Genomic DNA, 227345 nt, shown 5'->3' on the forward strand with positions numbered 1-227345 from the left:
GCCAGGCGAGCCGGTCGTTGACGGGAGAGCCCGGATCACGGGCGGTCTGCTCGAACACACGATCGACGTTAGGGCTCGCGGGGAGGGGTCCGACAGGGGTGCCGCCGCTTCCTGTGGACAACCGGGGTGTTGTGGATGGATTGCCGCGGCCAGGCCCGGGACGAGGCGTTTTTGTCGTACCCGGGTGCTAGCGCGGGACCGTCCGCTGGACGACCACGCCCAGTACTCCGGGTCCGGTGTGCGCCCCGATCACCGCGCCCAGCTCGGAGACCACGCAGCCGGCCGACCGCGGCACGGCTTCTTCGAGCCGGTTCGCCAGCTCGACCGCCCGTTCCGGCGACGCGAGGTGGTGGACGGCGAGTTCGACGTCGTGCCCGGCCGCTGCCTGGGCCGCGAGCTCGACCAGCCGCGCGACCGCGCGGTTCATCGTGCGGACCTTCTCCAGCGGCAGGATCCGGCCGTCGGACATGTGCAGCACCGGCTTCACGGCCAGTGCCGTGCCCAGCAGCGCCGCCGCCGGGCCGATCCGGCCGCCGCGGCGCAGGTGGTCCAGGGTTTCCACGACGAACAACGTCGACGAGCAGCCGGCCGCTGTCACCGCGGCGGCCTCGACGTCGGCCGCCGAGGCGCCGTCGGAGGCGGCCGAAGCGGCGTGCAGCGCGGCGAAACCCAGCCCCATCGCGGTGGTCCGCGAGTCGACGACGCGGACCCGGTCCGGCCCCACCTCCTGGGCCGCGAGCACCGCCGCCTCCCAGGTGCCCGACAGCTCGCGCGACAGGTGCACCGACACGATCGCGTCCGCACCATCGGCGAACGCGGCCTGGTACTCCTTCACGAACTCGGTCGGGGTCGGCCGGGAAGTCGTGACGATCTTGCGCGCCTTCATCGCCTCGGCGACCGCCGCCGGCCCGGTCTCGATGCCGTCGAGGGAAACCACGCCGTCGACCAGGACGTGCAGGGGCACCACCCGGACCGCGTGCCGTTCGGCGAAGCCCTCCGGCAGGTGGGCGGTGGAATCCGTGACTACGGCGACCGACACGCCGTCAGCCTACGTGGCCGGGGGCCAGCGCCGGCGCCAGCAACACGGACATCGCCTCGCCCACCGCGGCGTGCCCCGGCCAGCCCCAGTGCATCCCGTCCGGATTGCCCGCGCCGCTGAGCACGTGCTCCCCCACGACGGCTTCGAGGTCCAGCAACGGAACTCCGGCGCGCGCGCTCCAGGCCGCCATCGCCGCCGCCGCGGCCGGGCGCGCGGTGTGCACGCCGCCGTAGGCCGCGGCGCGGTGGACCGACGGCAGCCAGCCGAAGATCGGCAGCTCGGGCCGCAGGACGCGCAGCGCGCCCACCGCCGTGTCGAGGTACTGCACGGTGAGCTTGGCCGGCAGGACCGCGGGCCGCCCGCGCAGCGCCACCGCCAGCCGCGGTTGGGCCGCGAGGTAGGCCTTGCGCACGACGCGCCGCACCGGGTCGGGCCGCAGGTAGCGCAGGCCGGTGCGCAGGTAGGTCGGCAACGGCGACGGCAGCGTGTCCATGCTGCCGATCGCCAGCACGACCGCGTCGACGTGGTGCAGGTCGGCCCAGACGCGCGGGTCGCCGGTCAGCGACCACCAGACGTCCCTGGCGTTCCAGCCGATCCCGGCGACCAGGTCGGCGGTGCCCCCCAACGCCACAGCGGCCACGTTGGGCCACAGCCGCGGCTCGTCGGCGGCGCAGGGTCCTTCGGGACCGTGAAAGCTCAGCGAATCGCCGAACACCAGCAGGCGCGGCCCCATCGGCTAGCCGTGCATCCCCGCATTGTAGGCGTGCAGCCGCCACTTCCCGTCGCGACGGCCCAGTTCGACCCAGTGGCAGTTGGAGATCCCGCCGAGCGACGGCCAGGTCTCGACCGGCAGGTCGAGCAGCCGCGCGGTCAGCGCGATGATCAGCCCGCCGTGCGCGGCGAGCAGCACGGTGTCGCCCACCGCGGAGTTGGCCTGCTGCAGGTCCGTGACGACCTCGACCGCGCGGTCGGCGACGTCGACCCGGCTCTCGCCGCCCGGCGGGGCCCAGGTCGCGTCGGTGCGCCAGCGGTCGCGTTCACCGGGGTAGGCCTGGTCGACCTCCTCGCCGGTGCGCCCCTGCCATTCACCGAGGTGCGTCTCGCGCAGCCGCTTGTCGATCCGCAGCGGGACGCCGATGGCGTCGGTGAGCACGGTGGCGGTGTCGGTGGCCCGGCGCAGGTCGGAGGCGATGACGAGGTCCGGGGAGAAGCGGGCCAGCGCGGGCACCGCGAACCGGGCCTGGTTCCAGCCGCGCGGGGTCAGCGCCGAGTCGAGGTGACCCTGCATCCGCCCGGCGGCGTTGTAGTCCGTCTCGCCGTGTCGCCAGAGCACCAGCCGCCGCGGGCTCACGGGACGTCCGGGTCCTCGTCGGCGGGTGGCTCCTCGAGTCCGGCCACCTCGATGCGCGGGCAGTCCTTCCACAGGCGTTCGAGGCCGTAGAAGCTGCGCTCTTCGACGTGCTGGACGTGCACGACGACGTCGACGTAGTCGAGCAGCACCCAGCGCCCTTCGCGGGCACCTTCGCGGCGGACCGGCTTGTGGCCGCTCTCCCGCAGTTTCTCCTCGACGTTGTCGACGATGGCGCCGACCAGGCGCTCGTTGGACGCGGAGGCGATGACGAAGGCGTCGGTGATGACGAGCTGTTCGGACACGTCCAGCACGACGACGTCGCTGGCCTTCTTGTCCGCCGCCGCGTGGGCGGCCGCTACGGCCAGCTCTCGAGCCTCGGACGTGGCTGCCACGGTGCTCCTTTTCCAGATCGGGTTCGCCCGAGAAGGGTACCCGCAGGCACCGACAGTGGTTCAGTCGCTCTTCCGGTACAGGTCCTTCTTGGCGATGTAGCGGACGACGCCGTCGGGCACGAGGTACCAGACCGGCTCCCCGCGCCGGACGCGATCACGGCAGCCGGTGGACGAAATGGCCATCGCGGTGACCTCGACGAGGCTCACCTTGCCGCTGGGCAGGTGGTGGGAGTTGAGCCGGTAGCCGGGCCGCGTGACGCCGATGAAGTGCGCGAAGTCGAACAGCTCGTCGGCCTTGTGCCAGGTCAGGATCTGTTCGAGCGCGTCGGCGCCGGTGATGAAGAACAGCTCGTCTTCGGGGTACTCGGCGTGCAGGTCGCGCAGGGTGTCGACGGTGTAGGTCGGGCCGCCGCGGTCGATGTCGACGCGGCTGACGGAGAAGACCGGGTTGGACGCGGTCGCGATCACCGTCATCAGGTAGCGGTCCTCGGCCTTGGTCACCTCGCGGCTCGTCTTCTGCCACGGCTGCCCCGTCGGGACGAAGATCACCTCGTCGAGCCCGAACCGGGACTGGACCTCGCTGGCCGCGACGAGGTGGCCGTGGTGCACGGGGTCGAAGGTGCCGCCCATGACCCCGATCCGCCGTGGTGACATGAGCGAAGAGCCTATAAGGCCGGGCGCCGCCGGGCCGGGTGCTCTTCGCCACCCCGCCCGACCGGGTAAAACCTGTGATCTGAGTCACATTACAGTCGGTTTCGGTCGCAAACTCTCCGTTCGCGGCGCCGCCGATTCCCGTTCTGTCGGTGTCATGGGGTAGACGTGGGGACGTGGACACGACCAGCACCACCTCAGCCCTCCGCGACCGCGCCGAGACCCTCCTCCGGGCATTGGCCGGCGACGCGGCGAAGCTGCGCGAAGACCAATGGACGGCCATCGAGGCCTTGGTCGCGCAGCGGCGCCGCGCGCTGGTCGTGCAGCGCACCGGGTGGGGCAAGTCGGCCGTGTACTTCCTGGCCACGGCCTTGCTGCGCGAGCAGGGCAGCGGGCCGACGGTCATCGTCTCGCCACTGCTGGCACTGATGCGCAACCAGATCTCGGCCGCGGCGCGGGCCGGGATCCACGCGGCCACGATGAACTCCGCGAATCCCCAGGAGTGGGACCAGGTCCAGGCGTCGGTCGCGGCCGGCGAGGTGGACGTCCTGCTGGTCAGCCCCGAACGGCTGAACAACCCGGACTTCCGCGACAACGTGCTGCCGAAGCTGACCGCGAGCACCGGGCTGCTGGTGGTCGACGAGGCACACTGCATTTCGGACTGGGGCCACGACTTCCGGCCGGACTACCGGCGGCTGCGCACGCTGCTGGGCGACCTCCCGGAGGGCGTGCCGGTGCTGGCGACCACGGCGACCGCGAACGACCGCGTGGTCACCGACGTCGCCGAGCAGCTGGGCCTCGGCACCGGCGCGGACACGCTGGTGCTGCGCGGCAGCCTCGACCGGGAAAGCCTGCGGCTGTCGGTGTGCCGGCTGCCGACGTCGCAGGCGCGGCTGGCCTGGCTCGCGGAGCACCTGGCCGAACTGCCGGGGTCCGGCATCATCTACGGCCTCACCGTCGCGGCGGCGCATGACGTCGCGTCGCTGCTGAAGGACCGCGGTTACCCGGTGGCGGCCTACACCGGCAAGACCGACCCGGCCGACCGGCAGGCGGCCGAGGACGACCTCCTGGGCAACCGCGTCAAGGCCTTGGTCGCGACGTCCGCGCTGGGCATGGGGTTCGACAAGCCGGACCTCGGGTTCGTCGTGCACCTCGGCGCGCCGTCGTCGCCGATCGCCTACTACCAGCAGGTCGGCCGCGCCGGGCGTGGCGTGGAGCGCGCGGAGGTCGTGCTGCTGCCCGGCGAGGAGGACAAGGCGATCTGGGCGTACTTCGGGTCGCTGGCCTTCCCGGACGAACTGCGGGTGACGCAGGTGCTGAACACCCTCGCGTACGCCGACCGTCCACTGTCGACAGCCGCACTCGAGCCGTCGGTCGAGCTTTCCCGGTCCCGGCTGGAAATGGTGCTCAAGGTGCTGGACGTCGACGGCGCGGTCCGGCGGGTGAAGGGCGGCTGGACGAGCACCGGCGAGGAATGGCAGTACGACCGCGGGCGGTACCGGCGGGTCGCGGAGGCGCGCGACCGCGAGCAGGAGGCGATGCTCGGCTACCTCGCGACCAGTGGCTGCCGGATGGAGTACCTGCGGCGCCAGCTCGACGACCCCGAGGCGACGCCGTGCGGGCGGTGCGACAACTGCACCGGGCAGCACTGGGACACGACGGTGGCCGAAGACGTCGCCGAAGCGACCCGCGAACGCCTGCAGCGGCCCGGTGTCGAGGTCGCGCCGCGGAAGCAGTGGCCGACCGGCATGTCCTCTTTGGACGTCCCGGTGTCCGGGCGGATCTCGGCCGACGACCAGGCCGAGCCGGGCCAGGTGCTCGGGCGGCTCACCGACGTCGGGTGGGGCAACCGGCTGCGGGAGCTCGTGGGACCACAGGCGCAAGACGCCGAAGTGCCGGACTCGGTGTTCAAGGCCTGCGTCCAGGTGCTCGCCGGCTGGCAGTGGGCACAACGGCCGGTGGCGGTCGTCGCGGTGCCGTCGTCGACGCGGCCACAGCTCGTGTACAGCCTCGCCACCCGGCTGGCCGAGATCGGCAGGCTGGACTTCCTGGGCGCGCTCGACGCCGAGGGACCACCACCACGCCAGGCGAACAGCGCCCAACGGCTGGCCGACCTGTGGCGGCGGATGAGCATGCCTGCCGACCTCGCGGAGACACTGCCGTCCGGGCCGGTGCTGCTGGTGGACGACGTCATCGACACCGGCTGGACGATGACGCTGGCCGCGCGACTGCTGCGGCGGGCCGGAGCGCCGGCGGTGCTGCCGTTCGCGCTGGCCAGCACAGCCTGAGGAAGAGGACGACGGGGAGAGGAGACAGTCAGGATCTTTCGCACTGCGAAGGAATGTGGCAAAGTCCCGTTCCACCTTCGGGTGACGGGAGGCCGCCATGACCGAGTCCACCGTGCAGGAGCAGCGCCACCGGCTGCCGGTGCGCAAGCTGTTCGCGGCGAGCGCCGGCAACGCGCTGGAGTGGTTCGACTGGACGATCTACGCGACGTTCAGCATCTACTTCGCCGGTGCGTTCTTCCCCGCCGGGAACGACACCCTCGCGCTGATCAACACCTTCGCCACGTACGCGCTCGCGTTCTTCTTCCGGCCGCTCGGCGGCGTTCTGCTCGGCCGGTTCGCCGACACCCGCGGCCGGAAACCCGCCATGATCCTCACCATCCTGCTCATGGCGGGCGGGTCGGTGGCGATCGGGCTGCTGCCGACGTTCGCGCAGGTCGGCTGGCTGGCGCCGATCCTGCTGCTGCTCGCGCGCGTCGCGCAGGGGCTGTCGCTCGGCGGCGAGGTGTCGAACGCGTCGGCCTACCTGGGCGAGATCGCGCCGCCCGCGCGTCGCGGCCGGTACTCGGCGTTCTTCTACATCTCGACCGGCTCGGCGGTGCTGGTCGCGACCGTGCTCGGCTTCGTCCTGGCCCGCACGCTCGACAAGGCGCAGCTCACGGCGTGGGGCTGGCGGCTGCCGTTCCTGCTGGGCGGCGTCTTCGGCCTGGTTGGGCTGTGGCTGCGCCGCAGCCTCGCCGAAACCGAGCTGTTCGAGCAGACGAAGACCAAGGCGCGGAAGATCGAGCGGCCGCTGCTGACCACGCTGACGCACCACCCGAAGGCCGTCGGCAGGCTCGTCGGCTTCACCATGCTGTCGACGCTTTGCTACTACACGTTCTTCAGCGCGCTCACGTCGTTCGCGGTGAAGAACCGGCACGCCGACGCGGACGCCGTCTTCCTCGCGCTTTCGGTCGGCACGGCGTTGTTCATCGCGCTGCAGTACCCGCTCGGCGCGTTGTCGGACCGGTTCGGCCGGAAGCCGCAGCTGCTCGTGTGGTCCGGGGCGACCGCGGTCGTCGTGGTACCGCTGTCCACTTTGATCGGTCCCGGGATCGGCGGGCTGCTCGTGGTGTTCTGCGTCGGGCTCGGGTTGTACACGGCGATGACGTCGATCGCGCCGGCCATCATGAGCGAGCTGTTCCCGACCGAACTGCGCGGACTCGGCATCGGGGCCTGGTACAACCTGACCGTCGCGATCTTCGGCGGCACCGCTCCCCTGCTCATCACGCTGTTCGGTGCCGTGTCGCAGACGCTCTACTTCTGGTACGTCGCCGTGGGCGCCGCGATCGCGTTCGCCGTCATCCTCACGCTGCCCGAGACCAAGGGCAGCGAGCTGCGGTAAACCCTTCGTCATCGGCCGGTCACGCTCGCTACGCTGCGGGCTTCCGTGACCGAGCCGAAGGAGGGACACCGTGCAGCAGACCGCCGACGTTACCGAGGAGCTGGCGCGCCGCGTGGTGACCGCCGCCGGCCGGGCGCTCGACATCGAACTGACGCCGGAACAGGCGCTGGTCCAGGTGTCGCCGCGCGAAGGCGTCGACTACCAGGCCAACCTCGCGATGCGCCTCGGCAAGCGGCTCGGCCGGCCGCCGCGCGACGTCGCCGAGGCGATCGCCGGGGCACTGGAGCTCGACGGGATCGCCGAGCAGCCGGAAGTCGCCGGGCCGGGCTTCCTCAACTTCGTGCTGCGCACGGGATGGCTCGCGGCGCGCGCCGGCGCGCTGCTCGGCGATCCGCGTCTCGGCGTGCCGGCGACCACCGCGCCCCGGCGGATCGCGCTCGACTACAGCAGTCCCAACGTCGCCAAGGAAATGCACGTCGGGCACCTGCGCTCGTCCGTGATCGGCGACGCGCTTGCCCGCCTGCTGCGGTTCGCCGGCCACGACGTCCTGCCGCACAACCACCTCGGCGACTGGGGCACGCCGTTCGGCATGCTCATCGAACACCTCCTCGACGTCTCCGGCGGGCACCACGCGATCGCCGACCTCGACGCCTTCTACCGCGAAGCACGCCGGAAGTTCGACAGCGACGAAGCGTTCGCGACGCGGGCGCGCACGCGCGTCGTCAAGCTGCAGAGCGGCGACGAAGACACCCTCGCCGTCTGGCAGGAGCTCGTCGACGAGTCGACCCGGCACTTCAACGAGGTCTACGCTCTGCTCGGGATTTCCTTGACGGACAAGGACATCTACGGCGAAAGCTTCTACAATCCGTACCTCGCCGCGGTCGTCGACGACCTCGAGGAAGCCGGCCTGACGGAAGTCAGCGACGGTGCCATCTGCGTGTTCCCCGAAGGCTTCCGCAACCGCGAGGGCGACCGGCTGCCGCTGATCGTCCGCAAGCGCGACGGCGGCTACGGGTACGCCGCCACGGACCTCGCGACCGTCCGGTACTGGACGGCCGAACGCGGCGCGACCGACTTGCTCTACGTCGTCGGCACGCCGCAGGCGCAGCACTTCGCGATGCTGTTCGCCACCTGCCGCGCGGCGGGCTGGCTCACCGGGCACGCCGAGCACGTCGGCTTCGGCACGGTTCTCGGCGCGGACGGCAAGACCATGCGAACCCGGGCCGGCGAGACCGTCAAGCTGGCCGACCTGCTCACCGAAGCCGTGACGCAGGCAGCCGCAGTCGTCGCCGAACGCAGTGAGCTCGACGCGGCGGAACAGGCCGAAGTCGCGCGGGCCGTCGGCATCGGCGCGGTCAAGTACGCGGACCTGTCCGGTGACCGCGAGCGCGACTACGTCTTCGCGTGGGACCGCATGCTGGCCAAGGAGGGCAACACCTCGGTGTACCTGCAGTACGCGCACGCGCGGACGCAGTCGATCCTCCGCAAGGCGGGCGGGCTGCCCGGCGGCACCGACGTACTGCTCGAAGCACCGGCGGAACGGGCGTTGGCGTTGAAGCTGCTCCAGTTCGGCGAAGCACTCACAGCGGCGACGAACGCCTACGCGCCGCACAAGCTCTGTACGTACCTGTACGAGACTGCGGTCGCTTTCTCGCAGTTCTTCGAGAAATGTCCGGTACTGAAGGCGCCTTCGCCGGCGTTGCGTGCGTCGCGGCTGAGGTTGACCGCGCTGACGTCACAGACACTCGTCCTCGGACTCGAACTGCTCGGTATCGAAGCACCCGAACGGCTTTAGGGGGCCAGCAGCGTCACCAGTTCGTCCGCGAGGCCGCGGTCGACCGGTTCGCGCGTCGCGAGGAGCCGGTACCAGAGCGTCCCGAACACGACGTCGATCACCGTGCCGGGCGCCACGCCGGCCGGGAGTTCGCCGCGCTCGCGGGCGCGGTCGACGAGCGTGGCGAGCGCGTCGCGGCGGCGGAACAGGAAGTCTTCGCGGAACCGTTTGCCGAAGTCCGGGTCGATCTGGGCCTGGGCCATCAGCGCCCGGAGCGTGTCCGCGACCGGGGATTTGCCGCCCAGCTCGAACGTGCTCTTGAGGAAGCCCGCCAGGTCGGCGCGGAACGAGCCGGCGTCGGGGACGGGGATCTGCAGGTCGGCCTTGGTCGCGAGCGCGTCGAGCAGAACGTCGGCCTTCGACGGCCACCAGCGGTAGATCGTCTGCTTGCCGACGCCCGAACGCGCGGCGATGCCTTCGATGGTCAGCGCGCCGTAGCCGGCGTCGGCGACCAGTTCGAGCGTCGCGGCGAGGATGGCCTGCCGGCTCTGCTCGCTGCGCTTGCGGCCGGGGCGGGACTGGTCGGTCATGGGATCCGATGGTAGCGTCGATTTCGAAACGAGACGTACCGGTTCGAAATGAGGAACAAGATGAGCATCGCTCTCGTGGCCGGCGGCACTTCGGGCATCGGCCTGGCGACCGCGCGACGGCTGCAGCAGCGGGGATACGACGTCCACGTCACCGGCCGCGGCAAGGAGCGCCTGGACGACATCGCGCTGAGCGACCCGGAGCTGACCGGGCACCAGGCCGACGGCGGCGACGCCACGGCCATGGCCGCGCTGGCGGAGTCGCTCGGGACGGTCGACGTCCTGGTGGTGAGCCTGTCCGGCACCGAAGGAATGGGGCCGATCGAGTCGCTGGACCTCGCGATGCTGCGGCGGGCGTTCGACGCGAAGTTCTGGGCGCACCTGACGACGATCCAGGCGGTGCTGCCGCACCTGGCAGCGGACGGCTCGATCACGCTGCTCAGCGCGATCACGGCCCGCGCGGCCATGGCCGGCACGGCGGGGATCGGCGCACTGAACGCGGCGATCGAGGCGCTGGTCAAGCCGCTGGCGGTCGAGCTGGCGCCGAGGCGGGTCAACGCGGTGTCGCCGGGCGTGGTCGACACGGCGTGGTGGAACGGCTTCCCGGCGGAAATGCGGGAGGGGTTCTTCGCGCAGACGGCGGCTTCGATCCCGGCTCGCCGAGTCGCGACCGCGGACGACGTGGCGGAGGTGGTGACGCTGGCGGCGACGAACCGGAACCTGACCGGCACGGTCTTCGAGGCCGATGGCGGGGCGCGGCTGGTCTCGTTGGGCTGAGCATGGCTGGCGCTCTCTGCCGAGAGCGCCAGCCAACGGCGGTATCACCCGTGATCCGCGGCGATCTCGCGTGGTTGAGGGCGGATCTCGCGTGACTGAAGGCGCGACTCGCGTGATCAGAGGCGGGCCTCGCGTGACTGGAGGCGCAACTCGCGTGATTGCAGGCGGATCTCGCGTGATTGAGGGGGCGACACGTGTGATTGGGGGGTCGACACGGCGACCCGGGGGTCAGGGGCGGAGGGGGACCAGGTCGTCGGCGTGGACTACCTCGCGGCGTTGCTCCTCCGGGAGCTCCGGGGTTGAACGGCCGATCAGCTCCGGGAGTTCCGTTGCGTCGAAGGCGACCACTCCGCGGGCCACCGGGCGGTCCTTCGCGTCGACCAGGTCGACCACGTCGCCCGCCTGGAACTCGCCGTCCACGCCGGTGATTCCCGCCGCCAGGAGGGACCTGCGGCGGCGGACCACCGCTGTCACCGCGCCGTCGTCGAGGCGGAGCTTGCCTGTCGTGTCCGCTGCGTAGCCCAGCCAGAAGCGGCGGGCCGACAGGCGGGTGTCCGCCGGGGCGAACGCCGTGCCCGGGGACGCCGACGTCAATGCCGCCGAGGCTTCCGACGCCGCTGCCAGCAGCACCGGGATGCCCGCGCCCGCCGCCGTGCGGGCGGCCGCGAGCTTCGACACCATGCCGCCCGTTCCCAGGCCGGAGCTGGACATGCCGACCGATATACCATCCACGTCGGACTCGGACAGCACCTCAGTCAGCTTGCGGGTCGCGCCGCCGCGCGGGTCGCCGTCGTACAGGCCGTCCACATCGGACAGCAGGACCAGCGCGTCCGCGCCGATCAGGTGGGCCACCAACGCTGCCAGGCGGTCGTTGTCGCCGAAGCGGATTTCCTCGGTCGCCACCGTGTCGTTCTCGTTGACGACCGGGACCGCACCCAGCGCCAGCAGCCGCGAGAACGTCCGCTGCGCGTTGCGATAGTGCGACCGGCGGACGACGTCGTCCGACGTGAGCAGCACCTGTCCGACCGTCAGCGAGTACCGCCCGAACGACTCGGCGTACGCGTGCGCCAGCGCCAGCTGCCCGACGCTCGCCGCCGCCTGCTGGGTCGCGAGGTCGCGCGGGCGCTTGCCCAGCGAGAGCGGGGCCAGGCCGGCGCCGATCGCGCCCGAGGACACCAGGACGATCTGGGTCTCCCGGGCGACGCGCTCGGCGATCGCGTCGACCAGCGCGTCGAGCCGGGCCACGTCGAGCCCGCTGCCCGCCGTCGTCAGCGCCGACGAGCCGACCTTGACCACCAGCCGCCGCGCGGCAGCGATGGCTTCGCGCGTGCCGCTCACTCCTCGACGTCCAGGTCGTCCTCGAACTCGCCCGTGCCTTCGCGCCGGATCCGGCGGGCTTCCTTGCGCTCGGTGGCGCCGATCCGGTCGGTGCGCTCCAGCCGGACGTCGGTGCCACGCCCGGACAGGTGGACCGCCACCGACGGTGTCGACGGCTCCCACTCGAACTGGACGTCGCCGATCGTGACCGGGCTGCCGGGCTTCGCGCCGAGTTTCGCCAGCTCGTCCTCGACGCCGAGGCGGTTGAGCCGGTCGGCGAGGTAGCCGACGGCCTCGTCGTTGCCGAAGTCGGTCTGGCGGATCCACCGCTCCGGGCGCGCGCCGCGGATGATGAACGCACCCTCTTCCTCCGGGTCGACCTCGACGGTGAAGCCGGAGTCGTCGACGGCGAGCGGCCGCAGGACGATCTTCTCCGGCTCCAGCACCGGCTGCGCCTCGCGGTACTTCTCGACGATCGCGGCCAGCGCGAACGTCAGCTCCCGCAGGCCCTTGCGCGACGCCGTCGAGACCTCGAAGACCTGCAGGCCGCGAGCCTCGAAGTCGGGACGGACGAACTCGGCGAGCTCGGCCGCCTCCGGGACGTCGATCTTGTTGAGGACGACGACGCGCGGCCGTTCTTCGAGCTTCCCGCCGAGGCTCGGCGTGTACTTCGCGAGCTCCTCCTCCAGAGCGTCCACATCGGACACCGGGTCGCGGCCGGGCTCCAGCGTCGCGCAGTCGACGACGTGGACCAGCACCGCGCAGCGCTCGATGTGGCGGAGGAAGTCGAGGCCCAGGCCCTTGCCCTCGGACGCGCCGGGGATGAGGCCGGGCACGTCGGCCATCGTGAACACCGTGTCGCCGCCGGTGATGACGCCGAGGTTCGGCACCAGCGTGGTGAACGGGTAGTCGGCGATCTTCGGCTTGGCCGCGGACAGCACCGAGATCAGCGACGACTTGCCTGCGGACGGGAAGCCCAGCAGGCCGACGTCGGCGACCGAGCGCAGCTCCAGCGTCAGGCTCCGGGCCTCACCCGGCTCGCCCAGCAGCGCGAACCCGGGGGCCTTGCGGGCCTTCGACGCCAGCGCCGCGTTGCCCAGGCCGCCGCGGCCGCCCTGGGCGGCGACGAACGTGGTGCCCGGGCCGATCAGGTCGGCGACCATCTCGCCGTCTTCGGTGAACACGACGGTGCCGGACGGCACCTTCATGACCAGGGTCTCCCCCGCCGCGCCCGCGCGGTTGCTGCCCTGGCCCATCTTGCCGTTGCCGGCCTTGGCGTGCGGGCGGAAGTGGAAGTCGAGCAGGGTGTGGACGTTCGGGTCGACGACCAGCAGGACGTCGCCGCCGTTGCCGCCGTTGCCGCCGTCGGGGCCGCCGAGGGGCTTGAACTTCTCGCGGTGCACCGAGGCACAGCCGTTGCCCCCGTCACCGGCGGTCAGGTGGATGACCGCGCGGTCCACGAACCGGGACGCCATGACTTGCCTCTTTCACTCGCGAGCAGGGGTTACACAAAACAAACGAGGGGTGGCACCGGATATTCCGGCCCCACCCCTCGTCAGAGGTCTAGACAGAAGCCGAAATCAGGCTTCCGACGGCACGATGTTGACCGTCTTGCGGCCACGCTTCTCGCCGAACTGGACCGCGCCGGCGGCCAGGGCGAACAGCGTGTCGTCGCCGCCACGGCCGACGTTCACGCCGGGGTGGAACTTGGTGCCGCGCTGGCGGATCAGGATCTCGCCGGCGTTGACTTCCTGGCCGCCGAAGCGCTTGACGCCGAGGCGCTGCGCGTTCGAGTCACGACCGTTGCGGGAGCTGGACGCACCCTTCTTGTGAGCCATAGCTCAGTCCTCTTTCAGTCTTACGAAGATCCGGAGAAACCCTTACAGGGAGATGGCGGTGACCTCGACGCGGGTCAGCTTCTGCCGGTGACCCTGGCGCTTGTGGTAGCCCGTCTTGTTCTTGAACTTGTGGATCCGGATCTTCGGACCCTTGGTCTGCTCGACGACCTTGCCGGTGACCGAGACCTTCGCCAACGCGTCGGCGTCCGTGGTGACCTCGCCACCGTCGACGTACAGAACGGCGGGGAGGATGTGCTCGGTGCCCGGCTTGCCCTCGAGCTTCTCGACCTCGACCACGTCGCCGACGGCCACCTTGTACTGCTTGCCGCCGGTCTTGACGATCGCGTACGCCGACACGGAAGTCTCCTGCATTACTCGACAATGGGTGGGGGCTCCGCGCGATCGGCCCACCTTGTGGAACGGCGGTCCTGGACTCGCGCAGGCGACCTGCTCTGGTGGCAGGCCGTACTACAGGTTACGTGGGGTGCCCCGGTGCGTTACCACCGGGGTCCCCCTAGTTGTTCACTTGCTCTGGTCGGAGGCGTGCACCGGCGGGCCCGCCGGCCGCGACGCCGCCCGGCGCGGACGGCGCCGGGCGGAGCGCACGGCGGGTTCGGGCACGCTGACCTCGGGCTCGGCGACCGGCTCGGCGGCCTCCGAAGACGCGGCCGCCGGAGACACGGCCTCCGGAGACAAGGCCGCCGTGACCGGCTCCTCCGCCGGTTCCGGGGCTGCGGATCGCTCGACCTCGAGCTCCTCGTCCTGCGGGACCGGCACCTCGTCGGCCTCGGTGGTCACCGGGGCGCCGGCGACCTCCACGGCGGGCTCGGCGGGCGGCTCGGCCGTGACCGGCGTCTCGTCGGCCTCCGTGGTCGCCGGGACGTCCGCGACCTCGCGGGCGGGCCCGTTGCCGTTCAGCGCGCCGTGGTCGTGCTCCTTGGCGGCCTTCGAGGCGTTCGCCATCGCCGCCACGGCGGAGGCGATCGACTCGCGCTTCTCGGGCGGCGGGACCGCGTGGACCTCGCTCTTGGCGGCTTCGGCCTGCTCCTTGGCGGCCTCCTCGCCCTTGCCGCGGCCCCGCGACCGGCGGGAGCTCTTCTCCGCGCCGCCGCTGGTGCCACCGCCGCCGTTGCCACCGCCGTTGCCGCCGTGGTTCTGCCCGGCGCCGCTGGTGCGCTGCGGCTCGGTCGAGACGACGACGCCGCGGCCCTTGCAGTGCTCGCACGGCGTCGAGAACGCCTCCAGCAGGCCGGTGCCGATCTTCTTGCGGGTCATCTGCACGAGGCCGAGCGAGGTGACCTCGGCGACCTGGTGGCGCGTGCGGTCGCGGCCGAGGCACTCGGTGAGGCGGCGCAGCACCAGCTCGCGGTTGGACTCGAGCACCATGTCGATGAAGTCGATGACGATGATGCCGCCGATGTCCCGCAGCCGGAGCTGGCGGACGATCTCCTCCGCCGACTCCAGGTTGTTGCGGGTCACCGTCTCCTCGAGGTTGCCACCCGAACCAGTGAACTTGCCGGTGTTGACGTCGATGACCGTCATCGCCTCGGTGCGGTCGATGACCAGGTAACCGCCGCTGGGCAGCCAGACCTTCCGGTCGAGCGCCTTGGTGATCTGCTCGTCGATCCGGTGGTCGGCGAACGCGCTGCCGGTGCCGGTGTAGCGCTTGAGGCGCTCGGTGAGCTCCGGCGCGACGTGGCTGACGTAGCCGTTGATCGTCTCCCAGGACCGGTTGCCCTGGATCTCCAGCTTGGTGAAGTCCTCGGTGAAGAGGTCACGCACGACCTTGACCAGCAGGTCGGGCTCTTCGTAGAGCATGGTCGGCGCGCCGCCCTTCTTGCCGGAACCGGCGGCGGCCTTCTCCTTGATGACGTCCCACTGCGCCTTCAGGCGGTCGACGTCGCGGCCCAGCTCCTCCTCGCCGATGCCCTCGGAGGCGGTGCGGATGATCACACCCGCGTCCTCGGGGACGATCCGCTTGAGGATGTCCTTGAGCCGGCGGCGCTCGTTTTCCGGCAGCTTGCGGGAGATGCCGGTGGCGCCGCCCGCGGGGACGTACACCAGGAAGCGGCCGGGCAGCGAGATCTGCGTGGTGAGCCGGGCGCCCTTGTGCCCGACCGGGTCCTTGGTGACCTGGACCAGCACGGAGTCGCCGGTGGACAGCGCCTGCTCGATCTTGCGGGCCTTGCCCTCCAGGCCGGCGGCGTCCCAGTCGACCTCGCCGGCGTACAGCACGGCGTTGCGGCCGCGGCCGATGTCGATAAACGCGGCCTCCATGCTCGGCAGCACGTTCTGGACGCGGCCGAGGTAGACGTTGCCGACGATCGAGCCGGAGCCCGACTGCGTGACGAAGTGCTCGACGAGGACGCCGTCCTCGAGCACCGCGATCTGGGTGGAGTCGCCGTGTTCGGCGACGACCATCGTGCGCTCGACCGACTCGCGCCGGGCCAGGAACTCGGCCTCGGACAGGATCGGGGCGCGGCGGCGGCCCGCCTCGCGGCCGTCGCGGCGGCGCTGGCGCTTGGCCTCCAGCCGGGTCGACCCGCGGACGCTGCGCACCTCGTCGCGCGCCGGGCGCTCGGGCTGCTCGGCCTTCGCCTGGCGGACGTGCGTGACGGTGTTGGGCGGGTCGTCGGTGCTCTCGGCCTCGTCGCCGTCCGAGCCCTTGCGGCGACGACGGCGGCGGCGACGACGGCTGCCGCCTTCGCCCTCTTCGGCGTCGGCGTCGCTCTCGGGCTCCGAAGACGACTCAGCCGAGTCGGCGGCGTCCTCGGCCTCTTCGGTGTCCGCTTCGGGCTTTTCGCCGGCCTTGTCGTCACCGTTGCGGCCACGGCGGCGCGGCTGCTGCTCCTCGGCCTGGTCGTCCTCGGTTTCGGCGGTCTCGTCGCCGCCCTCGGCGCCCTTGCCCCGGCCACGGCCGCGACGGCCACGGCGGCGCCGACGGCGGCTGCCACCGTCCTCGCCGTCTTCGTCGGCGCCGGTGTCCGGTGTGGTGTCTTCGGCCTCTTCCTCGGCGACCTCGGGCTCGGGGCGCGACGGCGGCTCCGCGAACGGGTCGGCGGGCTTGCGGACCGGCTTGGCCGCCCGCTCGGCGGGCTCCGGCGGCAGGAAGACCGGCGACGGCGCGGCGAACACCGGCAGGTGCGCGCGGGTCTTCTGGCGCGGCCGCGGCTTCTCGTCCTCGACGACCGGGGCCTCGGCGACCGGGGCCGCGGCGACCGGCACCTCGGGCACCGGCGGCCGGGTCTCCACCGGCGCCTGGGCCGCCGGGGTCTCCGGCTCGGTCGTCGTGTCTTCGGTCTCACCGGGCGCGAAGGCCTCGGCCACCTTCAGCGCCACGTCCCTGGTGACGCTCGACTGCGCGCTGCGCACGCTTTCGCCCAGCTCGGCGAGCTTCGCGAGGACGTCCCGGCTGTGCGACTCGAGCAGCTTGGCCAGCGCGTGCACCCGGATCCGGGCGGGCAGGTCGGCCAGCGGGCCGCTCGTGGGTGTGGCGGGATTCCCGCCGGTGTGCTCGGCGGGTGTTTCCGCGTTCGACATGTGTCTCCTCCGCCCCCGGGCGCGTCTGCCGGTTCGCACCGGCAGGGACGCGGCCGCGCAGGGGCCCCTTTCTGATCGTTGCCGCCGTGGTGGTCACCAGCGGCGGGAATCCTTGCCCGACGACCGGGCGCACCACCGCTGCCGATGGGACGCAACCCGGTCAAAGGTCTGCTCGGCGGCGTGCATAAGGCACTCGCGGCCCCCGGGCCGCCCGCCACGTCGTCCAGCCGCCCGGTTCGCGGGCGGCGACGCGCGTCGCGGGAGTCCACGCACATCACCGGGCCACAACGCCGCAGGCAGCACCTCTCACGTGCGCCCCGCGGCCCAGCGGCCACCCCGAGTATCCCACACCGGGTGACCACTCCGGTGTACTCGGTACCTCCCGCAGGCACCCGGGCGCGCCGTACGGTCCCCATCCACCCCACGGCCGGGGGAACTTCGCCGCAGCGCTTGTCCGCCGGGCACGGGGTGGCTACCGTGCGGCTCGGGGTGACCGGGATCTCGCGGGCCGGCACCCGCGGTCCCTGCATCCGGTGGGAGGTCCGGTGTCCCTGCTGGCGCGGCCGCTGCGGGCGGCCGTGTGCACCGTCCTGGTGCTTTCGGGATGCGTCACCGCCGGTCCGGCGGCGGCCGACACCGCCTGCGCCCACGGCCGGGCCCTCCGCTACGTCGTCACCTTCGACCGCGGCACCCCCGAGGCCGGCGCCCGCTCCGAGATCGCGGACGCCTGCGGCGCCACCACCGTCTACTACCCGCAGATCGCCGTCGCCGTCGCCACCTCCGGCGACCCGGGGTTCGGCGGGCGGATCGGGCTCGACCGGGCGTTCAGCGCGCAGGCCGAGCGGCTGGCCGCGCAGCGCGCCGCCGACGTGAAGCCGCAGCCCGCGCGGCGGACGCTGCCCCCGACCGATCCGGCGGAGGTGCCGCCGGTGGACCTGGGCGGGCAGCAGTGGGACATGCGGATGATCGGCGCCGGCGAAGGCCAGGCCGGGCAACGTGACGTCGTCGTCGGCGTGCTCGACTCCGGGATCGACCCCGACCACCCGGACCTCGCCGACGCGCTGGACCCGGCCGACTCCGCCGGCTGCCTGACCGGCGCTCCCGACCGTTCGCCGTCGGCCTGGGCGCCGACGACGTCGGTGCACGGCACGCACGTGGCGGGCATCATCGCGGCGGCCGACGACGGGCGCGGGGTGACCGGTGTGGCGCCCGGGGTGCGAGTGGCGTCGGTGAAGGTGATCGACGACCGCGGCTACGCCGACCCGGAGGCCGCGGTGTGCGGCCTGATGTGGGCGGCCGCCCGGCACATGCGGCTGACGAACAGCAGCTACTTCGTCAACCCGTGGTCGCTGTCGTGCATCCGCGGCAGCGACCGCGGCGTGGTGCACGAGGTGCTGGCCCGCGCGGTCGAGTACAGCACGTCGGCGGGGACGTTGAACGTGGCGGCGGCGACCAACGAGGCCGTCGACCTGACGCCGTCGGCGCGTTCGGGATCCGGCGGGGCGGGCACCGGCTGCGAGGCCCTGCCGGCCGGGCTGCGGGACGTCGTCGCGGTGTCGGCCGTCGGCGCCGACCGGGTGAAGGCGGGGTACAGCTCGTACGGGCTCGGCGTGATCGACGTCACGGCGCCGGGTGGGGAGACCGGCGAGTGCGTGCTGTCGACGGTGCCGGGCGGCTACGCGCCGCTGTGCGGGACGTCGATGGCGGCACCGCACGTCACCGGGGTGCTGGCGCTGCTGGCGTCCGGCTCGGAGAAGGCCGGCCCGCGCCAGCTGCGGCGGACCCTGGAGGCGCAGGCGACGCCGATGCCGTGCCCGGCCGACTACGACCTGACCGGGGACGGGCTGCAGGACGCGTACTGCGCGGGGTACGAGGGGTACAACGGGTTCTACGGGCACGGGATGGTGCGTGTTCCGGAGCCGGCCGCCGTGCCGGGTGGGCGGCCCGACCAGGCCCGCTGAGCCCTGCCGGCTCGGGCGGCTCGGGCGGCTCGGGCGGGAAGCCGGATCTCGCGTGATTCGGGGCCGATCTCGCGTGATCGGAGCCGGAACTCGCGTGATCGGGGCCGAGACTCGCGTGATTGGGGCCGGGACTCGCGTGATTGAAGGCGGGACTCGCGTGATTGGGTGGGCATCGCGTCAGGTGAGGAGGAGCTTGGCGATGCGGCGGGTCGAGGCCCACAGGCCCACCGCGCCGAGCAGGACCAGGTACGCCAGGTTGATCAGCATGCTGCCGGACAGCAGGCCCGTCGCGAGGCCGCGCATCAGCTCGATCGCGTGGTAGAGCGGAAGGCAGCGGACCACCCACTGCAGCGGCTCCGGGTACACCGACAGCGGGAAGAACGTCGTCGCGAAGAGGAACATCGGGGTCAGGCCCAGCTGGATGTAGTCGAACTGGGCGGTCGACCGCAGGAACGTCACCAGTGCCATGCCGATCGCCGAGAACGCCAGGCCCACCAGCAGCGCCGCCGGGACCATCAGCAGGGCCCACCACGACGCCAGCAGGCCCATCGCCGCCGCGATCGCGAGGAACGCCACCGCGTAGATGCCGCCGCGCGTGATCGCCCAGCCGATCTCGCCCAGTGCGACGTCCAGCGGGCCGATCGGGGTCGCCAGCATCGCGTCGTACAGCTTCGCGTAGCGCAGCTTGAAGAACAGGTTGTACGTCGATTCGAAGACGGCGCCGTTCATCGCCGACGTCGCCAGCAGGGCCGGCGCGACGAACGCGACGTAGCTCATCGGGTGCCCGCCGGGGCCCGTCACCTCGGTGACCAGCTTGCCGAACCCCAGCTGGAACGCCAGCAGGTAGAGGAACGGCTCGACCGCACCGGACAGGAAGATCAGCCAGCTGCCGCGGTACACCATCACCGAGCGCTCGACGAGCGTGCGGGCGCGGCCCGCGTACAGCGCGGGCGGGAGGATGCGCAGGAACAGTCCGGCGCGGGTTTCGACGGTCGTCATTCAGACCACCAGCCTCCGGTAGAAGGCCCGGTGCGCGAGCGCCCACCCGGCCGCGAACAACACCGCCAGCACGGCGAGGTGCCCGAGCATCGCCCCGGCGCCGACGCCGCCGATGCTCACGCCGCGGGCCAGCTGCGTGCCGTGCCACAGCGGGGAAAGCCAGGCCAGCCAGCGGATGGCGCCCGGCAGCTGGGAGATCGGGAAGAACGTGCCGGAGAACAACGTCATCGGGATCAGGACGAACCGGAAGATCAACCCGAAGCGCTGGCCCTCGTCGAAGGTGTGCGCGGCGAGCGCGGTCATCGGCGTGGCGCAGGCGAGCCCGGTGACGGTGCCGGCCAGGATCACCAGCAGCACGCCCGGCCCGGTCCAGGCGCCGAAGAACAGCGCGACGAGCGCGTAGATCGCGCCGGCCAGCGTCAGCCGCAGGGCCGACCAGATCAGGTGGCCGCCGACCACCTGCCCCGGTGACACCGGCGTGGCCGTGACCGCCAGGTACTCCTTCTGCCACTTGAACCCGGAGAGGACGGGGTAGCTCGACTCGCCGACGGCCTGCTGCGCGGCCCCGGCGGCCAGCAGCGCGGGCGCGATGTACTGCAGGTACGACAGGCCGCCGGTGGCCGCGCCGGGCTGCACCTGCGACCCGAAGCCGAGCCCCATCGCGGCGAGGAACAGCACCGGCTGCAGGCCGGTCGAGTACAAAGTGGACACCCAGTGCCTGCGGTACCAGGTCCACCGCCCCTCGACCTGCAGCCAGGCGCCGTGCCACTTGCCGACCACCCGGCCGGTCGAGATCGTCGCCATCAGTCGACCAGCGTCCGGCCCGTGAGCCGGAGGAAGACGTCCTCCAGCGAGCTGCGGCGGACCAGGCTCGACAGCGGCCGCACCCCGCGCAGGTGGGCGCGCTCCAGGGTTTCCTCGCCGTCGTCGCTGTAGAGCAGGACGCGGTCCGGCAGCACCTCGACACGCTCGGCCAGGCCGTCGACCTGCTGGGCCGCCGCGACCTGCTCCCCCGGCGCGAACCGCAGCTCGACGACCTCGCGCGTCGAATACCGCCGGATCAGGTCGGCCGGCGAGCCCTCCGCCGCGATCCGGCCGTGGTCCATGACCACCAGCCTGTCGCACAGCTGCTCGGCCTCGTCCATGTAGTGCGTGGTGACGATCAGCGTCGTGCCCTGGGCCTTGAGCCGGAACAGCCTGTCCCACAGCAGGTGGCGGGCCTGCGGGTCGAGGCCCGTCGTCGGCTCGTCGAGCAGCAGCAGCTCCGGGTCGTTGACCAGCGAGCGGGCGATCGTCAGCCGCCGCTTCATGCCGCCGGACAGCGGGTCGACCTTGTCGCCGGCCCGGTCGGTCAGCTGCGCGAACTCCAGCAGCTCGTCGGCCTTCCGCCGCGCCGCCGCGCGCGACAGGCCGAAGTAGCGGCCGTAGATCAGCAGGTTCTCCCGGACCGTCAGCTCGACGTCCAGGTTGTCCTGCTGCGGCACCACGCCCAGGCGCGCCCGGATCCGCGGCCCGGCCACCTCCGGATCCAGCCCCAGCACGCGCAGGTCGCCGTCGGTGCGGGGCGACACGCACGCGATCATCCGCATGGTCGACGACTTGCCCGCGCCGTTCGGGCCGAGGAAGCCGAACGCCTCCCCGCGCCGCACCTCGACGTCGATCCCGCGCACGGCTTCGAACTCGTCGAAGCGCTTCACCAGTGCCTTGGCCTGCACCAGTGCCGGTTCCCGGTCCTCCGAATCGTCCACGCTTCGCACCATAGGACCCACCACCGACAAAAACCGAACGGATTAGCCGCGGACGGTCACCACCAGCGTCTGCGAGACGCCGTTCACCTGCACGGACAGGCGTGCGACACCCGGCCGCAACGCCGTCAGGACGCCCGAAGCCGGGTCGAACGCGACGACACCCCGGCCGACCGTCCAGTCCGCGCTCACCGGGTAGGACACCGGCACGTCCCGCGAGCCCTGCCGCACCGAAGCCCGGACGACGGCGCGCTCGCCGGGTGCCATCGACGACGGCCCGGTCAGCGACAGCGCGTCGACGTTGGGCCGCGTCTCGAACCGCACCGGCTGCGCACGGTCGGCCGGGTCGATCCGCAGCAGCGTCCAGCCGACGAACCCGCCGTCGCCGGGCGCGGCCGCGGGCGCCTTGCCCGAGTTGCCGTTGACCAGGTACGGCACCCCGTCGACCCGCGACAGCGAGAACACGCCGGCGTGCGACGCCACCGCGGCCGCGGGCTTGCCGGACGCCTGCTCGAACCCGGTCAGCCACCGGGTCAGCAGCGCGGCCTCCTTCCGGTCGCCGAGCTGGGAGTTCCCGGTCGGGCTCGGGTCCCGCACCGGGTGGTGCATGGCGACGACGACCCCGCGGACCGACCGGTCGGCCGCCGCGGAGTCCAGCGCCGTGCGCAGCAGCCTGACCTGGTCGAAGCCGCCGGCCCGCAGCGTGCCGCGAGAGGAGTCGAGCAGCACCAGCCGGATGCCGTGGACGTCGGTGACCCGGTGCGTCGCGCCGAAGGCTGCCTGGAAGTTCGCGAGGCCGTTGCCGCCTTCGGCCTCGTGGTTGCCCGGCACGTAGTACCAGGGCACCTTGCCCTCGAGCTCGTCGGTGATCACCTGCCGGGCCAGCGCGAAGTCGGGCGCGGTGCCGCGGTCGACGAAATCGCCGTTGAGCAGCACCAGATCCGGCTTCGCGGCGACGGCTTCGCGCAGCGCCCGCCGGGCCTGGGCGACCAGCGGCCCCGCCGGGTCGTCCGCGGTGAACTGGGCGTCGCTGACGACCGCGACCCGCAGGCCGCCGGCCAGGACGCCGTCGGTGACCAGCGCCGGGTCGCGCGGGGCGGGGTCGGCGGGCACGGCCGTCGTCGGCGCCACCTCGAAGGTGAGGTCGTCGAACCCCAGCCGGCCTTCGTACTGCTGGTCCGGGACGTTCTCCACGGCGTAGAAGCGCGCCAGGCGCTGTCCCGAAGGCAGGCCGGCCGGGATCGCGGCCGTGACGTACCGCCAGCCCGTCCAGTCGACGCTCAGCGAAAGGTCCACAATGGACGCCACGTTCGCGGCGTCCCGCAGCTCCGCCCGCAGCCACGCGCCCTTGCCGTCGCCGTCGACCCACAACCCGATCTTCTGCGTACCCGGCGGCACCGGAAGCGGCGAAGACGGCGTCACGTAGGCCGCGCGCGTCGCGGTGGTGCCGGTCAGCCGGTAGTCCAGCGCGAGCCCGGCGCCGCCGTCGCGGCCGGGTGCCGCCGACAGCGCCGCACCGACGACCGCCGGGAACACCGTGGCCGACCAGCCCGCCGGACCGTCCAGCGGGGCCGCGACCTGCGCGACCGTGCCGACCGACGCGGCCAGGTGCGTGGTCAGGCCGGCGGCCGACGCGGTGATCGCCGACGCGCCGGAGGACGTCAGCGCGGTGACCGCGTAGCCGTCACCGGAGGGCTTGACCCGCACGACGGAGTGGTCGTAGTCGAGCTTGACGTCGTCAGGCTCCAGCCAGGTGCCGTAGCCGTCGGCGTCATAGCCGTAGACCTTGAAGGTGCTTCGCGCGCCCGCGCCCGACAACGCGACCTGCTCGGTGCTGGTGCCGAGCCGGACGGGCTTGCCCAGCACCGCAAGCGCCGTCTTCCCGGACGCCCGGCCGGACCGCGCGACGACGTCGACGGCACCCGCGCCATGGCCGGTGACCACGCCGCGCGTCACGGTCGCCCGCCGCGGGTCCGACGTGGTCCAGCGCGGGTCGGCGGCCACCGCGGCGCCGGTTTCGTCGTGGCCGTGGGCGACCAGGCGCCGGGTCAGGCCGGCCAGCACGCGGTCGGCGCCGTCCGCCGTCACCGCCGGGGCCGGCGCGAACCCGGTGAGCCGGCCGCTGCCCGGCACGGTCGTGAAGCCGATGCCGTTGGGCACCAGGCGTTCCCCGCCGTCGGACGGCGCGTTCCGGACGCTCGGCGCCGCTTCGCCCTCGGTGCGCGCCAGGAGCGTCGACGAACCGCCGCCGTCGAGGTTGAGGGCGTCGTCGGCGCCGAGGCTCTTCAGGTGGCGCGCGAGTTCCAGCTCGGTCATCCCGCGGCTGTCGGCCTGCCGCCCGTCCACGGTGGCCAGCCACAGTTTCCGGCCGTCGGCGGAGAAGCCGACCGCGGTCCGCGGGTGCAGGGCGACGTCGTCGACCGGTTGCACGACGCCGTCGCGGAGGAGGACCTTGTTGCCGCCCACGGCGACCGCGATCTTCCCGGCGTCCGAGCGCGGCGCATAGGTGACGCCGACCGCGTCACCCGGCTGCAGTGCCGCGAGTGCGTCCGCCCCGGCTTCGCGGGCCAGCAGCAGTGTGGTGCCCGCCGCGATCGGGCCGTCCGCCGCCTGCTCGCGCACGGCGGTGACGACGCCGTCGCGCAGCTCGACCTCGCGCACTCGTGAGGCGCCCGCGACCGACGTCCGGCGGCTCGAAGCGCCCCACAACGGCGTGTAGACGCCGATCGCGTCCGTGCCCAGGACCGGGCTGTTGAAGTTGGTCGCTTTCACAACCCCACTGGGCAGCGTCACGGTGGCTTCGAGGAAGACCGAGGCCAAAGCCGCCTTGCCCGCGTCGGTGACCGACGCGGTGAGGTTGTGCCCGGCGGCAGGTGCCGTCTGCAGCTGCCCGCGGTCGATGCCGACGCCGATCGGCGCGCCGGTGGCGTTGATGTCGAAGAAGTCGCCGTTGACGCCGGCCACCGCACCCGCCCGCGCCACCTGCTGCGACAGCGGCGTGCGCGCGGAAACCGTGCCGGGGCTCAGGTACGTGGGCCGCAGGACCTTGCTGCCGAGGTCGACGGCGAGGGTGTCGCCGCGGATCCAGCCCGCCGGGTCGAACCGGTCGAACTGGGTGAGGTTCAGCCCGGGCGCGACCTCGGTGGTCGCACTGCCGGTGACCAGGCCGTCGTCGACGTCCGCGGCGGCGAAGACGCCCGGCCCTTCGTGGGCCGACGATCCGGCGGGCGCGGCCTCGATCGGCGGGGTGCCGAGCGGGGCGTCGAGGCGATCGCCGGGGACGACGAAGGCCGTCGCGAACAGGGCGACGAACGGCAGCGCGATGCGTGACTTCTTCACCGGGTACCCCAGTATCGAGTGAGGAGCGAGCCGAATCAGCACAGCGCAGTGGCACGGCCGGGGGAAGGCTTCCCGGTGAACGCCGCCTGAATGGTCTAGAACACCATCACGGGGTCAGCGGTGCGGCGAGGAGCGCCTTCGCGGCGTCGCCGGTCGCGCGCGGGTCCGGCCCGGTGCGCTTCCACAGGCGCAGCAGCAGATCGCGTGCGGGCGCTTCGACGGTCGCGCCGCCGGAAACGGCCGGCCCGAGCGCGGGCGGCTCGCCGGGGTGCACGGTCCAGACGTCGCCGGTGTCGGTGGCGCGCAGGGTGACGGGCCCGGGCAGCTGCGGTACGGCGTGCCAGCGCGTCACCCGCGGCAGCATCGCCGTGAAGACCTCGTCGACGCCGTCCGCGGCCACGGCCGGGTCGAGCACGTGGCCGCTGCCGAGGTCGGCGAGGTGGACGGCGGTTTCGTGGACCTGACGGCGGAACCAGAACGCCTTGGTCTTCCCGGTGCCGGCGAAGTGCCAGCACGGGTCCCCGGGGTCGGCGGTCTCCAGCTCGGCGAGCAGGAGGCGCGCGCTTTCGGCGTACCACGACACGAGGTCGCCGCCCGCGCCGACGGCGGAGTCCTGCGGGTGCACCTCGCCGGTGCGGACGATCGTCGCGGCCCAGCGGTGCACGTTGCCCAGGTGCGTCGCGAGATCGGTGACGGTCCAGCCGTCGCAGTCGGGCACCGCCGCGGCCGGGTCGGCCGTGCGCAGCGCCGCGGCGAACGCGCCGGTCAGCTCCGCCAGCACCGGCAGGTACGCGCGGGCGTCGAACGGCATCTTCGTCATGGGAGTCTCCCGGGCTGCCGGGACCACGCGCGGGCGTGGCCCCGGCAGGGCGTCACAGGTCGGGGAACCAGAGCTTCAGCTCACGCTCGGCCGACTCCGGCGAGTCCGAGCCGTGGACCAGGTTGTACTGGGTCTCCAGCGCGAAGTCGCCGCGGATGGTGCCCGGGGTGGCCTTCTCGACCGGGTCGGTGCCGCCGGCGAGCTGGCGGAACGCGGCGATGGCGCGCGGGCCCTCGACGGCGAGCGCGACCAGCGGGCCCGAGGTGATGAACTCCAGCAGGTCGCCGAAGAACGGCCGCTCCTTGTGCTCGGCGTAGTGCTCCTCGGCCAGCGCCTGCGGCACGGTCCGCAGCTCGAGCGCGGCGAGCTGGAGGCCCTTGCGCTCGATCCGCGAGATGACTTCGCCGACGAGGCCGCGCGCGACGCCATCGGGCTTGACCAGGACCAGCGTGCGTTCAGTCACGACGGTTTTGCTCCTTGGTGCGGTGGGTTTCGGTGCGCGTGAGCGTAGCCGACCTCGGTCAGCGGCCCTGCGGGTGCAGTGTCTTCGACCACAGCGACGCCCCGGTGGCGTCGCGCAGGTCCACCGTGAGGTCGCCGCTCGCGCCGTCGACGTTCAGCTCGCCGAAGTGCTGGAAGCCGTCGATCGGGGCCGTGTTCGCCGACGGCGGGGCGTGCACGAAGACCGCCTCCGGGCCGAACGTCGGGTCGAGGGTGTTCGGCCCGAACGCGCCGGCGTTCAGCGGGCCCGACACGAACTCCCAGAACGGGTCGAAGTCCTGGAAGGCCGCCCGGTCGGGTGAATAGTGGTGCGCGGCGGTGTAGTGGACGTCGGCGGTCAGCCAGACGACGTTGCGGACGCGGCGGCGCTGGATTTCCCGCAGCACCCACGCCAGTTCCGTTTCGCGGCCGCCGGGCGCGCCGGGCAGGTTGTTCGCCACGGCTTCGATGTTCGCGCCGTCCGGGACGACCAGGCCCAGCGGCATGTCGGCCTGGACGATCTTCCAGGTCGCCGTGCTGCGGCCGAGCGCGTCGGCCAGCCAGCGGGCCTGCGCGTCGCCGAGGATGTACCCCGGCTTGGTCCGGTCGGCCGTGTTGGCGTTGCGGTAGGTCCGCATGTCCAGGACGAAGATCTCGACGCGGGAGCCGTAGCGGAAGCTGCGGTAGACACGGCCGTCGACGGCCCGGCGCGAGTCGATCGGGTGCCACTCGTGGAACGCCTGGTACGCCCGCGGCGCGAGGACGTCGACGCGCTTCTCGGTGTAGGCCGGGTTGTCGAGGATCTTGCCCGGGTACCAGTTGTTGAGGACTTCGTGGTCGTCCCACTGGACGTAGGACGGCACCTGCGCGGCGAAGCGCTTGAAGTGGTCGTCGAGGCGGTTATAGGCGTGCTGGCCGCGGAACTCGTCGAGCGTCTCGGCGACCTTCGCCTTCTCCGGCGTGACGACGTTGCGCCACGTCCGGCCGCCCGGGAGGGTGACGGTCTCGGTCAGCGGGCCGTCGGAGTACACCGTGTCGCCGCTGTGCAGGAACAGGTCCGGGCAGCGGGCGGCCATCGCGGAGAAGATCGTCATCCCGCCCAGGTCCGGGTTGATGCCCCAGTTCTGGCCGACGACGTCGCCCGACCACACGATCCGCGCGTCGCGGCGGCCCACCGGCGCGGTGGCGAACCGGCCGGTCAGCGGCTCGCTCGTGGCGCGGCCGTCGAGGGCTTCCGCGGTGACGCGGTAGTGGTACTCGGTGCCGGGTGCCAGCGCGGGGACGCGCACGCGGCCGGTGCCGCCGCTGTCCGGGCCTGCCAGCGGGCCCGCGACCCGGCGCGCGTGCCGGAACGACGGGTCCCGCGCGATCTCGACGACCAGGCGCGACGGCCGGTCCACGCGCGACCAGACGATCGCCGAACCCGGGGTGACGTCGCCGGACTGGACGCCGTGGGTGAGCACCGGCCGGTCCCCGCGCACGAGCGGGACGGCGGCGAAGGCGGCGGACGGCAGCGCGAGGCCGGCGGCGACCGCGGAGGCGCCGGTGAGGCCGGCCTTGAGGAGCGTGCGGCGGGAGTGTTCGGTCATGCGCGGTTTCTATCCCGCCGCGGCCAACGGCGGCTTGCGCGCGGGTGAACGAACATTGGGGTTTTCCCCCATACCCGGACGTGATCGCCGTCGGTAGCGTGGTGATCACGACAAGGGGGTACGAATGACGCACATCCGAAAGGTGTTGGCCGCTCTCGCGGCCGCGCTCTCGGTCACCACTCTCTGCACCGGCGTCGCGGCGGCCGGGGAAAGCAGCGCGAAAGCCGTGCTGCGCTACACCGAACACGGCATCCCGCACATCGTCGCCCAGGACTACGCGGGCCTCGGCTACGGATACGGCTACGCATCGGCGACCGACAACGTCTGCGAGCTCGCGAAGATCTACGTCACGGTGAGCGCCCAGCGGTCGCGGTACTTCGGGCCGGACGGCGAGGGCTACCCGTCGTTGTCCGAGGCGAAGAACAACCTGCACAGCGACCTGTTCTTCCAGCAGCTCAACGACTCCGGCGTGGTCGACAGGCTGGTCGCGCAGCCCGCGCCGCAGGGGCCGCGGCCGGAGGTCCGGCAGGTCGTTTCGGGCTACGTCAAGGGGTTCAACGCGTTCCTCGCCCGCACCGGCCGGTCCGGGATCACCGATCCGGCCTGCCGCGGCGCCGAGTGGGTCCGGCCGATCACCGAGCAGGACTTCTACCGGCACTTCTACTCCATCGCCGTCACCGGCGGCCTCGGCTTCGTCACCGAAGGGCTGTTCGCGGCGCCGCCGTCCGGTGCGTCGACACCCGCCCCGGGCACGCCCGCGCAGCTGTCCGCGAGCCTGCGCGACGGGCTGGGCAAGGGCGGGCTCGGCAGCAACGGCATCGCCGTCGGCGCGGACGGAACCGCGGCGGGCAAAGGCAGTGTGCTGCTCGGCAACCCGCACTACCCGTGGCACGACGGACGGCGGTTCTGGCAGAGCCAGCTGACCATTCCCGGCCGGGTCGACGTCGCCGGGGCGAGCCTGCTCGGCATGCCGTTCGTGATGATCGGGCACACCGCGGACGCGGCCTGGACGCACACGGTGTCCACTCCGGTCACGTTCGGCCTGTTCGAGGTGCCGCTGGCCGCCGGTGACCCGACGACGTACGTGGTCGACGGCAAGCCCGAGAAGATGACGTCCCGCGAGGTCACGGTCCAGGTGCGCCAGGCCGACGGTTCGCTGAAGCCGGCGCGGCAGACGTTCTGGTCGACGCGGTACGGCCCGGTGCTGAACGACGTCGGCGGGATCCCGATGCCGTGGACGGCGAAGTCGGCGTACGCGCTGCGCGACGCCAACGCGACGAACATGCGCGGGCTGAACACGTGGTTCGAGCTCGACCAGGCCCGCAGCACCGCCGACGTCGTGCGCGCGCTCAGCCGCACCCAGGGTGTGCCGTGGGTGAACACGATCGCCACCGACCGCGCGGGCAACGCGCTGTACGCCGACATCCAGGTCGTCCCGCACGTCACCGACGAGCTGGCCCGCACCTGCAGCACGCCGGTGGGGCAGCAGACACTCGCCACCGATGGACTGGCCATTTTGGACGGTTCACGGTCGTCGTGCCGGTGGGGTTCGGACCCGGACGCGCTGGAGCCGGGGATCTTCGCACCGTCCCGGCTGCCGCAGCAACAGCGCCGGGACTACGAGCTGAACGCGAACGACAGCGCCTGGCTCTCGAACGCCCGGGCCCCGCTCACCGGCTTCCCGCGGATCGTCAGCGACCAGGACACCGAGCGTTCCCCGCGCACGCGGGAAGCGCTGCGCACGGCCGAGGCGAGCAAGTTCACGGCGGACTCGATGAAGAAGATGCTCTTCGCCGACCACAGCCTGTTCGCCGACCTCGCGGCGGCGGACCTCGCCAAGCTGTGCGCGTCGTTCCCGGGCGGGCTGGCACCGTCGTCGACCGGCCCGGTCCCGGTCGGCGCGGCGTGTGACGCCCTCGCGAGCTGGGACCACCGGTACACGCTCGACAGCCGTGGTTCCCTGTTGTTCCAACGGTTCGGTGTGCGGCTCGGCAACGTCGACCGGTTCACGGTGCCGTTCGACCCGAAGGCGCCGCTGACCACACCGAACACGCTCAACATCGGCGACGCGGGTGTGCAGAAGGCCTTCGGGGACGCGCTCGTGGAACTGCGCGCGGCGGGCCTCGCCCCGGACGCGCGGCTGCGCGACGGCCAAGCGGTGACCCGCAACGGCGAGCGCATCCCGATCCACGGCGCCCAGGGTTTCCTCGGGGTGCTGAACGTGATGACACCGGTGTGGGACCCGGCCCGCGGCAACGCCGAGGTGGCGCACGGGTCGAGTTTCGTCCAGGTGGTGGGGTTCAGCGGTCGCGGGTGCCCGGATTCGTCGACGTTGCTGACGTATTCGCAGTCGGCCAACCCGAAGTCGCCGTACTTCAGTGATCAGACGAAGCTGTACAGCCGTGGTGAGTGGGTGGAGGGCCGGTTCTGCGAGGCCGACATCCTGCGGTCGCCCGCGCTGCGAGTCGTCGTGCTGCGGTGACTTTCCTCGGCGAAGGCGGGCGCTCGGCGTCCGCCTTCGCCGACGGGTCAGGGCTGGGGTTGCTGGCTCGCCAGCGTCCCCGCGGCCATCCGCCGCGCGACGTCGCGGCGCAGCCACAGCAGCCACAGCCACACCGCCAGGAAGATCACGCCCAGCACCGCGATCGCCGGCAGCCAGAACACCAGGGCGATGAGCACCACCTGCAACACCAGGATCAGCGGCACCGCCCACGTGCGCTTGACGAACCCGCACGTCACGATCAGCAGCACCGCCACCGCGATGACCGTCCAGCCGGTACCGGTCGAGATGCCGCCGCCGAGCTTGTTGACCACCGGGAGGGCCAGGGCGACCGTGATCGCCTCCATGATCAGCGTGCCGGACATCACGCCGCGGAAGCCCTTCATCGGGTCCTTGGGCTTCTGCTGCGACGGCGAGGTCATGCCGGCTCCTTCCCGAACAGCGTGCGCGCCTCGCCCGCCGTCACCACGGAGCCGGTGACCAGCACGCCGCCGCCCGCCAGGGGTTCCTCCGGGTCTTCGTTGGTCTCCACCAGCGCGATCGCCGTCTCGATCGCCGTCTCCAGGTCCGTCTCCGCCACGACGCGGTCTTCGCCGAACACCGAGATCGCCAGCTCGTTCAGCTCGCCCAGCGGCATCGACCGGGGCGAGGAATTGCGCGTCACGACGATGTCCGACACCACCGGCTCCAGCGCGTCGAGGATGCCGTGGGCGTCCTTCTCGGCCATCACGCCGACCACCGCGACCAGGCGGCGGAAGGCGAACTCCTCGGACACCGTCGTCGCGAGGGCGCGGGCGCCGTGCGGGTTGTGCGCCGCGTCGAGCAGGACAGTCGGGGCCGAACGGACCCGCTCGAGCCTGCCCGGGGTCTCGACCTCGGCGAACGCCTCGCGCACCGCCTCGACGACCAGCTGCTTGTCCTTGCCCGCGCCGAAGAACGCCTCGACCGCGGCCAGCGCCAGCGCGGCGTTCGCGGCCTGGTGGGCGCCGTGGAGCGGGAGGAAGATCTCGTCGTACACCCCGCCGAGGCCCTGCAGCTTCAGCAGCTGCCCGCCGACGGCGGTCTCCTTCTCCAGCACGCCGAACTCGCTGCCCGCGCGGGCCACCGCGGCGTCGACCTCGACCGCGCGCTCCAGCAGCACCTTGAGCACCTCGGGGTCCTGCTCGGCGATGACCGCGACCGAACCCGGCTTGATGATGCCCGCCTTCTCGCGCGCCGCGCTCACCGCGTCGGGCCCCAGGTACTCGACGTGGTCGAGGCCGATCGGCGTGATGACGGCGACGTCGGCGTCCGCGACGTTCGTGGCGTCCCAGGCCCCGCCCAGGCCCGCCTCCAGCACCGCGGCCTCCACCGGCGCGTCGGCGAACGCGGCGAACGCCATCCCGGTGAGGATCTCGAACTTGCTCATCGCCACGCCGTCCGCCGAAGCACCGTCCACCATGGACACGTACGGCGCGATGTCGTGCCACAGCTCGGCGTAGCGCGCGGCGGAGATCGGCCGGCCGTCGAGCGCGATCCGCTCGGTGACCAGCTGCAGGTGCGGGCTCGTGTAGCGGCCGACGCGCAAGCCCATCCGGGTCAGCAGCGCGTCGATCATCCGGGCCGTGGAGCCCTTGCCGTTCGTGCCGGCCACGTGCAGCACCGGGTAGCCGCGGTTCGGCTCGCCCAGCAGCTGCGTGAGCGCCGAAATGCGGGTGAGCGACGGCTCGATCTTCGTCTCCGGCCAGCGCTGGTTCAGCTCGGCCTCGACGGCCATCAGCTCGCGCCGCGCCTCGGGGCCGTTCGGGTCGCCGTACTCGACCGGCTCGCCCTGGTCGTCGAGCTCGTGCAGCTCGGTGTCCTCGGGCACGCTCAGGTCGGGCACCGGGCCGGTGGCGAGGTTGTCGCCCAGCTGGCCGACGCCGCCGATCCCGCCGCGCGAGCCGCCGCCCGCCTCGAACGCGGTGTCGCGGACGTCCAGTTCGGGGTCGTGGTCGTCGGACTCCTCGTACCCCGACGTCCCCAGCTCGTCGACGCCCGCGAAGCTGTCCAGATCCGACAGGTCCGGCTTGCGACCTGTCTCATCCTGCGGCACTGAATCTCCTCCGGCCTGGGGTTTCGCACTTGCCTTCCGAGTCTACGTGCGTGCTTGGTGGCACTCTCGACGCATGCCGTTCAACCACAACGACCACTACCACCCGCTGCTGCTGGACCTGCTGCCGCCGGGGCCGGGGATCGCGCTGGACGTCGGCTGCGGCACCGGCCGGTTCGCCCGGCGGCTGGCCGCGACCGGCATGGCGGTGGAGGCGGTCGACGTCTCGGCGGCGATGGTCGAGGCCGCGGCCGGGCTGGGGTCGCCCGGGCCCGGCGAGATCGTCTACCGGCAGGCCGACGTCACCACCGACGCCTTGCCCGAGGCGCACTACGACTACATCTCGTGCCTGGCGTCGCTGCACCACATGCCGTTCGAGACGGTCGCCAAGCTGCGTCGCGCGCTGGTGCCGGGCGGGGTGCTCGTGGTGCTGACGCCGGCCCGGCCGAGCAGTCCGGCGGACTGGGCGCGCGAGGTGGCCGCCGTGCCGCTGAACGCGCTCGCGCGGCTCGTCGTGTACGCCGGCGAGCGGCTCAACGGCGGGGGTGACGACGGCCCGCTCGCCCCCACGCTGTTCCGGTTCCCGACGATCGCCGAGCTGCGCCGCGAGTCGGCCCGGCTGCTGCCCGGGAGCACGGTCCGGCCGCTGCTCTTCTGGCGCACCTTGATCACTTACCGTGAACACGGCGACGGTGACCCGACTGGCGGGTGAAGTCCGCCCCCTCGACGCCCGGGGCTCGCTAGATGTGGGGGCAGCAGTTCCACCAGCGAGAACGGGGTCTTCATGCGCATCACCCGGCTGCTCACCGCCGTCGTCTCGGCAGCCGTCCTGCTGCCGGCGTCGGCCACCGCGGCGTCCGCGGCGGCCATCGGCGGCTACGTCGCCCTCGGCGACTCCTACACCTCCGGGCCGTACATCCCGGTCCAGCGGCTCGACCCGCTCGGCTGCGGGCGGTCGACGGCGAACTACCCGTCGGTGGTGGCCGCGGCCCTGCACCCCGGCCGGTTCACGGACGTCAGCTGCGCCGGCGCGAACACCACGAACCTGACCCGGCCGCAGAACGTGCCCGCCGGCGGCACCAACGGCCCGCAGCTGGACGCCCTGCGCTTCGACACCGACCTCGTCACGCTCGGGATGGGCGGCAACGACTACGGCGTGTTCGGCACCCTGACCTCGGCGTGCCCCGGCCTGCGGGCGAGCGACCCGACGGGCAACCCGTGCGAAGACCGCTTCACCGGCTCGATCTCCGCGGCGATCGACAACATCGGGCCGCGGGTCGAGGCGGCGCTCGCGGCGATCCACGAGCGCTCGCCCCGCGCGCGGGTGCTGGTGATCGGCTACCCGCGGATCGTGCCCGAACAGGGCTACTGCCCGGATGTGCTGCCCTTCGCCGACGGTGACTACGCGTGGCTGAACAGCATCGAGGAGAAGCTGAACCTGACGTTGTCCGACGCCGCGGACGCGGACGGCAAGGCGGAGTTCGTCGACACCTTCGGACCGTCACGCGGCCACGACGCCTGCGCCCGCGGCGGTTCGGCGTGGATCAACGGCCAGCACGAGAACGTCCTCGAGGCGGCCGCCTACCACCCGCTGAAGGCGGGGATGGCCGGCGTGGCGGCGGTGGTGCTCAAGGCGCTGCGCTGACGAAGTCCAGCACGAGCCGGGCGAACTCGTCCGGCAGCTCGGCGGGGGCGCCGTGCCCCGCGTCGATCTCGGCGGCGCGCGCGTCCGGGATCGCGGCGACCAGCGCACGCTGCTGGTCCGCCGTGACGATCCGGTCGTGCGCGCTGCCGAGCACGAGCACCGGCGCGGTGATGCCGGGCAGGACCGGCCGCAGGTCGACGGCGCGGTCGGTCGCGATCTGCCGGTCCGCGCCGGGCTGGATCACCGTTTCGAGGGTCTTGACGAGCTGTTCGTTGCTCTCCGCGGTCGCCTGCTCCCAGTAGCGCGGGCCGAAGGCCATCAGCGGGAGCATCCGGGCGAAGGTCCCGGTTTCGAGCAGGTCGAGCCAGTAGCGGAACTCGGCGTCCTGCCGCGTGTCGGTGACGGGCCAGGCGGCGTGCAGGACCGCGGACCGGACGCGGTCCGGGCGCGTGCCGGCGAGGTGGGCCGCCACCACCCCGCCGAGCGAGTGCCCGACGACGTGGGCGGTGGCGAACCCGGCGTGGTCCAGGACGGCTTCGGCCTGGGCAGCGAGGGCTTCGACGGTTATCGGGCCGCCGCCGTCGGTGGTCAGGCCGGAGCCGGGGAAGTCGGGCGCGAGGACGGTGAAGCCGTCCGCCTGCGCGGTCAGCGGTCCCCACTGTTCGCGGGACGCGGCGGTGCCGTGCAGCAGGAGCAGGGCGGGGCCGTCGCCGGTCCGGTCGTAGTGGACGACGGCGTCGCGGAGAGTCACTTTCGGCATGGCTCAGGCGACTTCCCGGAGGGCGGCGGTGAACGCGCGCGGGTCTTCCTGGTGCGGCACGTGCCCGCACCCGGCGAGCACGTGCACGCGGGCGCCGGGCGTCTCCGCGGCGCAGGCGCGTGGCACTTCGAGCGGGATCTGGGCGTCGAGCTCGCCGTGCAGGTAGGTGATCGGGGTCTTCAGGTCCTTCAGCCGCGGCCGCGGGTCGTAGCCGGCGCACTCGGTGAACAGCTCGTCGATGTAGGGGCCGGAGTCGAGCAGCTGGCGGACGGTCCAGTCGACGAGCTCGCGGGAGGCGCCGGGACCGAACCAGCCCGGCACCCAGCCGGCGACCGTGCCCGGCCGGTCGTCGACGAGCTGCTTCCGCAGTTCGTGGACCCGATCGCGCATGCCGGTGCTCGGCCAGTACCCGGGACCGTCGACGGTGACGACCCGCTCGACCAGGTCGGGCCGCGCGAGGGCGAGTTCGGTGGCGAAGAGGCCGCCGATGCTCGACCCGACGACGGTGGGCTTGATGGTCAGGGTCTCGATGACGGTCACCAGGTCGGCGGTGACCTGGGCGATGGTGTTGCCGTCGGCGGGGTGGTCCGAGCGGCCGCACCCGCGCCAGTCGAGCGTGACGACGCGGTGGTCGCGCACGAGGCCGGGCAGGCACGACGCCCAGACGCGGCCGCTGGTCCCCCAGCCGTGCAGGAACAGCAGGGCCGGGCCGGCGCCGGCGTCTTCGTAGTGGAGGCGGATTCCGTTGACTTCCATTTCGGGCATGTCCCGAGCCTGGCCCGCGGGCGCGGGCTTTTCGATGGCCGAGTCGCTCGTACACTGATCACGAACGCTGATGAATGGGGTCTGCCGGTGGAGCTGCGTCAGCTGAGGTACTTCGTGACGGTGGCGGAGGAGCTGCACTTCGGCCGCGCGGCGGAGCGCCTGCACATCGTCCAGCCGGCGGTGAGCCAGCAGATCCGGCGGCTGGAGCGCGCCCTGGGCGTGTCGTTGTTCTCGCGCACGACTCGAACCGTGTCCTTGACGGAGGCCGGACAGCGGTTCCTGCCGCACGCACGGGCGGTGCTGGCGGCGGCCGACCGGGCGGCGGACTCGGTGGCGGACTTCCGGCAGGCTGGGGCATCGGTCCGGCTGGGGACGAGCGAGGGCCTGGGCGACCGGCTGGACGCCTTGCTTCGCGCGTTCGCCGGACTCGCTCCTTCGGCGTCGTTGGAGCTGCTCCACGCGCCTACGCTGCAACGGCTGCAGCGGGTCCGCGACGGTTCCTTGGACGCGACGATCGTGCGGGGTTCCTGGCCCGCCTCGGGACTCGACTTCACTCCATTGTGGATGGACGAGGTCCTGGTGGCGCTGCCTTCGTCGCACCCGCTGGCGGCCTTGTCCGCGGTCCCCTTTGCTTCGCTGGCTTCCCTTCCGGCGCGGCTGAGCCCGCCTTCGCGGAATCAGCCGTTGTACGACCTGGTCGTTTCGTGCTGCCGGGAGGCGGGCTTCGAGCCGGTGCTCGGAACGGAGTTCACGACGGCGCAGGACACGCTGGGCACGCTGGGCTTCGGCCGTCCACACTGGACGGTGTTCTACCGGGCGCACGCGAACCTGCTACCGGTGCCGGGCGTGGTGTTCCGGCCGTTGACGGACCCGGCACCGCGGATGCAGACGTACCTGGCCACGCCTTCCGACCGGCGGGTGACGCCCGAGGTGGTGGCGTTGATCGAAGCGGCGCAAGCAACTGAAACCGGTTGAGCAGAGCCGTTCATGATGAGCTTCGATCAACAGTCGGGTACCGCCGGGTCGAAATCGGTGGGGCCCTGTGGGTCCCCCGGGGTATCGCCGTTGGTGAATGTGTTGGCCACTGCGTAATAGCCGTTGTTCCAGGGATATCCGGCAAGCCGGTACCAGTATCCGCCGGGCGAAGCAGACTCGATGGTCGTGTCGTAGACCTTGCAGGACACCTCGACGGCTTCGAGGTAGCCGACCGGCCGTGGCCCCGGCCGCAGGGCCTTGGTATCGGTGAAGGTGGGTGAGCCGTTCTTGTTGCCGCCGACCTCGACCTGTCGGGCGGCCGGGCTGACGGACGTTTTCGGCGGTGTCGTAGCCGATACGCCCGTTCGGGTCGACGACCCCGGTGTCCCAGGACCTTTGGTTCGGTCAGTGGCAGGGCCACCCGGCGCGGGGACCGTGGTCACGGCTTTCGGCGGGCCGGAGGGCGTCTGCTCCGCTGACGTGACCGCCTGTTGTACCGGCGGCCCGGCGGGTGTGCTCTCAGTTGCGGTGTGCGGAGACGACGAAGGCGTCGACATGCCCAGGGTTTGCGTCGGTCGCACCAGCGTCGGCGTGCCGGAGCCGGTGAACAGGAAGCTCGCGCCGACGACGACACCCATGACCGCCAGACCTGCCAGTACCGGCACGGTCCGGCGTCGTCTGGCCCTCCCGTCGCCCATGGCAGCTCACCCTTTACTTCGGTACGTTCAACATTTCGGTACGGCGGGATCGATGTCGTGCGTTCCGGACGAGCCCAAGGGATCGCCGTTCGCGAAGGTGTTCGCCGGCGCGTACAGGCCCTGCCAAGGCGCAGTTTCGATCCGGTAGAAGGCGTTGACACTGGACATTCCCGAGATGTTCGGCGCGACGCACGAAACTTCCACCGCCGTGCCGTACGGGATCGAACCGGCCGAGGCCGCAGCTCCGGACGTGTCGGCGAAGGTGGGTACACCTCGGCGGTTGGCGGCGACCTCTGTCCAGCGGCCGGCCGGAGAGGTGCTGGGCGGCCGGGTCGGTGTACTGCTCGAGGACGCCGCCTGGGCCGACGAACTGGCGGCGGGTGTACCGGTCGACTGCTGGGTGCGCCCCAGGTTCCCACTGCTCATGATCACGGCGGCGACGACGGTCGCGCCGCCGGTGATGATCGCGGCGGAAATGGTGACGCTGATTCGCCACCAACGACGGCCCGGCTTCCCCGGCCGATGATCGGCGTCGGGGGGCTCCGAGCCGTTCCCCGGCGGCAGTTGCCGTCCCGGCACGGTGATCCAGGCACGCTGGGCGAACTCCTTGTTCCGCACCTCCACCAGCCGGTACTCGGCGGGGTCGAGGTATCCCATCCCCTTGGCCACGACATCCCGGTAGACGGCATCTTCGACGATCACCAGCAGCGGCGCGTCGCCCGCCCCGAGCAGGGCGTCCTTCGCCTCGCGCGAATCGACGAGCCGGCTGACCGTCTCGACCGCGGTCCCGACCAGACCACCGGAGCTCGTCCGGCGCGATGTCCCCATGGCCACGGCCAGGCGCATCTTGATCGCGCATTCCGGCGCACGGTGCCGATTGGCCCGCTTGAGCTCGCTGTGCAGGGCCGGGACGTACCGTGCGAGCACGTCGACGGGTGTCGTTCCGGCCGGCCAGCGGGTCAGATCCCCGTCGCCGGCGTGCTGGATGAAGTCACCACGACGCGGAACACGAGCGTGTTCAGCAGCGCTGTCCTGGAATTCGACGATCCTTTCCTGGACATCGAACTGCTCGGCGAAGGACCGGCCCGCATAGTGCTGGACGTCGCACGACGTGAGCACTCGCGACACCTCGCCGTATTCGGGCGTGTCAGGCACCAAGGTCTCCTCGGAGATCGTAAAGGATGGGAAAGCTTGGCCGACGGTGTCAGGGCGCGCCGCGCAAACCGCCAAACGGCGGCCTAGGCCGATCCCGACCGGCGGCTGATCGCCCGCAACGCCGCCAGGTCCCGGACGACGATGCGCCGGCCCTCCGGCTCCACCAGGCCGCTGTTGCGCAGCTTCCGCAGGGCACGTTGCGCAGTTCTCTTGCTCGCGCCGACCAAGGTGCCGAGCTCCAACTGCGTCAGGTCGACCTTGATCACGTAACCGTGCTCGGACAACCGGTGCCCGTGGTCTTCCACCAGCTCCACCAGGACATTCGCCAGCCGGACATCGACGGCTTCGGGAAGGTCGACCCGACGACGGGTCGAGGCCCGCAGCTTCGCTGTTATAGATCTGGTCACGGTGCGCCCCGCGGCATGGTCCTGGGAAAGGACGTCGAGGAATTCCCTCGCCGCGATCCGGCAGGTGACAACAGAGTCGTTCCCGCAGGCAACGACGGTGGCAGAGCGCCTCTCGCCGTCGAAGGCCGCGAGCTCACCCACCAGGTCACCGCCGACGCGGACAGCCAGGAGCGCCTCGCCCCCGTTCCCCAACCGTGCCACGACCTTGACGCACCCCGCCAGCAACAAGAAGACGTCCGACTCGTCCGCCCCCTCTTCGATGAGCCTCTCACCACTACCGAAGATCTTCACCTCGCCGGCCCGCAACCAACCATCCAGCACGCTTTCACCGACACGAGCCAAAACCCCGTGTTCCGGCCACTCCGCTCGGAATTCCGCCGGATCCCGGGCACCTCCACCATTCGCCATCGCGACCCTCCCGCACGCTTTGTCGCGGACTCAGTCGTTCGGCATGCCCGCGGATGTCACCAATCGCACCGGACTTCACCTGATCGGACCGCCAAATGGCGGTTTGCCCCGTGCATCCCAGCCGATCAGTGAACACTTCCCAGCCACGAAGATCACCGGAAGGAGTTCGATGCTGCTGCGAAACAAGATCACTGCGGGCATGCTCGCGGCCGGAGCGGCTGCGGTAGTTGTCGCGTGGGGCTTGGCCTCGACGCCGACCGTCGACGTCCGGCCGCTCGCCGGCGCAGCCGCCCGGAGCTACGTCCAGCGTGACACCTCGTCCGTGCCCGTGCGCCTGAGGTCGTGCGACCACTCCACACCTGACAACCAGAACGTCGGCGGATGCGGCACGATCGATGACCTCTACGACGGTGGTTCGGTGGTCATGCGGTGCTGGCGTGACACTTCTCCGCCGGGGAACGAGTACCGCTCTCCCCGGTGGTTCTACGTCACCCAAGGCGACCGCAATCCGCATCCCGGGTGGTCCGGGTGGGTTTACGCGGACCTGGTCAAAGATCAGGCATCGGTACCGCCCTGCTCCGCGGAAATCCTGAAGGACTACCCACTGCCTCCGGTTCAGCCACTGACGTTCCACGTGACCGGCTCGTGCACCACGGCCGAAGGCCGGCTGACCGCCACGTCGTCGGGCTTCACCCCGGGTGGCCGGTTCACGTCGAACACCGGGTTTCAGCCGAGTGGCTGGATGTACGACGAACACGACGGTGTCGTCGCGGCCGACGGCTCGATCCCTTGGATCCTCGACTGCCACGGTGATCAGGACGTCGACATCGCGCTCAGCACCTCGATCGTGGACGAAGCGACCCAGCGAGTGATCGGCGACGACTTCGTCGTCCCCCCGCCGAAGCCGACCGCCCCGCCTGCGCCGCCCGTCCCGTCTACCGGCCCTCCGATCGACAGGCCGGAACCGACGACGAGCGCGCCGGCGCCGACGGTGAAGGCGGCGCCGACAACCCGCACGATCACGGTGTTCGACAAGGTCTTGGACGGACCGGCACGGGTCAGGGAGGATGTGCCGGCTTACCTCTCGACCGTCACGAAGAACTTCTGCCGCAGCGCCGGCTGCATGCTACCGGGCACCGAGGTCAGCTCCGGAGCGCAGGTCGTGGCCTTCTGCCAGGCTCGCGGAGCCCGGACCACGAACGGGAACGACCACGACCCGGCGGACGACAGCAACCCGCAGCTCGCGGTGTCCGATCTCTGGTACGGGATCCGCTGGCCCGACGGGAGGTCGGGCTACCTTTCCGAGGTGTGGATCTCCTCAAACCATCGGGGCGGACTCGGCCTCCCCGGGTGCTGAGCATCCCCCGTTTTCCACGCTACCCGAGGGGTACGACAAAGCCCGGCACTTCGCGAACGAGTGCCGGGCTTTGATCCACAACCTCAGGAAGCCTGCAGCGCCGCCAGGCGGGCTGTGATGCGGTCGATGTCCGCCACCGCTGTCTCGCGGCGGGTCTTGATCTTGGCCACCACCTGCTCCGGGGCCTTGGCGATGAATGCCTCGTTGCCCAGCTTCGCGTCCGTCTGGGACAGCTCCTTCTCCGCCGCCGCCAGGTCCTTCTGGAGGCGCTTGCGCTCCGCCGCGACGTCTACCGTGCCCGACAGGTCCAGCTCCACCGTCACCACGCCGTCCGCCAAGGCCACCTCGAGCGAGGCGCTCGCCGCGAAGTCTTCGGCTGCCGAGGTCAACCGGACCAGGGAACGGATCGCCGATTCGTGCCCTCCCGTGTAGCCCGCCAAGCGGGCCGCCACCTTCTGGCCCGGCTTCAGGCCCTGGTCCGCGCGGAACCTGCGGATCTCCGTCACCAGCTTCTGGACGTCCGCGATCCGGGCGTCCGCCGCGGAATCCGCGTACCCCTCGAACGGCGTCGGCCAGGCGGCGATCACCAGCGACTCGCCGCCCGTCAGCGCCGTCCAGAGCTTCTCCGTGATGAACGGGATGAACGGGTGCAGCAACCTGAGCACCGTGTCCAACACGTGGCCCAGGACAGCGCGGGTGGCGGCGACACGAGAGTCGTCCCCTTGGTACAGCTGGACCTTCGCCAGCTCCAGGTACCAGTCGCACAGCTCGTTCCACGTGAACTGGTAGAGCGCGCCCGCCACCTTCGCGAACTGGAAGTCCTCGAACAGGCCATCCACTTCGGACACCAGCGCAGCGAGCCTGCCCAGGATCCAGCGGTCCGCCTCCGTCAACGCAGAGGCAGCAGGCAAGGGAGAATCGACCGAAGCGCCGTTCATCATCGCGAACTTCGTCGCGTTCCACAGCTTCGTGCAGAAGTTGCGGGACCCCGCCGCCCACTCGTCGGCCAGTGCCATGTCCGCGCCCGGGTTCGCGCCGCGGGCCAGGGTGAACCTGGTCGCGTCCGCGCCGTACGCGTCCATCCACTCCAGGGGGTCGATCACGTTGCCGCGCGACTTCGACATCTTCTTGCCCTGGGCGTCGCGGATCAGGCCGTGCAGGTAGACGTGGTCGAACGGCTGGGCACCCTGCATCTGGTGGACGCCGAACATCATCATCCGGACCACCCAGAAGAACAGGATGTCGTAGCCGGTCGACAACACACTGGTCGGGTAGAACTTGGCCAGATCTTCCGAAGACGACGGCCAGCCCAGCGTCGACATCGGCCACAGGCCGGAGCTGAACCACGTGTCCAGCACGTCCGGGTCCTGCGTCCAGCCCTCGCCGGTCGGCGGCTGCTCGTCCGGGCCGACGCACACCACTTCGCCGTCCGGGCCGTAGTACACCGGGATGCGGTGGCCCCACCACAGCTGGCGCGAGATCGTCCAGTCGTGCATGTTGTCGACCCAGTCGAAGTAGCGCTTGCCCAGCTCCGGCGGGTGGATCTTGGTGCGGCCGTCGCGGACCGCGTCGCCGGCCAGCTTGGCCAGCTCCTCGACCTTGACCCACCACTGCAGCGACAGCCGCGGCTCGACCACCGTGTCACACCGGGAGCAGTGCCCGACCGCGTGCACGTACGGCCGCTTCTCCGCGACGATCCGGCCCATTTCCCGCAGCGCCGCGACCACGGCCGGCCGCGCCTCGAAGCGGTCGAGGCCCTGGAACGGGCCGGCCGCGGTGATCTCCGCGCGCTCGTTCATGATCGTCAGCATCGGCAGGTCGTGGCGGCGGCCGATCTCGAAGTCGTTCGGGTCGTGCGCCGGGGTGACCTTCACCGCACCCGTGCCGAACTCCGGGTCGACGTGCTTGTCGGCGACGATCGGGATGCGGCGGCCGGTCAGCGGCAGCTCGACCTCGGTGCCGACCAGGTGCGCGTACCGCTCGTCGTCCGGGTGGACGGCGACCGCGGTGTCGCCCAGCATCGTCTCCGCGCGGGTCGTCGCGACCACGATCGCGTTGTCGCCGTCGCCGTAGCGGATCGACACGAGCTCGCCGTCGTCGTCGTTGTGGTCGACCTCGATGTCCGACAGCGCCGTCTGGCAGCGCGGGCACCAGTTGATGATCCGCTCGGCGCGGTAGATCAGGCCCTCGTCGAAGAAGTTCTTGAACACCGTCTGGACGGCCTTCGACAGGTTCTCGTCCATGGTGAACCGCTCGCGCGACCAGTCGACGCCGTCGCCGAGGCGCTTCATCTGGCCGAGGATCTTGCCGCCGTACTCGGCCTTCCACTCCCAGACGCGCTCGACGAACTTCTCGCGGCCCAGGTCGTGGCGCGACAGCCCCTCGCCTGCCAGCTGGCGCTCGACGACGTTCTGCGTCGCGATGCCCGCGTGGTCCATGCCCGGCAGCCACAGCACCTCGTAGCCCTGCATGCGACGGCGGCGGCTCATCGCGTCCATCAGGGTGTGGTTGAGCGCGTGGCCCATGTGCAGCGAACCGGTTACGTTCGGGGGCGGCAGTACGATCGAGAACGGCGGCTTCCCCGACGAGGCGTCGGCCGTGAAGTACCCGGCCGCTACCCAGCGGTCGTACATCGGTGCTTCCTCGGCGGCCGGGTCCCAGGCACCCGGAAGGTCGGTGGTCTGCTGCGGAGCGTTCTCGGTCACAATGGACAAGTCTACGAACCCGTCACGGCGGGTCACCCAGGGGGAAGGCACTCGGGATGACACAGCCTCAGCAGCCGCAGGATCCGGACGACCGGCGCCTCGAGACGCACCCGGACCTGATGAACCCGGACTGGCAGAAGTACGCCGAACGGGACGCCTGGCTGGGCGCGAAGAAGGACCTCCAGAAGCGCCGCAAGCGCGAGCGCCGCGCCGGCGGCTACCGGCAGCCGGGGCAGAGCCGCTGGCCGGGCGTGCTGGCCCTGCTCGTCGTGGTCGGCCTGGTCGCCGCGGCGATCATCGTGCACCAGCTCCAGGGCGCCGGCGTCAACGAATTCGCGTACTTCGGGTAACGCCCGTCCCCCGGCGCCGATGATCAGGCGTCGACCTTGGGGGGACGCACGTGGACGAGGACAACCTGCTCGATTCGCACCCGGACCTGATGGACCCGGACTGGCGCAGGCACGCGCAGACCGACGCCTGGCTGGGTGCGAAGAAGGACCGCAAGCAGTTCCGCAAGCAGCAGAAACGGGCCGCGCGCGGCCCGCGCCGCCGCTGGTGGATCTTCGCGGTGTTCGTGCTGATCCTGGCCGTGACCACGACGGCGATCGTGCTGCTCGGCCGCCGGCCGGCCCAGGACGCCGCGCCGCCGGACCCGACGTCGGTGCCGGACGTCGCCCCCGTCGACCTGGCCCGGCCGTTCGCGCACACCCCCGCCGACGTCTGGCCGAAGGGCATCGACGGCGTCACCGCGCCCGCCCCGGCCGCCGTCGGTGCCTTCAAGGCCGACGCGGTCGCCGCCGCGTACACGACGGTCAAGCAGGTCATCACCGCCGCGCACCTCGACCCGGCCGTCCTGACCGGGCACGACGGGAAGGCGTACGCGGCCCTGTTCGCCCCCGACGACCGCGACCAGATCGTCCCCGAGCTGGCCAAGAAGCCGACCAAGGACAGCGGCGGCTTCGCCGCGTACGTCACCGAGATCGCCGACGGCTACCACCTGCTCGACGCCGGCCCGCGCACCTTCGGCACGCTCACCCCGCGCGCCGGCGCCAAGCCCGGTGAGCTGGTCGTCGAGGCGAAGTACGCGGTCGCCTACGCCTTCGACCACGCCCACCCCCGGGAGCTCATGAGCCCCGCGGAGATCGTCACCTTCGAGCGCCGCGACGAGCGGTACGTCCTCCGGAGCGGCTCGTCGTTCGCGAAGAGCAGCCAGGGCCTGTGGCTCGACGACGCCACCTCCGCGTTCTCGTCGGTGGGCTGCGCCGCCGCCAAGGAGGGCTACCTGGCCCCGGGCTACGCGAACCCGCGGTCGCTCACCCCGCCGCCGACCGGAGAGCGCGACGCGCCGGGCTACTACGACCCGAAGTACCCGGTGCCGCACCTCGACGGCTGCGGCGGCTGACCACCGAGATGCACAGCCCAGACTGCACAGTTAAACTGTGTACATGGGCGAAGTACCTGCGCACGTCGCCGAGAGCGCCGGCTGGATCCGCGGGGTCGTCGGGCAGCTGCACCGGCGGCTGCGCCACGTCGACAACGCCGGGATCCTGACGCTGTCGCAGTCGGCCGTGCTCCACCGGCTCCACCGCGAAGGCCCGGCCACGCAGGGCGAGCTCGCCGCCGCCGAGCACGTGCGGCAGCAGTCGATGGCCGCCACCCTCGGCGTCCTCGACGAGCTCGGCTACCTCGCCCGCACCCCCGACCCGGCCGACCGGCGCCGCGTGGTGATCAGCCTGTCCGAGGCCGGCCGCGACACCGTGCGCGGCATCCAGCAGCACCGCGACGAGTGGCTGGCCCAGGCCCTGCTGGACGAGCTGTCCCCCGCCGAGCTGGACGCCGTCACGCGCGCGCTGCCGCTGCTGCAGCGCGTCGCCGAACACTGAAGGAGTTCCTCACGACCACCGTCACCGCACCCGCCGAGTTCGGCGCCCGCCTGGTCACCCCGCTGGTGGCCGGCGCGGTGCTCAACCCGATCAACTCCACGCTCATCGCCGTCGCGCTCGTGCCGATCGGGCAGAGCTTCGGCGCCGGTCCCGGGCAGACCGCCTGGCTGATCTCGGCGCTCTACCTGGCCACCGCGGTCGGGCAGCCGGTGGTCGGCCTCCTGGTCGACCGGCACGGCGCCCGCCGCGTCCTCCTCGGCGGCGCGAGCCTGGTGATCGTCGCCGGCATCGCGGGCATGATCCCGGTCTCCGTCGGCTGGCTGACCGGCGTGCGGGTGGTGCTCGGCCTGGGCACGTGCGCCGGGTTCCCGGCCGCGATGGCCGTGCTGCGCCACCACGCCGAAGCGAGCGGCCAGGGCGTGCCCGCGCGGGTGCTGTCGCTGCTGTCGATGTCCGCGCAGACGGTGATGGTGATCGGCCCGACGCTGGGCGGGGTGCTGATCGGGCTGTTCGGCTGGCCGGCGATCTTCGCCGTCAACATCCCGCTCGCCGGGTTGTCGCTGGTCCTGGCGTGGGCGTGGGTGCCGAAGGACGACCGCGGCGCGCGCACCGCCACCCGGATCGACGTGCTCGGCATCGCGCTGTTCTCCGCGACGCTGCTCGCGCTCCTGTTCTTCCTGATGGACCCCGGCGCCGAGGTCTGGCTGCTCGCCGTCGTCGCGGCGTTCGGGACGGCCTTCACGCTGGTCGAGCTCCGGCGGGACGCGCCCTTCCTCGACCTGCGGATGCTCGCGGCCAACGGCGCGATCCTGCGGACGTACCTGCGGCAGGCGCTGAGCTTCATGGCCATCTACGCGATCATGTTCGGGTACGTCCAGTGGCTGGAGACCGCGCGGCAGCTCTCGGAGGAGGCGGCCGGGCTGATGCTGCTGCCGATGTCGGGCACGGCGGTCTGCGCGGCGGCGTTCTCCGGGCGCGCGTCCGGCATCAAGGCGCGGCTGGTCACCGTGGCGGTGGCCCTGGCCGGCGGCTCGGCGCTGCTGCTGCTCGTCCACGACGGCACCTGGGTCGGCGCGCTGCTCGCCCTGGCCGCGTTGTTCGGCCTCGCCCAGGGCCTGACCAGCGTCGCGAACCAGACGACGCTGTACCGCGAGGCCCCGGCCGAGCAGATGGGCACGGCGAGCGGGCTGTTCCGGACCGCGCAGTACCTCGGCGCGATCGTGGCTTCGACGCTCATCGCGCTCTGCTACGGCCCGCACGCGGACTCCGCGGGCCTGCACCGGCTGGCCGTCGCGCTGGTCGTCATCAGCGGGCTGCTGCTCGTGGTGACCCTCGCCGACCGTGGGTTGCGGACCCCTGTTAGCGCGTCCGGTCATCGAGGCGCACGATGAACACATGACCCGTGAAGCGCCGGCGCAGGACGTGGACGAAACCCGCCTCGAGGTGGGCAAGCCGAAGGGCTGGGCGGCCGGGATACCCGGTGTCGCCGTGTCGCTCGCGCGCAGCGTCGAACAGATGGGCACCGGCCGGACCGTCAAGGCCCTGCGGCTGCTGAACCAGCGCGAAGGCTTCGACTGCCCGGGCTGTGCGTGGCCGGAACCCCGCGAGGTCGACGGCGAAAAGCGCAAGCTCGCCGAGTTCTGCGAAAACGGCGCCAAGGCCGTCGCCGAGGAAGCCACGAAACGGCGGGTGGACCGCGCGTTCTTCGCGCAGCACCCGATCGCGGACCTCGAAACCAAGACCGACTACTGGCTGGGCCAGCAGGGCCGGATCACCGAGCCGTTCGTGCTGCGCGAAGGCGCGACGCACTACGAGCCCATCTCGTGGGACGCCGCGTTCGAGCTGGTCGCGGGCGAGCTCAAGGCGCTGACCGACCCGAACGAGGCGATCTTCTACACCTCCGGCCGCACCAGCAACGAAGCCGCGTTCCTCTACCAGCTGCTGGTGCGCTCCTTCGGCACCAACAACCTGCCCGACTGCTCCAACATGTGCCACGAGTCCTCGGGCGCGGCGCTGGCGGCCACCACCGGCATCGGCAAGGGCTCGGTCAGCCTGGCCGACATCCACAAGGCCGACCTCATCGTCGTCGTCGGGCAGAACCCGGGCACCAACCACCCGCGGATGCTCTCGGCGCTCGAAGAGGCCAAGGGCAACGGCGCGCAGATCATCGCCGTCAACCCGCTGCCCGAGGCCGGGCTGATGCGGTTCAAGAACCCGCAGAACGTCCGTGGCGTCGTCGGCAAGGGCACCCCGCTGGCCGACGAGTTCGCCCAGGTCCGTCTCGGCGGCGACCTCGCGCTGTTCCAGGCCGTCGGGCACCTGCTGCTCGCCTGGGACGCCGAGGCACCCGGCGCGATCGTCGACCGCGACTTCGTCGAGCGGGTCACCGAGGGGTTCGACGACTACGCCAAGCACCTCCAGGAGATCGACTGGCCGGAGGTCGAGCGCGCGACCGGCCTCCCGCGGGCGCAGATCGAACGCGTCGCGCGGATGATCGCCTCCTCCGAGCGCACCATCTACTGCTGGGCGATGGGACTCACCCAGCACAAGCACGCCGTGCCGACGATCTGCGAGATCGCGAACCTCGCCCTGATGCGCGGGATGATCGGCAAGCCGGGTGCGGGCCTGTGCCCGGTCCGCGGGCACTCGAACGTCCAGGGCGACCGGACCATGGGCATCTGGGAAAAGATGCCGCAGTCGTTCATGGACGCCCTGGCGGGCGAGTTCGGCATCGAGGTCCCGCGCGAGCACGGCTTCGACACCGTCGCCGCGATCCGGGCGATGCGCGACGGCCACGGCAAGGTGTTCTTCGCCGTCGGCGGCAACTTCGCCTCCGCGACGCCGGACTCGGAGCTGACCGAGAAGGCGCTGCGCTCGTGCTCGCTGACCGTGCACGTGTCCACCAAGCTGAACCGGTCGCACGTCGTCCACGGCCGCACCGCGCTGGTCCTGCCGACGCTCGGCCGCACCGAACGCGACGTCCAGGCGAGCGGCGAGCAGTTCGTCACGGTCGAGGACTCGATGTCCCAGGTGCACGCCTCCCGCGGACGCCTGACGCCGGCGAGCGAGCACCTGCTGTCCGAGGTCGCTATCGTCTGCCGGCTGGCGGAGAAGCTGTTCGGCGCGGGCCACGCCGTGCCGTGGCGGACGTTCGAGGCCGACTACGACCTGATCCGCGACCGGATCGCGCGGGTCGTGCCGGGCTGCCAGGACTACAACCGCCGCGTCCGCGAGCCGGACGGCTTCGTGCTGCCGCACGCCCCGCGCGACTCCCGCGAGTTCACCGGCACCGCGAACGGCAAGGGCAACTTCACGGTGTCGGAGCTGGAGTACCCGCACGTCCCGGAGGGTCGGCTGCTGCTGCAGACCATGCGCAGCCACGACCAGTACAACACCACGATCTACGGGCTTTCGGACCGCTACCGCGGGATCGAGAACGCCCGCCGCGTGGTGCTGGTGCACCCGGACGACATCGCGGCGCTCGGCCTCGCCGACGGGGCCATGGTCGACCTGGTCTCGGAGTGGCGTGACGGTGACCGCCGGGCACCGGCGTTCCGGGTCGTCGCGTACCCGACCGCGCGCGGGTGCGCGGCGGCGTACTTCCCGGAGGCGAACGCGCTGGTGCCGCTGGACTCGGTGGCGGACAAGTCGAACACGCCGGTCTCGAAGGCGATCGTGGTACGGCTCGAAGCTCGGCCCTGATCAGCCCTGGAAGTCCTTCTGCAGGGTGCCGGTCATGTCCGTGACCGCGGCCTGCACGCTGTCCAGCGTCGCGGGCGGGATCAGCGCGGCCTCGGTCCCGCCGTCGGCGATGGCCACGCCCAGCACGACGTTGCCGGTCCGGACCGCGGCCCACTGTTCGGAGAACCCGGCCTCGTCGCCGACCCCGGTGACGAGCCGGACCCCGGAGTGGTCGCCGAGCGCGTCGGTCATCAGCTGGCTGGCCTTGGCGGCGGCCTCGTCCGCATCGGACTGCGTGAACCGCACGACGGCGATCGTGAGGAGCCGGTAGTCCTGCAGGTTGGGCTTGCCGCCGCCGAGGTCGCGGGCGTACAGGCGGCGGCAGGTGGTGACCTCGTTGCCCTCGGTGGCGCGGTCGTCGGGGACGACCTTGACCTCGGCGGCCTTCACCGAGTCGGCCGGGATGTCGACGGTCCCGGGCGCGAGCTGCGCCTGGGTGTTCGCGCCGACCAGCCGGCAGGGGTCTATCGCACCCGGGTAGTGCACCGACGCGGACGCCGACTGGCATCCCGCGGAAAGAACGGCTGAAGCGAGGACGGGCAAGATCCACCCACCCCGGGCGACGCTGCTGCGCATAAATTTCCGGACTTTCCGTATTCCCTGAAATCGATTTTCCAAGATCGTCCACCGATCGGGTGAACTTCCCGGCCGCCACGTGGTCCTGCACCGCGAACGGTCCCCGCACCCTGCCTCACCAGGGCGGCAGCGTCAAGACCAGTCGCCAGGGTGGTCCACCGCGGTACGGCGGTCCCGGGCTCGCGGGAAATTCCCGCGCATTTCAGGGATTCGACGGAAAATCCGGAACTTCGCCGTCGATCAATTCACCGGGAAGTCAATCCACGCAGACGACGCCGTTGGAGGTGATCGGCTCGTCCGAAGCACCCCCGGGCGCGCCGCCGCCCGCCGCCGCGCCGGGGCCGGCGTAGACCGTCCCGAGCACCACCTCGATGTGCCCGGCCGGCACCGACGCGGACTGCTGCGTCGTCAGCCCGCCCAGTGCCTTCGCCACCTCGGCGCCGCGCCCGGCCAGGTCGGGACCGAAGCGGACCAGCGACGTCCGCCGGGCGGCGGTGTTGCCCGCCGAGGTCGCCGTGAACCCCTTCTCGCGCAGGACACCCGCCACCCGGGCCGCGAGGCCTTCCTTCGAGCTCGCGTTCGAGACGTCGACGGTGACCGCCGCGGCCGGCGCGGTCGTCCCGCTCGGCGCGGCCGGGGCCGCGGGGCCGATCAGGCTCGCCGCGAAGGCCTTCACCGCGGCCGGGTCGACCTGCACCGCCGTCGCCCGGGGGTTCGACTTGTCGTACCGGTAGTCGACGTTGACGACCGGGATCGTCGCGAACTGGATCCCGCCGCCGCTGACCCCGCGCATCTGCCCGACGAAGTCGAGCAGGTTCCACGAGTCGTCCAGCACGACCGAGCGCTTCACGGCGTCGATCAGGTCGGACAGCTTGCCCGGATCGGCCAGCGTCCCCGCCGAGAGCACCTGCCGCGCCAGGCCGGCGAGGAACACCTGCTGGCGCCGGACGCGGGCGAGGTCGGTGCCCGGGAGGCCGTCACGCTGCCGGACGAAGGCGAGCGCGTCCGCCCCCGCGACGCGCTGCGGACCGGCCTGGAAGTCCGCGCCCGAGTTCTTGTCCTTGGTGGCCTTCTTCAGGCAGACGTCGACGCCGCCGACGGCCTTGCTGATCTCGTAGAAGCTGAGCAGGTTGACCTCGGCGAAGTGGTCGATCTTCACCCCGGTGAGGTCCTCGACCGCCTGGCGGGCGGCCCGGCGCGCCGCGGTGAGCGCGCTCTGGTTGATCTTCGCTTTGTCGGTCTCGCCGGCGGTGCGCAGCCGGGCCGCTTCGGCCGCCTTGGCCCGCCCGAACGCGCCGTTGATCTTGCCTTTCCCGCCCGGCATCGAGACGTAGCTGTCCCGGGGGACGGAGAACGCTTTCACCTCTTTGGTGCCGTTCGGGATCCGCAGCACGATCAGGGTGTCGGTGAGGTCGTCGCCGTTGGCGCCGGCCCGCAGTTCGCGCAGCACTTCCGGCGGCAGCGGGTTCCCCTGGTTGTCGCTCCGGGAGTCCCGGCCGACCAGCAGGATGTCGAGGGAGCCGTCGGCGGGCTGCTCGCCCGGCTTCGTCTCACCCTCCGGGTCGATGACGCTGTCCCGCGACACCTCGTTGAGGGAGCTCAGGTTCACGTAGCCGTACGCCGTGCCGCCGAACACCACGAGGGCCAGCCCCGCGACGGCGATCTTCCCCAGTACATGCACGCCTCCCAGGACGCCCGGGCGCCGGGAACCGCTGCACGAGTGAGAGCTGTGTCACATTCGCAGGTGCGAGGCCCCGTTGAGGTCGAGCACCGCCCCGGACGCCCAGGTCGCCTCGGCGGAGGCGAGGTAGACGACCGCGGCGGCGACCTCCTCCGGCGTGCCGACCCGGCCGAAGGGGCTCTGCGCGCGCAGGGCGTCGTCGATCCGGTCGGCCACGCGCTCGGTGGCGGTGAAGCCGGGCGCCACCGACGTCACGGCGATCCCGTGGGGCGCGAGCGAGACGGCCAGCGACTGGCCGAGCGCGTGCAGCGCGGCCTTGCTCGCCCCGTACGCCGGGTGGTCCGGCTCGCCCTTGAACGCCCCGCGCGAGCCGATGTTGACGATCCGGCCGGGCGCGCCCCGGTCGACGAGGTGCCGGGCGACGCAGTAGCTGAGGTTCGCCGCGCCGACGAGGTTGACGTCGAGGGTACGCCGCCAGATCCGTTGCCAGTCCGCATAGGACACCGAGGCGACCGGGTGCGCGGTCTCGGCCGACGTCGCGACGGCGGCGTTGTTGACCAGCACGTCGACGCCGCCCAGCCCGGCTTCGGCGGCGTCGGCGATCTCGCGGGCCGCCTCGGGGTCGGCCAGGTCGCCGCCGACCAGCACGTGCCCTTCGCCGGGGAGCGCTTGCAGTGTCTCCCCGGCGTCCGCGACTCGGTGTCCATAGTGGACAGCGATCCGATCGCCGCGGGCCGCGAACGCCGTGGCCACCGCGCGCCCGATGCCGCGGGACGCGCCGGTGACGAGAACTCCCCTGCTCATCCGAACAGCTGGACCAGCTTCAGGAACAGCTGGTACACCCCGTACCCGAACGGGAGCACCACCCACGCCCAGGCCAGCACGATCAGCGGCAGCCGGCCGGGCTTCACCGTCGGTTCGGTCATCACGCCTCACTCCTCACGGCCTCGGGGACCGGCTCGTGGAACTTCTCCTTGACCGGGCGCACCAGTTCGTTGGCCACGAAGCCGACCACGAGCAGGCCGATCATGATGTAGAACGACATCGTGTAGAGGTCGGGGCCGGACTTGCCCGCCGCCTTCTCGCCGTCGGCGATGCGGTTGACGATCAGCGGGCCGAGCACGCCCGCCACCGACCACGCCGTCAGCAGCCTGCCGTGGATCGCGCCCACCTGGAAGGTGCCGAAGAGGTCCTTGAGGTACGCCGGGACCGTCGCGAACCCGCCGCCGTAGAACGACAGGATCACCATCGCGCACAGGATGAACACGAGTTTCGACGAGTTCTGCGTCAGCGCGATCACCAGGTACAGCAGGGCGCCGACGCCGAGGTAGGTGCGGTAGATGTTCTTGCGGCCGACCAGGTCCGAAGTGGACGACCAGACGAACCGGCCGAGCATGTTGCACAGCGACAGCAGCGCGACGAAGCCCGCCGCCGCGGCCACGCCCACCGGTGTCGACGTGCCCTTGAAGAAGTCCTGGATCATCGGCGAGGCCTTCTCCAGGATGCCGATGCCCGCCGTGACGTTGAAGCACAGCACGACCCACAGGCACCAGAACTGCGGCGTCTTGATCGCGTTGGCGGCCGAGACGTTCGCCGTCGTGATCATGGCGGCGCCGTGGTCGGTCTTCGGCTCCCAGCCGTCGGGCTTCCAGCCGTCGGCCGGCACGCGCACGAGCAGCCAGCCCATCGACATGAACACCGCGTAGACGACGCCGTGGACCAGGAACGCGGTCGCGATGGTGCTCGTCGTCGGCGCGGTGCCCAGCATCGAGGACGACCACGGCGAGGCGATCAGGGCACCGCCGCCGAAGCCCATGATCGCGATCCCGGTGGCCATGCCCGGCCGGTCCGGGAACCACTTGATCAGCGTCGACACCGGCGAGATGTAGCCGATGCCCAGCCCGACGCCGCCGATGCCGCCGTAGCCGACGACGACCAGCCAGAACTGCCCGGTGGCGACGCCGAGCGCGGAGACGAGGAAGCCGCTGGCGAAGCAGCACATCGACACGAACATCGCCCAGCGCGGGCCGTTCTTCTCGACGAGCGTGCCGCCGAACGCGGCGGACAGCCCCAGCATGACGATGCCGAGCTGGAACGGCAGCGAGCTCTGCGTGCCGTTGAGGTGCAGGGTCTTCTCGAGCGGGGTCTTGAAGACGCTCCACGCGTAGGCCTGCCCGATCGACAGGTGTACCGAGAGGGCCGCCGGCGGCACCAGCCAGCGCGTCCAGCTCGGCGGGGCCACGATCCGGGATCGGTCCAGGAAGCCGAGAGCCATCGGTTCCCTCCGTATTCTGGGGATGATGGAGGGAATGTATTACTAAATCACCGGTGTTGCACCATACGAGTGTCGAACTTTCGGGCAGCGAAGGATGTGCTGATGGGCAGGGTGACCGTGCGCAGGCCGGTGCGGCGGATCTCCGCGACCGGGGACCGGCGCCGCCCGGACGCGCTGGCGGCCGAAGAGCCCCTGGAGCTGCGGGTCGGCGGCCGCGCGCTGGCGGTCACCATGCGCACACCGGGCCACGACGTCGAGCTGGCCCACGGCTTCCTGCTGTCCGAAGGCGTGATCGGCGGCCGAAACGACGTGGCGGTCGCCCGCTACTGCGACGGCGTCGACGACCAGGGCCGCAACACCTACAACGTGCTGGACATCGCGCTGGCCGACGGCGTGCCCCCGCCGGACACCGGCGTCGAGCGCAACTTCTACACGACGTCGTCGTGCGGCGTCTGCGGCAAGGCGGCGCTGGACGCGGTCAAGCTGCGCACCCGCTTCTCCCCCGCGTCGGCGGAGTTCGCGGTGAAGAGCTCGGTGCTCGCCGGCCTGCCGGACTCGCTGCGCGCCCGCCAGAAGGTGTTCGCCAGCACCGGCGGCCTGCACGCGGCGGGGCTGTTCGCCCCGGACGGGTCGCTCGAGGTGGTCCGCGAGGACGTCGGACGGCACAACGCGGTGGACAAGGTGCTGGGCTGGGCGGTCCTCGACGGCCGCATCCCGGCGCCGGGGTACGGTCTCCTGGTGTCCGGACGCGCGTCGTTCGAGCTGGTCCAGAAGGCCGCGATGGCGGGCATCGGCCTGCTGGCCGCGGTGTCGGCGCCGTCATCGCTGGCGGTGGAGCTGGCCGAGGAGAACGGCATGACCCTGGTCGGCTTCCTGCGCGGCGACTCGATGAACCTCTACACCGGAGACCACCGCATCCTGACCTAGCAGCCCGCCCCAAGCGCCCCAATGTGGCGTTCGGTGCGTCCAACGCACCCAATGTGGCGTTCGGTGCGTTGGACGCAACCAACGCCACATTGGGGCGTCAGGCCGAGGGCACCCAGTTGCCGTGGAAGCCGTGGGGCACGCGGTCCGGCAGGTGGATCGCCGCCACCGTGTCGAGGGTTTCCGCGTCCAGGATCGTCAGGTCGCTGCGCTGCGTCGCCGGGTCGAACACGAAGCCCAGCAGGACGCCGTCGTCCTCGGCCGCGTCTTCGCGGCGGGGGACGAACACGAACTCGCCCGGCTGGCGGCCCGCGCCGAACGCCCGCTCGTGCCGCGCTCCCGTGTGGAAGTCGTGCTTGAACAGCGAACCGGCCGGGTCGGCGCCGCCGTCGGCCGACATCGCGTAGCCGTAGCGGTGGCGGCGGCCGACCCGGCGCTCGTCCACGCGCGGGAACTCCTGGCCGCGGTCGTCGAGGCGTTCCTCGATCACCTTGCCCGCCGCCAGGTCGACCGTCCAGCGGTCCAGGGTCGGGCCGCCCTCGCCCGGGCCGTGCAGCTCGCGGTCGAACATCCGCGGGTGGCGGACGACGTCCAGCACGACGCTGTCGCCGTCGTCGTAGGCGTTGAGCGGGTGGAAGACGTAGCACGGCTCGACGTCGAACCACCGGACGTCCGCGTTGCCGCCCTCGCGCGGCATGACGCCGATCCGCGCCGGGTACTTCGGGTTCCAGCGGTACGGGAGGCCGCCGTTCGCGCCGAGCTTGCCCGCCATCATCGCGGTCACCGGGTCCGGCACCCGGACCTTGCCGACCATCGCCGAGACCACCAGCTTCGCCGGCGTCCGCAGGGCGGCCGGCACGCTGGCCGCGACCGCCATCTCGGCGTTGAACGTCACCGGCAGGTCGTAGAAGACGACGTGGTTCTCGGTCAGCGAGAAGTCGTGCATCATCGGCGACCCGGTGACCTCGACGTCGACCGTGCGGCGGGCGCGGCCGGCCGCGTCGATCACCGAGTACTGGACCTTGTTGCCCATGCCGAAGAAGTACGAGACGGCGTGCAGCTCGCCGGTGCGCGGATCGCGCTTGGGGTGGGCGGTGTAGCCGCCGGGCAGCGTGCCGTCGAAGTCGCAGCGGCCGACGGTGTCGAGCTCGTCGGTCAGCTCGTAGACCGGCGCGCCCGCCTCGACCAGGGCGAGGGTCCGGCCCGCGTGGCCGATGACGTTGGTGTTGGCGCCGAGCGCGTCCAGCCCGCAGAACCGGCTCGCGTCCTCGCCGTTCAGCGCCGCGGCCACAGCGGGGTTGCGGACCCACCGGTTGCGGTACCACTCGGCCTTCCCGTCGCGCAGGCGCACGCCGTGGACCATGCCGTCGCCCATGAACCAGTGGTAGGCCGCCGGGTCCACTTCGGACAGCGGATTCGGGCCGTTGCGCAGGTAGCGGCCGTCGAGGAACTCCGGGATCCGGCCGGTGACGGCGAGGTCGGTGATCGTGTGCTCCCGGCTGACCGGAGCGAAGTTTCCTTCGAGGAACTTGTTGCCCATGTGACCCCTCCACGGCTTCCATAACTCGGTTATGAAAACAGGTATAACAGGGTTATGGGATACTGGCAAGCATGAGCCCCAGACCGCGCGCGACCGACGTCAAGGCCCGGCTCGTCGAGGCCGCCATCCGGCTGTTCGACGAAAGCGGTCCCGAAGCCCTGCAGGCCCGCAAGCTGGCGGCGGAGGTCGGCGTCTCGACGATGGCGGTCTACACGCACTTCGGTGGTATGGCCGCGCTGGTCGACGAGGTCGCGCGGGCCGGCTACCTCCGGCTGTCGGAGTGGCTGGCCCAGGTCGGCGAGACCGACGACCCGGTGGCGGACATCTTCAGCCTGGCCCGCACCTACCGGCAGGCGGTCGCCGAGCAGCCGCAGCTGTTCGCGGTGACGTTCGGCCAGTCCGCGCCCGGCGGCAAGCGGGCGACGCTCTCCGACCTCACCACCGCCGAAGGCCGCGAAGCCGCCCAGGAGGGGCTGGAGGCGTTCACCCACATCGTCCGGGCGACCGCGCGGGCCATCGCCGCCGGCCGCTTCCGGCCCGCGGACGAGTACCAGGCCGCCGCCCAGCTCTGGAGTGCGCTGCACGGATTCGTCACACTGGAGGCGTCCGGCCACTTCGGCCCCCGTGAACAGGGCATAGACCACATTTTGGTCCCCCTCGGGATCACGATGGCCGTGGGTCTCGGGGACACTGTGGACGAAGCCGGACAATCGGCCGAGGCCGCGAAAGCGGCTTGGCGGGCGAGGACCGGAAACACCGGGCAGGGTGATAACGAATAAGCCGGTGAACAGGGCGCGAGGGAACGCGGAGCAGGTGCGCGGCGTCCTTATGAGGGGCAGGGGGATGGAGACAGGGTGAACGAGGAACACGGGGACGCGGAACCGGCCGGGGCGGTCGCCGAGGCGGTCCAGGGCGCCCGGCGGTGGCTCAGCCGCCGGTCGGTGCTGATCGCGGGGGCGTCCGGGCTGGCCGTGACCGGACTGGCCGTCGGCACCGCCACCGGCAAGCTGCCGTTCAGCCAGGCCCTGCAGCGGACGCTCGGCGTGACGTCGTCGAACCCGACGACCCAGCTGGGCAGCACGCGCGTCGAGCGCGTCTACTCGGCCGCGCGCGGCCGGATGGTCGACCTGGTGTTCATCCTGCCGTCGAAGACCCCGCCGAAGGGGCTGCCGATGTCGCTCATGCTGCACGGCCTGCACGGCAACGCCCGCAGCGCGGCGCCCACCGGCACGCTCAAGCAGCTCGCCAGCGACGTCGCCCGCAAGGCGGTCCCGGCGTACGGCTTCGTGGCCGTCGACGGCGGCGACAACTACTGGCACGAGGTCCACCCGGGCGACGACCCGATGGCGATGCTGCTGGAGGAGGTCCCGCAGTGGCTGCGGGCCCGCGGCTTCGCCGGCCCCACCGGGCAGCCGTTCGCCTGCACGGGCGTGTCGATGGGCGGGTTCGGCGCCCTGGTGTACACGCGCCGCCGCGTCGAGCGGCGCCAGCCGCCCGCCGCCGTCGCCACGCTGGCCCCGGCGCTGATCACGTCGTGGCCGGAGATGGCCAAGCGCCACATCTTCACCGGGATCCAGGACTGGACGTCCCTCGACCCGCTGCGCCACATCGACGAGACCAAGGGCGTCGCCAACGGCATCTGGTGCGGCACGGAGGACTCGTTCATCACCGGCGTCCGCCGCTACATCGAGGCGGCCCACCCGGCGGTGGCGCACACCGCCCACGGCAAGCACGGCGACCCGTTCAACCGCACGGTGGTGCCGAGCCTGATCAGCTTCCTCGGCAAGCACGTCCCCCGGGCCGACTGACTGCTCGCCCCACGTCATGAAAGGGTCGTTCATGACGTCAGATGTCATGAACGACCCTTTCATGACGTCGGGACGCGGGGTCAGCGGGCGAAGTGGATGCGGGTGATCGTGCGGCCCGGGACCCAGTAGGTGCGGACCAGGTCGGCCAGGCGGTTGACCAGCAGCAGGCCGCGCCCGCCCAGCGTCGTCGCCGACGGCGGGATGCGGCCGGCCAGCGGGTCGGCGATCGTGCCCGTGTCGCTCACCTCGCCGACCACCTGGGTCGGCTCCGCCCACAGCCGCAGGACGCCCGTGCCGCCGCCGTAGAGCACGCTGTTCGTCGTCAGCTCCGCGATCGCCAGCGCGAACTCGTCACGGCGGGGGCGGCGCAGGCCGTGGCGGGCGGCCCAGATCTCCGCGAAGCCGCGCAGGGACGCCAGCTGCCCGAGGTCGAACCCGCGCTCGACCGCGCCCGGCGGCGGGGCGAGCGGGCGCGTGAAGTCCGCGCGGACGCCGTCGGGGTCGAAGCGCGGGCTGACGAACGGCCCGGCCAGGCCCCACAGCTCGGGGTGGGTCCGCTCGGCGTCGGCCAGGACCGGCGGCGGCAGCGCCCCGACGTCGTACGGGCAGAGCACCGCCAGGTCACGCCCGGCGAAGGCGTCGTTGATGAGGGCTTCGTGCACCACGCACGCCGGGTACTCCGCGTCCGTGCGGCCGGCCCAGATCGGCTCGCCCACGAGCCGCACCGGACCGGCGTGCTCGGCGGCGAAGGCGTGCAGCACCGACGGCAGGATGGCGCCCGGATTGCGGCCCGCCCGCTGCATGTCGATGAGCCGGACTTCGGTCGCCCGGTCTTCCAATGCCTTCTCGATCAGCAGCAGGTTGCGGCCGGGCACGGCGACGGCCGCGGGTTCGCCCCGGTCGAGTCCTTCGAGCAGGAACGGAATGACACCGTCCAGGTACTCGGTGTCGCCGCGATAGAAAATTGCCGGATGCCGGAACGGTCTGAGGGCATCTACCACGGGATGGTCTTACCCAGCCGCGCACGCCCGCAAACGCTCCGGACGTCGGAACCTCACTCCACCCAGCGGCCGACGACCGCGATCAGCCAGAAGCCGACCATGGTCGTGAGGGCGAACAGCAGCACCCAGTTGAACAGCCGGCGCCGATCATCGGTGACGCCGTGCGCCTGGCGCAGCGCGTAGGCCGCGACGACGAACAACGGCACGGGGATCAGCGGCAACGGCGACAGCCGGGACACGACGGCGACGACGCAGGTGCCGGTGAACACGGCCAGCATGCCCATCAGCACCCGGTGCAGCCACGGGTACCGGTCGGCGACAGACGCGATGACGCGCTCGCTCAGCTCGCGGAACCCCAGGGCCGGCGCGGCCGGGGCGGTCCCGCCGGGTTCCGGGGCCGGCGGCGCCGGCGCTTGCACGCCGCCGCCCGCAGGGGCCCCGGAACCCGGGAAAGAATCAGCAGTCATTCAGCTTTCCTGTCGGGTCTCCGGGCCGGGCGGCCCGGAGACGCCCGGCCTCAGGCCGACTTCTCGCCGCGCTCGCTGCGCGCGCGCCGCGTCGGCTGCCGGGCGACGATCGTCGGGTTCACGTTCTCCCGGACGGTCTGCTCGGTGATGACGACCTTCGCCACGTCGTCGCGGCTCGGGATGTCGTACATGACCGGCTGCAGCACCTCTTCCATGATGGCGCGCAGCCCGCGGGCACCCGTGCCCCGCAGGACCGCCTGGTCGGCGATGGCCTCGAGCGCGGTCTTGGTGAACTCGAGCTCGACGTTGTCCATCTCGAAGAGCTTCTTGTACTGCTTCACCAGGGCGTTGCGCGGCTGGGTGAGGATGTTGACCAGGGAGTCCTTGTCCAGGTGGTTCACCGTCGCCACGACCGGGAGCCGGCCGATGAACTCCGGGATCAGCCCGAACTTGATCAGGTCCTCCGGCATGGTGTCGGAGAAGACGTCGCTCTCCTCGATCTCGGACTTGGTGCGGATCTCCGCGCCGAAGCCGAGGCCGCGCTTGCCGACCCGCTCGTTGATGATCTTCTCCAGCCCGGCGAACGCGCCGGCCACGATGAACAGCACGTTCGTCGTGTCGATCTGGATGAACTCCTGGTGCGGGTGCTTGCGGCCGCCCTGCGGCGGGACGGAGGCGGTGGTGCCCTCGAGGATCTTCAGCAGCGCCTGCTGGACACCCTCGCCGGAGACGTCGCGGGTGATCGACGGGTTCTCGCTCTTGCGGGCGATCTTGTCGACCTCGTCGATGTAGATGATCCCGGTCTCGGCCCGCTTGACGTCGTAGTCCGCCGCCTGGATGAGCTTGAGCAGGATGTTCTCGACGTCCTCGCCGACGTAACCCGCTTCGGTCAGCGCCGTGGCGTCCGCGATGGCGAACGGCACGTTCAGCAGCTTCGCGAGCGTCTGCGCCAGGTAGGTCTTGCCGCACCCGGTGGGGCCGAGCATCAGGATGTTGGACTTGGCGAGCTCGACCGACTCCTCCTTGGAGTCCTTCGGCCCGGCCTTGTCGTCCGCCTGGATGCGCTTGTAGTGGTTGTAGACCGCCACCGCCAGCGTCCGCTTGGCGTCTTCCTGCCCGATGATGTACTGCTCGAGGAACTCGTGGATGTCGGCGGGCTTGGGCAGCTCGTCGAGCTTGACGTCGCCGGCCTCGGCCAGCTCCTCCTCGATGATCTCATTGCAGAGGTCGATGCACTCATCGCAGATGTAGACCCCGGGGCCGGCAATGAGCTTCTTCACCTGCTTCTGGCTCTTCCCGCAGAAAGAACACTTCAGCAGGTCTCCGCCGTCACCGATCCGTGCCATGGCCGTTGACCTCGTCCCCTCCGGCGCGAGTTTTCGCGCCTGACGTGTGTTGCGACGGTGCGACCCCCCGGGTGTGGTGACCGGGTGGAGCCTCACGCATTGCCACTGACGGTACCCGTCCGATGCCGTGAGCGGGAACACCCACGAACTCCGGGAGCACGTCAGAGGACGACCCTAAACCAGGATGCCGGTGTGTGTCGTCTTCTCGACACACACCGGCCTGGCGGATCTACAGAGCCGACGCCTTACGGTACGGCAGAACCTCGTCGATGATGCCGTACGCCTTGGCCTCTTCGGCCGTGAGGATCTTGTCGCGCTCGATGTCGGTCCGGATCTGGTCCGGGTCCTTGTTCGTGTGCTTGGCCAGGATGACCTCCATCTGGCGCCGCACCCGCTGGATCTCGTTGGCCTGGATCTCCAGGTCGGAGACCTGGCCGTAGGTGCCCTCGGTGGCCGGCTGGTGGATCAGCACGCGCGAGTTCGGCAGCGCGTAGCGCTTGCCCGGCGTGCCGGCCGACAGCAGCACCGCGGCGGCCGAGGCGGCCTGGCCGAGGCAGTACGTCTGGATGTCCGGGCGGACGAACTGCATGGTGTCGTAGATCGCCATCAGCGAGGTGAACGAGCCACCCGGCGAGTTGATGTAGACCAGGATGTCGCGGTCCGGGTCCTCGTGCTCGAGGTGCAGCAGCTGGGCCATCACGTCGTTGGCCGACGCGTCGTCCACCTGCACGCCGAGGAAGATGACCCGCTCTTCGTAGAGCTTGTTGTACGGGTTCGACTCCTTGACGCCGTAGCTGGTCCGCTCCACGTACGACGGCAGGATGTACCGCGACTGGGGGATGCTCGGGCCCTGGAAGTCACCCGGGAGCCTGAAGTTGCTCATCGAAAGTCTCCTTGGTGCTTCGGGCTCAGCGGGAGCCCGGACGGGCGATGTCGGCGGTGAGGACGTGGTCGACGAACCCGTAGTCCTTCGCCTCCTGCGCGGTGAACCAGCGGTCGCGGTCGCCGTCCTTGATGATCTGCTCGACCGTCTGCCCGGTCTGGTCCGCGGTGATCCGGGCCAGCTCCTGCTTCCACTTGTTGAACAGGTCGGCCTGGATCGCGATGTCCGACGCCGTGCCGCCGACACCGGCCGAGGGCTGGTGCATCAGGATGCGGGCGTGCGGGAGCGCGTAGCGCTTGCCCGGCGTGCCCGAGGAGAGCAGGAACTGCCCCATCGAGGCCGCCATGCCCATCGCGTAGGTCGCGACGTCCGGGCGGATCAGCTGCATGGTGTCGTAGATGGCGAACCCGGCGGTGACCGAGCCACCCGGCGAGTTGATGTAGAAGCGGATGTCGGACTCGGCGTCGTCCGCGTCGAGCAGCAACAGCTGCGCGGTGATCCGGTTGGCGACCTCGTCGTTGACCTCGGAACCGAGGACGACGATGCGCTCCTGGAGCAACCGCTCGAACACCGAGTCGGTGAGGTTGAGCCCTGCGGTGCCGGTCCGCGCCTCGGGCGTGTGCTGCGTCACGTCTGCCTGCCTTTTCGCCGGCGGCGGCCCGGTGCTGACGGCCACCGCTGTCGTTTCAGATGCTTGAGATCTTGTATCCGACCCTAACGAACTTGGGCGGTGCAGAATGCCTGACACCGCCCAAGTTCGCTCACAGCTTCACTCCGCCGGAGTCTTCGCCGTTTCGTCGGTGACCTGCGTCTCCTCGGTTGCCGGCTCGTCGGTGCCGAAGAGCTCCGAGAGGTCGACCTCGGCGCCGGAGCCGTCGGTCACGGTCGCCTTGCGGACGACCGAGGCGAGGGCCTTGCCGCGGCGCACGTCGGCGTAGATCGCGGTCAGCTGGCCGGACTGCTGGGCGCGCTGGACGTACTCGTCCGGGCTGATCCCGAAGCGCTGGGCCTGGTAGATGATCCGCTCGGTGAGCTCGCCGTCGTTGACGGAGACCTCTTCCTTGTCGGCGATGGTGTCCAGCAGCAGCTGCGTGCGGACGGCCTTCTCCGACTCGGTGCGGGTCTCGGCGTCGAACTCTTCGAGCGTGCGGCCTTCGGCCTCGAGGGCCTGCGCGAACTGGGCCTCGTCGTGGTCGAACGGGTGGATCGCGTCGTGCTTGCGGTTCTCGATCTCGGCGTCGAGGACCTTCTCCGGGATCGGCACCTCGGTGCGCTCGAGGAGCTCGTCGAGCACCTTGTCGCGCGCCTGGACGCCCTGCTGCATCTTCTTGACGCGGCCGAGCCGCTCGCGCAGGTCGTTCTTGAGCTCGTCGATCGTGTCGAACTCGCTGGCCATCTGGGCGAACTCGTCGTCGGCCTCGGGCAGCTCGCGGGTCTTGACCGACTGGACGGTCACGGTCACCTCGGCGTCCTTGCCGGCGTGCTCCCCGGCGACGAGCTGGGTGGTGAACGTCTTGGTCTCGCCTGCGGTCGCGCCGACGATGGCCTCGTCGATGCCGTCGACGAGCTGGCCGGAGCCGATCTCGTAGGACAGCCCGCTGGTGCTCGCCTCCTCGACGGCCTGGCCGTCGACGGTGGCGGACAGGTCGATCGAGACGAAGTCGCCGTTCTCGGCCGGGCGCTCGACGCCGGTCAGCGTGCCGAAGCGGGCGCGCAGCTCGTCGAGCTGCTCGTCGACCTCGGCGTCGGTCAGCTCGACGTCGTCGACGGTGATCGCGAAGCCGTCGAGGTCGGGCAGCTCGATCTCCGGGCGCACGTCGACCTCGGCGGTGAACTCGAGCACGTCGCGGTCCTCGAGCTTGGTCACGTCGAACTCGGGGTTGCCGAGCGTGCGGACCTCGTTGGCGCGGACGGCCTCGATGTACTTGGCCGGGATGGCCTCGTTGACGACCTCGTCGAGCACCGGGCCGCGCCCGATCCGGCTTTCCAGGACGCGAGCGGGCGCCTTGCCGGGCCGGAAGCCCGGGATGCGCACCTGCTGGGCGATCTTGCGGTAGGCGCGGTCGAAGTTCGGCTTGAGCTCGTCGAACGGCACCTCGACATTGATCTTGACTCGCGTCGGGCTGAGCTGCTCGACGGTGCTCTTCAAGGTCTTCTCCTCGAGCGGTAACGATTGTGGTGGACAATCCTGCGGAAATGTCCCCGGTCGCCTGCAGACCGGGACGTCCGAGTCTAGGCCAGTGGCCTGCGCCACCGGGCCGGGGGCCACCTGCGAGGTCAGGCGCCCGGCCTCCGGCCGATCACCCGGCGCGTCCGGGCGCGAACTCACACTCCGAGCATCCGGCCGATCACCCAGCGCATCTGGCCGCTGGCGTGCGCCACCGAGCCGCTCGGCTGCACGAGGTGGGAGAGCAGCAGCCGGACGAACGCCTCGACCGCGACCGTCCACTCCGAGCGGGTCAGCCCGACCTCCGGGTAGCACCGCGCGAACAGCGCCGCCACGGTGTCGACCGAGCGCTCGAGCACGCCCTCGGGCCGGGTGGTCAGCAGCGGGAGGAAGTCTTCGCTGCCGCCCTTCGGGCAGCCGAGCGCGATGAGGATCAGCGGGTTGGCCCTGGCGGCTTCGAGTGTCTGCCGGAACGCGGCGGTGACGCCGTCGACCGGGCGGCCGGGGTGGGCGGCGACGACCTCGGTCACGCGCTCGGCGAAGCGCTCGGTTTCGCGCAGCACCAACGCCTCGGCCAGCTCGGCCTTGGAGCCGAGTTCGTTGTAGACGGTCTGCCTGCTGACGCCGACGCGTGCGGCCAGCTTGCCCATCGTCACCGCGGTCCAGCCGTCGCCGGCGATGAGGCCGGCGGCCGCGTCCAGCAGCCGTTCCCGGGTGCTCGCCGGGGCGGGATGGGTGACAGCCTTCACAAGGGCAGCTTACCCACCGCTTGCGTTCGGCTGGCCCAGACCTTTTTTCGAAGCGTGGTGCGACGTTTACAAACGCGGGTGGGTTGTCTACGGTGACTCCCGCCTCGCCAGGAGCTTCTCGACCGAGGAGACCGCTCGATGCCCGTCGTCGATACCCCGCCGCGCGGCTCCCGTACGTCCGAAATCCCGTCGTCCTCGACGACGGCGGCGGCGGGCGCGCCGGTCCCGCGCGCGGTGCCCTCGCCGCGCATCCCGCTGCCCCGGATTTCCGTGCCGACACTGCTGTTGTTCGCCGGCGGCGCGGCGCTGTGGGGCGCGGCGACCTGGCTGCTGCTGACCGGGATCGCGCCGCCGGTGTACACCGTGCCGCTGCACGCGATCGTCACCTTCACCATGTTCACCGTGGCGCACGAATCGGCCCACCACGCCGCAGGAAAGCTGACATGGGTCAACGAAGTGCTCGGCAGGCTGGCGATGCCGTTCGTCGCGGTGTACGCGGCGTTCCCGCTGCTCCGGTTCGTCCACAGTGAACACCACCGCAACACGAACGCGGACTCGCACACCGATCCGGACGCCTGGACGTCGCAGGGAGCCTGGTGGTCGCTGCCGTTCCGCTGGCTCACCATCGACTTCTGGTACGCGCGCTTCTACACGGTCCGCGCGCGGCACCGCCCGGCGGCGGAGCGGGCGGAGTCGGTCGTGCTGCTGTCGCTGGCGTTCGCCGCGGCCGCCACGCTGGTCGCCTGCGGCCACGGCCGGGAACTGCTGCTCGGGTACGTGCTGCCGCAGCGGATCGGGCTGGCCGTGCTGGCGTGGTGGTTCGACTGGCTGCCGCACCACGGGCTGCCCGCCGCGAAGCCGCGCGACAAGTTCGGCACCACGCGGGTGCGGGTGGGGCTGGAGTGGCTGATGACGCCGATGATGCTGTTCCAGAACTACCACCTGGTGCACCACCTCCACCCGGCCGTGCCGTTCTACCGCTACCTGCGGGCGTGGAAGGACAACCGGGACGCGTACCTGGCCCGCGACGTCCCGATCATCACGGCGTGGGGCCGCGAGCTGACGCCGGCGGAGTACCGCGCGTGGCGGCGGCTGGCCGGCGACCTCGGCGAAGCCGAGCCGTGCCCCGGACTGCCGTGTCCCGAACCGCCGGGACCCCGGCCGCCGAGCCGGTTCCACCGGCTGCGGGTGCGGGAGGTCCGGCCGCTGACCGCGGACGCCGTCGCGATCACCCTCACCGTCCCGCCGCAGCTGGCGGCGGAGTTCCGGTTCACGCCCGGCCAGCACGTGGCGGTCCGGGCCGTGGTCGAGGGCCGTCCCGTCCGCCGGACGTACTCGATCTGCGCCCCGGCCGGCGCCGGGGAGCTGCGGATCGCGGTGAAGCGGCGGCCGGGCGGGGCGTTCTCCGGCTTCGCGACCACGGCGCTGGCCGCGGGCGACTTCCTCGACGTCCTGCCGCCCTCCGGCGCGTTCACGCTCACCCCCGACCCCGCGCGGACCGCGCACTACGTGGCGCTGGCCGCCGGCAGCGGCATCACGCCCGTGCTGTCGATCCTGGTCAGCGCGCTGGACGCGGAGCCGCACAGCCGCGCAACGCTGCTGTACGTCAACACCTCGGGCGCGACGACGTTGTTCGCGGCGGAGCTGAGCGCGCTCGCCCAGCGGTTCGGCGGGCGGCTGCACGTGGTCCACTACCGCACCGACGAGCGCGACCCGGACCTCCACGCGCACCGGCCCCGGCACTTCGACGCGGTCGGCGAGGCCCTCGCCATCTCCCACGAGCGCTACCAGCGCGGCCGCCTCGACGGGACGCGGCTGCGTGCGCTGCTGCAGAACCGGCTGCACCCGGCGAAGGTCGACGAGTGGTTCCTGTGCGGGCCGCGCGGCCTGCTGGAGCTGGCCCGCCGCACCCTCGCCGACGCGGACGTCCCGGAGGAGAACGTCCACTTCGAACTGTTCCGCGGCGCGGCACCGCCGCCCGGCCCGGCGGGCACGCCGTCGCGGGTGGCGGTGACGCTGGGCGGCACGACGACGTGCGTCACCGCCGAAGCCGGCGAGACGGTGCTGGACGCGGCGCTGCGGGCGGGGTACCAGGTGCCGTACTCGTGCACGGGCGGCGCGTGCGGCACGTGCCGGGCGACGCTGCTGTCCGGCCAGGTCGACATGGACGTCCGGTACGCGCTGACCGAGGACGACGTGGCGGCGAGCCGGATCCTGACGTGCCGCAGCCGCGCGACGACGCCGGAGGTCGCGGTCGACTACGACCGCCGCTGACCTCCGGGACCCGGGCTCCGAACGTCATGAACGACTCTTTCATGACATCTGATGTCCTGAAAGAGTCGTTCATGACGTTGGGGCGACGGTCAGCCGGTCCGGGTCGGGGCGCCCGAGGGCGGCGTCCCCTGGCCAAAGCCACCCGACTCGCCGTCCGTCACCGAGGTCGCCGTCGCCGTGCTGCCGGACTCCGTGGCCACCACCGTGACCGTGTCGCCCGTCGCCAGGCCCGTCGCCTGCGCCGAGGTGATCGTGTACGTCTTCGAGAAGCCGTCGTCGCTCTTCGCGGTCAGGGACGTCGCGCTCAGCTCCGTCACCTCGCCGGTCTGCATGATCTTCGTGACGTAGCCGCCGTTGCCGTCGGACGCCACGTACTCGCCGTGCAGCGCCCCGCCCAGGCCGCCACCCGGCAGGCCGCCCGGGCCGCCCGTCATGCCGCCGGGGCCGGCCTGCGTTTCGGTCGCCGCCGACGACGAAGCGGCCCAGACCGCCGCTCCCCCGCCGGCCACGATCACCGCCGCGACGGCGCCCGCCGCGATCTTCCTGCCCGGCGACCAGGCCGGCTTCGGGGCCGGCGCGGGCGTCGCGCCCCACGTCTGGTCCGGAGTGGACGGTTCCTGCGGTGTGGTCATGTGTTGCTCCTCAACGTGGTCCTTCGGTGCGGTCCACGGTGGAGCGGCTCGCTGTGCACCGACTGTGCCTGCCGTCAGCCGTTCCTGTGACCGGCAAACCGGACATCCGGCAACGGGCCGGTCACCGCACAGCCGCTTCACAGGCAGCGCACAACCCGCACACACGGCGTCGACGGACGCTGGTTCCATGGCCGCGCGAACCGACTCGCCACGTCCCCGCCGGGGGCGGCTCTCGCTGCGCGCGAAACTGACCGGCTCGATGGTCGTGCTGCTCACCGTGGTGTGCCTGATCGTCGGCGTGGTCAGCGAGTTCGCGCTCGACCTCTTCCTCACCCGCCAGATCGACCAGCAGCTCTCGGCCGCGGCGAACCGCTCACTGGTCTTCGCGAGCAACGCGCAGTTCTCCGGTCCGCCGCCGCGGGACCAGGGCCAGCACCCGCTCGGGCAGAACGTCGGCACGGTGAGCGGCACCTTCTCCGGCCGGCAGCTCGTCCACGACGACAGCATCTCCGAGCACGGCGGCCGGCTGCACCTGACCGCCGGCCAGCAGGCCGTGATGCTCTCGGTGCCTGCCGACGGCAAGCCGCACACGCTGTCCTTCGACGACCTCGGCGAGTACCGGCTGATGGCACTGCCGGTCGCCGGCACGGCCGACGTCGTGGTCACCGGCCTGCCGATGAAGCCGGTCGACGACACGCTGCTCACCGTCGGGCTGATCCTGTTCGGCGTGGCCGCCGCGGGCGTGCTCGGCGCGGCCTTCCTCGGCGCGTTCGCGGTCCGCCGCACCCTGCGTCCCCTCGACCGCGTCGCGGCCACGGCCGGGCGCGTCACCGAGCTGCCGCTCGACCGCGGCCAGGTGGCGCTGTCCATCCGGGTCCCGGAGGGCGACACCGACCCGCGCACCGAGGTCGGCCAGGTCGGCTCGGCGCTGAACCTGATGCTCGGCCACGTCGCCCAGGCCCTCGAAGCACGGCACGACAGCGAAATCCGGGTCCGCCAGTTCGTCGCGGACGCCAGCCACGAGCTGCGCACGCCGCTGGCCGCGATCCGCGGGTACGCCGAGCTGGCCGCCCGCGGCAGCGCGCTGGTGCCGCCGGACGTCGCGCACTCGATGGGCCGGATCCAGTCCGAGGCCGTCCGGATGACGACGCTGGTCGAAGACCTGCTGCTGCTCGCCCGGCTCGACGCGGGCCGCCCGCTGGACGAGCGCGAGGTCGACCTCACCCGGCTGGTGGCCGACGCCGTCGGCGACGCCCGGGTCGCCGGCCGCGAGCACCGCTGGCTGCTGGAGCTGCCACCGGACCCGGTGCTCGTGCACGGCGACGTCCAGCGCCTGCACCAGGTGCTGGCGAACCTGCTGGCCAACGCCCGCACGCACACGCCGCCGGGCACCACGGTGGTGACGGCGCTGGCCCGCTCGGCGGACGGCAGCGCGGTGCTCACGGTGACCGACGACGGCCCGGGCATCGCCCCGGACCTGCTGCCGGACGTCTTCGAGCGCTTCGCCCGCGGCGATTCGTCGCGCTCCCGCCAGGCCGGCAGCACCGGGCTGGGGATGGCGATCGCGTCCGCCGTCGTCGTCGCCCACCACGGCACGATCGAGGTGCACAGCAGGCCCGGACGGACGGAGTTCGCGGTGCGGCTCCCCGTGGCCGTGCCCGCACAGCGCGTGCACAGCATCGGCACAACCCGGCCCCAGCTGGAGACCGGAAGCTGACCCCATGACCGCTGTGACATCCGGGGCTTCGCCCCGCGCCGGGGGCTTCGCCACCCGGAGCCCCCGAAAGGCCGCTGTGGCCACGCGCGAAACCGCCGTGCCCCCTTCGGTTCCTGCCCGCCCTTCGTGGCACCGGCCGGCGTTGGCCGCCCTCCTGCTCGGCACCGCCGTGCTCTACCTGTGGGGCCTCGGCGCCTCGGGCTGGGCCAACGCGTTCTACTCGGCGGCCGCGCAGGCGGGTTCGCAGAGCTGGAAGGCGCTGTTCTTCGGCTCCAGCGACGCGGCCAACGCGATCACCGTGGACAAGACACCGGCCGCCCTGTGGGTGATGGGGCTGTCGGCGCGGCTGTTCGGCGTCAACGCGTGGAGCATCCTGGTGCCGCAGGCGCTGATGGGCGTGGGCTCGGTGTGGTTGCTGTCCACGACGGTCCGCCGCACGTCCGGCCCGGCGGCCGGGCTCGTCGCCGGCCTGGTGCTGGCACTGACGCCCGCCGCGGCGCTGATGTTCCGGTTCAACAACCCGGACGCGCTGCTGGTGCTGCTGCTGGTGGCGGCCGCGTACTGCGTGGTGCGCGCGGGCGAGAAGGCGAGCCCGCGCTGGCTCGCGCTGGCCGGCGTCGCGGTCGGTTTCGGGTTCCTGGCGAAGATGCTGCAGGCGTTCCTGGTGCTGCCGGCGTTCGCCGTCGCGTACCTCGTCGCCGCGCCGGTGCCGCTCCGCGGGCGGCTGCTGCACCTGCTCGGCGCCCTGGTTTCGGTGCTGGTGTCGGCGGGGTGGTACCTGGCGGTGGTGGCCCTCTGGCCGGCGGCGTCCCGCCCCTACATCGGCGGCTCCCAGACGAACTCCCTGTGGGAGCTGGTGTTCGGCTACAACGGCTTCGGCCGCATCACGGGCGACGAGGTGGGCAGCGTCGGCGGCGGCGCGGGCCGCGGCTGGGGCACGACGGGCCTGACGAGGCTGTTCGGCAGCGAGATGGCGGGCGGCATCGCCTGGCTGCTGCCGGCGGCCCTGCTGGCGTTGGGCGCCGGACTCTGGTTCACCCGCAGGGCACCCCGCACGGACGCATCCCGCGCGGCCCTCCTGGTGTGGGGCGGCTGGCTCCTGGTGACGGCGGCGGTGTTCAGCTACATGAGCGGAATCATCCACCCGTACTACACGGTGGCACTGGCCCCGCCGGTCGCGGCCCTGGTCGGCACGGCGGCGGTCCAGCTGTGGCGCCTGCGCGCGAACCCGGTGGCATCCGGCCTGCTCAGCGGCGGCGTGGCGGTGACGGCACTGACGGCGTACCTGTTGCTGTCGGGTTCGTCGTGGCAGCCGTGGCTGGCCCCGACGGTCCTGGTGGGCGGCCTCCTGGCGGCGGTGGCCCTGTTTTTCGCCACCCACCTGACCCGCGGGGCGGCCTCGTCCGTGGCCGTGTTTTCGCTGGTGGTAGCGCTGACGGGAACGGGCGCGTACACACTGGCCACAGCGGCGACAACGCACAGCGGAGCAATCCCGTCGGCAGGCCCTTCGTCGGGCTTCGGCGACGGCCGCGGCTTCGGCGGCCGCGGCGGCGGCCCGGGTTCCCTGTTGTCGACAACCATGCCGGGCGCATCACTGACGGCGTTGCTACAGCAGGACGCATCCAAGTACAGGTGGACGGCAGCCACGGTGTTGTCGAACGCGGCGGCGGGCTACCAGCTGGCTTCGGGCGCGCCGGTGATGGCGGTGGGCGGCTTCAACGGGACGGACCCGTACCCGACGCTGACGCAGTTCCAGGAGTACGTGGCGAGCGGGCAGATCCACTACTTCCTGGGCGAGGGCATGACGATGCAGGGCAACAGCGGCTCGGACGCGGCCCAGGAGATCGCGGAGTGGGTCGCTTCGCACTATCAGAGTTCCACTGTGGACGGCGTAACGGTGTTCGACCTCACCGCGAACGCCTGAAGCGCGCCAGTCAATCGAAGAACGATCGGCGGCCGGCGCCCAGCCTCAGCCGGCCGTCCGATCCCGGTTGCGCCGAGTATGCGATGTCCAAGGTGCCGAGCGCGCCTTCGATCCCGCAGACCGCCGGGTGTTCGCGCCGCAGCTCGCGCAGATGGCTGCGCCAGCGCAGGCAGTCGTTCTGCCAATGGCGGAGGTACCGCACACAGAGCTCCGGCGTGATGAGCAGGCTGCGGCCGATCGCCGCCTTGAGCGCGGCGATCATCCGCGCCTTCTGCGCCGACGCGATGGGAGACGCCTGCACCTTGCCGATCGTGTCGTGGATGATGTGCCGGCGACCCGGCAGGAAGACCCGCCAGTAGTCGTGGTCCGCGTTCGCCAGCTTCAGACCGTTGTCCAGGAGGGCGAACACGCCTTCCGCCAGGGTGTCGCCGAGCTCCTCGCTGCGAGCTCGCCGGGCGTCGCGGTACGGGTCGTAGGGATCCTGGATCGCCGTTCCCGTCACCGCCGAGGGCCGGAGGCTCGCGCCGTCCAGGAGGAAGAACCAGTCCTCGTTGTAGATGTTCGGGAAGAACGAGCCGAAGGCGGTCCCACCCACCGCGAGGGCGCCCCCGCCGATGAACGTGTCCTGTTTCAGGCCCGCGTCGCGCAACGCGTGGCACACGACCGAGTTGTCCGGCATGCCGGCGTTGGCCAAGCCGACGACCGGGTAGTCGTCCAGCAGTCCCGCTGCCGCGACGAGGTCTTCGGGCCGGGGCAGCAGGATGTCGTCGTCGAGGAAGACGATCCGTTCCCAGCCCGCCAGCGTTGCCAGCAACAGGCCCAGGTTCCGCTTGAAGCTGGTGTCGTTGCGCCGGCTGAACCGGTCGGCGCGCAGCAGCCGATCGGTCTCGAACGAGGGCACGAGTTTGGCCGGCAACATGTCCGTGTCCAGGGCCAGCGCCCGCACCCCGGCCCGCTTCGCCGCGAGTGCCGCTGTCGAAGCGTCGGCGCGCCTGCTGCACAACAAGAGCAGCGGGACGTCACACTCCCGCGCGGCGCCGATCGCGTGCTTCAGGTAAGGCGTCGGGCGGCCGTTCGGCACGATGATCGCGTCGAGAGCGCCCTGCACGACACGGCGGGCATCGAAGTGGGTCAGCAGGTTCTCGTGCGACTGGTGCTGGCGCACTGATCCCGTCATGAGCGGCCCACTGTGGCTTTTTCGGGCCATTCGTGCAGCCGGTTCCCCGGCAGGGTCCAGTCGGGGGTCAGGCTGCGGCCGCTCACCACCGGCACGCGGCTGATGATGCTGAAGGACTCCTCGCCGCCGAAACGTTCCTGGAGGTACGCCTGGTTGCGGTCACGGAACCGGACGTCGGTCAGGGCGCGAACCGCGCCGAGCGTGCCGCGGCCGTACATCCCGTTGCACACCGTGACCGTGCGCAGCCGGTTGAACGGGCTCAACCTCCGGCAGAAGTGCGCGACGTCTTCGAGCAACCGGCCCTGTGCGTCCAGCTGGGGCCCGAACAACCTGACCTCTCCGTCCTGCTCCACCCGGAACCCGCCGTGCTCGGCGTCGTCGTTGCGGCCGACCTGCTGCACGGGGAAGTCGACCCGGCCGAACAGATCACGGGTGACGGTGTTCCAGTCGACCCCGCCGAGCAGGACGAGGTGCGTCGTGTAGTCGTCGGCGGTCAGCTCTTCCGTGGTGAGGAACCGGACCTGGTTCTGCGGATTGACCGATCGGATGTGGCCGTACAGCTCGATCAACGCGTCCGGGTCGGCGTAGGTGTACAACGACACGTAGTCGGCGCTCTCGGGATCGGCGTAGGTCAGGTTCTTCCGGAGCTGCTCCGGAAGCCGGGCGCAGACGATGGTGACGTGCTCGTCGTCGGGGAACCGCCAGGTGTCGACGGTGCCCCGCTGCGAGCCTCCCGCGTGGTCCTCCCGGAGCAGCAGCAGCTCCTCGAGCAGTTCCTTGCGGCGGAGCTGCTCGTCGTCCATCAGCTCTTCCTGGGGGAGGATCCGGACGACTCCGCCGGCGACGGATCGACGTGTCGCGAACAGGGTGGCGTACGCGTTGAGCCGCTTGACCGGCGGGATGACCGGCTTCTCCGTGTTTTCCCACGCGGAAATCAGCGAAATGCTCAGCGGTTTGGCTCCACCCAGTGCGTGGGCGAGCTGCGCCTGGGTGATGCCCACATCGGGCCACTGCTCTTCCCGGAGCTTCCTCAGGCGACGCGCGAGCGCCGGCCGTACCTCGAACGGGGCCACGGTTCCGCCGCCTTTCAGGAAATTTCAACGTCCCTCGGAGACATGATCATTTCCGCGATCCGTCACCACTTGCCGACCTCTGCAAGCAAAGTCGGCCGCGCAGACGTCCATGACGGCACCGTTCGTGGAGTTTACACCCGCGCCGACAATGAACTCCACAGAAATTCAGTTGTAGTTCAATTCGGAATCAGCCCCGGTGGCGCGGCGTGATCCGCCATCCGGCGGAACTTCGCGCCCGGGGCGCGAAGTTCCGCCTTCTGCGTCAGCTGACGCAGAAGGTCGAGCTGCCCGGGAGTGTCCTGTTTTCACCGGAGGAGGTGCCATGGACAGCCGCAGACCGGACCCGCGACGCGATGGCGGGACGAGCACCCGAGCAATCCCACCCCGGCCGCACCACCGTCGACGCGCGCGCTTGGCGGTCACCGTGGTTCCCTGCGGCCTTGCCGGTTTCGCCGGCCGGCCCCGGCCGAGCTTGTCCGCGACCACCATCGGCGCCGTGGTGGGCACAGGTCTGCTCCGCCGCCGTCGGCGCCAGGCGGTCGTTCTCCGGCGCCGGCTACGGGCCGCGCTCCCGGTCCTGCGCTTCGGCGGCCGCCGCCCGACGGTCCTGTGGTGCCGCGCCCGCGGCACGGACGTGGTCATCACCCTTTACTGCCCGGAGAGTGCGGGGTTCGAGGAGCTCCATCGCCGTCGCGCGGTCCTGTCCGCCGTCGCCTCCGTACCCGAGGTGCACGTCGACCGCCACCCCCGGGCGGCCAGGATCGTGACACTCACGCTGAACACCCGCCCGTGGGAGTACGCGCCCGGCCGGAGAGACCTCCCGCCGGGCAATGTCATCCCGCTGCCAGTGCACCGCCGTCGGTCATCCTCGCCCTGACGGCCGCGGCTCGTCCGCCGCCCGGGTTCAGCGAGCGAGCCGGCGCAGTTCGGTGATCCGGTGAATCGTCAGCTTCCGCCGGCCGGTGCTGATCACGCCGCGCGCCCGCAGCTCGCGGGTCGCCCGCACCCACGACTCGCGCGAGATCGCCGCTGTCATCGCCAGTTCCGCCTGGGTTCCCGGGATGACGACCTCGACGTCCACCCCGTGCCGCACCCCGTGCTGCACCGCCAGCTGCATGAGCTGGGCGGCGACCCGGCGGGGAATCGTGCCCCCGCCGATGTCGAGCCACTGCTTCCCGAGCGCCCGCATCCGCTCCGCGAGCACCAGTGCCAGACACCAGGCAATCCCCGGTTCCTTGCGGGAAAGCGCGGTGAACCGAGCGGCCGGCACAGTGAGGGCTTCGACCTCTTCCAAAGCCGTGACGGTCGCCGACCGCAGTCCACGATCGATCACGGCCAGCTCACCGATCACGTCGCCGGCGCCGCGAACGCCGATCAGCACTTCACGTCCATCCGGAGTGACACTGGTGATCCGGGCGAATCCGGTGCGCAGGAACAGCACCGAATCCGCGCGATCACCTTCGCGGCACAGCACATCACCGCGGCCGTACGACCGCACGGCCGCCACCTCCGTGAGCTTCGCACGCTCGGCAGGCCCCAGCGCCGACCAGAATCCGGTCGATTCCATCCCGCCTCCCTCCCGGTGTGCCGTCAGCTGGCGATTCCGGCGCCCGAAGCCCCGATCCAGCCCCGCATCTTCTGTTCTCCCAGGCGCACGTTGACAACGGGGGCGAAAGCGCTCCGGTCGATGCCCGCGTAGCCGTGCCGGATCACCGCGCGGTGGAATTCGCCGGACACGACCAGAACGAGCGGTTCCGGCGAATTCCGCAGCTGCCGCTTGGTTTCCGCGGCGTCGACCAGGCGGCAGGCGATGTCGATGTCCTCGCCGTAGACACCCCGGGCGTCGTAGTGCACCTCCCCGGCGTGGACGGCGACGCGCAGCCGGAAGGCCAGATCGGGCCGGTCACCCGCGTGTCTCGTGAGCAGCTGCGCGAGGGCGGGGACGACGTGCACGAGCAGTGCCGTCTTGGGAGCTTCGTCCGCCGGCCGGACGAGGCAGATCGCGCCGTCCCCGCGGTCGATGAAGGCGTCACGGAGGTCAGCCGTGATCCCGCCGGCACGAAAGGCTTCGTCGAGCAGGTCGAACAGGACCGCACGGAGCCGGGCACGCGCCGGGTTCGTTCTGGCCGTCGAGCCTTCGACGTCTACGACCACAATGCTCCGGTGCCGCGGCGGGTCCGCTGCTGAAGTGTCCATGTCGGGCCTCTGTTCAGAGATTCAGTGAAGTCTACTAGACTTCATGACCTCACTATAGGCGCCTGGCTGAGGCCGGACAATGCCGCCAGACGGGCGAGCCTGTGCGCCTTCAACCTCTCGAACACGCCATCGTCTTGGCCAGGTCTTGTCCACAGCAAGACGCCTTCGCCGGGTGTATACTCGCCAACCCATCACCACTGAACTTCAGTGAAGGACTTGAGCCGTGTCCCAGCCTCGCCCTGCACTGGCCAGCCGCCTCCGGGAGCTGCGCAAGGAGCACTGGCCAGACGTCGAGATCACGCAGAAGCAACTGGCCACGGCCTTCGAGCTGAGCACCGGTCTCCTCTCGTCATGGGAGAACACCGGACGGCCGGTGACGCCGCCGCCGGCTCGCCTCGACACCTACGCCACTTTCTTCGCGACGCACCGATCGGTCGAAGGCCAGGAGTTCCAGGTGCTCTCCGTGGACGAGCTGGACGACGAGGAGCGGGCTCGTCGCGAAGAGCTACTCAGGGAACTGAACGAGCTTCGCGACAAGACCGACGAAGGCGCAGCACAGCCCGAGTTCGTGGGCGACAACCTGTGGCGGTTCCCCGAAAACCAGGACATCGTCATCGTCTGCGCGAGGCTGCCCCAGGACCTGGCGCACCAGAAGTACTCCAACCCCCTGAACCCCGACTACGTCCAGATGTACACCTACGCCGACCCGGACGCCCTGCTCGAGCTGTACGGGCACGTTCGTGCCTGCAACCCGGCCAGCCGGGTGACCTACCGGACCACCGACCAGCAAACGCCGCTCACCGCGGACGAGTACACGGAACACCTCGTCCTCCTCGGTGGCGTGGACTGGAACCCCCTGACCAAGGAGCTGTTCGACTTGGTCAACCTGCCCGTGAAGCAGGTCGAACGCGACGACGACGCCGGCCAGCACGGGGGGTTCGAAGTCCAGACGGGAGACCGGACCGAGCTGTTCAGGGCGGAGCTCGGTCCGGACGACCGCCTGTTGTCCGACGTCGCCCACTTTTACCACGGCATCAGCCCGTTCAACCGGCTGCGCACGGTCACGGTGTGCAACGGGATGTACGGCCGCGGCACGCTCGGCGCGGTCCGCGCCCTGACCGACGTCCGGTTCCGCGACCGCAACCAGGCCTATTTGAACCGCCGGTTCGGGGACGAAGAATCCTTCAGCATCATCACCCGCGTGCGCGTCTTCAACAACCAGGGACTCACGCCGGACTGGAGCCTCGCCGAGAACCGTCTCCACGAATGGCCTGAGAAGAGCACGACCTGACCGCCGTCACCCGAGGTTCTTCACCAGCACGTTGCACGTTTCCGGTTCCAGCACGATCCGCCCCGAGGCAAGGGTTCTCTCCGCGTGGCAGACGACCGGGCCCCATTCCCAATCCCGGTAACCGAGGCGGTCGTAGAGCCGAGCCGCTTCGCTGTTGTCCGTGCGCACGGCAAGGGCCAACCGAGAATGCTCGAGCGCGACGACGTGGTTCTCGACCGCCGCGATCAGCGCACTGCCGATTCCCCGGTTGCGCGCCTCCTCGCGGACGATCAAGTGGGTCAGCAACGGAACCCCGGACAGCCGGCGATTGATCGGTTGCTCTTCCGCTTCTTCCAGCCACAGGTAGACATCACCGACCGGCCGATCGGAATGCCATGCTGTCAGCAGGACACCGAGGCTTGCCGCCTGCCGGGCGAGCCGATCCGCGTAATAGCGACGGTCCCCCACCGAGGACAGAGCAACCAGGTCGAGCTGATGGGCGGGCCGGATGACGAACTGGTCGTCATGGGCCAGGGATCCGCGGCTTCGGCGCGGATCGCTCAGCGGCGGCAGATCGGCCTCGCCGAGCCGGACGAGTTGAGTCCCGGTCACGGTCACGAACCGTACACGGCATTGCCGGTGCCGTGTACCCGGGGATTGCGGCCGTCGCCGAGCACCTCGGTGATCAATGTGGACAGTTCACCGCCGTGCCACGAGGTGGCCGAAAACCTCTCCTGGGCGATCCCCTGCCAAGGCTCGTTCTCCGGTCCCGACGTGAGCTGCCCGTCCGTGGTGAGCTCTCCGATCTCCTGTGCCGCAATGCCTTCTTCCCGCAGTGTCTTCTTCACCTGGTCGACGTCGCCGGGTCGGATCACGACGACCAGGCCCCAGTCGCCCCAGGTCTGGGCCAGTGCGAACGGTGTCAGCCCGGACTGCTCGGCCACCGAAGCCACCGGGGCGTCCAGCTCGAAGTCCTCCGTGATCGCCGCGCCGAGGCCGTTCGCTTCGCACAGTGTGCGGACCGTGGCGAACAATCCGTCGGAGACGTCCATCGCCGCGTGGGCGAGGCCGGTCGTCGCCAGTCGGCGGCCCGCCTTCAGCTGGGCCGTCGGGCGGCAGGCTCGGTGCCACACCTCGTCCCGGTCCCGTTCCGGGAGCGTGGCCTGGCCGGTGGCCAGCAGGGCCGCCGCCCACAGGTAGCCGGGTGAGCCGACCAGCAGCAGACGGTCGCCCGCGAGCGCACCGGACCGGCCGAGCCTGCTGCCCGGCGCGCATCGGCCGATCGCCGTGGCCGTCAGCTGCATCGCCGCACCGTCGCGGATGTCGCCGCCGGCGACCTTGGTTCCGTGCGCGCGGCAGCACGCGTCCACGCCCTCGAGGAGGCGCTCGAACTCCCGGACCGTCGTCGCCTTCGGCAGGGTGTAGTTGACGACCAGGCCCAGCGGCTCGGCTCCGGCCGCGGCCAGGTCGGACAGGTTGATCGTCGCCAGCAGCCAGCCCGCGTGGTAGAGATCCGGCTCGCCGAGGAGGTTGACCAGGGGTGTCGGGCAGCTGTCGGTCGTCGCGACCAGCTCGGCCGGGCTCTTCACCTCGGCCAGGAACGCGCTGTCGTCGCCGAAGCCCTCCGTCAAGCCGTACCGCGGCTGGAAGACCTTCTCCTGGATACCCCGCTCGCCCAGGTCACCGAGGGTGAGCTCAGTTGTGCCGGACATGATCCGCCAATCGGGACGCGACGACCGCGTGGTCGTTCGAGTAGTTGTGCGGCATCTCGCCGTAGGGCAGCTCGCTGCCGCTCGAAGCGAACAGCATCAAGTTGCAGATCCGGGCCCCGGGATACAACAGCACCGGCTGCCGTAGGTGGTTGACGATTTCCAGGGTCAGCACGGCTCCGGTGTCGCGCCCGAAACCGGGGCTGACCTGGCCGCACAGCACCACGCTGATGCCGAGCCTCGCGTAGTCGCTCGTTCCGTCGACCAAGCCCACCAGGTTCTCGGAGAGGCCGATCTTCTCCAGGGTCGGCGCGAGCACGACCTCGCCGGGCTCGATGGCCAGGCGTCCGTGGGCGTCCAGCTCCTTCGGCACCAGTTCGGGGTGGGTCGACCGGTCCGCGACGTCGACCGGCCCGGTCGCCGCCAGGGTGAACGCCTCGTGCCCGAGGCGAAGGCTGAGCGCGGCCGGGCGCACGAGCGCGTCGTCGAACGGCTCCACCCGCAGCTCCCCGGTCCCGCGAGCCCGCCGGATGGCCCGGTCGGTCAGCACGCCGCGCTCCATGGCCTCTTCGAGCTGGACTTTCAGCTCCACGGACGTCATCGTGCGGCCCCGCTATCGAGAGTCGGCAGTAACTCGCTCACGAGTTCCACGAATTCGGCGCCGGTAAGCTCGCCGTTGGGCTGGTCGTCGCTTTCCCCCGGTTCGCAGTAGACGACCGTTGTGGGTGTACGCCGTGGTCCCTGGACGACGACCGTCGCCGTCAGTCCGGCATCGATCGGGCGAACCGTGTGCACGATCGAGGTATCGCAGGTGTACACATCGCCGCCTTGGACGTGGGGGACCCCTCGGCGTTTCAGCCGCACCTCGCCGTCGGTGACGAGAGCCGCCGGGTCCGCCGGATCCATGCCGTAGCGGTACCGCCGGTACGGTTTACCGCCCTCGGCGGTCTCCATGAATTCGACCATGTGCATGCCGGTACCGGTGAGCACGTAGGAAGCGAACTCCCAGCGATGGCTGTGCGGGTTGGATTCGCCGTGCGAAGGCGTTTCACCGCGGGGCCACACGTGGAGCCGGATCCGGAACTCCGGCTCGACACTCGTGTGGAGGACGATCTTCGCGAAGCCGTTCGGGTGCCAGTACGAGCGTTTCGCGATCTCGGCGACCGCCGCCTGGTCGGCGATCAGGTCCCGCAGCCAGGCGGCGAGTTCACGCCGGCCGGTGCGGATGCGGCGGGCCGCCGCTTCGAGCCGGCCCAAGCCGGGCCGGGAGCCGTCGCCACGCAGGGTTTCCGCAACGTCATGCGGGAACGCCTGGCCGGCGGCGACGAACGAGGATGTCGTGCTCATCGTGCGGGGATGTCTCTATTCTGCGACTGTCGGTGGGAGGAACGGCGGTGCCGCGAACGCCAGCGCAGCTGCGCGCAGGGCGGTGACGGCGTCGAGAGTCATCCAGATGGGGAGGTCGCCACTGCCCCAGGCCCACAGGCCGAGACCGGCTTCGTAGCGTTCCCACAGAGAGCCGAGCGCGCGGTTCAGCCGGACGGTCGGCACCTTCGGTGCCTCGGCCAGGGCCTGGACGACCCATGCGGAAGTGAAATGCTTGATGTTCACCGGTACGGCTCGCTGCCCCGGTTGCGGGAGAGCGAGGTCTTCCATCATGCCGTCGTCCGGGTGGGTGCGGTCGACGAGCCACTGCGTGCCCACCTCGACGGCCTCCCGGACGTCGGCGCGATCCTCGCCGGCGCGCAGGAGTTCCCGCAGTGCCACCACGGCCCGCGCGGTGTGCGCCGTGGTCGGTTCGGGTGCCACCAGCCTCGGTTCTTTCTTTTCGCCCCACAGCCGGACGCCGTCGTGGTCGAGCCGGACCGCCAGGAGGTCATCCGTGAGCCGGCGGGTCAGCCGAGCGTCCGGCCCGATCCGGGCCGCGGTGCGCAGGACCGTGGCGAGCAGGAAGGGCCGGGTCCGGCTGTAGTCGTTGTCGAGGGAATGCTCGAGGTGTGTCAGGGCTTCTTCGGCCGAGAGAACGGTGCTGACCTGGAACAGCGCGTCGACGACCGCCGCGGTGACCTCCGGACGGCGTCCCGCGGACCGGCCCTGCCAGCCGAACTCGGACCGCCTCGCGTAGAGGCCCTCGACAACCGTATGTAGGTCGATGTAGGGCTCACCCAACACGGCCATGGCGCTGACCCCGTAGGCCGTGGCCAGCGTCGTGTGCTCGCCCCGCTTCTGGAGGTTGTGGCGCCAGCCGACCGCACGACCGTTCTCGTCGCGGATCAGCTCCCCGGCGAGAGTAGCGCCTGCCCGCCGGAAGACTTCGAGCAGGGAGCCACCCGTGGTCAGCACCCCGGCGGGCGCCGAGGTCGTCGACCGGGCGGATTCGACCAGCTCCACCAGGGAATTCGTCGGCCTGAAGTGATTGTCCAGCAGCCGGGCGTTCTCCACCGACGGCAGATAACGCCCGGTCTCCCACTGCGTCAGGTTGGCCCGGCTCACGCCGACGATCCGGGCCACGTCCGCCTGGGTCTGCCCGGCGGCCTCGCGCAGCCGCCGCAACTCGGCACCCACCTGCTTGACAGTCACCGTTATCACTTCAGTCCTACCGGCCACGCCGCGGCCGACATAAGATGTAGGCAGACATCGACACCACTCTTACCTACCTTGGTAGGCAGATGTAGGGAGGTGACAATATGTGGACACAGAGCGCACCTTATCTCATGCGCCCGCGTTTGAGACGCGGACTCGCCCGAATGGGTTGTCTGCCCAGCTCACGTGCCACCTCTTTGCCGTATCGGGCCGCGACCGCTCGCGGCTGGGACTTCACGGAGAGTGTCCGGCGGACTCCCTGAGCCGCGGTAGGCGGCCCATCGGGTGGCTCGTCAGAGTCCGATTTCTATACCCGCTGGGGCAGCGATGCAAGACCTACCCCTACCTACCACGTATCACCGCCACCACCGGTTCGCTCCGGGTTGCGAGGGTGAGCGGCGACGATCCACCGCCTTGCCGAATTTCGACGATCGCGAACCGAATTCCGCGTTCTGTGTCAGCTGACACAGAGGATTCGGCGCACCGGAGGTTTCCTGGATCCACGGGCAGAGGAGGAGGGCTTTTCATGGACCCCTACACCACCCCACCGCGCCGCAGCCGCTGGCGCCGGGGCGTCTACGCGGCCGGTCTCGTCATCCCCTTCACCGCGTCCCAGGTGTGGGCGCTGCTGGTGCTCCTGCGGCTCGCCCCGCTCGACGGGCTGGTGGGTCAGGCCTTCGTCCTCGTCCTGCTCGGCTCGGCCGTCGCGATCTGGGCCGGGTGGCGCTGGACCTGGCAGCTCGGTCGCGACCGCGACGTCAAGCCCGAACCCGCCCCGAAGACCCGGATCCCGTCATGACGTCCGGGCCGGTCATCGTCGCCGTCCTCGTGGTGGCCGCCGGTGCCGGACGCCTGCTCGGCGGCCTCCTTCGCCGCCGTCCCACCGAAAGGAGCACCGAAATGACCACCACGCCACCGACCTTCCCGCTGCGGGTCTACCACTGGCGGTGGGAGATCCTGGCCGTGACGCTGCTCCCCTACGGGGTGGTGACGTTCGCGCTGTGGGCCGGTCCTCTGTGGACAGCAGCGGTCTTCGCCGGCGCGGCGGGCGTGGCGGTTCTGCGCCGCCGCCAGCTGCGCGCCCGCATCCACGCGATCCGGGTGCAGCACCGCCTGCGTGCGGCGTTCCCCCACCTGCGCCTGCCCGGCGGCCGCCTCCCGGCGATCCTGTGGAGCCGTCCCCGCGGCGGCGACATCGTGGTGTCGCTGTTCGGCCGCGAGGCGTTCGAGCACCTGCACCGCCACCGCACGGTGCTGGCGGCCGCCTGCGCGGTCCCGGAGGTGTACGTCGACCGGCACCCGACCTATGCGAGCCTGGTGACGCTGACGATCAGCCCGACAGCGCCGAAGCGCGAACCGGGCCGCGCCTCCCTGCCGAGCAACGTGGTGCCGTTGCGGGCGCACAGCTGAGCGGCGCCGCACAGGAACCGCACAGAGAGAACACACGATCACCAAAGGGGCAGCCGCGACCGTGGGGGCATGACAGCCACCGCCCCCGCATCGCGGCCCGGGACCGTGCCGGTCGATCTGGCCGGTCCGCAGCCCGTTCTCGACGTCGTCATCCCGGTCTACAACGAAGAGACCGACCTCGAACCGTGCCTCCGCCGGCTGCACGCGCACCTGGCCGAACACGTCTCCTACCCGTACCGGATCACCGTCGCCGACAACGCGAGCACCGACGCGACGCTGCAGGTGGCCGAACGGCTCGCCCGGGAGTTCCCCGAGGTCGTCGTCCACCACCTCGACGAGAAGGGCCGCGGCCGCGCGCTCAACACCGTCTGGCAGGCCTCCGACGCCGCCGTGCTCGCCTACATGGACGTCGATCTCTCCACCGACCTCGCCGCGCTCGGGCCGCTCGTCGCGCCGCTGCTGTCCGGGCACTCCGACCTCGCCATCGGCAGCAGGCTCGCCCGGGGGGCGCGAGTGGTGCGGGGCCCGAAACGCGAGTTCATCTCCCGCTGCTACAACCTGATCCTCCGCTCGACGCTCGCCGCCAGGTTCAGTGACGCGCAGTGCGGCTTCAAGGCCATCCGCGCCGACGTCGCCCGCGAACTGCTGCCGCACGTCGAAGACACCGGCTGGTTCTTCGACACCGAGCTGCTCGTGCTGGCGCAGCGGGCCGGGCTGCGGATCCACGAGGTGCCCGTCGACTGGGTCGACGACCCGGATTCGTCGGTCAACATCCTGCGCACCGCCACCGCGGACCTCAAGGGCATCGCCCGCGTCACCAAGGCCACCTTCACCGGGGAGATCCCGATCAGCAGGCTGCGCGAGCAGCTCGGCAGGCAGCCGATCGGCGTCGACGCGCCGGGCGTGCCGCCGCGGCTGGTGACGCAGCTGGTGCGGTTCGCCGCCATCGGCGTCAGCAGCACGCTCGCCTACCTCGTGCTGTTCCTGCTGCTGCGGACGGTCGTCGGCGCGCAGCCGGCGAACTTCGCCGCGCTGCTGGTGACCGCGATCGGGAACACCGCGCTGAACCGGCGGCTCACCTTCGGCATCCGCGGCCGCGCCGGCGCCGGGCGGCACCAGTTCGAAGGGCTGATCGTGTTCGGCCTCGGGCTCGCGCTCACCAGCGGCGCGCTGGCCCTGCTGCACGGGTCCACCACCGCCGGCCTCGTCCTGGAGCTCACCGTGCTGGTGCTGGCGAACCTCGCCGCCACGGTGCTCCGGTTCCTGCTCCTGCGCGGCTGGGTGTTCAACCCGCGCCGCCAGACCACCTCCCCGAAGGAGTACTGATGACCGCCGTCCTGCCCGCCCCGGTCTCCGAACCCCGGCACCGCAGGGTGTCCGCCGCGCACGCCCCACCGCGCTGGGTCCGCCCGGCGGTGTTCGGGCTGCTGGCCGCGACCGCGGTGCTGTACTTCTGGAACCTCACCGCGTCCGGCTACGGCAACTCGTTCTACGCCGCCGCCGTCCAGTCCGGGACGCAGAGCTGGAAGGCCTGGCTGTTCGGGTCGCTGGACTCGGGCAACGTGCTGACCGTCGACAAGCCGCCCGCGGCGCTGTGGGCCGGCACGGCGTTCGCCCGGGTCTTCGGGTTCTCGAGCTTCACCGTGCTGGCCCCGCAGGCGCTGATGGGCGTCGCGTCCGTCGGGATCCTGTACCTGACGGTGAAGCGGGGTTCGGGTCCGGTCGCCGGGCTGCTGGCGGGGGCGATGCTGGCGGTGACGCCGGTGGCCGCGCTGATGTTCCGCTTCAACAACCCCGACGCGCTGCTCGTGCTGCTGATGGTCGCGGCCGCCTACTTCGTCGTGCGCGCCACGGAAAAGGCGAGCCCGCGGTGGCTCGCGCTGGCCGGCGTGGCGATCGGCTTCGGGTTCCTGACGAAGATGATGCAGGCGTTCCTGGTGCTGCCGGCGTTCGGGCTGGCGTACCTGCTCGCGGCGCCGACGTCACTGACCAGGCGCCTGCTGCACCTCGGCGGCGCGGTCGTGGCGCTGGTCGTCTCGGCGGGCTGGTACATCGCGCTGGTGGACCTGTGGCCGACGGCGTCGCGGCCCTACATCGGCGGGTCCGAAGGGGACAGTCTGCTCGAACTCGCGTTGGGCTACAACGGGTTGGGCCGCATCTTCGGCGGCGAGGGCAACGGCGGCATGGGCGGCGGCGGCATGGGCGGCAACACCGGCTTCGGCGGTTCCACGGGGCTGTTCCGGATGTTCGGCGCCAGTTTCGGCACGGAGATCTCGTGGCTGCTGCCCGCCGCGCTGATCGGGCTGGTCGCCGGGCTGTGGTTCACGCGCCGCGCGCCGCGCACGGACGCGACCCGGGCGGCGCTGCTGCTCTGGGGTGGCTGGCTGGTCGTGACGGCGCTGGTCTTCAGCTTCATGAGCGGCACCGTGCACCCGTACTACTCGGTGGCGCTGGCACCGGCGATCGCCGCGCTGGTCGCGATCTCGGGTCGCGCGCTGTGGCAGGGCCGGGCGCACCTGGCGCCGCGGGCGGTGCTGGCGGGCATGGTGGTGGCGACGGCGGTGTGGTCGTTCATCCTGCTGGACCGGACGCCGGACTGGTTCCCGGCGCTGCGGTGGATCGTCGCGGTGCTCGGTGTGCTGGTCGGCACGGTGCTGGCGATGGGCGTGCCCGCTTCTCGCCGCTTGGTCGCGGTCGTGGCGGCGTCGGTGGTCCTGACGATCGGCGTGTCGTCGGCGGCGTACGGCGTCGAGACGGCGTCGGTGGCGCACAGCGGTTCGATCCCGACGTCGGGCCCGACGTCGGGTGCGATGGGCGGCGGTTTCGGTGGCGGCTTCGACGAATCGTCGAGCGAGATCGGGACCTTGCTGGCCCGGACGACGACGAAGTGGGCGGCGGCGACCACGGGCTCGCAGAGCGCGGCGTCGCTGGAGCTGGCCGGCGGCAAGGCGGTGATCGGCATCGGCGGCTGGAGCGGCTCGGACCCGGCGCCGACGCTGGCGGAGTTCAAGGCGTACGTGGCTGCGGGTGAGGTCAAGTACTACATCGAGGGCGGCCGCGGCGGCGGGCCCGGTGGTGGCTCGTCGGAGATCACGGAATGGGTGACGGCGAACTTCACCGCCACCACGGTCGACGGCCAGACCGTGTACGACCTGCAGAGCTGACGGCTGTGCCCGGGCTTCACGCCGAAGCCCGGGCATCACTCTGCCGAAGCCGGCTTCAACTCGCGAAGCGTGCGAACCCGCGTATTGTGACTTCGGCGGTATCCGGAGCCGTGTTCCCGTCGGGCCCGCCGATCAGAATGAGATCGGAGCGAAGTTTTTCCCAGCTGCTCCCAATCCGGGCCTCCCCTCACGATGAACGGCTCCCGGCCGCTCACCACCTCCGAAAAGCGCCGACGACCGAGCCGTCAAACCCTCCGCCAGCCAAAGTCATGCGCGGCCGCCTCCCCTCTGCTCGGTCGACACGGTGAGCAACAACCCTACTCGCCGACGGCATGATTCTCGCGCAGGAGACGAACGGCAGAACTGCGAAGATTGCCGTCTGAATGGCGGATTGACGGATACCGAGCGCTGATATTCATGATCGCAGGTGACGGCTGACGTCGCCGACGAGGTCGACGGTGACTCGGCGTTCGCTGAAGCGCCAGCCGCTCTCCCCTCGCGTGAAGCTGTCCGCATAGCGCCCCGCCGCGATCGTCTGCAGGGGCAGGCCGGGAACCGCCTGCAGGACCGTGAAGTACGCACGGCCCGACGCCGTCGCACCGGACACCTCGAGTGCCACGTTCGTCGTCACGTGCTTGGTCCGCGGCGTGCCGTCCTCGTACACGATCACCGACTCGCGCAGCATCCGCTCGACCTCCGCCGCGCCCCGCACCACGCCGCCGCTGCCTGCGAACGCTCCCTCCGCGAACAGCTCGCCGACCCCGGCGAAGTCACCCGCGTCCACCAGCGCCGCGTACGAAAAGATCAGGTTCTCCAGCGCCCGGTGGTCGTCCACCGGACCGATGTTACAGAGAAAGTATAGAAATCTTCCGTACCTTGGCGGCCGGACGGCGACAGGGGGTCGCCGAGGCAGGGGGTACATCGTGGATCGCCGTAGCCTGCTCAAAATCGGGGCTGCCACCGTCGCCGGGGTTGCGCTGACCGGCACCGGGACCGCGCTGGCCGACACCGGGCTGCCGCCCGTGGCCGGGATGCTCGGTGACCGGCGGGCCAACGAACTCTGGTACCAGCTCGACGAAATCTCGCTGTACCACCCGTCCCAGGAAGTGCAGGACGCCTACGCCGTGCTCTTCCCCTTCATCCAGCAGAACGCTCCCGAAGGCCTGTACGAAAAGTGGCGGGAGCTCAGCCGGGAACCGGGTTACCCGCGGAACTACGCCGAGTTCGCCCAGCCGGTCGAAGGACCGCTGAAGACCCTCTCGAAACTGCAGCTCGACAACTTCGACCGCTTCTACCGCGGTGACGACGTCGGTCTGGCCACCGCCTTCGCCGCCTTCGGGCAGGGTGTGCTCTTCGACCCGCGGCGGGCGGCGCAGGAGTCGGAGGTGCACACCATGAACGGGAACCCGCCGAACGGCTACCACTTCTGGCACTCCATCGTGCGCGCGCAGATGTTCCTCGGCATCGACCGGCACCGGTGGGCGCGGATCGACGCGATGATCGGCTTCGCCTGGGCGCTGCAGTCACTCGCGAAACCCGACCACCGGCACGTCAACCCCGGCCTGCCGCGTGACCAGGTCCGCGCGCTGGCCCGGTACTGGCTGCCGCGCTCCCCCGCCCAGCTCGACCGGGACTTCCAGGCGGCGCCCTACCCCGCCTGAGCGTCCAGCACCCGCTGGTACGCCGCCCGCAGCGCGGGGCCCGGCGCGATCCCGAGCCGCTCGTCGAGGAGGTGGCGGCCCCGGTGGTACACCGCGATCGCGTCCGCCGGGCGGCCGCTCGCGCACAGCGCGGACATGAGCAGGGCCCGCGCGCGTTCCCGCATCGGGTGCTCGTGGACGAACGCGGTCGCGTCGGGCACCGCGCGCAGGTGGTCGCCCGCCGCGATCTCGGCTTCGAGCCGGCCCTCCAGCGCCGCCAGCCGCAGCTCGTCGAACCGCGCCGCCTCGCCCGCGCGGAGCGGTTCGGCGATGCCGGCGAGGACCGGGCCGCGCCACAGGTCCAGCGCGGCGCGGAACAGCCCCGCCGCGCGGGCCGGCCGCTCCGCGCGCAGCTCGTCGTGCCCTTCGGCGGCCAGCCGCTCGAACTCCTCGGCGTCGACGGTGCCGCCCGGCGTCAGCAGGTACCCGCCGCCGTGCCGGACGAGCCGCGCCGGCCGCCCGAGCGCCTTGCGCAGCCGGGACGCGTACGTGCAGACCTGCGCGTCGACCGTCGACGGGCGTTCGCCTTCCCACAGCAGCGAAATCAGCCGTTCGTCGGGCACCACCCGCCCGCGGGCCAGCAGCAACGCGGCCAGCAGCGTCCGCGGCTTGCGCCCGCCGAGCGCGGCCGGCCGCCCGTCGGCGCGCGACACCGTCAGCGGCCCGAGAATCCGGAACTCCATCCCCACCCCCTTCCCACGGTACCCGGAAAAGTCTCAGCCGCCCCTTAGGTTCGGCGCGGATCATGGAGGTCAGAGGGGACGAGGAGGCCGCGATGATCACCACACGTCCGGAGTACCCGCGCTGGCACACCGCGAGTGCGCAGGGCCCGCGCTCACTCAACGCCGACGCCGTCGGGGCGTACGCCGCGGCCGGCGGACCAGGCATCGCGTTCGCTCTCGCCGACGGCGTCGGTGACGACCCGGCCGCCGCGCGCGCCGCCCGCACGGCCGCCGCGGCCGCCGCGCGCACGCCTGTCCACAAAGGACCTGTGGAGGCGGTGCTGGCCGCCCAGCGCGCGGTGCGCGAGCAGACGCTCGGGGACGCGGTGCTCGTCGTCGCGATGCCGGCCGAGCACGGCGGCTACCGCATCGCCTGGGTCGGCGACGCCCGCGCGTACGCCTGGAACGGCACGGCGTTGAGCCGCCTGACGACGGACCACACGCTGGCCGAGTTCTTCCGCGCCCGCCACCAGCCGGTGACGCCCCGGATGGAGCACGTGGTGACGACCAGCGTCCGCACCGCGGAGCCGCACGAGATCGGCACGGCGGAGACGACGAGCGCGGGCCTGCTCTTGACCAGCGACGGCGTCCACAAGCCGCTCACCGGAAGCGGCATCCGAGCGGTGCTGGCCCAGCCGGGCACGGGCGCGGCGGATCTGGTCGAGGCGGCGCTGGCCCGCGGCGGGACGGACAACGCGACGGCGCTCTACGTCGAGCCTTTGGAGGTCGTCGACAGCACGACGGTGCGATTTCCCGTCGCCGCGTAAGCCCGGCGGGCACTCGGGGGTGGGGTGACGGCCTCGAGGAAGCGCTTTCGCGGGTAGGCGTCAACACACCGGGACGGTTTCAATCGACCCCATGTTGAGGCGGAGGGAAGCGCCACGCACCCAACGGGCCATTCCCCCCGCCCGCCGCGTAAGCCCGACGGACACCCGGAAGCGCGGTCGCGGCCTCAACGAAACGGCCTTCGCGGGTAGGCGTCAACACACCAGGACGGCTTCAATCGACCTCATGTTGAGGTGAAGGGAAGCGCCACGCGCTCAACGGGCCATTCCCCCCGCTCACCCGCGTAATCCCAGCGGACACCCGAAAGTGCGGTGACGGCCTCGACGAAGCCCCCTTTCGCGGGTAGGCGTCAACACACCGAGACAGCTTCAATCGACCCCATGTCGAGGTGGCAGCAAGCGGGCGGGAAGCGCCACGCGCCCAACGGGCCACTCCCCCGCTCATCGCGCAAGCCCGGCGCACACACGGAAGCGCGGTCACGGCCTCAACGAAGCCGCCTTCGCGGGTAGGTGTCAACGCACCGGGACGGTTTCAATCGACCCCATGTTGAGGTGGCAGCAAGCGGAGGGAAAGCGCCACGCGCTCAACGGGCCGTTCCCTCCGCGTCCCGAAGAACAGTTCGTCGCCCTGTGCGGGGAAGAAGTGACCGTTGCCGTGCGGGATGTTCCGCAGCTTGGTGGGCATTGGTTCGATCCGACCTGCACCGCGTGCGAGTCGGCGTGGCTGGCGCGGTGCTGACCGGTGACGATCGAGACCATCGGCTGCTGGAACGCATCCGCGACCTGCATGCCTCGCTCGCCCCCGATCTGGCGTGGCTGGCCAGGACCGTCGGCGAGGAGGCGCCGCGGCCCGACATCCTCCGTGACCTGGGGGAACGGCTCGCCGACCTCGGTGTGGACCTGATCAGCCGGGCCGACGAGCTCGACGCCCAGGTCCGGGCCGGCCTGCCGGACCACGGCTGGCTCCCCGAAGCGGGCGCACGGCGGCGCGCGCTGGCCGTCGCCCACCAGGTCGGCCCGCACCCCCTCCGGTGCGGGCCGATCTTCCTCGCCGTCTGCGGTGCGGCGTGCTTCCCCTTCTACGGGACGGACCCGACCGGTCGGACAGCCCGGCACGAACGGTGCGAAAAGTGCCTCCACGTGCACTGATCCGCCGTTTCTGCTGAGCTGGAGGCATGCAGAACACGACGGCGACCGAGCGGTTCTTCCGGATCGCGATCGCGATCAAGGGCCTCGACGGCGCACTCCAGGTCGTCGGGGCCCTGATCCTCGCGTTCATCCCGGCCTCGACGGTCAGCGGGTTCACCCACGCGGTGATCACCCGCGACCTCCTCGGCGACCCGTCGGGCACCCTGGCACGCCACCTCGAGTCGGCGACGGAGAACTTCCTCCACGGCGACACCAAGACGTTCGCGGTGGCGTACCTGCTCGCGCACGGGCTGATCAAGCTCGGCTTGGTGTGGGCGCTGGCGCGGAAGATCGTCCGCGCCTATCCGGTGGCCGCCGTCGTTCTCGCCGCGTTCGTGGTCTACGAGGTTTTCCGGGCCGTGCACACTCACTCGATCGCGTTGCCGTTCTTCGCCGCGCTCGACGTCGTGATCATCGTGCTGGTACTGCGGGAGTACCGGCAGCTGAAGCGCGGACAGAGCTCGTGACGGCCTCCCCGGTGCCGGGGAGGCCGTCACGAATCACATGGCGGGCGGCGCCACCTGCGTCCCCCACGCCGTGGGCGTGTCGCTCAGGCGGAACTCGATCTTGCCCGCCCGCAGCAGGTCCGCGTGTGAGATCCAGCTGCGGTCGTAACTCCGGTGTCCGATCCGGACGTCCTTTGTGTACTGCAACTTCGCCGCCGCGGCGCCCGGTGCCGAAATCTCGATCTTGCGGCCGCCGGCCGGGTGGATCTCCACCTTCTCGAACATCGGGGTGCTGAGCAGGTACGTTCCGGTGCCCGGCTGGGCTTCGAAGATGCCGGCCATGCCGAACACCAGCCACGACGAGATCGTGCCCAGGTCGTCGTTGCCAGGCATGCCGTACGGCGTGTCCGTGAACAGCGTGCGCGCCGCGCGCAACACCGCCGACGTCTTCCACGGTGCGCCCGTCCAGCTGTACATCCAGGGCGCGTGCAGGTCGGGCTCGTTGTTCGGGTTGAACGCGAAGTTGTTGTGGTAGTCGTACGCGCCGTGGACCCAGGAGTCCTTCGCCGCCTTCGCCGGGTCCGTGAGCAGGAGCGGCATGTCGAAGAACGTGTCGAGCCGCTTCTCCGCCTGTGCCGGGCCGCCCATCAGGCCGAACAGCTTCGCGGTGTCCTGCTGGGCGAGCCACTGGTACTGCCACGGCGTGCCCTCGTGGAAGCCGGTGGACTTCGCCGGGTCGGGGTCGCCGACGCCGGTGCCGTCCGCCGCGCGGGTGCGCGGGAAGCCCGTGAACCCGTGGGATTCGACGCTGGTGTCCCACAAGTGGGCGAAGTTGCCGCAGCGGGCGCGCAGCGTCGCCGCCTTGTCGTGGTAGCCCAAACCGGACGCCATCGTGGACAGGGCACAGTCGGCGAGGGCGTACTCGAGGGTCGCCGAACCGGCCTGGCGCGTGTCGCCGTAGGTGTAGCCCGGCAGGTCCTGGTAGCCGATCCAGCCGTTCTGCACGTACGTCGGGTTGCCGTCGCGGCCGCGGAAGATCGACTGGTCCGCGGGCACTTCGTTGGCGTTGCGCCACAGCGCGTCGAACAGGTCGCGCGCGGTCCGGTCGTCGAGGAGGCCGCGGCGGTAGTTGTCGACCACCCACGGCGTGACGGGGTCGCCGCTCATCACGTTCGTCTCGCCGCCGGCCAGCGCCCAGCGCGGGACCCAGCCGCCGTCCTGGGCGATCTTGAGGACGGACCTGGTCATGTCCGCCGCCTTGTCCGGGTGCAGCAGCGCGACCAGCTGGTTCTGCGAACGGTACGTGTCCCACAGCGAGAACATCTGGTAGTAGGTGTCGCGGCTGCGGTGGACCCGGTCGTCGAAGCCGCGGTAGGAACCGTCGACGTCCGATCCGACGGACGGGTGCAGGAGCGACCGGTACAGCGCGCTGTAGTAGGTCCGCTGGTCGGCGGTGGTGCCGCCGGCGACGCGCAGCCGGTTCAGCTCGTCCTCCCACGTGTCGTGGGCGGCTTTGCGCGCCTTGTCGAACGACCTGGGCTGCTCGGCGCCGCGGTTGAGGCGGGCGCCGTCGATCGAGGTGTAGGAAAGCCCGACGGACGCGCCGACCTGGCTCTTGTCGCTGCCGAAGGTGAGCCAGGCGCCGGTGCGCTGGGTGCCGAGCGCGGCGTCACGCCGGTTCGGCGTCAGCGTGCCGTCGGTCCAGGTGCCGAAGCTGGTGAACTTGCGGTCGAACTTGGCGCTGAAGAAGACCTTGTACCGCTCCTTCTGCGTCTCCCAGCAGAAGTTGCCGCCCTGCAGCCAGCCCTCGACGGTGTCGTCGCCGACGACGTGGACCTCGCCGGCGTAGGTGTAGCCGTTGCTCTCGCCGACCTCGACGAGGACGTTCTCGCTGGTCCCGGCGGGGAAGGTGTACCGGTGCTGGCCGGTGCGCTGGGTGGCGGTGAGCTCGGCGCCGATGCCGTTGGCGAGCTTGACGCCGTAGTAGCCGGGCTGCCGGGTCTCGTCGGCGTGGCTGAACTTCGCGCCGTACTTCGCGGGGTCGCTGCTGGTGACGGCGCCGGTGGTGGGCATGAACCGGAAGTTGCCCATCGTCTGGCAGCCGACGCCGGAGAGGTGGGTGTGGCTGAAGCCGAGGGTGGTGTCCTGCGCGTAGTCGTAGGAGGCGTACTTCTTGAGTTGGGTGTCCGGGCTGAGCTGGACCATCCCGAAGGGCGTGGTGGCACCGGGGAAGGTGGTGCCGTCGCCGTTGTTGCCGATCGAGGTGTCGACGAGGGTGGTGGGGTCGTCGGCGAACCTCGGTCCGGCCGCTTCGGCGGGGGTCGCGAGGGCGACCGTGGTGGCCCCGGCGAGCAGGGTGGCCAGGACGCGCGAGCGGGTCTTTGGGATGCACCGTCTCATCCGTGTCCTCCTGACAACGTTGTCACATGCACGGTGGGATCTTTTCCGTTGTCCGGTGGACAAATCAAGCCCAGGCTCAGACCTGGTGTGTGACGTGCCCGTCGACGATGGTCGCCGTCACCGGGAGGTTGCGCAGGTCGGCCGGGGACAGCGCCGCCGGGTCCGTTGCCGTCACCATCAGGTCCGCGACGTCCCCCACCGCCACGCGGCGGCGGCCCCCCGACGACGCCGCCAGTGCGTCCGCGAACGAGATCGCCTGCTCCGGGTGCCACGGCGGGCGGTCGTCGTCCGTGCGGGAGATCGCCGACGCGATTCCGTCCCACGGGTCCAGGGGCGCCACCGGGGCGTCCGAACCGAATTCCAGGCGGGCTCCCGACTCCAGCAGCGACCGGTAGGGGAACGCCCGCGAAGTCCGGCCGTGCCAGTGGCGGTCCGCGACGTCGCGGTCGTCCGGCTGGTGCGCCGGCTGGACCGCCGCGATCACGCCCAGCGCCGCGAACCTCGGGACGTCCTCGGCCGACAGCAGCTGCGCGTGTTCGATGCGCCCGGGGCAGCCGACCTCCTCGAACGCGTCCAGGGCGATCGTGTTCGCGCGGTCGCCGATCGCGTGGACCGCCGGGATCAGCCCGTGGTCGAAAGCCCGGCGCATCAGGGGAATCAGCTCGGAAGGCGGCAGTTCCAGCAGGCCGGGCGAATCCACGCCGGGGTACGGGTCGTGGCAGTAGGCCGTGCGGGTGTTGAGGGAGCCGTCCACGAAGAGCTTGAACGGCCCCACCGTCAGCAGCCCGCCGGAGTCCGGCAGGACGTCGCCCGTGCGGTGGCCGCGCTCGATGGTCTGGTCCAGGAGGTGCTTGGCGACGACGCACGAGATCCGGGTCGCCGGCGCGCCCCGGCGGGTCCAGTCCGCCACCGTGTCCGCGTACTCGTAGTCGACGATCTGGGTGACACCCCGCGCGGCCGCCGCGGAAACCGCTTCCGCCACCCACCGGTCCTGGACGTCGATCGCCGCCGTCGGGAGCTGGGCCGTCGCGCTCATGCAGTCGCCCTCCAGCAGGACGCCGGTCGGGTGGTCGCGGCCGATCAGCTTCAGCGCCGCCGGGCTGAGCCACAGCGTGTGCAGGTCCGCGCTGAACAACGCGACCGCGCGGCCGGGCAGCGCCCGCTGCAGCAGGTCCTTGTGCGGCTTGTCCGGCCACAGCCCGTCGCGGAACCCGGCGCCCACGACGAGTTCCGTCTGCGGTGCCGGGGTCGCCAGCAGGTGGGCGAGCAGCAGTTCGATCGCCTCGCCGGCCGAGCGGGCCGCGTCCAGCGGGATGCGCCGCCGGAACGTGGCCCACTGCACCACGTGGACGTGCGCGTCGGCCAGGCCGGGCAGCAGTGTCCCGCCGTGCCCGTCGACCACGCGCGCCGCGAACCCCGCGGAGCCCGGTTCGGTGATCGACGTGACCCGGCCGTCGTTCACCCGGACGTCGGCGAGCTCGCCGCCGAGACCCGGCCGGACGCGGCGCAGCAGGAGATCATCCATGCGGACCACCTTGCCAGCCCGGCCCGTCCGGGTGAAGCACGGCTTGAGATGAGGAATACGGGGGTATTCCCCTACCGTTGGAACAGATGGCAGCCGTCGCCCGCCGAAGGGTCAGGGCCGGTTCAGGAGCGCCGCCTTCACAAGCCGCGCAGGGTTCGACTCCCTCGGTTGCCGCTCGGTCTTCACCCCGCCGGCATGTCCCGCCGCCGCAACGCGAACAACCCCGCCGCGCCCGCCACCAGCGCGATCGCCGCCAGCCAGAGCGCCGGTCCCGCCGAGAACGTCCCGCCCGGCAGGCGCGGCAGGTGCTGGAACGGCGAGATCCCCAGCACCACCGAACTCCACCGCAACGCCGTGCCCACCAGTGACAGCAACAGGAACGCCGCCAGCAGCCCCCAGGCCACCGCCGAATACCGCGGGACGAAGCCGATCAGCAGCGCTGCCAGGCCCGTCAGCACCCAGACCGCCGGCAGCTGGGCCAGCGCCGCCGGGACCAGCCCGAAGCCGCTCCCGTACGCCAGGCCCGTCGCCCAGCCCGTCACCGCCAGCACGACCGCCGGCCCGAGGAACGCGAACGCCAGGTGGCCCAGTGCCCAGCCGACCCGGCCGACCGCGGTGGCCAGGACCGGTTCCGCGCGGCCCGCCGCCTCTTCCGCACGCAGCTTCAGCGTCGCCTGCACCGCGTAGCCCGATGCCGCCAGGCCGAACAACGTCATCGTGCCCGCCAGGTACGCGTCCAGCACCGCGCCGCCGCCCATCCGGGAGAACAGGTCTCCGACCGCCTCGTTGTCCCGCATCATGTCCGCGACGTTCTGCGCGACCCCGCCCATCAGCAGCCCGACCAGCCCCAGGCAGACGGTCCAGACCAGCAGCGTGCCCCGCTGCAGCCGCCACGCCAGCGCCAGCGGCGAGCGCAGGGACGCCTGCGCGCCGGACCGCCCGAGCCGGGCCGGCAGCAGGGCCGCGCCGAGGTCCCGGCGTGCCGCCAGGGCGACGGCCACGGCCACCGCAAAGCCGGTCGCGACGACGCCCAGCGCGAGGACCCACCACTGCTCGCCCGCGAACGGCCGCAGCCGGTGCGCCCAGCCGATCGGCGACAGCCACGCCGGCCAGCCCGCCGACGCGCTGCTGTCCCCGGCCGCGCGCAGCAGGAACGCCGGCACCAGCACCCCGATGCCGAGGCCCCGCGCGCCGCTCGCGCCCCACGTCAGCTGCGCGGCGACCGCGCCGACCCCGGCGAACACCCAGCCCGCCAGGGAGAACCCGAGACCGAGCGCGAGGGCACCGGCGAACGGAACGCCCTGTGCGGCAACGCCGAACGCCGCCAGCAGCCCGAACACCAGACACGCGCCGCAGGTGGCGAGCACCGCCGCGGCCAGCCCCGCGTGCCGGCCGACGACGGTGGCGCCGGTGAGCTCACGACGTCCCGCCTCCTCCTCGGTCCGGGTGTGCCGGACCACGGTGAGCAGCGCGATCAGGCCCACGACCACCGGGACGAACCCGCACTGCCAGGCCAGGAGGTTCCCCAGCGAAGAGCCGTAGAGCGGCCCGTTGCGCACGACGAAGGTCGCGCTCGACGCGTTGAGGTCGTAGAAATGCTGCCGTGCCAAGGCATCCGGGTACGCCGCCTTGATCGACGAGAGGTAGCCCACCGGTGCGAGCGCGAGGCCGACGATCCACAGTGGCATGAGCAGGCGGTCGCGGCGCAGCACCAGCCGAAGCAGCGCCCCGGTGCCGGTCATCGGGCCGCTCCGACCGGCTCGTCGTGGCGGTAGTGGCGCAGGAACAGCTCTTCCAGGGTCGGCGGGCGGCTGACCAGGCTCCGCAGCCCGGCCTCGGCGAGGTGCCGCATGACGTCGTCCAGCGACGGCTGGTCGACGGACAGGTGGACGTGCGAGCCGTACGTGCTCAGGTCGTGCACGCCGGGCAGCGCCGCCAGGTCCGCCGGCACGCGCGCGAGCGAGGCGTCGATCGTGATCCGGCCCAGGTGCCGCAGCTCGTCCAGGGTGCCCGACTCCACCGTGCGGCCGGCGCGGATGATCGTGACGCGGTCGCACAGCGCCTCGACCTCGGAAAGGATGTGCGAGGACAGCAGCACCGTCCGGTCGCCGCGTTCGCGCTCTTCGGCGACGACCTCCCGGAACACCTCTTCCATCAGCGGGTCGAGCCCGGACGTCGGTTCGTCGAGCACCAGCAGGTCCACATCGGACGCCAGCGCCGCGACGAGCGCGACCTTCTGCCGGTTGCCCTTCGAATACGTCCGGCCCTTCTTGCGCGGATCGAGGTCGAAGCGCTCGACCAGCTCGGCGCGGCGGGCGGTGTCGAGGCCGCCGCGCAGCCGGCCGAGCAGGTCGATGACCTCGCCGCCGGTGAGGTTCGGCCAGAGCGTGACGTCGCCCGGGACGTAGGCGAGCCGCCGGTGCAGCTCGGTCGCGTCGGTCCACGGGTTGCCGCCGAGCAGGGTGGCGCGGCCGCCGTCGGCGCGCATCAGCCCCAGCAGGATGCGGATCGTGGTGGTCTTGCCGGCGCCGTTGGGCCCGAGGAAGCCGTGCACCTCGCCGGTGTGGACGGTCAGGTCGAGCCCGTCGAGGGCCCGTGTCCGGCCGAACGCCTTGGTGAGGCCGTCGGCGGTGATCGCGTCGGCCATCGTCATTCCTTCCGTTGGTACGCGGCCAGCGATTCACTGGCCTTCTTCAGGGTTTCCGGCGTGGCGAGCGGATGCGTGAACAGGAAGCCGGCGGCGAGCGACATGCGCAGCATCGCCTCGTGGGTGCCGGGTTCCTCGCCGAGGGCGCGGGCGACGTGGTCCTGCAGGATCATCATCCCGCCGGTCATCGCGGCGAGCGCGGCCGCACAGGCGCGCGGATCCGGCATGTCCAGGTCCTGCTCGCGGAACCAGCGCTCGGTGCCGTCGACGATCTCGGTGAACTGCGCGGCCGCGGCCGCCGAGCCGTCGATCATCGCGCGGCCCATGTAGCGGCGGAACAGCAACTGGCGGGTGTCGAACGTCGGCACGAACCCCGGGTCCGCCTCGCCCTTGGCGAGCGCTTCCTCCTTGAACTTCATCAGCTCGTCGAAGACGTGGGTGTCGCAGGCCTCGCGCAGGCCGTCCTTGGAGCCGAAGTGGTGCCGGATCAAGCCACCGGAGACGCCGGCTTCCTCGGCGATGTCGAGGATCGACGTCTTCTCCATGCCACGCTCGGTGAACAGGCGGATGGCGGCGTCGCGGATCCGGGCGCGGGCGGTGAGGTCTTCGGCGGTCATCAGCGGTCCTTGATCCGTGCGTGTAGTCGACTACACGAGAATATAGCCCGCTATACGCGCGTGTAGCAAGGCGGCACTTTCACGTGAAAGTGCCCCTTCCCGTCATGGACCAACCGATTAGGCCATTCGGCTCGCAACCAATTGCGGTCTATGGGCTAACTGTCTGATTGCTGACGAAGATCCCACCCTGTGTACTGCTCGGTACGCATTTCTTCACGAAGGGTCGTTTCAGTGGAACAGCACAGATCGCGCTGGAGACGGCGGGCCGGGATCACCATCCTCGCCACCGCGCTCGGCGCCTCCGTCCTCGGCGTGGCCGTCCCCGTGGCTTCCGCCCAGCAGGCCCCGCCGACCAGCGGCGCGGCCGACGGCAAGACCCTCGACGAGCACGACCGCGCGCTCGTCGCCGAAGCCGAGAAGGCCGGCAAGTCCGACGTCACGCTCCTGATCGCCGCGGAAAAGGGCCAGACCGGCACCGCCGTGAACGAGCTGAAGGCCCTCGGCGGCGTGGTCCAGTCCACGGACACCAAGCTCGACTACGTCAAGGTCAGCATCCCGCCCGCCAAGGCGGAGAAGGCCGCGAAGCTCAAGTCGGTCAACGCCGTCGACGTCGACGGCCTCATCATGCGCGACGACCCGAAGCCCGACGGCGCGATGACCCCGCTGCCGCAGCCGGCCCCGGGCAAGAACACCCCGCGCGTCAACCCGTACCTGCCAACCGGCGACACCTACGCGGCGCAGTTCGGCCAGGTCCTGCCCAACTGGGACGGCAAGGACACCACGGTCGCGGTGCTCGACTCCGGCGTCGACCTCGACTCCCCCGCGCTGGCCACCACCAGCCACGGCGAACGCAAGATCGTCGACTGGTACAACGCCAACGCCACCAACTCCGGCGACGGCACCTGGGTCAAGCAGTCGACCCAGACCTACACCGGCACCTTCACCGCCAGCGGCAAGTCCTGGACGGCCCCGGCGACCGGTGGCCCGTACACGTTCGGTCTGTTCGGCGAGACCGCGGGCGACCTGGGTGCCGCGGACAGCGAGACCGGCGGTGACATCAACCGCGACGGCGACCGCACCGACTCCTTCGGTGTGCTGCTCGACCCCGCGACCAAGGAGGTCCGGGTCGACCTCAACGGCAACGGCGACTTCACCGACGAGAAGCCGATGACCGACTACAACAAGAAGTTCGACGTCGGCTTCTTCGGCACCGACAACCCGGCGACCGACATCGCCGAGCGGATGGCCTTCGTGGTCCAGACCGACAAGCCGGGCTTCGTCGGCATCGGCATCGCCGGTGCGGAGCACGGTTCGCACGTCGCCGGCATCGCCGCCGGCAACGACCTGTTCGGCGGCAAGATGGACGGCGCGGCCCCGGGCGCGAAGGTCCTGGCCGTCAAGGTCTGCCTCACGAGCGCGGGCTGCACCTCCTCCGGCCTGATCGACGGTGTCGTCTACGCGGCCAGCCACGGCGCCGACGTCATCAACATCTCGATCGGCGGCCTGCCGGCCCTCAACGACGGCAACAACGCCCGTGCGGAGCTCTACAACCGCACGATCGCCGAGTACAACGTCCAGATCTTCATCTCGGCGGGCAACAGCGGCGCCGGGGCGAACACGGTCGGCGACCCGTCGGTGGCCACGGACGCGCTCTCGGTCGGCTCGTACATCACCAAGGAGACCTGGCTGTCGAACTACGGTTCGGTCACCAAGAACCCCGAGTCGATGCACCCGTTCTCCTCGCGCGGCCCGCGTGAGGACGGTGGTTTCAAGCCGGACATCATCGCGCCCGGCGCGGCCATCGCCACCGTCCCGCGGTGGGAGCAGCCGAGCCCGGTGGCCGGCACGTACACCCTGCCCGCCGGGTACGCGATGCTGCAGGGCACGTCGATGGCGGCGCCGCAGGCGACCGGCGCGGCAGCCCTGCTGGTGAGCGCCTACAAGGCGACGCACAACGGCCAGCGGCCGCCGGTGGCGCAGCTGCGGGCGGCGATCAAGTCGACCGCGCGGTTCGTGCCGGGCATCGGCGCGTACGCCCAGGGCGCGGGCCTGTTCAACGTCCCGGCCGCGTTCGTCGCGCTGTCGCTCAACCCGAAGCCGGACGCCGTTTCGACGTCGGTCGAGGTGCACACCGCGCTGTCGGGCCTGCTGGCCAAGCCGAACACGGGCGTGGGCATCCACGACCGCGAGGGCGTGACCGTCGGCAAGGCGTACACCCGGACGTACACGATCACCCGCACCACGGGCGCGGCGCACCCGGTGCCGTACTTCGTGCGGTGGGTCGGCAACGACGGCACGTACTCGTCGGCTTCGACGGTGGCCCTGCCGCTGAACACGCCGGTTTCGTTCAAGGTTAACGTGAACCCGAAGTCGGCCGGCGTGCACTCGGCGCTGCTCTACCTGGACAACCCGCTGACCATCGGCATCGACGTGCAGACCCTGAACACGGTCTTCGCGCCGCAGGAGTTCGTCGCCGGCAAGGGGTTCCGGGTCGACGTCGCGGGCAAGGCCGCGCGCAACCAGGCGACCAGCTACTTCGTGCGGGTGCCGCAGGGCGCCAGCGCGCTGAAGGTGGACCTGGACGCGGGCGCCGGCGCCCCGGGCAAGGGCCAGGTGCGGTTCCTGCGGTACGACCCGACCGGTGTCCCGGCCGAGGCCAGCACCGCGACGACCGCGTGCTACCTGCCCGACGCGGGTGCGGGCTGTGCCGGCGGCACGCCGACCAGCCGGACCTTCGCCAACCCGCTGCCGGGCGTGTGGGAGATCGTCGTCGAGGCGCGGCGGACGTCCGATGTGGACGAAGCACCGTACAAGCTGTCGGCCGCGGTGCTGGGCACGGCGATCTCGCCGAACCCGGACGTCATCGCCTCGGCCACGCTGAACACGCCGATCTCGCGGTCCTACACCGTGCAGAACACGCTCGGCGCGTTCACCGGCAAGCTCACCGGGGCCACCCTGGGCAGCGCGAAGACGCAGCGGCCGTCCATCGCCGAGGGTGCGCAGCAGCAGTACCAGATCCCGGTGACGGCGGGCTCGAAGTCGCTGACCGTCACGATCGGCAAGACGTCCGACGTCGGCGCCGACCTGGACCTGGTGCTCTACAACTGCACCACCGGCTCCTGCGTGCAGGCGGCGGTGAGCGCGGACGGTGACTCCGAGGAGTCGGTGACGGTCGCCAACCCGGCGGCGGGCACCTGGGTCGCGCTGGTCGACGGCTACGCGGTGCCGGCCGGCACCACGGAGTACGACTACCTCGACGTGTTCGTCAACCCGGCGTTCGGTTCGGTCGCGGTGACCGACGCCGACGCCGCGCGCGCGTCGGGCAGCTCGTGGACCGTGCCGGCGACGGTGACGGCCACCGCCGCCCCGGCCGCGGGCCGGACCCTGCGCGGTCAGCTGACCGTGCAGACCGACACCGGTGTCACGGTCGGCTCCTCGCTGGTGCAGATCACCGCGGTGAGCTAGCCCCACCCAAGCCCCAATGTGGCGTTCGGTGCGTCCAACGCAACGAACGCCACATTGGGGCGCTTCTAGGCTTCTTGCGCCCGGGTGACGAACGGCGCCGGATCGGCCAGGACGCGGTGGATGACCCGGCCGGCCGCGCCGAGGGTCGCCGCGTCGCCGCCCAGGCGGGACGCCGTCAGCACCGGTGGCGTGCCGCGCAGGCCGCCGAGGCGCCGGGCCAGTACCGCCGACACCGGCTCGGACAGCCACGGGTACAGCTGCGTGAACACCCCGCCCAGCACGATGCGGTCGAGGTCCAGCAGGTTCACCGCCGAGGTCAGGGCGACGCCGAGGGCGCGCCCGGCCGCCGCGCACGCCGCCAGCGCCGGCTCGTCGCCGCGCTCGAGGGCGGCCAGCAGGGCCGGCAGCGAAGCCGCGTTTCCCGCCGCCAGCAACGCTTCCTGCCCCGCGTAGGTCTCCAGGCAGCCGCTGCCGCCGCACCGACAGGGCATTCCCTCCGGGGCCACCACCACGTGCCCCAGCTCGCCGGCCAGGCCGGTCGCGCCGGAGTACAGCACGCCGTTCACGACCAGGCCGGCGCCGATGCCGATTTCGCCGGAGACGTAGAGGAAGTCGCGTTCGCCGTCGCCGTACCAGAGCTCGCCGAGGGCGGCGAGGTTCGCCTCGTTGTCCAGCTCGACCGGGACCGGCAGCCGCAGCAGGTCGGCCGGGCGGACGTCCTGCCAGCCGAGGTTGGGGGCGCTGAACAGCACGCCGTCGCCGACCGGGCCGGACACCGCCAGCACCGCGCCCGCCGCCTCCAGCCCCAGCCGGTGGGTCTCGGCCAGCGCCTCCGACGCCAGCTCCTGCAGCTCGCCCAGCACCTTCTTCGGCCGCGAGCCGCGGTTGTCGCGTTCGCGGCGGGCGGCGACGCGGACCTCGCCGGTGAGGTCGAGCACGCGCACCGCGAGGTAGTCGACGTTGATCTCCAGCCCCAGCGACGCCACCCGCGCCCCGCTCAGCACCACGTCCACCCCGGGACGGCCGCGTTCGCCGACCCGCGCCGGACCGGTCTCGGCGAGCAGGCCCGCGTCCACCAGGTCGCCGACGAGCTTGCTCACGGTCGACTTGGTCAGCCCGGTGAGCTCGGCCAGCGCGGCCCGGGTGAGCGGGCCGCCGCGGCTGACCGCGCCCAGCACGACCCCGAGGTTGCGGGCGCGCATCTCCTCGTGCCGCACGGCCTGCGTCATCGTGTCCTCCCGCGAAGCACTGTAACCCGGCCCCTTGACGCCGGGGACCCCCGCGGCGCATATTTAGTCTACAACGTGAACTAAATGAAGGGACAGTCATGAGCGACTACGCTCCCCAGCCGGCCGACAAGTTCACCTTCGGCCTCTGGACCGTGGGCTGGCCGGCGAACGACCCGTTCGGGGTGGCGACGCGGGCGGCGCTGGACCCGGTCGAGAGCGTGCACCGGCTCGCGGAGCTGGGCGCCTACGGCGTGACCTTCCACGACGACGACCTGCTGGCCACCGAGCCGGACCGCGACAAGGCGATCGAGCGCTTCAAGAAGGCCCTCGCCGAAACCGGCCTGCGCGTCCCCATGGCGACGACGAACCTGTTCACCCACCCGGTGTTCAAGGACGGCGGCCTGACCAGCAACGACCGTGACGTCCGGCGCTACGCGCTGCGCAAGGTGCGCCGCAACCTCGACCTGGCGGCCGAGCTGGGCGCCGAGACCTACGTCGTCTGGGGCGGCCGCGAAGGCGCCGAGTCCGACGCGGCGAAGGACGTCCGCGCGGCCCTGGCCCGCTACAAGGAGGGCCTGGACCTGCTCGCCGACTACGTCGTCGAGAAGGGCTACAACCTGCGGTTCGCGCTGGAGCCCAAGCCCAACGAGCCGCGCGGCGACATCCTGCTGCCGACGATCGGGCACGCGCTCGGCTTCATCTCCCAGCTCGCGCGGCCGGAGCTGTTCGGCCTCAACCCCGAGGTCGGGCACGAGCAGATGGCCGGGCTGAACTTCGTGCACGGCATCTCCCAGGCGCTGTGGCAGGGCAAGCTGTTCCACATCGACCTCAACGGCCAGCACGGCCCGAAGTACGACCAGGACCTGATCTTCGGCCACGGCGACCTGAAGAGCGCGTTCTTCCTGGTCGACCTGCTGGAGAACGGCGGCTACGAGGGGCCGCGGCACTTCGACTACAAGCCGATGCGCACCGAGGACGCCGCGGACGTCTGGGTCTCGGCGGCGGCGAACATGCGGACGTACCTGATCCTCAAGGAGAAGTCGGCGGCGTTCCGGGCCGACCCGGAGGTCGTGGAGGCGCTGGCGGCGTCGCGGGTCCCGGACCTGGCCACGCCGACGCTGGCCCCCGGCGAGACCTTCGACGACGTCCTGAACGACGAGTTCGACCTCGACGCGACGGCCGCGCGCGGCTACCACTTCACCCGGCTCAACCAGCTCGCCCTCGAGCACCTGCTCGGCGTGCGCTGAGCCCCGGCCACTACGCCGCGGGAAGCACTCCCGCGGCGTAGCGGATCCCGCCGAGGAGCAGCGCGCGGAACGCCGGGTCGTCGTACGACTCGCTCGTGTGGCCGAGTCCGGTGTAGAACGCCCGGCCGCGGCCCTGCGGGTGGCACCACGTGATGGGGTGGTCCGCGCCCATCACCCCACCGGTGTAGCTCGACTCGTCCAGCGTCTGCAACACCCGCACGCGGCCACGCGGGTTGTCGCGGAAGTCGTACAGCTCGTCGGTCCGGGTCCACACCGGTGGCAGGTGGGCCGTGGCGGGGTGCGTGCCGTCCTCGGTCACGAACCGCGCCTCCTGGATCTCCGGGTGGCTCTTGAACCGGGCCCCCACCAGCTCGCCGTACCACGGCCAGTCGTACCCCGTGTCGGCCGCCGCGTGGACGCCGACCCAGCCGCCACCTCCCTCCACATAGGACTCGAACGCCGCCTGCCCGGCCGCGTCCATGACCTCGCCGCTGGTCGACAGGAACACCACCGCGTCGTGGGCGGGCGTGAACGCGTCCTCGGTCGCCGTGACGTCGAACCTGTGTTCCGCACCCAGTTCGCGGATCGCCCGGATCCCGGCCGGGATCGAGTCGTGGCGGTACCCGGCCGTCTTGGAGAACAGCAGCACCCGCACGGGAGCTCCCTTCACTCGGTGGCCGCCAGCAGGAAGTCCTTGACCTCGGTGGCGTGGATCTTCTCCCGGGCCAGCGCCGGGTCCGAGCACAGCAGCACCGGCCCGTCCTCCGGGGAGTCCGGCAGCCGGCCGTGGCTGCCGCGGACCGGGGCCGGGTTCAGGGGGACCACCTGCATCGAGTACCGCAGGCCGAGCTTCTTGCGGGCCAGCGCGGCCGCCGCCTTCAGCTTCACCCTCGGGTCGGCCGGGTCGAAGAACAGCTCGGCCGGGTCGTAGCCGGGCTTGCGGTGGATCTCGACCGTCTTCGCGAAGTCCGGCGCGCGGTCGTCGCTGAGCCAGTAGTAATACGTGAACCACGCGTCCGGCTCGGCGATCGCGACCAGCTCGCCGGCCCGTTCGTGGTCGACGCCGATCTGGGCCTGGCCCGCCCGGTCGAGCACGACGTCCACGCCGGGCAGTCCGGCGACGATGTCCCGCACCCGCGGGATGTCCGCCGGGTCGGCGACGTACACGTGCGCGGCCTGGTGGTCGGCCACCGCGAACGCCCGGGACGTCCACGGGTCCAGGTACTCCATGCCCGCCTGGACGTACACGTTCAGCAGGCCTTCGCGGCGCAACGCCCGGTTGACGTCGACCGGCCGGCTCGCGTTCGTGATGCCGTACTCCGACAGCGCGACCACGGTGTGCCCGCCCGCCGCGGCGAAGTCCAGCAGCGGTTTCAGCGCCGCGTCGATCTCCCGGGCGGCCGCCGCGGCCTGGGGCGCGTCCGGGCCGAAGCGCTGCAGGTCGTAGTCGAGGTGCGGGACGTAGACCAGCGTCGTGTCCGGCCTGTCCTCGGCCATGATCTTCTGCGCGGCGGCGATGATCCACCGCGACGACGTGATCGCCGCCGTCGGGCCCCAGTACGTGAACAGCGGGAACTCGCCGAGAGCGCCGACCAGGCGGTCGTGCAGCTGGGGCGGGTGGGTGTAGCAGTCCGGGGACTTCTTGCCGTCGGCGTGGTAGATGGGCCGCGGGGTCACCGTGAGGTCGGTGGCCGCGCCCATCGCGTACCACCAGCAGACGTTCGCGACCCGGTGGCCGTCCTGGGCGCGGCGGGCCGCGTCCCAGAACTTGTCGCCCTGCACCAGCCGGTTGTGCTGGCGCCAGAGGAACACCTCGCCGAGCTCGCGGAAGTACCAGCCGTTGCCGACGATGCCGTGCCGCGCCGGGGTGAGCCCGGTGAGGAACGTCGACTGCACCGAGCAGGTGACGGCCGGGAACACGGTGTCCAGCTGCGCGGTGAAGCCGGGTTCGGCCATCCCGCGCAGGTTCGGCATGTGCGGGAGCAGCCGCGGGGTCAGCCCGACGACGTCCAGGACCAGCAGACTCATGCGGTCACCTCTTCCAAGCCCAGTGCGGTCAGTTCGCGCCGGGTCCAGTCCAGCTCGGCCGCGATGCCCGCGACCAGCCCGGCGTCGTCGGCGGGTGCGTCCGGGAGCACCTGCCAGGTGTAGGTCTCGACTTCGACGTGGTCGGTGCGCGCGGTGCCGCCGCCGAACAGCTCGGCCAGGGTGGCCGCCAGCACCGGCCGGGTCGACGTCAGCGGCGGCGCCGGGTCGGCGTGCAGCGGGACGTGGAAGTGCACGCGCCACGGCGCCCGCCCGGGGAGGCCGCCGGCCAGCGCGAGGTCGAGGTCGTCGGCGCCGGGTGGCGCTCCTTCGTTGCTCTGGTGGAGGAACCGGGGCTCCACAAAGGACTCCAGCGCCGCCCGCGTCGAAGGATCCGCCGGATCCGGGGCTTCCAGGGCGGCCGACGCCTGGAGCTTGACGACGGCCAGCCCGGCGGCTTCGAGCCGGCCCAGCGCGGCGGCCGGGTCCTCGAAGCCCACCGCGAGGTGGCAGGCGTCCAGGCAGACGCCCAGCCACTCTTTGTCCACTTCGGACAGCAGCGCCGCCGCCTGCGCCGTCGTCTCGATGACGCAGCCCGGCTCCGGTTCGAACGCCACCCGCACCGGCCGGTCCTGCCCGGCCAGGCCCTTGGCGAGCACCTCGAGCTGCCCGTCGTCGCCCCGCCACTCCGTGCGCCAGCCGAGCGGGAGCGTCGACACGCTGCCGCGCACGGCGTCGTCCGGCATCAGCTCGGCCAGCAGCCGCGCGAGGTCCAGGGTGTAGCGCGTCCGCTCGGGGGCCGCCCAGTCCGGCCGGTACACCTTGTGCTTGACGACCGGGTCGTGGAAGCCCTGGTACGGGAACCCGTTGAGGGTGACGACCTCCAGGCCGCGCACGGCCAGTTCGCGCTTGAGGCGATCCACCGCGGCCGGGTCATGAGCCAGCGCGGCCGCCACCGGCCGGGCCAGCCACAGGCCGAGCCCGAGCCGGGGGACGCCGAGGCGCTCGCGCACCGGCTCGCCGAACCGGCCCAGCTGGGCGAGCACGCCGTCGAGGTCTTCGGCCTGGTGGACGTTCGTGCAGTAGGCGAGGTGGACCAGCGTGCCGTCGCGGTGCCGGAACCTCACTTGCGGGCCCCCCGCAGGATCGAGTTGCCCGCGAACTCGGCGTCCGGGGACTCGCTGTCCAGCGCGAGCCGCCCGCTCTGGCCGTAGAACTCGACGGGGTTGCGCCACAGCACCCGGTCGACGTCGTCTTCGGTGAAGCCCGCGGCCAGCATGGCGTCGCCGGTGCGCCGGGTCTTGAGCGGGTCGCTCTTGCCCCAGTCGGCGGCGGAGTTCACCAGCACGCGCTCGGTGCCGTACTCCCGCAGGATCGCGACCATCCGGTCCTCGTCCATCTTCGTGTCCGGGTAGATCGAGAAGCCCAGCCAGCAGCCGGACTCCTTGGCCGTCCGCACGGTGACCTCGTTGAGGTGGTCGAGCACCACGCGCCCGGGCGCGATCCCCGACTCGCGGACGACGGCGATGCTCCGCTCGGTCCCGGCCGCCTTGTCCCGGTGCGGGGTGTGGACCAGCGCGGGCAGGTCGTGGGCGATCGCCAGCGCGAGCTGCGCGGCGAACGCCTTGTCCTCCGCTTCGGTCATCGAGTCGTAGCCGATCTCGCCGACCGCGACCACGCCGTCCTTCTCCAGGTACCGCGGCAGCAGGTCGAGCACCGGGACGCACCGCGGGTCGTTGGCCTCCTTGGGGTTGAGCGCGATCGTGCAGTGGTGGGCGATGCCGAACTGGCTCGCGCGGAAGGGCTCCCAGCCGACGAGGGCGTCGAAGTAGTCGGTGAAGCTGCCGACGTTGGTGCGCGGCTGGCCCAGCCAGAACGCCGGCTCGACGAGCGCGCGGACCCCGGCGGCGTGCATGGCGGCGTAGTCGTCGGTGGTGCGGGAGCTCATGTGGATGTGGGGATCGAAGATGCGCATCAGCCGTCCTGTTCGTTCAGCAGGGTGCGGAGATCGGCGGGGACCTCGCGGCCCGCCGCGGTGCGTTCGGCGGCGAAGTCCCGCAGCATGCGGACCAGCTCTGCGTCGGTCCGGCGGTCCAGGCCGGCCACGGTTTCCAGGGGGATGCCCATGAAGACGCACTTGAGGACGCCGTGGCGGTAGGCGGGCCCGTCGAGGTGCGCGGCGGCGTATTCGCCCATCGCGGCGGCGACGAGCCGGGTGTCGTTGGTGCGCAGGGCGTCCGCGACCAGCTCGACCCCGGCGTCTCCGATGTCCACAACGGACAGTCCAAGCAGGACGGCCCGTTTCTCGGCCGCGTCGCCGTAGCGGTAGAGCCCGGGCAGTTCCGCGGCGGCGCCGGGTGCCGCCTTGAGCAGTTCCACCCGGGCCGCGTCCGCCGCCGTCCGGCCGACCCGGCGGCCGGCCGCGGGGAACACCGTGCGCAGCACCGTCGCGTCGGCGGCCACGTCGGACAGGGCCTTGTCCAGCCACGCGTTCACGCCGGCGCCGCCTTCCGCAGGAACTCCAGCGACTCGCGGGCGATCCGCGGGGCCGCGTGGCTGTCGCGCGGCAGCTCCACGGCCACGAGCCCGCGGTACGGCGCCAGCGCGGCCAGCACCGGCGGGAAGTCGATCTCGCCGCGGCCGAACTCCAGGTGCTCGTGCGTGCCGCGGCGCATGTCGTCGATCTGGACGTTCACCAGCCGCGGCAGGGCCCGGCGGACGCAGTCGGGCACGGACGCGGATTCGTTGCACCGGCAGTGCCCGATGTCCAGCGTCAGCCCGAAGCGCTCCGGGTCGCCGAGCCTTCGCGCCAGGGCGAAGTACCCGTCGAGGTCCTCGACCAGCATCCCGGGCTCCGGTTCGAAGCCGAGCACGACGTCGTGCTCGTCCGCCGCCTTCAGCACCTCGGCGCAGCCGTCGGCCAGCCGCGTCCAGGCCTTCTCGGGTTCGAGGTCTGCGGGTTTGTTGCCGCTCCAGAAGGACACCGCTTCGGCGTTGAGGTCCGCGGCGATCTCGACGGCTCGGGTCAGGAACTCGACGCGGCGCGCGCGGTCGGGGTCGAGGAACGTCGGCGCGTGCTTGCGCCAGGGGTCCAGCAGGAACCGCGCGCCGGTCTCGATCACCACGGCGAGGCCGAGGGCGTCCAGGTCGGCGGCGACGTCGGCGACGCGGCGGGCGAGGTCCGGCCCGAACGGGTCGAGGTGCTGGTGGTCGAGGGTGAGCGCGACGCCGTCGTAGCCGAGTTCGGCCAGGACGCGCAGGGCGTCGCCGAGGCGGTGGTTGGCGAAGCCGTTGGTGCCGTACCCGAACCTCATGTCGGCGACACCTTCCGGCCCAGCGCCCGCGCGAGCGGGAACGCGGCGGCCACCGCCAGCGCCGGGCGCCACGCGCCGGTCCGCGCGATCAACCCGGCCTGCAGCGGGATCATGCCGTGGATCCCGGCGCCCACCGCCCGCCGGATCTTCGGCGCGACCGGGTCGCGGACGGCGTCGTACTGCGCCCCGCCGGTGGTCACCGCGTACGTCCCCAGCAGCGCCGGAGCCAGCTTGCCGCCACGACCGGCCGCGACCCCGACGCCGGCCGTCGCGACCAGGGTGGCCGCCGGCAGCGCCGGGCTCGCGCCGGTCACTTCGGACCGGGAAAGCGCTGTCACGGCGTAGGTGTGCGCCCCGACCGTGAGGGCCGCGGGCAGGGCGGCCCGGGCTCCGCCCGCCCCGAGCAGGACGTCGAGGGTCCGGGCCGCGGCCATCGCGGCCGGGCCGAGCACGGTGTTCTTGAGCGCGAAGTCGTACGCCCACACGGTCGCGGCCAGCGGCACGGCGACCCGCAGGGCCCGCCGTCCCCCGGCGGCCGCGGCGATGCCCAGCCCGCCCGCGGTCAGCCCGGCCGCGACGCCGAACGCCGCCGGCGGCGTGACCCGGCCCGACGGGATCGGCCGCTCCGGCCGCTCGACGGCGTCGAGGGCGCGGTCGGCGTAGTCGTTGAGGGCCATGCCCGCCCAGTAGAGGCAGACCGAAGCGCCGGTCAGGGCGAGGGTGCGGCGGCCGAACGGCCAGCCCGAGGCGGCGGCCCCGGCGACGGCGTCGCCGGGCACGGTCAGCGCGGCGGGCGCGCGGACGAGCTCGGCCAGCGCCTTCACCGGTGCGCCCACGCGCGCAGCGCCGCGTACTGCGAGGCCAGGTCGTGGGGCCCGGCGCCGACGGGGTCCTTGAAGAAGAAGCCGAAGTCGGCGACCGGGCCGGCCACGCCGTCGCGGCACGCCTTGCCGGTGAGCCGGGCGAGGTCGAGCACCAGCGGCGCGGCCAGCGCGGAGTCGCAGCCCTGCCAGGTGAGCTGCAGCGTCATGCGCGTGCCGAGGAAGCCCGCGAACAGCACGTGGTCCCAGGCCGTCTTCCAGTCGCCGAGCGCCGGGACGTGGTCGATGTGCACCTCGCCGTCGACCGGGTGGCCCAGGTTCTGCTGCAGCACCTGCTGTTTGGACGCGTTCTTGCTGGCCGCGGGCCCGGGGTCGGCCAGCGTGGCGCCGTCGCCGCCGCCGAGCAGGTTGGTGCCCGACCAGGCCAGGACGTCCAGCCCGCGCTGGGCGAACATCGGCGCAAGCACCGACCGCAGCAGCGTTTCGCCGGTCTTGCCGTCGCGCCCGGCGTACGGCACCCCGGCGGTGCGGGCGAGTTCGTCGAGCGCGGGCAGGCGCGCCCCGGTGGACGGCGTGAAGTCGACAAAGCCACAACCCGCACGGAAGGCGGCGTAGGCGTACAGCGAGCTGGCGGGCAGGACGTCTTCATGACCTTCGAGGGCAGCCAGGGACGCGTGCGCGGTGTGCGGTGGACACGGCGGTTCGGTGGAGGCGACGTTGAGGACGACGACGTGGTCCAGTCCCTTGCCGAATTCGGCCAGGTCGGCGATCACCTGGTCGATCGCCGCGCGGCCTCCGTCGGACGGCGCCGGCCGCAGCCGCGCCTCGGCCGCGTCCAGTTCGGCCGCGACCGCACCGGACAGCGCCGGCGGCAGCACCCCGGCCGCCACGAGCCGTTCGGCCCGCTTGACCAGCGGCGTGTCGACGACGTCGTGGCCGCCGAACACGAGCTCCCCCAGACCGGGCAGGTCAGCCCCGGCGAAGTCCGGCAGTTCGGTCACGCAGCCGGTGGTTTCCGCCAGCCCGGCCCGCAGGGCGGCGGCCCCGGCGATGGCGGTGGTGGCCACCGAGCCGCGCGCCCCGACCAGCCAGACACCGATCTTCCCCATCATTCCTCCAGTTCGCAGGTCAGCCCGCGCCGCCGCCCCCGGCGTCACGCAAGTCCGGACTCCGCTCGCCCGTGTGAGTCCCGAGCGCGCAGATGCCCACCCGATCTACATCGCCTTAACCGATCGGGTGTTTCTCTTCGCCCTTAAGGGCCATCATGCGCCACTCTGCGGCGGAACTGTGCTGTGCCGAAACTTTCACCGGTCCGGCATGCGCCGAGGTCAAGCTCCCGGAAAACTCAGCGCCCCCAGCGCTCCCACCAGCGGCGCCAGTTCCGGCAGCGACTCGGCCTCCGCGAGCGCCTCCGCCAGGGCCGCGTCGTGGGTCGGGCGCGCCGCCGTCAGCAGCGCCTGGCCCGCCGGCGTCACCTCCGTGTAGATGCCCCGGCGGTCGTCCGCGCAGAGGTAGCGGGCCAGCAACCCGCGGCCCTCCAGGCGGGTGACCAGGCGCGTCGTCGCGGACTGGCTCAGTACCACCGCGTTCGCCAGCTGGTTCATCCGGAGGTGGAAGCCGTCCTGGCGGGCCAGGACGTCGAGGACCGTGTACTCGCTCACCGACAGCTCGTGGTCGCGCTCGAGCGCTCGCTGCAGCCTGTCCTCGATGCGCGCGTGGAGCGCGGCCAGCGTGCGCCAGCCCTGCGCACGGGCTTCGACGGCGTCGTCGTCCAGTGACACGGTTCACTCTCCCCGGGTTGCGCACCCGGCCCGGAAAGTCGCAAGCTTGTGCAATAACCGGCGTGTGCAACTATCTCGGACGCTTGTAGTTGCGAACGCCCTCAGTCTACTCCCGGAAGAAGGAAACTCCATGCCCGCCGCTCTGCTCGCGCTCGCGATCAGCGCTTTCGGGATCGGCACCACCGAGTTCGTGATCATGGGCCTGCTGCCCGAGGTCGCGGCCGGCTTCGGCGTCTCGATCCCGGCCGCAGGCCTGCTCATCTCCGGCTACGCGCTCGGCGTCGTCGTCGGCGCACCCCTGCTCACCGCGCTGGCCTCGCGGGTGCCGCGCAAGACCGTGCTGGTCGCCCTGATGGGCCTGTTCATCGCCGGCAACGTCCTCTCGGCGCTCGCCCCGAGCTACGGCCTGCTGATGACCGGCCGGATCGTCGCCGCGCTCAGCCACGGCGCGTTCTTCGGCGTCGGCTCGGTCGTCGCCGCGTCGCTGGTCGCCCCGGCCAAGCAGGCCGGTGCCATCGCGCTGATGTTCACCGGGCTGACCGTCGCGAACGTGCTCGGCGTGCCCGCCGGCACCGCGCTCGGCCAGGCCTTCGGCTGGCGCTCGACGTTCTGGGTGGTCAGCGCGCTCGGCGTGCTCGGTGCCATCGGCATCCTCGTGCTGGTGCCGCGCCAGGAAACGTCGCCCGGCGCGGGCCTGCGCCGGGAGCTCGCCGTGTTCCGCCGCCCGCAGGTGTGGCTCGCGCTGGTGATGACCGCGCTCGGCTTCGCCGGGGTGTTCGCGTCCTTCACCTACATCGCCCCGATGATGACCGAGGTCGCCGGCTTCTCGAGCGGCGCCGTCACCTGGCTGCTCGTGCTCTTCGGCGCCGGCCTGTTCGCCGGCAACCTGCTCGGCGGCCGGGCCGCGGACCGCAAGCTCATGCCCAGCCTCTACGTCATCCTCGCGGCACTGGCGCTCGTGCTGGTGGCGTTCGTCTTCACCGCGCACGCCAAGGTGCCCGCGGCGATCACCATCGCGCTGTTCGGCGCGGCGGGTTTCGCCACCGTGCCGCCGCTGCAGGCCCGGGTGCTGGCCAAGGCCGAAGGCGCCCCGGCGCTCGCGTCGGCGGCGAACATCGCCGCGTTCAACCTCGGCAACGCCGGTGGCGCGTGGCTCGGCGGCCAGGCCATCGACGCCGGCCTCGGCTACACCGCCCCCAACTGGATCGGCGCCGCGCTCGCCGCGGCCGGGCTCGCCGTCGCCCTCGGCTCCGGCCTGCTCGACCGCCGGCGCCCGGCTAGTTTCGAAGCCGGGGAACGGGTACTCGCCCGATGAACCACCCACCGAAAGGACCCCTCGTGACCAGCGTGCCCGACATCGAACTCAACAACGGCGTCCGGATGCCGCAGCTCGGCTACGGCGTGTTCCAGGTCCCGGACGACGAGACCGCCACCGCCGTCAAGGCCGCCCTCGACGCGGGCTACCGCAGCATCGACACCGCCGCCGTCTACGGCAACGAGAAGGGTGTCGGCCAGGCGATCGCCGAGTCCGGCATCGCCCGCGACGAGCTGTTCGTGACCACCAAGCTGTGGAACTCCGCCCAGGGCTACGACTCGACGCTCGAGGCGTTCGACGAGAGCATGGCCAAGCTCGGCCTGGAGCAGCTCGACCTGTACCTCATCCACTGGCCCACCCCCGCGCGCGACAAGTTCCTCGACACCTGGAAGGCGTTCGAGAAGCTCTACACCGACGGCCGCGTCCGCGCGATCGGCGTCTCCAACTTCCAGCCCGCGCACCTCGAGCGCCTGCTCGACAACGCCGAGATCGCCCCGGCGGTCAACCAGGTCGAGCTGCACCCGTACCTGCAGCAGCGCGAGCTGCGCGAGTTCGACGCCAAGAACGGCATCGCCACCGAGGCGTGGAGCCCGCTCGCCAAGGGCGGCAGCCTGCTCGGCGACCCGGTGATCGCGGAGCTGGCGGTGAAGCACAGCCGCACGCCGGCGCAGATCGTGCTGCGCTGGCACCTGCAGCTGGACAACGTGGTGATCCCGAAGTCGGTCACGCCGTCCCGGATCGAGGAGAACTTCGACCTGTTCGGGTTCACCCTCACGGAGGAGGAGATGGAGTCGCTGACCCCGCTCGACCGCGGCGAGCGCACCGGTCCGGACCCCGACCGCTTCAACGCCATTTGACCCCGGACACCCGCTCCTGAGCGCCCCAATGTGGCGTTGGTTGCGCTCAACGCACCGAACGCCACATTGGGTGCGTTGAATCAGCACTGCGGCGCGAAGCGCCTCCGTTGAGGGCGGTGGCGGGGGCATGGATGGAGCACCGAACGCCACATTGGGTGCATCCAACGCACCGAACGCCACATTGGGGCGCTTGGGGCCGGCCGTCACTGCTTGCGGGCGACTCCGCCCAGCGTGAGGAAGTTCAGTTCGCCCAGCGGGTGCAGCCGCGGGCCGTCCGGCCACCATTCGTGCAGGTAGACCAGCCCGGGCCGGAGCAGCTCGGTGCCTTCGAAGAACCCCGCGATCTGCTCGCGCGTGCGGTGGACGCTGCCCAGCCCGGTGCCCTGGAAGCTGGTCTCCAGCAGCCGGGCCAGTTCCTGGCGCGGGGAGTCCTCCTCCGGGTCGAAGTTGTGCGTGAGCAGCAGGAACGACCCGGGCGCGAGCGCGTCGACGTACTCCGCGACGATCGACTTCGCGCGGTCGTAGTCGTCGATGTGGTGGATGATCGACGTGAGGATCAGCGCCACCGGCCGGGAAAAGTCGAGGTACTCCTTGACGACCTCGTCGGCGAGGGTTTCCGCCGGCCGCGTCAGGTCGGCGCCGGTGACGTGGGTCAGGTAGTTCTCTTCGAGCAGCGCCCGGCCGTGCACCTGCACCACCGGGTCGTTGTCGACGTACACGACCTGCGCGTCCGGGTTGTACCGCTGCGCCACCTCGTGGGTGTTTTCCGCGGTCGGCATGCCGGAACCGAGGTCGAGGAACTGGTCGACCCCGCGTTTGCCGGCGAGGAACCGCACCGCGCGCACCAGCCAGTCGCGGTGCTCCTTCGCCATCGCCCGGGCGCCGGGCGCGATGGCCAGCAGCCGCCGCATCGCTTCCCGGTCGACCTCGTAGTGGTCGTGCCCGCCGAGGAGTGCGTCGGACAGCCGCGCCAGGCTCGCCTTGCTGAAATCGAGCGCGGCCGCACCGCCCTCGGTTCCGGACCGCAGGTCGCCAGGCGTCATCGGCTGTTCTCCCACTCTGCGCGTGGCGACGACGCCCCTGCCCGGGCTCGTTCACCGTGTCCGGCGACGGACAGTGCTCAGATTACGACATGGAGTTCACCAAGTGAACCAGGCACAAGGGCCCTGCCTGCCAGGGAGAACTACCCGAAACGCAGTTCGCGCCAGGTGTGTCCCCCGTCCGTGGTCCGGTAGACGGCGGAGCCGCCGTCGGCGTCCGGCTGGCCGTCGACGACCACGCCGGTGCCGCGGCCGGGGAAGTCCAGATCGGTCAGCGCGAAGCCGCGATCGGGCAGTTCGAGCGTCTCCCAGGTGCGGCCGCCGTCGGCCGTGCTGTGCAGGAAGCCGACACCACCGCCCACGGCGGCGACCGTCGCGACGGCCGGCGAGGCCGCGGCGAAGCCCTGGTTGATGCCGGCGAACGGCGCGACGCCGTCGTCGCCGAACTTCGCCCCGAGCCGCGGCGCGTGCCGCAGCTGCCGCTCGGTCGAGCCCGGCTGCGGCGAGCCGGGGCTGCCGCTGCACAGGGCCACGACCTGCTGCTCGCGGACGCCGGCGAGCGAGGCGACCGTCCCGTCCGGGCACGGCGGCTCGGCCGGGGCGAACCGGGTGCCGTCGCGGGAGGTCCAGTACCGCTCGGTGCCGTAGTCCGCGCCGAGCGCGACCTGCAGGCCGCCGCCGACGGCCAGGTCGCCGTAGGTGAGACCGCCGCTGACGGCGAACCCGGGCACCGGGGCCAGCACCGGCGAGCCGGCGGTCGCCGAGTAGAGGAGGGTCGAGCCGCGCCCCTCGCCGTAGGTGGTCAGGATGGCGAAGACGCGGCCGCCGGTTTCGGCGATCTTCGAGAGGTAGTACGGCTCCCGCGCGCCGGCCAGGGTGACCGCCTGCCAGGTGGCGCCGCCGTCGCGGGTGGTGCGCACGTGGACGCCGTCGCTGACGTAGGCGACGCGGTCACCGAAGGCCCGCAGCGCGACGTGGTTGTGGTTGTCCGGCAGCGACATCGGCGGCGCACCCAGCCGCCGCCAGTGCCGCCCGGCGTCGGTGGTGCCCAGCAGCACCGGACACCACGTGCCGGCGCACGGCGCGTAGCCCAGGACGTAGCCGGTGCCGGGGCCGGTCCAGCTGGTCGACGCGGGCTGGAATCCTGGCGGGATCACGGGTTCCGCCGCCGCGGGCGAGGCGAACGCGGCCAGGAGGGCGAGGACGGACACCAGCAGCGCACAGCGCCGGGGAGTTCTCATGATCACCTGACGCCCCGCGCGGGACGTGGGTTGCCCACCGGCGTGGAGTTGCGCCGCGCGGCTCAGCGCCGTGCGGCCGCCCGGCGCCGGACCCGGCCGCCGGACGCCGTCGCCGGGCTAAGCCGGGACGTGGCAGCGGGTTCGCACGTCATGAAAGAGTCGTTCATGACGTCTGACGTCATGAACGACTCTTTCATGACGTCGGCGACAGCTGCACCGGCCCTCGCCCCGGCCACCGGGACGCCGTTGCCGGGGGTTCAGGCCAGGAACTTCACCACCGACTCCGCCCAGCCCGGCAGGAAGTGCCCGGCGTCCTCGGCCAGCCGGACATCGGCGTCCGGCAGGGCCTCCCGCAGCTTCGCCGCCGCGGCCCGTTGGTCGAGGAGGACGTCGCGGGCGCCGAACTGGGCCTGGACCGGCATCACCAGCTCGTGCAGGCGCTCGACCCCGAACTCCGGGATTGCCTCCAGGCGCGGCTTGAAGTGCTCGAACGTCGCCAGCGTGAACTCGCCGACCGCATGCCGGGCCGGGTCGGTGGGGCTGCCCTTGGCGACCATCGCCAGTGACCGGCGGCGGCCCCAGGCACCGAGGAAGCTGTAGGCCGCGAACTTGAGCAGCGGCGCGGTCCGGCGCCGGCCGATTCCCGACGGGTTGACCAGTGCCAGCGCGCCGACGCGCTCGGGACGGCGCAGCGCGTGGTCCAGCGCCCACCAGCCACCCAAAGAGGTGCCGAGAAAGGCCGCGCGTGGCAGTTCGAGCTCGTCGAGGACGTCGTCGAGCCACTCGGCGTAGGCCGGTGACGCGAGCGGGGGCCGCGCCTCGACGGTGCGGCCCGGTTCGCCCGGTGCGTCGACCGCGTACACCCGCAGCCGCCCCGCGAGCGTCGCGATGTCCGGCAGCCAGTGCGCCGCCGTCCCGCCCGATCCCTGCAGCGCGACGACCGGTGGCGCCGTCTCCGGGCCGGACACCACGGCGAAGGTCTCGCCGAGCCGGGTGCCCAGCGTGCGCCGCTCGGACGGCACCGGCCAGCGCGCCAGGAGCGCGTCGTAGCGGTCGCGGACCGCGGCCGCCCCGGCCGCCGACCGGTAGATCGCCGTCATGTCAGGTTCTCCGCCATCGACGCCACCCAGCGCAGCAGGTCGGCGCCCGCGGCCAGGTCGCCGAGCACGATGATCTTCATGGTGGAGCGCTCCCCGTCGTGGATGGTCTCGACGCGCAGGGGCCGCTCGCCGGCGTCCCGCGGCCCGTTCACCGAGGCCAGGACCATGGTCGAGATCCGGTCGGCCGCCGCCCGGTCGACGCCGGCGAGCTCGACGACCGCCGAGAGCTCCGCGGTGGGAGCCGCCGCGCGCTCGGCGACCGGCAGCCCGGTGAAGGCCGCCAGGTCGCCGGCCGTGATCCGGTACTGCTTGCCGATCCGGACCGCCTTCAGCCGCCCGTCCCGCACGTAGTTCCGGACCGTCCGGACGTGCAGGCCGAGCTGCGCGGCGACCTGCTCGACGGAGTAGACGTCCTGCGCCATGACCCTCCTCGGTTTCCGCAAACTACCCTATCATGCACAAAATAGGGAAGTTTGAGGAGTCAACGGTTCGCTCGCCGGGATGCCGGGTATTTCCCAGTGTTGTTCCCGCTCGCCAGATACGTCCACATCGGACAGTCGAAAGGACGGCGCCGACGATGCCGTATCCCCCTCCCCCGGAGCCGTACGGAACGCCGTACGAGCCCGCACCCACCGAAGAGATCGTGGAGCGCACCCACCCGCGCATCCGGGCCGTGCGCACGGTCAACGCCCTCATCCACCTCGTCTGCGCGGTGTTCGCGCTGGTACTGGCCGTGCACATCGTGCTGGTGCTGGGCGGGGCGAACTCGGCGAACGGCTTCGCGCACCTGATTTCGGAATGGTCGGCGGGCGTGTCGCTGGGCCTGCGGAACCTCTTCACGCCGGACTCGGAAGGCCTGCGGACGTTCCTCAACGACGGCCTCGCCGCCGTGCTCTGGCTGATCATCGGCGCGATCCTGACCGACGTCATCACGCGGATCGGCATCCCGGGCCCGCGGCGCGTCTGGTACCGGCGCAGCTACCGCTGATCCCGGCCACGAAGAAGGCCTCCCCGACGCGGTCACTGCGTCGGGGAGGCCTTCTTCGTGGTCTGTCAGCGCCGGGGCTGCTCGGCCGCCGGTTGCACGGGCTCCGGCTCGGGCTGCGGCAGGGCCTGCTCGACGGGCTCGCCGCCACGCGGCGCGGGAACGCCCTCGGCGGCGATCGCGTCGAAGTGTTCACGGCACCAGCGGCCGTAGCGCCTTGCGTGCACAGTCATCGCGTCCACCTCCTCTCACGGGCGATCCTCGGAACACCTTCAGCGTCCTCCGCCGCGGCGCCGAAAGCCAACAGATTTAAGCGGGACTTAACAGACACGAATGGGTGAAGTCCCCTGTGGGACAACGGGTTAGGCCGCGAACTCCCGCACCACCGTCCGGCAGAAGGCCGGCAGGTCGTCCGGGTTGCGGCTGGAGACCAGTCCGTTGTCCACTACGACTTCTTCGTCGACCACGGTGGCGCCGGCGTTACGCAGATCCGTCCGGATGCTGGGGTAGGACGTCAGCGTGCGGCCACGGACGACATCCGCTTCGACGAGCGTCCACGGACCGTGGCAGATCACCCCGACCGGCTTGCCCGCCCGCACGAAGTCGCCGACGAACTTGACCGCGGCGGGGTCCGTGCGGAGGTTGTCGGGGTTCATCGTGCCGCCGGGCAGCAGCAGCGCGTCGAAGTCGCCGACTTCGACGTCGGCGACCTTGCGGTCCACCGGGAACTTCTCGCCCTTGTCGATGTCGCCGTTCATCGCCTGGATTTCGCCGGTGTCCAGCGACACCAGCTCCACCGTCGCGCCTTCGTCGAGGACGGCCTGGCGCGGCTTCTCCAGCTCGACCTGTTCGACGCCGTCCGCGGCCAGGATCGCGACCCGGCGTCCTTGCAGTGCGTTCGCCATGGGGCTCCTCCGTCGGAAAACCGGTTGCACGGGGGTAATTACCCGCTCTTCGAGCGGCCAAACCCAGTCCACAGAGGACAGTGCAATCAGTCCGCACATTCGATGGCGAGCACGGCGATGTCGTCGTGCGCGGAGCTGCCCAGCCAGTCACGGACGGCCTGCCGCAGCTGCCGCACGACCTCGCGGGCCGGCTCGCCCGCCGCCGCGGCGAGCACCGCGCGCAACCGGTCGTCTCCGAAGAGTTCCGTCGGCTCGTGGCGGTTGCGGGCCTCGGTGATGCCGTCGGTGTACAGCAGGCAGACGTCCCCGCGTTCCAGCCGCACCTCGGCCTCGGCAAACCGGGCCTGCGGCGAGATGCCGACCAGCGTGCCCGGCACGGTGACCTCTTCGACCACACCGGACCGGCGGACGATCAGCGGCGCCGGGTGGCCGCCCGAGGCCAGCGTCAGGCCGACCCCGCCGTCCGACGGCCGGGCCGTGCCGAGCACGAGGGTGGCGAAGCGGCTGCTGCCGCCGGCGATGAGCAGCTCGTTGAGCAGCCGCAGCAGCGTGCGGCCGTCGCGTTCGACCATGGCGAGCGCGGTCAGGGCGTGCCGGACCCGGCCGGTCAGGGCCGCCGCCTCGGGGCCCTTGCCGCAGACGTCGCCGAGCACCAGGAACGCGCTGCCGTCGTCGTGCGCCTGGACGTCGAAGAAGTCCCCGCCGACCGTGAGGACGCCGGCCGCCGGCTCGTACCAGGTCTCGAACCGGGCGCCGTCGAGCTCCGGCGGGTCGATCGGACGCAGCGTCGTCTCCAGGCCGCGGGTCGCCTCTTCCTGGCGGGCGTAGCGCTGGGCGTTGGCCAGCGCCGTCCCGGCCGCCACGGCGAACTCGACCACCGCGCGGGCCTGCTCGGCGCCGAACTCGGCGTCGCCGCGGCGGCCCAGCAGCAGCGCGCCGGTGACCCCGGCGCTCGCGCTCGGGCCGAGCGAGACGACCGAGACGTCCGCGTGCCCGGCGAACCGGTCGGCGACGACCGACGGCAGCGTGGCGACCTCGGGCCCGGGCACCGGCGCGGGCTGGGGGCGGCCGGTGGCGGCGAAGGTCGCCGCCAGCACCGGCGCGACCTGGGCGGGCACCCGCCGGATCCGGCCGTGCCCCTGCGCGGCCGGGCGCTCGCAGCTCCACCACTCCCACCGGCCGCGGGTGGTCGGCAGCAGCACGAAGACGGTTTCGGCCAGCGCGGACGCGGCCAGCTCGGCGATCGCCCGTGCGGTGCCGTGCCGTCCGCGCGCGGCGGCCAGCCGGGGCCCGGCCTCGGCCAGGAAGTCGCCCACGTGCCGCCGGGCGACGTCGTCCGCGAGGACGGTCCAGGCGTGCCAGCCCCCGGGCAGCGCCCGGATCCGGGCCGGCCGCCGGTGACCGGCCGCCTCGACGTGCCCGGAGGTATCGGAGACGGAGTTCAGGTGCGGCTCGGCGTCGCCCGCCAGGGCCCGCCCCGCCGGGTTCGCCCAACGCACCGCACCCGCGCTGTCCTGCAGGAACACCGCGTCGCGGACGTCTTCGAGGGCCGCGCGCGTGAAGGCGTCGATGCCCGGCGGCCCGCCGTCACCGGTCATCGGCGGCGGGGCCGCCGAAGCCGGGGCCGGACGTGACACCATGCACGGACCTCCTGCCTCCGGACTGCTGTCGCACGGCTACCGCGTGAGCGGGCGGGCTGGCTCGAAGTGTAGGGCGAAGCATGGCACGCTGGGTCGACGACCATGGCTGGCGCATGCGTGGTGGAGAGGGTCGGCACACATGACAACGGAATCCCAGAGCGAAGCGGCCGCGCTGGAGCGGGTGCTCGCGGCGGTGCGGGATCTCGGGGACGGCAACTTCCGCCGGCGGCTCGTCCCGCACGGCGACGGCATCTCGGCGCAGCTCGCCGTCGCCTTCAACGACATCGCCGAGCGCAACCAGCGGCTGGTCAGCGAGCTGCTGCGGGTCCGCTCGGCCGTCGGGCAGGAAGGCAGGCTCAGCGAGCGGCTCGAGGGCCAGGTCGGCCCCGGCGGCTGGACCACGGCCGTCGACGCGGTGAACGGCCTGGTCGAGGACCTCACCCGGCCGGCGATCGAGCTGGAGCGCGTGCTCGGCGGGGTGGCCGACGGCGACCTGTCCCAGCCCATGACGCTGACCCTGGACGGCCGCCCGCTGCAGGGCGCGTACGCCACGCTGGCGAAGACGGTCAACGGCCTCATCGCGCAGCTGTCGCGCTTCGCCGCCGAAGTGACGAGGCTCTCCCGGGAAATCGCGGGTGAGGGACGTCTCGGCGGCCAGGCCGTCGTCCCGGGCGTGTCGGGCACCTGGCGCGACCTGACCGACTCGGTCAACTTCATGGCCGACAACCTCACCGAGCAGGTCCGCAACATCGCCCAGGTCACCACCGCGGTGGCCCGCGGCGACCTTACCCAGAAGATCAACGTCGACGCCCGCGGCGAGATCCTCGAGCTGAAGAACACCATCAACACGATGGTCGACCAGCTCTCGGCGTTCGCCGACGAGGTCACCCGCGTCTCCCGCGAGGTCGGCTCGGACGGCAAGCTCGGCGGCCAGGCCCAGGTGCCGGGCGTCGCCGGGACGTGGCGCGACCTCACCGACTCGGTCAACCTGATGGCCGACAACCTGACCGACCAGGTCCGCGGGATCTCGCAGGTGGCGACCGCGGTGGCCAGCGGCGACCTGACGAAGAAGATCGACGTCGACGCCCGCGGCGAAATCCTGCAGCTGAAGAACACGCTGAACACGATGGTCGACCAGCTTTCGGCGTTCGCCGGGGAAGTCACCCGGGTGGCGCGCGAGGTCGGCAGCGAGGGCAAGCTGGGCGGGCAGGCGGAGGTGCCCGGCGCGGCCGGGACGTGGCGCAGCCTCACCGACTCGGTCAACCAGATGGCAGACAACCTCACCGACCAGGTCCGCAACATCTCGCACGTGACCACGGCGGTGGCGAAGGGCGACCTGACGCAGAAGATCACCGTCGACGCCCGCGGCGAGTTCTTCGAGCTCAAGACGACCATGAACACCATGGTGGACCAGCTGTCCGCGTTCGCCGACGAAGTCACCCGAGTGGCGCGCGAGGTCGGCACCGAGGGTCAGCTGGGCGGGCAGGCGCAGGTCCCCGGCGTCGCCGGCACCTGGCGCGACCTCACCGGCTCGGTGAACTTCATGGCGAACAACCTGACCACCCAGGTCCGCAACATCGCCCAGGTCGCGACGGCCGTTGCGCGCGGCGACCTGACGCAGAAGATCGCGGTGGACGCCCGCGGCGAGATCCTGGAACTCAAGACGACGCTGAACACGATGGTGGACCAGCTGTCCGCCTTCGCGGACGAAGTCACCCGAGTGGCGCGCGAGGTCGGCACCGAAGGCAAGCTCGGCGGCCAGGCCACCGTGCCCGGCGTCGCCGGGACCTGGAAGGACCTGACCGACAACGTCAACTCGATGGCGAACAACCTGACCGACCAGGTCCGGAACATCGCCACGGTGACGGCGGCGGTCGCGAAGGGCGACCTCACCCAGAAGATCACCGTCGACGCCCGCGGCGAGATCCTCGAGCTCAAGACCACGCTGAACACGATGGTGGACCAGCTGTCCGCCTTCGCCGACGAAGTCACCCGAGTGGCGCGCGAGGTCGGTACCGAAGGCATCCTCGGTGGTCAGGCGCGCGTCCGCGGCGTCGCGGGCACGTGGAAGGACCTCACCGACAACGTCAACGTCATGGCCGACAACCTGACCGACCAGGTCCGCAACATCGCCACGGTGGCGAGCGCGGTGGCCAACGGCGACCTGTCGAAGAAGATCCGGATCGAGGCCCAGGGCGAGGTCGCGGCGCTGGCCGAGACGCTGAACGGGATGGTCGAGACGCTGCGCGCGTTCGCCGACGAGGTCACCCGCGTCGCCCGCGAGGTCGGCACCGAAGGCATCCTCGGCGGCCAGGCCCGCGTCCCCGGCGTCGCCGGGACCTGGAAGGACCTGACCGAGAACGTCAACTTCATGGCGCACAACCTGACCAGCCAGGTGCGCAACATCTCCCAGGTGACCACCGCGGTCGCGAAGGGCGATCTGACCAAGAAGATCGACGTCGACGCCCGCGGCGAGATCCTCGAGCTCAAGACCACGATGAACACGATGGTCGACCAGCTCTCGGCGTTCGCGTCCGAGGTCACGCGCGTGGCGCGCGAGGTCGGCACCGAGGGCAAGCTGGGCGGCCAGGCCGAGGTCGACGGCGTGTCCGGCACCTGGCAGCGGCTCACCGAGAGCGTCAACCAGCTGGCCGGGAACCTGACCACCCAGGTCCGCGCGATCGCCCAGGTCGCGACGGCGGTGACGGCGGGCGACCTGACCCGGCACATCACGGTCGACGCGTCCGGGGAGGTCGCGGACCTCAAGGACAACATCAACCAGATGATCGCGAACCTCAAGGAGACGACGAGGACCAACCGCGAGCAGGACTGGCTGAAGACGAACCTCGCGCAGCTGTCGGGCCGGATGCAGGGCCACCGCGACCTGGTGTCGGTGGCGGCGCTGATCCTGTCGGAGCTGGCCCCGCTGGTGCGGGCCCAGCAGGGCGCGTTCTTCCTGGCCCGCGACGACGACCGCGACGGCACGGTGCTCGAGTGCATCGCCGCGTACGGGCTGGCGCAGTCCCGCGCCGGGCTGCGGTTCGCGATGGGCGAGTCGCTGATCGGCCAGGCCGCCGTCGACCAGCGCACGGTCCTGGTCAGCAACGCACCGCCGGAGTACGCGCTGATCTCGTCCGGGCTCGGCTCGGCCGCGCCGGTGAACCTGATCGTGCTGCCGGTGCTGTTCCAGGGCGAGGTGCTCGGGGTGCTGGAGCTGGCCTCGGTGAACGAGTTCAGCACGGTCCACCAGGACCTGCTGGAGCAACTGCGGCACACCATCGGCGTCAACGTGAACACGATCTTGTCGAACTCGCGGACCGAGGCGCTGCTGACGGAGTCGCAGCGGCTGGCCCAGGAGCTGCGGGCGCGGTCGGAGCAGCTGCAGGCCCAGCAGGGCGAGCTGCGGCGGTCCAACACCGAGCTGGCCGAGAAGGCCGCGCTGCTGGCCCAGCAGAACCGCGACATCGAGGTCAAGAACAGCGAGATCGAGCAGGCGCGGCAGGAGCTGGAGGAACGCGCCGGGCAGCTGACGGTGGCGTCGCAGTACAAGACCGAGTTCATGGCGAACATGTCGCATGAGCTGCGGACGCCGCTGAACAGCGCGTTGATCCTGGCGAAGCTGCTGTCGGAGAACCCGGAAGGGAACCTGACGGAGAAGCAGATCCAGTTCGCGAAGACGATCTACGCGGCCGGCTCGGACCTGCAGCAGCTGATCAACGACATCCTCGACCTGGCGAAGGTCGAGGCGGGCCGGCTGGACATGCAGATGTCCGACATCACGCTGCCGGAGCTGGTGGACTACGTCGAGTCGTTGTGCCGGCCGCTGACGGCGGACAAGGGCCTCGAGTTCGCCGTCCACATCGACCCGCCGGTGCCGGGCAGCGTCCACACCGACGAGCACCGGCTCCAGCAGATCCTCCGCAACCTGCTGTCGAACGCGGCGAAGTTCACCGACGAGGGCAGCGTCCGCCTCCACATCCGCGCGGCGGACCCGGCCGAGGTGGAGCAGGAGGCGCTTCGCAACGCTCCGGGCATCATCGCCTTCGCGGTGGAGGACACCGGGATAGGGATCCCGGAGGAGAAGCTGGCGGTCATCTTCGAGGCGTTCCGCCAGGCGGACGGCACGACGAGCCGCAAGTACGGCGGCACGGGCCTCGGCCTCAACATCAGCCAGCAGCTGACAGAGCTCCTGGGCGGCGAGCTGCGCGTGGTGAGCGAACCGGGCGTGGGCTCGACGTTCACCCTGTACCTCCCGGTCGCGGCGGCCAACCTGGTGGACCCCGCCCTGACGGCGTTGTCGTCACCCAGGCTTCCCCCGGTCCCCAGCACGGTCCTGGTGGCAGCACCCGACGTCACCCCGAAGCGCTTCCACGGCGAGAAGGTCCTGATCGTCGACGACGACCTTCGCAACGTGTTCGCCCTGGCAGCGGTCCTGGAACAGGCGGGCCTGGAGGTGATCTACGCCGAGACGGGCGTCGCGGGCATCCGGGCGTTGGAGCGCAACGAGGACACGGCCCTGGTCCTGATGGACGTGATGATGCCCGAACTCGACGGAAACGCGACGATCGCGGCGATCCGGGCAGAGGCGGCCAACGCGGACCTGCCGGTGATCGCGGTCACCGCCAAGGCCACGGCCGAGGACCGCGCCCGCACCCTGGCGAGCGGCGCGGACGACTACATCACCAAACCGGTGGACACGGACAAGTTGCTGGACGTGATAGCGGCGTCCCTCGAGGCGGACGCCGCATCCACACGTGACGCTGCTGGAGCGGGTGACGGGAATCGAACCCGCGTAGCTAGTTTGGAAGACTAGGGCTCTACCATTGAGCTACACCCGCGTGCCCCCGGAGGTACCCGGGTGCGAGGCCAGCTTAGCGTGACCCGCTAGGCTGATCGCACACCCCCCTGGGGGTGGACCCGGGATGTGGCGCAGCTTGGTAGCGCATCCGCTTTGGGAGCGGAGGGTCGCAGGTTCAAATCCTGTCATCCCGACCCGATTCGGGGGTGGGCTCGCGCTTGCGCGCTCGCCCCTCCCCCTTCATCTCCTTCCCGTTGCCCGGGGGGCCGGGCCCCCGGACCCCCCACGGTGCCTCCGGCGCCTGTTGAGAGGTCTGCCGCCGCCGAGCGCTGCCGCGGTCGGGAGCTTTGCCGCCCCGTTGGAGTCTGGCCGCCGAGCGCTGCCGCGGGTTGCAAGCTTTGCCGGTGGTGGGAGCCCCGCCGGCCCAGGCTGCCTACCAGGTGATCGGTAGCTCGTGCAGGCCGTAGACGAACATCTCGTGGCGGAACGGCAAGTCCTGCAGCGGCTTTGCCGGCGCCAGGGTTGGTATGCGCTGCACTACCGTGCGGATCGCCACCTGGATCTCCACCCTGGCCAGGGACATCCCCAGGCACTGGTGCGACCCGAAACCGAACCCCAGGTGCTTGGGACCCTCGCGGTGAATGTCGAACGCCGCCGCGTTCGGGTAGACCTTCTCGTCGCGGTTGGCCGCCGGTAGGTAGAGGATCACGTTGTCCCCTTCCTTCAGCCTTCGGCCGCAGATTTCCACCTCCTCGGTGACGATCCGGGACAATCCGCTCTGGACCACCGAGGCGTAGCGGAGCACCTCCTCGACCGCGCCCGGGACCAGGCTCGGGTCGGCGCGCAGCGCGGCCAGCTGGCCGGGGTGCCGGGTCAGCGCGGCGATGCCCAGCGCGATCGTGCCCGCCGTCGTCTCGTGGCCCGCGATCAGCAGGAGCACCGCCATCAGCACCAGCTGCTGGCGGGTCAGCTCGCCGGTGCTTTCGTATTCGGTGACCAGCGCGCTGATGACGTCGTCGCCGGGGTCGGCCGCCTTGCGGTCCGCCAGCCCGCTGAGGTACGTGCCCAGTTCCACCAGAGCACCCATCGCCTCCTCGCCGCTGGATGCCCAGCTCATGATCTTGCGCGTGCTCGCCTGGAAGAACTCCGCCTCGTCGAACGGCACGCCCAGCAAGCGGCTGATCACCAGGGACGGCACGGGCAGCGCGAGCCCGGTCACCAGGTCGGCGGGTGGCCCCGTCTCCAGGAGCCGGTCGACGTGCTCGTCGGTGATGCGCTGGATCTCCGGCCGCATCGACTCCGCGCTCCGGACGGTGAACTTGCGGGCCAGCATCCGGCGCAGCCGGGCGTGCTCGGGATCGTCCATGCGGATGAACGTCGACACCTGCGGATTGACGCCGGGCGCGAACTGCAGGAACCCCGGCCGGGTCCCGTCGGCGCTGAACCGGCGGTCGGCGAGGATCGCGCGGACGTCGTCGTAGCGGGTGACCACCCAGGCGGTCGTGCCGTTCCACATCCCGGCCTCGACGATTCCCGGCCCTTCACGGACTTCGGTGTAGGCCGGCGCGGGATCGAACGGGCAGCCGGTGCGCGGCGCGGGGAAGGCAGGCAGGGACATCGGGTCTCCTCGGGACGAGCAGTCCGGCCCAGCGTGCCCGCGGCCAGGCGGCGTGACCATCCGCCAAGCGCGCACCGGCTTTCGCGGAAGTGCGGATGGCTGTGGCACTCTCCCGAACGGAAGCTTTGCCGATGGACACAGAACGGCTGCGAGCCGCGCTGGGTGGCCCGGCCGACGGGTTCGTCCGGCTGTCGATGAACGAAAACCGGCGCGAACCGTTGCCAGGCGTGGAAAGCGCGGTCGTGGAAGCCACCCGCGATCCGGGCCGCGGCCCGGATCCGTGGTGTTCGGCGCTTTCCGCGGCCCTCGCGCGACGGCTTTCCGTCGACGTGGAGAACGTCCTCGTCGGCGCCGGTTCGTCGGCGTTGCTGCACGCGCTGTGCCAGACCAGTCCCGGCGACGTCGTCCACCCGTGGCCGTCGTTCGAGATGTACCCGCTCATGGCGGGGGCGAAGGCGGTCGCGGCGCCACCCGACCTCGATGCCCTCGGCGCCGCGGTGACCAGCCGGACCGCACTCGTCATCCTCTGCAACCCCAACAACCCCACCGGCGACCGGTGGCGCGCCGGGGAGGTCGAACAGTTCCTGGCCGGCCTGCCCGCCCACGTCACCGTCGTGCTGGACGAGGCCTACCGGGAGTTCGCCGAGGACTGCGCCGACGGCGTCGAGCTGTTCCGCCGGGATCCCCGCGTATGTGTGGTCCGGACCTTCTCGAAAGCCTACGGGCTCTTCGGGCTCCGCGTCGGCTATGCGGTCGCCGAGCCGGAACTGGCCGGACGGCTCCGGATGGCGCTGCTGCCGTTCCTGGTCCCGGCCACCGGACAGGCCGCCGCCCTCGCCGCGCTGCAGGCCGAGGACGCGATGCGGCAGTCGGTCGCGCGGATCCGCGAGGACCGGGACGCCCTGCGGGCGGCGTTGCTCGACCTCGGCTGGTCCGTCCCGCGCAGCCACGCAAGCTTCCTCTGGGTGCCCGGGGCGGGCGAGCGCCTGGCCGGCTTCCTCGCCGAACGGGGCATCCTCGTCCGCGACGTGGCGGGCCTGGGTGTGCGGATCAGCGTCGGCACTCCGGAGGAGAACCGGAAGCTCGTCGAAGCCGCCGCGGAGTTCCCCGCATGAGCATCGCCCTGGAACCGGTCCAGGCGTCGCTGGGCCTGGTGCGCGAGGAACTCGATCGGCGCTGGCCGGACGGCCGCGACCGGCTGGACGCGATGTGCCGGCACGCGCTGCTGCCGAGCGGCAAGCTCCTGCGCCCGCTGTTGCTGCTGGAATCCGCGGCCGCCGTCGGCGGCGATCGCGCGCGGGTGGTCCCGGCGGCGCTCGCCGTGGAATACCTGCACGGCGCTTCGCTGGTCCATGACGACGTGATCGACGGCGACCGACTCCGGCGCGGCCGCGACTCGGTGATGGCCCGCTTCGGCGTCGACGACGCGATCGTGGCCGGGGACGCGCTGTTCATGGCTTCGGTGACAGCACTGGCCGAGTGCGGCCGCCGGGGCGTGCCCGCGACCGCGGTGGTCACCGCGCTGCGCCTGTTCGGCGAGGCCGGCATCCGGCTGTGCCGCGGCCAGGTCGAGGAAAGCGCGCAGCAGGGCGCGCTCGAGGGCGGGCTGCCCGCCTACCTCGCCATGGCCGACGGCAAGACCGGCGCGCTGTTCCGGGCGGCCTGCGTCGCCGGTGTCGTCCTCGGCGGCGGCAGCCCGGCCGACCAGGCCGCGGCCGATTCCTACGCGCGGCACCTCGGGATCGCGTTCCAGATGTACGACGACCTCCTGCCGTACCTGCGCGAGAGCGCCACGACGGGCAAGGCGGCCGGCAGCGACCTCGCCAACCGGCGGCCCACGTTCCCGGTCCTGGTCGCCTCCGAACTGGCGCCGGGCCGCCGCGGCGAGATCGCCGCGATCCTCCACAGTGGATCGGCCGGCGCGCTGGCCAGGATGAGCGAGCTGCTGCACGACATCGGCGCGATCGAGCACGCCCGGCGCCGCGCCGAAGCCGAAGCCGATCGGGCGGCCGGCGCCCTGGCCGGGTTCCCGGCCTCGGAGAGCACGGCGTTCCTCGGGTCCGTCGCCGAGCTGGTCGTCGATCGGGAGCGGTGATGCTGTCGGCACACGTGCAGACCTGGCGGCCGTATACGCTGGCCTACCCGGGGCTGGTCGGGATGGCCGGCGCGGCGCTCCCGCCCGGACCGCCGGCGTGGTGGCAGCCGGCGCTCGCCTGGGCCGCCGCGACCCTCGGCTGGGTCGCCGGGCACTACCTCGGCGACTACTTCGACCGCGACCTCGACGCGATCAGCAAGCCACAACGCCCGATCCCGTCCGGCAGGCTGTCCGCGCGCACGGCGTGGTGGACCGGGTCCGCGGTTGCCGCCGCCGTCCTGGTGACGCTGGTGGCCGTGAACTGGCGGGTCAGTGTCCTGGCCTTGGTCACGGTCGCCGTGATGGTGGCCTACAGCGCGGTCCTGAAGAGCCGTGGCCTGTCCGGCAACCTGGCGCGCGGGACCGCGACGGCGCTGGCCCTGGTCTGCGGCGCCCTGCTGGCCCACCCCGTGCCGCCGCCGGCGACCGCGGTCGTCGCGGTGGCGTTCCTGTGCCACGACACGGCGTCGAACCTCGTGGGCACCCTGCGCGACATCGACGGCGACGAGCGCGGCGGCTACCGGACCTTCCCGGTCCGGCACGGGGCGCGCGCCACCGTCCGCCTCGTCGCGGTGCTGTACGCGGTGGCGGTCGGTGCCCTGTTCGCCGCGGCACCGTTCACCGTTCTGCTGCCGGCCGCGGCGGCCCTCGGCATCGCGGCACTGTGGGTGTTGCGGACCGTGACGCCGGGCCGGGCGTTGCGTGCGCACGAAGTGCTGGTCGTCGAGCGGCTCGTGCTGGCCGCCGCGTTGCTGCCGCCGGCCCTGGGCGTTCCCGTCCTGATCGTCGTCCTGGTGCCGACGCTGGTGACGCAACGCCGGATGCGGGCCCGGTACGAATTCCCGGAGGGACGCCATGCCTGAGACGGATCTGCTCGACGACGGCATCGAGCGTGGCGCCGCCGCGTTGTTCGCCGCCGTGCGGCCGGACGGCGTGATCCGCACCGATGCCGACTGGTCCTCCACGGTGTCGACCGCCGCGGCGGTGCTCACGCTGTCGCTTGTGGACGATGACGCCGAAGACCTCGTTTCGGCCGGGACGAGCTGGCTGCGCAAGGCACAGCGTCCCGACGGCGGCTGGGGCACCGTGTCCGGTGTGGACAGTGAGGTGCTGCCGACGGTGATGAGCGCCGTCGCGCTGGACGTGGCCGGCCGCCGGGACGCCGATCCCGCCGTGCGAGCCGGGCGGGCGTGGCTGGACCGCTACGGCGGGCTCGACGCCGTGCCGAGCCGCGCGATCCGGACGCTCGGCACGTTCTTCTGCTCGCTGGCCGGCTGGGTCGAACCACGGGCCGTGCCGCGCATCCCCTCGGTGGTGTTCCTCTTCCCGGCGCGGGCCCGCCGGATGTTCGCCGTGATGCTCCCGGTGGCGGCCGCGCTCAGCCTCAAGCCCGGCGCGCACGGCCCGGCGGCCCGGCGCGCGGTTTCGGTGATCCGGCAGATGCACGACCACGAAGGCGGTACCGGCGAGCTGGGCGGCGACCCGTGGCCCGCGTCGATGATCTGCCTCGGGCTGCACCGGGCCGGGCAGGCGCCGGAAGTGACCGGCGCGATCCGGCAGCGGCTGCGCGCGACGGTCAACCCGGACGGCTCGTGGGACATGATGCCGCTGGACATCACGTGGTCGGTGTTCGCCGCGGCCGGGCTGGCGGAGGCCGGCTTCGGTACCGATCCCCGGCTGGCACCGACGCTGGCGATGTTGCGAGCGCGCCAGGGGAACCGGCCGTTCACGGCGTTCGGCAGCCCGCCGGGGTACTGGAGCTACGGCACGGGCCACGGCTGGCCCATGGCACTGGAGACGGCGGAGGTGACGGCGTTGCTGGCCCGCGTCACCCCGGGGGACGCACCGGCCGCGCGCGGCGTGGAGTGGCTCAGCCGGCAGCAGGACCGGCGTGGCTCGTGGAGCCTGTGCGTACCCGAGACGATCGCGCCCAACATCGGGGCCGATCCGTTCATGACCGCGCAGGCGGTCTGCGCGCTGCTGGATTCCGGAGTGGCCGGTGCGGACCGGCGCGTCCGGCGCGCGGCCGGCTGGCTGCGTCGTCAGCAGGACGACGAGGGCCGGTTCGAAGCGATGTGGTACCGCAACCACACGTCGGGCACCGCGGTCGTGCTGGAGGCGCTGGCCCGCGCGGGCGACGGCGCGGAGCGGGCGAAGCAGTGGCTGCTCGGCACGCAGCACCCCGACGGGTCGTGGTCGGACGGCAGAGCGGGAACGCCGGGGACGGTCGAGGAGACGGCCTGGGCAGTGCGCGCGCTCCTGCACGCGGGTCTGCGGCCCGGCGATCCGGCCGCGCGCCGCGCGGTGCGCTGGCTGCTCGACGTCCAGCACCGGGACGGCACCTGGCCCGCGGCGCCGGTCAGCGAATGGATCCGCAACTGCTACCGGTACTTCAACACGGCGATCACCAACGGCCTGGCCCTGCGGGCGCTCGGTTGCTACCGGGAGGCGGCGCGATGACCGACGTACTCGTGTGCGGGGCCGGCGTCGCCGGGTTGTCGGCCGCCTGCGCCCTCGGGTCACTCGGCCTCCGGGTCCTCGTGGTCGACAAGGCGCCCGGCATCCGCCCGGTGGCCAAGGGCGAGGTCTTCCAGCCCTCCGCGCTCCCGGCGCTGCAGGAGTGGGGCGTCCTGTCCCGGCTCGACGACCACGGCGCCCTGCGGCTGTCCCGGCTCGTCACCCGGGACGAACTCGGCGGTCCGCTGCTCGCCATCGACTACCGCGACCTGCCCGAGGGCAGCCGTCACCTGCTGGCCCAAGACTACCCGGGCATCCTGCGCGCGCTCACCGCCGGCCTGCCCGCCACGGTGGAGCTGCGGCGCGCCACCGTGGTCACCGAGCTGACCGGCAACGGCGGCCGGATCGACGGTGCGTGGCTGAAGGAAGACGGCCGTCCCTACCGGGTGCGGGCCGGGCTGGTCGTCGCCGCCGACGGCGTTTCCTCCGCGCTGCGCAAGCAGGTCCGGATCGCCGGGTACCGCCGTGCCTATCCCCACCGCCTGGCGACGTTCGAGGTCGCCGGGACGGCCGCCGACGCGTTCACCGCCTACCGGAGCCCGCGCGGCCTGCGGCTCGTCTACCCGCTGCCCGGCCACCGGGTACGCGTGTACGCCCAGGTCGAGCCGGACGAACTCCGCGGTGACGCGCGGCGCTGGTATCGCGGGCTGGCGGCCGACGTCCCGGCTCTGGACTGGCTGGCCGACGCGGTACCCGCCCGGCCGCGCCGGCCGCAGTCGCTGCCGGTGTCCCGCTTCCTCGCCGACCGGCTGATCGCGCCGGGGCTGGCGCTGGCCGGGGACGCCGCCCACGTCGTGCACCCGATGGCGGCCCAGGGACTCGGCTGCGCGGTCGCCGACGCCCAGGTGCTCGCCGCGCTGATCGCCGAGCAGTGGGACGGGGCCGGGGACTTCGCCGCCGCCGTCGACCGGGCGCTGCCCGCCTACCAGGCCGACCGGATGCCCGCGCTCGTCCACAACCAGCGGATGAGCCACCGCGCCGCCCGGCTCATCACGAACACCTCGCCGATCGTCGCGCGGATCAGCGGCCGGGCCCTGCGCCGCACCGCCGCCGACCCGCGGCTGGTGCACCTCATGGCCTACAACCTGGCCGGGCTCGGCATCCGGCCGTTCTCCGCGGCGGACCGGCTGCGCCAGTTCGGCCTGCTGCCGCGCGAGCGGCAGCGGCCGGATCACCGTGCCGGCAGCCAGGCCGTCAGTGACTCCGCGAGCAGCTCCGGCTGGTCCTCCGGCGTGTGATGCCCCGCCACCACCGGGTGGTGCACCACCTTCAGCGACGCGAACGCCGCCGCCAGCCACGCCACCATCGGTGGCGTCAGCATCGTGTCCGGGCCCGGCTCGAAGGTGACCAGCAGCTTCGGGATCTCCGGGGTCGCGCCGAGCCACTCGCCGAACGCCTCGATCCGGGCCACCACCGGCGCCGGCTCGCCGCCCAAGGGCAGTGATCGCGCGAACTGCAGCAACGGGCGGCGAGACTCCGGGGTCGGATACATCCGCGCGTACTCCGGGGGCAGCCCGGACAGGAAGTCCCCGATGAGCGGCTCACCGGAGGTCTTGATCGCGCGGAACACCGCCGCGCCCGCCGGCGGGAACTCCTCCCACGTCATCGGCTTCAAGACCGCTTCGGTGAACGCCAGCCCCCGGACCCGGGACGGGTGCCGGGACGCCCAGTCCGCCGCCAGGGCGCCGCCCCAGTCGTGGCCGACCAGGACGACGTCCTCCAGTGACAGCTCGTCGAACCACTCGTCCAGGTAGCGCGCGTGGTCTTCGAACGTGTACTCGATGCCGGGCCTGGGCGAGTCGCCCATGCCGATCAGGTCCGGTGCCAGCCGCCGTCCCGGCAGGGACGGCAGCACGTTGCGCCACAGGTACGACGACGTCGGGTTGCCGTGCAGGAACACCACCGGGGCGCCCGAACCCTGCTCGCGGTGGGCCAGGACCGTCACTTGAACGCCCCCGCGAGCAGCGCCGCCCACTCCGCGAACGGCTTCGGCGGCCGGCCCAGGACCCGCGCGACGTCCGGGCTCACTTGCTGCTCCGCCGGCGTCGGTGCGCCGAGGATGTCCAGCGTCACGTCCGCCACCTCGGCGGGCATGAAGCCCAGCAGCATCGCGCGGGCCTCTTCGCGTGTCTGCGAAGTGAACCGCACCGGCTCGCCCACGGCGGCGCCGATCGCCGCCGCCTGCTCGCGCGGGGTGATCGGGGCCGGGCCCGTCAGGGTGTACGCCTGGCCCGCGTGGCCGTCTTCGCGCAACGCCGCCGCCGCGACCGCCGCGATGTCCTCCGGGTCCACCACCGGCAGCGCCACGTCGGCGAACGGGGCCACCACCTCGCGGGCCGAGCGCACGCTTTCCGCCCACTGCAGCGTGTTCGACGCGAACGCGCCCGGCCGCAGCAGTGTCCACTCCAGACCCGAGCGGCGCACCGAGTCCTCCAGGACCGCCGGGTGCCGTCCGGTCGCCACGCCCTGGGACGACAGCGCCACCACCTTGCGGACGCCCGCCGCTGCCGCACGGGCCAGGACGTCGTCCAAAGGCACGAAAGCGCCCGACACCATCAAGAAGACCGCCGACACGCCTTCGAAGTCCAGTGTCGCCAGGTCTCCTTGCCGCACAACGACTCCGGGCGGCGCCGCCGTGATCCGGCGGGACACCGCCGTCACCTCTTCGCCCGCCTCGGCGAGCATGCGCACCAGCGGCGCTCCGACATTTCCCGTCGCTCCCACAACCATGATCATGGGCACGACGCTACATTCCGGTTTATAGTAGGTACCTAGAGGAAAGTATTGGCTGGAGGCGCCAAAGTGACCGAGACCACACCCGAGCTGGCCTGCCCGATCGCCCCGGTGGTCGACATCGTCTTCAGCCGGTGGACCACGCCGATCCTGTGGGCGCTCAACGAGTTCGGGCGCCAGCGGTTCGTCGAGCTCGAGCGCCGGATCGCCACGATCACGCCGAAGGTGCTCACCCAGCGGCTGCGGCAGCTGGAGCGCGACGGCCTGGTCGTGCGCACCTACCACGCCGAGGTGCCACCACGCGTCGAGTACGAGATCAGCGAGCTCGGCCGCAGCCTCGGCCCGCTGTTCGCGTCGCTCTCCGAGTGGTCCGGCAACCTCGGCAAGGTCGAAGCGGCCCGGCGGAGCTACGACGAACGCAGCTCCGCCAGGTAGGTCTACGGCGAGACGTCCAGGTAGTCGAGGTTCGCCGGGCCGGCGTCCGTCGTCGCGGTCAGGCGGACGGTGTGTGACCCCGCCGCCAGGGTGATCGGGCGGGCGAGGGTGCTCCACGTCGTCCAGGCGCCGGTCGACGGGAACGGCACCGCCGCGGCGACCACCGCGCCGTCGACCGAGATGTCCACCGGACGCGCCGCCGTCGTGCCGTTCGCGAAGCCGAACGTCAGCGTCGACGCCGGGCCGGTCACCTGCCATTCGACGTAGCTGCCGACGGCGTTGGCGCCGTTCGCGAAGCCGGTCCCGGAGTAGCCCGCGTGGTTCGCGTCGATCGTGCCGCCCGCCGAGAGGGACGCGGACTCCGCTTCGAAGCGGGCCGCGCCGCCGGCCCGGGACACGCGGTACAGCACCGTCGCGTGCGAAGGCACCGAGGCGCTGATCGTGCCGGTGGTGGTGCGGACAGCCTTGCTCCACAGGTCTTTCAGCGTGTACGAGGCCGCGCCGCCGATCCCGGTGGCCGACGCCGTCGTGCTGATCGTCGCCGTCGCGGCCGTCTCGTTGGACAGGGCCACCGCGCGGTCGCCGTTGGCGAGGACCTTGCTGTAGACGACCAGGCCCGCGTTCGCGCTGAGCACCGTCGCCTGCCTGCCCAGCGGGTCCTGGTCGAGCGCGATGACGTCGGTGTTCTTCAGGGTCGCGAAGTCGTCGGCCGACACCTTGCGCAGGTCGCTGCCGATCAGCAGCGGCGCCGCCATCATCGCCCACAGGCTGAAGTGCGTGCGGTACTCCGTGGTGGTCATCCCGCCGTTGCCGACCTCCAGCATGTCGGGGTCGTTCCAGTGCCCGGGGCCGGCGTACTGCGCGAGACCGCGGTTGGCCTGCGCCTTGCCGATCATGCTCGACCACCTGTCGGAGATGTCACCGGTGGTGCGCCACAGGTTCCCGACCGGCTCGGCCCAGGTCCACGGTCTGGTCTGCCCCCATTCGCAGATCGAGTACGCGATGGCGCGGCCGGACTTCGCCAGGGCGTCCCGCATCGCCTTGTAGCGCTGCTGCGCGTCGACACCCTGGTTGTTGCAGTTGTCGTACTTCAGGTAGTCGACGCCCCAGGAGGCGAACAGGTTCGCGTCCTGCTGCTCGTGGCCCAGTGCGCCCGGGAAGCCCGCGGTGTTGCAGGTCTTCGTGCCGGCGCTGGTGTAGATGCCGAACTTGAGGCCCTTGGCGTGCACGTAGTCGGCGAGTGCCTTGATGCCGTTGGGAAAGCGCGCCGGGTCTGGCACCAGGTTCCCCGCCGAGTTGCGCGACGGCAGCGCCCAGCAGTCGTCGATGTTGACGTAGGTGTAGCCGGCGTCCTTCAGGCCCTTGCTGACGAAGATGTCGGCGATGCCCTTGATCATCGTTTCGTTGAACTCGGCCCGGCACTGCGTCGAGTTCCAGTTGTTGAAGCCCATCGGCGGCGTGCGCAGGAGGCCGTTTTCGAGGGCGGGCGCGGGGGTGGAGCCCAGGACGAGACCGCTGGCCGCGATCACGAGGACCGCGGCCGCGCTCGCCGTGCGACGCAAGAAGGACATGGCGTACTCCCGGTGGAAACGTCGGAGGTCTTCTCCGACCCAGTAGAGAGTCCCGCCAGTCCCGGCGTCAAGAGATCATGTATCAGATATGAAACTGGGTTTCCGCTGGCCGGGACGCTATTCCGCCACCTGCCGCGCGGTCGCCATCGCGCGCTCGGTTTCCCAGAACGCCCGCACCGACCGGATCAGCCCGTCGTCGCCGACGCGGTAGACGAACACCCCGTCGGTGTCGACGCGGTAGCCGCCCGGCAGGAACGTCGTGATCGTCCCGACGTTGGCCACCTCGTCGCCGCCCGCGTGGGAGTCGCGGATGGTGAACTCGAAGCGCTCGACGTTGGCGATCGTCATGTCCCAGAACGCACTGATGCCGTCGCGGCCGTGATGGCCCTTGCCCTCGGCGTCGAACATCGACGGGCCCACCGGGTCCTCGACGACGGCGTCCGCCGCGAACAGCGCCAGCCAGGCCTCCTTGTCCCCCGCCGTCACCGCGGTCATCGACGCGAACGCCGCGCGCCGCGCGGGCGGCTGCTCCGCCGCCGTGTCCCAGCTGACCTGCACGCCCATGGAAGTCACTCCTCGAACTTCGCGATGATCTCGGCCCCGAACCTGCGGATCGCCTCGAGCTTCGGCTCGACCGGCGCGTCGAAGCCGACGCCGTCGAACACCCACGGCATGGTGATGACGTCGGTGACGCCCGCTTCGGCCTGCGCGCGGTAGCCGTCCAGGCCGAAGGCGTCGATGCAGACCGCCTGGTACTCGAACGGATCACCGGCGCGGCCGCACTCGGCCAGCAGCTCCTTGAGCCGGGCGATGGTGGAGCGCAGGTCGTCGAGCTTCATCATCGCCGACGACCACCCGTCGGCGACCCGCGCGGCGCGCTTCAGCGCGACCTCGGTGTGGCCCCCGATGTAGAACGGCACCCGCCCCGGCGGGGTGGGGCTCATCTGGATCTTGTCGAAGTCGTAGAACTCGCCGTGGTACTCGACCATGCCGCCGCCGAGGATCAGCCGCAGCACGTCGATGGCCTCGTCGACGCGCTTGCCACGCCGCTCGAAGGGCACCCCGCAGTACTCGAACTCCTGCGGCAGCCAGCCGACGCCGAGCCCGAGCCCGAACCGGCCGCCGGTGAGCGCCGCCACCGAGCCGACCTGGCGGGCGAGCAGCACCGGGTTGCGGGAGCCGAGCTTGAGCACCGACGTGTAGAAGTGGATCCGGCTGGTCACCGCCCCCATCGACGCGGCCGCGACGAGCGGGTCGACCCAGGGCGTATCCGCGGTCCAGAACCGGCTGCCGTCGGGGGTGTACGGGTAGTCGGTGTCGACGGTCTCGGCGTAGAAGAGCGAGTCGGGCAGGGCAATGGAGGCGAAGCCGGCCTCTTCGGCGGCCCGGGCGAGCTCGCCCAGCTGATCGAGGGGGTTCATCGCGATCGACAGGGTGAACTTCATGGCCGAACTATAACGTGTTCTAGTTTTTTCGGCCAGGGCGCGCGGTGGGCCGCATCACCCACCGGGAACCCACCGCGTAGCGTCCGCGTTGTCCGAATCAAAGGTGACGTCCAATCACCGAGCCCCGAACTTCTGGGAGTGGTCCATGGGCACCGCGATCTTCCTGATCGTGCTCGTCGTCGTGATCGTCGGCGGCGGCCTGTATTTCTCGCGGCAGCGCGCCGCGGCCCGGCAGCGGGAGCTGGACGACGCCAAGGCCGATGCCCGGCGCCTGGTCGAGCGGCTCGGCGGCCAGGTCCTGAACCTCAACGGCAACGACACCGCGTCGATGCAGGCGATGGCCGACGCGAGCGAGCGCTACAACGCCGCCGGCTCGCAGCTGGAGCAGGCGCGCACCATCGAGCAGGCCCGGCTGGTGAAGGACACCGCCGTCGAGGGCCTCTACTACGTCCGCGCCGCGCGCGTCGCGATGGGCATGGACCCCGGCCCGCAGCTGCCGGAGGAGGCCGAGCGCGAGCGCGCCGGCAAGGTCACCGAGCGCCGCGAGGTCGACGTCGAGGGCCAGCACTACGCCGCCTCCCCCGAGGCCGGCCAGGACACGCCGTACTACTACCCCGGCGGCCGCGTCGCGGGCCGTCCGGTGCCGCAGGGCTGGTACAGCGAGCCGTGGTGGAAGCCCGCGCTCGTCGCCGGCGCCTGGGGCCTCGGCTCGATGTTCCTGTTCAGCGCGATGTTCTCCGGCATGAGCGGCATCGCGAGCGCCTCGGCCTGGGAATCCGGCTACGACGCGGGCCAGCAGGACGCGCTCGAGTCCGGCGACATGGGCGGCGACGCCGGCGGTGACGCCGGGGGCGACTTCGGCGGAGACGGCGGCGGCGACTGGGGCGGCGGTTTCGACGGTGGCGGTTTCGACGGCGGAGGCTTCGACGGGGGCGGCTTCGACTTCTGACGCCCCGGCCCGCATGACATGAACGACCCTTTCATGACGTCTGACGTCATGAAAGGGTCGTTCATGTCAGTTCTGGCAGGTGGGGCACCAGTAGAGGTTGCGCCCGACCAGCTCTGAGTTCGCCACCGGCGTTCCGCACACCAGGCACGGCTCGCCGGCCCGGCGGTAGACGTAGACCTCGCCGCCGTGGCGGTCGACGCGGGCCGCCCGGCCCATCGCCTCCGGCAGGTGCTCCGGGCGCACCGTGTCGATCCGGCCGACGCGGACGCCGGCGCGCATCAGCGTCACCAGGTCGGCCCACATGTCGTCCCACACCGCGCGGTCCAGCGCCCGTCCCGGCGTCAGCGGCGCGACGCCGTGGCGGAACAGCACCTCGGCGCGGTAGACGTTGCCGACGCCCGCGAGCACCGCCTGGTCCATCAGCAGCGCCGCGATCGACGTCCGGGACCGCGAGATGCGCGCCCAGGCCAGCTCCGGTTTCGCGTCCCGGCGCAGCGGGTCCGGGCCGAGCCGGGCCTTGATCGCGTCGGCCTGCTCGGGGGCGAGCAGTTCACAGCGAGCCGGCCCGCGCAGGTCCGTCCAATGTGTCCGGCCGGCCAGCCGCAGCCGGACCTGGCCGACCGGCTCGGGCGCCGGCAGCGGCGCTTCGCCGAAGGTGCCGTACAGCCCCAGGTGGATGTGCACCACGCCGTGCGGGCCGTAGTCGTGGAAGAGGTGCTTGCCGTACGCCTCGACGCCGGCGAGCACCTGACCGTCCAAACGGGACGCTTCGGCGGCGAACCGGCCCTGCGGGCTGCTCACCGCGAGCGGGGCGCCGGCGTACCGGCGCTTGTGCAGCCGCGCGAGCCGGTGGAGCGTGTGCCCTTCGGGCATCAGGCCTCCGGCAACGCCGGCGGGGTCCCGGTGCGCTCGTAGTCGAGCAGCTGCTGGACGCGGCGGGCGTGCCGCTCCTCCGGCGAGACCTCGGTCGCCAGGAACGCCTCGACGATCTCGGTGGCGTCTTCGGCGGTGTGCATCCGGGCGCCGACGCCGATCAGCTGGGCGTGGTTGTGCTCCCGGCACAGCTTCGCCGTCTCGACGCTCCAGGCCAGGCCGCACCGCGCGCCGGGCACCTTGTTGGCCGCGATCTGCTCCCCGTTGCCGGAGCCGCCGACGACGATGCCGCGGCTGCCCTCGTCGGCCACCACGCGCAGCGCCGCCTCGACGCAGAACGCCGGGTAGTCGTCGGCCGCGTCGTAGACGTGCGGACCGACGTCGGTGACCTCGTGGCCCTGCTTCTCCAGGTGAGCCACCAGGTGGTTCTTCAGCTCGAAACCGGCATGGTCGGATCCCAAGTAGACACGCACGGCTGGAGTCTGCCATCCGGTCCGGTTTCGGGCATGCTCCGGGGGTGGGGATCTGGGAGCAGACCGGCTACGACGTCCGGCTCGACTGGGGTGCCGTGCTGGTGATCGTCGACGTGCTTTCGTTCAGCGCCACCACGGATCTCGTGGCCAACCGCGCGCTGCCCGTTCGCCGGCGCGGGGTGGCTCGGGCGGCCGGGGCGGTCATCGTGGGCGAGGGCGAACTCACCCGGCGGCCCTCTTCTGTGACGGAAATCCCGCCGGGCGCTCTGCCGGTGTCCCCTCGGCCAACGGCGCAACGCTGGGTAAGGCCGTCGCGGAGACCGGCGCGCACCTGCTCGCGGGCTGCCTCCGCAACGCCGATCGCGGCCGGGGAACGCTGGGGGGTGAACATTTTCGGTGACGGCGAAACGTCCGGGCCGCTGCGGCCGTGCGTCGAGGACCAGATGGGCGCCGGGGCGATCGCCGCCGCGCTGGCCGGCCTCGGGCTCGCGCTGTCCGCCGAGGCCGCGCTCGCCGCGCGATCCGTCGACGTCACGGCCCTGGCGACCTGCGTGTCGAGCCGCGAACTGACCGAAGCCGGCCACGGCGGCGACGTCGTCCTGGCCGCTCGAACCGACGTGAGCGATGCCGCTCCCGTCCTGATCGAAGGAGTGCTGACATGACCGGCCGCTGGATCGAGGTCGCCGAGGGCGTGCACGCCCGCCGCTACGAGGAGCTGGACCTGACCGTCGGGCTGGTCGTGGGCACCGAACGCTGCCTGGTCGTCGACACGCGCGGCGACCTCGAGCAGGGCGCCGAGCTCGCGGCCGCCATCCGTGAGATCACGCCGCTGCCGTGGGTCGTCGTCTACACGCACGCGCACTTCGACCACGCCTGGGGCACCGAGGCGTTCCTGCCGTGCGAGGTCTGGGCGCACCAGGGCTGCGCGGCCGAACTGGGGACGGACATCGACGCCGTCCGCGCGAAGTGGATCGCCCACTACCGCAAGGAGGGCAAACCGGACATCGCCGACGCGATCGCCCGCACGACCATCACCGGCCCGGACCACACGTTCACCGACCACGTCGAACTCGACCTCGGCGGCCGCACGGCTGTCCTGCTGCACCCCGGCCCCGCGCACACCGGCCACGACGTCGTGGTGCACGTGCCGGACGCGGCTGTGGTCTTCGGCGGCGACGTCGTCGAGCACGCCGAAGCCGGGTTCAGCGAGTTTTCGTTCAGCGACGAGAGCGACCTGACCGCCTGGCCGGCCGCGTTCGACGCGATCCTGGCGCTGGAACCCCGCGTCGTCGTGCCCGGCCACGGCGAGCCGGTCGACGCGGAGTTCGTCCGCTACCACCGCGACGGCCTGCACGAGCTGATCACGCTCAAGGCCGGCGTGGGCCGCGGCGAGACGACCGAAGTGGCCGCCGTCGCCGCGTCCCGCTACCCCAGCGACGTCACCCTGGCCGCGCTGGCGACGCCTTAGTCGAAGTTGAGCTCGCCGGTCCGGGTGCGCTTGAGCTCGAAGAAGTCCGGGTAGCTCGCCAGCGCCACCGCGCCGTCGAACACCTTCAGCGCGGCTTCGCCACGCGGGATGGAGCTGAGGACCGGGCCGAAGAACGCCACGCCGTCGATGTGGATCGTCGGGGTGCCGACGTCCTGGCCGACCGGGTCCATGCCCTCGTGGTGGCTCTTCTTCAGTGCCTCGTCGTACTCGGTCGAGTGCGCGGCCTCGGCCAGCTCGGCGGGCGCGCCGATCGCTTCCAGGGCCTCCTTGATGACCGTGTCGTAGTCCTTGACGCCCTGGTTGTGGTAGCGGGTGCCGAACTCGGTGTAGTACTGGCGGAGCACTTCTTCGCCCTTGAGCTGCGACAGCGCCACGGCCACGCGCACCGGGCCCCAGCCCTTCGCCAGCAGTTCCTTGTACTGCTCGGGCAGCTCGTCCCGGCCCTCGTTGAGCACCGACAGGCTCATGATCCGGAAGTTCAGGTCCAGGTTGCGGTGCTTCTCCACCTCCAGGATCCAGCGGGAGGTGATCCACGCGAACGGGCAGATCGGGTCGAAGTAGAAATCGACCTTCGTGGGCTGCTCGGCAGCGGTCATCGGGGCACTCCTCCAGGCACGTTTCGATGTGGGCGGACCCCACACGAGGAGGCCAACACCGGGAAACGCGGGGTTGTTCCCTTATCGCCCGCCACCCCGTCCCCATGATTGGATGCGGGGAGTTGAAAACCGATACCAACGACCAGAGGTGCCTGTGCCCGCCCCCAACCTGACCCGCGACCAAGCCAAGCTGCGCGCGGATCTGCTCGACGTCACCGGTTACGACATCGAGCTCGATCTGACGAACGGCCACGGCGGTCCCGGGGAGAAGACCTTCGCGTCGACGACGACCGTCCGGTTCTCCAGCGCCCGGGCCGGTGAATCGACCTGGGTCGACATCGTCGCCGACCGCGTGCACTCGGCCACCCTGAACGGCGCGGACGTCGACGTCAGCGCGTATGTCGAGGACAAGGGCATCGCGCTGGCCGGGCTGGCCGAGGCCAACGAGCTCACGGTGACCGCCGACTGCCGGTACATGAACACCGGCGAGGGCCTGCACCGGTTCGTCGACCCGGTCGACGACGGCGTCTACCTGTACACGCAGTTCGAGACGGCGGACGCCAAGCGCATGTTCGCCTGCTTCGACCAGCCGGACCTGAAGTCGGTCTACCGGCTCACGGTGGTCGCGCCGAAGGACTGGAAGGTCATCTCCAACGCCGTCGTGGAGTCCACGGAGGAGACGCCGGAAGGCGCGGTCCGCACGGTGTTCAAGGAGTCCGAGCGGATCTCGACCTACCTGGTGGCGCTGATCGCCGGCCCGTACGCCGAGTGGCGTGACGAGTACACCGACGCCCACAAGACCATCCCGCTCGGCATCTACTGCCGCGCGTCGCTGGCCGAGCACATGGACGCCGATCGGCTGTTCACCGAAACCAAGCAGGGCTTCGGCTTCTACCACGAGAAGTTCGGCACGCCCTACCCGTTCTCCAAGTACGACCAGCTGTTCGTGCCGGAGTTCAACGCGGGCGCGATGGAGAACGCCGGCGCGGTGACGTTCCTGGAGGACTACGTCTTCCGCAGCCGCGTCACCCGCTACGCCTACGAGCGGCGCGCCGAGACGCTGCTGCACGAGATGGCGCACATGTGGTTCGGCGACCTGGTCACCATGCGCTGGTGGGACGACCTGTGGCTGAACGAGTCGTTCGCGACCTTCGCGAGCGTGCTGGCCCAGGCCGAGGCGACCGAGTACAAGAACGCGTGGACCAGCTTCGCGAACATCGAGAAGTCGTGGGCCTACCGGCAGGACCAGCTGCCCTCGACGCACCCGATCGCGGCCGACATCGTCGACCTGCACGCGGTCGAGGTCAACTTCGACGGCATCACCTACGCCAAGGGCGCCAGCGTGCTCAAGCAGCTCGTCGCCTACGTCGGGCTCGAGCACTTCCTCGACGGCCTGAAGGTGTACTTCGGCAAGCACGCGTGGGGCAACGCGACGCTGGCCGACCTGCTGGGCGCGCTGGAAGAGGCGTCCGGCCGCGACCTGTCGTGGTGGAGCGCGCAGTGGCTGGAGACCACCGGGCTGAACTCCCTGAGCCCGCGCTACGAGGTCGGCGCGGACGGGTCGTTCACGTCGTTCGCGGTGGTGCAGTCGGGGGCGAAGCCGGGCGCGGGTGAGCTGCGCACGCACCGCGTCGCGGTGGGCGTGTACGACGAGGACGGCGCCGGCAAGATCGTCCGCAAGCACCGCGTCGAGCTCGACGTCGACGGCGAGCGCACCGAGGTCCCGGACCTGGTCGGCCTGCCCGCGGGCAAGCTGGTCCTGGTCAACGACGACGACCTGACGTACTGCACGATGCGCCTCGACCCGGCGTCGCTGACGACGTTGATCGACCGCATCGCGGACATCACCGAGCCGCTGCCCCGCACGCTCTGCTGGTCGGCGGCGTGGGAGATGACCCGCGAGGCCGAGCTGAAGGCCCGCGACTTCGTCACGCTGGTGCAGCGCGGCATCCACACGGAGTCCGAGGTCGGCGTGGTCCAGCGCCTGCTGCTGCAGGCCCAGACGGCACTGAACTCGTACGCGGAGCAGGAGTGGGCGGCGGCGACGGGCTGGCCGGCGTTCACCGCCCGGCTGCTGGAGCTGGTCCGCGGCGCCGAGCCGGGTTCGGACCACCAGCTGGCGTTCGTGAACTCCCTGGCCGGCTCGGTGCTGGACGCGTCGACCCTGTCGGTGTTGTCCGGCTGGCTGGACGGCTCCGCGCCGTTGGAGGGGTTGACGGTCGACACGGACCTGCGCTGGCGCCTCCTGCACGCACTGGTGGCCCACGGCAAGGCGGACACGGCGGAGATCGACGCCGAGCTGGCCCGCGACAACACGGCAACGGGCCGCCGCCAGGCGGAGCGCGCCCGGGCGTTGCGCCCCACGGACGAGGCCAAGGCCGACGCGTGGCAGCGCGCGGTGTACGACGACGAGCTGCCCAACGCGGTCAGCGACTCGCTCATCTCGGGCTTCTCGCACCCGGGCCAGAAGGCACTGCTGGGCTCGTACGTGGCTCGCTACTTCGAGGTGATCGACGAGGTGTGGCAGCGCCGCTCCAGCGAGCGAGCCCAGCCGATCGCGATCGGCCTGTACCCGTCGTGGGCGGTGGCCCCGGAGACGGTGACGGCCTCGGACGAGTGGCTGGCGGGCGAGCACCCGCAGGCCCTGCGCAGGCTGGTATCGGAGGGCAGGGCGGGCATCGTCCGGGCACTGGCGGCGCGGGACTTCGACGCGCAGGCCTGACCCGGTCGTGAGTGGTGAGGCGGGTTAGAACCCGCCTCACCACTCACGACGGCCGGGGACGCACGAAAAGAGCCCCGCACCTCGAACAGGTGCGGGGCTCCTTCGTCAGCTAAGTCAGCGGGGCGCGGGGCCCGCCTGGTCGGAAAGCATCCGCAGCGCGTTCACCAGGCCGTTGACCAGTCCACGGACCAGGTCACCCTCCTTGAACGACGCCACCATGCTCGCCACCGCCAGCTTGGCGCCGCGGTCCGGCAGCCGCAGGTGCGCCACCTTGCCCGTGACGATCTCGATCAGCCGCTCGCCCGGCGACACCGCGATCAGCACCGAGTTCGCCGGGTCCGCCGTCGTCGCGTGCAGCTTCTCCGCCGTTGCCCGGCTCTCCGGCCCCAGCTCGCCGAGGTACAGGCTGAAGTCCAGCCCGGTCTCCCGCGAGGCGAACGTCAGCGCCTCGTCGAGGCGGGCCAGTTGCCGGGTGTTGAACGGCCCGGCCGGCGCCGCCGGCTCGTACATCTTGGCCGCGGACACCCGTCCGGTCGCCATCAGTGCCTCGCCGTAGCCCAGCTCGGACTCGTCGACGCGCTTCGTCAGCTCACCAGTTGCCACGAGCGCCTCCCGCCGCGGTCGGGGCGCCCTCGGGCGCAACATTCTCAGTGCCGGCGTGCCGGTGTCCCGCACCCTCGGGGTTGGCGCTCCACCACATGGCCGGGTAGTCCCAGGCCTGGCCGGACCGGTGCCGCGGGGCAGCGCCGGACCTGCGCCGGAGCGTCAGCAGCCCGGCGAGACCGTAGATGGCCAGCGGGATCACGGCGAAGACCACGATCGTCTCGACAACGTTCACGCCGGTGAGCGTATCGGATGACCTCGAAGACACCTCAGCCACCGCGCGCGGCGCACTCGACCGTTCGTCGTAAGCCGAGTGCCGTCCGCCGCTTGGCTCGCGGCCACTGGAACGTTGGGGCGAAGACCGTCGGGCCGAAAGGTTGCAACTCAACGTACAGGCGGCCGCACCCGCCGCTGTCGTCTTGTCGGCGCCTTGAAATCCTCGTAGCTTTTTCACCTGTACGGGCCTTGCGCCCCGCTCCCCAGCCCCAGCAGGTAACGCACCGGTCCCAGGAGGCCTTGCCATGAACAGCGTCCAGACGCCCGCACAGGCGATCACCGAGACCACCTCGTCACTGAGCGACATCGAATTCGTGCCCGGAACGCGTGTGACGGCGGGCACAAGGGTTACCCGGGGTACACGCGTCACTCGCGGTACACGGGTGACGGCGGGAACCCGCGTCACCATGGGCACCCGGGTGACGGCCGGCACGCGAGTCACCCGCGGGACCCGGGTCACGCGTGGCACTCGCGTCACGATGGGCACGCGTGTGACGGCCGGCACGCGAGTCACCTGCGGCACCCGCGTCACGCGAGGCACCCGTGTCACTCGCGGCACGCGCGTCACCATGGGCACCCGCGTCACCTGCCAGAGCGACTACGCGCTCGCTGCCTGACCCCGTACTCCAGGGCCGCACGCACTACCTGAACACCGCGCGCAAGCACCCGGCTCGCCCCGGCCGCCGCACAGGCAGCCGGGGCGCCGGCTTGTCCAGGGGGCTCCACCCCCGAAGAACTAGGCGGCGGAGCCCAGATACGGCCGCCAGAGCGGATCGGCCTCCTTGGAGTGCGCGAGCAGCCGCCAGTGCGGGCCGTGGGGCGCCCGCGGGACGACCCGCAGCCGCCAGCCGATCTCCGAGAGCAGCCGGTCCGCCTTGCGGTGGTTGCACTTGGCGCAGCAGGCGACGCAGTTGGTCCAGCTGTGGGGGCCACCCCGGCTGCGCGGGACGACGTGGTCGATCGTCTCGGCCCGCCCGCCGCAGTAGGCGCAGCGGTACCGGTCGCGGTGCATGAGCCCCGCGCGGGTCAGCGGCACCTGGGCCCGATACGGTACGCGGACGTACGTGCTGAGGCGGATCACCGAAGGCACCGGCAGCGAGACCTTCGCCGAGTGCAGCTCGATCCCCCCGGGGTCACCGTGCACCACTTCGGCCTTGCCGCACATCACGAGCACGACGGCGCGCCGCAGCGGCAGCGCCGTCAGCGGCTCGAAAGTGGCGTTGAGCAGGAGCACCCGGCGCCGCCCCCAGGCCGGGGCGGCCGGATCCCGGCCTCTACGCTGTCCGGGCGGGCGGGTCACTCCCCCTGGGCGGGTCCCCGGCCCGGCCGGGACTGCTCCGCCGGATGCGGAACCCCCCGGGTAGGCACGCAGGACCACCTCTGGCGCCTCGTCGGCCGTGGCTCGGCCGGAGGCGCCGCGGGGGCTGGGTTGTCGGTCTGGCACTCGACCACCTCCAGGGGCGTAGGCATAGTCGACCACAGAACAGGCCCCCAGCGCACGTGTGTTACAAGACGTGTCACATCCGCGCGACCCAACATCCACTCGACGTTGGGCTACCCGACCCGATCGGAAGGATGAACGAACCCCCGTGCTCTCCCTGCTCCCCTCCGCCGACCCGCCGTGCATCCAGGACCCCAGCACGTTCTGTTACCAGGTCTTCGATGTCACGAACAACAAGTGGCTGGCGGGTTCGGCGAATTGGCTGATCACCAAGCCGATCAAGATCCTCATGATCATCGTGATCGCGTTCTTGGTCCGGCTGCTGGTCAGACGGCTGATCAACCGCGTCACGACACTGCCGAAGACCGGCGGCAAGCTCCCGTCGATGCTGCGTCCCCTGCGCGAGCGCGCGCCGGAGGTGCTCGGCTCCGCCATCATCGAACGGCGCCGCCAGCGCGCGAAGACCATCGGCTCGGTGCTGAAGTCGATGGCGACGTTCCTGATCTACGGCCTGGCGTTCATCCTCGTGCTGGGCGAACTGGGCATCAACCTCGGCCCGATCATCGCGTCGGCGGGCATCATCGGCGTCGCGATCGGGTTCGGCGCGCAGAACCTGGTCAAGGACTTCCTGTCCGGGATCTTCATGATGGTCGAGGACCAGTACGGCGTCGGCGACGTCGTCGACGTCGGCGAGGCGTCCGGCACGGTCGAGTCGGTCGGCCTCCGGATCACGACGCTGCGTGACGTCAAGGGCACGGTCTGGTACGTCCGCAACGGCGAGGTCCTGCGCGTCGGCAACTCGAGCCAGGGCTTCGCGGTGGCGGTCGTGGACGTGCCGCTCGGCTACACGGCCGACGTCGAGCGCGCGACGACGGTCCTCGGCGAGGCGGCTTCGGCGGCCACCGAGAGCGAAGCGCTGAAGGACAACGTCCTCGAGCCGCCGGAGATGCTGGGTGTGGAAAGCGTCACACCGGAGGGTCTCTCCCTGCGCCTGACGGTGAAGGTGCGGCCGGGCAAGCAGTGGGCGGTGCAGCGGGCGCTGCGGGCCCAGCTGCTGGCGGCCCTGGAGGAGGCCGGTTTCGACCCGCCGCTCGGCCGGCTGTTCCCGCCCGCGGCCCCGGCTCCCGGGAAGTAGGCGCCACTACGCTGGGGAGCGGGTTCGCGACGGACCGGGACCGAACGGACCGGGCGTCGGGAACCCGCACCCCAGGGGCAAAATGGAAGGCGTGTCTGCAGTGAGCGAACCGGCGAACCTGTACGAAGCGGTGGGCGGCGAACCGACGTTCCGCCGGATCGTCGGGCGGTTCTACGAAGAGGTCGCGCGCGACGAGATCCTCCGCCCGCTCTACCCCGAAGAAGACCTCGGGCCAGCCGAAGAGCGCTTCCGGCTGTTCCTCATCCAGTACTGGGGCGGCCCGCACACCTACTCCGACCAGCGCGGGCACCCGCGGCTGCGGATGCGGCACGCGCCGTTCAAGATCGGGCCGCTCGAGCGGGATGCCTGGCTTCGCTGCATCCGGATCGCCGTCGACGAAGAGAACCTGGAAGAGCCGTACCGCGGGCAGCTCTGGGCGTATCTGGAGATGGCCGCGCACAGCATGATGAACAGCTTCGTATGAGCCGGGGAGCCTGGTGGCAGGACGCCGTCTTCTACCAGGTCTACGTACGCTCGTTCGCCGACTCGGACGGTGACGGCGTCGGGGACCTGGAAGGCATCCACTCCCGGCTCGGTTACCTGGAGCTGCTGGGCGTCGACGCGCTGTGGCTGACGCCCTTCTACCGCTCCCCCATGGCCGACCACGGCTACGACATCGCCGACCCGCGGGACGTCGACCCCGTGTTCGGCACCCTCGGCGACTTCGACGTGCTGCTCACCGAGGCGCACAAGCGCGGCATCAAGGTGACCGTGGACGTGGTCCCCAACCACACCAGCAACCAGCACGCCTGGTTCAAGTCCGCGATGGCGGCGAAGCCGGGCAGCCCGGAGCGCGACCGCTACATCTTCCGCGACGGCGTCGGCCCGAAGGGCGAAGACCCGCCCAACAACTGGGTCAGCACGTTCGGCGGCCCGGCCTGGACGCGCGTGCCGGACGGGCAGTGGTACCTGCACCTGTTCGCGCCGCAGCAGCCGGACCTGAACTGGGCCAACCCGGAGGTCGCCGCCGACCTGGAACGCACCCTGCGGTTCTGGCTCGAACGCGGCGTCGACGGCTTCCGCATCGACGTCGCGCACGGCATGGCCAAACCGCCCGGCCTGCCGGACATGGACCCGCGCGCGAACCCGCTGGGGCCGAGCCACTACTACGACCCGCGGTGGGACCACGACGGCGTCCACGAGATCCACCAGATGATCCGCAAGGTCCTCGACGAGTTCCCGGACGCGATGGCGGTCGGCGAGATCTGGGTGACCGACGAGGAGCGGCTGGCGCGCTACCTGCGGCCCGACGAGCTGCACCTGGCGTTCAACTTCCGGCTCGTGCTCACGCACTTCGACGCCGACGCCATGCGCACGGCCATCGAGCGGTCCCTGGCGGTCCCGGCCCGCACGGGCGCCCCGGCAACGTGGACGCTGGGCAACCACGACGTCTGGCGCCAGGTGAGCCGCTACGGCGGCGGTTCCCTCGGCGTGCGCCGCGCGCGGGCGATGGCGTTGGTGGAGCTGGCCTTGCCGGGCGCGGTGTACCTGTACAACGGCGAAGAGCTGGGGCTGGCGAACGTTCCGCTGTCACCGTCGGACATGGCCGACCCGCGGGCCAAGACCAGCGGCGCGAAGTTCGGGCGAGACGTTTCCCGGGTACCGCTGCCGTGGGAGGGCGATCTGCCACCGTTCGGGTTCTCGCGCAACCCGCGCACGTGGCTGCCGATGCCGGCTTCGTGGGCAGGATTGACGGTGGAGAAGCAGATCGAGGACGCGGACTCGACGCTGTCGCTGTACCGCGCGGCGATCGAGCTGCGGAAGACGCACCCGGCGTTCAGCGGGGACGAGCTGGAGTGGTACGGCGCACCGGCCGGGTGTTTCGCGTTCCGGCGGCGTGGGGGTGGGCTGGTTTGTGCTTTGAACACGTCGGCTTCGCCGATTGCGTTGCCGCCGGGTGACGTTTTGTTGGCGAGCAGTCCGCTGGTGGAGGGCAGGTTGCCTGCGGACTCGGCCGCCTGGCTGGTCTGAGGCTTTCCACAATCCGCGGTGGGTGTGGACAACTCGGGCCGGTGGCTGGTTCTTTCGGTTTTTCGTCGGTCGCTGCCGATACGCTGGAAGCGGGGGCAGCCCCCAGGGAGGGCGGGCCGCGCGCTTTTCCGGCCGGGCGCTTTTCCGGCCGGGCGCTTTTCCGGCCGGGCGCTTTTCCGGCCGGCCGGTGGGAGCTGCGTTGTCGTGAACGGGTCGTTCATGACGTTCTTGGTCGAGTTGGTGCCGGTCGTGGGTGGCTTGCGGTCGCGGTGGGGTGAGTGGTGTCGTTGCCGGGGCTATGGGGACGGTTGTTGCGGGCTGTGATGCAGCGAAGGCGGCGTTGGGTGCGTTGAACGCACCGAAGGCCGCCTTGGGGCATCAGCTGCTGCCGCCGGCAGGATCGGGGTGCGCGGAGTTGCCGGTCGGGAGCCACACGCCGGATCAAGATCATTACGGGCGAGCCGCTCGCGGCGTGACTTTGCCGGAACCCGCCCAGGGAGGGCGGGCCCTGCGCGGCGCGGGCTTCAGCCGGTCTGGTTGCCCGGCCCGTCGTCGAAGGCACCGCTCGCCAGCCAGGCCACCAACGCCGCGGCCTGGAGGTAGGGCGCCGCCTGGGCGGCCGCCCGGCCCGCCGCGCGCGTGCGGCCCCACCTCTCAGGTCGTTCCGCGGGCGATGGTGCCCGCTCACCCGCCGGACGGTCCGTCCGCCACGGAGCTTCTTCGGCACGCACCGAATCCAGGAACTCCGCGGTCGGGTCTTCGTCCGGGGCCATGCGACCAGCGTGCCACCGCTCGGCCGGGAGCGGTGGCCGCCGTAAGGACTTCGTCAGAACAGCAGCGGCAACAGCGCGTGCCGGCGCCGCACGATCGCCCCGTACCGGGCGTCCAGGCGCAGCCACGAATCCGTCGCCGTCACGCGGACCACGTCACCCTCCACGTCCGAATCCACGAAACCCATTCCGGACATCGCGAACAGGCAGCGCATCTGGACCTTGACCTCGACCGACTCGCCCGTCACCGTCAGCACCGCCTGGTCCATCAGGGACGCCGGGGGCGTGCCGTGCGGGCCCGCGTTGTCCCTGGCCAGCGTCACTCCGCGGTCCGCCAGCTCCGAGACCACCCGCGCGGGCAGCTCGTCGACCAGCGGCCAGCGGCCCGACGGTGGCAGCTCGCCGTGCCAGAGCAGGTCGCGGGCCGGGCCCGGGTCCATGCGGGGGCCGCCCGCCACCGTCAAGGCCGCCAGCAGCTCGTTGCCGGACACCGTGACGTCGCCGGGTGTCACGTCGCCGGCCACCGCTCGGGTGGCCAGGCACTCGAACGGCGTGGCCGTCCAGGCCTCGACCACGCCGTCGCCGCGCTGTCGCAGGCGGACGGCCGTCTGGCCGTCCAGCCGGACCGCGCGGGCGACGAACGCGCCGAGGGTCTCCCGGTCGGCCGCGTCCGGCACGAACAACTCAGGCATCCGCGAACCCCTGCTTCAGAAACTCCGACTCGGCCGGGGTGAGCCTACGCGGCCGCAGCGCGACCGTGTCGTACGGCGCCAGCACCGTCTCCGCCGTGACCGCCACCGGGTCGTCCGCCGACGGCCCGCCGCGGACGCGGTAGGCCAGCGTGAAGCTCGCCGCGCGCAGCTCGGTCAGGTCAATGTCGACGCGCAGCTGCTGGCCGGACACCACGATCGGCGCCTTGTACGCCACCTCCAGCCGGACCACGACGATACCCTTCGGCAGCTGGTCCAGCCCCGCCTTCGTCGCCCCCTCGAACAGCAGCGGGATACGTGCCTCTTCGAGCAGCGTCACCATCTTCGCGTGGTTGATGTGGCCGTAGACGTCCATGTCCGTCCAGCGCGGACGGATCAGCGATACGTAGGTCACCGCACCGTGCTCCGGATCTGGCGCGCCGCCACCGACAGCGTCGCCAGGTCGAGCCGGCCCGACTTGGTGATCTCGTCGAGCGCGACGCGCGCCCGCTGCAGCCTCGAGGCGTTCGTCTTCTCCCACTGGGCGATCTTGGCGTCGCCGGACGAACCGGGATCGCTGTGCCGCAACGCGTCCAGCGTGATCGCCCGCAGCGAACCGTAGACGTCGTCGCGCAGCGAAAGCCGGGCGAGCGCGTGCCAGCGGTTGCCGCGTTCGAGCTTGCTGATCTCGGTGAGCATCGAGTCGATGTCCAGGTGCGCCGAGAGCGCGTAGTACAGCTCCGCCGTCTCGGCCGGGCTGTGCACGGCGTCCACGCCGATCTGCTGCTCGGCGAGCTCGGCCACCTCGGTGACGTCGAGCAGGCCGTAGGTGTGCAGCAGCAGCGACACCCGGCGGGCCAGGCTCGCCGGCACCCCGGCTTCGATCAGCTCGTCCGCGTGCGCCTGCACCGACTCGGCCTCGCGGCCGCGCAGCAGGTCGCCGATCTTCGGCACGAGCTTGTCGAGCACCCGGCCGAAGCGCTTGATCTCCGACAGCGGGGCCAGCGGCTGCGGCCGGTTGGTGAGGAACCAGCGCGCGGCCCGGTCGAGCAGCCGCCGCGTCTCCAGCACCATGTTGTTGGCGACGTCGGTGGACACGACGTTGTCGAGCGCGTCGATCTCCTGCCAGAGCGAGGGCAGGTCGAACACCCGCGTGACGACCGCGTACGCGCGCACCGCGTCCGTCGCCGTCGCGTTCATCTCCTCCATGAGCCGGTAGACGAACGAGATGCCACCGCCGTCGACCACCTCGTTGGCGATCAGCGTGGTGATGATCTGCCGGCGCAGCGGGTGTTCGCCGATCGCGGAGCCGAACCGCTCGCGCAGCGGCGTCGGGAAGTACTCGGGCAGCCGGGCCGCGAACACCTTCGAGTCGGGCAGGTCGCTGGCCAGCAGCTCGTCCTTCAGCTCCAGCTTGACGTGCGCGAGCAGCGTCGCCAGCTCCGGCGAGGTGAGGCCCTTGCCCGCCTTCTCCAGCTCCCGGAACTCCGAGTTGGTGGGCAGCGCTTCGAGCTTGCGGTCGAAGGCCCCCGCGGACACCAGCGCCTGCACCTGGCGCGCGTGCACCGACAGCATCGGCGCGGCGTGCGCCCGGCTGACGCCGAGGACGGCGTTCTGCCGGTAGTTGTCCTTGAGGACCAGCGCGCCGACCTCGTCGGTCATCTCCTCCAGCAGCTCGTTGCGCTGCTCGCGCTCCAGCTTGCCGGTCTGCACGAGGTGGTCGAGCAGGATCTTGATGTTGACCTCGTGGTCGGAGCAGTCGACGCCGGCCGAGTTGTCGAGCGCGTCGGTGTTGATCTTGCCGCCGCTGCGGGCGAACTCGATCCGGCCCAGCTGGGTCAGGCCGAGGTTGCCGCCCTCGCCGAAGACCTTGACGCGCAGCTGCTTGCCGTCGACGCGGATGGCGTCGTTGGCCTTGTCCCCGGCAGCCTGGTGGGACTCGCTCTCCGCCTTGACGTAGGTGCCGATGCCGCCGTTCCACAGCAGCTCGACCGGCGCCAGCAGGATCGCCTGGATCAGGTCCATCGGCGCCAGCGCGGTGACGCCCTCCTCGAGGCCGAGCGCCGCGTGGACCTGCGGGCTGATCGGGATCGACTTCGCCGTGCGCGGGTAGATGCCGCCGCCCTCGCTGATCAGCGAACGGTCGTAGTCGTCCCACGAGCTGCGCGGCAGGTCGAACAGCCGGCGCCGCTCCGCGAACGACGTGGCCGCGTCCGGGTTCGGGTCCAGGAAGACGTGCATGTGGTTGAACGCCGCGACCAGCCGGATGTGCTCGGACAGCAGCATGCCGTTGCCGAAGACGTCGCCCATCATGTCGCCGATGCCGACGACGGTGAAGTCCTCGGTCTGGGTGTCCTTGCCCAGCTCGCGGAAGTGCCGCTTGACGCTCTCCCAGGCGCCCTTCGCGGTGATGCCCATGGCCTTGTGGTCGTAGCCGACCGAACCGCCGGACGCGAAGGCGTCGCCGAGCCAGAAGCCGTACTTCGCCGACATCTCGTTGGCGATGTCGGAGAACTTCGCGGTGCCCTTGTCGGCCGCGACGACCAGGTAGGAGTCGTCGGCGTCGTGCCGGACCACGCCCGGCGCGGGCACTGTCTTGCCCTCGATCCGGTTGTCGGTCAGGTCGAGCAGGCCGGAGATGAACATGCGGTAGCAGGCGATGCCCTCGTTGAGCTGGGCGTCGCGGTCGATGCTGGCGTCGCCGCTCGGGGCCGGCGGGCGCTTCACGACGAAGCCGCCCTTCGCGCCGACCGGCACGATCACCGCGTTCTTCACCGCCTGCGCCTTGACCAGGCCGAGGATCTCGGTGCGGAAGTCCTCGCGGCGGTCCGACCAGCGCAGGCCACCGCGCGCGACCTCGCCGAAGCGCAGGTGCACGCCCTCGACGCGCGGCGAGTAGACGAAGATCTCGAACTTCGGCCGCGGCTCGGGCAGGTCGGGCACGCCGGCCGGGTCGAGCTTGATCGACAGGTACTCGCGGGGAGTCCCGTCGGCCGCGCTGACGTGGTAGTTCGTGCGCAGCGTGGCGCGGATGACAGCCATCAGGCGCCGCAGGATCCGGTCTTCGTCGAGGCTGGTGACCTCGTCGATCATCGCGTTCAGCTCGCTCGCCAGCGCGTCGGTCGCGGACTCGCGGTCGGCGTCGGACAGCTGCGGGTCGAACCTCGCCTCGAACAGCCGCAGGAGCTTGGTGGCGACCTGCGTGTGGTTCAGCAGCGTGTTCTGGATGTAGTCCTGGGAGAACGCGCTGCCGGCCTGGCGCAGGTAGCGCGAGTAGGCGCGCAGCACGGCGGCCTGGCGCCAGGTGAGGCCGGCCCGCAGCACGAGGCCGTTGAGGCCGTCGACCTCGGCGTCGCCGCGCCAGGCGGCCTCGAAGGCGTCCTGGAACCGGCCGCGCAGTTCTTCGACGGCGTGCTCGTCGGACTCGTCGAGCATCTTCTGGTCGACGCGCAGGCCGAAGTCGTAGATCCAGCACGCGCCACCGTCTTCGCGGTGCAGCTCGTACGGCCGCTCGTCGACCACCTCGACGCCCATGGCCTGCAGCACCGGGAGCACCTTCGAGAGCGTGACGCCCTCGCCGCGCAGGTAGAGCTTGAAGCGCCGCTCCCCCGGCGCGGCGTCGGCGGGCTGGTAGAACGACAGCGCGAGGTCGCCTTCGTCGGTGAGCGAGTCGAGCGAGCGGAGGTCGGCCAGCGCCTCTTCGGCGGTGAAGTCCTCCTTGTAGCCCTCGGGGAAGACCATCGCGAAGCGCTGGCCCTGCTCGGTGGCCGACTCCTCGCCGACGATCCCGACCGCGACCCCGCCGTCGGCGCGCTCCCGGCGTTCGTCGAGGACGGCCTCGACCATCCGGTCGTCCCAGGTGCGGACGGCGTCGTTCAGCCGGTCCTGGATCTTGAGCGTGTCCGGTTCCAGGCGGCGCGCCGGGTCGGTGTGGACGACGAAGTGCACCTGCGCCAGGACCGTCTCACCGATCCGCGCGCTGTACTCGAGCTGGGTGCCTTCGAGCTCTTCGAGCAGGACTTCCTGCATCGCGAGCCGCGAGCGCGTGGTGTAGCGGTCGCGCGGGAGGTAGACGAGGCAGGAGTAGAAGCGGCCGTACGGGTCGCGGCGCAGGAACAGGCGCAGCCGGCGGCGGTCCGAGAGCGTGATCGCGCCGGTCGTCGTCGAGTACAGCGAGTCGGTGTCGGCGGAGAACAGGTCGGCGCGCGGCCAGTTCTGCAGGATCTCCAGCATCCGCTGGCCGGAGAACGACTCGATCGGGAAGCCGGCGCGGTGGATGACCTCGCGGACCCGCTTGCAGACGACGGGGATGTCGAGGACGTTCTCGTGCAGCGCGGTGGTGGTGAACATGCCGAGGAAGCGGTGCTCGCCGGTGACCTTGCCCGCGGCGTCGAAGGTCTTCACGCCGACGTAGTACGGGTAGACCGGGCGGTGCACGGTCGAGGGCGCGCTGGCCTGCGTCAGCACCAGGAGGGTGGGCGCGAGGGCGCTGGCGGCGGTGTCCGGGCCGGCGGTCAGGCCGCGGGCGGCGAGGCTGTCCTGGCGCAGCACGCCGAGGCCGGAGGCCAGGACCGCGCGCAGGGCGGGCTCGTCGGTGTCCGGGTGGGGGTTGTCGACCAGCTCGTAGCGACGGTAGCCGAGGAACGTGAAGTGGCCGTCGGCCAGCCAGCGCAGCAGCCGCGCGCCTTCGGCGACCTCGTCCTTCGCCAGCTTCGGGGGGTCGTTCTCGAGTTCGCTCGCCAGCTGGCAGGCCGTCTGGGCCATCTTTTCGGCGTCCTCGACGACCTCGCGGACGTCGCCGAGCACGCTGGAGAGCCGGTTGTCGAGTTCGCGGGCGCGGTTGCGGTCGGTGACGAAGTCGATCTCGATGTACATCCACGACTCGGCGGCCGCGTTCGCGGGCGGCTCGGCCGGGTCCGCGTCGGGGTGGACCTCGAGGAGCTCGCCGGTGAGGTCGCGGCTGACCACCACGATCGGGTGAACTATGCGCTGCACCTGCACGCCGTCGCGGGCGAATTCCGCGGCGATCGAGTCGACGAGGTACGGCATGTCGTCGGTGACGACCTGCACGACGGTGGCCTCGCGGGCCCACCCGTCTTCGGCGACGGTCGGGTTCAGCAGCCGCACGGCCGGGCGGCCGGGCATCCGGTGCTTGGCCAGCTGCAGGTGCGAGCGGACGGCGCCGACCAGGTTGACGGCCTCGTCGCCGACGATCTCCTCCGGCGGGATGTGCCGGTAGTAGAGGCGGATGAGCTCACCGATCTCCGGCGCCAGCCCGGCGGCGGAGTCGATCAGGTCGTCCCTGATCTGCTCCGGGCTGGCCGAGGAGCGCGGGCTGCCGAATTCGGGTTCGGCGTCCGCTCCGGTTCCGGGTAGGGACGAGACTCCGGTCGAGCTCATTTGAGACAACACTCCAGTTTGCGTGAGGTGGCACCGCGCCGGTTCCGCGTTGAGCCGGCCACCCCACACTAATGCGCCGGGGTCGGGGAACACATGAAGACCCGGAGGTTCCCCGGCGCGCGGAAACCCTTCCGGGGCATGGGATTCGCGTGATCGGTCAAGCTACTGACGGGTTGCGTTCCAAGCCTCCGCGCGGCTGTGACCAGCCGTGGCCGCCGGGTTCGGTTCGTCGTGGGCTCGACGTGATCGGTTCAGCTAGCCGGGTGTGACACCGCTCGGCGAACGGTGTCGGCCAGTCGGCGACGCCGGGGTGCGACGGATCCCACTGTGTTCGAGCCGCAGCAGGTCGGCGCTCCAGCGGGGCGTCTCACCGACCGGGACGCGGCCGGGGTGAACTCCCCGGTGGGGCCCTTTGAGGCCAAGGCCGTGGGCGACCTTCCACGCCGAAACTGTCGGTGGTCTCCGGTAGCGTGGAAAACGGGGGGCGCCCCCGCGGGGCAGGGTTCCGGCAAAGTCGATCGCTGAGTGACCCTTCACCGGGTGGCCGAAGGCCGGTGGAGCTGTCGCCGATGCAGTGAACGACTCGTTCACTGCGCCAGACGTCATGAAAGACACTTTCATGACGTTCGAACCCGCTGCCACGCCCGGCTGAGCCCAGCAGCGCGGCTGCTCGGACAACTTTGCCGGAACCCTGCCCGCGCGGGGGTCGGTTTGCTGCCGGTCCGCGGTCAGTCGCGCGACCGGTGGCCGCGGGAATCGGACACCTCGGCGCCGTGGCCGTTGCGGCCGTGGCCGTTGCGGCGGGTCGTGTCCTGGGAGCCGAGTTGCTTCACCAGTGCCGCCGCGCTTGCCGTGCCTGCCTGGTGCTCGGCCAGTGCTCGGGCGAGCAGGTCGGCGAGGCCGGCGTCCGGTGGGGGCTCGTCCTCGGAGATCGCGCGGGCGTAGCTCTCCGGGAACGGGGCCGTCGCCGGTGTCCAGTGGCCGAAGTCCTCCATCGGCTCCAGCGACGGCGGCATCCGCAGCCGCGGCAGCCAGGGCTCGGCTTCGTCGCGGTAGTCCGGCACCGAGGGCGGCTCGTCCTCCGGCCGCGGCGGTGGGGCGAGCTCGGGTTCGGGCCGGGCCGGCTCCTCCGCGCGCGGGCTTTCGGCGTCTTCGGCCCGGCGGCGGCCCCCGGCGCCCCCGGCCGCCGAGATGCCCAGGCGGTCCAGCACCGACCGCGCGGCCACCGAACCGTGCTCGGCGTCGTGGCGCGTCGACGGCTGCGGCTCCGAACGGCGCGCCTCCGACGCCCACGGTTCCCGCTCGGCGGCGGGCTCGGGTGCGAGCGGCAACGCCGGCGTGATGCGGGTGGGCGCCGACTCGCGCTCGGCGGCCGTCTCGCGCAGCCGGGCTTCGGCGAGCGCGGCCCAGGAGAACTTGGTCTTGCCGGTTTCGGCGGCCGGCGGCTCGACGGGCTCCGGCGCGGGGCGGTTTCCGGCCTCTTGACGCGGCCGCGGCTCGGCAGGCTCCGGCGCCCGTCGCACCTCGGCCGGCTGCGGACGAGACTCCGGCTCGGCAGGCACGGGCCGGGGCTCCGGCTCCCGCACCGGCCGCACCTCAGCGGGCTCCGGACGAAACTCCGCACGCCGCTCGGCAGGCGATGAACGAAACTCCGACCGCCCCTCGACGGGCTCCGATCGAAATTCCGGCCGCCGCTCGGCAGGCTCCGAATGCCGCTCAGCAGACGACGAACGAAACTCCGGCTCTCGCCGCGCCACCTCGACCGGCTCCGGGCGAACCTCCGGCGCCCGCTCGCCAGACTCCGGCCGCCGCTCCACGACAGCCCGCTCCACGACGGCCCGCTCCACGACAGCCCGCTCCACGGCAACCGGCTCGACGACCGGCTCCGGCCGCACCAGAGGCTCCGGACGCACCCGAGGCTCCGCCCGCTCGACAGACCGGCGCCCCGGCGGCGCGGGTTCGTCCCGCACGGCCGGCATCAGCGTCGTCTCGGCCGCGTCCGCCGTCACCCGCGGCCGCTCGAACGACCACGCTGGCGCCGCCGGCTGCCGGGGCTCGGGCCGCGACGGTGCCTCCTCGCGCCCGAACGACCACGCCGGCGTCCGCGGCTCAGGCGGCTCCGGCGCGGGCTGCGCCACCGGCGCAGGCTCGGCCGCGACGACCGGGATCGGCCGCGACGGCACCGCCTTCAGCACTTCGTCCAGGTCGATCGACGCCGGCTCCCCGGTGCCGAACTCGCCGGCCAGCACGCTGCACGCCTGCCGCCGGGCCCGGGCGTGCAGCTGCTCGGCCGCCCGCGAGCGGTACAGGCACGCGATGGCCTCCTCCGCCTGCCCGAACCGCTCCTGCAGCTGCGCCAGCTCCAGCCACAACCGCGCGGTGACCGCCGACAGCCCGTGCCGGTCGGTGCTCGCCACGGCTTCGCGGACCAGCTCGATCGCCGCCTCGCCCGCGCCCGCGGGCAGGTGGATCCGGGTCGCCACGGCCAGCCGCAGCCAGCCCATCGGGGCGACGCCTGCCGCCCGGACCGGCTCGGCCAGCACCGGCTCCGCGATCTCGTACGCCATTTCGGTGTCGCCGCGGTCGAGCAGCGTGCTGACCAGCAGCAGCACCAGCCGGATGCGGACGAGGCCGCCGTCGTCGGCCGGGTTGTCGAGCCGCTCCAGGAAGCCCAGGCCGGTCCGGGCCGCGTCGGCCGCCGCCGTCAGGTCTCCGTGGCGCCGCCGGTGCGCGGCCGTGCCGACGCGCAGCAGCGCCCGCACGAGCAGCTGCGTGTCGGCGCCCAGCGAGTCGTCGCCGACGACGAGCTTGTCCGCCTCGACGAGCACGCGGTCCAGCTCCGACTTGCGGCCGAGCTGGCCGAGGCAGCCCACCAGGTGGCACAGCGCCGCGGCGCGGTGCACCGGCGAGACGACCGGGTCGGTGAGCACCGGCCGCAGCGCGGCGAGCCCGGTCAGCGGCACGCCCAGGCTGCGCGCGCACACGGCGAGGTCGATGCGCAGCCGGGCGGCGATGTCGCCGTAGCCGGCGTGCTCGGCCGCGCTCAGGGCCGCGACCGCGCGGCCGACGGTGCCCGGCCGCTCGCCGAGCCGGACGCGCGCGGACACGACCAGGCTCTCGGCCCGGATCCACTGTTCGTCGGCGCCGGCGGCTTCGGACAACGCCGCCGCGCGCTCGCCGAGCACGAGCGCGAGCTCGGGCGCGCGCAGGTGCAGCGCGTCCGCGCGTTCGATCAGCCTGCCGACTGCGGAGAGGGTTCCCCCGGCATGCGCGGAGCGCCCGCTCTCCGCCGACGTACGCCCTCCCGCGGAGGCGGCGTTCGACGGAGCGGAGAGCGGGCCCGTCCGGTGCTGTTTGCTGGCTTCCACGGGGAAACCCGCCCCCTCAGTCGCGGGTCAGCTTGCGGTGGGTGACACGGTGCGGGCGGGCAGCCTCGGCGCCCATCCGCTCCACCTTGTTCTTCTCGTACCCTTCGAAGTTGCCTTCGAACCAGAACCACTTGGCCGGGTCTTCGTCGGTGCCTTCCCAGGCCAGGATGTGCGTCGCGACCCGGTCGAGGAACCACCGGTCGTGGGAGATCACGACGGCGCAGCCGGGGAACTGCTCCAGCGCGTTCTCCAGCGAGCCCAGCGTCTCGACGTCCAGGTCGTTCGTCGGCTCGTCGAGCAGGATCAGGTTCCCGCCCTGCTTGAGCGTCAGCGCCAGGTTGAGCCGGTTGCGCTCACCACCGGAGAGCACGCCCGCCGGCTTCTGCTGGTCCGGGCCCTTGAAGCCGAACGCGCTGACGTACGCCCGCGACGGCATTTCGGTCTGCCCGACGTGGATGTAGTCCAGCTCGTCGGAAACGACCTGCCACACGGTCTTCTTCGGGTCGATCCCGCCGCGGTTCTGGTCCACATAGGACAGTTTGACCGTCTCGCCGATCTTGACCTCGCCGCCGTCCGGCTCCTCGAGCCCGACGATGGTCTTGAACAGCGTGGTCTTGCCGACGCCGTTCGGGCCGATGACGCCGACGATGCCGTTGCGCGGCAGGTTGAACGACAGGCCGTCGATGAGGACGCGGCCGTCGAAGCCCTTCTGCAGCTTCTCGACCTCGACCACGACGTTGCCCAGCCGCGGGCCCGGGGGGATCTGGATCTCTTCGAAGTCGAGCTTGCGGTGCTTGTCGGCCTCCGCCGCCATCTCCTCGTAGCGGTCGAGGCGCGAGCGCGACTTGGTCTGGCGCGCCTTGGCGTTGGACCGGACCCACTCGAGCTCGGTCTTCAGGCGCTTCGCGAGCTTCGCGTCCTTCTTGCCCTGGACCTCGAGGCGCTCGCGCTTCTTCTCCAGGTACGTCGAGTAGTTGCCCTCGTAGCCGACGACGCGGCCGCGGTCGAGCTCCATGATCCACTGGGCCACGTTGTCGAGGAAGTACCGGTCGTGGGTGACGGCCAGCACGGCACCGGCGTAGCGGGCCAGGAACTGCTCCAGCCACAGGACACTCTCGGCGTCCAGGTGGTTGGTGGGCTCGTCGAGCAGCAGCAGGTCGGGCGCCGACAGCAGCAGCTTGCACAGCGCGACCCGGCGGCGCTCACCACCGGAGAGGTGGGAGACGCCTTCGTCCGGCGGCGGGCAGCGCAGCGCGTCCATGGCCTGCTCGACGGTCGAGTCGAGCTCCCAGGCGTCGGCGTGGTCGAGCTCCTCCTGGAGCTTGCCCATCTCCTCGAGCAGCTCTTCGCTGTAGTCGGTCTCCATCAGCCGGAGGACCTCGTTGTAGCGGTCGAGCTTGACCTTGACCTCGCCCAGGCCCTCTTCGACGTTCTCGCGGACCGTCTTCTCCTCGTTGAGCTCCGGCTCCTGCATGAGGATGCCGACGGAGGCGCCGGGCTGGAGGAAGGCTTCGCCGTTGCTGGCCTGCTCGATCCCCGCCATGATCTTGAGAACGGTGGACTTACCGGCACCGTTCGGCCCGACCACGCCGATCTTGGCGCCGGGGTAGAACGCGGTGCTGACGTCGTCGAGGATGACCTTGTCCCCGACGGTCTTGCGCACCTTCTTCATGGTGTAGATGAACTCGGCCATACCCACGATCGTAGAGCGCGCTTGATCGCGCCTCGACGGCGGTCACCGTCGGACTACCGAAAGTCAGCCCGAGATCACGGCGAGAGTAGCAAAACGGCCGTTTTCCCGGCAGCCGGACGGCGGCTCAACCTCAACTGGAACCCGAGGGTCGCTTGCCGTCGGCGAGGTTCTTGAGCATCGCGTTGTAGGCGTTCAGCTCCTCGTCGCCGGTCGCCGCTTCACGCCTGTCACGCCGTTTCGCCTCGCGCTCGTCCTGCCGCGACCACTGCACCAGCAGCGCGATCAGCACCAGCAGCACCGGGACCTCGCCGGCGGCCCAGGCGATGCCGCCGCCGAGCCGCTGGTCGGCGAGCAGGTCGGTGACCCACGGCAGGTGCAGCTGGCTGTAGAAGGCCTGGCCGATGACCGTCTGCTTGCTCATCAGGATCACGCCGAAGAACGCGTGGAACGGCATCGCGGCGAACATCATGCCGAGCCGGCCGAGGTACGGGATCCGCCGCGGCGACGGGTCGACGCCGATCACGGGCCAGTAGAAGACGTACCCGGCGAGCAGGAAGTGCGCGTTCATCGCCAGGTGCGCCCAGTGGTACTGCAGCGCGTTGTCGAACAGGCCGGAGAAGTACAGCGCGTAGAACGAGCCGACGAACAGCAGCAGCGCGACCACCGGGTGGGTGAGGAACCGCGACACCGGGGAGTGCACGAAGGCGACGAGCCACTCGCGCGGCCCGGGCGGGGCGTCCTTGCCCGCGGCCGGCAGGGCCCGCAGCGCGAGCGTCACCGGGCCGCCGAGCACGAACAGCACCGGCGCGACCATCGACAGCAGCATGTGGTTGCCCATGTGGACGCTGAACATCGCGGGCGCGTACCGGCCGATGCCCGACGACGTCGCCATCAGCAGCACCACGCAGCCGGCGATCCAGGCGATCGTGCGGCCGACCGGCCAGGTGTCGCCGCGGCGCAGCAGCCGCCGGACGCCGGCCAGGTACAGGCCGCCCAATACCAGTGCGAGCGTTCCGTACACCAGGTCGAAGCGGGTGTCGAAGAGCAGGCGCCACACCGTCGGCGCGCCGTCGAGGTCGTAGCCGATCAGCAGCTCGGTGGTGGACGGCTGGGTGACCGCGTCGGCCGGCGGTGGCGTCCTGGCCAGCCCGGACGCGATGCCGATGGTCACGAACATGATCAGGATCTCGACCGAGGCCAGGCGCAGCAGCTGGGCACCGCCCCGGCCGTCTGTGCCGTCCTTGAGGTTCGCGACGCCCTTTTCGCGCTGCTGGTGGCCGAACACCCCGAGCAGCAGCAGCGCGACCGTCTTGGCCACGACCAGCAGGCCGTAGTCGGTGGTGAACAGGTCGTTGAGGCCGATCCGGACCAGCGCGTTGACCGCGCCGGAGAGCGCCATCACGATCCAGCAGACCAGCGCCAGCTTGGAGAACCGCTGCGCGGCCAGGCTCAGGTGGCCCCCGCGCCGGTACCCCAGGGCCAGCAGCGCGACCAGGCCGCCGACCCACAGCGCGGCGGCGACCAGGTGGAACAGCAGGCTGTTGGTGGCGACGTCGTGCGAGCCGCCGCTGGCGGAGTGCCCGGTGACGGCGACCGGGACCATGCCGCCGACGGCCGCGAAGAACAGCACCGCCGTCCAGCCCCAGGACAGCGCGAGCCGGCAGCCGAGCGCGACGAGGACCGCGATCAGCGCCGTCCACAGCCACGCCTTGGGCTGTTCGATGGCGCCGACGAGGTCGAGCAGGGTCTGCGGGTCCAAGACCTCGCCGAACGGCTTCCCCGCGGTGTCGGCGGCGGTGAAGGCGACCGACAGCAGGGCCGCGGCGAACCACACCCAGGCGGCGATCCCCGCCGCGCGCAGGGCGCCGTAGCCCTCGGGCCCGAGCGTCCCCGACTTCTGTGGCGGCACCAGGAAGGCGGCCAGCAGCAGCGCCCCGACGCAGATCACCGACGCGCTTTCGGCCAGCACGCGCATGACGGTGATGCCGTACTTGGTGACCAGCCCAGGGTCGGGCAGGCCGGCGATGGCGTAGCCGGCGCCGCCGGTCAGCGCGATCAGGCCGATCGCGACCACGGCGGCCAGCAGGACGCCGACGACGAGCAGGGGCAGCACACTGGCCCGGCGCTGGGTGGGGACGTCGGATTTCGTGGCGGACACGCCCCTGAGGGTATGCCCCGCCCCGGTCAGGCCCGTGTGACGGGCAGGATGGGCGCCGTGAAGATGATCCTGCTGCGGCACGCCGAGTCGCTCGGCAACGTCGACGAGCTAGCCTACACGCGGATCCCCGACCACGCGCTGCCGCTGACGGAGAAGGGCGAGCGGGAGGCCCGCGCGGTGGCGCCGGAGATCGTGCGGCTGCTCGACGGCGCCCGGCCCGCGGTGTACGTCAGCCCGTACCTGCGCACCCGGGAGACGTTGCGGCTGCTGGACATCCGGGCATCGTGCGAACGGGTGGTGCCGGAACCGCGGCTGCGCGAGCAGGACTGGGGCAACCTGCAGGACCCGGCCGACCAGGAGGTCCAGAAGGCGCGGCGGCACGAGTTCGGGCACTTCTTCTACCGGCTGCCGTTCGGCGAATCGGGCGCCGATGTCGACGACCGCGTCGCGGCGTTCCTCTCGGACCTGCGGATGCGCGACGAAAGTCACCCGGAGACGGTGCTGATCGTCTCCCACGGGCTCACGCTGCGGCTGCTGTGCCGTCGTCTCTTCGGCTGGAGCATCGAGCTGTTCGAGTCCCTGTCCAACCCGGCGACCTGCGAATACCGCGTGCTGTCCGAGTCCGACGGGAAGTGGACGCTGGACCGTCCGTTCGCCCAGTGGCGGGACTCACCCGACGGGGAAACCCAGCTTTAGCGGCGCGGTCAGCACGACGCGGGTGCCGTGGCCGGGCGCCGAGTCGATGCGGGCGTCGCCGTCGATTTCGGCCATCCGCGCGTGGATCGAGTTCTCGATGCCGAAGCCGGCGCGGCGCGCGCCGAGGTCGAAGCCGGTGCCGTGGTCGCGGACGGACACCGTCAGGACGTCTTCGCGCTCTTCGAGGCACACCACGGCCTTCGCCGTCCTCGCGTGTTTCAAGGTGTTTCGCAGTGCTTCGCGGGTTGCGTCGTGAAGAGCGTTGACGACGGCTTCGGGGACGTCGGCCGGCTTCGCGAGCACGACGAGATCGACGCGGAGGCCGTCCGCCGTCATCTCGACCGCCAGCGCGCCGAGGCGGTGTTCGAGCCCGCCCGGCTCGGCGGGCGCGTCGCCGTCGAGGCTCAGCCGCAGGCGCAGGGCGTGCGCGCGGGCGGTGCGGCGGACCTGGTCGAGGCTGCCGCGCGGGTCGAGCGCGTCGCCGGGTGCGGGCAACGCGAGGGACTCCATCACCTGCAGGACGGTGTCGTGGACGTCGCGGCGGTGCCGTTCCCGCTCGGCGGCCCGGCCGCGCTGCTCGCCGAGGCCGAGCGCGAACCGCACGGAGCCGGCGACGAGCAGCACGATCGCCAGCGCCGTCACCGCGGCCGCGACCAGGGCGAGCAGGATCCACGTGGCGGGCGCCGACGTGCCCGAGACGGCGGCCATGCCGTACCGCAGGAGCAGCGCGCCGGCGATCGCGACGGCCCCCGCGGGCGCGCCGCGCAGCAGGGTCCAGACCATGACCGTGCCCATGATGTTCGGCCAGGCCAGCGTGAGCAGCTCGGGTGACTGCGCCGCGAACACGGCCGCGGCGAGACTCGTCACGAGCGTGTACGCGGTATCGGCGGCCAGCACCGGCCGGATCCCGGTGGCCCGGCGGAAGACCCAGGCCACTTCGAGCAGGTTGGGCACCAGGTAGAGGGCGATCGCGCCCCAGAGCACCGGCGCGCTCAGCGGACCGCCGGACCAGACGGCCTGCAGGAACAGCGCCAGCCGGAAGGCGACGGGCACCAGCACGAGCCGCGGGACGGCGTCCCGCACGAGCGTCAGCCCCGTCCCGCCGAACCGCCCGCTCCGGCCGGCGAGCGCCCCCGCGCCGCCGAGCAGCACAACTCTCACGACGTCCTCCCCGGATCAAGGCGCCCCCGCCTTGATCAGCCGACCTGAAATTGAAACGTCGCCGTATTCATTTCAGTTTACCGACGGGGTTCAGCTTGCCTGGCGCACCACGAGGCTGTCAACGCCCCGGGCGTGGCGGAAACGCCGGTTGCGGCACGGATTTCGTGTCCGGAACGGCTACCGGCCGACCATCGCGTCCGCTTCCTCCCGCCGTCGCGACCGCCGGGCGGCGACCGCGGCCGGGAGGATCAGCGCGGCGACGACCGCGACGAACACGAACGCCACGCTGTAGTCGGTCACCTGCGCGATGCCGCCGATGATCGGCGGGCCGGCGAGGAAGCCGGTGTAGGCGATGGCCGTGACGAAGCCGAGCTCGCGCTCGCCGCCGGAGCCGTCACCGCGCTTCCCCGCGTCACCGGCGAGGCCGAGTGCCATCGGGAAGGACGCGGCGAGACCCGCGCCGGCCAGCGCGAACCCGGCGAACCCGACGGCGGCGACCGGGATCGCGGCCGCGGCGACCAGCCCGGCGGCGGCGAGCGTGGCACCCGCGGCGAGGCAGCGGGTCGGGCCGAACCGGCGTTGCGCCCACGGGGCCGCCAGCCGGGTCAGCGCCATGACCAGCTGAAACCCGGCGAAGGCGAGTGCCGCGGCCCCTTGCCCGACCCCGCGTTCGGCCGTCATGAGCAGGGCCGACCAGTCCGACGACGCGCCTTCCGCGATGGCCGAGCACAGCGCGACGGCGGCGAGCAGCCACAGGACGGGACGGCGGATCGGCGCGCGGCCGGGCGGCACGGCGGGCGTTTCGGCGTGCTCGGGGCGGCTGCCGGGGACGGCGCGGACCACGACCAGCAGCACGGCGACGGCGACGACCGCGGCCACGCCGAGGTGCCGGGCGGGCGACCACCCGTGCCCGGCGGCCAGGCCCGCGGCCAGCGAACCGGCGAGCGCCCCGAAGCTGAAGCCCGCGTGGAAGACGGCCATGACCGGCTTGCGCAGCCGCCGTTCGACGGCGACCGCGGCGACGTTCATGGCGACGTCGAGCATCCCCACGCTCACGCCGATGACCAGCAGCGCCCCGGCGAGCAGGGGCACGTTCGGCGCGAGCCCGACGAGGACGAGCGAGACGGCGGCCAGCGCGGTGCTCCCGGCGACGACGGCGCGGGCACCGGCCCGTTCGATGAGCCGCCCCGAAACCGAGGCGGCCGCGAGCATCCCGACGCTGGCGCCGAGCAGGGCGAGGCCGAAAACCCCGGGTGAGGCGTGCACCTGGGCGGCCAGCGCGGGCGTGCGCGACGCCCACGAGCCGAGCGCGAGCCCGTTGAGGGCGAACACGGTGAACACCGCGATCCGGTCCCGCATGGGTCCCCCTTTCGTGTCTTCCAGCGTGACTTAAGCGCTTCAGAAAGTCCACCGGGTTGCGGCTAGACTGCGCGGATGACCCGGCGCCGCCGTCCCACGCTCGACGACGTCGCCGGCGCCGTGGGCGTCTCGCGCGCCACGGTTTCGAACGCCTACAACCGCCCCGACCAGCTGTCCGCCCGGCTGCGTGACCAGGTCCTGCGGGTGGCGGCCGAGCTGGGCTACCCCGGTCCGGACCCGACGGCCCGTAGCCTGGCGACCAGCCGCACGGGCGCGATCGCCGTCCTGCTGGACACGTCGCTGTCGATGGCGTTTTCCGACCCGGCCCTGTACCTGACCCTGGACGCGCTGGCGCGGGTGATCGACCCGCGCGGGCACGCGTTGCTGCTCCTGCCCGGCGGCGTTTTCGGCGGTCCCGCGCCCGACCGGGTGCGCACGGCGCAGGCCGACCTCGCGATCGTGTACTCGCTGCCCGACGGCGCTCCGTCGCTGGACGCGGTGCGCACGCGCGGGTTGCCGCTCGTGGTGATCGACCAGCCGCTGCTGCCCGGGACGGCGCGAGTCGGCTGCGCGGACCGGCTCGGGGCGGCGCTGGCCGCGCGGCACCTGCTGGACCTGGGGCATCGGCGGTTCGGGATCTTCGCCGCGTGCAGCCACCTCACGCCCGGCGGCGGCCGGCTGAGCGTGGCGGAGGCGTTGCAGGCGCCCTTCCACGACGTCCGCGAGCGGCTGGGCGGCTACCTGGACGAGCTGGGGTCGTGCCCGGTCGTCGTCGAGGAGGCGGCGGGGTTGAGCGCGGAGAGCGCGATGGCGGGGGCGTTCGCGCTGCTGGCGGCGTCACCGCGGCCGACGGCGGTGCTGTGCATGTCCGACCAGCTGGCGCTGGCGGTGCTCGCCGCGGCCCGTGAGCTGGGGATCAGCGTGCCGGGCGAGCTGTCGGTGGCCGGCTTCGACGACAGCCCGCCGGCGTCGTGGTCGTCGCCGCCGCTGACGACGGTGCGGCAGGACCTCGCGGCCAAGGGCCGGATCGCCGGGGAACTGGCGCTGGACCTGCTGGACCTGCTGGACGACGGCTCGGCGCCGGCGCCGGTCGAGGTGCCGGTTTCGCTGGTGGTGCGGGGCAGCACGGGGCCCGCCTAGCACCGCCTCCGGCATTCCGCAAGGCCTTCCTCGGCGGCTGTGGACAACCTTTCCGCCGCCGGGCAGTTGTCCACAGAATCGAAATTGCGGGCTGACAAACCCGCACCCCAGGGTCAATCTGGAATCACACGTTCACCGCGGCCCGCACGGGCCGCGATTCCGGAGGGGAAATCCACCATGTCTTCACGTCGTCTTCGTTCGCGCCTGCCGCACTTGCTGGTCCTGGCCGTGGTCGGGCTGCTGACCAGCGCCGGAGCCGCCCAGGCGGCCCCGAACCAGGCCGACCCGGGGTGCCGGAAGGGCGAATTCTGCGTGTGGTCGGCGGACCAGTACGGCGGCGAGCCGGAAAGGTTCGACCTGCGCACGGTGAATCCAGGGGAATGCATTCCCCTGCCCGAGGGATTCGACGGCTCCTCGTTCGTGAACCGCATGACACGCGACGTCACGGTGTACCAGGACGACGAATGCTCGACCGAGGGAGATTTCGTCACCTACCCCGGCGGCGGCACGTACGTCCCGGACGCCCCGTTCCTGGTCCGGGGCATCCAGATCTGGGAGTGAGGACCACGAGCTGGGTCCGAGCCCGCCGCCAGCTCCAGGAAAGAGCCGGCTCGCGGCGGCGGCCGGGCCCGTACGGGGCCGCTGCCCCCGACAGCGGCCCCACCCCGTGGGCGCGCCTCAGCGGCGGGGCGCGCCCACGGGCCCCAGGGGTCTCGTTTCGAGGCTGTGGGCGCCTGACCCTTTCGCCGGCCCGCGCTCCGGCCCGTTCGGTGCTCACGAGGGCGAGCAGGCCACTGCACCTCGATCTCGCGGCGCGGGGGATGCCACTCCGGCTGGCTGCCGGCCGGTCCGGCCGGGGCTCTCGAGGGGCGAGTCCCGGCCGGGTACCGCGGGGGCGAGCCAGAGCCTTCCAATCTCTGGGTCGCAGGTTCGAGCTCCGAGCGCCGCAGGCACACTCCGGGTCACGAGGCAGGTCCGATCCCTGCCGAGGCGTCGCGGAGCCCGTACCGGGCGATGCCGGTCGCAGCCGGGGAGGCGTCCGCGGCGGCGAACCGTCGAATTACGTCTAACGAGACCTGAAACGATTCGCCGGTGTCGAACGATCGAGAGGTTGGCGACGACTAAGCTGCCCGTGCCGGGCGACCGGCACGATCGGCAGCAGGCCGTCGGCGCGGGCCCTCGTAGCTCAGCTGGATAGAGCAAGAGCCTTCTAATCTCTAGGTCGCAGGTTCGAGTCCTGCCGGGGGCGCCACCAGGGAAGACGCCGTGCGCGAGCTGCGCACGGCTTCCCCTGGCCACGTGACCGGCCCCACATCCGAAGGCCTCCCGGTGCTCCCACTGTGGACGGTGGCCTGTCCGCGCCGGAGTCCGGAAGTCGCACCGTGCGAGCGTCCGAGTGGCGCAACCGCCCTTCGCCTCAGCCTTGTCGCAACAATCTTGTTATCCGGGCGGCAAACTGCAATCGAGCCGTCACACCGAGCAATGTTCCCGTCAACCTGACACGCCGACTCGTCCGGCGTACCCGCGGAGGCCCACCATGCCCGAACCCGAACCCCGACACCGCCGACGGCGCACCAACCAAGCGGCCCGCAACGTCTTCGCCGAAGCCCGGCGCGCCGGCCTCGTCCAGCGCCACCTCAGGAAGCTCCACTACCTGCGCCTCCACTCCCACACCGGACCACTCCCCGACCCCGGTCCACCCCCGCCCGTCGCAGGCGCCCCACCGTCCACTTCGGAGACGCCCACCCCACGACCGTCCACACCGGAGGCAGCCTGATCCCGACACTCCACTTTGGACACAAAGCCCATGCGACGACGAAGGGAGGCCGTATACCTCACGAGGCGACCCACGCGCATCTTCCATCTTGCTGTCCTCGGTCACGGGCACCCGAACCCCACCCCGAGGTGGTATTCCCCGCCGAGAAACAGCATCATGGAAGAACGCGGCCCGCCCGGGCCGGACGAAGGCGGAGGACTTCCGGTGTCAGATTCGATGGGGAGAAAGCTGCTGAACGCCGTCGAGCGGTCGGCGGGCTACAGCCACTCCGGCTACCTGCTGAACGGGCTCACCGGACCGGGACCGTTCGCCGCGCCGGAGTACCTCGCGCCCGTCTGGCACCCCGACCTGCGCCTGTCTCCGCAGCTCAGCCGCCAGGAACGCGAGGCCTTCGAGGGCATCATCGCCTGGCTCCGCTGACGCTCCAGCCCCTCGGCGCCCGGGCTCCCGCACCTCAGCCGAGGTCTCCCGGGGCGGCGGGCGGCCGGGTCGCCGGCACTCCCGCGGCTGGAGCAGGCCCTCCCCCTGCGTGCAGGACACGCAGCCGCGGGTCGGCTCGAGCGTGACCAAGCATCACCCGGCCCGGCCGGCCGAGGTCACCAACGCGAACCGGCACTCCAGGGGCACTCAGGCGCCCAACGGCTGGCCCGCGCACCAACGCGAACCGGCACTCCAGGGCACTCAGGCGCCCAACGGCTGGCCCGCGCACCAACGCGAACCGGCACTCCAGGGCGCTCAGGCGCCCTCGGCTGGCCCGCTCGACGGCGGCCGCAAGGCTGGCCCGGCCGACACCGGCGGGAAGGCTGGGCCGCGCCAGCGGCCGCAGCGGTGGGCCGCGCGACGGCGGCCCACCGCTCAAGCGCCTGGGCTGTGCCCTCCGCCGCCAACGCGGCCCCTCAAGCGGCCTGGGCTGTGCCCTCCTCCGCCAGCTCCACCAGGCTCTCCGCCACCTCGGCCGGCGTCGGCTGGGCCGCCGACTCCGCCGCCAGCATCTCCGCTGCCCGGCGGTAGCCCGGCCTCTCCAAAATCGCGGCGCACTCGCGCGCGATGGCCTCCGGGGCGATCTCGTCCGGCAGCAACCGCACCCCCGCACCCGCGCGGGCGACCGACTCGCCGTTGTCGAACTGGTCGTCGAACACCGGCAGTACCAGCTGGGGCAAGGCCGCCTCGATCGCCGTCAGTGCCGTGCCCTGGCCGCCGTGGTGGATCACTGCGTCGCAGGTTGCGAATACCGGGGACAACGGCATCCGGCCCACGTGGCGGACCGATTCCGGCAACGGGGGCCAGCCTGCCGCGATGCGGTCGTCCACCGCCACCACCAGCTCCACGTCCAGATCCGCCAGCGCGGCCACGATGTCCGCCACGCTCTCCGCCACCTGGCTGCGCCCCGTGCGGGGCACGACCGTGCCCAGCGTCAAGCACACCCGGGGCCGGCGACGGCGGCGCAGGACCCAGTCCGGCACCCGGGCCTCGCCGTTGTACGCCAGGGGGCGGATGCCCGTGTGGGCCGCCGCGTGGGGGAGGCGCAACGACGGTGGCCACGGGTTCAGGACCGCCGCCGGCCGGGGAAGGAGGTCCAGGCCCCTGGCCGCCAGCTGGACCGACAGCTCCGTTGCCGCTCCCCAGCGGTACTCCGGGAGGGCCGCCACCCCCCAGTGCAGCTCCACCTGGGGGATTCCGAGGCTCCACGCCGCGATCGGGCCCGCGAACTCGGCCCGCTCGCTGACCACCACGTCCGGCCGCCACGCGCGCATCGCCACCGAGGTGCCCGGCAGGGCCCGCGCCGCCATGCGGCCGAACACCCGGCCGTGGGCCGTTCGCTGCTCGGCCAGGCCCTCGCTCGGGCGGTCGTCCGCCACCAGGTCGGCGAACCGCTCCGCCGGACCCGATGACGTGCCCGGCAGGCCCGATCCGAGCACCGTCGGGACGAAGTGCTCCGCGCTCAGCACCAGCACCTCGTGCCCCGCCGCGCGGCAGGCCCACGCCAACGGGACCAACGGGAAGAAGTGACCCGGCAGGGCCACGGTCGTGAACAGGATCCGCACAACAGCCCCCGGCCGCGGTCTCAGTACGTGACGACGGCGCGGAACCGCACCTCGCCCTTGCCGACCTTGCGGACGGCTTCGGCGACGTCTTCGGCCGCGAACGTCTCCACCAGCGGCTTGACCTTGCCCGCCGCCACCAGGTCGAGTGCCTCGCGCAGGTACTCCGTGCCGTTGTGGGTCGCGCCGATGATCCGCTGGCCCAGCCCGAAGAACGGCAGCATCGGCGGCAGCGTGAACGGCTCCGTCACGTCGATGCCCGCCAGGACCAAGCGGCCGTTGACGTTCAGGCCCGTCATCGCGTCCGCGGCCGCGCGGTAGGACGTGCCCGTCACGAGCACCACGTCGGCGCCGCCCGCCGCGCGCAGTTCCTCGCCGTTCGACACCACCGTGCTCGCGCCCAGCTCGCGGGCCAGGTCGTGCTTCTCCGGCGAGCTCGTCACCGCGATCGTGTCGAAGCCGCACGCGCGGGCGTACTGCACCGCGAGGTGGCCCAGGCCGCCGATGCCGACCACCGCGACGCGCTCGCCCGGCTTCGGGTCCGCCGACCGCAGGGCGCTCCAGCTCGTGTACCCCGCGCACAGCACCGGGACCGCGAGCTCCGGGGACAGGTGGTCGGGGATCAGCACCGTCTGGTCGGCCGCGACCACGATGTACTCGGCCTGTCCACCTTGGACGGTGAACCCGGTGGACACCGGGGCCGCGCAGGCGAACGCCGCACGGGCCGACAGCGGAAGACCGAGCCGGCAGTAGTCACAGCTGCCGCAGGTGCCGCGGATCCACGTGGTGCCGACGACGTCGCCGACCTGCCGGCTGGTGACCGCGTCGCCGACCGCCACCACCTCGCCAACCGGCTCGTGCCCGGGGATCGCCGGGTCGAACGCCGGGAACGGCAACATGCCCTTGGTGACCAGGACGTCGTTGGAGCAGATGCCGGAGGCGCGCACCCGGATGAGCACGTCGGCCGGGCCGGGCTCGGGGGTCGGTACCTCCCGCAGCTCCCACTCCTCGTTGACCCCGGGAATCACCGCAGCCTTCATGACCATCATCCTCACTCCGACGCCGGGACGCTTACCGACAACCGTGCCAGAGCGGCGGCGCCAAGCCGTCTTCCCGGCTGCGGGGTTTCAGGCCGCGCGGGCGACGCCGATGCGGCGGCCGGTGCACTCGCGCACGGCGGAGATCACGCGGTCGACGTCCGCGTCCGACAGCGACTGGTGCATCGGCAGCAGCAACGTCTTCGCCGCGGCCGCTTCGGCGCCGGGGAGGACCGCCGACGAGCCGTACGCCGGGACCTGGTGCAGCAGCGGGTAGCGGAAAGTCGTGTAGACGCCCAGTTCGTACAGGTCGCGCGCGACCTGGTCGCGGATGCCGCCGTCGAACTGGAGCCAGTACATGTAGTACGACGACGTGTGGCCCGCCGGGAGGGGCGGGGGGACGCGCAACCCGGCGACGTCCGCGAGGCCCGCGTCGTAGGCCTCCGCGACTTCGCGGCGGCGGGCGATGAAGCCGTCGAGCCGGCTCAGCTGGACGTTGCCGATCGCGGCGAGCACGTCGTTCGTCGTGGAGCGGCGGGAAAACGACGTCACGTCGAAGTCCCACCAGCGGGTCTGGGCGCGCATCGCCTGGTCGTACCCGCTGCGCTGCTCCATCCCGAGGTAGGCGATCTTGGGCGCGCGGGCGGCCAGCTCCGGGTCGCGCACGCACAGCATCCCGCCGTCCACGGTGACCACGATCTTGCCGTGGTCGAAGCTCCACACGCCCATGTCGCCGAAGGTGCCGCAGCTCTGACCGTCCACAGTGGAGGCGATGGCGACGGCGGCGTCCTCGATCAGGTGGATGCCGCGGTCGCGGCACAGCTGGGCGATCTGCTTCACCTCGCCGGGATACCCGCCGTAGTGCAGGATCAGCACGGCCTTCGTGCGCTCGGTGAGCACCGCCTCGATGTCCGACACGCGCGGGTTCAGGGTCGCCTCGTCGACGTCGCAGAACACCGGCACGGCGCCGCGGGACGCGATCGCGTTGCCCGCGCCGACGAAACTCGGCGTCGGCAGCACGACTTCGTCGCCCGGGCCGATCTCGAGGAGCTCCATCGCGATGAACGTCGCCTCGGTGCACGAGTTCGTCGACGTCACGTGATCGGCGTCGACGCCGATGTGCCGTGCGAAAGCCGACTCGAACTGCTGCGTGCGGGCGCCGCGGCCGATCCAGTTGCTCTCGAACACCTCCCGGACCGCCGCGAGCTCCTGCTCGCCCAGCGCCGGCTGCATGACGTTGATCATGGGCTCCATCGGGGACTCCTCCGCATGGCTCGTTCACGGGACGGTCCGGCCGGACCGCTCGCGCGATCCGGCCGGACCAAGGGTTTTCCAGACCGTCAGGCCTGGGCCGCCTCCGCGGAGGTCTCCCCTTCCGGGGCACCTTCCGGCGCGGCCTCCGGCGGCGGGCCCGTGGGCGGCGCCGGCGGGACCGGGATGTGCCGGAGGGTGGCGAAGGCCAGCGCGGCCAGGGCCACGAACACGACCGCGCAGATGCCCGCGGTGGTGTTCAGGGCGCTGGTGAACGCGCTGCCGGCCGCGTTCAGCAGGTCCTGCGCGACGTTCGGCGGCTGGGAACCCGCCGCCTGGACCGCGCTGGTGATGCTCTCGCGGGTGGCGTCCGCGGCCGGGCCGGTGACGCTGGCGGGCACGGTCAGGTGGCTGTGGTAAGCCGCCGTCGCGATGCTGCCCAGCGCGGCGATGCCGAGCGCGACGCCCAGCTCACCACCGGTCGACTGCAGCGAAGCCGCCGACCCCATCTTCTCCGGCGGGGCCGAGCCCATGACGACCTTGTTGACCAGGACGCCGATCGGGCTGCCGCCGAGGAAGATGATGCTCGAGCCGACGATCAGCACGGCCACGCCCGAAGTCGTGTCGTACAGGCTCAGCACCACCATGCCGACCGCGGCGACGAGCATGCCGACGATCAGGATGACGCCGGGCTTGACCTTCAGCGAAAGCGGGTTGGTGGCCTGGATGCCGACCACCATGATCACGGCCGGGATCAGCAGCAGGAGCGCGGACTTCAGGGCCGAGAAGCCCTCCACCTCCTGCAGGTGCTGGGTCACCAGCAGGCCCGTGCCGCCCTGGATCGCGGCGAACAGCAGGCCGAGGATCAGACCGCCGGAGACGGCCTTGATCGCGAACAGGCGAACGTCGAGCAGCGGGTTCGCCAGCTTGCGCTGCCGGACCACGAACGCCACGCCGAAGATGATGCCCGCCACGGCCACCAGGACCGGCGCGACCGCCCAGCCGGAGCGGACGACCTCCTTGAGGCCCCAGATGAACGGCAGGATCGCCAGCAGCGACAGCGCGACGCTGACCAGGTCGAGCTTGCCCGCCTGGGGGTTCTTGAACTCGGGCAGCAGGATCGGCCCGAACACCAGCACGAGCACCATGATCGGCACCGCGAGCAGGAAGACCGAACCCCACCAGAACGAGGCCAGCAGCAGACCGCCGACCACCGGGCCGAGGGCGATACCGGCCATCATCGAGGTGGCCCAGACACCGATCGCGGCACCCATCTGCTTCGGGTGCTGGAACATGCCCATGATCAACGCGAGCGTCGACGGCATGATCGTCGCACCCGCGATACCGAGCAGGGCGCGGATCACGATCAGCATCTCGGGGTTGGTCGAGAAGGCCGCGACCGCGGAAAGGATGCCGAAGGCCGTGGCGCCGGTCACCAGGACCTTCCGCCTGCCGATCCGGTCACCGAGCGTACCCATGGTCACCAGGAACCCGGCGATCAGGAAGCCGTAGATGTCGGTGATCCACAGCTGCTCGGTGCTGCTCGCGCCCAGGTCAGCGCTCAGGTGCGGGAGCGCGAGGAACAGGACGTTGATGTCCATCATCGTCAACATCGTGGGGAGGGCGAGCACCGCCAGCCCCCACCACTCCCGCCGCCCGGCCAAGGGCGGCGCGCCGTTACCGGTCACTTTTCATCATCCTCTCTCCATCAAAGCCGCCGGCCAACCGAGGGATCACAAAGGCCAGACGCACAAGGCGTTGTGACTTCGAGGTCGGTTCGTACGGTGAGTAACTGTCCCAGAGTCCGCTTGTCACGGGCATCTTCCGAAATGCGGTGCGACCCCCGCCGGGAACCGGTGGCCGGGACTGTGCGTTCTCACTGTTTTCACCGGGCGTTCCACGCCCTGACCTGCGACAGCGAATTCCTGCGGCGGGCCGGGGCGGGACAGCGAAATCGTCGGCTCAGATGTAGGCGGTGTCCGGTTCCAAACCGCACAGAATACGACCATACAATTCCGCGGCCGTAGTGGGGTTGATCAACGCGTGCAGGCTCGCGGCCTGCAGGTCGTGCAGGATGCCCTGGATCGGCACGTGCTGGTAGATCGACGCGCCGCCGGCGCCGGCGGCGAGGATGTCGACGGCCTCCTTGGCCAGCTTGCAGACCTCGCCGACGTCGGCGCGGTTGCGGGCGCGCTCCTCGAGCGTCCACGGCACGCCCTCGATCGCCTTGGTGTCCACAGTGGACGTGATGCGGCGGGCGTGGAACTCGGCCTGGTCGATCTTCTGCGCCGCCTCCGCGACCTGCAGGTGCGTGACCGCCGCGTCCGACTGCTTCGTGTACGCGGTGTAAGCGATCCGGCGGCCCGGCAGCCACTCCAGGAAGTTCTCCATGGCCGCGCGCGCCAGGCCGAGGAGGGTGCCGACGCTGCTCGCGCCCGCCACCGGGACCAGCGGCGCGCGGTAGATCGGGATCCGCGCGTTGCGCTCGGAGACGGTGTTGCCCTGCACGACCGTCGGCATCGGCAGCGCCCGCTCGGCCGGGACGAACACGTCCTGCGCGATGGTCGTGACGCTGCCGGAGCCCTTGAGGCCGACGGCGTACCAGTCGTCGACGACCTGCAGGTCCGCCATCGGGACCAGGGCCATCAGCGGGTACGGCTCGCTGCCGTCGCCCGGGTCGAGGATGGCGATGATCTCCTGCCACTGCGCGTGCGGCGCGCCGCTGATGAAGCTCCACTTGCCGTTGACGATGAAGCCACCGGCGACGGTCTTGGCGAAGGCCGTGGGGCTGAGCGTCCCGCACACCCGGACGTCCGGGGTGGAGAACACCTCCTCCTGCACCTCCTCGGGGAACATGCAGACCATCCAGCCCGGGATGGAGTAGACCGAAGCGACCCACGACGCGGAGCCGTCGCCGCGGCCGAGCTGGGTCGCGACCTCCATCAGCGTGGTCGTGTCCGCCTCGTAGCCGCCGAAGCGGGCGGGGACGCGGAGCTTGAACACGCCGGCGTCGGCGAGCGCGTCGATCGTCTCCTCGGTGAGCCGGCGGTCCTGCGCGGCCTTGCCCGCGTTCGCGCGCAGCAGCGGGACCAGCCCGGCGGCGCGTTCGACGAGCTGGGCCCGGGTCGGAAGTGGGGTGCTCGGCACCTGGACCTCCACGGTGTGACGGACTACGGAGGCCCGGCCGGGCGGCTCCGGGCGCAACAGGACGCCGCGCGCGCTCCCGACGGTGGCACCCGGCCGGGAACGCGCGCACCTCGCGGAATGCGGCCGGACGCGGCCGCGCAATCCGGAAGAGCCACCGGAAGGCCAAGCGGAAAGACGCGCGGGCCGCGGCGCCCGGCCCAGACTGGCGCCAAACCGTCCGTGACCGGAGGATGCGCATGCGAGTCACCATCGACCGGCTGGCCGTGCCCGGCGCGAGCCTCTACTACGAGGTCCGCGGCGCCGGCCCGGCGCTGCTGATCATCCCCAGCGGCAACGGCGACGCCGCGCCGTTCGTACCGCTGGCCGAGACGCTCGCCGACGAGTACACGGTGATCACCTACGACCGGCGCGGGTTCTCCCGCAGCCCGCTCGACGGCCCGGTCGGCGACGACCGGCTCACCGACGACGCCCACGACATCGGCGCCCTGCTGCGCCACCTCGCCCCCGGCCCGGCCGCGGTGTTCGGGTCGAGCTCCGGCGCGATCGTCGCGCTCGCCACGCTCGAGCGGCACCCCGACCTGGTGCACACCGTCGTCGCGCACGAGCCGCCGCTGGCGTCGGTGCTGCCGGACGCCGAACACTGGCTCGGGTTCTACTCCGAGCTGTACGAGGTCTACCGGCGCGAGGGCGTCGACGCCGCGCGCAAGGCGTTCCGGGCCGGGATGGGCATGGACACCACGACGAAGCCGCCGCGGCGCACCGAGCTGCCGCCGGACGAGCTGGCCGAGATGCTCGGGCGGATCCGGCGCAACCACGTGTTCTGGTTCGAGCACGAGCTGAAGCCGTACCCGGCCTACCGCCCGAACCTGCGGCTGCTGAAGTCCTTTTCGGACAAGCTGGTGCTGGCCGGCGGCGACGCGCGCGACACCTTCCCGTACCGGCCCAACACGGTCTTGGCCGAGCACACCGGGAACACGATCGTGCACCTGCCGGGCGGGCACGTCGGGTACGTCACCCACCCCGACGAGTTCGCCGCGGCCCTGCGCGAGGTCGTCCGCCCCTGACCCGCCCCGCCCCCCGCGCCCGGACATGCCGCGGAGGGAGGGGGCACTTTTACGTGAAAGTGCCCCCTTCTTCCTCGTGGAGGCGCAGGAGCGTGTACGCCGAGACCGTGGTGTTGTCGCGGATGCCGCCCGAGCGGATCAGGGACTCGAACTCCGCCCGCGCGCACCAGCGGTGGCGCATGTCCTGTTCCTCGTGCTCGCGCTCCGGCACGCCCTGCACCAGGTCCGTCGCCAGGAACACCGTGCACATCTGGCCGCTGGCGCCGTGCCACGCCGCCAGCCTGCCGATCGGGACCATCGACGCCGCCCGCAGGCCGGTCTCCTCCGCCAGTTCGCGGTGGGCCAGCTCGAGCTGGTCGCCCCCGCGGCGGCCGGGGAAGCACCCCTGCGGGAACTCCCAGTACCGCGCCTCGAGCGGGTACCGGTACTGGTCGACGAGGTGGAAGCCGCCGCGCTCGGCCGCGATCACCACGGCGAAGTCGGGGCGGTCGATCACCGAATAGATGCCGCGGGAGCCGTCGGGGCGCTCGATGCCGTCTTCGCGCACGCTCAGCCACGCGTTCTCGTACACCAGCCGGGAGGAGATCTGCCGGATCATCGGGAGATCGGCGGCTTCAGCCATGCCCACCACGATAAGCGGGCCGGGCCGCCGGAGCTTCTCTGGCGGTGCGGCGCAAGCAACAGAGGAGACGCGACCGGCGCCGCGGCGCGCGGACCATGGTCGGCGGGGAGATCCGCCGTCGGCGCGCGTTCGCCCCCCGACGAGTTCGAGCAGGACCCGGCCCGCGTGCCGGTCCCGGAGGCAGTATCACCCGATTGGAGACGCGGATGCGTTTTCTGCCCGATCAAGACCGGTTCCGAGTGGCGGTGATCGGTTTCGGCTACGTCGGCTCGTGCATCGCCGCGACGCTGGCCGACCGCGGGTTCGACGTCGTCGGCGTCGACACCGACCCACGCCTGGTCGACGAGCTGGCGCGCGGCCACTGCCGGTTCGCCGAAGAGGGGCTCGCCGAGCTGATCTTCCGCGGCCTCGCCGACGGGAACCTGCGTGTCACCACGGACATCGCCGAAGCGGGCGAGGCCGACGTCATCCTGATCGCGGTCGGCACCCCGGTGCGCGAAGACGGTTCCCTCGCCGAAGAGCAGCTGCGCGGCGCCTGCCGGGCGCTCGGCGAGCACCTGCGGCCGGGCCAGCTGGTCGTGCTCAAGAGCACCGTGCCGCCGGGCACCACGCGCGGCATCGTGCTGTCGCTGCTCGAGGAGGAGAGCGGCCTGCTCGGCGGGGTCGACTTCGGCCTGGCGTTCACCCCGGAACGGCTCGCCGAGGGCACGGCCCTGCGCGAGCTGCGGACGTTCCCGATCGTGGCCGGCGGCCTCGGCGCGGAGAGCGAGGCCGCGGCGGAGGAGTTCTGGCGGCGCGCGCTCGGGGTCGAGGTGATCCCGCGCGACTCCCTGGAGGCGGCCGAGATCGTCAAGCTGGCCAGCAACTGGTGGATCGACCTGAACATCGCGCTGGCCAACGAGCTCGCGATGTTCTGCGCGCTCTACGGTGTCGACGTGCTCGACGTGATCACCGCGGCGAACACCATCCCCAAGGGCGCGGGCAACGTGAACATCCTGCTGCCCAGCGTCGGCGTCGGCGGTTCCTGCCTGACCAAGGACCCGTGGATGGTGTGGCGCTCGGCCGAGCGGCACGGCCTGCCGATCCGGACCGCGCCGGCCGGGCGCGAGGTCAACGCCGGGATGCCGGAGTACACCGCGCAACTGGCCATCGACGAGCTGGTGCGCCAGGGCAAGAACCCCACCCGCAGCAAGGTGGCGGTGCTCGGCCTGGCCTTCAAGAACGACACCGGCGACCTGCGGGCCACCCCGACCGTCGGCGCGGTGAAGACGCTCGCCAAGGCCGGCCTCACGGTGTCCGTCCACGACCCGCTGGTCGACCCGGACGCGGCCGAGGAGCTGTTCGGGATCCGGCCCACCGCGAGCCTCGAAGAGGCCGTGCGCGACGCGGACTGCCTCGCGATCCTGGCGCTGCACCGCGACTTCCACGACATCGACTTCGCCGCGTTGCCCGTCGCCGCGCACTGCCTGGTCCTCGACGGCCGCGCGTACTACCCGAAGGAAAAGATCGACGAGCTGCGTGCCGCGGGTTACGTCTACCGCGGCATCGGCCGCGGTGACGCCATCCCCGGCACGCCGACCGAGACGGAGACCGGCCGATGAACAGCCCTAAGCACGCCGTCGTCACCGGTGGGTCCGGTTTCGTCGGGTCGCACCTGGTCGAGCGCCTGGTCGACCGCGGTGACCGGGTGACCGTCCTGGACGTCGCGCCGCCGCGCGTCCCGGTCGAGGGCGTCCGGTACATCAGCGGCGACCTGCGCGACACCACCAAGCTGGCGGAGGCGATCCGGCCCGGGGTCGACGTCGTCTACCACCTGGCCGCGGTCGTCGGCGTCGACCAGTACCTGGCGCGCCCGCTCGACGTCATCGACATCAACTACGCGGCCACGCGGTCCGTGCTCGACCTCGCGCTCGAAGCGGGCGCGAAGGTCGTGCTGGCCAGCACCAGCGAGGTCTTCGGCAAGAACCCGGCGGTGCCGTGGCACGAGGACGGCGACCGCGTGCTCGGCGGCACGTCGCACGACCGGTGGTCCTACTCCTCGAGCAAGGCGCTGGCCGAGCACCTGACGTTCGCGTTCGTCCGCCAGCGCGGGCTCGACGCGACGATCGTGCGCTACTTCAACGTCTACGGCCCGCGGCAGCGGCCCGCCTACATCGTGAGCCGGTCGATCCACCGGGCGCTCAACCGGCGTTCGCTGGTCGTCTACGACAAGGGCGTGATGACGCGCTGCTTCACCTACGTCGACGACGCGATCGAGGGCACGCTGCGCGCCGCCGACCACCCGGACTCGTCCGGGCAGGCGTTCAACATCGGCAGCATGGTCGAGACCACCGTGGGCGAGGTCGTCCGGCTGGTCGGCGAGCTGACCGGCGCGACCGACGTCGTCGACGTCGACACCGGCGTCAAGCTCGGCGCGTCCTACGAGGACCTGGCGCGGCGCGTGCCGAACAACGCCAAGGCGGCCGCGATCCTCGGCTGGCGCCCGGAAACGGCGTTGCGCGACGGGCTGACCAAGACCGTCGAGTGGGCGCGCGGCGCGGACTGGTGGCTGGCGCAGGACGACAAGGGCGCGGAGTGAGGATTCGATGACCACCAACAGTGAGGGCCAGTCCATGGGTACGAAGTGTCGGGTGTGCGACGGCCGCGTGGTCGAGTTCGTCGACCTCGGTGACCAGCCGACAGCGAACGGCTTCCTGCTCCCCCACGAGGTCGAGGGCGAGTTCCGCTTCCGGCTCGCGGTCGGGGCGTGCGAGGACTGCACGATGGTGCAGCTGATGGAGGAGGTGCCGCAGGAGCTGCGCTACCACGCCGGCTACCGGTACCAGGCCTCCGGCTCGGCGGGGCACCGCAAGCACTTCCGGACCGACGCGGAGTGGTTCCTGGCCAACGAGCTGACCGGGCCGGACCCGTTCATCGTCGAGATCGGCTGCAACGACGGCGTCATGCTGTCGACGATCGCCGAAGCGGGCATCCGCCACCTCGGGGTGGAGCCGTCCGGGAACGTCGCGGACCTGGCGCGCGCCAAGGGCGTCCAGGTGCTGTCGGCGTTCTTCGACGCGGACACCGCGGCCGCCGTCCGCGGCGCCCACGGCGCGGCCGACGTCATCTTCGGCGCCAACACGATCTGCCACATCGCGCACGTCGAGTCGCTGTTCCGCGGCATCGACGCGCTGCTGTCGGACAACGGCATCTTCGTGTTCGAGGAGCCGTACCTCGCGACGATCATCGAGGGCATGGCGTTCGACCAGATCTACGACGAGCACGTGTTCTACTTCAGCGCCGGCTCGGTGCGCGCGATGGCGGAGCGGTTCGGCTTCGAGCTGGTCCACGCCGAGCACATCGACATGCACGGCGGCGAGGTCCGGTACACGATCGCCCGCCCGGGCGCGCGCACGCCGTCGGCCTCGCTCGACGCCCTGCTGGCCGAGGAGGAGGCGGGCAAGCTCTCGGAGCCGCTGACGTTCGCGCGGTTCGGCCGCAACGTCGAGCGCATCCGCGACGACCTCGTCGGGCTCCTGACGCACCTGCGCGACCAGGGCAAGACGGTGGTCGGCTACGGCGCACCCGGCAAGAGCTCGACGGTGACGACGTACTGCGGCATCACGACGGACCTGATCCCGTTCGTCGTCGACTCGACGCCGGGCAAGCAGGGGCACCTGCTGCCGGGGTCGCACCTGCCGGTGCGGCCGCCGTCCGCGTTCTCCGACGCCTACCCGGACTACGCCGTGCTGTTCGCGTGGAACCACGCCGAGGAGATCATGGCGAAGGAGGAGAAGTTCCGGGCCGCGGGCGGGAAGTGGATCCGGTTCGTCCCAGAGGTCGAGGTGCTCTGACCCGGTTCGACCAGGCCCCGCCGAGTTCGCTCGGCGGGGCCTTTCGCGTGCGGCGCAACGACCCGTACAACGAAAACCGCCGCCCCGCGGGGTGCGGGGCGGCGGCTTCGGGGGAGGCTCAGCGACGGCGGTGCTGGACCACGAGCTTCTCGAGGTCCGGGATGATGTCGCTCGGGCTGGGCATCGCCAGCCAGTCGTCGTGCAGGGCGTGGGCCGCGTGCTGGTAGCGCTGGTCCGTGGCCACCGCCCAGACCAGGTCGCGGATCTCCTCCACCGTCTTGGCGCGGTGGTCGAGGCGGACGCCGGCGCCCGTCGAGATCACGAAGTCCGAGACCACCGTGGACTCGACCTTCTTCGCCGGCAGCTCCCAGTGCGCGGTCGCCTCGTCGGGCGCGCCCTCTTCGCGCTCGTCGAACTCCCAGCCGAGGCGGTAGGTGCCCGTCTTGTTGATGTCGCCGCCGTCCTCGACCAGGCGCATCAGCAGGGAGATGCCCTCGACGTCGCACACCAGCTGCGGGACCTTGTTGGCCACCGCCGAGGAGTACGTGCCGATGCCGCCGTGGTGGATCAGGGCCGAGCACGTCGGGAGCAGGTGCGCCAGGTTGACCCAGTCGATCACCTTGACGTTCGGCGGGATCTCCTCGACGTCGGCCAGCTGCGCCTTGTCCAGCGTCGCCACGATCTCGAGGTCGTCCAGCTCGCCGAGGGCCTTGATGATCTTCGGCGCGCGGTCCCAGTCACCCTTGATGAAGCGGCGCGTCGACTCGCCGAGCGACAGCGCGACGCGGCGGCGGTTCTTGCGGCCGCAGCACTCGCAGCGGGTCAGCTCGGGCCGCTGGTACAGCCACTTCGGCAGCACCTCGGGGTCGATGTAGGGCACGTGCCGCATCGGCAGCTTCTTCGTGCTCGTCGGCAGGCGCAGGCCCTCCAGCATCGTCTCGATGCTGAAGTTGCCGACCAGCAGCTCGTCGTCGACCTCGAAGCCGTACTTCTGGGCCAGCGGGCGGATCAGCGTGGCGAGCGGGTTCGGGTCGAGGCCGGCGGCCACGAGCGCGTCCTTGTTCTCGGCCAGCCGGTCGAGCGACCAGCCGAACATGTCGTGCCCGATCAGCAGCCGCGTGTGCGCCGCGCCGCAGACCTTCGCCGCGACGGCGCCGGCCGGGATCGTGGCGTCCCACGAGATCAGGTCGGGCTGCCAGACCTTGGCGAAGTCGATCAGGTCCTCGGCCTCGCGGCGGTCGAGCCGCACGTAGTCCGACGTCGGCTGCATCAGCCACTGGTAGAACACGATCCAGTGCTCGCGGCCCTCCGGCGACAGGCCCATCACGTCGGAGTAGCGGTTGACGATGTCCTGGTGGTGCGGCGGGGCGCAGTCGTCGGTGAGGCGCACCGGCGGCTGGTCGGGGTCACCGAGCTGGACCGGCGTGAGGCCCGTCTTGATGATCATCTCCGCCGCGCTGTGGTGCGCGGCCACGCGGACTTCGTGACCCGCGCTCTGCAGCGCCCACGCCAGCGGTACCACCGGGTAGAGGTGCGCCAGTGAGTTCGGGTAGACGGTGAACAGGACTCGCATCGAATCTCCTCGACTCCGGAGGTGGTGTCGTCGTCGGCAAAGGTCAGGATCGTCGGCTCGGCCGAACCGGCGCATCTCCCCCAGTGCTGAGGGCCGCCTGTGCAGTGCAAACGAGGAGACGCAACGGCTTTCGCGCCGGGCCGATACTGGCCTTTGCCCACCGGAACCCGGCCGGATCGCGCGCCGTCGTGGAGGACGCATGAGTACGTTCAGTTTCCTGGACGAGAAGACGATCGCCTACGTGGTCAGTTCGTGCACGCAACCGGACGCGGTGGTGAGCAGCCTGATCGAGGACACCGCCAAGGTCGGTGAACTCTCGGAGATGCTGACGCCGATCGAGCAGGCCGGTTTCCTGCACCTGATCGCGAAGCTGGTCGCCCCGAAGACGGTCATCGACGTCGGGACGTTCACCGGACTGTCCTCTTTGGCCTTCGCGCGCGGTCTCGCGCCCGGCGGCCGGGTGATCACCTGTGACGTCACCGAGGACTGGGTCGGCATCGCCCGCAAGCACTGGGAGCTGGCCGGCGTCGCCGACAAGATCGAGTTCAAGCTCGGTCCCGGCCGCAAGACCCTGCCCGGCCTGGTCGGCGAGGGCGAGGCGGACCTGGTGTTCATCGACGCGGACAAGACGTCGTACCCGTACTACGTGGACGCCGTCACGCCGATGCTGCGTTCGGGCGGCCTGCTGATCCTCGACAACGTGCTGCTGCACGGGACCGTCGCGGCACCGGAAGACGTCGAAGAGGACCTTCCCCGCTACGCCGCCGAAGTCGTCGCCGGCGTCAACGCCAAGCTCGCCGTCGACGAGCGGTTCGACACCGTGATGCTGCCGGTCGCCGACGGCGTCACGCTCGCCCGCAAGAAGTGAACGGACAGGGGGAAGTGGCCATGAACGAGAGCCGTCCGGCCCGGCCGCTGACCGGTGCCGAGTACATCGAGAGCCTGCGCGACGACCGCGAGGTCTACATCAACGGCGAGCGCGTCAAGGACGTCACCGAGCACTCGGCGTTCCGCAACCCGATCCGGATGACCGCACGGCTGTACGACGCCCTGCACGACCCGAAGTACAAGGACGTGCTCACGGCGCCGACCGACACCGGCAGCGGCGGCTACACCCACCGGTTCTTCCGCACGCCGCACAGCGTCGAGGACATGGTGGCCGACCAGCAGGCGATCGCCACGTGGGCGCGGATGAGCTACGGCTGGATGGGCCGCAGCCCCGACTACAAGGCGTCGTTCCTCGGCACGCTCGGCGCGAACTCCGAGTTCTACGCGCCGTTCGAGGAGAACGCCAAGCGCTGGTACCGGGAATCGCAGGAGAAGGTGCTCTACTGGAACCACGCGCTGGTCCACCCGCCGGTCGACCGCAAGCGGCCGCCGGACGAAGTCCGCGACGTGTTCGTCCACGTGGAGAAGGAAACCGACGCCGGGCTGGTGGTCAGCGGCGCGAAGGTCGTCGCGACCGGGTCCGCGCTGACGCACTACAACTTCATCGCGCACTACGGGCTGCCGATCAAGAAGCGCGAGTTCGCGCTCGTGGCGACGATCCCCATGGACGCCAAGGGGATGAAGCTGATCTGCCGTCCGTCGTACACGTCGATGGCCAACGCGGTCGGGTCGCCGTTCGACTACCCGCTCTCGTCGCGGCTGGACGAGAACGACACGATCCTGGTGCTGGACAAGGTCCTGATCCCGTGGGAGAACGTCTTCATCTACGGCGACCTCGGCAAGGTCCAGACCTTCACCGGGCAGTCGGGGTTCATCGAGCGATCGACGTTCCAGGGCTGCACCCGGCTGGCGGTGAAGCTGGAGTTCATCGCCGGCCTGATCGCCAAGGCGCTGGAGATCACCGGCACCGAGGACTTCCGCGGCGTCCAGACCCGTCTCGGCGAGGTCCTGGCGTGGCGCAACCTGTTCTGGGGCCTCTCGGACGCCGCGGCGCGCAACCCGGTGCCGTGGCGCGACGGCGCGCTGCTGCCGAACCCGGCCTACGGCCAGGCCTACCGCTGGTTCACGCAGGTCGGCTACGCCCGCATCCGCGAGATCGTGCTGCAGGACGTCGCGAGCGCGTTGATCTACATCAACTCCAGCGCCGAGGATTTCAAGAACCCGGAGATCCGCGGCTACCTGGACACCTACGTCCGCGGCTCGAACGGCATCGACGCCGAGACGCGCGTCAAGGTGATGAAGCTGCTGTGGGACGCCGTCGGCACCGAGTTCGGCGGGCGGCACGAGCTCTACGAGCGCAACTACGCCGGCAGCCACGAGAACACCCGCATCGAGCTGCTCTTCGGGCAGGTCGCTTCGGGTGACGTCGACGACTACAAGCGGTTCGTCGACACGTGCCTCAACGAGTACGACATCGACGGCTGGACCGTTCCCGACATGACCCGGTGAAGGATTTTCGCCGCGGCACTGGGCAAGACGCGAGGTGTTCGCGGGCGGGGCCGCGGCGAAGATGAACCCGGGGAACGAGCAACGGCGACCGCGGCCGACCTGGGGTGGGCGCGGGGTTCGGCCGAAGACCTTTGAGGAGTGACAGATGTCCGCAGAAGACGCCCCGCGCGTGCCGCTCGAGGCCACGGAGCTGACCAACCCGCCGCAGCTGCTGGCCAAGCTCGGCACCGACAGCCCGATCCACAAGGTCTCGATGCCCGACGGCATGCCGGCCTGGCTGGTCACGGGCTACCGCGAGGCGCGGCGCGCGCTCTCGGACCCGCGCCTGGCCCGCAGCGACAAGGTCGCCGACCCGACGCTGAAGCCGTACCTGGCGCTGTACAACGACGACTTCTTCCGCCACTCCATGGTGTTCAACGACCGGCCGGACCACACCCGGATGAAGAAGCTCGTCTCGCAGGCGTTCACCCCGCGGTACATGGAGAACCTGCGCCCGCGGGTGCAGGAGATCACCGACCGGCTGCTCGCGGCGGTGGCCGCCACCGGCAGCGCGGAGGTCGTCGAGGACCTGGCGATCCCGCTGCCCAACGAGGTCATCTGCGAGTGGTTCGGCGTCCCGATGTCCGACCGCGCGGAGTTCCGCGAGTACTGCGGGATCGTCACCGGCCTGGGCGAGGTGACCGACCAGAACGACATCTTCCAGGCCGGCCGCTGGTTCGACGACTACCTGACGAAGCTGATCGCGCAGCGCAAGGAGACCTCGGGCGAGGACATGATCTCGGCGATCCTGTCCGGCCAGGAGGGCAACTCGACGCTGTCGGACATCGAGCTGCGGTCCAACATCTTCCTGATGCTGATCGGCTCGGTCGAGACGGCGGTCAACATGATCGCCAACGGCATCCTCGCCCTGCTGCGCAACCCGGAGCAGCTCGCCAAGCTGCGCGCGAACCCGGACCTGGTGCCCAAGGCGATCGAGGAGATCCTGCGCGTCGACCCGCCGGTGGTCACGGTGACCTACCACTTCGCCAAGGCGGAGGTCACGATCGGCGACGTCACGGTCCAGCCGGGCGAGCACGTGGCGATCTCCCTGACCGCGACGAACTACGACGCGCGCGACTTCCCGGAGCCGGGCAAGTTCGACCTCGAGCGCCAGACGCCGCACCTGGCCTTCAGCCACGGCATCCACTTCTGCCTGGGCGCCCCGCTGGCCCGGCTGGAGGGCGAGATCTTCTTCAAGAGCCTGCTGGCCAAGTTCTCGGACATCCAGCTGGCGATCCCGGAGGCGGACCTGGGCTGGAAGCCGAGCTACTTCGTGCACCGGCTCAACGAGCTGCCCATCCGCTTGACCGAGTCCTCGGCGGCCGCGGCCGCGTAGGTTTCTCCCGTCTCGAGCCCCGGGACCGGTTCGCCGGCCCGGGGCTCTTTCGCGCGCCGGCCCAGATCTCGCGTGACCCGAGGCGGGACCCGCGTGATCGAGGACGGGACCCGCGTGATCAGAGACGTAACTCGCGTGATCGAGGACGGGACTCGCGTGATTCGGGGCGTGACCGGCGTGGCCGGCTGCCCCCACCCGGCCGCCGCCGGAACGGGAAAGCCGCGGCCGCGTAGGTTTCTCCGTCTCGAGCCCCGGGACGGTTCGCCGGCCCGGGGCTCTTTCGCGCGCCGGCCCGGATTCGCAGCGCGCGCCCCAATGTGGCGTTGGTTGCGTCCAACGCACCGAACGCCACATTGGGTGCGTCCAACGCACCCAACGCCACATTGGGGCGCTTGGGGCCGGGGCCGGGGCACGGGAACGGGAAAAGCCGCCTCGCACCCGTCGGTGCGAGGCGGCTCGGGAGGCCCCCAGGTCAGGCTGCCGCGCGGCGCTCGCGCTCGGTGACCGCCTCGTAGTAGCGGGCGATCGCCTTGTACGACTCCTTCGGCTCGATCCGGTAGGTCGAGAAGTGGTCGAAGTAGTCGTCTCGGATGGTCTTCGTGATCGTCATGCTCGCCGTGTCGAGGTCCCACTGGGGGTCCTCGGAGTGCGGGTGCGTCGGGTGGACGAACTCCGTCACCGCGACGCTGTGGATCCCGAACTCGTCGTACAGGCGCAGCCGGTCGAGGTGGAAGTCGGCCTGGGCCTGCTCGTCGCGGACGAAGCCGTCGAACACGCGCGGGGGCTCGACCGTGCGGTCCACGATGTCGAAGCCCAGCAGGCCCTTCTCGGACGCGCCCGCGTAGGTGAACGTGCCGTACTCGGCGATCATGATCGGCTTGCCCCACTTGCGGTACGAGTCCAGCTCGGCGATGTAGGCCTCGCGGCTCGGCTTCGCGTGGAAGTAGTCCGTGATGCCGATGTAGTCGAACGGCGTCCAGTCGACCCGCTCGAACGAACCCGCCGAGTACGTGATGCCGCCGCTGAAGTTCGCCCGTGCGACCTTCACCGCCTGGCCCAGGAACGCGTTGAGCTTCAGCTCGACGTCGTCGTGGTCGATCGGGCCGACCGGGCGCAGGAAGTGGTGGTCGGAGTCGGGGAAGGCGTTGCCCATCCGGTTGTGGTAGAACTCGCCCGGCATGATCCCCATGGTCTGGATCGCGTGCGTGCAGCCGACGCTGACGTGGATGTCCGCGCCCTGCTTGCGGAACTTCTCGCCCAGGCGCGCGGTCTCGGCGATGTGCTCCAGCACGTCCGGCTGCTCGCCGTCCATCAGGCGCGGCTGCAGCCACACGTGCAGGCCGCGCTCGACGGCGTGGGCCGTGGTGGCCTCGAGGCGGTCGAACAGGGTGCCGTAGATCGTCACCGAGTTGGCCTTGAGGCCGTCGGCGATCGAGTCGATCTCGGTGCGCATGATGTCGTCGTTCCACACCATGCGCGAGTTGTGGCCCTGGCCGGTCTCGTGGTTGGACCCGCAGTCGTAGGCGACCCCGCGGTAGGTGAGACCTCTCCCCTGCGGCGCGAGGATCTCGTGTTCGCTCATTTCGTGCTCTCCTAAAGGACGCTCAAGCCGCGCGCCGGCGCTGCTGGAAGATGTCGTTGATCCCGGTCAGGCCCGAGAGCATGGTCGCGAAGTCCGTCTCGCGCGGCCGCAGCTTCTGCGGGTCGATCTGCTCCTGGGCCTTGTCCCAGTAGTCCTCCTTGTTCTTCGTGCGGTCGTAGAAGAACCGCACGAAGTCCAGCACGGAGTCGAGGAAGGTGCGGTAGCTCTCCTCGTACAGGCCGAGCAGCTCGTCCTCCACCGACGGGTCGTGCAGGGCTCCGTCGATCGCGTCGGCCAGGGCCCGCGCGCCGCGCAGCGCCAGCGTGACGCCGGTGGACAGCAGCGGGTCGACGAACGCGGCCGCGTCGCCGACGAGCGCCCAGCCCGGGCCGTGGAAGCGCTCGGCGGTGTAGGACCAGTCCTTGATGTTGCGGAACCCGCTCGCCCGGGTCGCGCCCTTGACCAGGGTGCTGACCTCTTCGGTCTTGCCGAGCTCCTCGAAGTACAGCTCCTCCAGCGACTTGCCGGACTTCTGGTACTCCTCCAGCGGCGTCACGTAGCCGACGCTGACCGTGCCGTCGTGCAGCGGGATGAACCAGAACCAGCCGGTGGGGCGGTTCTCCGAGATGATGTCGCCGGCCTTGGTGCCGCTGTAGAGGTTGCAGCCCTGCCAGTACGTCCAGGTGGCGATGTTGCGCAGGTCGTCGTGCCAGACGACGGAGTCGAAGTGCTTGGCCAGGATGTGGTTCTGGCCGGTGGCGTCGATGACGAACTTGGCGTGCGCCTCCTTCGTCTCCTTGCTGCCCTTCTCCGCGTAGGTGACGCCGACCATGCGCTCGCCGTCGAAGATCGGCTCGCGGACGGTGACCTCTTCGAGCACCTTCGCGCCCAGCTCGCGGGCGCGGCCCAGGACCAGCGCGTCGAAGTCGGCGCGGCGCACCTGGTAGGCGTAGTCGTAGAGGGCCGACTCGGTGAACCGGAAGCCCCAGGTGCCCTGGTTCTTGCCCCACAGCAGCGTGCCGCCGTACTTCTTCGTGAAGCCCATGGCGTCCAGCCGCTTGATCAGGCCGAGGTCGTCCAAGGTGGGCAGCGCGCCGGTGATCAGGGACTCGCCGATGTGGTAGCGCGGGAACTTCTCGCGCTCCAGGACCAGGACCTTGTGCCCCATGCCGGCCAGCAGCCCGGCCGTCGCCGCGCCACCGGGTCCCCCGCCGACGACCACGACGTCGTAGTTCTCATCGCTTGCGCTCATGTGCGCATTCCTCCTAGAAATCGCCGCTGCTGCTGGATCGTCAGAGTGCCCACAGTGGACGGTTGGGGTCGGCCAGGCCGGAGGCGAGGATCCCGCGGTAGTCCTCGATCATCCGGACCATCGTCTCCCGGTCGAACTGCTCGGTGTTGTAGCGCGCGGTGCCGGCGATCTCGCCGTCCCCGAGGATGTCGAGGGCCCACAGCACGCCGTTGGGGATGTCCGAGGTGTCCTGGCAGGACTTGGTGCGCTTGCGGACCTCGGCGTACTCGACGTCGCCGACGGTCTCGGCTTCGGTCATGCCGGGGAACTGCAGCACCTGGATGGCGCAGACGGCGTTGTCGTCCCGCTCGTAGGTCTTGTTGATCTCCGGCGCCTGCGCGACGACCTCGCTGAAGGGCAGCTCGTGCGCGTAGGCCTCCAGGCAGGTGGCCCGGATCCGCAGCACCAGCTCGGAGAAGGTGCGGCAGCCGTCGATGTCGGTCCGCAGCGGGACCAGGTTGAAGAACGGGCCGATCGTCTCGTAGTGCGACTGGTCGGCGCGGCCGGAGGTGATGATCGGGACCACCAGGTCGGTGGCACCCGACATCCGCGCCAGCAGCGCGTTGAACGCGGCCAGCAGCACCATGAACGGCGAGCAGTGCATCACCCGCGCCAGCTCCGTCGTGCTCCGGGTGAGCTCGGCGTCGAGCAGGAACCGCTCCACCGCGTAGACGGCCGCGGTCTCCGGGGCGAGCGTGCGGTCGGCCTTGATGTCGAGCATCCGGCCGCCGCGCAGCTTGCCGCCCCAGTACCCGCGCGACGCCTCCGCCTGCTCACTGGCCAGGTCGTCGATCTGCCAGACGGAGAACTCCCCGTACTGGCGCGGCTCCGGCAGCGCGGGGACGTCGAGGCCGCGGCGCCGCGCGTAGCTGACGGCCAGCTCGTGGATCAGCACGTGCAGCGACCAGCCGTCGCCGGCGGTGTGGTGCACGATGAGCACCAGCACGCCGTCCCGGTCGTCGAAGCGGCCCAGCTCGGCCCGCAGGTGCGGCAGCTGGTCGGCGCCGAGCCGGCCCGCCTCGATCGTGTTGACGAACTCGTCGACCTGCTCGTCGCGCGGGCGGCCGTCGTCGGTCAGGTCGTGCAGGACGAGCTCCGGCGAGCACGGCGGGTGCACGAGCTGGTACTGCTCGCCGCCTTCGCGGACGATCTCCGTGCGGAGGATCTCGTGCCGTTCGACGATGTCGTCCAGCGCGCCGCGCAGCGCGTCGAGGTCCAGCTCGCCGCGCACCCGCCAGCCGTGGATCACCAGGTGCCGGGGCCCGAACGCGCCGTCCGTCTCCCCCTTGTCGAAGATGCACAGCAGACCGAGGTTGGCCGACAGCGGGTAGCGGCTCATCGGAAGGTTCCCTTTCCCTGCAGGGCTTTCAGTGGTGGTCGCGCTGGCGCTCGGCGGCCTGGTACAGCGCGGTGATGTTGCCGCTGCCGAAGCCCCGCGCCCCGAGCCGTTCGATGAGCTCCAGGAAGATCGTGTTCCGCGGGTGCACCGAGCGGGCGAAGATCTGGTACAGCTGGCCGTCGTGGTCCTCGTCGACCAGCACCTGCTGCTCGCGCAGGTTCGCCACCGAGTACTGCTCCGGCACCACGCGCTGCAGCAGGTCCGCGTAGTAGGAGGCGGGGGTGCCCATGAACTCGACGCCCCGGTCGCGCAGCACGTCGACCGCCTCGATGATCCCGTTGGTGGTGAAGGCGATGTGCTGCACGCCCGCGCCGCCGTGGTCCTTGAGGAAGTCGTCGATGTGGCCCGGCTCCTTCGAGGTGTCCGGCTCGATCAGCGTGAAGGTGACGCTGCCGGACTTGCTCTGCACGACCTTCGTGGTCATCGCCTGGGCGCCGACCGCGATCGTCTCGGCGAAGATCAGCTCGAAGCCCAGCACGTCCCGGTAGAAGTCGACCGTGGCGTCGAGGTGCCCGTGCTCCACGCACACCGCGAAGTGGTCGATCTCCAGCAGCGCGCCGGGTTCCTCGGCGTTCGACGCGATCGGCGCGGGGACGCCGTCCGGGTACTCGACGAAGGTGTGCAGCGTGTCGCCGAAGCCCATGATGCTGGCCGTGACGACGTTCCCGGCGCGGGACGGCCCGGCGACCGGGCGGGCCCCGCGGGCGACGGCCGCCTCGAACGCCGCCTTCGCGTCGCTGACGCGCAGGGCGATGTCCGAGACGCCGTCGCCGTGGTGGTCGACGTAGGCGGTGCCGGGGTGGTCCTCGACGAGCGGCTCGCTGAAGACGAACCGGACGTCGTTGGCCCCGATCTCGATCGAGCGCACGGTGGCCCAGTCCGGGCCGGAGTCGCCCAGCGGCCGTTCGCCGAGGCCGTACCCGCGCACCAGCCAGTCCCGTGCCGTGTCGAGGCTGCCGACGTAGAAACGGACGTAGTCCAGCTCGAGACCGTCGAGGGCCGACGGGTTCGGGGTGGCCATGGGAAACCTTCTTTCCTGGGGTGTGCGCGGTGGGCGGCGTCCGGGAGTCAGGCGGCGCGGCGGGCGGCCGCGTTGGGCCGCAGGTCGCGCCAGTTCTCGGCGATGTGGTCCAGGCAGGCCTGGCGCCCGCGCGGGCCGTACGTGACCTCCCAGCCGGCGGGCACCGGAATGCCGGACACCCACAGGGAGTGCTCGCCCGCGGCGTTCACCAGGACGGTGTAGTTCTTGTCCGGGTCGTCGAAGGGGTTCGTCATCTCGGTCTCCCTCAGAGCACCTGGGCCAGGCCGGCCACGGTCGGAGTGTCGAAGAGCGTGTTGATCTTCAGTTCCACGCCCAGCTCGGCGCGGATCCGGTTGAGCAGGCGCATCGCCAGCAGCGAGTGACCGCCCAGGTCGAAGAAGCTGTCGTCGACGCCGACCTCTTCGATGCCGAGCACCTCGGAGAACGCGCGGCAGAGCGCCTCCTCCTTCGGGCCGCTCGGCGCGCGGGAGGCACCCGCGGTCTCGAACTCCGGCTGCGGCAGCGCGGCCCGGTCGAGCTTGCCGTTGGCGGTCAGCGGCAACCGGTCCACCACGACGAACGCGGCGGGCAGCATGTACTCCGGCAGGCGGGAGCGGACGCGCTCGCGGATGGCGCCGGTGTCCGGCTCGCCGGACTCGGCGACCAGGTAGGCGACCAGGCGGACGTCCCCGGCCTTGACCTCGCGGGCGATGACGGCGACGTCGGCGAGACCCGGGTGCCCGGCGATGGCGGCCTCGATCTCGGCGAGCTCGACCCGGAAGCCGAGGATCTTGACCTGGTCGGTGGCGCGGCCGACGAACTCGATCTCCCCGGCCGGGGTGCGGCGCACGAGGTCGCCGGTGCGGTACATCCGGGAACCGGGCGCGCCGAACGGGTCGGCGACGAACCGCTCGCCGGTCAGGTCCGGGCGGCCCGCGTAGCCGAGGGCGACGCCGACGCCGCCGAAGTACAGCTCGCCGACGGTGCCGTCGGGCACCGGGTCGAGGCGCTCGTCCAGCACGTGCAGCTCGACGCCGTCCATCGCGCGCCCGACCGGGACCACCGGGCCCGGGGTGTAGGGCGCGCGGATCGCGGCGTTGGTGCTGAACACCGTGCCCTCGGTCGCGCCGTACATCGCGCGGACGGTCAGGTCCGGGTTGACCTCGAGCACGCGGGCGACCGCGGTCGGCGCGATGACGTCGCCGCCGGTGAGGACCTCGCGGACGCCGGCCAGGCTCTCCGGCGCCTCCTCGGCCACGACGCGGAAGAGGCCCGCGGTCAGGTGCACGCCGGTGATCGCGTGCTCGGCCAGCAGGGCACCGAGCGTCGGGATGTCGAGCTTGCCCTCGGGCGCGACGAACACGGTGCCGCCGTGCAGCAGCGGGACCCAGATCTCGTACGTGGAGACGTTGAACGCGTGCGGCGCGATGAGCAGGACCCGCTCGTGGTTGCCGGTGTCCCAGGTGGAGTCCAGCGCCAGCGCGAGCGCGTCGGTGTGGCGCACGGCCACGCCCTTCGGCTCGCCCGTGGAACCCGAGGTGTACATGACGTACGCCGGGGCGTTCTCGTCGAGCGTGACCGCGGGGGCCGTCGCCGGCTGGTCGGAGAGGTCCTCCGACGCCAGCACGACGTCGGCGACCGACGGGATGCCCAGGCCCTTCGAGGCCTCGTCGGTGACCAGGATGGTCGCCTTCGAGTGGTCGACGATCCACTGGCGCCGGTCGGCCGGGTAGGCCGAGTGGATCGGCTGGTAGAACGAGCCGGCCTTGAGCGCGGCCAGGAACGTGACGACGACGTCGGTGCTGCGCTGGAGCAGCACCGCGACCGGGACGTCGGGGCCGGCGCCCAGCCCCGCGAGCCGGTGGGCGAGCCGGTTGGCGCGCTCGTCGAGCTCCCGGTACGTCAGCGTCCGGTCCGAGCCGGAGACCGCCACCACGTCGGGGGTTCGGGCGGCCTGCGCGGAGAACGCCTCATGAACGGACCGGGACATGATCACACTCCAATTCCTCGAATCCTGCAGCGCCGGTTCCGACGCTAGCCACGGGCGCGGGTGACCCACGTCTCCGCGTTTGCGGGGTTTTCTGCTTGCCGGGCAAGGAGAGTCAGGCGGCCTGGCCTTCGGCGGGCTGGTGCGAGAGGACGCGCTGGACCAGTGCCTCGTCCATCAGCGCGGTCGGCGGGTCGATCAGACCTGCCACGCGCATGAACGCCTTGACGATCTCCTGGTCCTTCGACGCGGCGTACTGCAGCATGCCCATGAAGGCGTTGCCCTGTTCGATCTCCGGAGTGCGCTCGCCTTCGACACCGGGGAAGGCCAGGTCGCCGCTGGCGGAAACCGCCCAGGGCGCGTCGACGACCTGGCCGATGTCGCGGAAGTAGGCGTACTGGTCGACTTCGCCGCCCCGCAGGTGCTCGCGGAGGGTGAAGGCCTCCCAGGCAGCGACGCTCATGCCCTGGCCGTAGACCGGGTTGAAGCTGCAGATCGCGTCCCCGAGCACGAGCAGGCCGGCCGGGAACTTCTCGAGGTGCTCGTAGCGGCGGCGCACGCTGGCGGGGAAGCCGAAGGAGGTCGCGTCGTCGAGCGGCTCGGCGTCCTTGATGCCGTCGTAGACGTCCGGCACCGGCAGGGACTTCGCGAACTCGACGAAGCCGTCGTGGTCGGTCGGCGGGTGGTCGCCGAGGATGCCGGTGAGCGACACGATGCAGGTGTCCTCATCGGACAGTCCGAAGAAGGCGCCGCGGGGGTGCGCGGGCGAGGCGACCGGGTTGATCGACCAGGTGTCGGTGAACGAGCCGGGCGGGCGGCGGTAGAACCGGGTGGTGTAGGCCAGCCCGATCTTGACGCGGTCCTCGGTGGGCCGCGCGTAGCCGAGCTGCTCCAGCCAGGCGGGCGTCCGCGAGCCGCGGCCGGTGGCGTCGAGCACGAGGTCGGCGCGGAGGACCTTCTCGACGCCGTCGGCGTCGCGCACCCGCACGCCGATCACCCGCTCGTTGTCCGAAGTGGACACGAGGCCGAGGATGTCGTGCTGCTCCAGGTAAGTGACGTTCGGCAGCGCGTTGACGCGCGTGCGGACGTGGTTCTCCAGCACCGGGCGCGTCGGCGTCACGGAGACGAGGCCGGTGTGGGTGTAGGGCAGGCGGAGGCCGTTGAAGTACCAGCGCATCTCGCCGAGGTCGCCGACCGGCGCGCCGGACGCGCGCAGCTCGTCGGTGAACCCGGGGAAGAAGTCTTCGAGGATCCGCTGGCCCCGAGCGTGCAGCCCGTGCGCGTGCCGGGTGTGCGGCGTGCCCCGGCGCGGCTTCGTCACCCCGAGGACGGTGTCGCGGTCGAGGACCAGGACGTTCTCGTAGGACTCGGACAGCACCCGGGCCGCCAGGCTACCGGCCATGCTGCCACCGAGGACGACGGCGACGCTTCCGACCTGTCCGGCCATGTGCCGGCCTCCTTGGCGTGAGAGGTACGTGGAGGGCCGTCACTTGCTGCGGTGCGGCCTGCTGCCAGCCTCACACCCGGGTCGGGCGGTGGACGTCTCATGGTTTGCCCCGCGGGCGAGCGGGGGAACGTTCGAAGAAATCTTCCGTGTCACCGAACGCCGAAGGGGATCCCCGCCGTGGCGAGGATCCCCTTCCGTCCGTGGCCGGTGGTCAGCTCGGGAACGTGCCGCTCGTGACGTTGACGAACGTGCCCGTGATCGCGCCCGCCCGGTCGGAGGCGAGGAACGTCGCCGTCGCCGCCACTTCCGCCAGGGTCGGGGACTTCTTCGTCATGCGCATCCCGTCCAGGTGCTGCAGCAGCCCGGCGAACGCCTCGTCGTCCATCTTCGGGGCGCCGCTGAACGCCGCCAGCTTCTCCGGGGACAGCGTCTCCGGCAGGCCCGCCGTCCAGATGCCGAGGACGCGCACGCCCGCGGGGCCGATCTCGTTCGCCAGGTTGCGGAACAGCGTGTCCAGCGCCGCGTCGGCCGGGCCGGTGCCGCCCATCATCGGGCTGCCGTTGGCCGAGCCGCTGTTCAGGCCGAGGATCACGCCCGAGCCCTGCTCCACCATGTGCCGGGCGGCGGCCCGCGCCGTCAGGAAGTTCGTCGTCAGCCCGGTGAGCACCGGCCCGGTCACGTCGTCGGCGATCATGTCGACCAGTGGCGTGCCCTGCACGTCGCCGCGGGTGATCAGGTTGATCGAGATGTCCAGGCTGCCGCTCTCGGCGACCACCGCCTTGGCGTGGCGCTCCACCGCGGCCTCGTTGAGGGCGTTGACCACGTTGGCCTTCGCCCAGCCGCCGGCGTTCGTGATCTCCTTGACCACCGGCGTGAGGTTCTTGCGGGTCCGTCCCGCGCAGTAGACACGGGCCCCGGCCGCGGCGAACGCCTTGGCCACTTCGCGGCCGATGGAACCACCGGCCCCGTAGACGATGGCGTTCTTGTTCTCCAGGGACATCAGCTTTCCTTTCCTCTTCGACGTGTGCCCGGTGCACACATGTGGCCTGGCCCCCCAGCCATCGCCTCGACCCCGCTCCGCCGAACGGCGGAACAAGGGGCGAGGAATCCGAGCACATCGTTGTGCTTGCGCGAGGCGGGCCGCATCTTCCGGATTGCGCTCACTGACTGCGTTCGGCCGTACTGGGATTCGCCTGAAGAGACGAATCCACTAGGCCGGAAAGGTCGATCAGCTGGGGAAAATGCCGCTCGTGACGTTGACGAACGTGCCCGTGATGGCACCGGCCTCGGGGGAGGCGAGGAACGCCGCGGTCTGGGCCACTTGGGCCAACGTCGGCGACTTCTTCGTCATGCGCATCCCGTCCAGGTGCTGGAGCAGACCCTGGAACGCGGCGTCGTCCATCTTCGGGGCGCCGCTGAACGCCGCCAGCTTCTCCGGCGACAGCGTTTCCGGCAGGCCCGCGGTCCAGATCCCGGCGACGCGCACGCCCGCGGGGCCGATCTCGGCGGCCAGGTTCCGGACGAGGGTGTCGATCGCGCCGTCGGCGGACCCGGTCCCGCCCATCATCGGGCTGCCGTGCGCGGAGCCGCTGTCCAGGGCGAGGATCACGCCGGAACCCTGCTCCACCATGTGCCGCGCGGCGGCGCGCATGGTGATGAAGTTCGTCGTGACGCCGGTGATGATCGGGCTGGTGAAGTCCGCGACCTTCATGTCGACCAGCGGGATGCCCTGCACGTCACCGCGGGTGATGAGGTTGATCGAGACGTCCAGGCTGCCGCCCTCGACGACCACGGTCTTGGCGTGCTCCTCGACGGCGGACTCGTCGAGCGCGTCGAGGACGTCCACCGACGCCGACCCGCCCGCGGCCTCGATCTCGTCGGCCACGGCCTGCAGCGGTTCGAGGGTGCGGCCCACGAGGAACACGTGCGCGCCGTCGGCGGCGAACGCCTTGGCCACCGCCGCGCCGATCGAGCCGCCGGCGCCGTAGACGATCGCGTTCTTCTTCTCGAGCGACATCGCTCTCTCCTTCGCGTCTCTTCGCGTGCTGTGTTGCCCGCGTTGTCGGACATTGAGACGCACGCCCGCCGGAGAACTCATCGCCCGGATCGGGCTAAAGCGTGAGCGGCAGGCCGAAGGCCGGGAAGAGGTGGGGTTCGAAGGAGGTGATCTCGACGATCCGGCCGCCCTCGATGCGCAGGACGTCGAGCACCTGCGCCCGGTAGACGGTGGTGCCGGGCCGCCGCAGGTAGCCCGCGGCCGCGGGCAGCCGGTTCGCGAAGGTCGGCAGGTGCTTCCAGGTGCCCTGGAAGTGCGGCGACGCCGGGTCGATCGAGGGCTTGATGAACGCCATCATCGCGTCGCGGCCGACGAACCAGAACGGGTTCGGCGGCATGGTCAGGACGACGTCCTCGCTGAGCAGCTCGGCCACGACGGCGGCGTCGGCCTGGTCGGCCGCGTCCATGTAGCGCTGCAGGATTTCGCGCTCTTCGCTGGTCGGCCGGCTCGGCATGGTCCAGTCGCTGCGCCGTTCGGGCAGGTGGCGGCGCAGGGCGGGCCGCGCCCGCTGCAGCGCGCTGTTGACCGAGGCGACGCTCATGTCCAGCTGTTCGGCGGTGTCGGCGGCGGGCCAGCCGAGCACGTCACGCAGGATGAGCACGGCCCGCTGCCGCGGCGGCAGGTGCTGGATCGCGGCGAGGAAGACCAGCTCCATGGTCTCGCGCGAGACCGCGGCCCGCTCCGGCTCGACATCGGTGGCGGCGACGTCCTCGAGCATCGCGTCCGGGTAGGGCTGCAGCCACGTCACCCTGGCGGGTGGTTCGGCGGCGCCGTTGTCCATCCCCGGCACGGGCTCGTACCGCTGCGGACGGCGCTGGTTGCGGCGCAGGAAGTCGAGGCAGACGTTGGTCGCGATCCGGTAGAGCCAGGCACGGAACGTCGAGCGGCCCTCGAAGGCGTCCCGGCGGTTCCAGGCGCGGAGGAAGGTCTCCTGGACCATGTCCTCGGCGTCGTCGTAGGAGCCGACCATGCGGTAGCAGTGCACCTGCAGCTCGTGCCGGTACGGCTCGACGAGCCCGGCGAAGTCCCATTCGTCCCCGGCCCGCACGGCGGCGGTGACCTCGTCGTCTTCACCGGATTCCGTCACGGCGCCGTCCGTGACGGAATCTTCCGTTTCTTCCGTCACGGCGTCGGCCGTGACGTTTTCCGGCGGCTTCTCCGTCACGCGCGCCCGCGTGACGTTTTCCGTGACGTTCTCCGTGACGTTTTCCGTGACGGCGGCGTCGCGGGCGAGCTGGGCGATGCGGCGGAGCCGGCCGACGGTCGAGGCCAGATCGGTGACATCGGTGTAGAAGGCCTCGGGCAGCTGCGGCGCCAGCCGCCGGACACGCTGCTCGATATCGGCGATGAGATCGGGAACGGCGGCCCCGGCGGCGGGCTGCTGCCGTTCGCGGTAGGCCTTCTGCCGGCAGGCGGGCGAGCAGTACTTGGACACGCGCCCGCGGCCGCCACCCGCCCGCACGGGGAGGGGCTTGCCGCAGCTGGGACACCGGCCGTCCGTCACGCCCCGAATCTACGCAGAGTGAGCCCCGCCCGCCACGGCACCCCGGCGCGGTCTCCCGCACCCGGAACCACCCGGTGCCCGAAGCCCGGCCCGGCTGCGGTCGCGCCGGCGCCCGCCCGGCCCGCGGTCGCCCGGCGCCCAGCCCGCCGGCAGTCGCCCAGCGCCGCAGCAACACACTCGCCGCCGCAGCCGCCCGGCAACCCGGCACAGGTCCCGCCCCGGCCCCGCCCCCAGCGCCCCAATGTGGCGTTGGTTGCGTCCAACGCACCCAATGTGGCGTTCGGTGCGTTGAGCGCACCCAATGTGGCCTTCGGTGCGTTGAGCGCAACCAAGGTCACCTTGGGCCGCTCCGACCCCACCCGCGTCTCCCGTCGTGCGCTTCGAGCGGCTGTCCGCAGGCGAGCGAGCCCGCACCGCAGAAATGGAGGCGCCGCCGGGTTTTCGGCCCGATCATCCTCGTATGCGGGCGAGCCGGGCGGCCGACCCATCCCTTGCGAAGGAGCACAAGCCATGGCGACGAGCGTCCCGATCTCGGATGCGGACTACCTCCGGATCCTCATCCACGGCCACACCGCGTTCGAACTGCTGCGCACGGGTCTCGAGTTCGACCTGTTCCAGAAGCTCGAGGACAGCGGCGGCCTGGACGTCACCGAGACGGCTGAGGCGCTCGGCGTCGAGGAGTACCCGGCGCGTGTCCTGCTGCTCGGCCTGGCGTCCCTGCTGCTGATCGAAAAGAAGGACGGGAAGTTCGTCAACGCCCCGATCGTGCGCCGCAAGCTGCTGAAGGACGGGGAACGGTTCCTCGGGCCGCTCATCGACATCCAGGACAAGATCATCAACAAGACCCTGGTGGACTTCGCCGAGTCGATGCGGCAGAGCACCAACGTCGGCCTGCGGCACCTCGAGGGCCCCGGCGACACGCTCTACTCGAAGCTCACCGCCACCCCGGACCTGCAGAAGGTCTTCTACGACAACATGGGTGACGCCTCGAACCGCGCGTTCGAGCAGTTCCTGGAGTACTACGACTTCAGCGGGATCAAGCACGCCATCGACATCGGCGGCGGCGACGGCACCAACTCGGTCAAGCTGGCCGAGCGCTACCCCGAGCTCGAGATGACCGTCTTCGACCAGGAGAGCGTCACCCGGCTCGCCGCGGACAAGATCGAGGACCCGTCGGTCCGCAAGCGCGTCCACTTCCACCCGGGCGACATGCTGAAGGACCGGCTGCCCGAGGGCGCCGACGCGATCCTGTACTTCCACATCTACGAAATCTGGTCGCTGGAGCGGAACACCGAGATGCTCCGCAAGTGCTACGACGCGCTCCCCGAGGGCGGCACGGTGCTCGTCTACAACTTCGTCTCCAACGACGAGGGCACCGGCTCGCTGTCCGGCGGGCTCGTCTCGCCCTACTTCCTGGCGCTGGCCTCCGGCGAGGGCATGACCTGGTCGGCCGCGGACATGGAGAAGTCCGTGCGCGACGCCGGTTTCTCGCGGGTCGAGCGGTTCGCCGACCTCGGCTTCAGCCACGCCCTGGTGGTGGGCCACAAGTAGCCCGGTCCCCCCGATCCGGGCGGGCCGGAACCGGCTCGCCCGGATCTTCGGTGTCCTTGCCCGGCGCCCGCCGTCCGCGGGACGAACGAAAGAAGGCCGATGAACTTCCCCGAACCCGTCGCCATCATCGGGATGGCTTGCCGTTTCGCCGCGGGAATCGAGTCACCAGAGGCGTTCTGGGCCCTCCTGCGCGACGGTGGCGACAACGTCGGCGACCTGCCCGCGGACCGCTGGGAGTGGCACGCCGGCCAGAGCCGCGAGCACGCCGCGGTCGTGCGGGACGTGACCAAGCGCGGCGCGTTCCTCGACAACGTCAAGGAGTTCGACGCCGACTTCTTCGACGTCACCCCGCGCGAGGCCGCCCTGATGGATCCGCAGCAGCGGATCACCCTGGAGCTGGCGTGGGAGGCGCTGGAGCACGCCGGGATCCCGCCGCGCTCGCTCGGCGGCACCGACGCCGGGGTGTTCATGGGTGTCGGCGCCGACGACTACGGGCGGCGGCTGCTGGAGGACCTGCCCCGGATCGAGGCGTGGACCGGGATCGGCAGCTCGTTCTGCGCGGTCGCGAACCGGGTGTCCTACGCGCTCGACCTGCGCGGGCCGAGCATGGTGGTGGACACCGCGTGCTCGTCGTCGCTGGTCTCGATCCACCTGGCCGCCCAGGCGCTGCGCTCCGGCGAGTGCCCGGTCGCCCTCGCCGGCGGCATCCTGGTGATGGCAGGCCCCGGCCTCTCGGTCGTGCTCGACGCCGCCGGCGCGACCTCCCGCGACGGCCGCAGCAAGTCCTTCGACGCCTCGGCCGACGGCTACGGCCGCGGTGAGGGCGGCGGCATCGTCGTGCTCAAGCTGCTCAAGGACGCCCGCCGCGACGGCGACCGCGTGCTCGCGGTCATCCGCGGCAGCGCCGTGCAGCAGGACGGCAAGACCAACGGCATCATGGCGCCCAACGGCGAGGCGCAGGCCCACCTGATGCGCCGCGCCTACGAGGCGTCCGGCATCGACCCGGCGACCGTCGGCTACGTCGAGGCGCACGGCACCGGTACCAGCGTCGGCGACCCGCTCGAAGCGGGCGCGATGACGGCGGTGTTCGGCGCCGGGCGCCCGGCCGACGCGCCGTGCCTGATCGGCTCGGTGAAGCCGAACGTCGGGCACCTCGAAGCCGGCGCGGGCGTCGCCGGGGTGATCAAGACCGTGCTGGCCCTGCAGCACGCCGAGATCCCGCCCAGCCTCAACTTCACCACGCCGAACCCCAAGATCCCCTGGGCCACTTCGGGTTTGCGCGTGGTCACCGAGAACACGCCGTGGCCGCAGAGCAGCGCGCCGCGCCGCGCCGGGGTTTCCGGGTACGGCTACGGCGGCACCATCGCGCACGTCATCCTCGAAGCCGCGCCCGAAGCCGAACCGGCGGCGGAGAAGCCGAAGTCCACGAGCGGGAAGCCGAACGTCCTGCCGCTGTCCGGGGCGACCGAGGCGGCCGTCTCGAAGTACGCCGGGCGGCTGGCGAACTGGCTGTCCCGCCACCCCGACACCGAGCTCGCCGACATCGGGCACACGCTCGCCCGGCGCCGCCAGCACCTGCCGTTCCGGGCCGCGGTGACCGCCGACAGCTCCGCGGCGCTGCGCACCCGGCTCGCCGAGTTCGCGGCCTCGGGCACCGGCGGGGTCGCCGGGCGCGCGCTGCCGGAGACCTCGCGCCAGGACCTCGTCTGGGTCTTCTCCGGGCACGGTTCGCAGTGGACCGGGATGGCCCGCGAGCTGCTGGCCACCGAGCCCGCGTTCGCGGCCGTGATCGACGAGATCGAGCCCGTTTTCCAGGCGGAGATGGGAGTTTCGCCGCGCGCGACCATCGGGTCGGACGAGGCGCAGCCGGTCGACGTCATCCAGCCGATGATCTTCGCCGTCCAGGTCGCGCTGGCCGCGCTGTGGCGCGACCGCGGGGTCCACCCCGACGCCGTCATCGGGCACTCGGTCGGCGAGATCGCCGCGGCCGTCACGTCCGGCATGCTCACCCTCGAGCAGGGCGCCCGGCTGGTCTGCCGCCGGTCCGTGCTGCTGCGGCAGGTGGCGGGCCAGGGCGCGATGGCGATGGTGAACCTGCCGCCGGAGGAGGCGCGGCGCCGGCTCGCGGGCCGCACCGACATCGCCGTCGCGGTCGCCGCGGCCACCGGCTCGACCGTGTTCTCCGGGGACATCGAGGCCGTGCAGGAGACGAGCGAGCGGTTCGCCGCCGAGGGCCTCGCCGTGCGCCGGGTCGACTCCGACGTCGCCTTCCACAGCCCGCACATGGACCCGCTGCTGGAGTCGCTGGCCGCGGCCGCCGCGGACCTGCCGCCCGCCCCGGCCGACGTCCCGGTGTACAGCACCGCGCTGGCCGACCCGCGGTCGGACGCCCCGCGCGACGGCGCCTACTGGGCCACGAACCTGCGCGGCACCGTGCGGTTCGCCGAGGCCGTCGCGGCCGCGGCGGCGGACGGCTACCGGCTGTTCGTCGAGGTCTCCCCGCACCCGGTGGTCGAGCACTCGATCAACGAGACCCTCGACGAGCTGGGCATCACCGACGCCGTCGTCACGCACTCGCTGCGGCGCAACCGGCCCGAGCGCGAAACCCTGCTGGCGAACCTCGGCGTGCTGTACTGCGGCGGCGCCGACGTCGACTGGGCGGCGCACTGGCCGGAGGGGACGCTCGCGGACCTGCCGACCACGGCGTGGCAGCGCAAGGAGCACTGGGTCGACGACTCGGTCGGCCGCTCGTTCCTCACCGAGCAGCACGACCTCGACAGCCACACGCTGCTCGGCGGCCGGATCAACGTGCACGGCGCGAACCCGGCCCAGGCCTGGCTGACCTACCTCGACCGCGACTCGCGGCCGTACCCGGGCGACCACCCGGTGCGGAAGGTCGAGATCATCCCGGCCGCCGTGCTGCTCAACAGCTTCCTCACCGCCGCCGCCTCGGCGAAGGGCGCCTGGCACGAGCTTTCCGACGTCGCACTGCGCGTCCCGGTGAGCGTCACCCGGCCGCGGCACCTCCAGATCGTGTTGCAGGACGGCGCCTTCCGGCTGTCGTCGCGGATCATCGAGGACGTCAACGCCGAGGACGGCGACGACAAGGGCTGGGTCACCCACACCACCGCGGCGGTCAGCGCGTTCGGCGGCTCGATCCGCGGCCAGCGCTCGGAGGCGCGGACCAGCGAGGACCTGCCGACCGGGTACGTCATCGACCGGCTCGCCACCCTCGGCGTCGCCGCGATGGGCTTCCCGTGGGCGGTCGAGGAGATCCGGCGCGGCGAGGGCACCCTCGTCGTCACGGTCAACACCGACCCCGGCTCGGACGAGCTGCCCAGCACGTGGGCGCCGCTGCTCGACGGCGCGCTGTCGGCGGCTTCGGTCGCCTTCGGCGGGCCGCCGATCCTGCGGATGCCCGCGCACATCCACCGCGTCACCCTCGCCGAGCAGTCGCCGTCGCGGGCCAGGGTGACCGTGCGCGTGGTCGCCGACGACACCGTCGACGTCGAGATCGCCGACCTCGACGGCACCGTCGTCGGCCGGCTGACCCGGCTCAAGTACGGCGTGCTGGACAGCGAAGCCGGTGCCGTCACCAGCCCGCGCCAGGTCGTGCACAAGCTCGCCTGGCGCCCGGCCGAGGGCGCCGCGGGCGGACCGGCCGGGAACCTCGTGCTCGTCGGGCCGGACTCGCCGGTCCTGCGGCGGGTCACCACCGGGCTCGACGCGCTGGGGGTCGCGCACCTGGTCGCGGCCACGCCGGAGGGCCTGCCCGAAGGGGTGCTCGGCCCGGACCACACGCTGCTCGTGGTGCCCGCCGCCGGGGCGACCGGCGACGCCGCCGCGGCGGGGTCGTGGCTGCTCGCCCGCACCGCGCAGCGCGTCGCCGCGACCGGGCAGGCGAAGACCGCCCGGGTCTGGTGCCTCACCGAGGGCGTCCGCGAGGCCGCCGAGGCCGACGCGCTCGGCCACGGCCCGCTGTGGGGCGTCGGCCGCGTGATCGGCGGCGAGCACCCCGACCTCTGGGGCGGCACTGTCGACATCGGACAGTCCGAAACGGACATCGCGGGCCTGGTCGAGGTGCTGCGGACGATCCGCGGCGAGGACGTCGTCGTCGTCCGCGACGGCGAGGCCTCGGTCGGGCGCCTGCACCGGCTCGAGGGCGACCCGACGCAGCCGCGCCTGGCCGCCCGGCCGCACGCGACCTACCTGGTCACCGGCGGTCTCGGCGTGCTCGGCCTGGAGGTCGCGCACTGGCTGGCCGACCGCGGGGCCCGGCGGATCGTGCTCGCCGGCCGCCGCGGACTGCCGCCACGCGCGAAGTGGGGCGAGCTGACCGACGAGGCCGAGATCGACGCCGTCGAGTCGGTGGTCGCCCTGGAACGGCTCGGGGTCACCGTGATCCCGGTCGCGGTGGACGTCGCCGACGCCGACGAGGTCGCCGCGAAGCTGTCGTCGGACGCGCTCGGGCTGCCGCCGTTCCGCGGGGTCGTGCACGCCGCCGGCGTGCTCGACGACCGCACGCTCGGCAAGCTCGACGAGGCCTCGCTGCGCCGCGTCATGCGGCCGAAGGTCGAGGGCGCGCTGAACCTGCACCGCCTGTTCGAACCGGGCTCGCTGGACTTCTTCGTGCTGTTCTCCTCGTGCGGGCAGCTGCTCGGCCTGCCCGGGCAGGCCAGCTACGCGGCGGGCAACGCGTTCCTCGACGCACTGGCCGCCCACCGCCGCGCGGCGGGCGACACCGGGGCCGCGAGCTACGCGTGGACGTCGTGGCGCGGGCTGGGCATGTCGACCTCCACCGCGGTGATCGACGCCGAGCTCGCCGCCCGCGGCACGGCCGACATCAGCGTCACCGAGGCGTTCGGGGCGTGGGACCTCGCGGCCCGGCACGACCTCGGGTACGCGGTCATGCTGCGGACGCTGCCCGGCGAGCCCGGGGTGCGGAAGCTGGCGCTGCTCTCCGAACTGCCCGAGGAGGCCGCGGCCGGTGCCACCGCCGCGGACCTGGTCGACGTCCCGTGGGCCGGGCTCACCGGCGCCGAGCTGTCGGCGGCGGTCACCGAGGAGATCCGCAAGCACGTCGCGGCCGAGACCGGCCTCGCGGCGTCCGAAGTGGACTCCCGGCGGCCGCTCATCGAAATGGGTCTCGACTCGGTGATGACCGTGCGGATCCGGCGCGGGCTGGAGCGGCGCTTCCGGTTCGCCCTGCCGGCGACGCTGTTCTGGGACCGGCCGACGATCGAGGCGGTCGCCGCGCTGCTCACCGAGCGGATGGCCGAGGACACGGGGGAGCAGGAATGAGTTTCGACGGTTTCGTCCCCTGGCCCGCGGACCTGGCGCACGCCTACCGCGCGGCCGGGGTCTGGCCGGGCCGGACCATGGGGTCCTACCTCTGGGAATGGGCCGAGTCCCGCGGCGAGCGGGTGGCCGTCGTCGACGGCGCCACCCGGCTCACCTACCGCGACCTCGCCGTCCGGGCCGACGCACTGGCCGTGCGGCTGGGCGAGCGTGGGCTTTCCCGCGGGGACACCGTGCTGGTGCAGCTGCCCAACACCTGGGAGTTCGTCGTCGTCACCGCGGCGTTGCTGCGGCTCGGGGTCGTTCCCACGATGATGCTGCCGCCGCACCGGGACCACGAGCTGACGGCCATCGGCGCGCACGTGGGGGCCAAGGCGCTGGTCGTGCCCGACTCCTGGCGCGGTTTCGACCACCAGGAGCTGGCTTTCCGCGTGGCCTCGGCCCTGCCGGGCCCGGCCTCGGTGCTGGTCGTCGGGGATTCCGTCGTGCCCGAGGCCGTCGACGTCCGTGCCCTGCTGGACCCGGCCGGCGACGTCGCCGGCCGGCGGGCGTGGCTCGACGCGCACGGGCCGTCGCCGTCGGACATCGCCGTGTTCCTGCTCTCCGGCGGGACCACGGGCGTGCCGAAGGTCATCAGCCGGACCCATGACGACTACCTGTTCAACATCACCCACTCCGCCCGTGCCTGTGCCTTCGACGCCGACACGGTCTACCTGGCCGTGCTGCCCGCCGGGCACAACTTCCCGTTGGCCAGCCCGGGGATCTTCGGGGCGCTGCACGCCGGCGGGCGGGTCGTGTTCTCGTCCTCCCCGCGGCCCGAGCCGGTCTTCGCCGCCATCGAGGCCGAGCGGGTGACGGCGACTTCGGCGGTGCCGGCCGTCGTGCTCAAGTGGGTCGACGCGGCGGCTTCGGTGAAGCCCGACCTGAGCAGCCTGCGGTACGTGCACGTGGGCGGGTCGATGCTGGCGCCGGACATCGCGGAGCGGATGGCCCGGGCGCTCGGGTGCCGGCTGCAGCAGGTCTACGGGATGGCCGAGGGGCTGATCTGCTACACCCCGCCGGACGCTCCCGACGAGCTCGCCTTCGGGACCCAGGGACCGCCGGTCAGTCCCTTCGACGAGCTGCTGGTCGTCGACGAGGACGGGCGGCCGGTGCCGCCCGGCGGGGAGGGTGAGCTGCTCACCCGGGGCCCGGGGACGCCGCGTGGCTATTACGGCGTTCCGGAGCAGAACAAGCTGTCGTTCACCGAGGACGGGTGGTTCCGCACCGGTGACCTGGTCCGGATCACGCCCGAGGGGTACGCCGTCGTCTGCGGCCGGGTCAAGGACCTCATCAACCGGGGTGGGGAGAAGATCTCGGCCGGCGAGGTCGAGACCCTGATCCAGGAGCTGCCCGAGGTCGCCGAGGTGGCCGCCGTCCCCTCGCCGGATCCGGTCTACGGGGAACGGGTGTGCGTGTTCGTCCGGTTCCACGGCGGGTGCTCGTTGTCGCTCGCGGAGATTGCGCGGTTCCTGACCGAGCGGGGGCTGGCCGCCTTCAAGATCCCGGAACGGCTCGAGGTGCTGACGGCGTTCCCGCACACCGCGGTCGGCAAGGCGGACAAGAAGGCGCTGAAGGTCCGGCTGGCCGAGATCGACGCGCTGCCCCGGGCCGCCTGAGTCGCTGACTCAACGGGCCCCGCGACCACTGGTGGTCGCGGGGCCCGTTTCGGCGTTCCCGGTGCTCCCGGAAAAGGGCAAAAGCGAAGGCCGCCACCGGGTGCAGGGGGACCCGGTTGGCGGCCTTCGCGGGATGACCGTCCCGTGCGTGGACAGTCAGGCTGCGCGGCCCTCGGTCGTGCGAGCGGTCTCCGCTCCCTGGGCGGCCACGATCGCCGCGTCGAAGTTCGGCTCCTGGCCGACCTCCGGGACGTACTCCGCGTGGACCACCGTTCCCGTCGCGTCCACCACGAACACCGCTCGCGACAGCAGGCGGAACTCCTTGATCAGCACGCCGTACGCCAGGCCGAACGAGACGTCGCGGTGGTCCGACAGGGTCTGCACCCCCTGGACCCCCGCCGCGCCGCACCAGCGGGCCTGGGCGAACGGGAGATCCACCGACATCGTCAGCACCGTGGCTTCGCCCAGCTGCGTGACGCTCTCGTTGAACCTGCGCGTCTGCAGGTCGCACACCGGGGTCTCCAGCGACGGAACCACCGAGATCACCCGGGTTCCACCCAGCTCGGAAAACCGGACCGGGCGCATGTCGGTGGCCAGGGCCGTGAAGTCCGGGGCCTGGTCGCCGACCGCGATCTCGGGGCCCAGCAACGTGACCGGGTTCCCGCGGAACGTCACCACTCCCGTGCGTTCAGTCATGTCCGTCCCCTCAGCCCTTGACCGGGCTGGTCTGCTGGGAAACCAGGCGCCACTCGCCGTCGAGCTGGGCGACCACCCACGTGCCGCGGACCGTGCGCTCCACCGGGACCGTGGTCTCGCCCTCGTACAGGACGCCGCCGTCGGTGATGACCACCGCCACCCCCGGCTCGAGGACCTTGACCTCGATCGGCTCGGTCACCAGCTTGGTGCCCGACAGCGTGGCCCCGAAGGCCTCGCTGAAGAACGCCAGGATCGCGTCCCGGCCGTTGATCTGCTCGTCGTCGACGAGGATGCTGCCGTTCTCGGCGAACGACTCCGCGAACGCGCCGGCGTCGTTCGCGTCCCACGCCGCGCGGGCGCGCAGCTGCGCGGTCACCGCGGCGCTCTCCTCGCCCTGGGTGAACTTCCCGTAGTAGGTGGCCCACTGTTTGGCCCCCGCGACGAGGGACGAAGCCTTCTCGGACATCCGGCTCTCCTTGGCTGACGAATGTGGCTCGAATCTCCGTGGCCAGGATTCCGGGAACCACCACCCCGCCGCATCTCCTGGCCTGCGCGGAATCGCGCCGCAACACCGGCAACTCAGGAGAGGTTTCCGCACCGCGGCGCGTGTGACCATGAACGCCGTATGGGCCGATCGTAACCCCCGCCGTTGGTTGGCCGACCGATCGAAGGAGAAGCAACAGTGTCCGCACCCACTTCTGACGAGCAGGCCAAACTGGACGACTACTACGGGCCCTTCACCTCCGAAAAGGAAAAGGAAGCCCTCGACGTCCCCCTGCGCCTGATCGCCGCCTGGACCAAGAACGACGGCTACGGTGTCGCCAAGGCCTTCACCGAGGACGGCATCCTCATCCTCCCCGGTGACGTGCTGAAGAAGGGCCGTGACGAGATCGGCGCCTTCATGGCCGCCGCCTACGCCGGCCCGTTCAAGGGCACCGGCGTCACGGGCAAGCCGGTCAACCTCCGGTTCGTTTCGGACACCGTCGCGCTGATCCGCACGCACGGCGGCATCCTCGCCCCCGGCGAGACCGAAATCGACGAAGAGCTCGCCGTCCGCTCGACCTGGGTCGTCGTCAAGCGCGACAACGAATGGCAGCTGGCCGTCTACCAGAACAGCCCGCGCGGCGCCGGCGCCACGCTCCGCTGGTAACCGAAAAGACCAGGAGATCATTGTGCCGACCAATTCGTGGGGCGACGCCACGGCGATCCTCGCCGCACACGGAGTCGACGAGGACACCTCTTTCTACCGCGGGTTCACCAGCGCGGACGAAAAGGCCGTCCTCACCGTGCCGCAGCGCATCCAGGACGCCTGGCTGCTGAACGACGCCGACAAGTTCGCCGACGTCTTCACGGCCAACGGCAGCCTGCTGCTGCAGGACAACCAGCTCACCAGCCGCGACGAGATCCGCGACTACATGCGCGCCGGGTTCTCGGGACCGCTGAAGGGCGCGCACGTGTACGGCTGGCCGCTGGAGGTCAAGTTCCTGGAGCCGGACATCGCGATCGCGATCACCGAAGGCGGGATCATCCGCCCCGGTGAGTCGGAGATCGCGCCGGAGAACCAGATCCGGGCGGTCTGGGTCGTCGTCCGCAACGGCGAAGGCGACCTGAGCCTGTTCTCGCACCAGAGCAGCCCCGTCAAGGGCTGAGCGTGCCCGGCGTGAAGGCCACCCCGGGCGACCGGGGTGGCCTTCACGGCATTTTCGGAGATGGCGGCCGCCGCCGGCGGGACTAGCGTCCCCGGTGGGCCCGTCCGGCCCTTCCTACGGCCGAGGAGCGAGGGATCGGCGATGACCACGGCACTTCCCCCCGGCACCGGGGACCCCGTCGACCCGGCGAAGGCGAAGCCGTTCCCGTCGGCCGCCCGGTACGAGCAGGCGCTCGACGAGATCCGCGCCGCCGCGGCCGCCTACTACGCCGGCTCGGACGTCCGCATGGACGACGACGCCTACGACGCCCTGCTGGCCCGCGCGATCGCGACCGAGGCCGCGCACCCGGCGTGGAAGCCCGCCGACACCCCGACCGAGGCCGTCGGCGCCGGCGTCGCGCCGGGCACCGAGATCCCGCACAGCACGCCGATGCTGGGCCTGGACAACGTCTTCGACACCGAGTCCCTGCGCAAGTGGGCGGCCCGCCTCGAACGCGTCCTCGACCACCCCGTCACCGCGTACACGGTCGAGCCGAAGCTGGACGGCCTCGCCGTCGCGGCCCGGTACTCCCGCGGGCGGCTGACCCTCGTCCTCACCCGCGGGACCGGCACGATGGGCGAGGACGTCACCACCCGGGCCATCCTGGCCAAGGGCCTGCCCGCCAAGCTCTCCTCACCCCGGACGATCGAGGTCCGCGGCGAGGTCTTCATGACCGACGAGGACTTCCGGACGGCCAACGAGCTCCGCACCGGGCACGGCGAGCCGGCGTTCGCGCACCCGCGCAGCGCCGCGGCCGGGACGCTGCGCGCGATCGACCGCGCCTACTCCGCGCCGCTGTCGTTCGTCGCCTACGCCGTGCAGGGGCTCGCCGACGACGGCACGCACTCGAAAGCGATGGCGGAGCTGGAAAAGCTCGGCGTCGCGACGACGTCGGGCTGCAAGCCGGCGTTGAAGGTCTGCCGCGGCACCGAAGAGATCGAGGCGGCCGTCGCGGAGATCCGGGACCTGCGCGGGTCGCTCGGCTTCGGCGTCGACGGCGCGGTCATCAAGGCCGACCGGCCCGAGGACCGCGACGCCGCCGGGGCGTCGACGAAGGCGCCGCGCTGGGGCGTGGCCGTGAAGTTCCCCGCCGACACGCGCAGCACGCGGCTGCTCTCGATCGACGTCCAGGTCGGCCGCACCGGCGTGATCACCCCGGTCGCCACGCTCGAACCGGTGTTCATCGACGGCGTGAAGGTCGTTTCGGCGACCCTGCACAACTTCGACGACCTCGAGCGGCGCAACGTCCGCGTCGGCGACACCGTGTTCGTGCGCCGCGCGGGTGACGTGATCCCCGAGATCACCGGCGCCAAACTCGACGAACGGCCGAAGGACGCCCAGCCGTTCACCCCGCCCGAGGTCTGCCCGGACTGCGGCTCCGAGATCGACCGCTCGCAGATCCGCTGGCGCTGCACCGGCGGCCGGGCCTGCGGCGCGCGCAAGATCCTGGCCCACTACGCCACGCGCGAGGCGATGGACATCGAGGGCCTCGGCGGCAAGATCATCGACCTGCTGGTGGCCGAGGGGCTCGTCGCCGACCCGGCCGACCTCTACGACCTCGACGTCCCGCGGCTCGCGGCGCTCGACGGGCTCGGCGAGATCTCCGGCGGCAAGCTCGTCGCGGCGATCGCGGGCACGAAGAAGCGCCCCCTGTCGAGCCTGCTGACCGGGCTCGGCATCCGGATGGCCGGGCGGGCGGTCTCGCGGCGGCTGGCGCGGCACTTCGGCTCGATGGACGCGCTGCTCGCGGCCACCCCCGAGCAGCTGCAGGAGGTCGAAGGCGTCGGGCGGGAACGCGCCGAGACGATCGCGGGCGAGCTGGCCGAGCTGGCCGGGGTCATCGCGAAGCTCGAGGCCCGCGGCCTCACGATGACCGAGCCGGACGCCACCCCGCCGCCGGCCGCGGCCACCGTGCTCCCGTTGCGCAAGCCGGACGGCTCGCCGATGCGGGTCGTCGTCACCGGCGCCGTCCCCGGCCTGAAGAACCGCGACGAAGGCAACCAGGCCGTCGAACGGCTCGGCGGCACGGCGTCCGGGTCGGTCTCGGCGAAGACGGACCTGGTCGTCGTCGGCGAAGGCTCCGGCAGCAAGGCGGACAAGGCGGCCGAGCTGGGCGTCCGCATCCTGCCCGCGGACCGGTTCGCCGACCTGCTGGCCGCGCACGACGGCGGCGACGACACCCGCGCCGCGCAGATCCTCGCCTCCTGACCCCGCGCCCGTCGTGAGTGGTAAAGCGGGTTAGAACGCGCTTCACCACTCACGACCGGCGGTCAGCGGAAATGGATGTTCACGCGGTCCAGCGCCGTCACGGAAACGTCGTACACCCCCAGCGTGCATTGCACGGCGGCGCAGTCGACCGTCACGTCGACACCGTCGCCGATATTGCCGACGTACACTTTCTGCGCCACGATCGTCGTGAACGCGACACCGTTCGCGTCGCTGTGGACCTCCACGACCGTCGCCGGGTTCCCCGCGCAGCCCGTCGGCACCCAGCCGCATTCGCCGACCCAGAACGTCCCGTTCGCGGGCAGGCCGGTGACGACGGCGGCAACGGTGGCGTTGGCGGACAAGGCGAACGTCGGTGCCGCGAACAGGTGAACCGGGGCCGCGGCGGACGCCGCCGGCGCGGTCGCGGCCACCAGCCCGGCGGCCGCCGCCACCACGGTCGCGAGTCTGCGGATTTTCTTGCCCATGGAGAAACTCCCCTCATTACGGTGCATTTCAGGAAAATCGGACCCCTGCCCGGATCCTACGGTAATCCTCCCGAAAAAAGGACAATCCGGCGAATTGCAGCGCGAATTCGTGAGATCCGCACGAATCGAGACGCCCGCACCGGCGGTCCGCCGGAACAATTCGGCTGACGAAGTACTCGTGGAGGTCGACCATGCACCTTGCCGCTCCCGTGGCGCCGATCGCGCCACAACCCCTTCTGTTGTTTTTGCTGGGCCTGCTGGTCCTCCTGACCCTGGCCCGGCTGCTGGGCCGCCTCGGCGAGCGCTTCGGGCTGCCGTCCGTCGTCGGCGAGCTCGTCACCGGCATGCTGCTGGGCCCGACCCTGCTCGGCCACCTCGCGCCGGGCATCTCGAACTGGCTGCTGCCCACCCAGCCGGCCGAGCAGATCCACCTGATCGACGCCGTCGGCCAGTTCGCCGTGCTGCTGCTGGTCGGCATCACCGGCACCCACCTCGACACGCGGATCCTGCGCCGCCAGGGCCGGGTCGCGGTCACCGTCAGCCTCTTCGGGCTGCTGCTGCCGCTGGGCCTGGGCATCGCGCTCGGGTTCGTGCTGCCCGGTTCGCTGCTCGGCGGCAACTCCAGCCGCTGGGTGTTCGCCCTGTTCATCGGCGTCGCCATGTGCGTCACCGCGATCCCGGTGATCGCCAAGACGCTCACCGACATGCGCCTGCTGCACCGCAACATCGGCCAGCTGACACTGGCGGCGGGCATGGTCGACGACGTGGTCGGCTGGCTGCTGCTGTCGGTGGTCTCCGCGGCGGCCACGGTCGGCGTCACCGCCGGGATCGTCTCGCTGTCGGTGGGCTACCTGCTCGGCTTCGTCGCGCTGGCCGGGACGGTCGGCCGCGTGGTGGTGCGGAAGCTGATGGACATGGCGGCCCGCCGCCCGGAGCCGGGCCCGGCGGTCGGCATGGCCGTCATCATCCTGCTGGCGTTCGGCGCCGCGACCCAGAGCCTCCACATGGAGCCGGTGTTCGGCGCGTTCGTCGGCGGCATCCTGATCGCGCAGTCGCGCTCGGCGCAGCCGAAGCTCGCGCCGCTGCGCACGGTCGTGCTTTCCGTGCTGGCGCCGCTGTTCCTGGCCACGGCCGGCCTGCGGATGGACCTGACCGCGCTGTGGCACCCGACCACCGCGATCGCCGCGATCGCCCTGCTGGCGCTGGCCATCGTCGGCAAGTTCGTCGGCGCCTACATCGGCGCGCGGATCAGCAAGCTCAGCCGCTGGGAAGGGCTCGCGCTCGGCGCGGGGATGAACAGCCGCGGCGTGATCGAGGTGATCGTGGCGATGACCGGCCTCCGGCTCGGCGTGCTCAACACGGCCACCTACACGATGGTGGTGCTGGTCGCGATCGTCACGTCGGTGATGGCCCCGCCGCTGCTGCGGCTGTCGATGCGCCGGGTGGCGCGCACCGAAGACGAGCGCCTGCGCCTGCTCGACCACGAGGACTGGCTGGGCCACCGGCTGTCCACAGCGGACTCGGCTCCGTCCACTCCGGACATCGGCCGCCGCGAAGCCGCCTGAGCGCGCGAAAAGGCCGTCACCACCGCGGTGGTGACGGCCTTTTCGGTCAACCGGCGAGCAGGCCCGAGAGCCCGGCGTAACCGCCCTCGGCCAGCCGCTCCCCGGACGTCGTCGTGTACGCCGCGTCGGCCTCGATGCCGAGGCCTTCGACCATCCGGTTCATGAAGTTGAACAACGCGCAGACGAGCACGGCGTCGTGCAGGGCCCGCTCGTCCCAGCCCGCCGCGAACACGGCCTCGGCGTCGGCCTCGGTCATCCGCGCCGGCGTGCGCGTCAGCTTGCCCACGTAGGCGAGCACCGGCTTCAGCTTGTCGTCCACCGGCGCCGTTTCCAGGTCCGCCACGGCCGCCGCCAGCACCCCTTCCGGCACGCCGAACGCCTCGGCTGTCACGGTGTGGATGCCGTGGCAGTAATCGCAGGCGTTCACGCCGGACACGTAGGCCGCGATCATTTCCCGCTCGCCGGGCGTGAACGGCGATTCCCCGCGCAGCAGCGTTTCGTGGAACGCCAGCAGGTGCCGGGCCGGTCCCGGGTAGGCCTGGAACACCTGGAGCAGGGTGGTCTCAGCCGGGAGCGACTTCAGGTAGGACATCGGGTTCCTTTCGGTCGGCGAGCCGGTCGATTTCGTCCCGGCGGATCCAGCAGGCCGTCAGGTACGCCAGCGCGGCGGGCCCGACGCCCGGCACGGCGACCGCCACCAGGTCGGCCGAGTTCGCCCACTCCTGCCGCAGGGCACCCGCGGCCGGGCGCCCCGGCACGGCGTCGAGCACCGGCCGCAGCGCCCGCCACCGCAGCAGGCCCGCCTCGGTCAGCCCGACGATGTCGGCGGCGAAGACGCCGTGCCGCGCCTGGTCGACCGCCTGGGTGACCAGCGCCGGGTCGTCGGCGAGCGTGGCGAACCCGAGCCCGGCGACCAGGCGGTCGGGCTCCAGGCCCAGCAGGATCACCCCGACCTCGGTCTCGGGCCACGCGTCGACGTCGGGCAGGGTGAAGCGCGAGTCGTACGGTTCCTGCTCAGACACCGGCACCCACCTCGGCCCGGACCGGCGCGGCGGCGAGCGTCCCGCCGCGCACGCCCCGCGCGATCGCGTCGGCGACGCGGGCGGTGGCGACGCGGTGGCCGTCGATGTTGCGGGCCGCCGGGCCGAGCACCATGCCCGCGGCCGCGCCGACCACGGACACCCGCGGCGCGTAGGTGTAGGCCAGCGTGCGCTCGTCGAGCGACGGCCAGCCGTCCCGTTCGCCGACGACCTCCTCGGGCAGCAGCCCCCGGCCGGTCTCCGGCGTCGTGCCCAGCGCGAGCACGACGCAGTCACCCCCGACCCGCTGCCCGCCGGCCAGCCGCACGACGGCCGTGCCGCCGGTCGCGGCCGCCACCCCGGTGACCGCTTCCCCGCGGTGCACCACCAGGCGGCCCTCGGCTTCGGCCCGCTCGAGCAGCGGGCGGAACTCGAACATGATCGACGCGCGCCGGAACTGCGCGAGCAGCCCCAGCCGGTCGTCCCAGCCGACGTTGCCGATGCGGGCCCGGCCCTCGGGCCGGAAGAACTTCGAGTTGACGTCCGCGCACTGGTAGCGCTCGCCCGGCTCCCGGATCACCCAGTGCACCTCGCGGCCGGCCGCGAGCGCGTTCGAGATCAGGTGCGCCGAGGTCAGCCCGGCGCCCACGACGACCTGGCGTTCGCCCCCGGACGCGGGCCGCTCGTCCCAGTAGGCCACGCCGGGCGGGGCGGCGCCGCCGCCCCACCACTCGCGCGGCGCCTCGCGGCGCTCCTCGCCGGGGCAGAGCACGACGTGCCGGGCGGTGACGGTGCCCCGGTCGGTCCGCACGGTGACGTCGGACGTCCCCGGCAGGACCTCGCGGACGGTGGCCCGCCACGTCCGCCCGGCCACGTCGTGCGTGGCGACGAGGTGGTCGCAGTAGGCCTCGAAGACGTCCACCGGCACGACCGAGCGGTGCCCGGCCTGCGCCATCCGGACCTCCCGGCGCTCCACCGGCGTCAGCCGCGCCCAGTGCAGCCGGGCGAAGTCCAGCAGCTCGCAGTCGCGGTAGCCCTCGACACCGGGGTGGTGCTCGTACGGCGAGCGCAGCACCCGCTGGCCGAGCAGGTCGACCCGGTCGAAGAACCGGCGGCACGGCCGGCCCCCGCGGTCGAGCACGACGACGTCGGGCACCCCGTGGTGCCAGAGCGCCGACGCCACCGCGAGCCCGGCCGGGCCGGCGCCCACGACGACGACGTCGGCCCGCGACGGCGGCATCGGGTCCTGCGCGGCCACGGGCGCGGCGGGCAGCCGCGGCCAGTCACGGCCCCGGGGCGACTCCAGCAGGTGCGGCCCGGGGATGAAGGTGGTCACCGGCTCCCCCGGCGTCCGGACGGCACCCGGGTCAGCCGATCACGGTGACCGGGACGATGAGCTCGACCATCGGCCGTCGCGCCATCCCGTTCTGGACCAGCTCTTCCAGCGTCTGCTGGGACTGCTCCAAGCTGTCGGTCGCGATCGGGCTGTACCGCGAGTAGGAGTACGCCGGCTTGCGCGCGCTCGTCTCCATCTCGTAGACCTTGAGGACGGCCTCGCCCGGGCGGACCTCACCGCCGTAGAAGGTCAGCCGCCGCTGGTCGGGCGTCATGAACGACTTCGAGAACTGCCGTGACATCACGAGCGTCTCGGGGTCGTTGACGAAGGTCGACTCGGCGTCCATCACGACCTGCATCGCGACCCAGGTCTGGTCGGTCAGGTTGGTCTCGGACTTGATGATCTGCCAGCGCCCCGGCTCGGGCAGGTTGACGGTGACCGAGACGTCGTGGTCGGAGGTGTCGATGGCGCCGGAGATCATCAGCACGCGGCGGCGGACGTCGGCCACCCCCGCCATCTGGATGTCCCGCGCCCGCACCCGCCCGGAAACGTCCAATCCCGCGAATTCCGGTGAAGACATCGGCAGCCTCCTTGTTTTTGCCCCCGAGAACCCCCATGAACTGCGAACAAGCCCGAGAGTTCCACACGGCCGGAGAGACGTCAAGATGACGAATGCACGTCCGGGAGGGCCATCCGTACAAGTGGGGACGGCCGCTCGCGCGAGTCGAATACGGCCGTTCGGGCCAAGGGGCACTGCGGGAAGCGGCGGAGTCAGCCGTCGTCGACGTCCGCGTCGACCACGACGTCGGCGGCGAGCTCGGCCGCGATCTCGGCGGCGTTGGCGGTCGCGTCGTCGTCGAGGGTGCCGACGTAGAGGACGTCGAACGCCGATTCGGCGCGCTGCACGTTGATCTTCACCATCAGATCCGCTTTGACCATCACGATGAAATTGGAAATGTCATCGGGGTCGCCGAAAACGTCGTAAATGAGGAATACGGAACCGTCGCCGATGGCGAACAAGGCTTCGTAGAGAACATTTCGTTCGGCTTGTGTAGCGGATTCCGCCCATTTGTCGAGCAGCTCGACACCCGCCGTGAGCCGGAGGTGCATAGCCATCCGCTGGCCTCCCTACCGAGCGCGACGAACCAAGGGCGAAACAGCTTCCAGTCTGGCTGCTGCCCGTCGTCTGCGGCATCTCGGATCTTGCGGCCTCGCGGCCGGAATCAGTTGTATCCCAGGACGATCGTGTCGGTGAGGTACTCGCGCTGCGCCGGAGCTTCGGCCGGAGCGGGCGCCGCCTCGGGGGCGGTGCGCGGCGCGGGGACGCCCAGCGCCTCTTCGATCAGCTCGCGGTCGTTCCGGATGGCGGGAAGGGTCATCGTGTTACCTCCGTCTCACTCCTGCACGCCGTCCATGGTGCGCTCCCGGGGTCGAGGCCCCGTCGCGCCGCGATCGAGGTTCCCGGTCCGCAGGGGGCGAGACGCACGCCCCGGCACCGGCACGGTGAACTGGACGGACATGAACCGGCCACGACCGCCGAGGTGCAGGATGAACGAGCGTCTCCGGAAGATCTTCGCCGAAGCCGAGGGTGGTTTCGACGGTGCCGCCCGGATCCGGACCGATCGGGTGAGCGAGCGGACCCGTCCGGAGGACCCCGCCCCCGTGCGGCGGCTGCCGGTCGCCGCGTGGGACAGCGACGAGTTCGACGCGTATGACGCGTTCGACCTGGACGAGGCGGCCTGAGGGCCGGCTACTGGGCGCTGCAGGCGAGCGGCAGGACACGGCCTCGCGCCCCCGCGGGGGCGCGCACGTCGAGGCGGCGTTGACTCCCCTCTCCGACCCTATGCATAAAAGGCACATTCGTGAGGCACTTAAAATGTCACACTGATGCGACAGATCAGCGTAGGGTGCCAGCACCCCTTCCCCGCGCCTCCGCCACCACGGCCCCTACCGGCGTGAACGACTCGTTCATGCCGTCCCACGACACGAACGAGTCGTCCGAAACCCGCCTCAGAGGGGTAAGCCGGACAGGCGCCAGGCGTCCGGGCCCGCCGTTCTCGGTGCGTCCCTGCGGGCCCCCGGTGCCGCCCACGCCGAGCGTGCCGGCACCGGTGACGACGGACCCGCAGCCGACACGACCAGCAGAGCCGCGACCACCGCCGCCAGCTCGGCGTCGTCCGGCAGGCCGCGGACCACCCTCAGCCTCGGGCGGGTGGGTTCGGTTGCTGGCATCGGATTCCTCAACCGCTCAGATCGGATGGTTGCCGTGCTTGCGCTGGGGGCCCGGCTTGCGCTTGTCCTGCAACATCGCCAGCCCGCGGGCGATCGCCGCGCGGGTGTCGGCCGGGTCGATCACGTCGTCGATCAAGCCGCGCTCGGCCGCGTACTGGGGGTTCAGGTACTCCGCGACGTACTCCGCGACCAGCTTCGCCCGCAACGCCGCCGGGTCCGGGGCCGCGGCCAGTTCGCGGCGGAACAGCACGTTCACCGCGCCCTCCGCCCCCATCACCGCGATCTGGTTCGTCGGCCACGCCAGTGACAGGTCGCAGCCGATGGACCGGCTGTCCATCACGATGTACGCGCCCCCGTACGCCTTGCGCAGGATCACCTGGACGCGCGGGACCGTCGCCTCGCAGTACGCGTGCAGCAGCTGCGCGCCCTGCCGGATGATGCCGCTGCGCTCCTCGTCCACCCCGGGCAGGAAGCCAGGGACGTCGACGAGCGTCACCAGCGGGATGCCGAACGCGTCGCAGAACCGGACGAACCGGGCCGCCTTCTGGGAGGCCGGGCCGTCCAGGACGCCGGCGAGCACGCACGGCTGGTTGGCGACCAGGCCGACCACCCGGCCGTCGATGCGGGCCAGCGCGCACAGGACGTTCGGGGCCCACGTTTCGTGCAGCGCGAAGAACTCGCCGTCGTCGGCGATCTCCGAGAACACGTCCCGCATGTCGTACGGGCGGTTCGGCTCCGACGGCACCAGCTCGGCCAGCCGCGGCCGCCAGTCCGCCGTCGCGCCCGTCTCGCGCGTCGCCGGGGGCTGCTCGAGGTAGTTGCGGGGCAACAGGGACACCAGGTACCGGACGTCGGCGAGGCAGCTCTCCTCGTCGTCGTGGACGACCGTCGCGACGCCGGAGTGGCGGCCGTGGGTGTCCGCGCCGCCGAGCTCGTCGTGCGTCACGCGGCGGCCGGTCACCGCCTCGACCACGTCCGGGCCGGTCAGGAACATCCAGCCGGTGTCGCGCACCATGAACGTGAAGTCGGCCAGTGCCGGCGAGTACGCCGCGCCGCCCGCGCACGGCCCGAGGATGACGCTGATCTGCGGGATCACCCCGGACGCCTCGACCTGGCGGCGGAAGATGCCGCCGTAGCCGTTGAGCGCCATCACGCCTTCCTGGATGCGCGCGCCGCCGCTGTCGTTGAGCGCGATCACCGGCGAGCCGGTGGCCACGGCGAGGTCCAGGACCTTGTGGATCTTGGCCGCGTGCGCCTCGCCCAGCGACCCGCCGAACACGGTGAAGTCCTGGGCGTAGACGAACACGCGACGGCCGTCGATCGTGCCGGAGCCCGCCACCACGCCGTCGGTGTAGGGGCGGTTGTCCTCGAGGCCGAGCCCGCGGGCCTGGTGGCGCCGGTAGGGCTCGATCTCGGTGAAGGAGTCGTCGTCGAGCAGCAGCGCGAGCCGCTCGCGCGCGGTGAACTTGCCGAGGGAGTGCTGGCGCCGCACGGCGTCCATCCGGCCCTCGGCGACGTGCGCGGCCAGCTCGTCGCGCCGCTTGCGCAGCAGCGGCATGCCCGGCTCCGGCTCGGCGACCGGGTGCAGCGAGATGACCTGGGCGTCGCCGCTGGGCACGGAACGCCGGTGGTGCCCCGGCCCGCGGCGGTCGCCGTCGGGCAGGGGCACCACTTCGGCGTCGTCGAGCGGCCGGGCGCCGGCGTCGGACGGAACGCTCACGCGGCGTCCCTGAGCCGGCCGAGACGCTCCAGGTTGTCCTGCTCGATCTCGGCGACGATCATGCTCCACACGATCCCGCGGCCCAGCCGCGGCATCGGCCGGGTGATGGCGGGCACCGCCGCGACCACCGGCTCGGCAGGCGGGTCCGGGACGGCCCGGACCGGGCGCGTGGTGTCGTCGGTCTCCTCGTGCGCGGTCATGGCAGTGCCTTTCCGGTCGCGCCGGACCCGGCGGGGCCGGCTGGTGGGGCTGTCGAAGAAAGGGCTTCCCGGTCGTGCGGGGCGGAGCCGGGCACGGAGTCCGCCTGCCGCGCGGGCACCCCGGCGGCGGCAGACGCACCCGGCCGCGCGGGCACACCGGCCGGGGCAGAGCCGGCCACGCCCGCAGGCCGCGCGGACACCTCGGCGGCGGGAGCAGGCACACCCGGGCCCGCAGCCTGCGCGGACACCTCGGCGACCGACGCAGGCACACCCAGGTCGATAGCTTGCGCGGCCACACCGGCAGCCGGCGCAGCCACCTCGGCGGCAGGCCGCGCGGGCACCCCGGCGGCAGCACCGAAACCAGCCACCGCCCGGCCCGCCCGGCGCGGCGCGAGCGCCCCGCTCCCGGCAAGCCAGCGCACGGTGTCCGCCAAGGTCTCCGCCAACGGCCGAGCAACCACCCCGGCACTCGGGGCCGCCGGCTCGACCGGTACCGCGACCGCGCACACGTGGATCGCGCCGTACTGGACCGGGAGGCGCCCCGGCCAGCACCGCTGAAGCACGTCCGCGGCCCGGCCCGCGACGGTCAGCGCCCGGGCCGGGAAGAACGCCGCCGGGAGGCGGCGGCCCGTCACCTCGCGCACCGCTGCCAAATACTCCCGAGTCGTCACGAACGTTCCGGGGCCGAAGAACTCCGTCCCGTCCACGCCGTCGAACAGGCGGGCGTGCAGCTCCGCGTTGTCGCGGACGTCGCCGAGGGGCAAGCCGCCCGTCGGCCACAGGGGCATCAGGCCGCGCAGCAGGTCTCGCAGCCGGGCGTTCTGGTCGCCCAGGTGCGGGTCGTGCGGGCCGAGCAGGGCCGGGGGGCGGGTGATCGTCGCGCCATACTCCCCCGCGATCCGCTCGGCCGCCGTTTTCGAGGCCAGGTACGGCTCCCGTGACGAGCCGGGCGGGGTACCCGGCCCGATCGACGGGGCCGCTGCGGGGTACAGCGTCCCCACCGTCGACACGTGGACGATGCGGGCGACGCCCGCGGCCCGGGCCGCGGCGAGCACGACCTCCGTGCCGTGCTCGTTCACCCGGCGCAGTTCGGCGCGGCGGCGGGGGTCGAAGGTGTAGACGCCCGCCGCGTGCAGGAGACCGTCCACACCGGACACCAGCCGGGCGGCCGCCGCCGGGTCGGTGACGTCGCCGGGGACGACGTCGACCTGCTCCGGGGCGATGCCGAGCGGGGCCAGCGCGGCCGCCACCCGGTCCGGCCGCCGGGCGAGCAGCCGGACCCGGTGGCCGTGCCGCAGCAGGGCCCGCACGGTGTGCGCACCGAGGAACCCGGTGCCCCCGGTCACCGCGACGAACATCGCATTCCTCCCGCTCAGGCCGCGCGGGCGCGACCGTCGACTTCGTGGTAGCCGCCGCCGTAGAACACGAGCGAGTTGTCGCCCGTGCCGCGGCTGGAGGTGACCACGCGGCCGAGGAAGATCGAGTGGTCACCGCCTTCGTAGGCCGCCTCGAGCTCGCACTCGAGCCACGCCAGCGCGCCCGCCAGCAGCGGCGCCCCCGTCTTCGCCCCCGGCGTCCAGGCCACCGGGTCGAACTGGGCCATCCCGGCGGGACGGCGCCAGTCGGCGAAGTACTTGGACAGGTCCTGCTGGTCGGCCGCCAGGATGTTCACGGCGTACGAGCCGGCTTCGGTGATGGCGGCGTGCATCCGGGCGGCCCGGGACACGCAGCACAGCACCATCGGCGGCTCCAGCGAGACGGACGAGAACGCGTTGGCCGTCATGCCGTGGCCCGACTCGCCGCCCGCGGTGAGGACCGTGACCCCCGTGGCGAACTGCGCCATCACCTCGCGCAACCCGGTCTGGGTGGACAGGTGCCGCCGCCCCGGTGGGGTGGGCAGCCGCTTCAGGACCGCCCGGTCGTTGGTTTCCCCGGCGTCGGCCACGTCACGCTCCCCTGCCGTTCACCGCGCTGGTCGTGTACGGCGCCAGCGCCTCGCGCAGCTGCTCGGGCACCCGCGACGGCACGGTCGCCGTGTTCGGGCCGCGCATGCAGGCGATCCGCTGCCGGCCGCGGGCGACCAGCCGCTCGCCGTCCGGGTGCAGGTGCACGTAGTCGAAGGCGAACTGGACCTGCGTCGAGGTGAGCTCCTCCAGCCGCAGCCGGATGGACAGCTCGTCGAACGCGGTGATCTCGGCGTAGAACTCGCACTCCACCTTGAGGGTGAAGAGCTTGAGGTCGTCGCGGACCTCCTCGAGCACCGCCGGGGCCTTCTCCTTCAGGAACATCTCGCGGCACCGGCCCTGCCAGCGCACGTAGTTCACGTAGTAGACGTTGCCCACCAGGTTCGTCTCTTCGAAGCCGACCGTGTGGCGGATCTCGTAGTAGTCGGACATGCTCAGTTCTCCTCTGCCTGCAGCACCGCGAAGACCACCGGCTCGGTCCGGTCGTTGACGGTCGTGGCCCAGGTCGCGATCCGCGCCGACCCGCAGGCCAGCAGGGCCCAGCCGTCGGCTTCCACGCGGCGCACGGTCAGGGACTCGGTCATCGCGCCCGTTTTGCGGACGCATTCCAGGGCGCTCCACACCCGGGTGTTCGCCACGGCGATCGGCTCGCCCGCGTCGGCGGCCAGCAGCCTGCCGACCGAGAGCAGGTCCTCGCCGAGCAGCCCGCCCCAGTCCTCCTCGGTCCGCTCGAGCACCGTCTCGACGTCGCAGGTCACCTGTCCGGTGCCGGCCACGACGAGGGTCAGCCGGGAGCTGTGCGACGCGGTGATCGTGCCGCCGTCGATCTCCGGCTTGCCGTCCGGCCGGTAGCGGATCTCGACCGGCCGGTCGAACGCGCGGCTCGCGGCCAGCGCGGTCTGCGCCCGCCGTTCGGCGATGCCGCCGACCTCGACGCCTGCCGGGTCGGGCTCCAGGACCACCGACCGGGTGCCGCCGAGCAACCGCTCGCACGCCCGCTCCAGGTAGGAGCTGAGCATCGAGGGCACCCACGGCCCGGCCCCGTCGGTCTTGCGGACCGCCCGCAGCATCAGGCCTTCCCAGCGTTCCACCAGCTCGCCGTCCGGGTTGCGGACGTCGAGGTCGTAGACGTAGCTGTCGCCGTCCTGCAGCCGCTCCTTGGCGTCCAGCAGCACGTACTCCGGGTGCTGGGCGCCCGGCTGGGCCAGGTGCAGCTTCTCGATGCCCTGCGGCAGCAGCGTCGCGTCGGGGACGCAGCACTGGATCGCGTGCATCATCGCGTCCCGTGTGCCCGGGTCGGCCAGCAGCCGCTGCTGGGGCAGGAACGGGGCGAACCAGTCGTGGTCGGCCGTGGTCGCGATCTCGGCGACCGCGTGCCGGGCGCTCGCCCGCCGGTAGCCGACGACCCGCTGGAACCGCTTGCCCTGGAACAGAACCGTGCCGTACAGCTCGGACAGCGGCTCCACCGGCACCGACGGGACGTCGGTGTCACGGGCCTGCTTCGGGCCGATCTCCGCGGGCCGCGCGAAGCTCAGGCGGGCCTTGAAGTGGTCGGCGCTGAACCCGGTTTCGTCGCTGCGCAGCACCACGTCGACGGTGTCGGCGTCGCGGGCGACCGCGGCCAGCCGGATCGTGGTGGACCCGCCCGGCGAGACGATGATCGGGCGCAGGAACTCCACGTCGGACAGTACCGGCGCACCGCCGGTGTCGAGGGTGGCGGCGGCGACCTGGGTCATCGCCTCCATCCCGATCACCGCCGGGAACAGCAGCTGCCCGTCGAGCAGGTGGTCGGCCAGGTACGGGTCCGAGCCGGCGGACAGGTCCGCCTCGGTGATCAGCTCGACACCCGGGTAGTGCACGACCGCGCGGTCGACGAACCGGGTCAGCGGCAGTTCCTTGCGCTGGATCGGCAGCGTCGCCAGCCCACCGGTCCGGCCGCAGACGACCAGCACCGGCGGCACCGCCGGGTCGGCCAGCGCCTGCTTGAGGATGGCGATGCCGTCCTCGGTCGGGATCGGCGTGATGCCGTCGCGCTTGAGGGCGCTGACCACGCCGAGCTTCTCGCCCATGCCGGTGCCGGACCAGACCGACCACTCCAGCGCGACCGCCCGCGCCTGCGGGTACTCGCGGCCGAAGCGCAGGGTCAGCTCGGTCATCCAGTCGTTGGCCGTGGCGTAGTGCGCCTCGCCGCGCAGGCCGGCCCGGCCGATGATGCTGCCGAAGGTGACCAGCAGCTTGACCTTGCTCTTGTCGATCGCGTCGAGGACCGCGTTGAGGCCGCCGATCTTCGGGGCGAGTGTCTTGCGGAAGGTGTCCTCGGTGAGGCTGAACAACGCGGCGGGCTCGTTGCGCCCGGCGCCGTGCAGCACCGCCGTGACCGGGCCCAGCTCGGCCTGCATCCGGGCGATCGCGTCGGCCACCTGCGTGCCCGAGGTGACGTCGGCGCGCTCGTAGCGGTAGTCGATGCCCGCGGCCTTCATCCGGCCGAGGTTCTCGGCCAGCTCGCTGTCGTCGGCCGGGTCGCTCCGGCCGAGCAGGGCGAGCTTCGCGCCGGAGTCCTTGGCCAGC

199 protein-coding genes and 3 tRNA genes (2 of these 202 only partly in view) are annotated in these 227345 nt (G+C 71.6%); 73 read left to right on the forward strand and 129 right to left on the reverse strand.

Going from position 1 to position 227345, the window contains the following annotated elements; genetic code table 11:
* The 6 genes from BLW76_RS36245 to nadD form a co-directional block, all read right to left on the reverse strand.
* Window positions 1-58, reverse strand: the 5' portion of a protein-coding gene (locus BLW76_RS36245; protein ID WP_091316172.1) for a ComEA family DNA-binding protein. It extends 650 nt beyond the left edge of the window; only the first 58 of its 708 coding nucleotides appear in the window; its start codon is at window positions 56-58; its stop codon lies off the left edge, out of view.
* A 129-nt stretch (window positions 59-187) separates the two neighbouring features.
* Window positions 188-1039: a DegV family protein gene (locus BLW76_RS36250; RefSeq protein WP_091316173.1), complete on the reverse strand. Its 852-nt coding sequence runs from the start codon at window positions 1037-1039 to the stop codon at window positions 188-190.
* 4 nt (window positions 1040-1043) lie between these two features.
* Window positions 1044-1772: a diglucosylglycerate octanoyltransferase gene (gene octT / locus BLW76_RS36255; protein WP_091316174.1), complete on the reverse strand. Its 729-nt coding sequence runs from the start codon at window positions 1770-1772 to the stop codon at window positions 1044-1046.
* 3 nt (window positions 1773-1775) lie between these two features.
* A complete protein-coding gene (locus BLW76_RS36260) occupies window positions 1776-2390 on the reverse strand; it encodes a histidine phosphatase family protein (RefSeq protein ID WP_091316175.1) in 615 nt (204 codons plus the stop codon).
* Complete coding sequence (gene rsfS, locus BLW76_RS36265; protein WP_091316176.1) at window positions 2387-2782, reverse strand: ribosome silencing factor; 396 nt, start codon at window positions 2780-2782, stop codon at window positions 2387-2389. The genes BLW76_RS36260 and rsfS overlap by 4 nt, the downstream gene beginning before the upstream one ends.
* 60 nt (window positions 2783-2842) lie before the next feature.
* On the reverse strand, window positions 2843-3412 hold the full coding sequence (gene nadD / locus BLW76_RS36270; protein WP_244170713.1) for a nicotinate-nucleotide adenylyltransferase: 570 nt from the start codon (window positions 3410-3412) through the stop codon (window positions 2843-2845).
* Window positions 3413-3609: 197 nt separating this feature from the next.
* On the opposite strand from nadD, the gene BLW76_RS36275 reads away from it, so the two are divergent.
* The 3 genes from BLW76_RS36275 (at window position 3610) to argS (ending at window position 8897) form a co-directional block, all read left to right on the forward strand.
* Window positions 3610-5721 (forward strand): RecQ family ATP-dependent DNA helicase, encoded by a 2112-nt coding sequence (locus BLW76_RS36275; protein ID WP_091316178.1) that lies wholly within the window; start codon window positions 3610-3612, stop codon window positions 5719-5721.
* A 97-nt stretch (window positions 5722-5818) separates the two neighbouring features.
* Window positions 5819-7102, forward strand: coding sequence for an MFS transporter (locus tag BLW76_RS36280; RefSeq protein ID WP_091316179.1), 1284 nt, complete (start codon window positions 5819-5821; stop codon window positions 7100-7102).
* 70 nt (window positions 7103-7172) lie between these two features.
* A complete protein-coding gene (gene argS / locus BLW76_RS36285) occupies window positions 7173-8897 on the forward strand; it encodes an arginine--tRNA ligase (RefSeq protein WP_091316180.1) in 1725 nt (574 codons plus the stop codon).
* Here argS and BLW76_RS36290 read toward each other — a convergent pair.
* Window positions 8894-9466 (reverse strand): TetR/AcrR family transcriptional regulator, encoded by a 573-nt coding sequence (locus tag BLW76_RS36290; protein ID WP_091316182.1) that lies wholly within the window; start codon window positions 9464-9466, stop codon window positions 8894-8896. The genes argS and BLW76_RS36290 overlap by 4 nt on opposite strands.
* Before the next feature lie 60 nt (window positions 9467-9526).
* Here BLW76_RS36290 and BLW76_RS36295 point away from each other — a divergent pair, with 60 nt between their 5' ends.
* Complete coding sequence (locus BLW76_RS36295) at window positions 9527-10240, forward strand: SDR family oxidoreductase (protein WP_091316183.1); 714 nt, start codon at window positions 9527-9529, stop codon at window positions 10238-10240.
* 228 nt (window positions 10241-10468) lie between these two features.
* Here the strand turns inward: BLW76_RS36295 and proB are convergent, their stop codons facing one another.
* The 5 genes from proB to BLW76_RS36320 all read right to left on the reverse strand — a co-directional run bounded on the left by proB (window position 10469) and on the right by BLW76_RS36320 (window position 16935).
* A complete protein-coding gene (proB, locus tag BLW76_RS36300) occupies window positions 10469-11578 on the reverse strand; it encodes a glutamate 5-kinase (RefSeq protein WP_091316185.1) in 1110 nt (369 codons plus the stop codon).
* A complete protein-coding gene (obgE, locus tag BLW76_RS36305; protein ID WP_091316187.1) occupies window positions 11575-13032 on the reverse strand; it encodes a GTPase ObgE in 1458 nt (485 codons plus the stop codon). The genes proB and obgE overlap by 4 nt, the downstream gene beginning before the upstream one ends.
* A 105-nt stretch (window positions 13033-13137) precedes the next feature.
* Window positions 13138-13395 carry a 50S ribosomal protein L27 gene (rpmA, locus tag BLW76_RS36310; protein WP_086846674.1) on the reverse strand — a complete coding sequence of 86 codons (258 nt, stop codon included), beginning with the start codon at window positions 13393-13395 and terminating at the stop codon, window positions 13138-13140.
* 42 nt (window positions 13396-13437) lie between these two features.
* Window positions 13438-13752, reverse strand: coding sequence for a 50S ribosomal protein L21 (gene rplU / locus BLW76_RS36315; protein WP_043777828.1), 315 nt, complete (start codon window positions 13750-13752; stop codon window positions 13438-13440).
* A gap of 165 nt (window positions 13753-13917) precedes the next feature.
* Complete coding sequence (locus BLW76_RS36320; protein WP_091316188.1) at window positions 13918-16935, reverse strand: translation initiation factor IF-2 N-terminal domain-containing protein; 3018 nt, start codon at window positions 16933-16935, stop codon at window positions 13918-13920.
* A gap of 545 nt (window positions 16936-17480) precedes the next feature.
* Between BLW76_RS36320 and BLW76_RS36325 the strand changes: the two genes are divergently transcribed.
* Window positions 17481-18896, forward strand: coding sequence for a S8 family peptidase (locus BLW76_RS36325; RefSeq protein ID WP_091316190.1), 1416 nt, complete (start codon window positions 17481-17483; stop codon window positions 18894-18896).
* A 177-nt stretch (window positions 18897-19073) separates the two neighbouring features.
* On the opposite strand, the gene BLW76_RS36330 is transcribed toward BLW76_RS36325, so the two are convergent.
* The 7 genes from BLW76_RS36330 to BLW76_RS36360 all read right to left on the reverse strand — a co-directional run bounded on the left by BLW76_RS36330 (window position 19074) and on the right by BLW76_RS36360 (window position 27868).
* Window positions 19074-19895 (reverse strand): ABC transporter permease, encoded by an 822-nt coding sequence (locus BLW76_RS36330; RefSeq protein WP_091316192.1) that lies wholly within the window; start codon window positions 19893-19895, stop codon window positions 19074-19076.
* Entirely contained in the window at window positions 19896-20699 is an 804-nt protein-coding gene (locus tag BLW76_RS36335) for an ABC transporter permease (RefSeq protein ID WP_091316193.1), read from the reverse strand.
* The gene (locus BLW76_RS36340; protein ID WP_091316194.1) at window positions 20699-21655 is read right to left on the reverse strand and encodes an ABC transporter ATP-binding protein; all 957 of its coding nucleotides are present in this window, start codon (window positions 21653-21655) and stop codon (window positions 20699-20701) included. Before BLW76_RS36340 ends, BLW76_RS36335 begins: the two co-directional genes overlap by 1 nt.
* A gap of 30 nt (window positions 21656-21685) precedes the next feature.
* Window positions 21686-24958 carry a phosphodiester glycosidase family protein gene (locus BLW76_RS36345; protein WP_091320314.1) on the reverse strand — a complete coding sequence of 1091 codons (3273 nt, stop codon included), beginning with the start codon at window positions 24956-24958 and terminating at the stop codon, window positions 21686-21688.
* Window positions 24959-25085: 127 nt separating this feature from the next.
* A complete protein-coding gene (locus BLW76_RS36350) occupies window positions 25086-25799 on the reverse strand; it encodes a maleylpyruvate isomerase family mycothiol-dependent enzyme (RefSeq protein WP_091316196.1) in 714 nt (237 codons plus the stop codon).
* Window positions 25800-25851: 52 nt separating this feature from the next.
* The gene (gene ndk / locus BLW76_RS36355) at window positions 25852-26262 is read right to left on the reverse strand and encodes a nucleoside-diphosphate kinase (RefSeq protein ID WP_091316197.1); all 411 of its coding nucleotides are present in this window, start codon (window positions 26260-26262) and stop codon (window positions 25852-25854) included.
* A 58-nt stretch (window positions 26263-26320) separates the two neighbouring features.
* Entirely contained in the window at window positions 26321-27868 is a 1548-nt protein-coding gene (locus BLW76_RS36360; RefSeq protein WP_091316199.1) for an alkaline phosphatase D family protein, read from the reverse strand.
* A 124-nt stretch (window positions 27869-27992) separates the two neighbouring features.
* On the opposite strand from BLW76_RS36360, the gene BLW76_RS36365 reads away from it, so the two are divergent.
* A complete protein-coding gene (locus BLW76_RS36365) occupies window positions 27993-30350 on the forward strand; it encodes a penicillin acylase family protein (protein ID WP_091316201.1) in 2358 nt (785 codons plus the stop codon).
* A gap of 47 nt (window positions 30351-30397) precedes the next feature.
* Here BLW76_RS36365 and BLW76_RS36370 read toward each other — a convergent pair whose 3' ends face one another.
* Window positions 30398-30790, reverse strand: coding sequence for a DUF4233 domain-containing protein (locus tag BLW76_RS36370; RefSeq protein WP_091316202.1), 393 nt, complete (start codon window positions 30788-30790; stop codon window positions 30398-30400).
* Complete coding sequence (gene folC, locus BLW76_RS36375) at window positions 30787-32442, reverse strand: bifunctional tetrahydrofolate synthase/dihydrofolate synthase (protein ID WP_091316203.1); 1656 nt, start codon at window positions 32440-32442, stop codon at window positions 30787-30789. Before folC ends, BLW76_RS36370 begins: the two co-directional genes overlap by 4 nt.
* Window positions 32443-32515: 73 nt before the next feature.
* Here folC and BLW76_RS36380 point away from each other — a divergent pair, with 73 nt between their 5' ends.
* Together BLW76_RS36380 and BLW76_RS36385 are read left to right on the forward strand one after the other, a co-directional pair.
* Window positions 32516-33151 carry a class I SAM-dependent methyltransferase gene (locus BLW76_RS36380; RefSeq protein ID WP_091316205.1) on the forward strand — a complete coding sequence of 212 codons (636 nt, stop codon included), beginning with the start codon at window positions 32516-32518 and terminating at the stop codon, window positions 33149-33151.
* Window positions 33152-33223: 72 nt separating this feature from the next.
* The gene (locus BLW76_RS36385) at window positions 33224-34084 is read left to right on the forward strand and encodes an SGNH/GDSL hydrolase family protein (RefSeq protein WP_091316207.1); all 861 of its coding nucleotides are present in this window, start codon (window positions 33224-33226) and stop codon (window positions 34082-34084) included.
* Here BLW76_RS36385 and BLW76_RS36390 read toward each other — a convergent pair.
* Together BLW76_RS36390 and BLW76_RS36395 are read right to left on the reverse strand one after the other, a co-directional pair.
* Entirely contained in the window at window positions 34068-34844 is a 777-nt protein-coding gene (locus BLW76_RS36390) for an alpha/beta fold hydrolase (RefSeq protein WP_091316209.1), read from the reverse strand. The genes BLW76_RS36385 and BLW76_RS36390 overlap by 17 nt on opposite strands.
* Before the next feature lie 3 nt (window positions 34845-34847).
* Entirely contained in the window at window positions 34848-35609 is a 762-nt protein-coding gene (locus BLW76_RS36395; RefSeq protein WP_091316232.1) for an alpha/beta fold hydrolase, read from the reverse strand.
* An 87-nt stretch (window positions 35610-35696) separates the two neighbouring features.
* On the opposite strand from BLW76_RS36395, the gene BLW76_RS36400 reads away from it, so the two are divergent.
* A complete protein-coding gene (locus BLW76_RS36400; RefSeq protein WP_091316234.1) occupies window positions 35697-36584 on the forward strand; it encodes a LysR family transcriptional regulator in 888 nt (295 codons plus the stop codon).
* A gap of 26 nt (window positions 36585-36610) precedes the next feature.
* Here BLW76_RS36400 and BLW76_RS48110 read toward each other — a convergent pair whose 3' ends face one another.
* The 3 genes from BLW76_RS48110 to BLW76_RS36410 form a co-directional block, all read right to left on the reverse strand.
* A complete protein-coding gene (locus BLW76_RS48110; RefSeq protein ID WP_143060752.1) occupies window positions 36611-37222 on the reverse strand; it encodes a hypothetical protein in 612 nt (203 codons plus the stop codon).
* An 87-nt stretch (window positions 37223-37309) separates the two neighbouring features.
* A complete protein-coding gene (locus BLW76_RS36405; protein ID WP_091316235.1) occupies window positions 37310-38437 on the reverse strand; it encodes a hypothetical protein in 1128 nt (375 codons plus the stop codon).
* Window positions 38438-38520: 83 nt separating this feature from the next.
* Window positions 38521-39252, reverse strand: coding sequence for a Crp/Fnr family transcriptional regulator (locus tag BLW76_RS36410; RefSeq protein ID WP_091316237.1), 732 nt, complete (start codon window positions 39250-39252; stop codon window positions 38521-38523).
* Between the two features lie 169 nt (window positions 39253-39421).
* On the opposite strand from BLW76_RS36410, the gene BLW76_RS36415 reads away from it, so the two are divergent.
* On the forward strand, window positions 39422-40609 hold the full coding sequence (locus BLW76_RS36415) for a hypothetical protein (RefSeq protein ID WP_091316239.1): 1188 nt from the start codon (window positions 39422-39424) through the stop codon (window positions 40607-40609).
* An 83-nt stretch (window positions 40610-40692) separates the two neighbouring features.
* Here the strand turns inward: BLW76_RS36415 and BLW76_RS36420 are convergent, their stop codons facing one another.
* Window positions 40693-43314, reverse strand: a complete 2622-nt coding sequence (locus tag BLW76_RS36420) for a valine--tRNA ligase (protein ID WP_091316241.1) — start codon at window positions 43312-43314, stop codon at window positions 40693-40695.
* A gap of 56 nt (window positions 43315-43370) precedes the next feature.
* Between BLW76_RS36420 and BLW76_RS36425 the strand changes: the two genes are divergently transcribed.
* From BLW76_RS36425 to BLW76_RS36445, 5 genes are all read left to right on the forward strand, one after another.
* Window positions 43371-43664, forward strand: a complete 294-nt coding sequence (locus tag BLW76_RS36425) for a hypothetical protein (RefSeq protein ID WP_091316243.1) — start codon at window positions 43371-43373, stop codon at window positions 43662-43664.
* 50 nt (window positions 43665-43714) lie between these two features.
* Window positions 43715-44716, forward strand: coding sequence for a hypothetical protein (locus BLW76_RS36430; protein ID WP_091316245.1), 1002 nt, complete (start codon window positions 43715-43717; stop codon window positions 44714-44716).
* Window positions 44717-44759: 43 nt separating this feature from the next.
* Window positions 44760-45197 (forward strand): MarR family winged helix-turn-helix transcriptional regulator, encoded by a 438-nt coding sequence (locus tag BLW76_RS36435; protein WP_091320316.1) that lies wholly within the window; start codon window positions 44760-44762, stop codon window positions 45195-45197.
* 65 nt (window positions 45198-45262) lie between these two features.
* Entirely contained in the window at window positions 45263-46588 is a 1326-nt protein-coding gene (locus tag BLW76_RS36440) for an MFS transporter (RefSeq protein WP_091316246.1), read from the forward strand.
* Window positions 46589-46592: 4 nt separating this feature from the next.
* A complete protein-coding gene (locus tag BLW76_RS36445) occupies window positions 46593-48899 on the forward strand; it encodes an FdhF/YdeP family oxidoreductase (RefSeq protein WP_091316248.1) in 2307 nt (768 codons plus the stop codon).
* On the opposite strand, the gene BLW76_RS36450 is transcribed toward BLW76_RS36445, so the two are convergent.
* From BLW76_RS36450 to BLW76_RS36465, 5 genes are all read right to left on the reverse strand, one after another.
* The gene (locus BLW76_RS36450; protein ID WP_091316249.1) at window positions 48900-49424 is read right to left on the reverse strand and encodes a hypothetical protein; all 525 of its coding nucleotides are present in this window, start codon (window positions 49422-49424) and stop codon (window positions 48900-48902) included. It lies immediately after the preceding gene.
* Between the two features lie 346 nt (window positions 49425-49770).
* Complete coding sequence (locus tag BLW76_RS36455) at window positions 49771-51195, reverse strand: LCP family protein (RefSeq protein WP_091316251.1); 1425 nt, start codon at window positions 51193-51195, stop codon at window positions 49771-49773.
* 51 nt (window positions 51196-51246) lie between these two features.
* Window positions 51247-51999, reverse strand: coding sequence for an SDR family NAD(P)-dependent oxidoreductase (locus BLW76_RS36460; protein WP_091316252.1), 753 nt, complete (start codon window positions 51997-51999; stop codon window positions 51247-51249).
* Window positions 51996-52121, reverse strand: a complete 126-nt coding sequence (locus BLW76_RS50575; protein ID WP_279627720.1) for an MFS transporter small subunit — start codon at window positions 52119-52121, stop codon at window positions 51996-51998. Before BLW76_RS50575 ends, BLW76_RS36460 begins: the two co-directional genes overlap by 4 nt.
* Window positions 52121-53470: an L-lactate MFS transporter gene (locus BLW76_RS36465; protein ID WP_091316253.1), complete on the reverse strand. Its 1350-nt coding sequence runs from the start codon at window positions 53468-53470 to the stop codon at window positions 52121-52123. Before BLW76_RS36465 ends, BLW76_RS50575 begins: the two co-directional genes overlap by 1 nt.
* A 102-nt stretch (window positions 53471-53572) precedes the next feature.
* Between BLW76_RS36465 and fdhD the strand changes: the two genes are divergently transcribed.
* Window positions 53573-54397 (forward strand): formate dehydrogenase accessory sulfurtransferase FdhD, encoded by an 825-nt coding sequence (gene fdhD / locus BLW76_RS36470; protein ID WP_091316254.1) that lies wholly within the window; start codon window positions 53573-53575, stop codon window positions 54395-54397.
* 97 nt (window positions 54398-54494) lie between these two features.
* Here fdhD and BLW76_RS36475 read toward each other — a convergent pair whose 3' ends face one another.
* Entirely contained in the window at window positions 54495-55934 is a 1440-nt protein-coding gene (locus tag BLW76_RS36475; protein ID WP_091316255.1) for a carotenoid oxygenase family protein, read from the reverse strand.
* 71 nt (window positions 55935-56005) lie between these two features.
* Between BLW76_RS36475 and BLW76_RS36480 the strand changes: the two genes are divergently transcribed.
* Entirely contained in the window at window positions 56006-56713 is a 708-nt protein-coding gene (locus tag BLW76_RS36480; RefSeq protein WP_091316257.1) for a TetR/AcrR family transcriptional regulator, read from the forward strand.
* Between the two features lie 75 nt (window positions 56714-56788).
* Complete coding sequence (locus BLW76_RS36485) at window positions 56789-57742, forward strand: alpha/beta hydrolase (protein WP_091316258.1); 954 nt, start codon at window positions 56789-56791, stop codon at window positions 57740-57742.
* Window positions 57743-57822: 80 nt separating this feature from the next.
* On the opposite strand, the gene BLW76_RS36490 is transcribed toward BLW76_RS36485, so the two are convergent.
* The 7 genes from BLW76_RS36490 to BLW76_RS36520 form a co-directional block, all read right to left on the reverse strand.
* Complete coding sequence (locus tag BLW76_RS36490; RefSeq protein WP_091316260.1) at window positions 57823-58743, reverse strand: sensor histidine kinase; 921 nt, start codon at window positions 58741-58743, stop codon at window positions 57823-57825.
* 53 nt (window positions 58744-58796) lie between these two features.
* Window positions 58797-59210 (reverse strand): hypothetical protein, encoded by a 414-nt coding sequence (locus BLW76_RS36495; protein WP_091316261.1) that lies wholly within the window; start codon window positions 59208-59210, stop codon window positions 58797-58799.
* 50 nt (window positions 59211-59260) lie between these two features.
* Window positions 59261-60556, reverse strand: coding sequence for an ATP-dependent Clp protease ATP-binding subunit ClpX (clpX, locus tag BLW76_RS36500; protein WP_004562779.1), 1296 nt, complete (start codon window positions 60554-60556; stop codon window positions 59261-59263).
* 229 nt (window positions 60557-60785) lie between these two features.
* Window positions 60786-61439, reverse strand: a complete 654-nt coding sequence (locus BLW76_RS36505; protein WP_091316263.1) for an ATP-dependent Clp protease proteolytic subunit — start codon at window positions 61437-61439, stop codon at window positions 60786-60788.
* 25 nt (window positions 61440-61464) lie between these two features.
* Entirely contained in the window at window positions 61465-62070 is a 606-nt protein-coding gene (locus BLW76_RS36510) for a ClpP family protease (protein WP_091320319.1), read from the reverse strand.
* A gap of 138 nt (window positions 62071-62208) precedes the next feature.
* Entirely contained in the window at window positions 62209-63588 is a 1380-nt protein-coding gene (gene tig, locus BLW76_RS36515; protein WP_091316264.1) for a trigger factor, read from the reverse strand.
* A 176-nt stretch (window positions 63589-63764) separates the two neighbouring features.
* Window positions 63765-64355 (reverse strand): TetR/AcrR family transcriptional regulator, encoded by a 591-nt coding sequence (locus BLW76_RS36520; protein WP_091316266.1) that lies wholly within the window; start codon window positions 64353-64355, stop codon window positions 63765-63767.
* 138 nt (window positions 64356-64493) lie between these two features.
* Here BLW76_RS36520 and BLW76_RS36525 point away from each other — a divergent pair, with 138 nt between their 5' ends.
* A complete protein-coding gene (locus tag BLW76_RS36525) occupies window positions 64494-66629 on the forward strand; it encodes a fatty acid desaturase (protein ID WP_167384860.1) in 2136 nt (711 codons plus the stop codon).
* Window positions 66630-66718: 89 nt separating this feature from the next.
* Here BLW76_RS36525 and BLW76_RS36530 read toward each other — a convergent pair whose 3' ends face one another.
* Window positions 66719-67261, reverse strand: a complete 543-nt coding sequence (locus BLW76_RS36530; RefSeq protein WP_091316267.1) for a hypothetical protein — start codon at window positions 67259-67261, stop codon at window positions 66719-66721.
* Between the two features lie 187 nt (window positions 67262-67448).
* Between BLW76_RS36530 and BLW76_RS36535 the strand changes: the two genes are divergently transcribed.
* On the forward strand, window positions 67449-68978 hold the full coding sequence (locus BLW76_RS36535; RefSeq protein ID WP_091316269.1) for a sensor histidine kinase: 1530 nt from the start codon (window positions 67449-67451) through the stop codon (window positions 68976-68978).
* Window positions 68979-68982: 4 nt separating this feature from the next.
* Complete coding sequence (locus BLW76_RS36540; protein ID WP_425266036.1) at window positions 68983-70902, forward strand: ArnT family glycosyltransferase; 1920 nt, start codon at window positions 68983-68985, stop codon at window positions 70900-70902.
* Window positions 70903-70912: 10 nt separating this feature from the next.
* Here BLW76_RS36540 and BLW76_RS36545 read toward each other — a convergent pair whose 3' ends face one another.
* Together BLW76_RS36545 and BLW76_RS36550 are read right to left on the reverse strand one after the other, a co-directional pair.
* Window positions 70913-72079 (reverse strand): hypothetical protein, encoded by a 1167-nt coding sequence (locus BLW76_RS36545; RefSeq protein ID WP_244170477.1) that lies wholly within the window; start codon window positions 72077-72079, stop codon window positions 70913-70915.
* Window positions 72076-73152, reverse strand: coding sequence for a helix-turn-helix domain-containing protein (locus BLW76_RS36550; protein WP_091316271.1), 1077 nt, complete (start codon window positions 73150-73152; stop codon window positions 72076-72078). Before BLW76_RS36550 ends, BLW76_RS36545 begins: the two co-directional genes overlap by 4 nt.
* A gap of 496 nt (window positions 73153-73648) precedes the next feature.
* Between BLW76_RS36550 and BLW76_RS36555 the strand changes: the two genes are divergently transcribed.
* Window positions 73649-74029: a hypothetical protein gene (locus BLW76_RS36555; protein ID WP_143060753.1), complete on the forward strand. Its 381-nt coding sequence runs from the start codon at window positions 73649-73651 to the stop codon at window positions 74027-74029.
* Window positions 74030-74056: 27 nt separating this feature from the next.
* Here the strand turns inward: BLW76_RS36555 and BLW76_RS36560 are convergent, their stop codons facing one another.
* On the reverse strand, window positions 74057-74719 hold the full coding sequence (locus BLW76_RS36560) for a Crp/Fnr family transcriptional regulator (RefSeq protein WP_091316274.1): 663 nt from the start codon (window positions 74717-74719) through the stop codon (window positions 74057-74059).
* Window positions 74720-74742: 23 nt separating this feature from the next.
* Window positions 74743-75348 carry a hypothetical protein gene (locus tag BLW76_RS36565; RefSeq protein ID WP_091316276.1) on the reverse strand — a complete coding sequence of 202 codons (606 nt, stop codon included), beginning with the start codon at window positions 75346-75348 and terminating at the stop codon, window positions 74743-74745.
* 223 nt (window positions 75349-75571) lie between these two features.
* Between BLW76_RS36565 and BLW76_RS36570 the strand changes: the two genes are divergently transcribed.
* Window positions 75572-76639, forward strand: a complete 1068-nt coding sequence (locus BLW76_RS36570) for a helix-turn-helix domain-containing protein (RefSeq protein ID WP_091316277.1) — start codon at window positions 75572-75574, stop codon at window positions 76637-76639.
* Between the two features lie 6 nt (window positions 76640-76645).
* Here the strand turns inward: BLW76_RS36570 and BLW76_RS36575 are convergent, their stop codons facing one another.
* From BLW76_RS36575 to BLW76_RS36595, 5 genes are read right to left on the reverse strand one after another with little or no spacing between them, the layout of a single operon-like run.
* A complete protein-coding gene (locus tag BLW76_RS36575; protein ID WP_244170478.1) occupies window positions 76646-77230 on the reverse strand; it encodes a GNAT family N-acetyltransferase in 585 nt (194 codons plus the stop codon).
* 2 nt (window positions 77231-77232) lie between these two features.
* Window positions 77233-78330, reverse strand: a complete 1098-nt coding sequence (locus BLW76_RS36580) for a thiamine-phosphate kinase (protein ID WP_091316279.1) — start codon at window positions 78328-78330, stop codon at window positions 77233-77235.
* Complete coding sequence (gene dcd / locus BLW76_RS36585; RefSeq protein ID WP_091316281.1) at window positions 78314-78928, reverse strand: dCTP deaminase; 615 nt, start codon at window positions 78926-78928, stop codon at window positions 78314-78316. The genes BLW76_RS36580 and dcd overlap by 17 nt, the downstream gene beginning before the upstream one ends.
* On the reverse strand, window positions 78925-79674 hold the full coding sequence (locus BLW76_RS36590) for a hypothetical protein (protein WP_091316282.1): 750 nt from the start codon (window positions 79672-79674) through the stop codon (window positions 78925-78927). Before BLW76_RS36590 ends, dcd begins: the two co-directional genes overlap by 4 nt.
* A gap of 15 nt (window positions 79675-79689) precedes the next feature.
* Entirely contained in the window at window positions 79690-80907 is a 1218-nt protein-coding gene (locus tag BLW76_RS36595; protein WP_091316284.1) for a helix-turn-helix transcriptional regulator, read from the reverse strand.
* A gap of 529 nt (window positions 80908-81436) precedes the next feature.
* Between BLW76_RS36595 and BLW76_RS36600 the strand changes: the two genes are divergently transcribed.
* From BLW76_RS36600 to BLW76_RS36615, 4 genes are all read left to right on the forward strand, one after another.
* Complete coding sequence (locus tag BLW76_RS36600; RefSeq protein ID WP_091316285.1) at window positions 81437-81709, forward strand: hypothetical protein; 273 nt, start codon at window positions 81437-81439, stop codon at window positions 81707-81709.
* Window positions 81706-82320 (forward strand): hypothetical protein, encoded by a 615-nt coding sequence (locus BLW76_RS36605; protein ID WP_208613464.1) that lies wholly within the window; start codon window positions 81706-81708, stop codon window positions 82318-82320. Before BLW76_RS36600 ends, BLW76_RS36605 begins: the two co-directional genes overlap by 4 nt.
* 69 nt (window positions 82321-82389) lie before the next feature.
* Window positions 82390-83646: a bifunctional glycosyltransferase family 2/GtrA family protein gene (locus tag BLW76_RS36610; protein WP_091316287.1), complete on the forward strand. Its 1257-nt coding sequence runs from the start codon at window positions 82390-82392 to the stop codon at window positions 83644-83646.
* Window positions 83646-85484, forward strand: a complete 1839-nt coding sequence (locus tag BLW76_RS36615; protein WP_091316289.1) for an ArnT family glycosyltransferase — start codon at window positions 83646-83648, stop codon at window positions 85482-85484. The genes BLW76_RS36610 and BLW76_RS36615 overlap by 1 nt, the downstream gene beginning before the upstream one ends.
* 415 nt (window positions 85485-85899) lie before the next feature.
* On the opposite strand, the gene BLW76_RS36620 is transcribed toward BLW76_RS36615, so the two are convergent.
* On the reverse strand, window positions 85900-86319 hold the full coding sequence (locus tag BLW76_RS36620) for a nuclear transport factor 2 family protein (RefSeq protein WP_244170479.1): 420 nt from the start codon (window positions 86317-86319) through the stop codon (window positions 85900-85902).
* Window positions 86320-86407: 88 nt separating this feature from the next.
* Between BLW76_RS36620 and BLW76_RS36625 the strand changes: the two genes are divergently transcribed.
* Entirely contained in the window at window positions 86408-87145 is a 738-nt protein-coding gene (locus BLW76_RS36625) for a twin-arginine translocation signal domain-containing protein (RefSeq protein ID WP_091316293.1), read from the forward strand.
* Here BLW76_RS36625 and BLW76_RS36630 read toward each other — a convergent pair.
* Window positions 87133-87867: an AfsR/SARP family transcriptional regulator gene (locus tag BLW76_RS36630; RefSeq protein ID WP_244170480.1), complete on the reverse strand. Its 735-nt coding sequence runs from the start codon at window positions 87865-87867 to the stop codon at window positions 87133-87135. The genes BLW76_RS36625 and BLW76_RS36630 overlap by 13 nt on opposite strands.
* A 92-nt stretch (window positions 87868-87959) precedes the next feature.
* On the opposite strand from BLW76_RS36630, the gene BLW76_RS36635 reads away from it, so the two are divergent.
* The 4 genes from BLW76_RS36635 to BLW76_RS36650 all read left to right on the forward strand — a co-directional run bounded on the left by BLW76_RS36635 (window position 87960) and on the right by BLW76_RS36650 (window position 90346).
* Window positions 87960-88673: a PP2C family protein-serine/threonine phosphatase gene (locus BLW76_RS36635; RefSeq protein ID WP_091316294.1), complete on the forward strand. Its 714-nt coding sequence runs from the start codon at window positions 87960-87962 to the stop codon at window positions 88671-88673.
* A 562-nt stretch (window positions 88674-89235) separates the two neighbouring features.
* The gene (locus BLW76_RS36640) at window positions 89236-89430 is read left to right on the forward strand and encodes an HC3 family zinc finger protein (RefSeq protein ID WP_091316296.1); all 195 of its coding nucleotides are present in this window, start codon (window positions 89236-89238) and stop codon (window positions 89428-89430) included.
* The gene (locus tag BLW76_RS36645; RefSeq protein ID WP_244170481.1) at window positions 89412-89840 is read left to right on the forward strand and encodes a hypothetical protein; all 429 of its coding nucleotides are present in this window, start codon (window positions 89412-89414) and stop codon (window positions 89838-89840) included. The genes BLW76_RS36640 and BLW76_RS36645 overlap by 19 nt, the downstream gene beginning before the upstream one ends.
* A 26-nt stretch (window positions 89841-89866) precedes the next feature.
* Window positions 89867-90346: a DUF2127 domain-containing protein gene (locus BLW76_RS36650; protein WP_091316297.1), complete on the forward strand. Its 480-nt coding sequence runs from the start codon at window positions 89867-89869 to the stop codon at window positions 90344-90346.
* Window positions 90347-90379: 33 nt separating this feature from the next.
* Here the strand turns inward: BLW76_RS36650 and BLW76_RS36655 are convergent, their stop codons facing one another.
* The 5 genes from BLW76_RS36655 to BLW76_RS36675 form a co-directional block, all read right to left on the reverse strand.
* Complete coding sequence (locus BLW76_RS36655; protein WP_244170482.1) at window positions 90380-92725, reverse strand: GH92 family glycosyl hydrolase; 2346 nt, start codon at window positions 92723-92725, stop codon at window positions 90380-90382.
* Between the two features lie 76 nt (window positions 92726-92801).
* Window positions 92802-94250 carry an amidohydrolase gene (locus BLW76_RS36660; RefSeq protein WP_091316299.1) on the reverse strand — a complete coding sequence of 483 codons (1449 nt, stop codon included), beginning with the start codon at window positions 94248-94250 and terminating at the stop codon, window positions 92802-92804.
* Window positions 94251-94432: 182 nt separating this feature from the next.
* Window positions 94433-95992 carry an ABC transporter permease gene (locus tag BLW76_RS36665; RefSeq protein ID WP_091316300.1) on the reverse strand — a complete coding sequence of 520 codons (1560 nt, stop codon included), beginning with the start codon at window positions 95990-95992 and terminating at the stop codon, window positions 94433-94435.
* The gene (locus BLW76_RS36670) at window positions 95989-96897 is read right to left on the reverse strand and encodes an ABC transporter ATP-binding protein (protein ID WP_167384861.1); all 909 of its coding nucleotides are present in this window, start codon (window positions 96895-96897) and stop codon (window positions 95989-95991) included. Before BLW76_RS36670 ends, BLW76_RS36665 begins: the two co-directional genes overlap by 4 nt.
* A 2-nt stretch (window positions 96898-96899) precedes the next feature.
* On the reverse strand, window positions 96900-97514 hold the full coding sequence (locus BLW76_RS36675; RefSeq protein WP_091316303.1) for a TetR/AcrR family transcriptional regulator: 615 nt from the start codon (window positions 97512-97514) through the stop codon (window positions 96900-96902).
* 231 nt (window positions 97515-97745) lie between these two features.
* Here BLW76_RS36675 and BLW76_RS36680 point away from each other — a divergent pair, with 231 nt between their 5' ends.
* On the forward strand, window positions 97746-100979 hold the full coding sequence (locus tag BLW76_RS36680; protein WP_091316305.1) for a S8 family serine peptidase: 3234 nt from the start codon (window positions 97746-97748) through the stop codon (window positions 100977-100979).
* A 65-nt stretch (window positions 100980-101044) separates the two neighbouring features.
* Here the strand turns inward: BLW76_RS36680 and BLW76_RS36685 are convergent, their stop codons facing one another.
* On the reverse strand, window positions 101045-102208 hold the full coding sequence (locus BLW76_RS36685) for an ROK family transcriptional regulator (protein WP_091316306.1): 1164 nt from the start codon (window positions 102206-102208) through the stop codon (window positions 101045-101047).
* Between the two features lie 98 nt (window positions 102209-102306).
* On the opposite strand from BLW76_RS36685, the gene xylA reads away from it, so the two are divergent.
* Window positions 102307-103455, forward strand: coding sequence for a xylose isomerase (gene xylA, locus BLW76_RS36690; protein WP_091316308.1), 1149 nt, complete (start codon window positions 102307-102309; stop codon window positions 103453-103455).
* Window positions 103456-103465: 10 nt separating this feature from the next.
* Here the strand turns inward: xylA and BLW76_RS36695 are convergent, their stop codons facing one another.
* The 9 genes from BLW76_RS36695 to BLW76_RS36735 form a co-directional block, all read right to left on the reverse strand.
* Entirely contained in the window at window positions 103466-104110 is a 645-nt protein-coding gene (locus BLW76_RS36695) for a ThuA domain-containing protein (protein WP_091316309.1), read from the reverse strand.
* A gap of 11 nt (window positions 104111-104121) precedes the next feature.
* Window positions 104122-105483, reverse strand: coding sequence for an alkaline phosphatase family protein (locus BLW76_RS36700; RefSeq protein WP_091316311.1), 1362 nt, complete (start codon window positions 105481-105483; stop codon window positions 104122-104124).
* Window positions 105480-106607: a metabolite traffic protein EboE gene (gene eboE, locus BLW76_RS36705; protein ID WP_091316312.1), complete on the reverse strand. Its 1128-nt coding sequence runs from the start codon at window positions 106605-106607 to the stop codon at window positions 105480-105482. The genes BLW76_RS36700 and eboE overlap by 4 nt, the downstream gene beginning before the upstream one ends.
* Window positions 106604-107455: a TatD family hydrolase gene (locus BLW76_RS36710; RefSeq protein WP_091316314.1), complete on the reverse strand. Its 852-nt coding sequence runs from the start codon at window positions 107453-107455 to the stop codon at window positions 106604-106606. Before BLW76_RS36710 ends, eboE begins: the two co-directional genes overlap by 4 nt.
* Window positions 107455-107976, reverse strand: coding sequence for an EboA domain-containing protein (locus tag BLW76_RS50705; RefSeq protein WP_091316315.1), 522 nt, complete (start codon window positions 107974-107976; stop codon window positions 107455-107457). Before BLW76_RS50705 ends, BLW76_RS36710 begins: the two co-directional genes overlap by 1 nt.
* Window positions 107973-108794, reverse strand: coding sequence for a TIM barrel protein (locus BLW76_RS50710; RefSeq protein WP_091316317.1), 822 nt, complete (start codon window positions 108792-108794; stop codon window positions 107973-107975). Before BLW76_RS50710 ends, BLW76_RS50705 begins: the two co-directional genes overlap by 4 nt.
* A complete protein-coding gene (locus BLW76_RS36725; protein WP_091316318.1) occupies window positions 108791-109630 on the reverse strand; it encodes an SCO3242 family prenyltransferase in 840 nt (279 codons plus the stop codon). Before BLW76_RS36725 ends, BLW76_RS50710 begins: the two co-directional genes overlap by 4 nt.
* Window positions 109615-110724 carry an inositol-3-phosphate synthase gene (locus BLW76_RS36730; protein WP_208613465.1) on the reverse strand — a complete coding sequence of 370 codons (1110 nt, stop codon included), beginning with the start codon at window positions 110722-110724 and terminating at the stop codon, window positions 109615-109617. The genes BLW76_RS36725 and BLW76_RS36730 overlap by 16 nt, the downstream gene beginning before the upstream one ends.
* Before the next feature lie 219 nt (window positions 110725-110943).
* The gene (locus BLW76_RS36735) at window positions 110944-111396 is read right to left on the reverse strand and encodes a MarR family winged helix-turn-helix transcriptional regulator (RefSeq protein WP_091316322.1); all 453 of its coding nucleotides are present in this window, start codon (window positions 111394-111396) and stop codon (window positions 110944-110946) included.
* A 130-nt stretch (window positions 111397-111526) separates the two neighbouring features.
* Here BLW76_RS36735 and BLW76_RS36740 point away from each other — a divergent pair, with 130 nt between their 5' ends.
* Both BLW76_RS36740 and BLW76_RS36745 read left to right on the forward strand, forming a co-directional pair.
* Window positions 111527-112711, forward strand: a complete 1185-nt coding sequence (locus BLW76_RS36740) for an MFS transporter (RefSeq protein WP_091316324.1) — start codon at window positions 111527-111529, stop codon at window positions 112709-112711.
* Between the two features lie 23 nt (window positions 112712-112734).
* The gene (locus tag BLW76_RS36745; RefSeq protein WP_091316326.1) at window positions 112735-113568 is read left to right on the forward strand and encodes an aldo/keto reductase; all 834 of its coding nucleotides are present in this window, start codon (window positions 112735-112737) and stop codon (window positions 113566-113568) included.
* A 203-nt stretch (window positions 113569-113771) separates the two neighbouring features.
* Here BLW76_RS36745 and BLW76_RS36750 read toward each other — a convergent pair whose 3' ends face one another.
* The 4 genes from BLW76_RS36750 to BLW76_RS36765 form a co-directional block, all read right to left on the reverse strand.
* Entirely contained in the window at window positions 113772-114611 is an 840-nt protein-coding gene (locus BLW76_RS36750) for an SAM-dependent methyltransferase (protein WP_091320336.1), read from the reverse strand.
* A gap of 140 nt (window positions 114612-114751) precedes the next feature.
* Window positions 114752-115849, reverse strand: a complete 1098-nt coding sequence (locus BLW76_RS36755; protein ID WP_244170483.1) for a WD40/YVTN/BNR-like repeat-containing protein — start codon at window positions 115847-115849, stop codon at window positions 114752-114754.
* Window positions 115850-116106: 257 nt separating this feature from the next.
* On the reverse strand, window positions 116107-116949 hold the full coding sequence (locus BLW76_RS36760; RefSeq protein WP_091316330.1) for an alpha/beta fold hydrolase: 843 nt from the start codon (window positions 116947-116949) through the stop codon (window positions 116107-116109).
* A complete protein-coding gene (locus BLW76_RS36765) occupies window positions 116946-117371 on the reverse strand; it encodes a helix-turn-helix domain-containing protein (protein WP_091316332.1) in 426 nt (141 codons plus the stop codon). The genes BLW76_RS36760 and BLW76_RS36765 overlap by 4 nt, the downstream gene beginning before the upstream one ends.
* Before the next feature lie 155 nt (window positions 117372-117526).
* Between BLW76_RS36765 and BLW76_RS36770 the strand changes: the two genes are divergently transcribed.
* Complete coding sequence (locus BLW76_RS36770) at window positions 117527-117937, forward strand: hypothetical protein (protein WP_091316334.1); 411 nt, start codon at window positions 117527-117529, stop codon at window positions 117935-117937.
* A gap of 65 nt (window positions 117938-118002) precedes the next feature.
* On the opposite strand, the gene BLW76_RS48990 is transcribed toward BLW76_RS36770, so the two are convergent.
* The 3 genes from BLW76_RS48990 to BLW76_RS36780 all read right to left on the reverse strand — a co-directional run bounded on the left by BLW76_RS48990 (window position 118003) and on the right by BLW76_RS36780 (window position 120479).
* Window positions 118003-118167 carry a hypothetical protein gene (locus BLW76_RS48990; protein ID WP_167384862.1) on the reverse strand — a complete coding sequence of 55 codons (165 nt, stop codon included), beginning with the start codon at window positions 118165-118167 and terminating at the stop codon, window positions 118003-118005.
* Window positions 118168-118296: 129 nt separating this feature from the next.
* Window positions 118297-118839, reverse strand: coding sequence for a type 1 glutamine amidotransferase domain-containing protein (locus BLW76_RS36775; RefSeq protein WP_091316335.1), 543 nt, complete (start codon window positions 118837-118839; stop codon window positions 118297-118299).
* Window positions 118840-118925: 86 nt separating this feature from the next.
* The gene (locus tag BLW76_RS36780; protein WP_091316337.1) at window positions 118926-120479 is read right to left on the reverse strand and encodes a SpoIIE family protein phosphatase; all 1554 of its coding nucleotides are present in this window, start codon (window positions 120477-120479) and stop codon (window positions 118926-118928) included.
* A gap of 139 nt (window positions 120480-120618) precedes the next feature.
* Between BLW76_RS36780 and BLW76_RS36785 the strand changes: the two genes are divergently transcribed.
* Window positions 120619-125292: a HAMP domain-containing protein gene (locus tag BLW76_RS36785; RefSeq protein ID WP_091320338.1), complete on the forward strand. Its 4674-nt coding sequence runs from the start codon at window positions 120619-120621 to the stop codon at window positions 125290-125292.
* On the opposite strand, the gene BLW76_RS36790 is transcribed toward BLW76_RS36785, so the two are convergent.
* A tRNA-Gly gene (locus tag BLW76_RS36790) sits at window positions 125244-125317 on the reverse strand. The genes BLW76_RS36785 and BLW76_RS36790 overlap by 49 nt on opposite strands.
* An 80-nt stretch (window positions 125318-125397) precedes the next feature.
* Between BLW76_RS36790 and BLW76_RS36795 the strand changes: the two genes are divergently transcribed.
* Window positions 125398-125471 (forward strand) — tRNA-Pro (locus BLW76_RS36795).
* 239 nt (window positions 125472-125710) lie between these two features.
* Here the strand turns inward: BLW76_RS36795 and BLW76_RS36800 are convergent.
* Window positions 125711-126895, reverse strand: coding sequence for a cytochrome P450 (locus BLW76_RS36800; protein WP_208613467.1), 1185 nt, complete (start codon window positions 126893-126895; stop codon window positions 125711-125713).
* A gap of 131 nt (window positions 126896-127026) precedes the next feature.
* On the opposite strand from BLW76_RS36800, the gene BLW76_RS36805 reads away from it, so the two are divergent.
* Genes BLW76_RS36805 through BLW76_RS36825 form a run of 5 tightly spaced genes read left to right on the forward strand, consistent with a single transcriptional unit; the run spans window position 127027 to window position 132784 of the window.
* A complete protein-coding gene (locus BLW76_RS36805) occupies window positions 127027-128010 on the forward strand; it encodes an aminotransferase class I/II-fold pyridoxal phosphate-dependent enzyme (protein ID WP_091316340.1) in 984 nt (327 codons plus the stop codon).
* A complete protein-coding gene (locus tag BLW76_RS36810) occupies window positions 128007-128990 on the forward strand; it encodes a polyprenyl synthetase family protein (RefSeq protein ID WP_091316341.1) in 984 nt (327 codons plus the stop codon). Before BLW76_RS36805 ends, BLW76_RS36810 begins: the two co-directional genes overlap by 4 nt.
* Window positions 128990-129892: a UbiA family prenyltransferase gene (locus BLW76_RS36815; RefSeq protein ID WP_244170484.1), complete on the forward strand. Its 903-nt coding sequence runs from the start codon at window positions 128990-128992 to the stop codon at window positions 129890-129892. The genes BLW76_RS36810 and BLW76_RS36815 overlap by 1 nt, the downstream gene beginning before the upstream one ends.
* Window positions 129885-131489, forward strand: coding sequence for a prenyltransferase/squalene oxidase repeat-containing protein (locus BLW76_RS36820; RefSeq protein ID WP_091316343.1), 1605 nt, complete (start codon window positions 129885-129887; stop codon window positions 131487-131489). The genes BLW76_RS36815 and BLW76_RS36820 overlap by 8 nt, the downstream gene beginning before the upstream one ends.
* Window positions 131486-132784 (forward strand): FAD-dependent oxidoreductase, encoded by a 1299-nt coding sequence (locus BLW76_RS36825; protein WP_091316344.1) that lies wholly within the window; start codon window positions 131486-131488, stop codon window positions 132782-132784. The genes BLW76_RS36820 and BLW76_RS36825 overlap by 4 nt, the downstream gene beginning before the upstream one ends.
* Here BLW76_RS36825 and BLW76_RS36830 read toward each other — a convergent pair.
* Both BLW76_RS36830 and BLW76_RS36835 read right to left on the reverse strand, forming a co-directional pair.
* A complete protein-coding gene (locus tag BLW76_RS36830; RefSeq protein WP_091316346.1) occupies window positions 132718-133491 on the reverse strand; it encodes an alpha/beta fold hydrolase in 774 nt (257 codons plus the stop codon). The two genes, BLW76_RS36825 and BLW76_RS36830, sit on opposite strands and share 67 nt — an antisense overlap.
* A complete protein-coding gene (locus BLW76_RS36835; RefSeq protein WP_091316348.1) occupies window positions 133488-134282 on the reverse strand; it encodes an NAD(P)H-binding protein in 795 nt (264 codons plus the stop codon). Before BLW76_RS36835 ends, BLW76_RS36830 begins: the two co-directional genes overlap by 4 nt.
* Before the next feature lie 66 nt (window positions 134283-134348).
* On the opposite strand from BLW76_RS36835, the gene BLW76_RS36840 reads away from it, so the two are divergent.
* Window positions 134349-134714 (forward strand): winged helix-turn-helix transcriptional regulator, encoded by a 366-nt coding sequence (locus tag BLW76_RS36840; RefSeq protein ID WP_091316350.1) that lies wholly within the window; start codon window positions 134349-134351, stop codon window positions 134712-134714.
* Window positions 134715-134716: 2 nt separating this feature from the next.
* On the opposite strand, the gene BLW76_RS36845 is transcribed toward BLW76_RS36840, so the two are convergent.
* The 3 genes from BLW76_RS36845 to BLW76_RS36855 form a co-directional block, all read right to left on the reverse strand.
* The gene (locus BLW76_RS36845; protein WP_091316351.1) at window positions 134717-136285 is read right to left on the reverse strand and encodes a carbohydrate-binding protein; all 1569 of its coding nucleotides are present in this window, start codon (window positions 136283-136285) and stop codon (window positions 134717-134719) included.
* A gap of 117 nt (window positions 136286-136402) precedes the next feature.
* Window positions 136403-136849: a nuclear transport factor 2 family protein gene (locus BLW76_RS36850; RefSeq protein WP_091316353.1), complete on the reverse strand. Its 447-nt coding sequence runs from the start codon at window positions 136847-136849 to the stop codon at window positions 136403-136405.
* A 5-nt stretch (window positions 136850-136854) separates the two neighbouring features.
* On the reverse strand, window positions 136855-137730 hold the full coding sequence (locus tag BLW76_RS36855) for a TIGR03619 family F420-dependent LLM class oxidoreductase (protein ID WP_091316354.1): 876 nt from the start codon (window positions 137728-137730) through the stop codon (window positions 136855-136857).
* 145 nt (window positions 137731-137875) lie between these two features.
* Here BLW76_RS36855 and BLW76_RS36860 point away from each other — a divergent pair, with 145 nt between their 5' ends.
* Window positions 137876-138679, forward strand: a complete 804-nt coding sequence (locus BLW76_RS36860) for a hypothetical protein (protein WP_091316356.1) — start codon at window positions 137876-137878, stop codon at window positions 138677-138679.
* A gap of 66 nt (window positions 138680-138745) precedes the next feature.
* On the opposite strand, the gene BLW76_RS36865 is transcribed toward BLW76_RS36860, so the two are convergent.
* Together BLW76_RS36865 and BLW76_RS36870 are read right to left on the reverse strand one after the other, a co-directional pair.
* Window positions 138746-139552, reverse strand: a complete 807-nt coding sequence (locus BLW76_RS36865) for an Fpg/Nei family DNA glycosylase (RefSeq protein WP_091316358.1) — start codon at window positions 139550-139552, stop codon at window positions 138746-138748.
* Complete coding sequence (locus BLW76_RS36870; protein WP_091316360.1) at window positions 139552-140025, reverse strand: ribose-5-phosphate isomerase; 474 nt, start codon at window positions 140023-140025, stop codon at window positions 139552-139554. Before BLW76_RS36870 ends, BLW76_RS36865 begins: the two co-directional genes overlap by 1 nt.
* 44 nt (window positions 140026-140069) lie before the next feature.
* Between BLW76_RS36870 and BLW76_RS36875 the strand changes: the two genes are divergently transcribed.
* Entirely contained in the window at window positions 140070-140687 is a 618-nt protein-coding gene (locus tag BLW76_RS36875) for a hypothetical protein (RefSeq protein ID WP_244170485.1), read from the forward strand.
* Complete coding sequence (locus BLW76_RS36880; RefSeq protein WP_091316361.1) at window positions 140684-141493, forward strand: MBL fold metallo-hydrolase; 810 nt, start codon at window positions 140684-140686, stop codon at window positions 141491-141493. Before BLW76_RS36875 ends, BLW76_RS36880 begins: the two co-directional genes overlap by 4 nt.
* Here BLW76_RS36880 and BLW76_RS36885 read toward each other — a convergent pair.
* Complete coding sequence (locus tag BLW76_RS36885) at window positions 141490-142110, reverse strand: mycothiol-dependent nitroreductase Rv2466c family protein (protein WP_091316364.1); 621 nt, start codon at window positions 142108-142110, stop codon at window positions 141490-141492. The genes BLW76_RS36880 and BLW76_RS36885 overlap by 4 nt on opposite strands.
* Window positions 142111-142264: 154 nt before the next feature.
* On the opposite strand from BLW76_RS36885, the gene pepN reads away from it, so the two are divergent.
* A complete protein-coding gene (gene pepN / locus BLW76_RS36890; RefSeq protein ID WP_091316365.1) occupies window positions 142265-144832 on the forward strand; it encodes an aminopeptidase N in 2568 nt (855 codons plus the stop codon).
* A gap of 114 nt (window positions 144833-144946) precedes the next feature.
* Here pepN and BLW76_RS36895 read toward each other — a convergent pair whose 3' ends face one another.
* Together BLW76_RS36895 and ctaJ are read right to left on the reverse strand one after the other, a co-directional pair.
* A complete protein-coding gene (locus BLW76_RS36895) occupies window positions 144947-145435 on the reverse strand; it encodes a DUF5130 family protein (protein WP_091316367.1) in 489 nt (162 codons plus the stop codon).
* Window positions 145422-145670, reverse strand: a complete 249-nt coding sequence (gene ctaJ / locus BLW76_RS36900) for an aa3-type cytochrome oxidase subunit CtaJ (protein ID WP_091320342.1) — start codon at window positions 145668-145670, stop codon at window positions 145422-145424. The genes BLW76_RS36895 and ctaJ overlap by 14 nt, the downstream gene beginning before the upstream one ends.
* A 286-nt stretch (window positions 145671-145956) precedes the next feature.
* Here ctaJ and BLW76_RS36905 point away from each other — a divergent pair, with 286 nt between their 5' ends.
* On the forward strand, window positions 145957-146328 hold the full coding sequence (locus BLW76_RS36905; protein WP_091316368.1) for a hypothetical protein: 372 nt from the start codon (window positions 145957-145959) through the stop codon (window positions 146326-146328).
* A 119-nt stretch (window positions 146329-146447) separates the two neighbouring features.
* Here the strand turns inward: BLW76_RS36905 and BLW76_RS36910 are convergent, their stop codons facing one another.
* Window positions 146448-146945 carry an HNH endonuclease gene (locus tag BLW76_RS36910; protein WP_091316370.1) on the reverse strand — a complete coding sequence of 166 codons (498 nt, stop codon included), beginning with the start codon at window positions 146943-146945 and terminating at the stop codon, window positions 146448-146450.
* A 355-nt stretch (window positions 146946-147300) separates the two neighbouring features.
* On the opposite strand from BLW76_RS36910, the gene BLW76_RS36915 reads away from it, so the two are divergent.
* From BLW76_RS36915 to BLW76_RS36925, 3 genes are all read left to right on the forward strand, one after another.
* Window positions 147301-148287, forward strand: coding sequence for a mechanosensitive ion channel family protein (locus tag BLW76_RS36915; protein ID WP_244170487.1), 987 nt, complete (start codon window positions 147301-147303; stop codon window positions 148285-148287).
* A 100-nt stretch (window positions 148288-148387) separates the two neighbouring features.
* A complete protein-coding gene (locus tag BLW76_RS36920; protein ID WP_086840497.1) occupies window positions 148388-148771 on the forward strand; it encodes a globin in 384 nt (127 codons plus the stop codon).
* Window positions 148768-150318 carry a glycoside hydrolase family 13 protein gene (locus tag BLW76_RS36925; protein ID WP_091316372.1) on the forward strand — a complete coding sequence of 517 codons (1551 nt, stop codon included), beginning with the start codon at window positions 148768-148770 and terminating at the stop codon, window positions 150316-150318. Before BLW76_RS36920 ends, BLW76_RS36925 begins: the two co-directional genes overlap by 4 nt.
* A gap of 524 nt (window positions 150319-150842) precedes the next feature.
* Here the strand turns inward: BLW76_RS36925 and BLW76_RS36930 are convergent.
* The 7 genes from BLW76_RS36930 to BLW76_RS36960 all read right to left on the reverse strand — a co-directional run bounded on the left by BLW76_RS36930 (window position 150843) and on the right by BLW76_RS36960 (window position 164396).
* Window positions 150843-151091, reverse strand: coding sequence for a hypothetical protein (locus tag BLW76_RS36930; protein ID WP_091316374.1), 249 nt, complete (start codon window positions 151089-151091; stop codon window positions 150843-150845).
* Between the two features lie 53 nt (window positions 151092-151144).
* On the reverse strand, window positions 151145-151780 hold the full coding sequence (locus tag BLW76_RS36935; RefSeq protein ID WP_091316376.1) for a DUF8010 domain-containing protein: 636 nt from the start codon (window positions 151778-151780) through the stop codon (window positions 151145-151147).
* Complete coding sequence (locus tag BLW76_RS36940) at window positions 151773-152192, reverse strand: acyl-CoA thioesterase (protein WP_091316378.1); 420 nt, start codon at window positions 152190-152192, stop codon at window positions 151773-151775. The genes BLW76_RS36935 and BLW76_RS36940 overlap by 8 nt, the downstream gene beginning before the upstream one ends.
* A complete protein-coding gene (locus BLW76_RS36945) occupies window positions 152189-157177 on the reverse strand; it encodes an NAD-glutamate dehydrogenase (RefSeq protein ID WP_091316380.1) in 4989 nt (1662 codons plus the stop codon). Before BLW76_RS36945 ends, BLW76_RS36940 begins: the two co-directional genes overlap by 4 nt.
* 728 nt (window positions 157178-157905) lie before the next feature.
* Window positions 157906-160545 carry a hypothetical protein gene (locus BLW76_RS36950; protein ID WP_425266037.1) on the reverse strand — a complete coding sequence of 880 codons (2640 nt, stop codon included), beginning with the start codon at window positions 160543-160545 and terminating at the stop codon, window positions 157906-157908.
* A 16-nt stretch (window positions 160546-160561) separates the two neighbouring features.
* Complete coding sequence (gene ettA, locus BLW76_RS36955; RefSeq protein ID WP_091316381.1) at window positions 160562-162238, reverse strand: energy-dependent translational throttle protein EttA; 1677 nt, start codon at window positions 162236-162238, stop codon at window positions 160562-160564.
* Between the two features lie 130 nt (window positions 162239-162368).
* Window positions 162369-164396, reverse strand: coding sequence for a bifunctional copper resistance protein CopD/cytochrome c oxidase assembly protein (locus BLW76_RS36960; protein ID WP_091316383.1), 2028 nt, complete (start codon window positions 164394-164396; stop codon window positions 162369-162371).
* A gap of 57 nt (window positions 164397-164453) precedes the next feature.
* Here BLW76_RS36960 and BLW76_RS36965 point away from each other — a divergent pair, with 57 nt between their 5' ends.
* Complete coding sequence (locus tag BLW76_RS36965) at window positions 164454-165092, forward strand: histidine phosphatase family protein (protein WP_091316385.1); 639 nt, start codon at window positions 164454-164456, stop codon at window positions 165090-165092.
* Here BLW76_RS36965 and BLW76_RS36970 read toward each other — a convergent pair.
* Together BLW76_RS36970 and BLW76_RS36975 are read right to left on the reverse strand one after the other, a co-directional pair.
* The gene (locus BLW76_RS36970) at window positions 165066-166244 is read right to left on the reverse strand and encodes a sensor histidine kinase (RefSeq protein ID WP_244170714.1); all 1179 of its coding nucleotides are present in this window, start codon (window positions 166242-166244) and stop codon (window positions 165066-165068) included. The two genes, BLW76_RS36965 and BLW76_RS36970, sit on opposite strands and share 27 nt — an antisense overlap.
* A gap of 186 nt (window positions 166245-166430) precedes the next feature.
* The gene (locus tag BLW76_RS36975; protein WP_091316387.1) at window positions 166431-167612 is read right to left on the reverse strand and encodes an MFS transporter; all 1182 of its coding nucleotides are present in this window, start codon (window positions 167610-167612) and stop codon (window positions 166431-166433) included.
* A gap of 75 nt (window positions 167613-167687) precedes the next feature.
* Between BLW76_RS36975 and BLW76_RS36980 the strand changes: the two genes are divergently transcribed.
* The 4 genes from BLW76_RS36980 to BLW76_RS36995 all read left to right on the forward strand — a co-directional run bounded on the left by BLW76_RS36980 (window position 167688) and on the right by BLW76_RS36995 (window position 170949).
* Complete coding sequence (locus BLW76_RS36980) at window positions 167688-168752, forward strand: LacI family DNA-binding transcriptional regulator (protein WP_091316388.1); 1065 nt, start codon at window positions 167688-167690, stop codon at window positions 168750-168752.
* 177 nt (window positions 168753-168929) lie between these two features.
* Complete coding sequence (locus tag BLW76_RS36985) at window positions 168930-169313, forward strand: peptidase inhibitor family I36 protein (RefSeq protein WP_091316390.1); 384 nt, start codon at window positions 168930-168932, stop codon at window positions 169311-169313.
* Window positions 169314-169927: 614 nt separating this feature from the next.
* A tRNA-Arg gene (locus BLW76_RS36990) sits at window positions 169928-170004 on the forward strand.
* 729 nt (window positions 170005-170733) lie between these two features.
* The gene (locus BLW76_RS36995) at window positions 170734-170949 is read left to right on the forward strand and encodes a hypothetical protein (RefSeq protein WP_143060754.1); all 216 of its coding nucleotides are present in this window, start codon (window positions 170734-170736) and stop codon (window positions 170947-170949) included.
* 476 nt (window positions 170950-171425) lie between these two features.
* Here the strand turns inward: BLW76_RS36995 and BLW76_RS37000 are convergent, their stop codons facing one another.
* The 5 genes from BLW76_RS37000 to BLW76_RS37020 form a co-directional block, all read right to left on the reverse strand.
* The gene (locus tag BLW76_RS37000) at window positions 171426-172574 is read right to left on the reverse strand and encodes a nucleotide disphospho-sugar-binding domain-containing protein (protein ID WP_091316393.1); all 1149 of its coding nucleotides are present in this window, start codon (window positions 172572-172574) and stop codon (window positions 171426-171428) included.
* Between the two features lie 20 nt (window positions 172575-172594).
* Window positions 172595-173611: an alcohol dehydrogenase catalytic domain-containing protein gene (locus BLW76_RS37005; RefSeq protein ID WP_091316395.1), complete on the reverse strand. Its 1017-nt coding sequence runs from the start codon at window positions 173609-173611 to the stop codon at window positions 172595-172597.
* Between the two features lie 87 nt (window positions 173612-173698).
* Window positions 173699-174862: a DegT/DnrJ/EryC1/StrS family aminotransferase gene (locus tag BLW76_RS37010; RefSeq protein ID WP_091316396.1), complete on the reverse strand. Its 1164-nt coding sequence runs from the start codon at window positions 174860-174862 to the stop codon at window positions 173699-173701.
* 86 nt (window positions 174863-174948) lie between these two features.
* Window positions 174949-176547, reverse strand: a complete 1599-nt coding sequence (locus BLW76_RS37015) for an MFS transporter (protein WP_167384863.1) — start codon at window positions 176545-176547, stop codon at window positions 174949-174951.
* A 274-nt stretch (window positions 176548-176821) separates the two neighbouring features.
* Complete coding sequence (locus tag BLW76_RS37020; protein ID WP_091320355.1) at window positions 176822-178006, reverse strand: acyl-CoA dehydrogenase family protein; 1185 nt, start codon at window positions 178004-178006, stop codon at window positions 176822-176824.
* Window positions 178007-178242: 236 nt separating this feature from the next.
* Here BLW76_RS37020 and BLW76_RS37025 point away from each other — a divergent pair, with 236 nt between their 5' ends.
* Window positions 178243-179070, forward strand: coding sequence for an alpha/beta fold hydrolase (locus BLW76_RS37025; RefSeq protein WP_244170488.1), 828 nt, complete (start codon window positions 178243-178245; stop codon window positions 179068-179070).
* A 49-nt stretch (window positions 179071-179119) separates the two neighbouring features.
* On the opposite strand, the gene BLW76_RS37030 is transcribed toward BLW76_RS37025, so the two are convergent.
* Complete coding sequence (locus BLW76_RS37030) at window positions 179120-179692, reverse strand: NUDIX domain-containing protein (protein ID WP_091316399.1); 573 nt, start codon at window positions 179690-179692, stop codon at window positions 179120-179122.
* A 206-nt stretch (window positions 179693-179898) separates the two neighbouring features.
* Here BLW76_RS37030 and BLW76_RS37035 point away from each other — a divergent pair, with 206 nt between their 5' ends.
* The 3 genes from BLW76_RS37035 to BLW76_RS37045 are packed head-to-tail and all read left to right on the forward strand — an operon-like array spanning window position 179899 to window position 183525.
* The gene (locus BLW76_RS37035) at window positions 179899-181293 is read left to right on the forward strand and encodes a nucleotide sugar dehydrogenase (protein ID WP_091316401.1); all 1395 of its coding nucleotides are present in this window, start codon (window positions 179899-179901) and stop codon (window positions 181291-181293) included.
* On the forward strand, window positions 181290-182270 hold the full coding sequence (locus tag BLW76_RS37040) for an NAD-dependent epimerase/dehydratase family protein (RefSeq protein WP_091316403.1): 981 nt from the start codon (window positions 181290-181292) through the stop codon (window positions 182268-182270). Before BLW76_RS37035 ends, BLW76_RS37040 begins: the two co-directional genes overlap by 4 nt.
* A gap of 7 nt (window positions 182271-182277) precedes the next feature.
* Entirely contained in the window at window positions 182278-183525 is a 1248-nt protein-coding gene (locus tag BLW76_RS37045; RefSeq protein ID WP_244170489.1) for a class I SAM-dependent methyltransferase, read from the forward strand.
* A gap of 118 nt (window positions 183526-183643) precedes the next feature.
* On the opposite strand, the gene BLW76_RS37050 is transcribed toward BLW76_RS37045, so the two are convergent.
* Window positions 183644-185098 carry a nucleotide disphospho-sugar-binding domain-containing protein gene (locus tag BLW76_RS37050; protein WP_091316405.1) on the reverse strand — a complete coding sequence of 485 codons (1455 nt, stop codon included), beginning with the start codon at window positions 185096-185098 and terminating at the stop codon, window positions 183644-183646.
* A 199-nt stretch (window positions 185099-185297) separates the two neighbouring features.
* Between BLW76_RS37050 and BLW76_RS37055 the strand changes: the two genes are divergently transcribed.
* The 3 genes from BLW76_RS37055 (at window position 185298) to BLW76_RS37065 (ending at window position 188870) form a co-directional block, all read left to right on the forward strand.
* On the forward strand, window positions 185298-185966 hold the full coding sequence (locus tag BLW76_RS37055; RefSeq protein WP_091316406.1) for an O-methyltransferase: 669 nt from the start codon (window positions 185298-185300) through the stop codon (window positions 185964-185966).
* Window positions 185967-185986: 20 nt separating this feature from the next.
* A complete protein-coding gene (locus tag BLW76_RS37060; RefSeq protein WP_091316407.1) occupies window positions 185987-187495 on the forward strand; it encodes a 4-hydroxyphenylacetate 3-hydroxylase family protein in 1509 nt (502 codons plus the stop codon).
* Window positions 187496-187640: 145 nt separating this feature from the next.
* Window positions 187641-188870, forward strand: a complete 1230-nt coding sequence (locus BLW76_RS37065) for a cytochrome P450 family protein (protein WP_091316409.1) — start codon at window positions 187641-187643, stop codon at window positions 188868-188870.
* A gap of 472 nt (window positions 188871-189342) precedes the next feature.
* On the opposite strand, the gene BLW76_RS37070 is transcribed toward BLW76_RS37065, so the two are convergent.
* From BLW76_RS37070 to BLW76_RS37115, 10 genes are all read right to left on the reverse strand, one after another.
* On the reverse strand, window positions 189343-190452 hold the full coding sequence (locus BLW76_RS37070) for a hypothetical protein (protein WP_091316410.1): 1110 nt from the start codon (window positions 190450-190452) through the stop codon (window positions 189343-189345).
* A 22-nt stretch (window positions 190453-190474) separates the two neighbouring features.
* The gene (locus BLW76_RS37075) at window positions 190475-191704 is read right to left on the reverse strand and encodes an NAD(P)/FAD-dependent oxidoreductase (protein ID WP_091316412.1); all 1230 of its coding nucleotides are present in this window, start codon (window positions 191702-191704) and stop codon (window positions 190475-190477) included.
* 40 nt (window positions 191705-191744) lie between these two features.
* Window positions 191745-193082, reverse strand: a complete 1338-nt coding sequence (locus tag BLW76_RS37080; RefSeq protein ID WP_091316413.1) for a condensation domain-containing protein — start codon at window positions 193080-193082, stop codon at window positions 191745-191747.
* 28 nt (window positions 193083-193110) lie between these two features.
* Window positions 193111-194163: a 4-hydroxyphenylpyruvate dioxygenase gene (gene hppD / locus BLW76_RS37085; RefSeq protein WP_091316415.1), complete on the reverse strand. Its 1053-nt coding sequence runs from the start codon at window positions 194161-194163 to the stop codon at window positions 193111-193113.
* Window positions 194164-194210: 47 nt separating this feature from the next.
* On the reverse strand, window positions 194211-194417 hold the full coding sequence (locus BLW76_RS37090) for an MbtH family protein (RefSeq protein WP_091316416.1): 207 nt from the start codon (window positions 194415-194417) through the stop codon (window positions 194211-194213).
* Between the two features lie 11 nt (window positions 194418-194428).
* Window positions 194429-196153 (reverse strand): non-ribosomal peptide synthetase, encoded by a 1725-nt coding sequence (locus BLW76_RS37095; protein ID WP_244170490.1) that lies wholly within the window; start codon window positions 196151-196153, stop codon window positions 194429-194431.
* Window positions 196154-196265: 112 nt separating this feature from the next.
* Window positions 196266-197597 (reverse strand): FAD-dependent oxidoreductase, encoded by a 1332-nt coding sequence (locus BLW76_RS37100; protein WP_091316418.1) that lies wholly within the window; start codon window positions 197595-197597, stop codon window positions 196266-196268.
* Between the two features lie 211 nt (window positions 197598-197808).
* The gene (locus tag BLW76_RS37105; protein ID WP_091316420.1) at window positions 197809-198597 is read right to left on the reverse strand and encodes an SDR family NAD(P)-dependent oxidoreductase; all 789 of its coding nucleotides are present in this window, start codon (window positions 198595-198597) and stop codon (window positions 197809-197811) included.
* A gap of 228 nt (window positions 198598-198825) precedes the next feature.
* A complete protein-coding gene (locus BLW76_RS37110; protein WP_091316422.1) occupies window positions 198826-199614 on the reverse strand; it encodes an SDR family NAD(P)-dependent oxidoreductase in 789 nt (262 codons plus the stop codon).
* A gap of 94 nt (window positions 199615-199708) precedes the next feature.
* Window positions 199709-201157, reverse strand: coding sequence for a sigma-70 family RNA polymerase sigma factor (locus tag BLW76_RS37115; RefSeq protein WP_091316423.1), 1449 nt, complete (start codon window positions 201155-201157; stop codon window positions 199709-199711).
* A 510-nt stretch (window positions 201158-201667) separates the two neighbouring features.
* Between BLW76_RS37115 and BLW76_RS37120 the strand changes: the two genes are divergently transcribed.
* The 3 genes from BLW76_RS37120 (at window position 201668) to BLW76_RS37130 (ending at window position 209664) form a co-directional block, all read left to right on the forward strand.
* On the forward strand, window positions 201668-202708 hold the full coding sequence (locus BLW76_RS37120) for a methyltransferase (protein WP_091316425.1): 1041 nt from the start codon (window positions 201668-201670) through the stop codon (window positions 202706-202708).
* Window positions 202709-202807: 99 nt separating this feature from the next.
* Window positions 202808-208009, forward strand: coding sequence for a type I polyketide synthase (locus BLW76_RS37125; RefSeq protein ID WP_091316427.1), 5202 nt, complete (start codon window positions 202808-202810; stop codon window positions 208007-208009).
* Entirely contained in the window at window positions 208006-209664 is a 1659-nt protein-coding gene (locus BLW76_RS37130) for a (2,3-dihydroxybenzoyl)adenylate synthase (RefSeq protein WP_091316428.1), read from the forward strand. The genes BLW76_RS37125 and BLW76_RS37130 overlap by 4 nt, the downstream gene beginning before the upstream one ends.
* 156 nt (window positions 209665-209820) lie before the next feature.
* Here BLW76_RS37130 and tpx read toward each other — a convergent pair whose 3' ends face one another.
* Window positions 209821-210360 carry a thiol peroxidase gene (tpx, locus tag BLW76_RS37135; protein ID WP_091316430.1) on the reverse strand — a complete coding sequence of 180 codons (540 nt, stop codon included), beginning with the start codon at window positions 210358-210360 and terminating at the stop codon, window positions 209821-209823.
* Between the two features lie 10 nt (window positions 210361-210370).
* Window positions 210371-210826 (reverse strand): SgcJ/EcaC family oxidoreductase, encoded by a 456-nt coding sequence (locus BLW76_RS37140; protein ID WP_167384864.1) that lies wholly within the window; start codon window positions 210824-210826, stop codon window positions 210371-210373.
* A 216-nt stretch (window positions 210827-211042) separates the two neighbouring features.
* On the opposite strand from BLW76_RS37140, the gene BLW76_RS37145 reads away from it, so the two are divergent.
* The 3 genes from BLW76_RS37145 to ligA all read left to right on the forward strand — a co-directional run bounded on the left by BLW76_RS37145 (window position 211043) and on the right by ligA (window position 214256).
* Entirely contained in the window at window positions 211043-211510 is a 468-nt protein-coding gene (locus BLW76_RS37145; RefSeq protein WP_091316433.1) for an SgcJ/EcaC family oxidoreductase, read from the forward strand.
* A gap of 22 nt (window positions 211511-211532) precedes the next feature.
* Window positions 211533-212009, forward strand: coding sequence for an SgcJ/EcaC family oxidoreductase (locus BLW76_RS37150; protein ID WP_091316435.1), 477 nt, complete (start codon window positions 211533-211535; stop codon window positions 212007-212009).
* Window positions 212010-212150: 141 nt separating this feature from the next.
* The gene (gene ligA / locus BLW76_RS37155; RefSeq protein ID WP_091316436.1) at window positions 212151-214256 is read left to right on the forward strand and encodes an NAD-dependent DNA ligase LigA; all 2106 of its coding nucleotides are present in this window, start codon (window positions 212151-212153) and stop codon (window positions 214254-214256) included.
* Between the two features lie 62 nt (window positions 214257-214318).
* Here the strand turns inward: ligA and BLW76_RS37160 are convergent, their stop codons facing one another.
* Window positions 214319-214741 (reverse strand): neocarzinostatin apoprotein domain-containing protein, encoded by a 423-nt coding sequence (locus tag BLW76_RS37160; RefSeq protein WP_143060757.1) that lies wholly within the window; start codon window positions 214739-214741, stop codon window positions 214319-214321.
* 239 nt (window positions 214742-214980) lie between these two features.
* On the opposite strand from BLW76_RS37160, the gene BLW76_RS37165 reads away from it, so the two are divergent.
* Window positions 214981-216306 (forward strand): cation:proton antiporter, encoded by a 1326-nt coding sequence (locus tag BLW76_RS37165; RefSeq protein WP_244170491.1) that lies wholly within the window; start codon window positions 214981-214983, stop codon window positions 216304-216306.
* Between the two features lie 46 nt (window positions 216307-216352).
* Here BLW76_RS37165 and BLW76_RS37170 read toward each other — a convergent pair whose 3' ends face one another.
* The 6 genes from BLW76_RS37170 to BLW76_RS48995 form a co-directional block, all read right to left on the reverse strand.
* Entirely contained in the window at window positions 216353-216898 is a 546-nt protein-coding gene (locus BLW76_RS37170; RefSeq protein ID WP_091316441.1) for a carboxymuconolactone decarboxylase family protein, read from the reverse strand.
* Window positions 216870-217328: a DUF6187 family protein gene (locus BLW76_RS37175; RefSeq protein WP_091320360.1), complete on the reverse strand. Its 459-nt coding sequence runs from the start codon at window positions 217326-217328 to the stop codon at window positions 216870-216872. The genes BLW76_RS37170 and BLW76_RS37175 overlap by 29 nt, the downstream gene beginning before the upstream one ends.
* Window positions 217321-218661 (reverse strand): NAD(P)-binding protein, encoded by a 1341-nt coding sequence (locus BLW76_RS37180; protein ID WP_091316443.1) that lies wholly within the window; start codon window positions 218659-218661, stop codon window positions 217321-217323. The genes BLW76_RS37175 and BLW76_RS37180 overlap by 8 nt, the downstream gene beginning before the upstream one ends.
* 31 nt (window positions 218662-218692) lie before the next feature.
* Window positions 218693-219178 carry a DUF6423 family protein gene (locus BLW76_RS37185; protein WP_167385049.1) on the reverse strand — a complete coding sequence of 162 codons (486 nt, stop codon included), beginning with the start codon at window positions 219176-219178 and terminating at the stop codon, window positions 218693-218695.
* Window positions 219179-219432: 254 nt separating this feature from the next.
* Window positions 219433-219777 carry a DUF6235 family protein gene (locus tag BLW76_RS37190; RefSeq protein ID WP_244170493.1) on the reverse strand — a complete coding sequence of 115 codons (345 nt, stop codon included), beginning with the start codon at window positions 219775-219777 and terminating at the stop codon, window positions 219433-219435.
* Between the two features lie 107 nt (window positions 219778-219884).
* Window positions 219885-220040, reverse strand: a complete 156-nt coding sequence (locus BLW76_RS48995) for a hypothetical protein (protein ID WP_167384865.1) — start codon at window positions 220038-220040, stop codon at window positions 219885-219887.
* Between the two features lie 169 nt (window positions 220041-220209).
* Here BLW76_RS48995 and BLW76_RS37195 point away from each other — a divergent pair, with 169 nt between their 5' ends.
* On the forward strand, window positions 220210-220404 hold the full coding sequence (locus BLW76_RS37195; RefSeq protein ID WP_091316445.1) for a hypothetical protein: 195 nt from the start codon (window positions 220210-220212) through the stop codon (window positions 220402-220404).
* Window positions 220405-220671: 267 nt separating this feature from the next.
* Here BLW76_RS37195 and BLW76_RS37200 read toward each other — a convergent pair whose 3' ends face one another.
* From BLW76_RS37200 to BLW76_RS37230, 7 genes are all read right to left on the reverse strand, one after another.
* Complete coding sequence (locus BLW76_RS37200) at window positions 220672-220893, reverse strand: acyl-CoA carboxylase epsilon subunit (RefSeq protein WP_091316447.1); 222 nt, start codon at window positions 220891-220893, stop codon at window positions 220672-220674.
* Between the two features lie 16 nt (window positions 220894-220909).
* Complete coding sequence (locus BLW76_RS37205) at window positions 220910-222451, reverse strand: acyl-CoA carboxylase subunit beta (RefSeq protein WP_425266067.1); 1542 nt, start codon at window positions 222449-222451, stop codon at window positions 220910-220912.
* 158 nt (window positions 222452-222609) lie between these two features.
* The gene (locus BLW76_RS37210; protein ID WP_091316450.1) at window positions 222610-222813 is read right to left on the reverse strand and encodes a DUF6222 family protein; all 204 of its coding nucleotides are present in this window, start codon (window positions 222811-222813) and stop codon (window positions 222610-222612) included.
* On the reverse strand, window positions 222810-224171 hold the full coding sequence (locus BLW76_RS37215; protein WP_091316451.1) for an SDR family NAD(P)-dependent oxidoreductase: 1362 nt from the start codon (window positions 224169-224171) through the stop codon (window positions 222810-222812). The genes BLW76_RS37210 and BLW76_RS37215 overlap by 4 nt, the downstream gene beginning before the upstream one ends.
* A gap of 14 nt (window positions 224172-224185) precedes the next feature.
* Window positions 224186-224758 (reverse strand): flavin reductase family protein, encoded by a 573-nt coding sequence (locus BLW76_RS37220; protein ID WP_091316453.1) that lies wholly within the window; start codon window positions 224756-224758, stop codon window positions 224186-224188.
* A 1-nt stretch (window position 224759) separates the two neighbouring features.
* A complete protein-coding gene (locus BLW76_RS37225; protein WP_091316455.1) occupies window positions 224760-225209 on the reverse strand; it encodes an acyl-CoA thioesterase in 450 nt (149 codons plus the stop codon).
* 2 nt (window positions 225210-225211) lie between these two features.
* Window positions 225212-227345, reverse strand: the 3' end of a protein-coding gene (locus BLW76_RS37230) for a type I polyketide synthase (protein ID WP_091316456.1). Its footprint extends 3689 nt past the window's final position; 2134 of the gene's 5823 nt are visible here — the last part of the coding sequence; its start codon lies beyond the right edge, outside the window — the gene reads right to left on this strand; it ends in the stop codon at window positions 225212-225214.

It is taken from the genome of Amycolatopsis tolypomycina, from assembly GCF_900105945.1.
In the GTDB taxonomy this organism is placed as follows: Bacteria; Actinomycetota; Actinomycetes; order Mycobacteriales; family Pseudonocardiaceae; genus Amycolatopsis; species Amycolatopsis tolypomycina.

What these genes read in the sequence shown, in the direction of transcription:
- BLW76_RS36460 (WP_091316252.1), bottom strand. Translation starts at nt 51,999, where the DNA reads ATGAGCAGGGGAGTTCTCGTCACCGGCGCGTCCCGCGGCATCGGGCGC.
- BLW76_RS36655 (WP_244170482.1), bottom strand. Translation starts at nt 92,725, where the DNA reads ATGAGACGGTGCATCCCAAAGACCCGCTCGCGCGTCCTGGCCACCCTG.
- BLW76_RS36435 (WP_091320316.1), top strand. Translation starts at nt 44,760, where the DNA reads ATGGGCGAAGTACCTGCGCACGTCGCCGAGAGCGCCGGCTGGATCCGC.
- BLW76_RS36600 (WP_091316285.1), top strand. Translation starts at nt 81,437, where the DNA reads ATGGACCCCTACACCACCCCACCGCGCCGCAGCCGCTGGCGCCGGGGC.
- BLW76_RS37050 (WP_091316405.1), bottom strand. Translation starts at nt 185,098, where the DNA reads ATGCGAGTCCTGTTCACCGTCTACCCGAACTCACTGGCGCACCTCTAC.
- BLW76_RS48110 (WP_143060752.1), bottom strand. Translation starts at nt 37,222, where the DNA reads ATGGGTGTCGTCGTCGGCGCGAGCTTCCTGTTCACCGGCTCCGGCACG.
- BLW76_RS37210 (WP_091316450.1), bottom strand. Translation starts at nt 222,813, where the DNA reads ATGACCGCGCACGAGGAGACCGACGACACCACGCGCCCGGTCCGGGCC.
- BLW76_RS36865 (WP_091316358.1), bottom strand. Translation starts at nt 139,552, where the DNA reads ATGCCCGAAGGGCACACGCTCCACCGGCTCGCGCGGCTGCACAAGCGC.
- BLW76_RS36445 (WP_091316248.1), top strand. Translation starts at nt 46,593, where the DNA reads ATGACCCGTGAAGCGCCGGCGCAGGACGTGGACGAAACCCGCCTCGAG.
- BLW76_RS37225 (WP_091316455.1), bottom strand. Translation starts at nt 225,209, where the DNA reads ATGTCCGACTACTACGAGATCCGCCACACGGTCGGCTTCGAAGAGACG.
- BLW76_RS36985 (WP_091316390.1), top strand. Translation starts at nt 168,930, where the DNA reads ATGTCTTCACGTCGTCTTCGTTCGCGCCTGCCGCACTTGCTGGTCCTG.
- BLW76_RS48990 (WP_167384862.1), bottom strand. Translation starts at nt 118,167, where the DNA reads ATGACTGTGCACGCAAGGCGCTACGGCCGCTGGTGCCGTGAACACTTC.
- BLW76_RS36320 (WP_091316188.1), bottom strand. Translation starts at nt 16,935, where the DNA reads ATGTCGAACGCGGAAACACCCGCCGAGCACACCGGCGGGAATCCCGCC.
- BLW76_RS36850 (WP_091316353.1), bottom strand. Translation starts at nt 136,849, where the DNA reads ATGGGCGTGCAGGTCAGCTGGGACACGGCGGCGGAGCAGCCGCCCGCG.
- BLW76_RS36635 (WP_091316294.1), top strand. Translation starts at nt 87,960, where the DNA reads ATGATCACCACACGTCCGGAGTACCCGCGCTGGCACACCGCGAGTGCG.
- BLW76_RS36330 (WP_091316192.1), bottom strand. Translation starts at nt 19,895, where the DNA reads ATGACGACCGTCGAAACCCGCGCCGGACTGTTCCTGCGCATCCTCCCG.
- BLW76_RS48995 (WP_167384865.1), bottom strand. Translation starts at nt 220,040, where the DNA reads ATGACCCTTCCCGCCATCCGGAACGACCGCGAGCTGATCGAAGAGGCG.
- BLW76_RS37010 (WP_091316396.1), bottom strand. Translation starts at nt 174,862, where the DNA reads ATGGAGCCCATGATCAACGTCATGCAGCCGGCGCTGGGCGAGCAGGAG.
- BLW76_RS37080 (WP_091316413.1), bottom strand. Translation starts at nt 193,082, where the DNA reads ATGAGCCGCTACCCGCTGTCGGCCAACCTCGGTCTGCTGTGCATCTTC.
- BLW76_RS36845 (WP_091316351.1), bottom strand. Translation starts at nt 136,285, where the DNA reads ATGTCCTTCTTGCGTCGCACGGCGAGCGCGGCCGCGGTCCTCGTGATC.
- BLW76_RS37030 (WP_091316399.1), bottom strand. Translation starts at nt 179,692, where the DNA reads ATGGCTGAAGCCGCCGATCTCCCGATGATCCGGCAGATCTCCTCCCGG.
- BLW76_RS36775 (WP_091316335.1), bottom strand. Translation starts at nt 118,839, where the DNA reads ATGGCGAACGCACTGCAAGGACGCCGGGTCGCGATCCTGGCCGCGGAC.
- BLW76_RS36480 (WP_091316257.1), top strand. Translation starts at nt 56,006, where the DNA reads ATGAGCCCCAGACCGCGCGCGACCGACGTCAAGGCCCGGCTCGTCGAG.
- BLW76_RS36505 (WP_091316263.1), bottom strand. Translation starts at nt 61,439, where the DNA reads ATGAGCAACTTCAGGCTCCCGGGTGACTTCCAGGGCCCGAGCATCCCC.
- BLW76_RS36545 (WP_244170477.1), bottom strand. Translation starts at nt 72,079, where the DNA reads ATGACGGGATCAGTGCGCCAGCACCAGTCGCACGAGAACCTGCTGACC.
- ligA (WP_091316436.1), top strand. Translation starts at nt 212,151, where the DNA reads ATGACCACGGCACTTCCCCCCGGCACCGGGGACCCCGTCGACCCGGCG.
- BLW76_RS37125 (WP_091316427.1), top strand. Translation starts at nt 202,808, where the DNA reads ATGAACTTCCCCGAACCCGTCGCCATCATCGGGATGGCTTGCCGTTTC.
- fdhD (WP_091316254.1), top strand. Translation starts at nt 53,573, where the DNA reads ATGGGCAGGGTGACCGTGCGCAGGCCGGTGCGGCGGATCTCCGCGACC.
- BLW76_RS37185 (WP_167385049.1), bottom strand. Translation starts at nt 219,178, where the DNA reads ATGGCGGGGGTGGCCGACGTCCGCCGCCGCGTGCTGATGATCTCCGGC.
- BLW76_RS36730 (WP_208613465.1), bottom strand. Translation starts at nt 110,724, where the DNA reads ATGGGGAAGATCGGTGTCTGGCTGGTCGGGGCGCGCGGCTCGGTGGCC.
- BLW76_RS37070 (WP_091316410.1), bottom strand. Translation starts at nt 190,452, where the DNA reads ATGAGCGAACACGAGATCCTCGCGCCGCAGGGGAGAGGTCTCACCTAC.
- BLW76_RS36605 (WP_208613464.1), top strand. Translation starts at nt 81,706, where the DNA reads ATGACGTCCGGGCCGGTCATCGTCGCCGTCCTCGTGGTGGCCGCCGGT.
- BLW76_RS36770 (WP_091316334.1), top strand. Translation starts at nt 117,527, where the DNA reads ATGCCGTATCCCCCTCCCCCGGAGCCGTACGGAACGCCGTACGAGCCC.
- tpx (WP_091316430.1), bottom strand. Translation starts at nt 210,360, where the DNA reads ATGACTGAACGCACGGGAGTGGTGACGTTCCGCGGGAACCCGGTCACG.
- dcd (WP_091316281.1), bottom strand. Translation starts at nt 78,928, where the DNA reads ATGACGTCCGTGGAGCTGAAAGTCCAGCTCGAAGAGGCCATGGAGCGC.
- hppD (WP_091316415.1), bottom strand. Translation starts at nt 194,163, where the DNA reads ATGGCCACCCCGAACCCGTCGGCCCTCGACGGTCTCGAGCTGGACTAC.
- BLW76_RS37110 (WP_091316422.1), bottom strand. Translation starts at nt 199,614, where the DNA reads ATGTCGCTCGAGAAGAAGAACGCGATCGTCTACGGCGCCGGCGGCTCG.
- BLW76_RS36565 (WP_091316276.1), bottom strand. Translation starts at nt 75,348, where the DNA reads ATGGACACTTCAGCAGCGGACCCGCCGCGGCACCGGAGCATTGTGGTC.
- BLW76_RS37040 (WP_091316403.1), top strand. Translation starts at nt 181,290, where the DNA reads ATGAACAGCCCTAAGCACGCCGTCGTCACCGGTGGGTCCGGTTTCGTC.
- BLW76_RS36945 (WP_091316380.1), bottom strand. Translation starts at nt 157,177, where the DNA reads ATGAGCTCGACCGGAGTCTCGTCCCTACCCGGAACCGGAGCGGACGCC.
- BLW76_RS36610 (WP_091316287.1), top strand. Translation starts at nt 82,390, where the DNA reads ATGACAGCCACCGCCCCCGCATCGCGGCCCGGGACCGTGCCGGTCGAT.
- BLW76_RS36640 (WP_091316296.1), top strand. Translation starts at nt 89,236, where the DNA reads ATGTTGAGGTGGCAGCAAGCGGAGGGAAAGCGCCACGCGCTCAACGGG.
- BLW76_RS36380 (WP_091316205.1), top strand. Translation starts at nt 32,516, where the DNA reads ATGCCGTTCAACCACAACGACCACTACCACCCGCTGCTGCTGGACCTG.
- BLW76_RS37105 (WP_091316420.1), bottom strand. Translation starts at nt 198,597, where the DNA reads ATGTCCCTGGAGAACAAGAACGCCATCGTCTACGGGGCCGGTGGTTCC.
- BLW76_RS37055 (WP_091316406.1), top strand. Translation starts at nt 185,298, where the DNA reads ATGAGTACGTTCAGTTTCCTGGACGAGAAGACGATCGCCTACGTGGTC.
- BLW76_RS36290 (WP_091316182.1), bottom strand. Translation starts at nt 9,466, where the DNA reads ATGACCGACCAGTCCCGCCCCGGCCGCAAGCGCAGCGAGCAGAGCCGG.
- BLW76_RS36805 (WP_091316340.1), top strand. Translation starts at nt 127,027, where the DNA reads ATGGACACAGAACGGCTGCGAGCCGCGCTGGGTGGCCCGGCCGACGGG.
- BLW76_RS37190 (WP_244170493.1), bottom strand. Translation starts at nt 219,777, where the DNA reads ATGGCTATGCACCTCCGGCTCACGGCGGGTGTCGAGCTGCTCGACAAA.
- BLW76_RS36980 (WP_091316388.1), top strand. Translation starts at nt 167,688, where the DNA reads ATGACCCGGCGCCGCCGTCCCACGCTCGACGACGTCGCCGGCGCCGTG.
- clpX (WP_004562779.1), bottom strand. Translation starts at nt 60,556, where the DNA reads ATGGCACGGATCGGTGACGGCGGAGACCTGCTGAAGTGTTCTTTCTGC.
- BLW76_RS36425 (WP_091316243.1), top strand. Translation starts at nt 43,371, where the DNA reads ATGACACAGCCTCAGCAGCCGCAGGATCCGGACGACCGGCGCCTCGAG.
- BLW76_RS36615 (WP_091316289.1), top strand. Translation starts at nt 83,646, where the DNA reads ATGACCGCCGTCCTGCCCGCCCCGGTCTCCGAACCCCGGCACCGCAGG.
- BLW76_RS50575 (WP_279627720.1), bottom strand. Translation starts at nt 52,121, where the DNA reads ATGACCGAACCGACGGTGAAGCCCGGCCGGCTGCCGCTGATCGTGCTG.
- BLW76_RS36935 (WP_091316376.1), bottom strand. Translation starts at nt 151,780, where the DNA reads ATGCCTGAGTTGTTCGTGCCGGACGCGGCCGACCGGGAGACCCTCGGC.
- BLW76_RS36665 (WP_091316300.1), bottom strand. Translation starts at nt 95,992, where the DNA reads ATGACCGGCACCGGGGCGCTGCTTCGGCTGGTGCTGCGCCGCGACCGC.
- BLW76_RS36280 (WP_091316179.1), top strand. Translation starts at nt 5,819, where the DNA reads ATGACCGAGTCCACCGTGCAGGAGCAGCGCCACCGGCTGCCGGTGCGC.
- BLW76_RS36750 (WP_091320336.1), bottom strand. Translation starts at nt 114,611, where the DNA reads ATGACGCCTGGCGACCTGCGGTCCGGAACCGAGGGCGGTGCGGCCGCG.
- BLW76_RS36590 (WP_091316282.1), bottom strand. Translation starts at nt 79,674, where the DNA reads ATGAGCACGACATCCTCGTTCGTCGCCGCCGGCCAGGCGTTCCCGCAT.
- BLW76_RS37100 (WP_091316418.1), bottom strand. Translation starts at nt 197,597, where the DNA reads ATGGCCGGACAGGTCGGAAGCGTCGCCGTCGTCCTCGGTGGCAGCATG.
- BLW76_RS36755 (WP_244170483.1), bottom strand. Translation starts at nt 115,849, where the DNA reads ATGAGAACTCCCCGGCGCTGTGCGCTGCTGGTGTCCGTCCTCGCCCTC.
- BLW76_RS36905 (WP_091316368.1), top strand. Translation starts at nt 145,957, where the DNA reads ATGAACAGCGTCCAGACGCCCGCACAGGCGATCACCGAGACCACCTCG.
- BLW76_RS37170 (WP_091316441.1), bottom strand. Translation starts at nt 216,898, where the DNA reads ATGTCCTACCTGAAGTCGCTCCCGGCTGAGACCACCCTGCTCCAGGTG.
- BLW76_RS37140 (WP_167384864.1), bottom strand. Translation starts at nt 210,826, where the DNA reads ATGTCCGAGAAGGCTTCGTCCCTCGTCGCGGGGGCCAAACAGTGGGCC.
- rpmA (WP_086846674.1), bottom strand. Translation starts at nt 13,395, where the DNA reads ATGGCTCACAAGAAGGGTGCGTCCAGCTCCCGCAACGGTCGTGACTCG.
- BLW76_RS37090 (WP_091316416.1), bottom strand. Translation starts at nt 194,417, where the DNA reads ATGACGAACCCCTTCGACGACCCGGACAAGAACTACACCGTCCTGGTG.
- BLW76_RS36535 (WP_091316269.1), top strand. Translation starts at nt 67,449, where the DNA reads ATGGCCGCGCGAACCGACTCGCCACGTCCCCGCCGGGGGCGGCTCTCG.
- BLW76_RS36540 (WP_425266036.1), top strand. Translation starts at nt 68,983, where the DNA reads ATGACCGCTGTGACATCCGGGGCTTCGCCCCGCGCCGGGGGCTTCGCC.
- BLW76_RS36860 (WP_091316356.1), top strand. Translation starts at nt 137,876, where the DNA reads ATGGGCACCGCGATCTTCCTGATCGTGCTCGTCGTCGTGATCGTCGGC.
- BLW76_RS36335 (WP_091316193.1), bottom strand. Translation starts at nt 20,699, where the DNA reads ATGGCGACGATCTCGACCGGCCGGGTGGTCGGCAAGTGGCACGGCGCC.
- BLW76_RS36560 (WP_091316274.1), bottom strand. Translation starts at nt 74,719, where the DNA reads ATGGAATCGACCGGATTCTGGTCGGCGCTGGGGCCTGCCGAGCGTGCG.
- BLW76_RS36855 (WP_091316354.1), bottom strand. Translation starts at nt 137,730, where the DNA reads ATGAAGTTCACCCTGTCGATCGCGATGAACCCCCTCGATCAGCTGGGC.
- BLW76_RS36580 (WP_091316279.1), bottom strand. Translation starts at nt 78,330, where the DNA reads ATGTCCGGCACAACTGAGCTCACCCTCGGTGACCTGGGCGAGCGGGGT.
- BLW76_RS36670 (WP_167384861.1), bottom strand. Translation starts at nt 96,897, where the DNA reads ATGGCCGACGCGATCACCGCCGACGGCCTCACCAAGGCGTTCGGCCGG.
- BLW76_RS37200 (WP_091316447.1), bottom strand. Translation starts at nt 220,893, where the DNA reads ATGCCAGCAACCGAACCCACCCGCCCGAGGCTGAGGGTGGTCCGCGGC.
- octT (WP_091316174.1), bottom strand. Translation starts at nt 1,772, where the DNA reads ATGGGGCCGCGCCTGCTGGTGTTCGGCGATTCGCTGAGCTTTCACGGT.
- BLW76_RS36365 (WP_091316201.1), top strand. Translation starts at nt 27,993, where the DNA reads ATGACGCACATCCGAAAGGTGTTGGCCGCTCTCGCGGCCGCGCTCTCG.
- BLW76_RS36475 (WP_091316255.1), bottom strand. Translation starts at nt 55,934, where the DNA reads ATGGGCAACAAGTTCCTCGAAGGAAACTTCGCTCCGGTCAGCCGGGAG.
- BLW76_RS36975 (WP_091316387.1), bottom strand. Translation starts at nt 167,612, where the DNA reads ATGCGGGACCGGATCGCGGTGTTCACCGTGTTCGCCCTCAACGGGCTC.
- BLW76_RS36765 (WP_091316332.1), bottom strand. Translation starts at nt 117,371, where the DNA reads ATGGCGCAGGACGTCTACTCCGTCGAGCAGGTCGCCGCGCAGCTCGGC.
- BLW76_RS37215 (WP_091316451.1), bottom strand. Translation starts at nt 224,171, where the DNA reads ATGTTCGTCGCGGTGACCGGGGGCACCGGGTTCCTCGGTGCGCACACC.
- BLW76_RS36835 (WP_091316348.1), bottom strand. Translation starts at nt 134,282, where the DNA reads ATGATCATGGTTGTGGGAGCGACGGGAAATGTCGGAGCGCCGCTGGTG.
- BLW76_RS36415 (WP_091316239.1), top strand. Translation starts at nt 39,422, where the DNA reads ATGCTGCTGCGAAACAAGATCACTGCGGGCATGCTCGCGGCCGGAGCG.
- xylA (WP_091316308.1), top strand. Translation starts at nt 102,307, where the DNA reads ATGAGCGACTACGCTCCCCAGCCGGCCGACAAGTTCACCTTCGGCCTC.
- BLW76_RS37195 (WP_091316445.1), top strand. Translation starts at nt 220,210, where the DNA reads ATGAACGAGCGTCTCCGGAAGATCTTCGCCGAAGCCGAGGGTGGTTTC.
- BLW76_RS36740 (WP_091316324.1), top strand. Translation starts at nt 111,527, where the DNA reads ATGCCCGCCGCTCTGCTCGCGCTCGCGATCAGCGCTTTCGGGATCGGC.
- BLW76_RS36815 (WP_244170484.1), top strand. Translation starts at nt 128,990, where the DNA reads ATGCTGTCGGCACACGTGCAGACCTGGCGGCCGTATACGCTGGCCTAC.
- BLW76_RS36360 (WP_091316199.1), bottom strand. Translation starts at nt 27,868, where the DNA reads ATGACCGAACACTCCCGCCGCACGCTCCTCAAGGCCGGCCTCACCGGC.
- BLW76_RS36530 (WP_091316267.1), bottom strand. Translation starts at nt 67,261, where the DNA reads ATGACCACACCGCAGGAACCGTCCACTCCGGACCAGACGTGGGGCGCG.
- BLW76_RS36525 (WP_167384860.1), top strand. Translation starts at nt 64,494, where the DNA reads ATGCCCGTCGTCGATACCCCGCCGCGCGGCTCCCGTACGTCCGAAATC.
- BLW76_RS37005 (WP_091316395.1), bottom strand. Translation starts at nt 173,611, where the DNA reads ATGAAGGCTGCGGTGATTCCCGGGGTCAACGAGGAGTGGGAGCTGCGG.
- BLW76_RS36465 (WP_091316253.1), bottom strand. Translation starts at nt 53,470, where the DNA reads ATGGCTCTCGGCTTCCTGGACCGATCCCGGATCGTGGCCCCGCCGAGC.
- BLW76_RS37045 (WP_244170489.1), top strand. Translation starts at nt 182,278, where the DNA reads ATGACCACCAACAGTGAGGGCCAGTCCATGGGTACGAAGTGTCGGGTG.
- BLW76_RS37065 (WP_091316409.1), top strand. Translation starts at nt 187,641, where the DNA reads ATGTCCGCAGAAGACGCCCCGCGCGTGCCGCTCGAGGCCACGGAGCTG.
- BLW76_RS36885 (WP_091316364.1), bottom strand. Translation starts at nt 142,110, where the DNA reads ATGACCGCTGCCGAGCAGCCCACGAAGGTCGATTTCTACTTCGACCCG.
- BLW76_RS36760 (WP_091316330.1), bottom strand. Translation starts at nt 116,949, where the DNA reads ATGACGGCGATCTACCGGTCGGCGGCCGGGGCGGCCGCGGTCCGCGAC.
- BLW76_RS36785 (WP_091320338.1), top strand. Translation starts at nt 120,619, where the DNA reads ATGACAACGGAATCCCAGAGCGAAGCGGCCGCGCTGGAGCGGGTGCTC.
- BLW76_RS36650 (WP_091316297.1), top strand. Translation starts at nt 89,867, where the DNA reads ATGCAGAACACGACGGCGACCGAGCGGTTCTTCCGGATCGCGATCGCG.
- BLW76_RS37035 (WP_091316401.1), top strand. Translation starts at nt 179,899, where the DNA reads ATGCGTTTTCTGCCCGATCAAGACCGGTTCCGAGTGGCGGTGATCGGT.
- ettA (WP_091316381.1), bottom strand. Translation starts at nt 162,238, where the DNA reads ATGGCCGAGTTCATCTACACCATGAAGAAGGTGCGCAAGACCGTCGGG.
- BLW76_RS36780 (WP_091316337.1), bottom strand. Translation starts at nt 120,479, where the DNA reads ATGGTGTCACGTCCGGCCCCGGCTTCGGCGGCCCCGCCGCCGATGACC.
- BLW76_RS36395 (WP_091316232.1), bottom strand. Translation starts at nt 35,609, where the DNA reads ATGCCCGAAATGGAAGTCAACGGAATCCGCCTCCACTACGAAGACGCC.
- BLW76_RS37025 (WP_244170488.1), top strand. Translation starts at nt 178,243, where the DNA reads ATGCGAGTCACCATCGACCGGCTGGCCGTGCCCGGCGCGAGCCTCTAC.
- nadD (WP_244170713.1), bottom strand. Translation starts at nt 3,412, where the DNA reads ATGGGCGGCACCTTCGACCCCGTGCACCACGGCCACCTCGTCGCGGCC.
- BLW76_RS36660 (WP_091316299.1), bottom strand. Translation starts at nt 94,250, where the DNA reads ATGGATGATCTCCTGCTGCGCCGCGTCCGGCCGGGTCTCGGCGGCGAG.
- BLW76_RS36340 (WP_091316194.1), bottom strand. Translation starts at nt 21,655, where the DNA reads ATGGTGCGAAGCGTGGACGATTCGGAGGACCGGGAACCGGCACTGGTG.
- BLW76_RS36390 (WP_091316209.1), bottom strand. Translation starts at nt 34,844, where the DNA reads ATGCCGAAAGTGACTCTCCGCGACGCCGTCGTCCACTACGACCGGACC.
- BLW76_RS36370 (WP_091316202.1), bottom strand. Translation starts at nt 30,790, where the DNA reads ATGACCTCGCCGTCGCAGCAGAAGCCCAAGGACCCGATGAAGGGCTTC.
- BLW76_RS37205 (WP_425266067.1), bottom strand. Translation starts at nt 222,451, where the DNA reads ATGCCGCTGCTGCGCAAGCGGCGCGACGAGCTGGCCGCGCACGTCGCC.
- BLW76_RS36675 (WP_091316303.1), bottom strand. Translation starts at nt 97,514, where the DNA reads ATGACCGCCGAAGACCTCACCGCCCGCGCCCGGATCCGCGACGCCGCC.
- BLW76_RS36295 (WP_091316183.1), top strand. Translation starts at nt 9,527, where the DNA reads ATGAGCATCGCTCTCGTGGCCGGCGGCACTTCGGGCATCGGCCTGGCG.
- BLW76_RS36880 (WP_091316361.1), top strand. Translation starts at nt 140,684, where the DNA reads ATGACCGGCCGCTGGATCGAGGTCGCCGAGGGCGTGCACGCCCGCCGC.
- BLW76_RS36800 (WP_208613467.1), bottom strand. Translation starts at nt 126,895, where the DNA reads ATGTCCCTGCCTGCCTTCCCCGCGCCGCGCACCGGCTGCCCGTTCGAT.
- BLW76_RS36385 (WP_091316207.1), top strand. Translation starts at nt 33,224, where the DNA reads ATGCGCATCACCCGGCTGCTCACCGCCGTCGTCTCGGCAGCCGTCCTG.
- BLW76_RS36700 (WP_091316311.1), bottom strand. Translation starts at nt 105,483, where the DNA reads ATGAGTCTGCTGGTCCTGGACGTCGTCGGGCTGACCCCGCGGCTGCTC.
- BLW76_RS36350 (WP_091316196.1), bottom strand. Translation starts at nt 25,799, where the DNA reads ATGACGAAGATGCCGTTCGACGCCCGCGCGTACCTGCCGGTGCTGGCG.
- BLW76_RS37120 (WP_091316425.1), top strand. Translation starts at nt 201,668, where the DNA reads ATGGCGACGAGCGTCCCGATCTCGGATGCGGACTACCTCCGGATCCTC.
- BLW76_RS36820 (WP_091316343.1), top strand. Translation starts at nt 129,885, where the DNA reads ATGCCTGAGACGGATCTGCTCGACGACGGCATCGAGCGTGGCGCCGCC.
- BLW76_RS37160 (WP_143060757.1), bottom strand. Translation starts at nt 214,741, where the DNA reads ATGGGCAAGAAAATCCGCAGACTCGCGACCGTGGTGGCGGCGGCCGCC.
- BLW76_RS36925 (WP_091316372.1), top strand. Translation starts at nt 148,768, where the DNA reads ATGAGCCGGGGAGCCTGGTGGCAGGACGCCGTCTTCTACCAGGTCTAC.
- BLW76_RS37095 (WP_244170490.1), bottom strand. Translation starts at nt 196,153, where the DNA reads ATGTCCCGGTCCGTTCATGAGGCGTTCTCCGCGCAGGCCGCCCGAACC.
- BLW76_RS36410 (WP_091316237.1), bottom strand. Translation starts at nt 39,252, where the DNA reads ATGGCGAATGGTGGAGGTGCCCGGGATCCGGCGGAATTCCGAGCGGAG.
- BLW76_RS36495 (WP_091316261.1), bottom strand. Translation starts at nt 59,210, where the DNA reads ATGACTGCTGATTCTTTCCCGGGTTCCGGGGCCCCTGCGGGCGGCGGC.
- BLW76_RS36930 (WP_091316374.1), bottom strand. Translation starts at nt 151,091, where the DNA reads ATGGCCCCGGACGAAGACCCGACCGCGGAGTTCCTGGATTCGGTGCGT.
- BLW76_RS37060 (WP_091316407.1), top strand. Translation starts at nt 185,987, where the DNA reads ATGAACGAGAGCCGTCCGGCCCGGCCGCTGACCGGTGCCGAGTACATC.
- BLW76_RS50710 (WP_091316317.1), bottom strand. Translation starts at nt 108,794, where the DNA reads ATGAGGTTCGGGTACGGCACCAACGGCTTCGCCAACCACCGCCTCGGC.
- BLW76_RS36825 (WP_091316344.1), top strand. Translation starts at nt 131,486, where the DNA reads ATGACCGACGTACTCGTGTGCGGGGCCGGCGTCGCCGGGTTGTCGGCC.
- BLW76_RS36630 (WP_244170480.1), bottom strand. Translation starts at nt 87,867, where the DNA reads ATGGAGTTCCGGATTCTCGGGCCGCTGACGGTGTCGCGCGCCGACGGG.
- BLW76_RS37075 (WP_091316412.1), bottom strand. Translation starts at nt 191,704, where the DNA reads ATGAGCGCAAGCGATGAGAACTACGACGTCGTGGTCGTCGGCGGGGGA.
- BLW76_RS36710 (WP_091316314.1), bottom strand. Translation starts at nt 107,455, where the DNA reads ATGCGCATCTTCGATCCCCACATCCACATGAGCTCCCGCACCACCGAC.
- BLW76_RS36810 (WP_091316341.1), top strand. Translation starts at nt 128,007, where the DNA reads ATGAGCATCGCCCTGGAACCGGTCCAGGCGTCGCTGGGCCTGGTGCGC.
- BLW76_RS36685 (WP_091316306.1), bottom strand. Translation starts at nt 102,208, where the DNA reads ATGACGCAGGCCGTGCGGCACGAGGAGATGCGCGCCCGCAACCTCGGG.
- BLW76_RS37130 (WP_091316428.1), top strand. Translation starts at nt 208,006, where the DNA reads ATGAGTTTCGACGGTTTCGTCCCCTGGCCCGCGGACCTGGCGCACGCC.
- obgE (WP_091316187.1), bottom strand. Translation starts at nt 13,032, where the DNA reads ATGGCGTCCCGGTTCGTGGACCGCGCGGTCATCCACCTGACCGCCGGT.